General features: G+C 59.2%; 225 protein-coding genes, 3 pseudogenes, 1 riboswitch and 1 other annotated feature (2 of these 230 only partly in view). Of the genes and pseudogenes, 52 read left to right on the forward strand and 176 right to left on the reverse strand.

Going from position 1 to position 229,215, the window contains the following annotated elements; genetic code table 11:
- From DLM86_RS00505 to DLM86_RS00515, 3 genes are all read right to left on the reverse strand, one after another.
- Positions 1-684, reverse strand: the 5' portion of a protein-coding gene (locus DLM86_RS00505; RefSeq protein WP_245954329.1) for an ABC transporter permease. It extends 243 nt beyond the left edge of the window; 684 of the gene's 927 nt are visible here — the first part of the coding sequence; it begins with the start codon at positions 682-684; its stop codon lies off the left edge, out of view.
- A gap of 81 nt (positions 685-765) precedes the next feature.
- Entirely contained in the window at positions 766-1,938 is a 1,173-nt protein-coding gene (locus DLM86_RS00510; RefSeq protein WP_110838006.1) for a Gfo/Idh/MocA family protein, read from the reverse strand.
- 90 nt (positions 1,939-2,028) lie between these two features.
- Entirely contained in the window at positions 2,029-3,084 is a 1,056-nt protein-coding gene (locus DLM86_RS00515) for a LacI family DNA-binding transcriptional regulator (protein ID WP_110838007.1), read from the reverse strand.
- Positions 3,085-3,333: 249 nt separating this feature from the next.
- Between DLM86_RS00515 and yfbR the strand changes: the two genes are divergently transcribed.
- Entirely contained in the window at positions 3,334-3,969 is a 636-nt protein-coding gene (gene yfbR, locus DLM86_RS00520; RefSeq protein ID WP_110838008.1) for a 5'-deoxynucleotidase, read from the forward strand.
- 113 nt (positions 3,970-4,082) lie between these two features.
- On the opposite strand, the gene DLM86_RS00525 is transcribed toward yfbR, so the two are convergent.
- From DLM86_RS00525 to DLM86_RS00585, 13 genes are all read right to left on the reverse strand, one after another.
- Complete coding sequence (locus DLM86_RS00525) at positions 4,083-4,523, reverse strand: DoxX family protein (protein ID WP_425453931.1); 441 nt, start codon at positions 4,521-4,523, stop codon at positions 4,083-4,085.
- A gap of 28 nt (positions 4,524-4,551) precedes the next feature.
- Complete coding sequence (locus tag DLM86_RS00530; RefSeq protein WP_110838009.1) at positions 4,552-4,947, reverse strand: VOC family protein; 396 nt, start codon at positions 4,945-4,947, stop codon at positions 4,552-4,554.
- Between the two features lie 113 nt (positions 4,948-5,060).
- Positions 5,061-5,417 carry a YciI family protein gene (locus tag DLM86_RS00535; RefSeq protein ID WP_110838010.1) on the reverse strand — a complete coding sequence of 119 codons (357 nt, stop codon included), beginning with the start codon at positions 5,415-5,417 and terminating at the stop codon, positions 5,061-5,063.
- Between the two features lie 147 nt (positions 5,418-5,564).
- Positions 5,565-6,821 (reverse strand): RNA polymerase sigma factor, encoded by a 1,257-nt coding sequence (locus tag DLM86_RS00540; protein ID WP_110838011.1) that lies wholly within the window; start codon positions 6,819-6,821, stop codon positions 5,565-5,567.
- Complete coding sequence (locus DLM86_RS00545; RefSeq protein ID WP_110838012.1) at positions 6,818-7,252, reverse strand: YciI family protein; 435 nt, start codon at positions 7,250-7,252, stop codon at positions 6,818-6,820. Before DLM86_RS00545 ends, DLM86_RS00540 begins: the two co-directional genes overlap by 4 nt.
- 31 nt (positions 7,253-7,283) lie before the next feature.
- Complete coding sequence (locus DLM86_RS00550; RefSeq protein WP_110838013.1) at positions 7,284-7,733, reverse strand: YdeI/OmpD-associated family protein; 450 nt, start codon at positions 7,731-7,733, stop codon at positions 7,284-7,286.
- Between the two features lie 20 nt (positions 7,734-7,753).
- The gene (locus DLM86_RS00555; RefSeq protein WP_110838014.1) at positions 7,754-8,551 is read right to left on the reverse strand and encodes an alpha/beta fold hydrolase; all 798 of its coding nucleotides are present in this window, start codon (positions 8,549-8,551) and stop codon (positions 7,754-7,756) included.
- 289 nt (positions 8,552-8,840) lie between these two features.
- Positions 8,841-9,275 carry a DoxX family protein gene (locus tag DLM86_RS00560; RefSeq protein WP_110838015.1) on the reverse strand — a complete coding sequence of 145 codons (435 nt, stop codon included), beginning with the start codon at positions 9,273-9,275 and terminating at the stop codon, positions 8,841-8,843.
- Positions 9,276-9,305: 30 nt separating this feature from the next.
- Positions 9,306-9,899 carry a TetR/AcrR family transcriptional regulator gene (locus DLM86_RS00565; RefSeq protein ID WP_110838016.1) on the reverse strand — a complete coding sequence of 198 codons (594 nt, stop codon included), beginning with the start codon at positions 9,897-9,899 and terminating at the stop codon, positions 9,306-9,308.
- A gap of 130 nt (positions 9,900-10,029) precedes the next feature.
- The gene (locus tag DLM86_RS00570) at positions 10,030-11,991 is read right to left on the reverse strand and encodes an FAD-dependent oxidoreductase (protein WP_110838017.1); all 1,962 of its coding nucleotides are present in this window, start codon (positions 11,989-11,991) and stop codon (positions 10,030-10,032) included.
- A 313-nt stretch (positions 11,992-12,304) separates the two neighbouring features.
- A complete protein-coding gene (locus tag DLM86_RS00575; protein WP_110838018.1) occupies positions 12,305-13,390 on the reverse strand; it encodes a sensor histidine kinase in 1,086 nt (361 codons plus the stop codon).
- A gap of 28 nt (positions 13,391-13,418) precedes the next feature.
- A complete protein-coding gene (locus DLM86_RS00580; RefSeq protein ID WP_425453932.1) occupies positions 13,419-14,108 on the reverse strand; it encodes a response regulator transcription factor in 690 nt (229 codons plus the stop codon).
- Positions 14,109-14,176: 68 nt separating this feature from the next.
- Complete coding sequence (locus DLM86_RS00585) at positions 14,177-15,070, reverse strand: LysR family transcriptional regulator (protein WP_110838020.1); 894 nt, start codon at positions 15,068-15,070, stop codon at positions 14,177-14,179.
- 112 nt (positions 15,071-15,182) lie between these two features.
- On the opposite strand from DLM86_RS00585, the gene DLM86_RS00590 reads away from it, so the two are divergent.
- Positions 15,183-16,580, forward strand: a complete 1,398-nt coding sequence (locus DLM86_RS00590; RefSeq protein WP_110838021.1) for an MFS transporter — start codon at positions 15,183-15,185, stop codon at positions 16,578-16,580.
- Positions 16,581-16,885: 305 nt separating this feature from the next.
- On the opposite strand, the gene DLM86_RS00600 is transcribed toward DLM86_RS00590, so the two are convergent.
- The 8 genes from DLM86_RS00600 to DLM86_RS00630 form a co-directional block, all read right to left on the reverse strand.
- Positions 16,886-17,662 carry a VOC family protein gene (locus DLM86_RS00600; protein ID WP_110838022.1) on the reverse strand — a complete coding sequence of 259 codons (777 nt, stop codon included), beginning with the start codon at positions 17,660-17,662 and terminating at the stop codon, positions 16,886-16,888.
- A 31-nt stretch (positions 17,663-17,693) separates the two neighbouring features.
- Positions 17,694-18,203 (reverse strand): DinB family protein, encoded by a 510-nt coding sequence (locus DLM86_RS00605; protein ID WP_110838023.1) that lies wholly within the window; start codon positions 18,201-18,203, stop codon positions 17,694-17,696.
- 61 nt (positions 18,204-18,264) lie between these two features.
- Complete coding sequence (locus DLM86_RS00610) at positions 18,265-18,582, reverse strand: DUF2834 domain-containing protein (protein WP_110838024.1); 318 nt, start codon at positions 18,580-18,582, stop codon at positions 18,265-18,267.
- A gap of 53 nt (positions 18,583-18,635) precedes the next feature.
- The gene (locus DLM86_RS00615; protein WP_342773036.1) at positions 18,636-19,634 is read right to left on the reverse strand and encodes a hypothetical protein; all 999 of its coding nucleotides are present in this window, start codon (positions 19,632-19,634) and stop codon (positions 18,636-18,638) included.
- Between the two features lie 97 nt (positions 19,635-19,731).
- Positions 19,732-20,064: a histidine phosphatase family protein gene (locus DLM86_RS32610; RefSeq protein WP_245954283.1), complete on the reverse strand. Its 333-nt coding sequence runs from the start codon at positions 20,062-20,064 to the stop codon at positions 19,732-19,734.
- On the reverse strand, positions 20,019-20,342 hold the full coding sequence (locus DLM86_RS32615; RefSeq protein ID WP_245954284.1) for a histidine phosphatase family protein: 324 nt from the start codon (positions 20,340-20,342) through the stop codon (positions 20,019-20,021). The genes DLM86_RS32610 and DLM86_RS32615 overlap by 46 nt, the downstream gene beginning before the upstream one ends.
- 334 nt (positions 20,343-20,676) lie before the next feature.
- Positions 20,677-22,095, reverse strand: a complete 1,419-nt coding sequence (locus DLM86_RS00625; RefSeq protein ID WP_110838026.1) for a sensor histidine kinase — start codon at positions 22,093-22,095, stop codon at positions 20,677-20,679.
- Positions 22,095-22,808, reverse strand: coding sequence for a response regulator transcription factor (locus DLM86_RS00630; RefSeq protein WP_110838027.1), 714 nt, complete (start codon positions 22,806-22,808; stop codon positions 22,095-22,097). Before DLM86_RS00630 ends, DLM86_RS00625 begins: the two co-directional genes overlap by 1 nt.
- A 167-nt stretch (positions 22,809-22,975) precedes the next feature.
- Between DLM86_RS00630 and DLM86_RS00635 the strand changes: the two genes are divergently transcribed.
- From DLM86_RS00635 to DLM86_RS00645, 3 genes are read left to right on the forward strand one after another with little or no spacing between them, the layout of a single operon-like run.
- Positions 22,976-23,893: an ABC transporter ATP-binding protein gene (locus DLM86_RS00635; protein WP_110838028.1), complete on the forward strand. Its 918-nt coding sequence runs from the start codon at positions 22,976-22,978 to the stop codon at positions 23,891-23,893.
- Entirely contained in the window at positions 23,890-24,642 is a 753-nt protein-coding gene (locus tag DLM86_RS00640; protein ID WP_110838029.1) for an ABC transporter permease, read from the forward strand. The genes DLM86_RS00635 and DLM86_RS00640 overlap by 4 nt, the downstream gene beginning before the upstream one ends.
- A 12-nt stretch (positions 24,643-24,654) precedes the next feature.
- Positions 24,655-25,386: an ABC transporter permease gene (locus tag DLM86_RS00645; protein ID WP_110838030.1), complete on the forward strand. Its 732-nt coding sequence runs from the start codon at positions 24,655-24,657 to the stop codon at positions 25,384-25,386.
- Positions 25,387-25,479: 93 nt separating this feature from the next.
- Here DLM86_RS00645 and DLM86_RS00650 read toward each other — a convergent pair whose 3' ends face one another.
- The 10 genes from DLM86_RS00650 to DLM86_RS00695 all read right to left on the reverse strand — a co-directional run bounded on the left by DLM86_RS00650 (position 25,480) and on the right by DLM86_RS00695 (position 36,037).
- The gene (locus DLM86_RS00650; RefSeq protein ID WP_110838031.1) at positions 25,480-26,577 is read right to left on the reverse strand and encodes a stalk domain-containing protein; all 1,098 of its coding nucleotides are present in this window, start codon (positions 26,575-26,577) and stop codon (positions 25,480-25,482) included.
- 213 nt (positions 26,578-26,790) lie between these two features.
- Positions 26,791-27,222 (reverse strand): NINE protein, encoded by a 432-nt coding sequence (locus tag DLM86_RS00655; protein WP_110838032.1) that lies wholly within the window; start codon positions 27,220-27,222, stop codon positions 26,791-26,793.
- A 7-nt stretch (positions 27,223-27,229) separates the two neighbouring features.
- Positions 27,230-27,556, reverse strand: coding sequence for a TM2 domain-containing protein (locus DLM86_RS00660; RefSeq protein ID WP_110838033.1), 327 nt, complete (start codon positions 27,554-27,556; stop codon positions 27,230-27,232).
- 272 nt (positions 27,557-27,828) lie between these two features.
- Positions 27,829-30,387 carry an ABC transporter permease gene (locus DLM86_RS00665; RefSeq protein WP_110838034.1) on the reverse strand — a complete coding sequence of 853 codons (2,559 nt, stop codon included), beginning with the start codon at positions 30,385-30,387 and terminating at the stop codon, positions 27,829-27,831.
- 5 nt (positions 30,388-30,392) lie between these two features.
- On the reverse strand, positions 30,393-31,106 hold the full coding sequence (locus tag DLM86_RS00670; protein WP_110838035.1) for an ABC transporter ATP-binding protein: 714 nt from the start codon (positions 31,104-31,106) through the stop codon (positions 30,393-30,395).
- 225 nt (positions 31,107-31,331) lie between these two features.
- Positions 31,332-31,721, reverse strand: coding sequence for a hypothetical protein (locus DLM86_RS00675; RefSeq protein ID WP_110838036.1), 390 nt, complete (start codon positions 31,719-31,721; stop codon positions 31,332-31,334).
- Between the two features lie 198 nt (positions 31,722-31,919).
- Positions 31,920-32,861, reverse strand: coding sequence for a malate dehydrogenase (mdh, locus tag DLM86_RS00680; RefSeq protein ID WP_110838037.1), 942 nt, complete (start codon positions 32,859-32,861; stop codon positions 31,920-31,922).
- Positions 32,862-32,953: 92 nt separating this feature from the next.
- Entirely contained in the window at positions 32,954-34,252 is a 1,299-nt protein-coding gene (icd, locus tag DLM86_RS00685) for an NADP-dependent isocitrate dehydrogenase (RefSeq protein WP_110838038.1), read from the reverse strand.
- 156 nt (positions 34,253-34,408) lie between these two features.
- A complete protein-coding gene (gene citZ, locus DLM86_RS00690; RefSeq protein ID WP_110838039.1) occupies positions 34,409-35,521 on the reverse strand; it encodes a citrate synthase in 1,113 nt (370 codons plus the stop codon).
- Positions 35,522-35,809: 288 nt separating this feature from the next.
- Positions 35,810-36,037 carry a hypothetical protein gene (locus tag DLM86_RS00695; RefSeq protein WP_110838040.1) on the reverse strand — a complete coding sequence of 76 codons (228 nt, stop codon included), beginning with the start codon at positions 36,035-36,037 and terminating at the stop codon, positions 35,810-35,812.
- Between the two features lie 93 nt (positions 36,038-36,130).
- Between DLM86_RS00695 and DLM86_RS00700 the strand changes: the two genes are divergently transcribed.
- Entirely contained in the window at positions 36,131-36,376 is a 246-nt protein-coding gene (locus DLM86_RS00700; RefSeq protein WP_110838041.1) for a helix-turn-helix transcriptional regulator, read from the forward strand.
- Between the two features lie 78 nt (positions 36,377-36,454).
- Positions 36,455-36,541: riboswitch (cyclic di-GMP riboswitch) on the reverse strand.
- Between the two features lie 81 nt (positions 36,542-36,622).
- On the opposite strand, the gene DLM86_RS00705 is transcribed toward DLM86_RS00700, so the two are convergent.
- From DLM86_RS00705 to DLM86_RS00990, 58 genes are all read right to left on the reverse strand, one after another.
- A complete protein-coding gene (locus DLM86_RS00705) occupies positions 36,623-36,895 on the reverse strand; it encodes a DUF7667 family protein (protein ID WP_425453933.1) in 273 nt (90 codons plus the stop codon).
- Positions 36,895-37,179 carry a hypothetical protein gene (locus DLM86_RS00710; protein WP_146250126.1) on the reverse strand — a complete coding sequence of 95 codons (285 nt, stop codon included), beginning with the start codon at positions 37,177-37,179 and terminating at the stop codon, positions 36,895-36,897. Before DLM86_RS00710 ends, DLM86_RS00705 begins: the two co-directional genes overlap by 1 nt.
- Positions 37,180-37,257: 78 nt before the next feature.
- On the reverse strand, positions 37,258-37,464 hold the full coding sequence (locus DLM86_RS00715) for a helix-turn-helix transcriptional regulator (RefSeq protein WP_110838044.1): 207 nt from the start codon (positions 37,462-37,464) through the stop codon (positions 37,258-37,260).
- A gap of 92 nt (positions 37,465-37,556) precedes the next feature.
- Complete coding sequence (locus tag DLM86_RS00720) at positions 37,557-37,802, reverse strand: YolD-like family protein (protein WP_110838045.1); 246 nt, start codon at positions 37,800-37,802, stop codon at positions 37,557-37,559.
- A gap of 669 nt (positions 37,803-38,471) precedes the next feature.
- Positions 38,472-39,242: a DUF1906 domain-containing protein gene (locus tag DLM86_RS00735; protein ID WP_110838048.1), complete on the reverse strand. Its 771-nt coding sequence runs from the start codon at positions 39,240-39,242 to the stop codon at positions 38,472-38,474.
- A complete protein-coding gene (locus tag DLM86_RS00740; RefSeq protein WP_110838049.1) occupies positions 39,226-39,693 on the reverse strand; it encodes a phage holin family protein in 468 nt (155 codons plus the stop codon). The genes DLM86_RS00735 and DLM86_RS00740 overlap by 17 nt, the downstream gene beginning before the upstream one ends.
- Positions 39,694-39,757: 64 nt before the next feature.
- Positions 39,758-39,976, reverse strand: a complete 219-nt coding sequence (locus DLM86_RS00745) for a hypothetical protein (RefSeq protein ID WP_110838050.1) — start codon at positions 39,974-39,976, stop codon at positions 39,758-39,760.
- Between the two features lie 21 nt (positions 39,977-39,997).
- Positions 39,998-40,393: a hypothetical protein gene (locus tag DLM86_RS00750; RefSeq protein ID WP_110838051.1), complete on the reverse strand. Its 396-nt coding sequence runs from the start codon at positions 40,391-40,393 to the stop codon at positions 39,998-40,000.
- Positions 40,394-40,405: 12 nt separating this feature from the next.
- Positions 40,406-42,985 (reverse strand): hypothetical protein, encoded by a 2,580-nt coding sequence (locus tag DLM86_RS00755; protein WP_110838052.1) that lies wholly within the window; start codon positions 42,983-42,985, stop codon positions 40,406-40,408.
- A 3-nt stretch (positions 42,986-42,988) separates the two neighbouring features.
- Entirely contained in the window at positions 42,989-43,273 is a 285-nt protein-coding gene (locus DLM86_RS00760) for a ketopantoate hydroxymethyltransferase (protein WP_110838053.1), read from the reverse strand.
- Complete coding sequence (locus tag DLM86_RS00765; protein ID WP_110838054.1) at positions 43,270-43,860, reverse strand: putative phage tail protein; 591 nt, start codon at positions 43,858-43,860, stop codon at positions 43,270-43,272. Before DLM86_RS00765 ends, DLM86_RS00760 begins: the two co-directional genes overlap by 4 nt.
- A complete protein-coding gene (locus tag DLM86_RS00770) occupies positions 43,850-44,932 on the reverse strand; it encodes a baseplate J/gp47 family protein (protein WP_110838055.1) in 1,083 nt (360 codons plus the stop codon). Before DLM86_RS00770 ends, DLM86_RS00765 begins: the two co-directional genes overlap by 11 nt.
- 1 nt (position 44,933) lies before the next feature.
- A complete protein-coding gene (locus DLM86_RS00775) occupies positions 44,934-45,329 on the reverse strand; it encodes a DUF2634 domain-containing protein (RefSeq protein ID WP_110838056.1) in 396 nt (131 codons plus the stop codon).
- A 1-nt stretch (position 45,330) separates the two neighbouring features.
- Entirely contained in the window at positions 45,331-45,642 is a 312-nt protein-coding gene (locus DLM86_RS00780; RefSeq protein ID WP_110838057.1) for a DUF2577 domain-containing protein, read from the reverse strand.
- On the reverse strand, positions 45,639-46,613 hold the full coding sequence (locus tag DLM86_RS00785) for an XkdQ/YqbQ family protein (protein ID WP_110838058.1): 975 nt from the start codon (positions 46,611-46,613) through the stop codon (positions 45,639-45,641). Before DLM86_RS00785 ends, DLM86_RS00780 begins: the two co-directional genes overlap by 4 nt.
- Before the next feature lie 13 nt (positions 46,614-46,626).
- Positions 46,627-47,385 (reverse strand): LysM peptidoglycan-binding domain-containing protein, encoded by a 759-nt coding sequence (locus DLM86_RS00790; RefSeq protein ID WP_110838059.1) that lies wholly within the window; start codon positions 47,383-47,385, stop codon positions 46,627-46,629.
- A complete protein-coding gene (locus DLM86_RS00795) occupies positions 47,375-49,414 on the reverse strand; it encodes a phage tail protein (RefSeq protein WP_110838060.1) in 2,040 nt (679 codons plus the stop codon). The genes DLM86_RS00790 and DLM86_RS00795 overlap by 11 nt, the downstream gene beginning before the upstream one ends.
- Before the next feature lie 44 nt (positions 49,415-49,458).
- The gene (locus DLM86_RS00800) at positions 49,459-50,244 is read right to left on the reverse strand and encodes a stalk domain-containing protein (RefSeq protein WP_158289257.1); all 786 of its coding nucleotides are present in this window, start codon (positions 50,242-50,244) and stop codon (positions 49,459-49,461) included.
- A gap of 259 nt (positions 50,245-50,503) precedes the next feature.
- Positions 50,504-50,926, reverse strand: a complete 423-nt coding sequence (locus DLM86_RS00805; protein WP_110838062.1) for a phage tail assembly chaperone — start codon at positions 50,924-50,926, stop codon at positions 50,504-50,506.
- A gap of 17 nt (positions 50,927-50,943) precedes the next feature.
- Positions 50,944-51,423 carry a phage tail tube protein gene (locus DLM86_RS00810; RefSeq protein ID WP_110838063.1) on the reverse strand — a complete coding sequence of 160 codons (480 nt, stop codon included), beginning with the start codon at positions 51,421-51,423 and terminating at the stop codon, positions 50,944-50,946.
- Between the two features lies 1 nt (position 51,424).
- Positions 51,425-52,867 (reverse strand): phage tail sheath family protein, encoded by a 1,443-nt coding sequence (locus DLM86_RS00815; protein WP_211326465.1) that lies wholly within the window; start codon positions 52,865-52,867, stop codon positions 51,425-51,427.
- Between the two features lies 1 nt (position 52,868).
- Entirely contained in the window at positions 52,869-53,048 is a 180-nt protein-coding gene (locus DLM86_RS00820) for a hypothetical protein (protein ID WP_110838064.1), read from the reverse strand.
- Positions 53,045-53,461 carry a phage tail terminator family protein gene (locus tag DLM86_RS00825; protein ID WP_110838065.1) on the reverse strand — a complete coding sequence of 139 codons (417 nt, stop codon included), beginning with the start codon at positions 53,459-53,461 and terminating at the stop codon, positions 53,045-53,047. The genes DLM86_RS00820 and DLM86_RS00825 overlap by 4 nt, the downstream gene beginning before the upstream one ends.
- A gap of 13 nt (positions 53,462-53,474) precedes the next feature.
- Positions 53,475-53,888 carry an HK97 gp10 family phage protein gene (locus DLM86_RS00830; RefSeq protein ID WP_110838066.1) on the reverse strand — a complete coding sequence of 138 codons (414 nt, stop codon included), beginning with the start codon at positions 53,886-53,888 and terminating at the stop codon, positions 53,475-53,477.
- Positions 53,888-54,244, reverse strand: coding sequence for an ABC transporter ATP-binding protein (locus DLM86_RS00835; protein WP_110838067.1), 357 nt, complete (start codon positions 54,242-54,244; stop codon positions 53,888-53,890). The genes DLM86_RS00830 and DLM86_RS00835 overlap by 1 nt, the downstream gene beginning before the upstream one ends.
- A 1-nt stretch (position 54,245) precedes the next feature.
- Positions 54,246-54,695, reverse strand: coding sequence for a phage head-tail connector protein (locus DLM86_RS00840; protein WP_158289258.1), 450 nt, complete (start codon positions 54,693-54,695; stop codon positions 54,246-54,248).
- Positions 54,625-54,954 (reverse strand): hypothetical protein, encoded by a 330-nt coding sequence (locus DLM86_RS31920; RefSeq protein ID WP_158289259.1) that lies wholly within the window; start codon positions 54,952-54,954, stop codon positions 54,625-54,627. The genes DLM86_RS00840 and DLM86_RS31920 overlap by 71 nt, the downstream gene beginning before the upstream one ends.
- A gap of 13 nt (positions 54,955-54,967) precedes the next feature.
- Complete coding sequence (locus DLM86_RS00845) at positions 54,968-55,987, reverse strand: major capsid protein (RefSeq protein ID WP_110838069.1); 1,020 nt, start codon at positions 55,985-55,987, stop codon at positions 54,968-54,970.
- Positions 55,988-56,011: 24 nt separating this feature from the next.
- On the reverse strand, positions 56,012-56,335 hold the full coding sequence (locus tag DLM86_RS00850) for a hypothetical protein (RefSeq protein ID WP_110838070.1): 324 nt from the start codon (positions 56,333-56,335) through the stop codon (positions 56,012-56,014).
- A gap of 20 nt (positions 56,336-56,355) precedes the next feature.
- Positions 56,356-56,967, reverse strand: coding sequence for a phage scaffolding protein (locus DLM86_RS00855; protein ID WP_110838071.1), 612 nt, complete (start codon positions 56,965-56,967; stop codon positions 56,356-56,358).
- Between the two features lie 117 nt (positions 56,968-57,084).
- Positions 57,085-57,216 (reverse strand): hypothetical protein, encoded by a 132-nt coding sequence (locus DLM86_RS32945; protein WP_281272065.1) that lies wholly within the window; start codon positions 57,214-57,216, stop codon positions 57,085-57,087.
- On the reverse strand, positions 57,206-58,810 hold the full coding sequence (locus DLM86_RS00860; RefSeq protein WP_110838072.1) for an ADP-ribosyltransferase: 1,605 nt from the start codon (positions 58,808-58,810) through the stop codon (positions 57,206-57,208). Before DLM86_RS00860 ends, DLM86_RS32945 begins: the two co-directional genes overlap by 11 nt.
- Positions 58,807-60,255, reverse strand: a complete 1,449-nt coding sequence (locus DLM86_RS00865; protein WP_110838073.1) for a phage portal protein — start codon at positions 60,253-60,255, stop codon at positions 58,807-58,809. The genes DLM86_RS00860 and DLM86_RS00865 overlap by 4 nt, the downstream gene beginning before the upstream one ends.
- 14 nt (positions 60,256-60,269) lie before the next feature.
- Positions 60,270-61,550 (reverse strand): PBSX family phage terminase large subunit, encoded by a 1,281-nt coding sequence (locus tag DLM86_RS00870; RefSeq protein WP_110838074.1) that lies wholly within the window; start codon positions 61,548-61,550, stop codon positions 60,270-60,272.
- Positions 61,534-62,271, reverse strand: a complete 738-nt coding sequence (terS, locus tag DLM86_RS00875; RefSeq protein WP_110838075.1) for a phage terminase small subunit — start codon at positions 62,269-62,271, stop codon at positions 61,534-61,536. The genes DLM86_RS00870 and terS overlap by 17 nt, the downstream gene beginning before the upstream one ends.
- 373 nt (positions 62,272-62,644) lie before the next feature.
- On the reverse strand, positions 62,645-63,178 hold the full coding sequence (locus DLM86_RS00880) for an HTH domain-containing protein (RefSeq protein WP_110838076.1): 534 nt from the start codon (positions 63,176-63,178) through the stop codon (positions 62,645-62,647).
- Complete coding sequence (locus DLM86_RS00885; protein ID WP_110838077.1) at positions 63,175-63,450, reverse strand: hypothetical protein; 276 nt, start codon at positions 63,448-63,450, stop codon at positions 63,175-63,177. The genes DLM86_RS00880 and DLM86_RS00885 overlap by 4 nt, the downstream gene beginning before the upstream one ends.
- A gap of 13 nt (positions 63,451-63,463) precedes the next feature.
- Entirely contained in the window at positions 63,464-64,840 is a 1,377-nt protein-coding gene (locus DLM86_RS00890; protein WP_110838078.1) for a DEAD/DEAH box helicase, read from the reverse strand.
- On the reverse strand, positions 64,837-65,118 hold the full coding sequence (locus tag DLM86_RS00895) for a VRR-NUC domain-containing protein (protein WP_110838079.1): 282 nt from the start codon (positions 65,116-65,118) through the stop codon (positions 64,837-64,839). The genes DLM86_RS00890 and DLM86_RS00895 overlap by 4 nt, the downstream gene beginning before the upstream one ends.
- Positions 65,119-65,659: 541 nt before the next feature.
- Positions 65,660-68,011: a virulence-associated E family protein gene (locus DLM86_RS00905; RefSeq protein WP_110838081.1), complete on the reverse strand. Its 2,352-nt coding sequence runs from the start codon at positions 68,009-68,011 to the stop codon at positions 65,660-65,662.
- A 155-nt stretch (positions 68,012-68,166) separates the two neighbouring features.
- A complete protein-coding gene (locus tag DLM86_RS00910) occupies positions 68,167-68,571 on the reverse strand; it encodes a hypothetical protein (protein ID WP_110838082.1) in 405 nt (134 codons plus the stop codon).
- A 193-nt stretch (positions 68,572-68,764) separates the two neighbouring features.
- On the reverse strand, positions 68,765-69,751 hold the full coding sequence (locus DLM86_RS00915) for a DNA-methyltransferase (RefSeq protein ID WP_110838083.1): 987 nt from the start codon (positions 69,749-69,751) through the stop codon (positions 68,765-68,767).
- Positions 69,735-71,114, reverse strand: a complete 1,380-nt coding sequence (locus DLM86_RS00920) for a DEAD/DEAH box helicase (RefSeq protein WP_110838084.1) — start codon at positions 71,112-71,114, stop codon at positions 69,735-69,737. Before DLM86_RS00920 ends, DLM86_RS00915 begins: the two co-directional genes overlap by 17 nt.
- The gene (locus DLM86_RS00925) at positions 71,111-72,811 is read right to left on the reverse strand and encodes a DNA cytosine methyltransferase (RefSeq protein WP_281272075.1); all 1,701 of its coding nucleotides are present in this window, start codon (positions 72,809-72,811) and stop codon (positions 71,111-71,113) included. The genes DLM86_RS00920 and DLM86_RS00925 overlap by 4 nt, the downstream gene beginning before the upstream one ends.
- 80 nt (positions 72,812-72,891) lie before the next feature.
- Positions 72,892-73,413, reverse strand: a complete 522-nt coding sequence (locus DLM86_RS00930) for a hypothetical protein (protein WP_146250128.1) — start codon at positions 73,411-73,413, stop codon at positions 72,892-72,894.
- Positions 73,414-73,418: 5 nt separating this feature from the next.
- Positions 73,419-75,395: a DNA polymerase gene (locus tag DLM86_RS00935; RefSeq protein ID WP_110838086.1), complete on the reverse strand. Its 1,977-nt coding sequence runs from the start codon at positions 75,393-75,395 to the stop codon at positions 73,419-73,421.
- Complete coding sequence (locus DLM86_RS33145) at positions 75,392-75,850, reverse strand: XF1762 family protein (RefSeq protein ID WP_425453928.1); 459 nt, start codon at positions 75,848-75,850, stop codon at positions 75,392-75,394. The genes DLM86_RS00935 and DLM86_RS33145 overlap by 4 nt, the downstream gene beginning before the upstream one ends.
- Entirely contained in the window at positions 75,847-76,305 is a 459-nt protein-coding gene (locus tag DLM86_RS00945; RefSeq protein ID WP_245954286.1) for a nucleoside triphosphate pyrophosphohydrolase family protein, read from the reverse strand. Before DLM86_RS00945 ends, DLM86_RS33145 begins: the two co-directional genes overlap by 4 nt.
- 67 nt (positions 76,306-76,372) lie before the next feature.
- Complete coding sequence (locus tag DLM86_RS00950) at positions 76,373-76,972, reverse strand: DUF2815 family protein (RefSeq protein ID WP_110838088.1); 600 nt, start codon at positions 76,970-76,972, stop codon at positions 76,373-76,375.
- Between the two features lie 6 nt (positions 76,973-76,978).
- Positions 76,979-78,181: a DUF2800 domain-containing protein gene (locus DLM86_RS00955; RefSeq protein WP_110838089.1), complete on the reverse strand. Its 1,203-nt coding sequence runs from the start codon at positions 78,179-78,181 to the stop codon at positions 76,979-76,981.
- On the reverse strand, positions 78,178-78,489 hold the full coding sequence (locus tag DLM86_RS00960) for a hypothetical protein (protein ID WP_110838090.1): 312 nt from the start codon (positions 78,487-78,489) through the stop codon (positions 78,178-78,180). Before DLM86_RS00960 ends, DLM86_RS00955 begins: the two co-directional genes overlap by 4 nt.
- A complete protein-coding gene (locus DLM86_RS00965; protein WP_110838091.1) occupies positions 78,489-78,863 on the reverse strand; it encodes a hypothetical protein in 375 nt (124 codons plus the stop codon). The genes DLM86_RS00960 and DLM86_RS00965 overlap by 1 nt, the downstream gene beginning before the upstream one ends.
- A 38-nt stretch (positions 78,864-78,901) precedes the next feature.
- Positions 78,902-79,171 (reverse strand): AbrB/MazE/SpoVT family DNA-binding domain-containing protein, encoded by a 270-nt coding sequence (locus tag DLM86_RS00970; protein WP_110838092.1) that lies wholly within the window; start codon positions 79,169-79,171, stop codon positions 78,902-78,904.
- 19 nt (positions 79,172-79,190) lie between these two features.
- Positions 79,191-79,394: a hypothetical protein gene (locus DLM86_RS00975; protein WP_110838093.1), complete on the reverse strand. Its 204-nt coding sequence runs from the start codon at positions 79,392-79,394 to the stop codon at positions 79,191-79,193.
- A gap of 29 nt (positions 79,395-79,423) precedes the next feature.
- A complete protein-coding gene (locus DLM86_RS31925) occupies positions 79,424-79,579 on the reverse strand; it encodes a hypothetical protein (protein WP_158289260.1) in 156 nt (51 codons plus the stop codon).
- Between the two features lie 29 nt (positions 79,580-79,608).
- A complete protein-coding gene (locus DLM86_RS00980; RefSeq protein ID WP_110838094.1) occupies positions 79,609-80,250 on the reverse strand; it encodes a BRO-N domain-containing protein in 642 nt (213 codons plus the stop codon).
- Complete coding sequence (locus tag DLM86_RS00985) at positions 80,247-80,459, reverse strand: excisionase family DNA-binding protein (protein ID WP_110838095.1); 213 nt, start codon at positions 80,457-80,459, stop codon at positions 80,247-80,249. Before DLM86_RS00985 ends, DLM86_RS00980 begins: the two co-directional genes overlap by 4 nt.
- Positions 80,460-80,507: 48 nt before the next feature.
- Entirely contained in the window at positions 80,508-80,711 is a 204-nt protein-coding gene (locus DLM86_RS00990) for a helix-turn-helix domain-containing protein (RefSeq protein ID WP_110838096.1), read from the reverse strand.
- 230 nt (positions 80,712-80,941) lie between these two features.
- On the opposite strand from DLM86_RS00990, the pseudogene DLM86_RS32620 reads away from it, so the two are divergent.
- From DLM86_RS32620 to DLM86_RS01010, 5 genes and pseudogenes are all read left to right on the forward strand, one after another.
- Positions 80,942-81,118, forward strand: a pseudogene (locus DLM86_RS32620) (helix-turn-helix domain-containing protein); the annotation flags it as partial.
- Between the two features lie 297 nt (positions 81,119-81,415).
- A pseudogene (locus DLM86_RS32625) lies at positions 81,416-81,529 on the forward strand (helix-turn-helix domain-containing protein); the annotation flags it as partial.
- A gap of 13 nt (positions 81,530-81,542) precedes the next feature.
- Positions 81,543-82,013 (forward strand): ImmA/IrrE family metallo-endopeptidase, encoded by a 471-nt coding sequence (locus DLM86_RS01000; protein WP_342773037.1) that lies wholly within the window; start codon positions 81,543-81,545, stop codon positions 82,011-82,013.
- A gap of 110 nt (positions 82,014-82,123) precedes the next feature.
- Complete coding sequence (locus DLM86_RS01005; RefSeq protein ID WP_110838099.1) at positions 82,124-83,350, forward strand: site-specific integrase; 1,227 nt, start codon at positions 82,124-82,126, stop codon at positions 83,348-83,350.
- Positions 83,351-83,499: 149 nt separating this feature from the next.
- The gene (locus DLM86_RS01010; RefSeq protein WP_110838100.1) at positions 83,500-85,029 is read left to right on the forward strand and encodes a Ppx/GppA phosphatase family protein; all 1,530 of its coding nucleotides are present in this window, start codon (positions 83,500-83,502) and stop codon (positions 85,027-85,029) included.
- Here the strand turns inward: DLM86_RS01010 and ppk1 are convergent.
- The 3 genes from ppk1 to DLM86_RS01025 form a co-directional block, all read right to left on the reverse strand.
- Complete coding sequence (gene ppk1 / locus DLM86_RS01015; protein WP_281272066.1) at positions 84,998-87,112, reverse strand: polyphosphate kinase 1; 2,115 nt, start codon at positions 87,110-87,112, stop codon at positions 84,998-85,000. The genes DLM86_RS01010 and ppk1 overlap by 32 nt on opposite strands.
- Positions 87,113-87,218: 106 nt before the next feature.
- On the reverse strand, positions 87,219-87,614 hold the full coding sequence (locus DLM86_RS01020) for an FxsA family protein (protein ID WP_110838101.1): 396 nt from the start codon (positions 87,612-87,614) through the stop codon (positions 87,219-87,221).
- A gap of 2 nt (positions 87,615-87,616) precedes the next feature.
- A complete protein-coding gene (locus tag DLM86_RS01025; protein ID WP_110838102.1) occupies positions 87,617-88,027 on the reverse strand; it encodes an acyl-CoA thioesterase in 411 nt (136 codons plus the stop codon).
- A 289-nt stretch (positions 88,028-88,316) separates the two neighbouring features.
- Between DLM86_RS01025 and DLM86_RS01030 the strand changes: the two genes are divergently transcribed.
- A complete protein-coding gene (locus DLM86_RS01030) occupies positions 88,317-89,270 on the forward strand; it encodes a helix-turn-helix transcriptional regulator (RefSeq protein WP_158289262.1) in 954 nt (317 codons plus the stop codon).
- A 65-nt stretch (positions 89,271-89,335) separates the two neighbouring features.
- On the opposite strand, the gene DLM86_RS01035 is transcribed toward DLM86_RS01030, so the two are convergent.
- The 7 genes from DLM86_RS01035 to DLM86_RS01065 all read right to left on the reverse strand — a co-directional run bounded on the left by DLM86_RS01035 (position 89,336) and on the right by DLM86_RS01065 (position 99,437).
- Positions 89,336-90,169, reverse strand: coding sequence for an HAD family hydrolase (locus tag DLM86_RS01035; RefSeq protein ID WP_158289263.1), 834 nt, complete (start codon positions 90,167-90,169; stop codon positions 89,336-89,338).
- A gap of 92 nt (positions 90,170-90,261) precedes the next feature.
- Positions 90,262-92,016, reverse strand: coding sequence for a pyruvate kinase (gene pyk, locus DLM86_RS01040; RefSeq protein WP_110838105.1), 1,755 nt, complete (start codon positions 92,014-92,016; stop codon positions 90,262-90,264).
- 51 nt (positions 92,017-92,067) lie between these two features.
- Positions 92,068-93,045: an acetyl-CoA carboxylase carboxyltransferase subunit alpha gene (locus tag DLM86_RS01045; RefSeq protein ID WP_110838106.1), complete on the reverse strand. Its 978-nt coding sequence runs from the start codon at positions 93,043-93,045 to the stop codon at positions 92,068-92,070.
- Positions 93,038-93,943 carry an acetyl-CoA carboxylase, carboxyltransferase subunit beta gene (gene accD, locus DLM86_RS01050; RefSeq protein ID WP_110838107.1) on the reverse strand — a complete coding sequence of 302 codons (906 nt, stop codon included), beginning with the start codon at positions 93,941-93,943 and terminating at the stop codon, positions 93,038-93,040. The genes DLM86_RS01045 and accD overlap by 8 nt, the downstream gene beginning before the upstream one ends.
- Positions 93,944-94,041: 98 nt before the next feature.
- Positions 94,042-94,230, reverse strand: a complete 189-nt coding sequence (locus DLM86_RS01055; protein WP_110838108.1) for a glutamate decarboxylase — start codon at positions 94,228-94,230, stop codon at positions 94,042-94,044.
- A 98-nt stretch (positions 94,231-94,328) separates the two neighbouring features.
- Positions 94,329-94,853 (reverse strand): phosphatidylglycerophosphatase A family protein, encoded by a 525-nt coding sequence (locus tag DLM86_RS01060; RefSeq protein ID WP_110838109.1) that lies wholly within the window; start codon positions 94,851-94,853, stop codon positions 94,329-94,331.
- Positions 94,854-95,726: 873 nt separating this feature from the next.
- A complete protein-coding gene (locus DLM86_RS01065; RefSeq protein WP_110838110.1) occupies positions 95,727-99,437 on the reverse strand; it encodes a DNA polymerase III subunit alpha in 3,711 nt (1,236 codons plus the stop codon).
- A 181-nt stretch (positions 99,438-99,618) separates the two neighbouring features.
- Between DLM86_RS01065 and DLM86_RS01070 the strand changes: the two genes are divergently transcribed.
- The 3 genes from DLM86_RS01070 (at position 99,619) to DLM86_RS01080 (ending at position 100,841) form a co-directional block, all read left to right on the forward strand.
- Positions 99,619-99,939, forward strand: a complete 321-nt coding sequence (locus DLM86_RS01070) for a YtrH family sporulation protein (RefSeq protein ID WP_425453934.1) — start codon at positions 99,619-99,621, stop codon at positions 99,937-99,939.
- Entirely contained in the window at positions 99,936-100,475 is a 540-nt protein-coding gene (locus DLM86_RS01075) for a hypothetical protein (RefSeq protein WP_110838111.1), read from the forward strand. The genes DLM86_RS01070 and DLM86_RS01075 overlap by 4 nt, the downstream gene beginning before the upstream one ends.
- Positions 100,476-100,547: 72 nt before the next feature.
- A complete protein-coding gene (locus DLM86_RS01080) occupies positions 100,548-100,841 on the forward strand; it encodes a YtpI family protein (RefSeq protein WP_110838112.1) in 294 nt (97 codons plus the stop codon).
- 68 nt (positions 100,842-100,909) lie between these two features.
- Here the strand turns inward: DLM86_RS01080 and DLM86_RS01085 are convergent, their stop codons facing one another.
- Positions 100,910-102,241, reverse strand: coding sequence for a DRTGG domain-containing protein (locus tag DLM86_RS01085; RefSeq protein WP_110838113.1), 1,332 nt, complete (start codon positions 102,239-102,241; stop codon positions 100,910-100,912).
- A gap of 233 nt (positions 102,242-102,474) precedes the next feature.
- On the opposite strand from DLM86_RS01085, the gene DLM86_RS01090 reads away from it, so the two are divergent.
- Together DLM86_RS01090 and DLM86_RS01095 are read left to right on the forward strand one after the other, a co-directional pair.
- Complete coding sequence (locus DLM86_RS01090; protein ID WP_110838114.1) at positions 102,475-103,797, forward strand: sensor histidine kinase; 1,323 nt, start codon at positions 102,475-102,477, stop codon at positions 103,795-103,797.
- A gap of 36 nt (positions 103,798-103,833) precedes the next feature.
- Positions 103,834-105,081, forward strand: coding sequence for a Spo0B domain-containing protein (locus tag DLM86_RS01095; protein WP_110838115.1), 1,248 nt, complete (start codon positions 103,834-103,836; stop codon positions 105,079-105,081).
- A 78-nt stretch (positions 105,082-105,159) separates the two neighbouring features.
- On the opposite strand, the gene DLM86_RS01100 is transcribed toward DLM86_RS01095, so the two are convergent.
- The 4 genes from DLM86_RS01100 to DLM86_RS01115 form a co-directional block, all read right to left on the reverse strand.
- Positions 105,160-105,555: a LytTR family transcriptional regulator DNA-binding domain-containing protein gene (locus DLM86_RS01100; protein WP_110838116.1), complete on the reverse strand. Its 396-nt coding sequence runs from the start codon at positions 105,553-105,555 to the stop codon at positions 105,160-105,162.
- Positions 105,556-105,758: 203 nt separating this feature from the next.
- Entirely contained in the window at positions 105,759-106,280 is a 522-nt protein-coding gene (locus DLM86_RS01105; RefSeq protein WP_110838117.1) for an accessory gene regulator B family protein, read from the reverse strand.
- Positions 106,273-106,950, reverse strand: coding sequence for a hypothetical protein (locus DLM86_RS01110; RefSeq protein ID WP_110838118.1), 678 nt, complete (start codon positions 106,948-106,950; stop codon positions 106,273-106,275). Before DLM86_RS01110 ends, DLM86_RS01105 begins: the two co-directional genes overlap by 8 nt.
- A gap of 22 nt (positions 106,951-106,972) precedes the next feature.
- Positions 106,973-107,566: a TetR/AcrR family transcriptional regulator gene (locus DLM86_RS01115; RefSeq protein ID WP_110838119.1), complete on the reverse strand. Its 594-nt coding sequence runs from the start codon at positions 107,564-107,566 to the stop codon at positions 106,973-106,975.
- Between the two features lie 290 nt (positions 107,567-107,856).
- Here DLM86_RS01115 and DLM86_RS01120 point away from each other — a divergent pair, with 290 nt between their 5' ends.
- Complete coding sequence (locus tag DLM86_RS01120) at positions 107,857-108,069, forward strand: hypothetical protein (RefSeq protein ID WP_110838120.1); 213 nt, start codon at positions 107,857-107,859, stop codon at positions 108,067-108,069.
- Positions 108,059-108,289: a hypothetical protein gene (locus DLM86_RS01125; protein ID WP_110838121.1), complete on the forward strand. Its 231-nt coding sequence runs from the start codon at positions 108,059-108,061 to the stop codon at positions 108,287-108,289. Before DLM86_RS01120 ends, DLM86_RS01125 begins: the two co-directional genes overlap by 11 nt.
- Before the next feature lie 149 nt (positions 108,290-108,438).
- Here DLM86_RS01125 and DLM86_RS01130 read toward each other — a convergent pair whose 3' ends face one another.
- The 4 genes from DLM86_RS01130 to DLM86_RS01145 all read right to left on the reverse strand — a co-directional run bounded on the left by DLM86_RS01130 (position 108,439) and on the right by DLM86_RS01145 (position 111,171).
- The gene (locus tag DLM86_RS01130) at positions 108,439-108,717 is read right to left on the reverse strand and encodes a hypothetical protein (protein ID WP_110838122.1); all 279 of its coding nucleotides are present in this window, start codon (positions 108,715-108,717) and stop codon (positions 108,439-108,441) included.
- Positions 108,718-108,792: 75 nt separating this feature from the next.
- Positions 108,793-110,457: a b(o/a)3-type cytochrome-c oxidase subunit 1 gene (locus DLM86_RS01135; protein ID WP_110838123.1), complete on the reverse strand. Its 1,665-nt coding sequence runs from the start codon at positions 110,455-110,457 to the stop codon at positions 108,793-108,795.
- A gap of 44 nt (positions 110,458-110,501) precedes the next feature.
- Positions 110,502-110,972, reverse strand: a complete 471-nt coding sequence (locus tag DLM86_RS01140; RefSeq protein ID WP_110838124.1) for a cytochrome c oxidase subunit II — start codon at positions 110,970-110,972, stop codon at positions 110,502-110,504.
- 25 nt (positions 110,973-110,997) lie between these two features.
- Positions 110,998-111,171 (reverse strand): cytochrome c oxidase subunit 2A, encoded by a 174-nt coding sequence (locus tag DLM86_RS01145; RefSeq protein ID WP_245954287.1) that lies wholly within the window; start codon positions 111,169-111,171, stop codon positions 110,998-111,000.
- Between the two features lie 289 nt (positions 111,172-111,460).
- Between DLM86_RS01145 and DLM86_RS01150 the strand changes: the two genes are divergently transcribed.
- From DLM86_RS01150 to DLM86_RS01175, 6 genes are read left to right on the forward strand one after another with little or no spacing between them, the layout of a single operon-like run.
- The gene (locus DLM86_RS01150) at positions 111,461-112,831 is read left to right on the forward strand and encodes a YheC/YheD family endospore coat-associated protein (RefSeq protein WP_110838125.1); all 1,371 of its coding nucleotides are present in this window, start codon (positions 111,461-111,463) and stop codon (positions 112,829-112,831) included.
- A 14-nt stretch (positions 112,832-112,845) separates the two neighbouring features.
- Positions 112,846-114,003, forward strand: a complete 1,158-nt coding sequence (locus tag DLM86_RS01155) for a YheC/YheD family endospore coat-associated protein (RefSeq protein WP_110838126.1) — start codon at positions 112,846-112,848, stop codon at positions 114,001-114,003.
- Between the two features lie 58 nt (positions 114,004-114,061).
- Positions 114,062-115,432, forward strand: a complete 1,371-nt coding sequence (locus DLM86_RS01160) for a YheC/YheD family endospore coat-associated protein (protein WP_110838127.1) — start codon at positions 114,062-114,064, stop codon at positions 115,430-115,432.
- The gene (locus DLM86_RS01165) at positions 115,432-116,592 is read left to right on the forward strand and encodes a YheC/YheD family endospore coat-associated protein (RefSeq protein ID WP_245954288.1); all 1,161 of its coding nucleotides are present in this window, start codon (positions 115,432-115,434) and stop codon (positions 116,590-116,592) included. Before DLM86_RS01160 ends, DLM86_RS01165 begins: the two co-directional genes overlap by 1 nt.
- A complete protein-coding gene (locus DLM86_RS01170; RefSeq protein WP_110838128.1) occupies positions 116,573-117,133 on the forward strand; it encodes a GNAT family N-acetyltransferase in 561 nt (186 codons plus the stop codon). Before DLM86_RS01165 ends, DLM86_RS01170 begins: the two co-directional genes overlap by 20 nt.
- A complete protein-coding gene (locus DLM86_RS01175; RefSeq protein WP_110838129.1) occupies positions 117,115-118,269 on the forward strand; it encodes a YheC/YheD family endospore coat-associated protein in 1,155 nt (384 codons plus the stop codon). Before DLM86_RS01170 ends, DLM86_RS01175 begins: the two co-directional genes overlap by 19 nt.
- A 54-nt stretch (positions 118,270-118,323) precedes the next feature.
- On the opposite strand, the gene DLM86_RS01180 is transcribed toward DLM86_RS01175, so the two are convergent.
- The 7 genes from DLM86_RS01180 to DLM86_RS01205 all read right to left on the reverse strand — a co-directional run bounded on the left by DLM86_RS01180 (position 118,324) and on the right by DLM86_RS01205 (position 124,735).
- On the reverse strand, positions 118,324-119,703 hold the full coding sequence (locus DLM86_RS01180) for an ABC transporter permease (protein WP_110838130.1): 1,380 nt from the start codon (positions 119,701-119,703) through the stop codon (positions 118,324-118,326).
- Positions 119,700-120,410 (reverse strand): ABC transporter ATP-binding protein, encoded by a 711-nt coding sequence (locus DLM86_RS01185; protein WP_110838131.1) that lies wholly within the window; start codon positions 120,408-120,410, stop codon positions 119,700-119,702. Before DLM86_RS01185 ends, DLM86_RS01180 begins: the two co-directional genes overlap by 4 nt.
- Before the next feature lie 13 nt (positions 120,411-120,423).
- The gene (locus DLM86_RS01190; RefSeq protein ID WP_158289264.1) at positions 120,424-121,386 is read right to left on the reverse strand and encodes a D-alanyl-D-alanine carboxypeptidase family protein; all 963 of its coding nucleotides are present in this window, start codon (positions 121,384-121,386) and stop codon (positions 120,424-120,426) included.
- A 178-nt stretch (positions 121,387-121,564) separates the two neighbouring features.
- Positions 121,565-121,690, reverse strand: a complete 126-nt coding sequence (locus DLM86_RS32950; RefSeq protein WP_281272068.1) for a hypothetical protein — start codon at positions 121,688-121,690, stop codon at positions 121,565-121,567.
- Positions 121,691-121,790: 100 nt separating this feature from the next.
- Positions 121,791-123,902, reverse strand: a complete 2,112-nt coding sequence (locus tag DLM86_RS01195) for a carboxypeptidase-like regulatory domain-containing protein (protein WP_110838133.1) — start codon at positions 123,900-123,902, stop codon at positions 121,791-121,793.
- On the reverse strand, positions 123,877-124,215 hold the full coding sequence (locus DLM86_RS31930; RefSeq protein WP_158289265.1) for a hypothetical protein: 339 nt from the start codon (positions 124,213-124,215) through the stop codon (positions 123,877-123,879). Before DLM86_RS31930 ends, DLM86_RS01195 begins: the two co-directional genes overlap by 26 nt.
- Positions 124,208-124,735, reverse strand: coding sequence for an RNA polymerase sigma factor (locus DLM86_RS01205; RefSeq protein WP_245954289.1), 528 nt, complete (start codon positions 124,733-124,735; stop codon positions 124,208-124,210). The genes DLM86_RS31930 and DLM86_RS01205 overlap by 8 nt, the downstream gene beginning before the upstream one ends.
- Before the next feature lie 168 nt (positions 124,736-124,903).
- Between DLM86_RS01205 and DLM86_RS01210 the strand changes: the two genes are divergently transcribed.
- Positions 124,904-125,269: an aminoacyl-tRNA hydrolase gene (locus DLM86_RS01210; RefSeq protein WP_110838134.1), complete on the forward strand. Its 366-nt coding sequence runs from the start codon at positions 124,904-124,906 to the stop codon at positions 125,267-125,269.
- A 57-nt stretch (positions 125,270-125,326) separates the two neighbouring features.
- On the opposite strand, the gene DLM86_RS01215 is transcribed toward DLM86_RS01210, so the two are convergent.
- The gene (locus DLM86_RS01215; RefSeq protein WP_110838135.1) at positions 125,327-126,460 is read right to left on the reverse strand and encodes a sensor histidine kinase; all 1,134 of its coding nucleotides are present in this window, start codon (positions 126,458-126,460) and stop codon (positions 125,327-125,329) included.
- Positions 126,450-127,145: a response regulator transcription factor gene (locus tag DLM86_RS01220; RefSeq protein ID WP_110838136.1), complete on the reverse strand. Its 696-nt coding sequence runs from the start codon at positions 127,143-127,145 to the stop codon at positions 126,450-126,452. Before DLM86_RS01220 ends, DLM86_RS01215 begins: the two co-directional genes overlap by 11 nt.
- Positions 127,146-127,461: 316 nt before the next feature.
- Between DLM86_RS01220 and DLM86_RS01225 the strand changes: the two genes are divergently transcribed.
- Positions 127,462-129,006 (forward strand): MDR family MFS transporter, encoded by a 1,545-nt coding sequence (locus tag DLM86_RS01225; RefSeq protein ID WP_110838137.1) that lies wholly within the window; start codon positions 127,462-127,464, stop codon positions 129,004-129,006.
- A gap of 117 nt (positions 129,007-129,123) precedes the next feature.
- Positions 129,124-130,104, forward strand: coding sequence for an Rpn family recombination-promoting nuclease/putative transposase (locus DLM86_RS01230; protein ID WP_110838138.1), 981 nt, complete (start codon positions 129,124-129,126; stop codon positions 130,102-130,104).
- Between the two features lie 119 nt (positions 130,105-130,223).
- Here the strand turns inward: DLM86_RS01230 and DLM86_RS01235 are convergent, their stop codons facing one another.
- Positions 130,224-130,889: an HAD family hydrolase gene (locus tag DLM86_RS01235; RefSeq protein WP_110838139.1), complete on the reverse strand. Its 666-nt coding sequence runs from the start codon at positions 130,887-130,889 to the stop codon at positions 130,224-130,226.
- A 181-nt stretch (positions 130,890-131,070) separates the two neighbouring features.
- On the opposite strand from DLM86_RS01235, the gene DLM86_RS01240 reads away from it, so the two are divergent.
- The 4 genes and pseudogenes from DLM86_RS01240 to DLM86_RS01255 all read left to right on the forward strand — a co-directional run bounded on the left by DLM86_RS01240 (position 131,071) and on the right by DLM86_RS01255 (position 136,082).
- Positions 131,071-131,928, forward strand: a complete 858-nt coding sequence (locus tag DLM86_RS01240; RefSeq protein WP_110838140.1) for a MurR/RpiR family transcriptional regulator — start codon at positions 131,071-131,073, stop codon at positions 131,926-131,928.
- Positions 131,929-131,933: 5 nt separating this feature from the next.
- Complete coding sequence (nagB, locus tag DLM86_RS01245; protein WP_110838141.1) at positions 131,934-132,665, forward strand: glucosamine-6-phosphate deaminase; 732 nt, start codon at positions 131,934-131,936, stop codon at positions 132,663-132,665.
- On the forward strand, positions 132,662-133,840 hold the full coding sequence (nagA, locus tag DLM86_RS01250; RefSeq protein ID WP_110838142.1) for an N-acetylglucosamine-6-phosphate deacetylase: 1,179 nt from the start codon (positions 132,662-132,664) through the stop codon (positions 133,838-133,840). Before nagB ends, nagA begins: the two co-directional genes overlap by 4 nt.
- Before the next feature lie 204 nt (positions 133,841-134,044).
- Positions 134,045-136,082 (forward strand): annotated as a pseudogene (locus DLM86_RS01255) (Na+/H+ antiporter).
- A 99-nt stretch (positions 136,083-136,181) separates the two neighbouring features.
- Here DLM86_RS01255 and DLM86_RS31680 read toward each other — a convergent pair.
- The 6 genes from DLM86_RS31680 to DLM86_RS01285 all read right to left on the reverse strand — a co-directional run bounded on the left by DLM86_RS31680 (position 136,182) and on the right by DLM86_RS01285 (position 142,716).
- On the reverse strand, positions 136,182-137,201 hold the full coding sequence (locus tag DLM86_RS31680) for a sugar phosphate isomerase/epimerase family protein (protein ID WP_158289266.1): 1,020 nt from the start codon (positions 137,199-137,201) through the stop codon (positions 136,182-136,184).
- A gap of 26 nt (positions 137,202-137,227) precedes the next feature.
- Entirely contained in the window at positions 137,228-138,118 is an 891-nt protein-coding gene (locus DLM86_RS01265) for a DUF6528 family protein (RefSeq protein WP_110838143.1), read from the reverse strand.
- A 19-nt stretch (positions 138,119-138,137) separates the two neighbouring features.
- Positions 138,138-139,139: a DUF6528 family protein gene (locus tag DLM86_RS01270; protein WP_110838144.1), complete on the reverse strand. Its 1,002-nt coding sequence runs from the start codon at positions 139,137-139,139 to the stop codon at positions 138,138-138,140.
- Positions 139,140-139,193: 54 nt separating this feature from the next.
- Positions 139,194-140,837, reverse strand: coding sequence for an extracellular solute-binding protein (locus tag DLM86_RS01275; protein WP_110838145.1), 1,644 nt, complete (start codon positions 140,835-140,837; stop codon positions 139,194-139,196).
- A gap of 64 nt (positions 140,838-140,901) precedes the next feature.
- Entirely contained in the window at positions 140,902-141,777 is an 876-nt protein-coding gene (locus DLM86_RS01280) for a carbohydrate ABC transporter permease (protein WP_110838146.1), read from the reverse strand.
- Between the two features lie 12 nt (positions 141,778-141,789).
- Positions 141,790-142,716: an ABC transporter permease gene (locus DLM86_RS01285; protein ID WP_245954290.1), complete on the reverse strand. Its 927-nt coding sequence runs from the start codon at positions 142,714-142,716 to the stop codon at positions 141,790-141,792.
- Between the two features lie 204 nt (positions 142,717-142,920).
- Between DLM86_RS01285 and DLM86_RS01290 the strand changes: the two genes are divergently transcribed.
- Positions 142,921-143,814, forward strand: a complete 894-nt coding sequence (locus DLM86_RS01290; protein WP_110838148.1) for a DUF2268 domain-containing putative Zn-dependent protease — start codon at positions 142,921-142,923, stop codon at positions 143,812-143,814.
- A 95-nt stretch (positions 143,815-143,909) separates the two neighbouring features.
- Here the strand turns inward: DLM86_RS01290 and DLM86_RS01295 are convergent, their stop codons facing one another.
- From DLM86_RS01295 to DLM86_RS01340, 9 genes are all read right to left on the reverse strand, one after another.
- Entirely contained in the window at positions 143,910-145,379 is a 1,470-nt protein-coding gene (locus tag DLM86_RS01295; RefSeq protein WP_110838149.1) for a response regulator transcription factor, read from the reverse strand.
- On the reverse strand, positions 145,372-147,168 hold the full coding sequence (locus tag DLM86_RS01300) for a sensor histidine kinase (protein ID WP_110838150.1): 1,797 nt from the start codon (positions 147,166-147,168) through the stop codon (positions 145,372-145,374). Before DLM86_RS01300 ends, DLM86_RS01295 begins: the two co-directional genes overlap by 8 nt.
- A gap of 314 nt (positions 147,169-147,482) precedes the next feature.
- Positions 147,483-149,210, reverse strand: coding sequence for an ABC transporter ATP-binding protein (locus DLM86_RS01305; RefSeq protein WP_110838151.1), 1,728 nt, complete (start codon positions 149,208-149,210; stop codon positions 147,483-147,485).
- Positions 149,179-151,011, reverse strand: coding sequence for an ABC transporter ATP-binding protein (locus tag DLM86_RS01310; RefSeq protein ID WP_110838152.1), 1,833 nt, complete (start codon positions 151,009-151,011; stop codon positions 149,179-149,181). The genes DLM86_RS01305 and DLM86_RS01310 overlap by 32 nt, the downstream gene beginning before the upstream one ends.
- 215 nt (positions 151,012-151,226) lie before the next feature.
- A complete protein-coding gene (locus DLM86_RS01320; RefSeq protein ID WP_245954332.1) occupies positions 151,227-153,119 on the reverse strand; it encodes a multicopper oxidase family protein in 1,893 nt (630 codons plus the stop codon).
- A 329-nt stretch (positions 153,120-153,448) separates the two neighbouring features.
- Entirely contained in the window at positions 153,449-154,801 is a 1,353-nt protein-coding gene (locus tag DLM86_RS01325) for a sensor histidine kinase (protein ID WP_110838155.1), read from the reverse strand.
- Positions 154,794-155,477: a response regulator transcription factor gene (locus DLM86_RS01330; protein ID WP_110838156.1), complete on the reverse strand. Its 684-nt coding sequence runs from the start codon at positions 155,475-155,477 to the stop codon at positions 154,794-154,796. Before DLM86_RS01330 ends, DLM86_RS01325 begins: the two co-directional genes overlap by 8 nt.
- A gap of 173 nt (positions 155,478-155,650) precedes the next feature.
- Positions 155,651-156,022: an ArsR/SmtB family transcription factor gene (locus tag DLM86_RS01335; RefSeq protein WP_110838157.1), complete on the reverse strand. Its 372-nt coding sequence runs from the start codon at positions 156,020-156,022 to the stop codon at positions 155,651-155,653.
- 186 nt (positions 156,023-156,208) lie between these two features.
- Positions 156,209-156,787: a copper resistance CopC family protein gene (locus DLM86_RS01340; protein ID WP_110838158.1), complete on the reverse strand. Its 579-nt coding sequence runs from the start codon at positions 156,785-156,787 to the stop codon at positions 156,209-156,211.
- A gap of 194 nt (positions 156,788-156,981) precedes the next feature.
- Here DLM86_RS01340 and DLM86_RS01345 point away from each other — a divergent pair, with 194 nt between their 5' ends.
- Together DLM86_RS01345 and DLM86_RS01350 are read left to right on the forward strand one after the other, a co-directional pair.
- Positions 156,982-157,467 carry a PCYCGC motif-containing (lipo)protein gene (locus tag DLM86_RS01345; protein WP_110838159.1) on the forward strand — a complete coding sequence of 162 codons (486 nt, stop codon included), beginning with the start codon at positions 156,982-156,984 and terminating at the stop codon, positions 157,465-157,467.
- Between the two features lie 59 nt (positions 157,468-157,526).
- Positions 157,527-158,612: a copper resistance D family protein gene (locus DLM86_RS01350; RefSeq protein WP_158289267.1), complete on the forward strand. Its 1,086-nt coding sequence runs from the start codon at positions 157,527-157,529 to the stop codon at positions 158,610-158,612.
- Between the two features lie 33 nt (positions 158,613-158,645).
- Here the strand turns inward: DLM86_RS01350 and DLM86_RS01355 are convergent, their stop codons facing one another.
- The 10 genes from DLM86_RS01355 to lplA all read right to left on the reverse strand — a co-directional run bounded on the left by DLM86_RS01355 (position 158,646) and on the right by lplA (position 174,305).
- Entirely contained in the window at positions 158,646-160,850 is a 2,205-nt protein-coding gene (locus DLM86_RS01355; RefSeq protein WP_110838161.1) for a heavy metal translocating P-type ATPase, read from the reverse strand.
- A gap of 34 nt (positions 160,851-160,884) precedes the next feature.
- On the reverse strand, positions 160,885-161,952 hold the full coding sequence (locus tag DLM86_RS01360) for a flavin-containing monooxygenase (RefSeq protein WP_110838162.1): 1,068 nt from the start codon (positions 161,950-161,952) through the stop codon (positions 160,885-160,887).
- Positions 161,953-162,169: 217 nt separating this feature from the next.
- Entirely contained in the window at positions 162,170-162,631 is a 462-nt protein-coding gene (locus tag DLM86_RS01365) for a GyrI-like domain-containing protein (protein ID WP_110838163.1), read from the reverse strand.
- Between the two features lie 119 nt (positions 162,632-162,750).
- Entirely contained in the window at positions 162,751-166,845 is a 4,095-nt protein-coding gene (locus tag DLM86_RS01370; protein ID WP_158289268.1) for an exo-alpha-sialidase, read from the reverse strand.
- Positions 166,846-166,982: 137 nt separating this feature from the next.
- A complete protein-coding gene (locus DLM86_RS01375; RefSeq protein ID WP_110838165.1) occupies positions 166,983-167,723 on the reverse strand; it encodes a response regulator transcription factor in 741 nt (246 codons plus the stop codon).
- Positions 167,716-169,485: a sensor histidine kinase gene (locus DLM86_RS01380; RefSeq protein WP_110838166.1), complete on the reverse strand. Its 1,770-nt coding sequence runs from the start codon at positions 169,483-169,485 to the stop codon at positions 167,716-167,718. Before DLM86_RS01380 ends, DLM86_RS01375 begins: the two co-directional genes overlap by 8 nt.
- 24 nt (positions 169,486-169,509) lie before the next feature.
- A complete protein-coding gene (locus tag DLM86_RS01385; RefSeq protein WP_110838167.1) occupies positions 169,510-171,177 on the reverse strand; it encodes an extracellular solute-binding protein in 1,668 nt (555 codons plus the stop codon).
- A 71-nt stretch (positions 171,178-171,248) separates the two neighbouring features.
- The gene (locus DLM86_RS01390; protein ID WP_110838168.1) at positions 171,249-172,139 is read right to left on the reverse strand and encodes a carbohydrate ABC transporter permease; all 891 of its coding nucleotides are present in this window, start codon (positions 172,137-172,139) and stop codon (positions 171,249-171,251) included.
- Between the two features lie 25 nt (positions 172,140-172,164).
- On the reverse strand, positions 172,165-173,112 hold the full coding sequence (locus tag DLM86_RS01395; protein WP_245954292.1) for an ABC transporter permease: 948 nt from the start codon (positions 173,110-173,112) through the stop codon (positions 172,165-172,167).
- Positions 173,113-173,315: 203 nt separating this feature from the next.
- Entirely contained in the window at positions 173,316-174,305 is a 990-nt protein-coding gene (lplA, locus tag DLM86_RS01400) for a lipoate--protein ligase (protein ID WP_110838169.1), read from the reverse strand.
- 404 nt (positions 174,306-174,709) lie between these two features.
- On the opposite strand from lplA, the gene DLM86_RS01405 reads away from it, so the two are divergent.
- Genes DLM86_RS01405 through ptsP form a run of 6 tightly spaced genes read left to right on the forward strand, consistent with a single transcriptional unit; the run spans position 174,710 to position 180,378 of the window.
- The gene (locus DLM86_RS01405) at positions 174,710-175,489 is read left to right on the forward strand and encodes a DeoR/GlpR family DNA-binding transcription regulator (RefSeq protein ID WP_110838170.1); all 780 of its coding nucleotides are present in this window, start codon (positions 174,710-174,712) and stop codon (positions 175,487-175,489) included.
- The gene (gene pfkB, locus DLM86_RS01410; protein WP_110838171.1) at positions 175,486-176,436 is read left to right on the forward strand and encodes a 1-phosphofructokinase; all 951 of its coding nucleotides are present in this window, start codon (positions 175,486-175,488) and stop codon (positions 176,434-176,436) included. The genes DLM86_RS01405 and pfkB overlap by 4 nt, the downstream gene beginning before the upstream one ends.
- A gap of 24 nt (positions 176,437-176,460) precedes the next feature.
- Positions 176,461-177,825 carry a PTS fructose transporter subunit IIC gene (locus DLM86_RS01415; protein ID WP_110838172.1) on the forward strand — a complete coding sequence of 455 codons (1,365 nt, stop codon included), beginning with the start codon at positions 176,461-176,463 and terminating at the stop codon, positions 177,823-177,825.
- A 24-nt stretch (positions 177,826-177,849) separates the two neighbouring features.
- Complete coding sequence (locus tag DLM86_RS01420; protein WP_110838173.1) at positions 177,850-178,302, forward strand: PTS sugar transporter subunit IIA; 453 nt, start codon at positions 177,850-177,852, stop codon at positions 178,300-178,302.
- A gap of 19 nt (positions 178,303-178,321) precedes the next feature.
- Positions 178,322-178,594 (forward strand): HPr family phosphocarrier protein, encoded by a 273-nt coding sequence (locus tag DLM86_RS01425; RefSeq protein ID WP_110838174.1) that lies wholly within the window; start codon positions 178,322-178,324, stop codon positions 178,592-178,594.
- The gene (gene ptsP, locus DLM86_RS01430; protein ID WP_245954293.1) at positions 178,594-180,378 is read left to right on the forward strand and encodes a phosphoenolpyruvate--protein phosphotransferase; all 1,785 of its coding nucleotides are present in this window, start codon (positions 178,594-178,596) and stop codon (positions 180,376-180,378) included. Before DLM86_RS01425 ends, ptsP begins: the two co-directional genes overlap by 1 nt.
- A 92-nt stretch (positions 180,379-180,470) precedes the next feature.
- Here the strand turns inward: ptsP and DLM86_RS01435 are convergent, their stop codons facing one another.
- From DLM86_RS01435 to DLM86_RS01450, 4 genes are all read right to left on the reverse strand, one after another.
- Positions 180,471-181,394 carry a YitT family protein gene (locus tag DLM86_RS01435; protein WP_110838175.1) on the reverse strand — a complete coding sequence of 308 codons (924 nt, stop codon included), beginning with the start codon at positions 181,392-181,394 and terminating at the stop codon, positions 180,471-180,473.
- Positions 181,395-181,814: 420 nt separating this feature from the next.
- Positions 181,815-182,381, reverse strand: coding sequence for a DUF6886 family protein (locus tag DLM86_RS01440; protein WP_245954294.1), 567 nt, complete (start codon positions 182,379-182,381; stop codon positions 181,815-181,817).
- Positions 182,378-182,950, reverse strand: coding sequence for an AAA family ATPase (locus DLM86_RS01445; RefSeq protein WP_245954295.1), 573 nt, complete (start codon positions 182,948-182,950; stop codon positions 182,378-182,380). The genes DLM86_RS01440 and DLM86_RS01445 overlap by 4 nt, the downstream gene beginning before the upstream one ends.
- Before the next feature lie 74 nt (positions 182,951-183,024).
- Positions 183,025-183,933 (reverse strand): sugar phosphate isomerase/epimerase family protein, encoded by a 909-nt coding sequence (locus DLM86_RS01450; RefSeq protein ID WP_110838176.1) that lies wholly within the window; start codon positions 183,931-183,933, stop codon positions 183,025-183,027.
- Positions 183,934-184,073: 140 nt separating this feature from the next.
- Here DLM86_RS01450 and DLM86_RS01455 point away from each other — a divergent pair, with 140 nt between their 5' ends.
- The 3 genes from DLM86_RS01455 to DLM86_RS01465 all read left to right on the forward strand — a co-directional run bounded on the left by DLM86_RS01455 (position 184,074) and on the right by DLM86_RS01465 (position 185,661).
- Positions 184,074-184,652, forward strand: a complete 579-nt coding sequence (locus tag DLM86_RS01455; protein WP_110838177.1) for a TetR/AcrR family transcriptional regulator — start codon at positions 184,074-184,076, stop codon at positions 184,650-184,652.
- A 34-nt stretch (positions 184,653-184,686) separates the two neighbouring features.
- Complete coding sequence (gene sugE / locus DLM86_RS01460) at positions 184,687-185,007, forward strand: quaternary ammonium compound efflux SMR transporter SugE (RefSeq protein ID WP_110838178.1); 321 nt, start codon at positions 184,687-184,689, stop codon at positions 185,005-185,007.
- An 87-nt stretch (positions 185,008-185,094) separates the two neighbouring features.
- Positions 185,095-185,661 carry a hypothetical protein gene (locus tag DLM86_RS01465; protein ID WP_110838179.1) on the forward strand — a complete coding sequence of 189 codons (567 nt, stop codon included), beginning with the start codon at positions 185,095-185,097 and terminating at the stop codon, positions 185,659-185,661.
- Between the two features lie 91 nt (positions 185,662-185,752).
- Here the strand turns inward: DLM86_RS01465 and DLM86_RS01470 are convergent, their stop codons facing one another.
- The 11 genes from DLM86_RS01470 to DLM86_RS01520 form a co-directional block, all read right to left on the reverse strand.
- Positions 185,753-186,871: an SGNH/GDSL hydrolase family protein gene (locus DLM86_RS01470; RefSeq protein WP_110838180.1), complete on the reverse strand. Its 1,119-nt coding sequence runs from the start codon at positions 186,869-186,871 to the stop codon at positions 185,753-185,755.
- 141 nt (positions 186,872-187,012) lie between these two features.
- Positions 187,013-187,972: a GNAT family N-acetyltransferase gene (locus tag DLM86_RS01475; protein ID WP_110838181.1), complete on the reverse strand. Its 960-nt coding sequence runs from the start codon at positions 187,970-187,972 to the stop codon at positions 187,013-187,015.
- 63 nt (positions 187,973-188,035) lie between these two features.
- Positions 188,036-189,151: a serine hydrolase domain-containing protein gene (locus DLM86_RS01480; protein WP_110838182.1), complete on the reverse strand. Its 1,116-nt coding sequence runs from the start codon at positions 189,149-189,151 to the stop codon at positions 188,036-188,038.
- A 28-nt stretch (positions 189,152-189,179) separates the two neighbouring features.
- Positions 189,180-190,370, reverse strand: a complete 1,191-nt coding sequence (locus DLM86_RS01485; RefSeq protein WP_110838183.1) for an anhydro-N-acetylmuramic acid kinase — start codon at positions 190,368-190,370, stop codon at positions 189,180-189,182.
- Complete coding sequence (gene nagZ, locus DLM86_RS01490; protein WP_342773039.1) at positions 190,367-192,064, reverse strand: beta-N-acetylhexosaminidase; 1,698 nt, start codon at positions 192,062-192,064, stop codon at positions 190,367-190,369. Before nagZ ends, DLM86_RS01485 begins: the two co-directional genes overlap by 4 nt.
- Positions 192,065-192,105: 41 nt before the next feature.
- Positions 192,106-193,293 carry an exo-beta-N-acetylmuramidase NamZ family protein gene (locus DLM86_RS01495; protein WP_245954296.1) on the reverse strand — a complete coding sequence of 396 codons (1,188 nt, stop codon included), beginning with the start codon at positions 193,291-193,293 and terminating at the stop codon, positions 192,106-192,108.
- Between the two features lie 22 nt (positions 193,294-193,315).
- On the reverse strand, positions 193,316-194,053 hold the full coding sequence (locus DLM86_RS01500; protein WP_110838184.1) for a DUF2189 domain-containing protein: 738 nt from the start codon (positions 194,051-194,053) through the stop codon (positions 193,316-193,318).
- A gap of 114 nt (positions 194,054-194,167) precedes the next feature.
- Positions 194,168-195,280, reverse strand: a complete 1,113-nt coding sequence (locus DLM86_RS01505; RefSeq protein WP_110838185.1) for an ABC transporter ATP-binding protein — start codon at positions 195,278-195,280, stop codon at positions 194,168-194,170.
- 30 nt (positions 195,281-195,310) lie between these two features.
- Entirely contained in the window at positions 195,311-196,144 is an 834-nt protein-coding gene (locus DLM86_RS01510) for a carbohydrate ABC transporter permease (RefSeq protein WP_110838186.1), read from the reverse strand.
- A gap of 13 nt (positions 196,145-196,157) precedes the next feature.
- Positions 196,158-197,087 (reverse strand): carbohydrate ABC transporter permease, encoded by a 930-nt coding sequence (locus DLM86_RS01515; RefSeq protein WP_110838187.1) that lies wholly within the window; start codon positions 197,085-197,087, stop codon positions 196,158-196,160.
- A 232-nt stretch (positions 197,088-197,319) separates the two neighbouring features.
- On the reverse strand, positions 197,320-198,717 hold the full coding sequence (locus DLM86_RS01520; RefSeq protein ID WP_110838188.1) for an ABC transporter substrate-binding protein: 1,398 nt from the start codon (positions 198,715-198,717) through the stop codon (positions 197,320-197,322).
- Between the two features lie 458 nt (positions 198,718-199,175).
- On the opposite strand from DLM86_RS01520, the gene DLM86_RS01525 reads away from it, so the two are divergent.
- The gene (locus tag DLM86_RS01525; RefSeq protein WP_158289269.1) at positions 199,176-200,132 is read left to right on the forward strand and encodes a BadF/BadG/BcrA/BcrD ATPase family protein; all 957 of its coding nucleotides are present in this window, start codon (positions 199,176-199,178) and stop codon (positions 200,130-200,132) included.
- Positions 200,129-201,046 carry an N-acetylmuramic acid 6-phosphate etherase gene (gene murQ, locus DLM86_RS01530; RefSeq protein ID WP_110838190.1) on the forward strand — a complete coding sequence of 306 codons (918 nt, stop codon included), beginning with the start codon at positions 200,129-200,131 and terminating at the stop codon, positions 201,044-201,046. Before DLM86_RS01525 ends, murQ begins: the two co-directional genes overlap by 4 nt.
- Before the next feature lie 82 nt (positions 201,047-201,128).
- On the opposite strand, the gene DLM86_RS01535 is transcribed toward murQ, so the two are convergent.
- Both DLM86_RS01535 and DLM86_RS01540 read right to left on the reverse strand, forming a co-directional pair.
- The gene (locus DLM86_RS01535) at positions 201,129-201,893 is read right to left on the reverse strand and encodes a sulfite exporter TauE/SafE family protein (RefSeq protein WP_110838610.1); all 765 of its coding nucleotides are present in this window, start codon (positions 201,891-201,893) and stop codon (positions 201,129-201,131) included.
- 185 nt (positions 201,894-202,078) lie between these two features.
- Positions 202,079-203,464: a protoporphyrinogen oxidase gene (locus DLM86_RS01540; RefSeq protein WP_110838611.1), complete on the reverse strand. Its 1,386-nt coding sequence runs from the start codon at positions 203,462-203,464 to the stop codon at positions 202,079-202,081.
- 244 nt (positions 203,465-203,708) lie between these two features.
- On the opposite strand from DLM86_RS01540, the gene DLM86_RS01545 reads away from it, so the two are divergent.
- The gene (locus DLM86_RS01545; protein ID WP_110838191.1) at positions 203,709-204,536 is read left to right on the forward strand and encodes a putative protein N(5)-glutamine methyltransferase; all 828 of its coding nucleotides are present in this window, start codon (positions 203,709-203,711) and stop codon (positions 204,534-204,536) included.
- Between the two features lie 101 nt (positions 204,537-204,637).
- The gene (locus tag DLM86_RS01550; protein WP_110838192.1) at positions 204,638-205,483 is read left to right on the forward strand and encodes an AraC family transcriptional regulator; all 846 of its coding nucleotides are present in this window, start codon (positions 204,638-204,640) and stop codon (positions 205,481-205,483) included.
- 129 nt (positions 205,484-205,612) lie between these two features.
- On the opposite strand, the gene DLM86_RS01555 is transcribed toward DLM86_RS01550, so the two are convergent.
- The 3 genes from DLM86_RS01555 to DLM86_RS01565 form a co-directional block, all read right to left on the reverse strand.
- Positions 205,613-206,380, reverse strand: coding sequence for a sugar phosphate isomerase/epimerase family protein (locus DLM86_RS01555; protein WP_110838193.1), 768 nt, complete (start codon positions 206,378-206,380; stop codon positions 205,613-205,615).
- A gap of 185 nt (positions 206,381-206,565) precedes the next feature.
- The gene (locus DLM86_RS01560; protein WP_245954297.1) at positions 206,566-208,227 is read right to left on the reverse strand and encodes a DUF4091 domain-containing protein; all 1,662 of its coding nucleotides are present in this window, start codon (positions 208,225-208,227) and stop codon (positions 206,566-206,568) included.
- A gap of 259 nt (positions 208,228-208,486) precedes the next feature.
- Entirely contained in the window at positions 208,487-212,209 is a 3,723-nt protein-coding gene (locus tag DLM86_RS01565; RefSeq protein ID WP_110838194.1) for a heparinase II/III domain-containing protein, read from the reverse strand.
- A gap of 772 nt (positions 212,210-212,981) precedes the next feature.
- Positions 212,982-213,218: a binding site (T-box leader), on the forward strand.
- Positions 213,219-213,520: 302 nt separating this feature from the next.
- On the opposite strand from DLM86_RS01565, the gene aspS reads away from it, so the two are divergent.
- Both aspS and DLM86_RS01575 read left to right on the forward strand, forming a co-directional pair.
- Positions 213,521-214,828 carry an aspartate--tRNA(Asn) ligase gene (gene aspS, locus DLM86_RS01570; RefSeq protein WP_110838195.1) on the forward strand — a complete coding sequence of 436 codons (1,308 nt, stop codon included), beginning with the start codon at positions 213,521-213,523 and terminating at the stop codon, positions 214,826-214,828.
- 116 nt (positions 214,829-214,944) lie between these two features.
- The gene (locus DLM86_RS01575) at positions 214,945-215,715 is read left to right on the forward strand and encodes a sugar phosphate isomerase/epimerase family protein (protein ID WP_110838196.1); all 771 of its coding nucleotides are present in this window, start codon (positions 214,945-214,947) and stop codon (positions 215,713-215,715) included.
- A gap of 98 nt (positions 215,716-215,813) precedes the next feature.
- Here the strand turns inward: DLM86_RS01575 and DLM86_RS01580 are convergent, their stop codons facing one another.
- From DLM86_RS01580 to DLM86_RS01610, 7 genes are all read right to left on the reverse strand, one after another.
- Positions 215,814-217,319, reverse strand: a complete 1,506-nt coding sequence (locus tag DLM86_RS01580; protein WP_110838197.1) for a right-handed parallel beta-helix repeat-containing protein — start codon at positions 217,317-217,319, stop codon at positions 215,814-215,816.
- Between the two features lie 664 nt (positions 217,320-217,983).
- Entirely contained in the window at positions 217,984-218,553 is a 570-nt protein-coding gene (locus DLM86_RS01585; RefSeq protein WP_110838198.1) for a manganese catalase family protein, read from the reverse strand.
- 115 nt (positions 218,554-218,668) lie between these two features.
- The gene (locus tag DLM86_RS01590) at positions 218,669-218,932 is read right to left on the reverse strand and encodes a spore coat protein CotJB (protein ID WP_110838199.1); all 264 of its coding nucleotides are present in this window, start codon (positions 218,930-218,932) and stop codon (positions 218,669-218,671) included.
- 4 nt (positions 218,933-218,936) lie between these two features.
- Positions 218,937-219,143, reverse strand: a complete 207-nt coding sequence (locus DLM86_RS32455) for a spore coat associated protein CotJA (RefSeq protein WP_211326467.1) — start codon at positions 219,141-219,143, stop codon at positions 218,937-218,939.
- 205 nt (positions 219,144-219,348) lie between these two features.
- The gene (locus DLM86_RS01600; RefSeq protein WP_110838201.1) at positions 219,349-220,659 is read right to left on the reverse strand and encodes an ABC transporter substrate-binding protein; all 1,311 of its coding nucleotides are present in this window, start codon (positions 220,657-220,659) and stop codon (positions 219,349-219,351) included.
- A 133-nt stretch (positions 220,660-220,792) separates the two neighbouring features.
- Positions 220,793-221,626, reverse strand: a complete 834-nt coding sequence (locus DLM86_RS01605; RefSeq protein WP_110838202.1) for a carbohydrate ABC transporter permease — start codon at positions 221,624-221,626, stop codon at positions 220,793-220,795.
- The gene (locus DLM86_RS01610) at positions 221,627-222,511 is read right to left on the reverse strand and encodes a carbohydrate ABC transporter permease (RefSeq protein ID WP_245954298.1); all 885 of its coding nucleotides are present in this window, start codon (positions 222,509-222,511) and stop codon (positions 221,627-221,629) included.
- 144 nt (positions 222,512-222,655) lie between these two features.
- Between DLM86_RS01610 and DLM86_RS01615 the strand changes: the two genes are divergently transcribed.
- Together DLM86_RS01615 and DLM86_RS01620 are read left to right on the forward strand one after the other, a co-directional pair.
- Positions 222,656-224,473, forward strand: coding sequence for a cache domain-containing sensor histidine kinase (locus DLM86_RS01615; protein ID WP_110838203.1), 1,818 nt, complete (start codon positions 222,656-222,658; stop codon positions 224,471-224,473).
- Positions 224,474-224,484: 11 nt separating this feature from the next.
- Complete coding sequence (locus DLM86_RS01620) at positions 224,485-226,086, forward strand: helix-turn-helix domain-containing protein (protein WP_158289270.1); 1,602 nt, start codon at positions 224,485-224,487, stop codon at positions 226,084-226,086.
- A 58-nt stretch (positions 226,087-226,144) separates the two neighbouring features.
- Here the strand turns inward: DLM86_RS01620 and DLM86_RS01625 are convergent, their stop codons facing one another.
- The 3 genes in view from DLM86_RS01625 to DLM86_RS01635 are tightly spaced (at most 53 nt apart) and all read right to left on the reverse strand, a layout consistent with a single transcriptional unit that may run on beyond the window.
- Positions 226,145-226,975 carry an undecaprenyl-diphosphate phosphatase gene (locus tag DLM86_RS01625; RefSeq protein WP_110838205.1) on the reverse strand — a complete coding sequence of 277 codons (831 nt, stop codon included), beginning with the start codon at positions 226,973-226,975 and terminating at the stop codon, positions 226,145-226,147.
- A gap of 53 nt (positions 226,976-227,028) precedes the next feature.
- Positions 227,029-228,075 carry a sporulation integral membrane protein YtvI gene (gene ytvI, locus DLM86_RS01630; protein ID WP_110838206.1) on the reverse strand — a complete coding sequence of 349 codons (1,047 nt, stop codon included), beginning with the start codon at positions 228,073-228,075 and terminating at the stop codon, positions 227,029-227,031.
- A gap of 16 nt (positions 228,076-228,091) precedes the next feature.
- Positions 228,092-229,215, reverse strand: partial view of a hemolysin family protein gene (locus tag DLM86_RS01635; protein ID WP_110838207.1) — the 3' portion only. 214 nt of this gene lie beyond the right edge of the window; only the last 1,124 of its 1,338 coding nucleotides appear in the window; its start codon lies off the right edge, out of view; the stop codon is at positions 228,092-228,094.

Raw genomic sequence — 229,215 nt, forward strand, 5'->3', positions numbered from 1 at the left:
GATGATGACCGTGGGCAGGATGCCCGGCAGGTTGATGTGCCAGATGCGGCGGAGGCGGCTCGCCCCGTCCACCCGGGCCGCCTCGTGCAGCGTCGGGTCGATGCCGGCCAGCGCGGCCAAGTAAATGATCGAGCTCCAGCCCATCCCCTGCCAGACGCCGGACCAGACGTAGATCGACTTGAACCATTGCGGCTCGGTTATGAAGCTGATCGGCTGGAAGCCGAGCCATTGGACGAACAGGTTGACCATGCCGTGTCTCGGATCGAGGAAGATGAGAATCATCCCGACCATGACGACCGTGGACAAAAAGTGAGGCGCATACGTGACCGTCTGCACGAACCGCTTGAACGGCTTGCTGCCGACCTCGTTGATCATGAGCGCGAGCAGCAGCGGAATCGGAAACCCGACGAGCAGCGAATAGAGGCTGATGCCGAGCGTGTTTTTGATCAGGCGCCAAAAGTAAAAGCTTTTGAAAAACCGCTCGAAATGCATGAAGCCGGCCCAATCGCTGCCCCATATGCCTTTGGCGGCGATGAAGTTTTTGAAGGCGATCTGCACTCCGTACATCGGGTAATAGTCGAAGATCAGGAAGTAAGCGATGACGGGCGATATTAACAAGTACAAGTCCCAATTTTTGCGAAACGACCGCTTGAAGGCCGACCACTTCGTCTGCCGGGCTTCGATCGGTTTCGCTTCCGTTACGGCGGCGTTGCCCAAAGGTTCGTTCCCCCTCTTTCCCGAACGCGATTATGAGATGATGCGGCCTTATCGGGCCGCGAACGGCTGCAGGCCGAGCATCCACGGCTCGGGCTGCTTCACCCGCACCGGCATGCCGCCCGCTCTCATCGATTCCGTCGCCGCGCATCCTACCGCCACGCTCATGCGGCCCGCGATCGGCTGGGCGATCGGCTCTTTGCCTTGCAGGATCATGTCGATGAAGTCTTCGCATATTCTCGGATCCGCCCCGTTATGCGAGCCTTCGGCCTTCTTGATGTCGTAGATCCGGTCCGACAAATCGCGCCACGTGCCGGATTTGCGCGATTTCAGGTACACCCGGTTTTCGGTTTCCGAGTTTTCGATGCGGCCCTCCGTGCCGATGACCGTGTAGTTGCGCAAGTAATCGGGCGTGAAATGGCACTGCATGTACGACGCTTTGACGCCGCCCTCCAGCTCCATCAGCACCATGCTGTTGTCCTCGACGTCCACCTCCTCGCGGAACGCGCATTGCGTAAGCGGGCCGAAGCGCGCTTCCGGACACGTCTCCTTCTCCGCGCATTCGGGGCACGTAAGATCGTTCGGCTTGCCGCCACCGAAATAGTCGACCCCGCCGAAGGCCGACACCTTCGTCGTATAACGGCCCGTGATCCAATGGATGAGGTCGATGTCGTGGGACGCCTTCTGCAGCAGGAGCGAGGTCGTATTGCGCGAGCTGCCGTGCCAGCTGTGGTAATAGTAATCGCTTCCAAGACCGACGAAGTGACGCACCCACACCGCCTTCACGTCTCCGATCTCGCCGGAAGCGACGATCTCCTTCATCGTCCGGTACATGTTCATGTAGCGCATGTTGAAGCCGATCATGAACTGCTTCCCGGAACGCCGCCACGCCTCCAGAATGCGGTCGCAGCCTTCCACCGTTATCGCGAGCGGCTTCTCGCAGTATACGTGCTTGCCCGCTTCGAGCGCCGCCACCGCGTGCTCGTCGTGGCACCGGTCCGGCGTCATGACGACGATCGCGTCGATGTCCTTGCGCTCGAGCAGCTCCCGGTAGTCCAGTGTCACGTCGGCGTCGGGATTGATCCGTTCGCGGAATTTGCCCAGGCGGGCCGGATCGGCGTCCGCCCCCGCCACGACGACCGACCTGCCGTTCGGCTGATGCCAATATTTCGTAACCCCGGCCCGCCAGCCGAGGCCGATGACGCCGATGCGAATTTGCTCCATGATTCCCGTTTCCCCTTTCGCGCCATGTTGTTTTGGGCCCAAATATTATGATTGTTTGGCTACCAGCCGAAAAAAAGGGATACTAGCGGATCAACCGCTACTATCGCCTATTCGAGTGTACGAAGACGATTGCCGGACGAGCAGCTCGAACGGCATGAACAGCTTGAACGGAAGCGGGTTCGCCCCGTTGATCTGGTCGACGAGCACCTTCGCCGCCATCATGCCGATTTCGCTTTTCGGAATATGGATGGTCGTGAGCGGCGGCGACGTAAACTGCGACACTTCGATGTTGTCCAGGCCGACGAAGGCGACGTCCTGCGGAATGCGCAGCCCCCGCTCCGCCACGGCCCGCATCGCCGATATGGCCATCATGTCGCTCGCGGCGAATACGGCGGTCGGTCGGAGGCCGGCGTCGCCGTCCATCAGCGCTGCCATGCGCGAGTAGCTGACGCCCACGTCCCAGCCCGCATTGATGACCCAGTCGGGCTTGACATCGAGGCCCGCCTCCTGCATCGCGTATTGATACCCGCGAAACCGCTTCTCGCGCTCCATGTCGCCGGTCAGCCCGGCGCCGCCGATGAAGGCGATGCGGCGGTGGCCCTGATCGATCAGATGGCGTACGGCCGACTTGGCCGCCTGCACCCGGTCGTACGAAATGACGGGAACGGTCGGGTCGCTGATGTCGATGCCGACGACGGACGGGACGACCTTCTTGATATACTCGTACACGTCCGGATGGATGCCTTCGACGATGACGATGCCTTCCAGCTTCGTCTCGTGCATCAGCTTGCGCATCGCCGCCTCGCTCTGGATTTCGTCCATCGTCAGCACGTACGCGAGCGTATAGCCGAGCTCGCCCAGCTTCTTCTCGATGCCGGCGAGGATCGGAGAGAAGTAAGGGTGATTGTATTTGTTTTGCGGCACGGACACGATGCAGCCGATTTGGCGGGCGGCGGACGGACCGTTCCCCGCTTTGGGCCCGGCGGCGGACGGCGCCGGCGACTCGTAGCCCAGCTCCTTGGCCGCCTTCCATATTTTCGATTTCGTCTCCTGGCTGATGTGCCGGCTCGTATCGTTGTTGATGACGCGGGACACGGTCGAGATGGAGACGCCGACGTGCCGTGCGATATCTTTGAGTGTTGGCAACTTTTCGTCGATTCCCCTTTGGTCGATGGATGGATCGGGACGTCGTTTTGGGCAATTCTCGATTTATTTGCCCCAAACATTATAGGCTTATGATACCAGCGTCAGAAACGGTTTGTCAAAGCTTTTTTGTGTAATGCTTGTGTAAATTGGCGACATTTTTGGGCCCAAACTAATTGAGGTTTGCACGGCGTTTCCCCGCCATGGCGTTGTCCGCCCGCCTCCTGTATAATGCAGGTGAGGTGACCCGCCATGGAAAGCCATTTTCTCGCTTATTTGTACCGGTTACGCTATATCGAACGGTGGAGCCTGATGCGCAACGTCGTCAAGGAGAACGTCGCCGAGCATTCGTTCCACGTCTCGCTGCTGACGCACGCGCTGTGCACGATCGCCAACGTCGTCTACGGCCGCGGCCTGCCGACGGAGACGATCGTGACCGCGGCGCTGTTCCACGATACGACGGAAGTATTCACGGGTGATATCCCCACACCGGTCAAGCATCATAATCCCGACATTTTGCGCAGCTTCCGCGACATCGAACGGCTGGCCGCCGAGCGTCTCCTCAATATGGTGCCGGACGAGCTCAAGGACGCGTACCGCCCGCTTGTCGGCACGAAGCCGGCCGATCCGGAGCACGCCCGCTACATCAAGGCGGCGGACTTGCTGGACGCCTACTTGAAGTGCGTCTCCGAGCTGTCCGCCGGCAACCGCGAATTCGCCGTCGCGAAGAAGCAGATCGAGCAGTCGATCGAACGGCTCGACATGCCCGAAATCCGCTACTTCCTGCGGCATCTCGCCCCGAGCTTCGAGCGGACGCTCGACGAGCTGAACGAAGCCGACGAAGCGCTTGACGCGTCCAAGCCGGCGGAGCGGGACGGCGCACCGTAAAGGACCGCCGCAACGAAAAATCCGGTACCCCTCGGCGGGTACCGGATCGGCTTCATCGCGCTTGCATACGTTGATCGGCTGGATCTCGCCTCTCGAATCGGGAGTCGGCAGCGTCAGCCTTTAAGAGACAGAAGCTTCCGTAATCGCTCATCCCGCAGCCAAAGGGCTCCCCACAATATAATCGCAACGTAGAGCGGAAAGAAAAGGTTTGAAAATAGCGGGGCATCCACCCGCAGCTGAGCCGCCATCGCACCGCCCAAATAACCCGTCAGCAGCAGCGCACCCCAAACGGAAGTGCGAGGAATCATATACAGAACGGTGGAAAGCAAGCCCAAAACCCCCATGACCGCCATATGCCGCTCCGTAAATCCGAGCTCAAGCGTCGCTTTGACAACCGGTTCGGGCCCGACCATTTTCCCGATCCCGTCGAAGAGCATGAACAGAATGACAATCCCGCTCATGATCCGTGCCGTCCATACGCGTGCTTTCGACATTTCACTCTTCCTATTCGTCTCCGCGTTCGTTACCGTCTTCATCTTCAATTCGCGTTCCATCATCATCTTACGCTCCTCCTCCTCGATTTTATTGTTTCACGATTTGCCAATGGACGCCGAACTTGTCTTCGATCTCCCCGTAGTAAGCTCCCCACGGCTGCGGCTCGAACGGAAATTTGACCGTCCCGCCGTTCGCCAACTTCCCGAATGCCTCACGCGCCTCGTCCTCCTGCGTGAAGGAGAGCGCCAGCGAAAGGGAACGCCCGCCGCTCGCCGGTCCGAAGGAGTCGGACAGGAACAGGACATTGCCGCCCGCGACCTCAAGCGCCATGTGCATCACTTTATGTTGGCTCTCCGCCGGAATCCCCGGCATCTGGCCGAAGGTTGTGACGGACGCAATCCGCCCTCCCAAAGCTTCTTGATAGAAACCCGCTTGCGTTCTCGCATCCTCCGAATGAATATAAGCGTTCAGTTGTGCTTTCATGTTCAACATCCTTTCGAATTTGGTTTTTGGTTTTTTGTTGCCTTCATTAAGGCAACGAACGGGTACCCGCGAAATCGACACGCCTGCAAAAACTTTTAAAAAAAAAATTGCCGCTACGTTTCTTTCACCTCGCGCACTTCGATCTCTCCTTCGCCAAGTCCGTGGGGATCCGGCATGCGAAGAGCCCATTCGACCGCTTCTTCCCGCGATCGGACGTCGATCAGCGTGAAGCCCGCGATGAGTCCCTTCGAGTCGGTGAACGGACCGTCCGTAAGCTGTACTTTCCCGCCCCGAACGGGTTGCGCGAGGCGAAAGCCGTCAACGGTTGGACGGAGGTCTTCGGCTGTGATGAGCACCCCCGCCCTTTTGAGCTGCTCCTTGTACTTGGACATCGCATCAAGCAGCTGTCGGCTCGGCGGTTTGCCGGCTTCGGAATCCTTCGTCGCCTTGACGATCATCATGAATCGCATGAGTCAGTCCCTCCTGTCGTTACTCTTTAGAGTTGCCTCTACTGTCACAACGAACGGAATGGAGAGAAATCGACGAGCCGGGAAAAAAATTAGAAAAAAAACCGCCCGATATCGGGCGGTTGGTAGGCCGGGCGTCGGCGTGAGTCGTCATTCCTCCGCACACTCGGCGGCGCGCTTCAAGAGCAACTCACGCTCACGCACGTTTTGCGTAAGCGATGCGGCCCGCTGAAATTCGAGGCAGGCTTCCGGCTTGCGGCCGAGCTTCATTAGAAAATCGCCGCGAACGCTCGGCAGCAGGTGATAGCGCTGCAGGGACGGCTCCGACAGCAGCTGGTCGACGATTTCAAGCCCCACCGCCGGACCGAACGCCATGGATAGGGCGACGGCGCGGTTCAGCTCCACAATCGGTGACGGCGCGGCCCGAGAGAGCGCATCGTACAGCGCCGAGATGCGTACCCAATCGGTCTCCGCCGCCGTCCGGGCCCGCGCATGACAGGCGGCGATGGCGGCCTGCAGCGCATAGGGACCCAGCGGACGGCCCGTCTGCTGGGCGCGATCGAGGGCGGCAAGCCCGCGTCGGATCAGCAGGTGATCCCAGAGCGCCCGGTTCTGGTCCAGCAGCAGCACAGGCTCGCCCTTTGCGTTCACGCGTGCCTTGAACCGCGAAGCCTGGATTTCCATGAGGGCTACCAGGCCGTGAACTTCGGATTCGCCCGGCGCTATCTCGGCCAGGATCCGTCCGAGCCGCAGCGCCTCTTCGCACAGCATGGGGCGAATCCAGCTCGCGCCCGAGGAGGCGGAATACCCTTCGTTGAACATGAGGTAAATGACCTCGAGCACGGACGACAGCCGAGAGGCCATCTCGGCCTTCGGCGGCACCTCGAAAGGAACGCGAGCTTCCGCAAGCGTCCTCTTCGCGCGCACGATCCGCTGGGCGACCGTAGCCTCGGCGACCAAATACGCACGGGCGATCTCCTCGGTCGTCAGTCCGCCGAGCAGCCGAAGCGTCAGCGCCACACGCGCCTCGGTGGACAAGACTGGATGGCAGGTCGTAAAAATCAGCCGCAGCAAATCGTCCCCGAAATCCTCTTCCAGAACGGCATCGAAATCCACGTCATGCCGCGTATCCATCTCCCTGCCGATCGCCTCGTACTTCTGCTCGCGCAGCTTGTTTCGACGGAGCAGGTCCAGGGCGCGGCGTTTGGCCGTCGTCATCAGCCAGGCGCCTGGCTTTTCCGGGATGCCGTCGGACGGCCAGCGCTCGATGGCGATCAGCAGCGCGTCCTGCGCCAAGTCCTCCGCAAGCCCCACGTCGCGGACCATCCGGGCGAGGCATGCGATGATTTTGGCCGATTCGATTCGCCAGATCGCGTCGATCGTTCGATGAAGGGCGGAATCCGTCACGTTCTTTTCCGCCTGGTCACCGTTTCACGCAAATGCTCCTCTTTGGCGAGCGATTCCGGGTCCACGAAGATTTCCGGCGCTTCGAAAACTTGGCGCACCTCAATCTCGCTTTTGCCGTCGCCATACGGATCCGGCATCCGCAGCGCCCATTCGATCGCTTCCTCCCTGGATTTCACCTCGATGAGCGTGAAGCCGGCGATCAGCTCCTTCGCTTCCGTGAATGGGCCGTCCACCACTTTCGGCTTGCCTCCGGGCTCCGGATACGAGATCCGGATCGCGTTCGAACTCGGATGCAGTCCCTCGGCGGCAACGAGCACCCCCGCTTTGACCAGCTCTTCGTTGTACTTCAACATCGCATCCACGAGCTCTTGACTCGGCGGTTGACCCGCTTCCGTCTCTGGCGTGGCTTTGACAAGGATCATGAATCTCATCCTTAACCCCTCCTGGAAATTTTGGTTTTGGTTACATTATTTCAAGCGCAAGCGTGCTGACGGCCTTTTCGATTCGCCGCTGTCTCGTTTCGGCCGTCTTGGCCTCCTCGATGCTCAATACGAAACGCCGCTTGTTGCTGTAAGACAGTCCCTCGAAAAAAGACTTCGCCTTCTCGTGCCGTGCCAACGCTTCCAAGAAATCGGCCGGCACCACAAGCTCGCGGGGCTCGGTATCGAGCGCCAGCTCCACCTCGAGCATGTCGCCGGCAGCGATCTGCGCCTTCTCCCGGTGCTCGGCGCTGACCGGAATCAGGAAGCGGCCGCCCATCACGGCAACCGTAGTCCGATACGTGTAGCCTCGAATCGTTACGCGAACGGCCGGTTTTTTGCCGCCGCCCAATCCGGCCACAATCTCCTCCGGAACCTCAATGCCTGTCGCGGTCTTTCCGTGCAACTCCAATGTGGCGGTAAACGTTGCCATTTGATTCCCTCCCGTGGTTTTTATTTAAAGTAATCTGCCAAAACGGGCGCCAAGACGGCGGCTTTCACGATATGCGTCTCCCCGGGCAGCGTTTGCTGCTTCGCATTCGGCAGAGCCTCCGCCAACGACCGCATGGCGTTGCGCATCCAAGCCGGACTCTTGCCGCCGACTGCGACGAGGGCGGGAACATGGACGTTTGCCCATCGGCGGAGCGTATCTTTGCGGCCTTTCTGGTGTTCGATCGTCAAGCGGGTGTCGAACGGGAGCGTGTGTGCGACCGCTTTGAGCTTGGACCAAGCGGGCATAAGCGGCATCATGGCCACAACCGGGGCCGGCAGCCCGACTCCCTTGCGCATGAACAGCTTGATGGCCGCGCTGCGCCGATTCGCTTCGAGAAGCGCCTTCAACTTCTCCTCGTAGCCGTCCGGAACGACCGGACGACTGTCGTCCGTCACGAAAGGCGCCTCGTACAGCGCCAGCTTCCTGATCGACGGAAGGCATTTCGCCGCTTCAAGCGCCAGCGCGGCACCCGAGGATATGCCATACACGAATGCGGCTCCCCCTGCTTCCTCGATCAACGCGGACATATCCTCGATTTCACGATCTACCGAGTAGGCAGCGGCGTTATTTCCACTCTCTCCGCGTCCTCTCCGGTCGTATGTATACACGGTAAAATGCTGCTGCAGCAGTGCCGCCAAGGCTCCATTGGGGCCGTTCGTTCGGCTGCAAAGCGCTCCGTCGACCAGCAGGAGCGGCGGGCCGCTTCCCAGCTTACTGTAAGCGATCGTCGTGCCGTCTTTCGAAATTACCGTTTTCATGGCGCCTCCCGGTTTCATTTTGACCATCCAATACAACAACGTATGGCTTCAACAAGAATCGACCGGATGTGTCTGATTTTTTTTATTTTTTTTCGAGAAAATGTACCTTGGAGCTTTGGAGTGAAGATTAGGGGCGTTTCATGGTCCGCATTATACTTTTACTTTTTCGACTTATGGAAGGAAATACCTGCTTCGTTCCCGTTATCTTCTCAATTAAAAAGCCCCAATAAAGCCTAAAAAGCTCCCCTAGCGAAAGGAGAGCTTACGATATTGCCGCTCGGCCGACGGACTAGCCGGCCAGAACAATCGCCGCAACAAAGACGATCTGAAGCACCGTTCGAGGCAGCAGACTCGGCACGGGCTGCCCGGCGATCGTCAATCGTTCTCGCGCCGCTTTCACGTTGGCCGGGAACATGGCGACAAGCAGGAGTGCCAAAGCTGCGGAGGCCGCTCGCGAAGTGGCCGGCAGCAAAATACCGACGGCCCCCGCCAGCTCCAGCACCCCCGTAATCGTCACGATCCGATCCGGCCGGGGGAAGCCGGCCGGCACCATGCGGATCAGATCCGGGCGTCGGCGTCCCCAATGCGCGGAGGCCGTCAGCAGCATCATGACGGCGACCGCCCCCTGCAGCGAGGTGTGCCACCCTGCGAAATAAGGGACGCCGAGCAGGCCGAGTCCTTGGAACAACAAAAAAGCAGCGATCAGCGCATAAAACGGTACCACAACAATCTCTCCCTTCGATCGGCTTCCCGCTTAGCGGGGATGGAGCTTGTCGGCGATAAACGACGCCAAATCGTGCCCGGATACGACCGCCTTCGCGTCCGGGATGGAGGCGCGAACGCGGAGGCCGAACGTCAGGAGCACGAACAGCTCCGCCGTCGATTCGGCATCGATCGTCTCCGGTATTCGCCCGTGCCGCTGCCCCGTTTCGATCCACAACCGGGATAACGCAACGGACCGCTCGTAATACCGCTTCAGTCCCGCCGCGACGACCGGGGCGTCTTCTTTGCCAAGCAAATACATCAGCACTTTGTTCGTCGCGTCGTGAGCCTCCCCGTAAGCGACGATGCTTTCCCGGATCACCTGCATCGGCTCCTCGAACGTCAGCCGGCCTTGCTCGATTTCGTGCAGGAAACGCGCGTTCGTCTCCTCGAGCCGTTCGTCCAGGAGCCGGACAAAAATTTCGTCCTTGCTTTTCACATAGTGGAAGATCGCCCCCTTGGACAAGCCCGACCGGTTCATGATGTCTTGCATCGTAACGAAAGGACAGCCTTTCTCCAGCACCAGCTCTTTTGTCGTTTCCATCAACAGCCGCATCGTTTGCTGTCTGCGTTCTTCCTGCTTCAACGCCGTTTCCTCCGTTCCATTCGTTTCCTTGTTTTATTATATAAACCGACCATCGGTTTGTAAATACCGAAAAAAACAGTCACACGCTTGTGTGACTGTTCGATCTTCGGCCGCCCGGTCCCGGTGCCGTTTAAAACGTCGCGCCCGCCGCCTTCGCGATCGCATCCTTCAGCATCATGTAAGCTTCCCCGTCGGTCAGCTTCCGCTCGTCCTTGAACATGCCGATCGTCTCCTTGCTCAGCCATCCTCCGCTTTCCAGCTCGGCTTGGGCAGTCTCGGCGGTGACGTCCAGGCCGAGTCCTTTCGCGATCGTCAAGCTCGCTTGCTGCAGGGTCAGCGGCTGCTTGGCCGGATCGGCCATCTGTTTCACCGCGGCGGAAGGATCTCCTTTAAACGCCGACTTGTACATCCGCCTGATATGGTTCACTTGATTGACCATCCGCTGCGCGTTGGAAGGGTTGTCCAGCTTGAACGCCTCGTTGTTGTACGAGCCTACGGCGATTCCCGTATAGACGGCCGCCTTCAGCCCTTCATACGCCGGATGCTTCATATACGGCTGCGGCTCCGGCGTATACGGCGCAAGCTCCATGCCTTGCTCGTCCAGACGCTTCTGCAGCTCGGCGATCAGCGGCTTCGATTGCGACAGGTCGCGGAACGACACGTTCCGTTCGGCTGCCAGCTTGACCGCTGCGCCGGCCGCCTGCCCTTCGACCATGCCGACCGGAATGACGCGCGCGCTGCCGTGCGCCAGCGTGTCGTAACTCGCCGACCGTCCCACGACGAGCAGCCCGTCCACATGCAGCGGAACGATGCTCCGAAAGGGCACCGCATACTTAATCGGGTGGACGACGACCGCGCCGTTGTCGGACGGCGACGTCCGCTGAATGTCGGCGGGATACGAGCCGAACGCGATCCGGTCCCATTGGTCCGCATTTTCCAGCAGGTCGATGACGCTCAACCGGTACAATCCGACCAAATGTCTCGTCTCGCGCACGTACAGCTCGGGAGCGATCCCGTCCAGCTCGGCGTTCCGAAACTCCTCGAACTGCTTCAAGTAATCGACGACGCGCGGAATTTCCTGCTTGGCGATGTCCAATCCTTCCCGGCGAGACTGCTCGCTCAACCCGTCGATTCCGAATATTTGCAAAGCATTGATCAGAATCGTACCGTCCAGCTGTCGGCCGATATTGAGGCCGCGCATTTTGGCCCGTTCCTTGTGGAGCGGCTCGTAATCCTTCATCTCGTTGCCGTACCCCCAGGCGGACATCCGGTCGACGCCGGTGTTGACGTCGTCGTCCCCGTTGAGCCGTTTGGCGATAAGCTTCCACGCTTTGTCGTCGATATGTTTCAAGCGAAACACCGCGGTTACGGCCATCCGGGAGTTGGGATCGCCCAAATCCTCGCGCCCGATCGTAAACGAAGCGCCCGCCGCGGCGGCTATATCCGCATCCTGCGTCGCGTCGATGACCGACTTGGCCGACACTTGCTGCTTGGTGCCGTCCGCCTTCGTCACGACGACGCCCTCCACCGTGCTCGATTGTTGCTCCTTCTTGACGATCGGCTCGACGACGGCGGCCTTCATGTACAGGTCGATGTTGCTCTCCGCGCGAACGAGATTGTAGAAAGCGTCCGCCGCCGTCACGACGTCGAAGGAATGTCCTTCCGTCTTCTTGTACCATTCCGCGAAAATCCCTTTGTTGAAATAATCCCGCTCCTGTCCCGGCAGCGGGGCCGACGTCCGGTCCCAGTTCATATCGATGCTGTTCAGCCAGCCTACCGTCATCAAGCCGCCCAGCACATCGCGTCCCCGGCTTTCCACCAGCAGCGTCCGCAGCCCGTTGCGAGCGGCCGAAACCGCCGCGGCGACCCCTTCCGGGTCGGTTCCGACGACGACGACATCGTAGTTGTCCTTCGGCGCTTCGACGGAAACGACTTGCTGCGACACCCGCTTGTCGCCGGCCGCCGAATTCGCGGATCGGGGCGACGGAGAGCTACCCGAGCGCTCCCCTTTTTGCCAGCTATAGTAGCCGGCCCCGCTTCCTACTACGACGACCACCAGGATGGCCGTTACGAATATCCATTTTTTCGACATGGGAACACCTCGTCCTAATGATAATGCTGCGGAGCTCGGCCGTCGCCTCAGCCGGACCACAGATCCCATGGTGTCGGGATGTCCCCATTATAAAGCGTAAAGGTTAATGCCTCTTTTTCGATCGCTTATGGGCCGCTTAATTGATCCTTAAAAAAAATTAAGAGTTGGGCGCAGAACCTGAAACGCTATTCCCGATAAAAGAGGCCGACCGGAACATGCCGGTCGACCTGAATCATGATTGAAAACGATCTTGCGGTTCTTCTATCGTTCGGCAGTCGAGCAACCCAAGGGCCTTCGACCATCGCTTCCCGTGTCAAGCCAGCGGGAGCCTCGTTTCGAATACCGTCTCTTTCCGGCTGCTTCGGGCGATAATTTGTCCGCCGTGCAGCTCGACGATGCTTTTGGTAATGGCAAGTCCAAGCCCCGTCCCGCCGTCCTGCGACGTTCGGGAGCGATCCGCGCGGTAAAACCGTTCGAAGATGAACGGCAAATCTCTCGCGGCGATCGGCTCGCCGTAATTGACGATTTCCACCACGGCGAAGCCGTCGTCCTTGCCGATACGGATGTCGACATAGCTGCCCTTGCCGCCGTAGCGAATCGCATTGGACAGCAAGTTTTCGTAGGCTCGCATCAGCTGCTGGCCGTCGGCTAGGATGAACAAGCCGTCGTCCTCCGCCGCCATCCGGCACGTCATGCCCGCCTTCGACAATTGCGGGATGAATTCCTCGGCCAACTGCTTCAGGAAGCCGTAGACGTTCACCTTCTTCAGCTGCAGCTCGATTCCTTCGCCGCTAAGCGACGTATACTCGAACAGACGGTCGATCAGCTTCTTCAAGCTTTTCGTCTTCTCGTAGGCGATATGGGTATAATAGCGCAGCTCCACCTCGTCGTGATACCGGTCCGCCTCGATCAGCTCCAAATAACCGAGAACCGAAGTCAGCGGCGTGCGCAAATCGTGGGAAACCCCGGTGATCAGCTCGTTTTTCGTCCGCTCCGCATTCCGTTCCTCCTCGATCGATTTGCGCAGCTTCTCCGTCATATGGTTGAAATGCTCGGCCACCGTTCCGAGCTCGTCCGCCGACTTCGCGACGATCGTATAGGTCAAATTGCCTTTCGCGATTTCCTGGAGGCCGCGCGTAATTTCCTCCAAGTAACCGAGGATTTTTCGGCTGAACAGAAAAAAATAAACTAGAAACAAAAAGCCCCCGGCTACGACCATAATCGGCGTCGACCCGATTTCGTTGACGACCCAGCTGATGGGAGCGGTGAACGGCTTCACGTGCAGCGCCGCGAGCATCACCTGGTAAGCGATCAGTACGGTGGCGACCGCGGACGCGATGCTGAGAATGAAAGCGAGGATAAACTTCCAGCGCATCGTATAGATAAAATTCGTTTTCATGCGTCCTCCCGTTCCGGATCGCTCCGGATTATTCGATCGTATAGCCGATTCCCCATACGGTTTTGATATACTGAGGCGCGCTCGGATCCTTCTCGATTTTTTCGCGGATTTTGCGAATGTGTACCATGACGGTATTGTTGGACTCGTAAAACCGCTCGTTCCATACCGCCTCGTAAATTTGCTCCATGCTGAGCACCATTCCCCGGTTGCGGGCCAGTACGTGCAAAATGGCGAATTCCCGCGGGGTCAGCCGCACCTCGACCTGATCCACGATCACTTTATGCGTCGCCGTGTTGATGACGAGCTCGTCGATCACGATTTCGCTGTCGTTCTTAGCGGGCATGCCGGTGAGCTGACGATACCGGCGCAGCTGCGATTTGACCCGGGCCAGCATTTCCAGCGGGCTGAACGGCTTGACGACATAATCGTCGGCGCCGATGCTCAAGCCGGTAATTTTGTCGATCTCCTGCCCTTTGGCGGACAGCATGATGATCGGCATCTGCTTGTCCTCGCGTATTTTCATGCACGCTTGTATGCCGTCCATGCGCGGCATCATCACGTCGAGAATAATCAAATCGACATGGTGCGTCTTCAGCAGCTCCAACGCCTCCAAGCCGTCGTGGGCCGTCAGCAGCGTAAACCCTTCGTTTTTCAAATAAATGTCCAGCAATTGCGTAATTTCTTTTTCGTCGTCTACTAGGAGAATCGTTCCTCCCAACATGGTTAAGCCCTCCGCTTCTCCTATTATCCAATCCAGTATCATCATACACACGATTGCCGGTTATATCAAAAGGAATGCCCGGTGCCGGACATCCCCCCGAAATAGGTTTCCACGACCTTGCGGAATTCCTGAGCGGCCCGCGAAACGTGCCGGCTTTTGTGCCGCAATAAAGCGATTTCCCTGACCAGTTCGCGATCCTCGACCGGGATGTACCGGATCCGTTCCCGCGAATTCCGTGCCGAGCTCGGGATGAAGGCGATGCCGATCTCCGCTTCCACAAGAGCGCTCAGCCTGGCGGGCTCGTCGCCCTCATATACATACCGGGGGACGAATCCGGCGGATTCGCATACGGCGTCCACCAAATCGCGAGTGCCGTAGCCCTTCCTGACACCGACAAACCATTCATCCTTCAGCTCGATCAAGGATAAGCTGTTTCGGTCGGCCAGACGATGCCCCGTCGGAACCGCGACAACGATCGGGTCGACGCAGACGATCTGGCATTCGATCTCGTCCCCTTCGATCGGAGGCGAGGACAAGCCGAAGTCGACCTCTCCCCGCTGCAGAAGCGTAACCATTTCCTGCGTGGCAAGCATTTGCACATGAAAGTGGACGTCGGGCATCCGTTTCCGAAACGCTCGAAGAATGTGCGGCAGCGTGCTTGCCGTCGTCACCGCCAATTCGAGCGTACTATGCTCCAAGCCGGATAGATCCTTAATCTCCCGCTTCCCCTGCTCCAGCTCCAGCAACGCTCTTTCCGCTCGGCGGAGAAATTTCCTCCCGTATTCATTCAAGCGCAGCTTCCTCCCCGCTCGATCGAATAGCGGGACGCCCAGGTCCTCCTCCAGGCGCTGAATCGTTTTGCTCAGCGACGATTGCGTCACATGCAAGCTTCGTGCCGCTTCGGTCATATGCTCCAACCGGGCTACCGCGATAAAATAGTGCAGCTGAAGAAGCTCCATCATCCCGCCCCTTTTCATTCCTTCTAGTCGATGAAATCATAACATAAAATGCGTTGGAGTAAATACTTCATTTCCGGTACGATATCGATAAAACAGTTAAGGGGGATCCGACATGAACGCCCGCAGCTGGTGGTTGCTCATTTCCGTAGGGTTGGGAATCCTTTTGAACCCGTTGAATTCTTCGATGGTTTCCGTCGCGATTCCAAGATTGCAGGACGGGTTTCAGCTTGATTTTACGGCGGTTTCCTGGATTATTTTTTCTTTCTATATGGCGAGCGCTGTCGCCCAACCGGTCGTAGGAAAAGCCAGCGATGTGTTCGGCCGCAGAAACCTGTTTCTTGCCGGGCTGTTGGTCACCTTCGCCGCCTCTTTATTCGCGCCGGTATCGCCAAGCTTCGGATGGCTCGTCGTGTTCCGCGTCGTGCAATCGATCGGGACAAGCATGATGGTTGCCGTCGGAATGGCCCTTGTCCGCATTCATATTACGGAGAGGCAGGGGACGGCGCTGTCCGTTCTATCCATATTCCTATCCGGAGCGGCGGCGATCGGTCCTTTTATCGGCGGGGTGATCATGTACTGGTGGGATTGGCATGCGATCTTTGTCGTCAATATTCCGTTCGTGGCGGCGAGCTTCCTATTGGCTTGGAGGACGATTCCCGAGGACGAACCGCCAACCGCTGCTGCCGGCAGCACGTCCTTTCGTACATGGATGACCAGGCTGGATGCGCCGGGCATTGTTCTGTTCACCGCAGGTTTGATCGCCCTGCTCGTCGGGTTGCTGTCCGCCAAATCGTCCGGCCATGTCTCCTTGCTGCACGTCATCGTCGGACTGATCGGCCTTCTGCTGCTTGCGGTCTTTGTTCGGCATGAGCTCCGTACGGCGTCGCCCTTTATTCCGTTGCGCACCTTCGCCCAATATCGTGCGATGACGCGGGTCAATGTCGAATTCATGCTCGTCAACGTTGTTTTTTACTCGCTCTTTTTCGGACTTCCTTCCTATTTGCAGACGGTGCGTCATGTCAGCGAATTTCATACGGGGCTTTTGATGCTAAGCTTGGGCTTATGCTCGCTCGTCGTATCTCCGCTGGCGGGACGATGGATCGATCGATCGGGCCCCCGGCCGGCCTTGCTGCTGTCCGCCATACTCATGACAGCGGGATCGGTGTGGATCGCAACCTTGCATCAAACGACGCCGGTCATCCGCGTATGCGTGGCTTTGGCCGCTTTCGGAATCGGCAACGGCTTGAACAATGTCGGCATGCAAGCCGCCTTGTTCAAAAGCTCGCCGAAAGACATAATCGGGGTCGCGTCCGGACTATTCCAAACATCGAGATATGTGGGAACCATTCTCTCCTCCTTGTTGATCGGCATCGTCATGGGAGGAACGTTCAGCTTCGAGGGCTTTCGAATAGTGGGGGTGATCCTCGCGGTTATCGCTTTGTCCTTGGTGTTCATGAGCCTGCGCGGCAAGGAATCGGGACCCTTGCAGCAGTCTTCCCGACACGTGTAGCGACGGAGCTCACCTCGATAAACGAACAGCCCCGGTACGTCCGAAAGGTTACTTTGCGGAAGCAGTGCCCGGCTATACCGAAGCAAAAATGGCGGCCGCTTTCCGGTTCTACACCGTAGAGCGATCGCCATTTTGTCGGATACACGGTTCTTTACGGCATGGACAGCACGGCTTGGGGAACTTAGGCACCATCGACCCGAGCCGTACGGCAAGCGTATCGCCGGGCTGCGCCCCTTCCACATCGAACGGTCCCGTCATCGGATTGCCGCGCCCGGCCGCGCTTTCCCCTCTATAGTCCCAGCCTCTTATATAGAAGGCTCGTGCATCAACAATAAATTGCCGTTCGGATCGGTAAACCGGCAAAACCGGCCTACCGCCCCTCCGTCCTCGATCTCGCCGACCGCGACGCCCGATGATCTCAAATAGTGACGGAGCACGTCCATCTCCTCGATTCGAAACCCGATAAAGGGAGTGACTTCGTCGCCGCGATATACATTCAAGTTCGTTTTGACCGGCGAACGCCACATCAGGAGGTTGGGACCCGGCTCTCTGTCGAGAAAGACAAGATCGGGATTGCCCGGCAAGGTTTTGTTGAAGCCCAGTATGCTCGCATACCAATCCGTTGTCCGTTCCAAATCGTAGACCGGCATTTCGATGTAGCGGATGCCTTCGACCAGCGGATCGTCCTCCCTACCGATGGCGTCGGGTAGCTGATGCACCATAAAAAAATTGCCGTCCGGATCGTCAAAGTAAAAGAATAGACCGTGCTCGTAGCGGACGATCGGCTCAAGCGCTACGCCGCCCTCCTTCATATGACGATGAAGCTCTTCAATACGCGTCGTACGAAATCCTGCCGCCTGTTTGCGTTCGTCCCCCAGCTTGAATGCCGCTCGTGCAGTCTGGTTCGTGCCGAGAAGCAGCACATTCGGTCCTTCCGGAAAGTCGATAAAACCGAGATCGTCATGCGGTTTTCCCGATATGTTCGCTCCAAGATGACGCTCGTACCAAGCCAGCGATTCGTCCATCCGCGTTACCGGAATATGCAAATAGGCGATATGCCCTTGAAAGCCGGTTTTCGTCATCTTCTTCCACTCCCGATTGTCGATTCGAGCATTATTCCCAGACCAGATGCCCCTTCCTCATTTTGGCAATGTAAATGAGTTGTCCGGTATGGCCGGGTAAATGTCTGAATTGATGCAAAAGCATTTCCAGAACGGTCGATTGATTGTCCAGACCGGCATTCTTGAACGTTGGAAAGTTTACATAGGGCCGCTCCAGCAGCTTTTCCGGGTTTTCTTTCATGATGTCGAGAACGCGTAGGATACAGTCGTAGGATTGCTTGGATAGCTGCAATGCTTGCTCTTTCGACATTTGCAGGCCGCGTTCGAATTCTTTACTCCGATCGTGAAACGGAGCGCCGAAGTAGGCGGTTTCAAACCATTGATGGACCGCACCCGCAATATGCGCTACCAAATTGGCGATGCTGTTGCTCTCGGGCGTCGGCGACCAAACGATATCCTCGTCGGTCAATTGTTCCAGTACGATGCGAGTCCACTTCTGGTCCGCTTTGTATTTCCTTAAGAGAAGGTCGATCACGATAGCCGAACTGTCCAAATGCTGCACGCTCCCCTACTTTCCTTCAAGGATACCAAACATATGTTCGTTTGTAAAGGGAAGGCAAGGTTCACTTCTTCCGCTCCGTGCTTAGTTCACGAAGCAACAAAAATAAAGGAAGGCCTAATGAAACACCCACCGCAAGCGTACCGACAATCGGCAACCATAACAACCTCATGCCGCTTCTTTTGCCTTCAAAGAGAATGAAACCGATCAGGACGACGGCCGATACGAGCACATCCATCCAAGCAAACGAGCCGATACGCGTTTGAGCGATTTCTTCCAGTAATCGAGACGAATCCAGACCATGGTCCATCATCCAAGGAAGGAGCTGCGAATACGGCAGCGCCACTCCCAACACCGCCAGCAGTCCGTAGAACCATTTCAAAAAAATCCCCTCCCGAATTCGAAAAAATCAATTCAACAGCAAACCCTTTATGTTTACCTCAAAATCTCTGGATTGGCCTGCATGATCGATTCGGCTTCGTCCCGTAGCCGCGGTAGAAACCGCAGCACCTCCTCGGCACGACGCGCAAGGGTGTCGGACGAGGGGATGCCGAGGTCGGCGACGAATTCCTCAAACGCCGGAGCCAGCTCAGCTTGTAATTTCGGGGCGGCGTCGGCACAAAGAATGTGATGGCACCGTGCGAAGGTCGCCCCGATCCAGAATACCGCTTCGCGGTGAAATCCGTCGCGGATCAGGTTGCGGCTGCCGTCAATCGCAATCGGTCGTGAAGCGGCGGTGATGTCGCTGCTGAAGGGGAATGGGGTTTTGGCGTGCGCCGCGGCGACGTCGAAGGTACGGGCAAGCGCGTTCAGATGATGACAAGTGCGCTGCGGGGTCCAATGCTCGCAGCCCAGCAGCCACAACAATTCCGAGTAGATGCCGGTTCGCCCGAACTCCCGAAGCATGTTGTTCACGGCCAAGTAACGAAGCCGCACGGTAGGGTTGCGAAGTGCCGCGACGAGAAGGACGTGTGCGGTAACTCCGGTCATGAATAACCATGCCATCACTTGGTTGTGCCACGGTGCGGTCGGATCGATGTTCCGTAACCCGTGCTCGATCTTCTGTCCAGCGTTTTCGCAGCGGCGCCGCACCCACTCGATCTCGGTAAAATGTCGCGCCACCTTCTGCTGCACGCCGCGCAGCTGTCCGGTAGGATCTGCAAGGAGGGTATCCGCGCGGAAGCTGCCGGCTAAGTGATACGATGTCAAAACCTCCTCGGCGGAGGCGAGCTGATTCCACGATAAGAAAGTGATTTCGATCAGCGCACCGCGGTAGATGAACTTCCCCAATTTCAGAGGAGGTGTCGCTTCGGAGGTTACAACGACGACATCCATGTCGGAGCCTGCCGCCATCGTCGCGTCATCCGGCTGACCGACCGTCGATCCGCTGAAATACGCTCCCATGAACCATGCTTCTTGACTGGCGTACTGCATGACCCACTCCGTTGCGGCCGCTCGAGCCGTCCCTACTATCATGGGGTTATCCCTCCGAAATTCCATCGGACCGAGGCTCTTTCATGTCGTCTTACCGTCAACGGGATGGCCCCAGATGATCGACCGACGCAAAATTTGTAATCATGAACGTTCCGCTTTCATAATGAAGTGTCGTTATCGAGCACTCGGAAACCAAGCTGCTTTGTACGGATAGAAAATGGGGATGCCACCCGTCGAGGTCTTCCTTTTGGAACGTATGAGCCAAAAAGTCAGTGATCAATCCGCCATGAGTAACGAGTACAATAGGACTCCGAGGCGGGTGCTGCATCGATATTTCCGACAGGAAAGAGGATAAGCGTAATGCTGCTTGTTTTGCGGAGTCGCCTACCGGCGGTCTATAGTCAGGCTCACGCGTACAGCGCTCCCACATGGCCACAAACTCGTCAAAAGATTGCCCGGGCAAGTCCCCCCAGTTTGCTCGTTCCGTAAACGGTCGTCCACCTGAACCGGAGCTTTCGTCTCCAGCGCTATATATTCAGCGGTTTCTTTCGCTCTTCGAAGCGGGCTTGAATAAAGGGCCGCTATCGGCCGATTGGAAAAATGTCTCGCTGTCGCTTGTGCTTGGGATACACCCTTGGGGGTTATTGGAACATCACCGATCGCCTTCTCCTTCAATGCGTGCCTAACCAGAAAAAAAGTCGTGCTCACTTGGCATCCCCCCCATCGCGACAGATTCGGTTCAACCGTTTTTTACACGCAAGGGAATTAAACGGATTGTAACCCTCTTCTCAAATCATCAACGAATGCCCGTGCAAATTGTTGCATTTCCAAATAAGCTGCTTGGGCTTCCGGCAAATAACATTCCCCTTGGCCAAGCACAAATCGCTCCATGTAATCGAGGGTTTGTTCCTCTCCCGATTATGCACATTTTACCATATAGGAAATGCTTCTGGCTGCAAAAAAGCTCCGTTATAGCAGTAAAGCTGCCGGAACGGAACGCGGCAGCCGTTTGATGTGGATGAAGAAGTTACGATCCCGACCGTTAGCTTGGTTTCGTCTCATCCGTCCTCGATATGCCCTCATTAACAGGGAACTCCATAATCACGGTAAGACCTCCCCGACCCTGACCGCTTTCCAGAAGGAGGCGGCCTGCATGCGCCCGTACGATTCTCTCCACCATCGGAAGCCCCAGACCGTGACCTTGCTGGGCCGGTTTCATTCTGCTAGCCGAATAAGGCAGCTCGGTAATGACCGCCAATTGCTCATGGGGGATTCCCCTTCCGCTATCCCTAACGATAAAGCGATAGGCGGTGCGGTCCTCGGATAGCGAGGTTTCCAGCTTGATTTCGCAGCCCTGCGGATTATGACGCACACTGTTGTGGAGAAGGTTGTTGATCGCCCGCAGCAGCAATTTTTCATCCCCTTGGATCGAAACCGCTTCGTCGGCCAGGATTAATTCAATGTCGTGCTTATCCTCCAACCCGTTATTCAAAAAATCGGCCACAACGTGTCTCGCCAAAACCGACAGCCGTACGCGCTTCAAATGCAAAGGCTGCATATCGTACTCCAGCATGGAAACCAGGTTCAGATCGCTTACAAGCGAGCGCAGCTTCTCGCCCTGGCGCCGCATAATACCGGCTTGGTGCCTCTGCTCTTTCGGCAGTTCTGCGTTATCCTCCATTTCGCTAGCATAGCCCAGAACCATGGAGAGCGGGGTCCGGATATCGTGGGAAATCCCGGCTATCCAGTTGGAGCGCGCTTCATCCCTGATCTTCAAGGCCGCCGTCTTCTGTTGAAGAATATTCGACGCGGAATTGATGCTACGGGCTAAATCACCGAATATTCCTTTGGTGTCGAGCCGGACCTCTTTTTCCTCGGCCAGATTGTGAACGCCCTTCACGAGAGGGCGAATCCTCCTTAAAAGACGCGCTCCAATGGCGACTGAGACGAACAGGGCCACCGCCACATTCAAGAGGAGCAGCCACAAAAGCCGGATAGGCAGCGATTTTACCCAATCGAATAAAACATGGAATTGATACTTTTCGTAGCTTCTCTTGGGATATCCGACCACGACCAAGCCGGCCTCATGCTCCCAGCTATAGACCGGATAATCCATCAGATAGTAACGCGAGAGCTTGGCTACATCGACCAGCGTGTACGTTCGCGGAACGTCGTTGGGCAAATCGTAATCCCATCGTACGCGGCCATCCTCACCGAGAAGCATGGCCCATGCCCGATGACGCTGTAGAAACTCGGCGGCGTGCCCGCCCAAAGCATAATGGCCATCCTGAGCATCCAAGCCTTCGGCCACTTCCTTCACAACGTCTTCCGGAGCCGGCCTCTGGCTGATCTCCTTGAACACCAGCACGCCCAGCAATACGAAGTTGAACAGAAGGAGCGCGATCGAAACGATGATGGTCGTAGCGACGAATCGGCGCAACATGCGAACAATGCCGTCCACTAAGAGTGCTCCTTCACCAGCAGTTTATATCCCAATCCTCTGACGGTAAGCAAGTAGACGGGATTGGAAGGATCGGGCTCGATTTTTTCGCGTATCCGTCGGATATGGACCATGCATGTATTTTCGTATCCGTAGCTGTCATCTCCCCAGACGGCTTGGCATAAGGCATCGCTCGTGACGATTCGATTCCGGCTCTCATACAGCTTCACAAGGATGGCATGCTCCTTTGCCGTCAACGGCAGCTCCGCTTGATCCCTCTCCACGACGGCGCTATCCAGACGAACGATCTGTTCCCCCAATCGAAAGCTGGAAAGACGGTCCGCTACGGGTGAGGAGTACACCCGCTTTAAAATCGCCGTCAGGCGCAGCACCAGCTCGCGCGGCAGAAACGGTTTCACCATGTAATCGTCCGCCCCCAAGCCCAGTCCGAGCAACCGATCTTCATCCTCGCCCCGTGCGGAAACAAAAAGGACGGGCATATCCGAGAACTGTCGGATGGAGGACAATAGGGCAAATCCGTCCCCGTCCGGCAGCATGACATCGAGAATGGCGATATCCGGCTTGTCCGTTCGGCAGCTCGACAGAGCCGAAGCGCTGTCGGCGGCTAAGTAAATGCGAAAAAAGCCCTCTTTTCGCAAAAACCTTTCGATCATCATTCTGATGTCTGCCTCGTCGTCTACGATTAGTATTTTTTTGTCTTTGACCTGTTCCATTTGCGTCACCCATCTATCAGTATACAGGAACGCGCGAATGAACGGTGTCTCCCCGAGTCGATTTAAGGTAGCTGTAAGGTTTTCGTTAGATGGGCGAAAGGCGGATTGTTTACAGTGGAAACCAAGGTGGAACCTACAAAAAGGACCGAAATGGAGCTGACTTTCCTATGAGTGCTTCGGCTATTGTACAGACGCAAAACTTAACCAAAACGTATGGGGGAATAAACCGCGTTCATCGGGTGGATCTTCGCGTCGAGGAAGGGGAAATTTACGGATTTCTCGGCCCGAACGGCGCCGGGAAAACAACCGTCCTCAAAATGCTGCTCGGGTTGATCAAGCCGTCGAGCGGGACCATTCAAATGTTCGGGGAAAGCCTGAGCAGACACCGCACCTCTATTCTTAAACGTACCGGTTCGTTGATCGAGTCGCCCTCCTTCTACGGACATTTGACGGGGCTTGAAAACATGAGAGTCATGCAGCGCCTGCGGAACGTGCCGGATTCGAACGTACATGAAGCGCTTCGTATCGTCCGGCTGGAAAATCATAAACATAAAAAAGCGGAGCAATACTCGCTCGGCATGAAGCAGCGGCTAGGCATCGCCATGGCTTTGCTCGCCTTTCCCAGGCTGCTGATTCTGGATGAGCCGACAAACGGCCTCGATCCCGCGGGCATTGGCGAGATTCGGGAACTGATCCAATCGTTGCCCGGACGCTACGGAATGACGATATTGCTGTCCAGTCACCTGCTCTCGGAAATCGAACAGATCGCCACCTCGGTGGGCATTATCAGCGAAGGAAACCTGCTGTTCCAGGGCAGCATGGCAAGCCTCCGGGAAAAAAGCGGCCCCTCCATCCTGCTTGCAACCGGGAACAATGCGAAAGCCGAACGGCTCCTTCTCGCGCAAGGCTATCGTCCGATCCAAAGCGGAAGTCGGCTCGAGTTCGGACAGCTCGAGGATACGGATGTCGCGGCTCTGAACAGACTGCTCGTTTCTCACGACATTCCGGTCACCCGGATCGAGGAGCGGCGGAGAAATTTGGAGGACATGTTCCTTGATTTGACGGGAAAGGAGCGGAGCTTGTGATTCAAACATTAGGGCTGGAATATTTCAAAATCCGCCGCAAAAAGATAGGGATCCTGATTACACTCCTTCTTTCCTTCGAGATGCTGTGGTCCTTCGTGTCCATCAGCATGTCCATTGCCCGTAATCCGGATCAAGCCGTATGGGAGTCCGTTCTTTTTAGCGTCTCCTCCATGAACGGACTGTTCATGCCGATTGTCTCGGCCATCGTCGTCTCCCGAATTTGTGATATGGAGCATAAAGGAAACACGTGGAAAATGCTCGTCGCTACCGATGTGAAACGCGGACGACTCTACGCGGCGAAATATATTTGCGCCAATATTCTGCTCCTATACGGCCTCCTCGCTCAAACCGTTCTTATGGTCGCGTTCGGTCTCGTAAAAGATTTTCCCGGTGCGCCTCCTGTCGATTTGCTCGCCCGGTACATAGGAGGCACGATGCTGGTGACTCTCGCCGTTACGGCGCTTCAGCAATGGATTTCCTGGGCTTCCCAAAACCAAACTTTCGCGCTCTGCCTGGGCATGGTGAGCGGATTTATCGGAATGACTTCCGGATTGTTCCCGGCCGCTGCCAGACATTTGTTTATATGGTCTTATTACTTGGATCTGAGTCCGGTTACGTATCGTTACACCGAGGCATCGAGCACCTATATGGAGCAGCCTTGGGGGTTCGGGATCGCGGCGGCGGCACTTGCGATGGCCCTGCTGCTCTATATCGCCGGAAGCATCCATGTTACCCGGAAGGAAATGTGAGGAGGAACGCGGATGAAACGAAGTTTTTCCGCCGAGTGGCTCAAGCTGCGGCATTCCCGGATCGTTCTTGTGCTCGTTGTACTTCCCGTCATCAGCCTGCTGATCGGCTGCGCGAATTATTGGTTGAATCGGGGCGTTCTACAAGATGGCTGGTACAGCCTGTGGACGCAGGTCAGCCTGTTTTACGGAGAGTTTTTCTTGCCCATCCTGATTGCGATTTGCTGTTCCTACGTATGCAGGCTGGACCATCTGAATCGGAATTGGAATATGATGCTGGCCTCTCCGGTTTCGGTTGCAAGCGTGTTTCTTGCCAAATGGGCGGTCGTCAGCCTCTTGATCTTATTCGCGCAGGCGCTGTTCGCGGCACTGTACTGGCTTGCGGGCACTTTGTTTTCCTTACCTGGGGCTTTCCCCGTGGAGACGATAGGGTGGACCATGCGCGGATGGTATGCTTCCTTGGCCATCGGCGCATGGCAGTTGGGATTTTCGCTGCGCATCCGCAGCTTCGCTACGCCTATCGGAATTAGTCTGTGCTCGGTCTTTATCGGCCTTGGCCTGTACGTTGCAAAGCTGGGCTTCCTGTTCCCGTTTTCCTTGCTTACGATCGGCATGAGCGTGCTAAGCCAGGACAAGCTGACGAACAGCCAAAACCTTCTCTTCTGGTTCGCGAATACGGGGTTCATCGCCGTCTTTGCGTCGATGTCCATTCGACGGCTGAAGAGCAAAGACGTTGTCTCGTCCTGATGCTTGGGGAAGCCCGTACGAATCCATCCGGCGAACGATTGAACGAGGGCCGTTATTGCCGAAACGAGTCCCTCGTCGCGCTCCTTACTCTTCTTATTCCAAGCCGGCTGACTTCGGCAAATCGATTTCGAAAGTAAAGCCGGTAGGGGTCCGCGTATTCATGATCAGCCGCTCCGTCACCGGTCCCTCCCCGCCCCGGGAATAGGTTACGGTGTCGGGTCGAACCAGCGTAGCCTTGTAGCGCCCCGGAGCGGCCGGCCGGCCCTCGGCGTCCACCGGTTTCCAGGGCACGGTAAAGCCATAATGAAACCCGGCTTGAAGCGGACCTTCGATCGTAGGGAGCGTCGTTTCATAGACCGACGAAATCGGCTGATTGTTTTCGTCGATCCGTTCGACTTTGAACGTCCATTCGTAAGCCTCCAGCACGATATCGTCTTCCGTATTGTTTTGAAAGGAAGCGTAGAAGGGGGAAATCCGGTCCCCGGGCAAATGCCCGTCGAAGCCGCCGACAGGAAAAATCGCGGCGACCACGCCGCCTTCCAGAAAGATGTCTCTCTGTACCGGATTGTACGGCTCCAGCTTGTCGCGCACTTTGATGTCGTAATTGGACGTGTTGAGCTTGCCATCGAATGTGAGACGGGTAGCAAAAGAACGCGTCTCGCCCGGTACGGTCGGCCTCGTCTCCGAATCGGCGATATAGACGAATTCGCTATGTCCCCTCGGCATTCCTTGGTCATCCTTGAACGTGATGTCGATTTGCTTGCCCGTCAAATCTTTGTCGATGCGGATCGTTCCGGACGAGATCAGCATTTGCCCGTTCGGCAAGCGGCTTACAAGCAGGTTTCCAATCTTGACATATCCGTCCGGGTCGCCGAATGGCAAATCGCCGTTTTCATAGACGTAACCGGTCTTGATTCCAATTTGGTTCGTATTGCCGTTGGCGGGAGAGGCCGGCTCGAACGAAACGTCCGCTCCGATCGCCTCCGCGAATGTCCGCAGCGGGATATACGCTTTGTTGTTGACATTGATGACCGCATTTTCGCCGGATACATCGATAGGCTGGATCGTAGCTCCATCCAAAATCGCAACCCGGCTCGGAAACCAGTAGGCCTGAAGCGCATCCGATGCAAGGGCGGCCGTCGACGATGCGATAGCGGCCCCGCAGACAAAACCGATCATATACTTTTTCATGCGCACTCCACCTTCCAAATATTGTCAATCATTAGACGAACGGGAAGGTGGAAGGTTGCGCTTGGACATCGGCTTTCGCCAACAAAGGGGCGCGGTCTTTACGGGGTGGATCGGATAGCTTCAAAAAAAGAAGAGCCTCCCGGTTCCGTCAGAAACCGGGAGGCTCTTTCATGCTTTCTGGAGTATCTTTCGATGCGGAAAACGGTCTGCCGCCTACAAGCTCTCTTCCCGTCGGCCCCGGCCCGCCAGTTGCTCCATATGCCGGTGGCGCAAAATTTCCTGCACAATGTCTTGCTCGACACCGGCATTGTATTCGCGCAGCATGCCGGGGAGCAGGAACAAATCCACGATCACCCATATGAACAAAGCGAGGGCCGGCAGGATGAGCAGGATCGTCGAGGCGATGATGATCGCATCGGATTCCAAGGCGGCACCGACGCTGAGAACGAAGTAAAACACGACGGACAGCAAAAACAAAACAAGCTGCAGCGCCCCCGTTCCCGGCCTTTTCAAGTAGAAGCGATGCAAGCCCAAGTGTCCCCCAAGCAGCATCAAGTACGCGATCGCGGTCGATTTCTCGGCGGACTTCAGCTCCGAATTGAGGACCATCAGTTCCGTTAACGTCAAATCCTGTTTGTTATGCATGCCGCGATTAACCTTGCTTCTGTCTTACGATTTGCTCCATAATGCGTCCTTCCACGTCGCGGTTATGGTCTTTTACCCACGTATGCAGAAGGAACGCGTCCACGAGCCACCAGATGCTGGTCGCGATCATCCCGATTACCGTCAGCGACAAGATGAGCTGCGCGATGGCCGATCCTTTCTTTCTCATGTAAAAGCGATGTCCTCCGAACAGCCCGAGGAAGTACCAGAGGATATAGGCAACCACCATGTTCTTCCCGTGATTCTTCACCTCTTGGTCGAGGAGGAGCAGCTCGCGTGCGTCCAGCTGGCTTTTTAGCGCGATGTTGTAGCTCATTGCAAAAACAGTCTCCTTTTGTCATGAATTGTCACAATTACGTAACTAGTATAATGAATGAAGCGCATTTGGACAACTATAATTTTCCACTCCTTCGGAAAACGCAGTTTTTCGTGCATCGCCGAAACAAAAAAACCATCCCCGACAAAGGGATGGAATACACGATCACCAATGGACATCCGCATACGGCTGCCATTCACTCGCCGCCGCCGGAGCGCCCCGAGCGCCCGTAAACCGATAGCCGGGATCCGGCGAGCCCCGGCTCCAATCGCTCAGGGCCCCCGCAGCAAGTGCAGCGGCTTTGCGCTTATCTGCCGAAGAGAGGCAAGCACGGTCACGATCGCCGTGGTCAGCATGGACAGACCGACTCCGATCCCGCACCATGCAAGGTCGAGGTCGATGGTTCCTTTGACGACCAAACTTAAGGCAAATAGGGCAAAAGCCAGTCCGAATGCCGAGCCGATCGCTCCCGCGATGAAGGCGAGTATCAGGTTCTCGGCCAAAACGGAGCGCAGCAGTCGACCCGTGGAAAGCCCGATCGTTTTTAAAATGGCGACATCCCTTTTCTTCTGGAGAAGCGAGATGACGACCTGGTTCCCGATCATCAGAATAGCCGTCAAAAACGAAAAGAGCGCAATCGTCGAGAAGAAGGTGCTTTGCATGTCGAGCGTTTTTCGCAAGCTTTCGACTACGGTTCCGTTAATCGAGTAGGCAACGGCGGAAGAGGGCAGCGATTTTTGGAGCGCCGACAAGGTATGCTGCGTAGCCTTAGCCGAAGCTTCGACATGGTAGACGAGACGCGCCGGTCTTCCGTACGTTTCCAAAGTGCTTGCCGGTATGTAGATGCCGGCCGTCTTAATCGTACCGGATTCAAAAAAACCGACGACTTTCAGAGAGACCCGACGATCGGAAAGCATAATATCCACGGTATCTCCCGTTCCTATCCCCAAATCCCGGGCATAGTTTTCCAGCAGGACGGCGTGCAGTCTGCCGTTGTCGTCCGCACGAAGGCCGCGGCCTTCCATGATCCGATAGGCTTGGTCATCCGTTGCCGGGTCTATGCCGTGAACCGAAACGTTCATGTCGTGCAAATATGCCGACTTGCGCCGTTCGGCGGCCGCGCGGAAATGGAGTACGGCTTCTTCCCCGTTGATTCGGGCGAAGGAGCCCCTCATCTCGTAAGCTTTGTTGAACCCCTCGATACCCGGCGTTTGCCGCAATGTCCGGGTGACGGTCTGTTCGTCGACGGCTGCCGCGGAGACAAGCAGGTTACCTTTCCACTGCCGCTCCATCTGATACTCGACCGAGCTAATCAGGTTGTCGGCAAACAACTGGCTTGCGACGACGGACAGTACGCCGACCGACAACGTAATGGTCAGCAGCGCATTACGCTTGTATTCGGAGCCGAGATTGTGCAGCGGGATGAACAAGCTTAGCGGAGTAAGGTGCTTCAGTCGGCCCAGAAGACGATAGAACAGCCCGTACAAGCCGGCGGCGGCCGTTACGGTCAGCAGAATCACGCCCAGGATCAGCATCGACAGGACAAATGCGGCAATCCATTTGAACGCCGCCGCATCTGGGCTGCCGGCCAGCAGCGTCTCGTGAAGATAAATCCCGATCTCGAGGCAGACGACGAGGAACAGGCGCAGCTTCGTCCGGAACGGAAGCTTGATCTTGAATCGGACGGAACCGGATTGCTGCAGCAGGTCCGATGGCGAAACTTGCATCGCGCCGTAAACGGGCGACCAGGCCGATATAAGCGCGACACTGATACCGACAACGATAGTAAAGACAATGGCGGACGAAGAAATCTGCCAAACCAGCGGGATTCCGAGCATGTTGCCGATAGAAGCGGTCAGCCCCATGCCGATCGCGGCGCCCGCCAATATTCCCACGATGGCGCCCGCTCCTCCCATTACGGCGGCTTCCAGCAAGAAATAGCGGGCGATCCGCCGGGTCGTCATGCCGATCGCTTTCATGATCGCGACGTCCCGGAGTCGGGCGGACATCTGGATCGTAATCGTGTTGGAAATGGTTATGCCCGCGATCCCGATCGCCAAAAGCGAAAAAAGCTGCATGACCAGCAAAGTGCCTTTCGTGCCGGCGATCGCTTCCGCTTTTTTATCTTCGAGGTCGACTGCCTGACTGCCGGCAATCCGTTTTTGAATCTGTTCTTTGATCGCCTTCGAATCGCTCGAGTCGTGGAGGCGGATGAACGCTTCATTGATCGTCCCGTCGGGCAAGCCGAAAAGCTCCAGACTCTTCGGATACGTCAAATAAATCGTCCCCCAAAAGCCGCTGTCCGTAAACGTCTCTTGCACCCCTTCCACCAAGCCTTTGATGCGAAAAGGGGTCATGGAACCGTCATTGTTATTGACCAAGGAGACGATATCGCCGGTACTTACTTGGAGCCGTTCGGCAGCCTGACGGGAAATGAACGCTTCGTCCGCTTGCAATCCGCGGAACCGGGAGAACCGCTCCCCTCCGTAAAACGGATAAACGCCGGGTTCGATTCCTTTGACCACGATACTCGATGTTTTATGGGCGGAGGCGATCATCGAACGGGAAACATAAGCACCCGTCATCGCTTGGCGCTCCGATTCGGCAACGATTTGCTTCAGGTCGTTTAAAGTCGTGGGCTGAAGATACGACTGCACGGCCAAATCGGCGCCCAGCAGCTGCTTCGCGGACTGGTTCACCGATTGGGGAACCAGGCTCGTCAACGTCGTCATGCAGAAAAAGCCGGCCAATCCGACTGCGATCGTCAACAAGGTGAACAGAGAGCGGAGGGGAACTCGCATGAGGCTTCGAATGGCGGAGCGGATCGTCATGCGGCTCACGTCCTATTCACGCGATTTTCGACTACTTGCTCGATCTTGCCGTCCGATAGGTGGATCACCCGATCCGATACGCTCGCTACGTACGGATCGTGCGTCGCCAAAATAAAAGTCGTCCGCAAACGGTCGCGAAGGGAAAAGATCAGCTCGAGAATCACCTCGCCGGTTTTCCGGTCCAGGTTCCCGGTCGGTTCGTCGGCGATGACGACAAGCGGTTCGTTCGCGAGCGCGCGAGCGATCGCGACTCGCTGCTGCTGCCCCCCCGATAATCGCGGCGACAGGTGATGCATACGCTCCTTCATGCCGACCAGCTCCAGAAGGTCCATCGCTCGTTGGCGCATTTGCCGCCTAGTTTTCCCTTCGGCCGATAGCATGGGGAGCATGACATTTTCCAAAGCGGTCATGGTGGAAATGAGATTGTACGACTGAAAGACGAAACCGATTTTGCTCGCCCGATAGCCGGCCAATCGAGACTCGGAGAGCCGGGTAACATCCTGGCCTTGGATGAACAGATGTCCGGCAGTCGGAAGGTCAAGAGTGCCCAATATGCCAAGCAACGTCGATTTGCCGCTGCCGCTAGGGCCCATGATGCTTACCACCTCCCCCGTACGGAACGCGGTAGAAATTCCTTTCAGAATGCGGAGATGTCCCGTTTCGGTTTCGTAGCCCTTGAAGATGCCGTGAGCCTGAATGATCGGTGCGGCTGCGTTCATGTTTCGATGCGTTCCCTCCTTCTTGGCGAATCGTATTGGCGTCAATAAACCCTCTACCTTCCAAGAATAGCAGGATCAGGGGGGAGTCAAAACTCGCCCGAAGGCTATTTTTATCCCGGACCAAGGTCCTGTTAACGATTACCCCGTGATCCGTTCCGGCTTGGAGGAAAACAGGAAAAACCGGACCCTCCCTCCATGGAGAAGTCCGGTTTTCGTCGTGCCGCCTTACTTCGGTCCGAGCATCATGGCGAGCAGCAGCACGTAGCTGACGCCCGCGATCAAGGTGAAGATGCGCAGCTTGCGCAGCGCCGTCCCCGACGAATCGCCGGCGATCAGCTGCTTGAGCGGCTTCCCCGCCATTCCCGTCATGGCGAACATGACCAAAATGAACACGACCGCCAGCACCATCCACAAGACGGAATATTCCGCCTTGCTGACCATATAGCCCCCCGACAAAAACGCAAGCACCAGCACATATTGCCCGATCCGGTTCGCCCGATGCAGCGCTTTCGCCGTCGATGGGTTCGTAGCGCCCCCGGCCAAAAACGGCAGCAAAATGTAGAAAATGAGGGCGAGTGCGGATAATACGTGAACGATATACATGGCCTGATACACGACTTGACAGCCTCCTCTTCGGTACGCGATGGAATCCCGTTCCAACTGTAGTATACCGAAAAGCCCGTCCACATACAAACGTTCGTGACGTTTGTCACGGAACGTTAACAACCCGTCCGGGCAGACCTGAACGAGAGATCGTGAACGAAAAAAAGGCGCCTTCCGCCGGGAAGACGCTTCGCTTGAATTCGGGGTCGGTCAGCCGTTGACGACGGCGATGACGTTGCGTACGGATTCGGCCGATTTGTCCATCGCCGCCTTCTCGTCCGCGGTCAGCTCGAGCTCGATCACCTTCTCGATGCCGTCGCCGCCGAGAATCGTCAGCACGCCCATGAACAGGTCGTTATAGCCGTATTCGCCTTGCAGCAGGGCGATCGTCGGCAGGATGCGCTTTTTGTCCTTCAAAATCGCTTCGGTCATTTGCACGAGCGACGCCGCCGGCGCATAGTACGCGCTGCCGTTGCCGAGCAGGTTGACGATTTCGCCGCCGCCGGTCCGGGTGCGCTGCACGATCGCGTCGATGCGATCCTTCGGGATGAGCTTCTCGATCGGAATGCCGCCCACGCTGGAGTAGCGGACGAGCGGAACCATGTCGTCGCCGTGGCCGCCGAGAACGACGCCGCGCACGTCTTCGACCGATACGTTCAGCTCCTGCGCGATGAACGTGTTGTAGCGGGCCGTGTCGAGCACGCCGGATTGGCCGATGACGCGGTTTTTCGGGAAGCCGAGCGCTTGGTAAGCGACGTACGTCATCGCGTCGACCGGGTTGCTCAAGATGATGACATACGCGTTCGGGCTGTACGTTTTGACGTTTTCGCACACCGATTTCACGATGCCGGCGTTCGTGGTCACGAGATCGTCGCGGCTCATGCCCGGCTTGCGGGCGATGCCGGCCGTAATGATGACGACGTCGGAATCCTTCGTATCTTCATAGTTCGCCGTTCCGACGATGCTGCTGTCGAACCCTTGAACCGGGCTCGATTCCAGCATGTCGAGCGCTTTGCCTTTCGTCGGGTTTTCGAGCTGCGGGATGTCGAGCAGAACGACGTCGCCGAGTTCTTTTTGCCCGAGCAGGAATGCGGTTGTCGCGCCCGTGAAGCCGGCGCCTACCACGGTAATCTTTTTACGCTGAATGGCCATGGGAAGCATCCTCCTTCTATCCTTTTAAGTTTTGGGGCCCCGGCGCGGTCATGCCGCGCTTCGGAGCCCCTAAAATCGGTTTGACTGAGCGATTAGCCCATGTTTTTGATAACGAGGTTGGCGAACTCGGAGCATTTCACTTCGGTCGCGCCTTCCATCAGACGGGCGAAGTCGTACGTTACCGTCTTGTCGGCGATCGACTTCTCGAGCCCTTTGTAGATCAGGTCGGCCGCTTCCAGCCAGCCCAGATGCTCCAGCATCATGACGCCGGACAGCGTTACCGAGCCCGGGTTGACGACGTCGAGGCCCGCATATTTCGGAGCGGTGCCGTGAGTCGCTTCGAAGATCGCGTGGTGCGTCACATAGTTGATGTTCGCTCCCGGCGCGATGCCGATGCCGCCTACTTGAGCCGCCAAAGCGTCGGACAAGTAGTCGCCGTTCAGGTTCAGCGTCGCGATGACGTCGAAGTCGGTCGGACGGGTCAATACTTGCTGCAGGGCGATGTCGGCGATCGCGTCCTTCACGACGATTTTGCCTGCCGCTTCGGCGTCTTTTTGCGCTTTGTTAGCCGCTTCCGCGCCTTGCTCTTCCTTGATGCGGTCGTATTGCGCCCAAGTGAACACCTTGTCTCCGAACTCGCGCTCGGCCAGCTCGTAGCCCCAGTTTTTGAACGCGCCCTCGGTGAACTTCATGATGTTGCCTTTATGGACGAGCGTAACGCTCTTGCGGCCGTGCTTGATCGCGTATTCGATCGCGGCGCGGACGAGACGCTCGGACCCTTCGCGCGATACCGGCTTGATGCCGATGCCGGACGTTTCCGGGAAACGGATCTTTTTGACGCCCATTTCCTTTTGGAGGAACTCGAGCACTTTTTTCACTTCCGCCGTTCCTTCTTGCCATTCCACGCCTGCATAGATGTCCTCCGTGTTCTCGCGGAAGATGACCATGTTGACGAGGTCCGGACGCTTCACCGGCGAAGGTACGCCGTTGAAGTAGCGAACCGGGCGCAAGCAGACGTACAGGTCGAGCTCTTGACGGAGCGCGACGTTCAAGGAGCGGATACCGCCGCCTACCGGCGTTGTCAAAGGACCTTTGATCGCCACGATGTACTCGCGGATCGCTTCCAGCGTGTCGTTCGGCAGCCAGCTGTTGTACTTGTTGAACGCTTTCTCGCCGGCATATACTTCATACCATGCGATTTTTTTCTCGCCTTTATACGCTTTCTCGACCGCCGCGTCCAAAATGCGCTTGGAAGCCGCCCAAATGTCGGGGCCGGTGCCGTCGCCTTCGATGAACGGGATGATCGGATTGTTCGGGACGACCAGCTTGCCGTCGACGATCGACAGTTTCTCGCCTTCGGTCGGCGCTGCGTAATGTTCGAATTGAGCCATGGGAAACCTCCTGAAAATGGGTATGGTGATGTATGGATAAACGCCGTATAAAGGGCGCTCTTGCCCGCAAAAGAACGGGAGTCGCAGACGGCGGTCTGAAACGTCCCGTTCCCGGGAAAGCTGGTTCTATTCGACGAAGCCGTCGTATGTCGGGAATTAGCGGCTTTCGATCGGAACGTATTTCTGATTGACCGGACCGGTATATTCGGCGCGCGGGCGGATCAGACGGTTGTTCTCGTACTGCTCCAAAATGTGCGCGGTCCATCCGGATACGCGGCTGATTGCGAAAATCGGCGTGAACAGGTCGCGCGGAATTTCAAGCGACGTGTAGACGGAAGCCGAGTAGAAATCGACGTTCGGCTTCAAGCCCTTTTGACCGGTGACGAGCTCTTCGATCTTGACCGACATGTCGTACCAGTTCATGTTGTTCGTAATTTTGCCGAGCTCGCGGGACATTTTTTGCAAATGCTTCGCGCGAGGGTCGCCGTTTTTGTAGACGCGGTGGCCGAAGCCCATAATTTTCTCTTTGTTGGCCAGCTTCTCGCTGATGTAGGACTCGACGTTGTCCGCCGTGCCGATCTCCTCGAGCATCGCCATGACCGCTTCGTTCGCTCCGCCGTGCAGCGGGCCCTTGAGCGCGCCGATCGCGGACGTGACGCCGGAATAAATGTCGGACAGCGTCGCGACGGTGACGCGGGCGGCGAACGTGGACGCGTTCAGCTCGTGGTCGGCGTGGAGGACGAGAGCCTTGTCCAGCGCTTCGACGGCGATCGCTTCCGGCTCTTTGCCGGTCAGCATGTACAGGAAGTTGTAGGCGATCGATACGTTCGCCTTCGGCGCGATCGGCTCCTTGCCTTCGCGGATGCGGGCGAAAGCGGCGATAACGGCGGGCAGCTGGGCCTGAAGGCGGATCGCCTTGCGCAGGTTCGCCTCTTGGCTCATGTCGTTCGCTTCTTCGTCGTACAGCGCGAGCGCCGATACGGCCGAACGGAGCGCCGCCATCGAGTTCGTGTTTTTCGGGTACAGCTTGATTTGCTGGATGATCGCGTCGGGCACGGTCGAGCTCGCGCTCAAGTCGCGGTGCAGCTGCTCCAGCTCGGATTTGTTCGGCAGCTTGCCGTACCAAAGCAAATAAACGACTTCTTCGAAGGAAGCGTGCTCGGCCAGATCGTCGATGTCGATCCCCCGATATGTCAGTACGCCGTCGATAATCGAGCTGATCGAGGACGTGGTGGCGACGATGCCTTCCAGACCTTTCGTTGCTGTCATCGTATATCGCTCCTTTTCGCATTGGAATTGACGTGATTGGCGACATGAAAAAACTATCAAGTTCTATGATATATGATTTGGACCGATAAGGAAACAAATCGGGGCATAAAACTTCATTATCGGCGCCATAAACATATGCTATCTTCGGTTTTCTTCACATTGAATCACATTAACTCAGATTGCGCGCCGCATCGGAAATTTACCACTTCCATTATTCTCACATTGAATCATAAAAATCCATGGTGACTCAATAAATTTGTGGGTAAAATGTGGGAAGTCCCCACCGGCCTAATCGCTGGTGGGGACTTTGCCCGTCTTCCCGTATTCATACGCAACGTTTGCTACTATTCTTGATTTTTCGTAAAAGACTTCTTCAACATCCAGAAGGATTTTTCTATGTTCAAGTGGCACGACAGATCGAAGTATATCGATGTATTTCATTAGATCGTCATTTAGAGTTTTGGCATTTTGTTCGCACGCTTCAATGACGTTTTCTTTTAACAAGTTGTCCTCCATCTAAACGTCTCCTTATGTCGGTTTACTGCAACCAAATCGACGTGTATAATCTTTCCATACATAAAAATAATTTTTCGCAATAGAGGTGCTCCCATGCCGGTAGTCATCCGGATGGGGAAAAGTCGCGTACCTGAACTACTCGCTAAGAAAGGAAAGACCCAGGTCGACCTAGCAGAGTTTCTCGAAGTGACCGAAGGCTTCGTATCACAAGTCTGCAGTGGAAAAAGTAAGCTGTCACCTCTTAATATGAAGAAAACAGCTTATTTCCTGGGCGTTCGAATGGATGATTTAAACGAGTGGTTCATTACTGAAAACGGCGCGACGCAAGAGCTGAAATAGCTCTTTCCCCACCCGGACTTTAGCGGCACTAAAGTTCAACGATTAAAAAAAAGACGACCCTCATATCAACATCACCTCTTCGGCAGCTGGCTGGCATATCCCTGACCGGACGTAGCCCCTATAGTTTTGCGTCCCCGGCTTTCACCGGGTTTGCCTTTTTCGGATTGTACTGGTATTATATAACGATATTTCCAGTTTGAAAACGGAAGGAACTGGAACATCGGTTATACCCCAATTGCATATAATTTACTGCGACTTTTTATTTCGGTCGGTGCCCTTGCGGCCCGGCCTTTTTGTTTGCCCGTCCTCGAGCGCGTCGATCTGCGCGCAGACTTCATGCAACCATTGCATATCACCGGCCTGATACGCGGCAAAGGACATGTTCTGGAGCGCCACAAGCTCCCAGCAATAGTTCGCGTTCGCCGCCATGCAATGGGTCATTTCGAGCACTTCGGCGTCGGTCAGCGGGCGCCGGCGCTGCGTGAGAAATAGCTCCGCCATACGAACATGAAAAGGCATCACTCCCACAGCGCCCACCACCCAACGCAGGCCATCGTGCCAAGGACGATCACGCACCACGGGGCTACTGTCGTCTGGAAGCGCTCCCGCCGCCGGATACGCAGCGCCTCCGCCGCGATCGCCTGCATCTCCACCTTGGCGGCCGCCAGCGCGTCGTCGTGGGACAGACCAGCGTCCTCGTAGTGACGGAAGAGCCGTATCGTTTGCAGCGCGGCCCATTCCGGCGTACAGCCGGTGCCGTCGATCGCTTCCCGCAAAATATCGTCGCGAACCATCCATACCATCTCCTTTTCGGTTTGATGGTACAGTTTATTCGGCTTGCTAAAAAAGTTGCTTGTCCACGAACATTTTGTTCAATCGATTTAACATTGCTCGTCCAAATAGACGATTTGTTCGACCGGGAGCTTGACCACCTTCGCGATCCGGAGCACCGTCTCGAGCTCGGGCTGCACGTGCTGGTTCTCCCAACGATTGTACAGACTCCGACCGACGCCGAGCAGCTCGGCGAATTCCACCTGGTTCATGCGATGGTCGTGACGTATTTCTTTCAAACGGTTCTTAACCACCATCCTCGATCACCTCACCGGATACATTCGGCGAAGCCGCTTGTCGAATCCTTTATCGAGGTATGGGAGGTTTTGACGAAAGAAAAACTCCGGAATCATGCCCCGGAGCCGACTTTCATTATATCTAAAAATGGAACCTTCGTCGTCTCTCCATTCCGCTCCACGTGCACGAGCCGCGTCCTCGCATCAAGTACGGCGATCCGGCCGATGACCGGTTCCTCCCAACCCCATACGGTCAACGTGACCGTGCTTTCCTCGTCCTTGGCTTCAGATAGCTGGTTGCCAAGCTCCTCGAGCTCGAACTCGTCCCGCGTCGGCCGTTTCGATTTTGCTTTTGCCAATCCGTCTCCTCCTCTCTCCGCTGCTTTCGGTCCGCTTCAATCGAATAATCCTCCAAGCCAAGGACTCGGTTTGGCGGGCTCGGCCTTGGCGATGATTAATTCGCTACCATGTATCACCCGAATCTGTCCGTCACGTAGCTCCACGTATCGCGCTTCGATCAGTCCTGTGATCGCCCTGCGAACCTGATCCTCGCGGCGCAAAGTGAAGCGGCAGATCCGTTTAATGTCCGGAACGCTCCACGCTTGCCCGTACAAGCTGTGAAGCACTCGAAGTACCTTACGCTCGCAATCGGTCAGCACGCCGGCCGACCCCTCTCGATCTCAACCGCCAGTATACCCGCGAGACGAAAAGTCCGGGGCGATTGGCTATCCTGACAATACGCTTTGATAACCGATTCCCCAACGTGCCGAATCATGATCTTGTGTTTCGAAAGTTTACCGTCGTTCTCTCGATACACGATAACGACGGTCTGGCCGACATATTTCATCAGCTTCCTTTGCACGACACATCGCCCTCCTTTAAACAAGAACATATGTTCCCATTATATTCGAAGGAATGTCATTTTTGCAAGATACGTCAAAAATGTAATGTGAGCCTCGTTGCCGCAGGAACAGAAAAAAGCCCCGCCAACCGAAGCCAGCGGGGCAAATTTCCAAGCGCTTGGGATTTCACTCGTACGGTATCCCAATCTCTTTCCGGAGCGCCGACGCCGCAAAATGGGCAGCTTGACGCACCTGTTCGTCCGCTGACGCACCGTAAAGGGCGCCGAGTACCGAAATAACCTTCGCGGCCGCAGGGGCGTCAAAAAGCGGCTCAGGCGGTTTGACAACGGGTGGCTCCGACTTGGCCGGCGGAAACGTGTTCCACCAGCCCTCCGAGCCGTATGATTCGTCGTAATCGATGCCGATCCCGTTCACGGTGACGTCGTTCTTGTACTGGTAGATATGTATCCCGTCCGCTTTCCGGCCCCGACTCCATGCATACGTCTGCCAGTACCGAGAGCACACGGCGGCGCCTTTCACCGCCTCGATTACAGCGAACGAACCGTACACGCCCGTCGGGTAACCCGGCGTCGCCTCGCTGCAGGCACGAATGTACTCGATGACGGTCGGCATCTGCGCGGCCGTTGCGTCGAAGTCCACGGCGAAGTAGATCGCGGAGCCCGCTGGCTGCCCGAGCTCGGCCGCCAGCTGCAGCGCCGCCGCTCCGTCCGTAAGGCCCGCTGCTCGGCCGCCGAGCGCCCGGTCCGCTGTTGTTTCGAAGACCGAGACGATCTGGAGGCCGGCGGCGCTGATCCGGTCCGCCTCCTCCCGGGTCAGGCGCTTCCAGCTATTTTGGACAGGCGTCAGGTACCGGCAGACGAACGCGAAGCCGTCCCGCCTAAAAGCGGCCGCCGTAGCGGCCGTGAGCGGCGTTGCGCAATCAAACCCCTTTGCCATTGTCCGACTCCCCTTTCTGCTTCAGCTGCTCGAGGAATTTAACGAGACCTGGCGGCAACTGAACGCCGATCGGCCCGAGGTTTTCGACAACCGACAAACCTTCGCGGCCGGCGTAAAAGTACACGGCCAGCGTTCGAAAAATCGGCGTGTCGCCGCCGACCCATTGGTCAGCCATGGCCGCGAGCGCGATGACGCCGAGAATCACGCCTTTTCTGACACCGCCCCAAAACATCTTTTCACTGGTGACTGCTCTCGTTTTGAGGGCTCCCAGGACGCCCGTAGCGTAATCGGCGATCATCAAAGCGACCAGAACCTGCAGGGCGATATCCCAGCCGCCGAGGGCGGATGCCAACAGCCCGGCGATGGCGCTCAACCCTCCAAACGCGAATTCCTTCCCCGTGCTGCCGGCCGCGGCCGACGTAATCGTCGCTACAAACAATTTAACCCCCATAAACTCCATCCTCTCCCGCCCGAAGGCAATAAAATAGCCCCGGATCGGCTCCGGGGCGCGTAAATTAGGATTGCGGAAAAGCGATTGCCATCGTGTCGTCGTACTCCTGCTGCGTAATCCAGCCTTGCTCGAGCGCGTTGTCAATCTGCGCCACGGTAAAAGTTTCGGCGGCGTATTGCTTGACCGGCTGGACGTACGCGGCGGGGATGTCGGCGAAGCTTTGCGTGCCATACAGGTAGATGTTGCGGGCGTACGTGTTGGTCCGAAACGCGTAGATCGGCATGTCCCTGTTCACCTCCTCCCATTAATCAAGGCCAAGCTGCCCGAACACGAAATCCATAAAGGCCGCCATGTCCGTGTTGGTCTGTGCCAACTGCTGGAGCAAGGCGGCCTTATCTTGTTCAAGGCGTGCAATTTTTTGTTCCGGCGTCTCCGGCTGCGGCGCATTCCGGATCGCGTCGATCTCCTCGGGCGTCAACGCCTCCGCCCACTCCCCTGTGGCGAGGTCGAAGCGCGGCTTATACAGCCCCGGCGGTAATGGGACGGCCACGCGGTATCCGACGAGGACCGGTTCGGGTTCCGGCGTCTCCTCCGTCGGCGCGGGCGTCTCGTAGATTTCGGCGACGCCTTTCTCGTCAAGCGTTACGAGCTCCGGTTCGATGAATTGGCCGTCGAGGCCGATTTTATATGCTTCTTTCACGGTCAGCTCTCCTTACTGCTCTGCTCGGAATTTGATATTGCTCAAATCCAAGGCGTTGTTTGACCCGACTCGGAAAATCTCGACATTGCCCGACGCACGGACCGTAGCAAACGCCGGATAGCTATTTGCAGCGCCAGAATCATAGTTCGCAATGGGGAACCTTCTATTTTTGCTTGGCCTGTACCCGGGAGGGAGAATGAGAATAACGGTATCGTTCGCAGTAACCCCGCCCGAGATAACCCCGACAAGGCTTACCTCGTTTTGGTCGTTCTTCGTGTATCCTGCCGCATCAGCCCCGCTCGACCAGCCATTCAGTAGCCCCGGTGTAATGTAACCCGGCTGCTGCTTCCCGGCCTTCTGCGTTTGCAGCACGGAAACGTCCCGCCGAAGCCCGGTTATCGCCTCGACCGCATCGTCGACCGTTTCGCGGATGTTCGCCGTCACGACTCCGGTTATCGAAGCCGGGGCTATGCCGAGCGCGAACGTGTCCAGCGCGAAGTATGTGACGGAGTAGGCGGCGGTCGGGTCGAAATTCGCATTGTCGGCGTAAGCCCGCACTTTCCCGTTCGCAACCGTAGTGTCCCTCGTCCATTTACCCGTGTCGTCGACACCGCCCTTGTAGAAGCGATAAATCGTATTTGCCCGATACTTGAACAAAGATGACGGATAGTTCGTGTTGTTGACCTGATTGTTCGTTCCGGTCGCGTATGGCTTCGCCGCCTCCCGCACCACGATGCCCGTCCCTAATTCGATCTGATTCGGTCCGTCATGTAGAAGCAGCTCGCCCTCGTAGTTGACCGTCTCGGTTACGGATTGTGCGAGTTGGTATTGCAGGCGGTATGACTCCCAATTTTTAATCCCGGTATTGTTGGGTGCTGGCTGGGTCGGCAGGGTTGTGGTAAATCCGGGATAGCTACCGTTGTGCCGGATATACTCGTACTGCGGCAACCAAGCTTTCGTCCCCGATCCGTTATAAACCGAGTCTACCCCGCCTTCAAGTTGGTACATCTTCCAGCCCATGAAATACGCCTTTATTTCTTCCGGCGTGACGTTAGTATAGTTGTCTCCCCAGCCAGAATCAGTTGCGGAAACAGTAATACTTATGGTGTTTGCTGGTGAATAGAGCGTGCTTTGGTCTGCCGCAGTATACGATCCATTACTATTTTTAAGCGGCTTGCCATCATACTTTAAAACCACTTCGCTATTTGTAACGCCGCCATTTACTGTCGCCGCCACCATTTTAAATCCTGTTCCATTGGAACCAAGCCCCCACACCAGCGAACCATCCAACGTCATTTCCCGGAACCGCCGCGTAATCGTCTTCCCTTCCAGCACATCCGCGACACTGCCGTCGACGTTCGATCGGAGCTGACAGTCGGGCAGGAACAAATACGACAGCTTTTGCGGTTCAAACGGCAGCGCGGACGAGCCGACATTCATTCGGAAATTACTGAATGTAAATGTGCCTGTCGTATTACCGTGCACGACAAGTGCTACACGGATTTTTTTGATGTTTGCAGGGATCGCATACGTTAGAGTTTGGACACCATTCAAAGTGCCGGGGCTGGATGCACCGAACTGCATTCCGCCGTCATCCGGTACGAGGGATATGTCCAAATAACCGCCACCAGATCCTACACCGTTCACACTCGATATATCTACCGAGACGGTATAGGTCTGACCGGGAACAACGGTTGCATAAAACCCGTAGATATCATAATCGGAACTGGACTTTGTATCGGTCACCTTATACGGTTCTACAACCGTCCAATTCGACCCACTGAAGCCGGTACACTCTGAAGACGGCGGGAATAGATTCTTACCCGGATTCATCGCATAGACCGCGTTGACCGACTTCATGTCGTCGACGTACGGGTATTTGGCGGCGATATATTTTTGCGCGTCGGATGCGGACAGGCCGTCGATGTACGTTTTTTCGGCCGCCGTGATTTCGTAGAGCTGGAAAGCATCGAATCCGGCGAGCGGCGCTTCGGTCGCGGTACCCTCTACGAGTCCGAACGCGTATAGCGTTGTTGCCGTAGGCTTGAACGTGACGTACATCATCCGCCATTTTGTTACGTCTCCGGCGACAAGTCCCGTAGATGCACCACCGGAAGCATTGCCCGGGGTCGTACCAATAGCAATCCCCGCTCGATGATCCGAGCGTACATAGCCCGAAAACAAATAAAATTTTGACGTATCCAATACAGCCGGAGCTAACCGATGCAGGATCGCGACGGAATTTGTAAGCGAGCCCTGTATCGTCAAGGATTGCGTTCCGAGCACCTTGCTAGAGTCCGGCGTGACGGATGCCGTGCCTTCCGTCGCATAACCCGCCCATCGAGTCGTTATCTCGAAATTCCCGTCGCGACCGAGATAATTGACAAGCGTTCGCCCGGTCGTCCGAAGCTCCTTGAACCGCGACGTCCGCTCCGCGTTGACGATGCTGACGCCCTGCGGGATGGTGACGGGGATGTCGGCGCCCGGGTCGATCTGCGTATGCGCGTCCTTGATCCCCTGCTCCCAGCGGTTCGCGTCCGCTTCCGTGACCGTCTCTCCGTACTGCCAATTCGTTTTTGCGTTGTAAGGCAAGTCCTACACCTCCATGGTCTTGATCGTTTGCTTGATGACCGTGTCCGTCGTGATCGGGACGAATACGTTGTTGGAGCTGACAAGCTGCCCGGTGGCGCTGCGCAGCTCGATGAGCGTGATCTCCGAGACGGATCCGGCCGGAACAAGGAACTCCATCAGCAGCACGTTCCCGGTCGTCTGCTTGATTTGGAACGTTGTGATCTCGTAAGCCCCGCCGTTCAGCACGACTTTCGCGATCTTGTCGTCGGTGTACTCGGTCAGCTCAGCTAAGTAGCCTGCATCGATCATTTTACTTGCACCTCCTGCCCACGCGCGGCGAACGGCGTTTGCCCGATCTTCCAAGTCGTCGACAGCTGGGTCATCCGGTTCAGCGGGATTTTATAGATGCGCTCCTGCAGCCCGATTTGCGCGGCGAGCGCCGTCGACTGGATATAGACCAGGTTGGCCGGCTTGACCGTCTTGATCGTGTACTCCATCTCTTTGAAGATCGCCGCGTCCGGGATATCCACGGTCACCTTCAGGACGAAATTCTGGACATCGACCTCAACCGTGGCCTTGCCGGCGCCGACGAGGAAATCGAGCCGATCCTGCAAATACCTAACCGTAAACGGCGGTTTCGTCGTATACCGGTTGATGATCCGGATCTTCCGGAAGTCGAGCGATTCGTTCGTCGGGTCCGCCTTGATGTTAAGCTGCTGCTCGCGCCGTTTGATCGCCGCCTCGCTGGACGTCATGACGAATTGATCGTCGAGCAGCTGCTCGATCGCGCCGGCCAGATCGTCCAGCTCTACGTCCTCGGTTTCCATTAGCTCGACAAAATCCTTGATGTCCCGGTACAGCTCCGGCAAGTACGTCATGAGCGGCCTACGCTCCATGGATCGTCACCGTCCCCATCGTCGGGATTTGCTCCGTGCCGAGCGTCAAGTTGTTACCCGAGCCGTTGATCTTCGTGGCCGTAACGTCATCGACACCGTCGACGCCGAGGATGCGCGCCTCGATCTGACTGACCCGGACGACGAGCTGCGTTTCGTCCTTCCACGCCTGCCGGAGTGACAGCAAATAATCGCTGACGGCCTGCTGGATGTCACCCTCGACCTGTCCAATCGTAATGCCGCTCGCCAGCGTGACCGTCGTCTCGACGTTGACCGTGAGCGCCGCAACAGCCGCGATCGTCACGCTATGGCCGATCGGTGCGAGCCCGACGCCCTCCCCGCTGTTTACGACCGGGTCGATCATCGTCTGCACGTCGTTGACCAGCTGCGCGGACGGAACAGTAAAGTCACTGGCGATCAACGTTGCCTTGACCGTCCCACCCCCCTGCCACGCCGGGAAGACTTTGACACCGCCGACGCCCGGGATCTCGTCGAATTTCCGTTTGTAATCGGCAATGTTGCCGCCGAATGGCTGCTCATTGATCGCGGACAAGTACCGACTCCGCAGCGCGGCGTCCGTCTCCTCGTCTTCGCCGGGTACGAGCACATCCGCCAGCTCCGCGCGAGAGAGCCCCGGCACGTAATCGATCGGGAGCAGCGTACCGAATACCGTATTGCCGACCGTGCCGGCCGTTTCGGCCTCCATCTCAAATTGTCCAGTCGCCAGCTTCTTCACCGTGACGAAGGTGACGCTCCCGATCGAAAAGCGGCTGCCGAGCGGCACGTCGACCGGCGCGTTTGCGGCACCGAAGAATAGCCCTTTCCGCTTTGCTTTGGTCGCCGGCTCCCGGTTGATCCCATACTCAGCAGTCCGGCGTTCCAGGTACTCCCCCGTCGCGGTGTCCGCAAAGGACAGGTTCATGTTCGAGTCGAGCTCCATATACATCAGCGCCAGTTCGGCGGCCGCCGGCGCCAGCGCGTCGTATATGATACCGCCCTCGCGCTTGTCCACGCTGTTTGGGACGCGGTCAAGCATGCGCTTGAGAATTGCGGCATAGGTTAGATGCTCGTACATGCTACACCTCCGTCGTCATCTTGAAATTGCCGAATTGCGTCACGACCGTGAAGGTAGCCGTCAGCGCGTCGCCGTTCGTCGTGATCTCCATACCCTCGATCGCTCGAATGCGGTCGTCGACGAGCAGCGCCTCCTTGATCCGGCGTCCAACGATCGACCTCGCGACGCCTGGATCCGCGCCGAGCGCTTCGTTTAGCTCGTGGCCGTAGTTGCCGCTGTAGATCGTGTGCTCGAACCGGTTCGTCTGCAGCACCTTGAATACGGCCTGTTTCATGGCTTCGAGGCCGTCGACCTGCCCGACGATCCGGTTCCCGACGATCGCATACGTCCGGGTCGGCTGCTGCCGCACGTCCGCCCCCGTCGCAATCGTCGCTTTTATACCGCCCTGTGGGAGCATGCTACGTCCCCACCCTTCCGAGGATGAAATATTGTGTCCCACCTTGCACCCGGAGCAGCGCGACGCCCTCGCCCACCGCCAGCGCCTTCCGGATGACGATTTCCTGCGGGCCGCTTGTCGTGCTGACCGTGACCTTGTATTCCGTCAGCTCCTCCGGGACAATCAAAAAATCCTCCGGAAGCGTGAGTCGTTGATCGACGTTCACTTCGAGAGGATTTGTCTTGGTCACCGTGCCGTATTGGACAATAACCGGCCGCGTCGCATCGACAGCACCGACACCGGCCTGCTTGATCGCTTCGACAAGTCTCTTCATCCGTACACCTTCAATTCCAATTCCATGGTATGGTCAGCCCCTTCGAACTTGTGGATGCACTCATCGACGAGGCAATACTGCAAAAGGCCAAACTCCGCGATATCGACGATGATGTAGCTGCCGGCCCGGACCCGCAAGTCGCCGATCGCCTCGAGTCGAAACGTCCGCGTCTCCCGGTTTTTCAGCTCGATCAGATTGTTCATGGCCTCGATGATCTGCGCCTCGTTCATGTTCTCGTCCGCCTTTTGGTACAGCTGCAGCAGCCCCCACCGCGCAATCGTGGACGAATCTTGCGTGATGTACAAGTCCCGGCGTCCGGTCTTCTTATTGTCCTGGACGATCATGATCCGATTGTACGAGTCCGAATCGATCGACCGGGTATGCTTGTAGTCAAATAACAGGCTGCGGTCGCCGATTACGACATCGAGCGCCATGTCCTCCACGTTGCGCAGCGTCAGCGACCCGAAATCGTCGTACAGGACAAAGTTCTGTTGGGTCGCGGTCAGCGTCAAGTCGAGCGCCTTGCACGCGATGTCGAGCAGCTTGGAGCCGTCCTCGACCATGGCCGGGATCGCGTAACCGGTGTCCGCCAGCTCTCCAACCGTCAGACCGAAGTCGCTTGCAATCTTCCGGATGATCTCTGTGGCCGTCGTATTCTGGAATACGTACGTGTCCGATGTCATCATATAACGCATCTGATCGTAGGCCGTGATTGTGACCTCTTCGTCCTTGCCGGTATCCACGCCGAAGATGTAGCCATAGAAGACGTCCCGGTCGTCCACCCGGACCCGTACGACGTCCCCCGGGTTGTACGCGAAATACCGGCTTTCGTACAGCCCGCCTTTCACGAATGAGAGCGTCAGGCTACCTGCCTTGCCGATCCGGGCCGTCCGCCACGTGAAGCCCGGGACCAACCCGGACAGGTCCCATACGTTGCCGTCTCGGTTGTCGATTGATATTTCTACACGCAAGGCGCTTCACCCCCTAGTTGGCCGGCAGCTTGATGACCCGGCCGGGCGCCAGCTGCTTCATCTCCGCGTCCGTGATCCCGTTGAGCGCCAGAATGTCTTTGTACCGGGAGCTGTCCGTGTTATAAAAGCGCATGGCGACATTTATCAGGTTATCGCCCGGCTGCAGCGTGTACGTCTCCGGTCGGACCCGCTCGTCCAGGCGCTCGTTCGGACGCGTGTACAGGATCGTCTTCCCGTCTTCTTGTACGACGTCGTACCGGCGCGCCGCATAGAAGCGATATTCCTTCAGCGCAAGTTCGTATTCGATGTCGCCCGGGCTGCCCGCGACTTCCCTCCATTCGAATTTCTCGATGGACGCGGGGATGTTGATGTCATGTACTTCGCGCTCTTGCTGCGCAAGGCTTGTAGCTGCAAAGTAGCCGACATAAATAAAGCGAATCGGTCGCTTTGTATGCATCCAACTTCGTAATTTATTCACGTACCACATTGGTTCTTTTAGGTTCACGCCATCAATAACGAGGGAATTATTCACTGGAAAAAAGCTCTTGAAGCTTATCTCCATGAGTTGCGGGCCCTTGATGACATTGATCTCCCCGATGGACTCGTCCTCTTTTGGAATGGCGTTGATCCCTCCCCCGACGATGTCATACGTCTTCCCGCTCACGCTTTGCCGGACCTCGATCGATTCGGGATTGATCGGGAGGCGGAAGCCCTCCGCCTCGTTGTTGAAGCTCAACCGTATCGCATGGATATTCTCATACCTAGTTGCCATATATCCCCTCCGCTGTAGAAGCGATTTCTGTCACGATTCGATCCTCGATTTGACGAATGACATCGTCCAGATCCACGTCATTCCGGATGTCTCCGGTCTGCACGCGTACGACCGGTGTCAAGGTGACGAAATTCTGGATGTTCCGCATCTCGGACAAGTCGCGTAAGACTTTCAGGTCTTCGCTGGAAATATCGACCTTGTCCTTGATCTTGCCGACCTCGTCGACCCTGTTGATATTGACGTTGTTCTTGTTCCAGTTATCCAAGACGCCGCCGAAATCGGTCGCTTGCTTCACCTTGCCGACGAGGTTCGCGCCGGCCTTGTATCCGTAGTCGAACTCGTTCTTGTAGTCCTTCTGCTCCATCCGGGCGATCGAGACGACCTTTTTGTCGCTGGTCGGCTGCGAGAGCTGGTCCATGATCTTCGAAATCGAGTCGCTGACCGCGTGGACGTTCGTCTCGTCAAAAAGTGTAAGCTGCTTGATGTCGAAGCCCGGCAGCTTGTTCAAGCCGTCGATAAGCCAGTTAATGCCCTTCAGAACGGCATTGATCGCCTTGAGCACCGTTGTCATGAACGAGCCCGCGAAATCCTCGGCGCCGCGGATCATCTTCCTGTTCACCTCGAGGAAGAGCATCGCTAAGTCATAAAACAGTTTTTTGACGGCGTAAACGGGGTCAATGAACAAATTGATCAAAAATTCGGCGAACGATGCGAACAGGTTCCAGGCGATCGCGACCTGGTTGTACAGATAAGCGAACAGCACCATAAACGCCCCGAATACTGCGCCGACAATCTGCTCCCCTGTTACTCCGAAACGGGTCAGAACGAACACCAATAGACCGATGACCGCAATAATCAGCAGAATCGGCCAGTTGATCGCGAGCCATGCCGCCACCTGTGCGTACAGCGGAGGTAGGGCCGCCCAAAGCTTGGCGATAAGGTGGACCGTCAACCAAACGCCGATCATGGCGAGTATGGCCCCGACCGTTGGCCCTAGCCGTTGAATGACGTCACCAAACCAAAGTGCCCCGCGGACGAGTAGGCCAAACAAGGTCGCGGTAATTCGCAAGCCCACTTCCAACGCCCTGAAAAATCCGTTAAATCGACCTTCTTTGAAGGACGTGTTCAGTAGTTGGATTAACGGAAGCAGCCCGCGCATCGCGGCCCCGCCGGCGTCGGCTAGTCCCGATTTCAAATTATTCTTCAGGATCTCCGCCTGCTTGGCCGGGCTCGCGAGCATCTTTTCGAAAGCGGCCTGTCCCATCTTCTGCTTTTCGAGCAGCTGGTCGAACGCCTTGAGGAACCCGTCGATGTCCCCGGCTTTCCCGAGCTCGTCGATCTTGAACGCCCGGATGTCCGTCTTCGACATGTTGAACCGCTCGGCCAGCGACACGATGTCGCCGCTCATCGCCTCTTTCAGCGCAAACGCCGCGCCCTCGAGCCCGTTGCCCGCGCTATCGAAGGCATTGAGACGCTGGGTCAGGTTGTTCAGCTTCTCAAGCTGCTTCGTGTCTTGCGTGGTCGAGAAGAACGAGAGCGTCCCTTGCAAGGCATCCTTGACGTCCATGCCGGCCTTCAACGCATCCGCCTTGAATTTCTCAAACATGGCCGCCCCGACCTGATCGTCGCCCGTCCGCGCCTTGAACATGTCCTGCAGCTTCTCCTGCTCCATCGCGCCGCCGATCGTGACTTGGGTGAGCCCCTTTGCTGCTTCAAACCCGAGGTATGCTGCCGCAAAGCCTTTCACCCGGTCCACAAGACTACTGGTCGCCTTCTCCCCGTCTTTGACGGACTTGTTAAAGGCGTTTTGCGAATGCGTCGACTTGTCGATCGCCTGCTGGATCTCCGCCTCGGCTGCCGTGATCTTGGAACGGGCTGCGTCGAAGGAACGACCAATATTCGAGTTTCGGTTCGTCGCCGTCTGAAGCTGCTCCATGGCGTTCAGCGTTGAATGAAGAGCCTGCGTTATGGCATGCAGCGGGCGCGTGAACGCATCGAACAGCTGCAGCGTGCTTTGAACGGTCGCCATCTTCCACCCCCTTTCCGGCCATGAAAAAGCGCCCAAGTGGGCGCTTATCCGATGAGTCCGACCTTTTTCAAGTCCTCTATGCTGAAGTAGTTGATCTTGTTGTGCCGCTTTACCTTGATTCCGTTTGCGGTTGTTTCTCCAGATTCCTTATCCCGCCAGTCGGAGGGCAAATTCAGTCTGGCAAGTTCCTTCAGAACCTCGGTGTCTTTCTTTGCTATAGGATAAAAGACAAGGTCGTTCCCCTCATATTTGCTATCGACCTGATATACCTTGTAAAGAAAGCCGCCTTGCATCCACCCCTCGCTCAGTTTTGGCGGTAGAGGCTTGTTTTCCAATTTCGCCATCATGTACGACTCCTCGTCCTCATCCGAGAAAACTCCGAGATTGTTTCCGGCACGGTCAACCGCTTCGTACATGACGACGCCATCACGGGTAAAGAACCCTGATTCGGTACTCTCCCTGATCTCGACGTCAGGCGTCAAGACACCGCCCTGCGGCAGTCCCGAGCCCGGTTTTGCGACTGAGCCCGTCGACGTTCCCGGCGCGGCCGGATCGGTGGAACCCGCTTGCTTCGTATCTATTTCAACCCGCTTCAGGTCATCATTCCATTTGTATTGCACCCCGGTCAAGTCCCCCAGCTTCGCCAACGGGACGTATGTCGAGCCCTCATAGTTCAGAACCGGGTGCTCCGGATCCGCGAATTCCTTTCCGTTGACAAAGATCGGATAGGAGGCTGCGGTCAAAACGAATTGCTTGATCTGATCGGCGAACACGCTAGACCCAATCGTCAGCGTCACCCCTACAATGATTCCTGCGACAAATTTCTTCAAAGCGATTTCCTCCCCGGCTACCAAAATTTACATCCATATTATCACATCTTTACGCGGGCCGGGGAGAAAAGTCGCATTTTGCCTTACCTCTTTTTCGGCTTTTTGGCCTGTGCTTGCTTCTCCGCCTTGATGCGGATGTCGATCATGGCGATTAGCATCGCTTTGTGGCGCTGCGGCAGCTCCGCGAATTCCCACGGCTTGATGCCGAGCTCATGGAGGGCGTAGTAGGCGTAATTCGCCTCCCCGTCGCCCCCCTCGATCAGTTTTTTGCTGCTTCGATATCCTCGTTGATATCGCGGTCAAAGCCGCTGAGCTCTTGCGTCTTCGTGAGCAAGGCGGCGTATTCGCCGGCAAGCAGCATTTTCCGAAGCAGGACCTCAGCGCCCCTAACGCCGTAGGAGTCCTGCAGCGCCGTGTCCTTCAGGTTCGGAAACTGAACGCTCGCCGCGGCCATCTTGGCGATGAATTCCCCTTGGTCGATTTCTTGGATGGAGGAGCCGCCCGGGCCCTTCTTGACCCGGGTGCAGGCTTTCCGGATCGCCTCCGACTCATCTTGCGTCACCGCGCGCAGCTTCCACTCGATCGGTTTGCCATCCTTATCCTTGAACCGCTCGGACACCACGAACGATTCGACGATCTCCGTGGATACGTTTTGCGCGAAAAATGCGGATAATTCACTCATGGTTTATGCCTCCTGGATTAGCCCGAAACGGGCTTTTTGAATGTCTCGGGCAGTTCGACGCCGTCGAAGGTAAAGTCGATATCTTCGTCGAGCGTTTCGCTTTCCGTATCGAGCTTTGCGATGACGACACTGTCGAGGTTGACGTTTTTCAACACGACCGTCTGTGGGCCGACGCTCGATGTCTGGTCCTCGTTGGTCACCACGATATCGAAGTACGTATCGATCCCCTTCTCGATATAGTCGTACATGATTTGCCGAAACGTCGACGTGACGTAGTAGATCGTCATCGACCCGGTACCCGTCCAGCCGGTCGCCTTATGCTGCGTGCCGCGTCGGCCAAGCGTCTTGACCTCGGATTTCTCTTTCTCGATCGTGGCCTCGAGGGACTTGATGTAGAACATCTCCTCGTTGATAACCTGCCCCGAAGCGGTGGTGATCGTCGCGTACGCGCGGCCTTCTTGGCCGGAAATCGTGTCTTGCGCTCTAAGAAACGACATGTCAGTTCACCTCCACGGTCATATAGACCTTTTCGATCGAATCGACCGGCTGCACGGCGGCGTTGACGACGATCGCGTCCGTATCGTTGCCCGGCAGGACGGTGACGTCGGTCTGCACGTCGAAATTCTGGATCGCGTTGATCACGGTCATATAGACCTTTTCGATCGAATCGACCGGCTGCACGGCGGCGTTGACGACGATCGCGTCCGTATCGTTGCCCGGCAGGACGGTGACGTCGGTCTGCACGTCGAAATTCTGGATCGCGTTGACTCCTTGCAGCGTCGCCAGGTAGCCGGTGCATTCCTTCTTGAACAGGTTCCGGCCGTCGGCGTTGTTGTTCACCTTGCCAATGTAGAACGATTCGAAAATCCGCTTGAAGTCGTTGGCGATCCCGTCCAAGACGCGGATGACGCGGTTTTTGGAGAACGCTTTGCCCTTCTCCGGCGTGAAGCCGGTCAGCGTATTAATGTCCTGCTCGACGACGGCGCGGCCGTTGTTCGGGATGAACACGAACTCGCCAGCCTTCAGCGCTGCCTCGATCTGCGAGTTGGAGTACCGCGTGTCGACGTCAACGGCGTCGTTGTACGCCGCATACGTCAGCGACTCGTTCATTTCCGCTCCGGCGGTCGCCGCGGCCACCCACACGGTCGCCTGTGCCGCCGGGATCGTCGTTCCGTCCGCCAGCTTGACGCCGTTCTTCACGCTAATGACGCCTTCGTAATCGGCTGCCGGATAGTTCTCGACGACGAGCTGGATTTTACGCCCTTCGTCCTCCCGGAGCCGCTTGACGAACGAGATGTAGACGGACTTCAAAGTCGAGTCGGTCGCCGGCAGCGCCATCGTCTGGAACTCGTGCAGCTCGATCGCGGCCAAATAGTCCGAATGGTCCTGATTCGCGACCGAACCATCCGCGCCGTTTGTCAGCGGCACGCCCGCCGTCGTCGTGAGCGTCCCTGTCCCGGAGAAATCGACCCATGCATTGCTCGTCAGGCCGGCGATATTCGCGACCGTCTGCAAATCGACCTCGACGTCCGATACGAGCGTTTTGACGTCGAATTTCGCAGAATCGTCGATGTTGGTTTGGACGACGATTTTGATGTCGTTCCCGCGGAGCCCACCGTACTTGGCCGTCGCGGTCAGGCTGCCGTGTGTGGCCGTCGCCTTCGTCCCGGTATTGAGCCGGAACAACCGGACTGTCTGCGCGCGCTTGAATGCCTCGCGAATCAGCAGCATTTGCGGCGCCGTGATGTCGTAGCCGAGTACGTCCTTCAGGTCATCGCCGGCGTTGAGCGTGATGACCGTCTTCGGGGCGCCCCAGCTGAGCGACAGCGCCATCGTCATCACGCCGCGCTCCCCGACGGTGCCGAGCTGCGCCCGATTGACGAAATTGATGTAAATGCCCGGGCGGACTTTGTTCTGCGTGACCCATGTGCCTCCTGCCATCTTATCGGGCCTCCTTGTTCAAAAATTCCTTTACGACCGCACGCGCTTTTTCCAGCGTATACGGCGTCCCGTCCTGCAGCAGCGCCCGGAGGATGTCTTTCTCCTGCACGGTAAACTGCTTCGAGGCGAGAACCTGCTCCTTGCTATAGGTCGGCTCGGCCGACTCGGTTTGCTTTTTCATGGCTTGACGCTCGCCTCCTGTTCCATTTGTCCCATAAGGGGATTGCTCGGAGCCGGTCGCATGATATGGAAGTCATAATCGACGTAGAAGTGAAGCACGTCTTCGACGATCTCGTGGTTCATGCGCGTCCCCCGGACCTTCCCGCCGGCCACCGTGATGTATTCCATGATGTCGTACAACGTGGATGCGACCGCGTGGCACTCCTCGTACGTGTCCGCAAAGAAATGCACGTCGAACGAATGCGTCCGCATGTACCGGCGGCCGACCTCCCGGGTCTGATCCGCCGTCAGCAGCTTGACGAAGAAGTCCCGCAGCCGAAGCCCTTGACGGATCTCCTCGTCGTGGATCTTGCTCGCGGGGAAAGCATCGGCCAGCGCACCGACTACGCCATTACGGACGTCGTTGATCTCCATGGCCTATCCACCTTCATTCGCCCAAAATTTGTTCGAGCAGCGTCCGTTGTCGCCGCTCAAGGTACTGCGGCAGCTCGCGTTCGATCTCTTTCATCGAAATCGTCATCATGAACCGCCCTTCGACCCACTTCGTCAGATCCTCCCCGGTTCGGTGCCCGTGCTCGACGAAAGAGGCGTATTCCGTGTTGTTGAATATCTCGACGAGGTAGCCGTCCCCGATCCGCTGGATCTTCCCGACCGTCCAGTTCCGCCGCAGCTCCCCGGTGTCAACCGGCGTCCGCTTCTTGATTTTCCGCTCGGCGCGGTAGGCCATCTCGAGGAGGAAGTCGCGGATGAACATGTCCACGACGCCTCCGTCGACCGCCTTCTGAAAGCGGTCGGCCATGCGCTTCAGGGCTTCAAAATCGAAGGCCCCCCATTTCGGCATTAGGCGTACCCCTTTCGCTGCAGGCTGATTTCCTGATGCGTCGTGTACGGAAACGGCTCGCCCGCGGTCAAGGTCCAGTTTCGGGCGCCTCGTGTAAGCGTCACAACGTCGCCCTGACGGATTTCAAGCTCCGGGGATATGAACAGCTTGATCTCGTACCGGACGTCGTTCTGCGCCTCCGTCTGATCGTTCTGCGCGAGTGCGCGCATGGACATCCGGCACGGCTGATCGATATAGATCGTCTGGACCTCCTGGCGCGTGGCCCGGTTGGGTGCCTGGTACTCGACATTCCGACGGATCGTGGCCCGGTCGGTGTACAGCCGCTCGATGGCGGCGCGGTGTTTGGTTGTGTCCACGCTACCACCTCATTTTCCGGTAGGCGATCAAGCTGGATTTGTAATCAAACATGACCGACTCGATGGCGGCCAAGCTGGGCCCCGGCGGCGCCGTATTGATGACAGGTTTGATCGGTTTGACGGTCGTATCGCCGATCTGGGTTTCAAATGCCTCGACCGGGTCGGGAGGCGGGAACAGCACGGCGAGCTGCTCCGTAAAAAGAGCGCTCGCCGCCATTGCTGCCCAAGTTTGCTTCAGACCGTCGGGGACCTCGCGGTCGTGGATAAAGTTCCGAATGCCTTCCTCAACCGCGTCGATGTACAGGCCGATCAAGTCGTCATGCGTTTCGTTCTCGATTGCAAGTCCGAGGCGACGCTTCACAAGGACACGGATATCGGCTTTATTGATCGCCATCACCAGCACCGCCTTGAGCGGCCGGATCATCCCCACCCGGTGTACCTTGAGCGGCAAGCTCCGCTTCCTTCTCCGCAACCGCGGCGGCCAGCTTCTCGGGACCCATGCTATGCCAGCCGCGAATGCCAAGTTCTTTCCCGCGTTCCCGCAACGCTTCAAGCGCCGGATCGGCCACCTCCTGCTCGTCATCCTCGTCAAGAATGTCGAGATGCGAAGCGATCCGTTCGTATCCTTTACGGTCGATCTCAAACGGCTCGCCGGGGGCGAACCGCTTGCCGTTATGGCGGACCGGGATTTGTTTCGGTGTTACGACCATCGTGTTCGCCCCCTTAGATTACCTGCGCTTGGAATACTTCGTCCGCCGCCGGAAAGCTCGGCAAGGCTGTGGCGACCGCTTTCGTCCACGTGCTCACCGGATCGACGTCCTCCTCGTATACCATTGCCAAGACCTTGCCGATCATCTGCGTTTGGATCGACGGATCGCGCATCAAGCGGATTTCCTCGGCGGTAGGGCCGTAAATCGTTTCACCCAGCGGTCCTTCGGGCATCATGACGAATTTGTTTTGCGGGAAGTAGCGGAGCTGCTCGTACGAGCCGTCCGCTTTCTGCTTCCGGTACACGTCGTCGTAAATGGCGATCGTCGGGAGCTCCAGTTGGGTCAAAAGTGCGTTCAAATCGAGTCGGGTCGCGACGCGGGCTGAATTGTTGCCGAACAGCGCACCGACAACTTTCGGGTGGCGCAGCAGCGCCGCAAGTACCGCGCCGGAAGTCAGGACCCGTTTCGGTTTGGTGCCGAGCGTCGCATACCAATCCTGCATCTGCGTGATCGGGTCACTTGTCGGATCGGTCCACAAATCCGTACCGGACAGCACTTCCTTGTGGTTGTTCGGTACGCCATAGTCGATGGTCGCGGACAGACCGTTTTCGGCCAGCGTAACCGTACCGTTTGCGGTCGCCTCCATTCGCATGACTTCGACGCGTCCCCGAACGCCCGCGACCAGAACGTCGATGTCGTTGTACACTTCGCTCATGAGATACTGCTGTTCGGCTTGCGAGCGCGGATTCTCCAGCGCGATGATGTCCTTCTCCTTGAGCGGCAGCTTCCGCTTGATGAGCGCAAGCGCGAGTGCCTGCTTGCTGGCCTCACGGCTGCCGATCTCCGCCTCGGTGTCGAACGCGTGAACGCTGGCGACGACCGGGATGCGGCGAGCGCCTTTGATGAGATCGAATTCCAAGCTGTCGCGCTTGACCTCCGGGAAAAGCGCCTCTCCCAGCAGTACCGGGTATTGGCGGTTTTGCAGGTAATTCAGTACCTCGCGGTGGTTAAACAGATCCATAACACTAGGCATGGTTTGTCCTCCTTGGTCGGTCGATTACACGACCTTTTTGAATTTGATGGCCGGCATGGCCGTTTTGGCAGCTGCTGCGGGCGCTACCGGCAGGCGCGCCTCCAAAATCCAACCCTCCACCAGGACGCTGCCCGGTTGGGGACCTTCCGTGACGTCGGTATCGGTCAGCAGAATGCCGATCGCGGTCGCGTCATTCGCCGGGTACACGGTGCCGGCCGGGACGATCTTCCGCCCTTGGGCGTTCGCCGTGACGCCGGCGTCGTCTACTTGGTAGGTGAATGCGGTAAATTGGGCGCTCGCCAAGAAATTGATCTCCTGGATCGGGCCGTAGCTTTTTACGTATGGCATGGTTTCCGGTCCTCCTTAATTTAAGCCCACGGGTTATTTGCGGCCGCGGGGGCTTTTCCGCTTTCATTGGCCGACTTTGCAAAACTGGCTCCGAGCGATCCGCTTCCGTCACCCTTGTCGGTTTTGCCGTCTGCGGGGACGAAACCCTTGTAGCTTGGCGGCTTTTGCTCGACAAACAAAAAGCCCTTGCTCGTCTGTAGGGCCTTCAGCTGCTCGTCGAATCCGGCCTTCACATTGCCGTTTTCGTCAAGCTCGATTTTCGATTTGTCCAGCAAACCAGCAACGATGTCGGGGTCATGGGCTTTCCCGGCCAGCGCGAGTTTGAGCGCCGTGTTGAGGCGGAGCTCCTTCGCCTCGGATTCGTATTTCTCCTTCGCGGCCTTGTTCTCGCCCTGCAGCTTCTCGATCTGCTCCTTCAGCGCGGCGTTGTCTCCGGCCGTTTTCTTCAGCTCTTCCAGCTGCTTGTCCCGATCCTTCAAGGCGTCCTCGGCCGTCTTCTTGGCCTCGTTCACTTCCTTGAATCGATGCTCGGGTACCCACCCTTTGTAATTCGCTTCCACCCCTCCCACGATTGCCGTGATCTGCTCGTCCGTGAGCCCTTGCGCCTTCAAAAGCTGCTTCAACCATTCCATTTCTGCTCATCCTCACTTTTTGTCCCGGTTGTGTCCGGTATATTTTAGGCCCCGGAAGTCTCACCCGGGGCCCGTTCGGCCAAACAAAAAGCACCCACGCGTATTCGTGAGTGCTCCTTAATCCTTCTTCGGCTGATCGTTTTTCTCGGCGGCTTCTTTCTCTCGCTTCACATCTGTGGGCGATTTCGTGATGATGATGTCGCTAGGCTTCGCGATAAAGCGATCCAGTCGATCCTCTCTAATCGGCATCTGCAATCACCTCAACAATTAATTTGAGCCTGCCGTCTTCCTCCGACGCCTCAACAATACGGAAATGCGTCCCGGCGTCCAGCAGAAACTCGTATTCCTCATCCTTGTACTCGCTAAGCGGATTGATCGGAGCGCCACGGCTTTTCGCCGGTACTCGGATCTCCATTTGCAATAAACCGGAAAACTGCTTTTCCTCAATCATGGACGTACTCCAGAACGCCTTTTCCGTGAATTCCACGCCTACCAAGTCTTCAGCTGGGACGCCAAAAATGTTCGACCTCATGCCCCGGTAGACGGTGATGTTGTCTTTCAGCTCAAATTTGTTAATGCCTGCGCTGATATATCGCGCAAGCTCATCATACCGCTCCTGGCCACCACCATTCCGCAAATTCTCGTTGATCTCGACGTAGGAGCTGCCAGTGTATCTCACGATGGATTTTCGCTCATCTTCCGACAAGGAGTCAAGCCATGGCGGAGTCACCTTGTTTTCCCACTCTTTGAGCTCGGCAACGTTTGAGAACTTCCGGTACGATATTTGATCTATTATACCACTTTTTGGCGGGTTCGGGGAGTCCACATACTGCTTTTTCCAGTCCTCGTACTTGATGTCGCCGGGCACGAAATACGACTTGCCCTCCTCGTCGCGGGCGATCCGCTCGCCAGCGTCGATCTCCTCGTGGAAGAACGGGACGACCGTCGTCCGGCAATTGGAGTGGAACGGCGGATAATTGACGTTGACCTCTCGGTCCCGTAATTCGAACACATGGCCGTCCATGCCACGGCATATTGCGCTCGTCTTGCCGTCGAGTGTGGCGAGGATCTCGTATTTGTCCACGATGCCGTTTTCAAAGTACGCGGCCGCGGTTGCTTCGCCAACCATAAAGCTGCTTTCGGTGCGGATGAGGCGGGCCGCGTTCGACTTGGCAACGCCCATCCGCTCGGCCAGCATATCCGTCATCCGATCGGCGCTGTCGCCGCGGATGATCGACTGTGCAAGCCGGGTCCGCAGCTCGTTGACGAGTTTGTTCCGGTTCCCCCATATCCGCTTGCTGTAGTTTGAGCCAAGCCATTCCGTCGCCGTTACTTTCTCGAGGCCGTCTGGATCGAGTCGGGCGAAGGAAGCGCCGAATCCCGTTCCTTTCTGCAGCTCGTACATCGTCCGATAATACGTGTCGCTGTACACGTCTTTCAGCAGGGCCCGGGTGCCAGTCTGCTCGCCGCCCGCCAGCATTTCCGCCTGCTGTCGGATCTGGATCTGCAGCGCTTCGAGCCGCGTGATCCGCGTCCGGTAGTAGACGTTGTTCAGCATTTGCGTCCATCGGCCGTCCGCGTTGTCCTTCGCTTTTGCCGTGAACTCCTCGAGCGTCATCCGAAATTCTTTCAGCTCGCCTTTGGTCAGCAGCTTTCGCGCCTCGGCCATGCTGATCTCGTTGTTCACCGCAAAGCGGCGGTGAAACGAATCGATGTCCGCCTTGATCGTTTTCAGAGCCCGATCGTACTCGCGCTTCACCTTGGTGATGTAGGCGTCCGTCTTCTCATGCTGAAGCTTGGCGACCTGCTCGCTCCGCTGCTGCCAGTATTCGGCCGACTTCATTCTTCATCGCCTTCCGAATCAGCGCTTCCGGGTGTGGCGTACGGGTCCGGATCGGCCTCTCGCTCCTTCTTCAGCCGTTCGAGCTCGGCTTGCACATCAGTAACGAACGGATGGTTCGCGACAAGCGTTTCGTTCGAGATGATGCCGGAGCTGGACTTGATATTGTTGATCGTGTCCGTCTCGTTGATCGGGATGTCCCGGTTGAAAATAAAATCGACCTTCTCCGCACTGTAGTCGGTACCGGTCGCATTGGCGATATGGACATCGATGAACCAGCGCAGCTTTTCGAGGCTAACCTGGAACTCCGTTTCGATGGTGTTGGCGTCCATGTCGAGATCCGCATACAAGAACTTCAGCGCAATCCCGGACGGGCTGCTGCCGATCCGCTCGGACTGCGTATCGACACCCCGGCCGAACTCGTAAATGTCCTTTCGGTTTTGGGCTTGATGGGCCGTGTACGCTTCGGTGTTAATCTCGAGGCTGACCGTCGTGACGCCACCCTCCCCCTCCGTAAACACGACGCGGTATCGGTTGATATTTTCGCGGAACTCTTCCGCCGTCGTGCCGCCATAGTCCTTTACAACGTAAATGCTGTTCGGCAGATCCTCCAGATTGTTCGCGTTGTCTGACTTGCGGGCGTCGTAGTCGTCAACCAGCGTCTTAATCAAGTCGAGGAGTGACTGCTCTTCCTCGTTGTACTTGACCGGGATAAAGGGGACGCGCTTCCAGTTGAATGGCTTTTCAGTCCCGTCATTTTCTACAAGCAGGAGATGCGACGACTCCTCGCCTGCGTCGACATCTGGGATCAGCCTGCCATCAAGGACATACCGCCGGATCCCGTTCTGGTCCCACCATTCGACCTTTGTCACGTCGCTACGGTTGACACCCTCATAAGCCTCGACCTTGTAGACGCGAATGACGGCGTCCAGCTCCGTGTGCGCCTCATCGCGCCAAAACGGGATGATCTCCTGCGAACGCATTCGCTTAAAGGACAGTCGGCCCTCGTCGTCGTAGTAAACGTGTAGCCAAGCGATGCCCTTTTTGATCGCTTCCCGGCCGACGCTCTGCATGAGCTGCTGCATGGCTTGGCCGAAGTAGCCGGAAAGCAGTTCCAGGTATTGCTTATTGTCCGTCTGCACGCTCATCCGCTTGGCGAGCAAGTACCCGACTTTCTGATCGACCAGCTTTCGGTAAAACCCGTTCACGAGGCGGATGTCGGCGAGATTGGTCGCCCGGACTCGCCGCCCGGTCTTATCAATCACCGTTCGTTCGCGTTTGAGAATGGCCGTCTTGTTGCGATAATATTGGTCGCTTTCCGTCATCAGCCTGTACTCCTCGGACGATTGCCACCTGCTAATTTCGTTCTGGATGATTTGCTCCAACGTCATCGCGCTGGCCGCTCCGTCTTGGATGATTTTCACAATTTCCCGCATGGCTGGACTCATAGGGTCCCTCCTTTCTACCCGGCATTCGGAAAGTAAACGCCGCCTTTCCGCTTTACCACGCTGCGCACAAAATAACGATCCCCGTCCATCTGGTGATCGTTTTCCTTAACCGGCTTATCTTCGCCGCGCGCCGCTGCCTTCTCGTCCCAGACGTAGCTCGAAAACTCCCGGAACGTCTCTTTGCAGCAGTCGTTGTATTTGATGAGCCCCTCAACAAGCGCCGATGCGACGTCTCGTATGCCGTCCACGACATCATTGTCGGCTTTCAGCACACGGAACGCGCCGCGCTTCTTGACGGCGGCAATGAACGACGCAGCCGATGGGTCGATGATGACGGCCATGACGGGCAACTTCCCGGTGAAGGCGATAAGGTCGTCGCAATACTCCTCGTCCGTTTTCTGGCGGTTCTTGGCCCGGCCGTCGTAATGGTACTCCTTGACCTTGTACCAAATGCCTGCGCTCTTGCCCCACAGACCAAACGTGGTCGGGTTTTGCGTCCCGTAGTCGCAGCTGACGTAATACTGCGTGTACGGCCTCTCGATGGTCGGCACGACGTGCTTGCCCATGTCGAACATGTCGTATATGACGCCCTCGGCCAATACCCACAGGCCGAGGATGTAGCGCTTGTAGAAAACGCCCGAGTACATCCGACGGTAGCGCTCCCGAACCTTCTCCGACAACGACAGGTTGTCGTCCATCGTGAAGTGCAGGTGAAGCGCGTTTTTCTTCTCGAGCTGATCGAGCCATTCCACCTTGAACCAATGGTGCGGCCCGGCGGGGTTGCAGTTGAACCAGAACTTCGCCCCGTCGACCGAACAGCGTGCCGTCGCCTGGTTGACGAACGACTGCGGCATGAGCGCGACCTCGTCAAAGAACATGCCGGCGAGCGTGATCCCTTGGATCAGGTCTTGGGAGCGTTCGTCCTTGCCGCCGAACAGGAAGAAGTAGTTCGTCACCAGCCCACGGCGAATCGTCAGCATGTTCTCCGTCTGGCTGTCGTGGACGGCGTACCCGCGGGATTTGAGCATACGCTTCAGCGGCCCAATGACGTTCCGGCGAAGCGCGCCGATCGTCTTGCCCGCCATGCCGAATTGTTCGTTGACGAAGCTGTCCATCGCCCAGCAAATATAGCTGAACGACATGGCGACCGTTTTGCCGGCGCGGACGGATCCGTCGGCGATCAGGGCGTCCATGTCTCGATACGGCGATTCAGGCATCCACCAGGTTAGGACCTTAATCTGCTTGACGGAAAATGGCGACCACTTGAACGGCGCCGGTTTACGTAGCGCCTTCATCGGCCCACACCTCCGCAGCCTTGCCCTTAAGCGCCTCGAGGAAGCCGTCGTCCTCAGTCTCCCCGCCGTCGGCGCCCTTCGTCTTGGCGATCTCGACACGCAGCTTTTCGATTTGCAGCAGCCGTTCCTCGCGCAGCTCATCCGGAGGCGCTGCCCGAAGCATCTCCTCGTACTGGCGAATCATCGACGTGAGCGCGGTCATGGCCCGAGCCTGTGCGGTCAAGAAGGCGGCTTGCTTGTCCCATGCATGTTGGATCTCGTATTCGGTGCCGATGTCGAGATCCTTTTTGACGACCTTCGTTTGGTCGTCCCGATCCCGAACGAACATGATGCGCTGCGCCCGGATGATCGCCGTAAACTTGATCTGGATTTGCTCCCACAGCAGATCGAGCGGGCTCATCTGACCCGCACTGTCGTAAATCTCCCGCGTCTCCGGATCGTCCGGCAGAAACTTGCGGAATAGGCCATGCTTGATCGCATTGCCGTTTCGCTTCGGGGCCGCCCCGCCTTTGTTCCCTAACGCGTTGCGGTTGCCCCGGGGCGCGCCCCCTTTATTTGTGTGCACACTTTTATCAACGGGTGCACCCTTTTCCCGGCTCCAGCCATGTCGCTGTTTCCAACTTTTAACCGTATTGAGCGTAACGCCGTATTTCTCGGCGATCTCTTTATATTTTAATCCGGACAAATAGTCCTTCTCGGCCAACTTATGGGCTTCGGACATCTACATCACCACCACCCCCGGCGTTATGTTTGTTTTGCCGCCTTACCGCCCATCCTTTACGCACACAGGCCGCATGCAGTATTGCACGGAACCTTCGAAGCGGCCCCACACGCAACCATTGCATTTTAGCGGTTGCCGCTCTTTCAATCGCCGCGTTTCTTCTGCCTTTTCGAGACTGCACAATCGGCGTAGGAGCTCCCGTCCGGTCAATTCTTCCGTAACAGGCATCGAAATCACATCCCTAGAAAACAAAATGCCGCCAAAAATGGCGGCTATGTGAGGGGGAGAGATAACAGTATTCAAGTATTGCACAATATCATAGTATCACGTTTGTATTTTCGACAGAATGGCGGCTTTTTGGCGTGGTTTTGGTTCAGTCAAAACGGATGCCGTCGACTCCGAAGATCAAGACGGACAAGGTTTTGCAGGCTGCGTTCACGTCTTTGTATATCGTGCTCACATCGATATTGTGGCGTTCGGCCAGCTTCTCGATGGTCGTCAATTGCTCAGAAATGTAAAGCGAATGGACGATTTTATACCGCCGCGAATCCTCCGGCTGCCTCGACATTTCACACATCGCCTGATATGAATCCAAAGCCCGTTGAATAAAACGAACCATCACCAGTGTGCGTTGCTCGCTCCGTTTAATAGCCTCGACCGCGAATTCCTCATCATGCAGTTCATTCAACATCGAAGCCTCTTCGATCGCGGTAAGCTTGTTTTGCAATGTTTCGCTGTGAGCGACGAAATCACGGTAATGCTTTAGCAGCAATTTCGTATTCCGGAGCCGTTTGTCCCGTTTGACCTTTTGCTGTTTTTGCTTTTCCTTCTCGATAAACTCCATCGCCGCGGTCACAGCTGCTCGCGCAACGGCGTCAAGTTGTTCTTTGCTCAGCGATTTGCTCATTGGCCTTCGCCCTCCTCGTCTTTGAAAAATTCGCGTTCCGTTTCGTCCGTCGTGATCGCCCGCATCCCATCCCACAGCTCGCGGATCTCGTTTGCTTTCGCGATGACGGCCGCCTTCTGTTTGGGCTGCAGAACAATGTCCATCGCTTCGCCGTAATGGCGCTGCGCGGCGGCGTATGCGCGGGTATGCAGGACGTTCATCTGCCGCCAAAACTCATCGGCGGACAGGCTTTTAAATTTCTGGAAATACCGGCGTTTTTGATCTCGATTCATGTCCGGCCCTCCCTTATTCGCTCTTAATTCGATCAATCCGGGCTTTGACGGCTTGCATAAGCTCCTCCTGCCCGGTCGCCTTTCGGTTCAGCGCCTCCACCGTCTCCTCGTCCATCGTGCCCTCCGCTACCAGGCGAAGGACGACGATCCGGCGCGTCTGCCCTTGCCGATGGACCCGCGCATTCGCCTGCTGGTCCTCCTCCAGACTCCATATCTGGTCGTACCAGACAACCGTCTGGCAGCTGGACTCCTGCAGGTTCAGGCCGTGGCCGGCCGACTTCGGGTGCAGCAGCAACAGCGGGATCTCGTCGTTATTCCATGCCCGGATGTCTTCGTTGCCGTCTTTACCCTTCCGCAGCGTCCGGGCTTGTGGGAATCGCTCCTGGATGCGGGATAGGCTGTGTTTGAAGTCGTAGAACACCATGACCGGCTTCCCCTGCGCCGCCTCGACGATGTCCTCCAGCGCATCCAGCTTCGCGTCGTGGATCAGCTTGACGCCTCGCTCCTCGTCGTACACGGCGCCGGAGGCCATTTGCCGCAGTTTGTTACTCAAGACGGCCGCCGTATTGGCGACGACGTCCGCATCGGCATATGGCAACAGCAGATCGCGCTCCAGCTTCTTGTACAGCTCCCGGGACTTCTCCGACAGCTTGATCGGGACGATCCGGTCGATTCGCTCCGGAAGCTGCAACCAGTCGGAGGCTTTCATCGACACTACGATGTCTGCGATCGCCTCGTAGATTCGCTGCTCGGACTCCTTTTTCTGCTTCCAGTCATAGACGATCTGGCCGCTGCGGGCACCCGGCGTGAAATATCGATCGCGGAAGCCGGTAATCGTCTTGCCGAGGCGTTCGCCCTGATCCAACAAGTAGATTGGGGCCCAAAGGTCCATCAAACTGTTGGGTGCCGGCGTTCCGGTCAAACCGACCAAGCGGCGTATAAACGGCCGGACGCGCCGCAATGCCTTGAACCTCTTGGATTGATGATTCTTAAAGCTGCTTACCTCGTCCACCACAACCGTATCAAACGGCCATTTGCTGCCATATTCGCTGACGAGCCATTCGACGTTCTCGCGGTTTATGACCCAGATATCCGCGTCAGCTCTCAAGGCCCGGCGCCGCTGCTCCGCGCCCCCAAGCACTTTGCTGATTCGCAGATGCCGCAGATGGTCCCATTTCTCGATTTCGCGGGCCCATGTGTCCTCGGCCACCCGAAGCGGCGCGATAACCAACACCTTGTCGGCCTCGAAGTAGTCGTTCAGCAGAAGATCAATCGCGGTCAGCGTCGATACCGTCTTGCCCAAACCCATCTCGAGAAGCAAGGCGATATAAGGCGTGCCCAGAATGCGGGCTGTTGCGTACTCCTGGTATTGGTGGGGTACGAACCTCACTCCGCGTTCACCTCCGCTACGAACCGGTCGATATCCTCATCCGAATCGATCTTGTAATGATGGTGCCCCAACTTGCGAAGCTTCTGCGCCCATTTCACTTGCAGCGGCTCCAACGGCTTCCCGGGTGCCTTCATCTCGACGTATATGGTCCGGCCGCCCGGGAGGATAACGAGCCGATCAGGGACGCCGCGGTTTCCCGGCGACACCCACTTCGGCGCCAGCCCGCCGATTCGCTCGACCTCCCGGACTAGACGTCTTTCCAGTTTGGACTCTCTCATTCTGCCCTCCAGATGTTTAACGCTGTCTCACATTGCGATTTCACATGGTCGTCTTCCCATGGCGGATTTTGGTCGGTGTAGAAAAACTTTTGCAGCACTTGTACGGTTGACTTTCCGGGGCCTCGTCGACGGATCGTCTCATACCGGCGATTGAACAGTTCCTCCGTACCGTCGTCGAAAACCCGTCTTCCATACGGCAGTTCCTCCATCATGATGGACTTCGAAAGTCTCTTACTTTTTCGACCCATGCCACAGCCCCCGGTTTTGGTCAGGTTATCACACACGCACACGTATTAAGATAAAATGCGTTTAGCATAGGGGAGCCTACAAATAGCCTTTTTCTATTTCCTATGCTCCGCTATATCTACTCCCAATAGAATATTTACTGATACATCTGATACAAGGAACCGACTCCCCTTGGTGCATAAAGGCTCATGGCGTATCAGATGCCCGCCTTTTATCTGATACATGATCTGATACATCTGTTCACTCGCTGTATCAGATGTATCAGATAAGATCAGATGTGATTCTCACATATCTGTTACACTCTTTCGAACACGGTCTGCAGCCCGTAACCCGGTATGCGAGCCCGGCCTTTACGCTCCCTCCACCCCGGTATGCGGCGCAAAATGTCGCAAATCTCCCGTGCCTCCCAAGGGCGAATCGCTCCAGCTTTATTATGGAGGCACTCCACCCATATTTGAGAAGCGCAAACCCGTTTCCGTAGCTGCCCGACATCGGACGATTCTCCCCATTCATCCTCGATCGGAGTTTCCAACCATTCTTGAATGATGCCCGAACGAGGGTCGTCTTCCATATGAACGCCCTGTATCCGCTTGGCCTCCACGTCGACTTCCGGCGACAGGACAAGCTCCTCGCCGCTACGGTACGCCTGCAGCACCTCGGCCCAGACTTGGCCGATCTCGTATTCGGACAGATCGGTGAATACGCTCTTCGTCCGCCGTTCCGGTTCGATCGCCACCGGCCAGAATCGCCGGTTCCCCGTCGGGTCCTTCAAAAAGTTCCAGTTATTCGTCGTGCCGAAAAACACGCACTTCCGGGGGAAATCCGTAATCACGCGGTCATACGCGACACGGTATTTGTCGCTGCGCTTCGTGATGAATTGCTTGATCTCGTCGACCTCGGTCTTCGTCATGCCGGCCAACTCGCCGAATTCGAAGATCCACGCCGATTGCAAGTGCTCGCCCGCCTCTTTCGTGTCGAACGTCTTCAGCGAATCGCTGAACCAGCGCTGCGCCAACATTTGAATGATCGTGCTCTTGCCGGCGCCTTGCGGGCCCACCAGAACCAGCATATAGTCGAACTTGCACCCGGGCTCATACAGCCGCTTGACGGCCGCGATCAGCATTTTCCGGGTCACTTCCCGGACGTACGCCGTGTCTACGGCCCCCAGGTAGTCGACGAAAAGCCGGTCGAGCCGATGCTCCCCGTCCCACTCCTGCGCTTCCAAATATTCAATAATCGGATGAAACCTGTTCTTATGAGCGACCTCGGTAAAGGCGTTCTTGATGGTCGTCCCGGACTTGATCTCGTACGTCTTGCCGAACCAATGCTCGAGCCGGCGGTCGTCGGCCCCCAGCCACGGCTCGTAGTCCTCATGCGGCCGCTCGCGATCCCGCCACGGCAGCGCCCGCCGAACCACCTCTGTATTGCCGAACGCGTCGTACGCCAGCGCACCCTTGAACGGCCCGTTGCTGAGAATGATCTCGCAGTTCTTCGCCGTCGCCAATGGGAACCCGGTTTTCTCGTTCGTCTTCAGTTGGTCGACCCAGCTGTCGTCCCCCTCCGGCTCCTCCTCGACGTCGTCCGGCGCTTCTTCGTCGAAGTCATCCGCCAGCTCGGCCAACCGCTCACGCTTCACCTTTCCATCTTGCGTCGCAAAAGCCAGCATGGCCGTGTAGCTCGGCAGCTTCGTAATGTTCGTCGTCTCGCTCGCCCGGTCGTCCAAGCTGCCGAACTTGTGCAGCCGGACCAGGTCGAACGCGTTGACCTCCCGGCCGCTGACCGGGTCGCTCTCGTGGTGCGAATAGGCGAACGTGTCGTCGTCGTACACCACGAGGCCGCCGTAGCTGCTGGAGCCGACGAACGTGTACCGCGTCAGGCTGTCGTCGACCGGCTCGTAAACGTCCGGCAGGAACGCCTCGATCGCCTCGCTGATCGTGTAGCAGCGGCAGAACGCCCCGACGACGCCCTGCTTCCCCCGCGGGTCCTCCATCTTCTTCGCCGTCTGCCGGTGCGCCTTGTCGTCCGCGTGCCGGGGCCACTGGAGCGGATCGCGCCAATCCTCGTATTCCGCCAGTACGGCGGCCACGCTGACCGGCGCCCCCTCGTACACCTCCAGCACCGGCTCCGCGTCCTTGCTGCAGCTGGGCAAGTACATGAGGCGATGCACGTCGAACGTCGTCTTATCGAAGTAGTCGAGACCGATCTGCTCCGCCAGCTTCCGGCTGACGGCGGCGTATTCGTCCGGCGACATGGCACGATCGACAGGCGCGATCAGGCGATATTTCGGCTTCTCCGGCCGGTGACTGTGCGTGGAATAGACGACGTAGGCCGAGCCGCCCAGCACGAGCTCACAGGCGAACAGGAAGCTATCGTCGGCATGGTCGACGTCGAGCGTGATAAGCGATCGGGTGTCGACACTCTCCTTCTTCCGGCGGCCGCCGCGGACGAGTCCACCGACGAATGCGGGCCCGTCCTTGATCTTGCCGCGGGCGATATTGTGCATCTTGTCGTATTCGGCCATTGTCTCCGCCGTCCGCCGGACCTTCCGGAGCCGCTCGACGAATTCGTCCCATGAGAGGTATTCCGGCTTCCAGTTCGTGTCGCTGCGGTTCTTGCCGAAGCTGATGTCAAGTTCGATATCGTGCATGTCGCGCTGCCTCACTTCCCGTCTTTTACTTCCTTCCGAGCCGGGGAACCGCCGCCATGCCCGGACTTTGCCGCCGCCTTACCGGTCTTCCGCTTGGCGGCTGCCAGCTGCCGGATTCGGTCCCGATCCCGTTTGGATTGAATTTGCATTGCCGCTCACCCCCGAACCACTTCCAGATTGCCATTCCGGTCCTGCTTGAACGACTTCGGCCGTTTGATCCCGAGTTGCCGGAATACCAGGACACCCCGTTCGGTGCCTTCATAAACGAATTTGATCGACTGCTCGCTGGAGTCGATGCCACAGCGGTCCAAGAAATCTTCGGCGTACGTGTATCCGCGCTTATCGAATCGGTATGGGGTATGTTCGGAACCGGCCGGACTTCTGCCGATTCCGATTCGGCGATCTTGCTCGTCGAAGTAGAGGTACAGGTCATCTTTGCCGACCAACTCGAACTCCTTCTGCAGCTCCGCACTCAGACAAAGCCTGCCATGCTTATCCGCTGTCACCGCCAGCCCTTTCGATCGCTTGTCAGTCTTGCTTATTGGTAATAGCGCCCCCATCGGCGAACCCCTCCCTTAAATCACCATCTACCCGTTTAATCGTTCGGCCACCGACACCTTGCACACTTTGAACGAAATTTCTTTCTTTAAACGAAACGCAATAACATTTGAACCATTTTCCGCTTGCCGCGTGAAAGAACTTGCCGGAACCGTTGCAGAATACGCAAGTTTTGGTCATACATTTGAGCTCCCGTCATGCCATCATTTCGTCGAACGCTTCGTCCACGGCCATACGGAGGTTGTTCGCGGCGACGCGGTAATAGCTCTCCTTGAGCTCGACTCCGACGAACCGCCGGCCCATCTTGATCGCCTGGTACCCTTCCGAGCCGATCCCGGCGAACGGGCTGAAAACGACGTCCCTGGGATTACTCCAAAGCTCTACGCCGCGCGCGATGACGTCGAGCTGCAGCGGGCAAATGTGCTTCTCGTCCTTCTCGTCGCGCGCCGACCGGTATTGCAGCGTGTTGTTCGGGTTAATGTCCATCCAGACCGGCGACGCGTACTTCTGCCAGACGAAGACGGACCGCCACATCTCGAATGGCCACGGCTCCCGGCCGGATGCCCTAACCTCCGCCGCATGCTTCTCATAAGCTGCCCGGCTTACGTCCAGCCCTTCGCCGACGAATTCCTCGAATTCCCCGCTGATCGGCTCCGGATTAACGCCGGGCTTCCGCATGGTGACAAGATAATCCGGAATGCCCTGCCGGCTCATGGCGCTGTCCTTGACGATCTGCTTATGGAGAAGGCCGAGCGCCTTCGTCCGCTGCTGCGCGACGACCGGGTCCTTCCATATCACGACTTCGCTGTGGTAGATCCAGCCCTCCGCCTCGAATGCGCGAATCAGTTCTCCGCGAAAGTCCCGAATGCCGATGTACCCGTGATGCGCCTTGCTCGTCGGGAGATTCATGCAATGGAAACTAACCAACCGACCGGGAATTGTGATACGGTATAGCTCCCGGATCAGGAAACGGAAATGCTCGAAAAACTCGTCGTCGTTTCGGCAGTTCCCCATATCCCGATCGCTGTTCGAATACGTGTATAGGCTGGCGAACGGCGGCGAGAAGATCGAATAATGAATACTGTCATCCGGTAGCCCCCGGGCTACTTCCACGCAATCGCCGTTGTACAGCGCGAACTCCGGCTCGATGATTTGGTCGATTGCTTTATGCTGTGCTTGCAAATCGCTCACTCCTTAACCATGTCGGGATGAGAAGTGGTACGCGCGGCTCGTATTCGGCCACGTCGCGGCCGGCTTCCCGAATCGACTCGGACGTAATCTCTTTGGTGTACTGGACCATCTCGGCGACCATCTTCCGAAAGTCGGCTTCCTTGCGCTTGATGTTCTCGGCCGTGGCGCCCTCCCTGCTGGACGTAATCATCGTCACGTTGACCGGGCGTTTCTGGCCGAACCGGTAGCAGCGCCGGACCGCTTGAAAGACTTGTTCGAAGCTGTCCGATAACCCGACGAACGCCATGTCCGCGCAATGCTGCCAGTTTAGGCCGAACCCGGCGATGGACGGCTTCGTTACCAGGACGCGGATCTTGCCCGCGGCGAAGTCGAGCATCGCCTGTTCCTTGAACGAAGGCTTATCGGAACCCTTCACCTCCACAGCGCCAGGGATCGCGGCCGCAAGCATCTCCGATTCGATGTTTAGATCGCACCATACGAGGAATGGCCCCTCCGATGCGCTCACAAGCTCGGCGGCGGCCGCGACGCGCTCAGCTACCGTCTCCCGGCGGGCCTTCTGCCGCTGCGACAGCGTCTTCGCCGGCTCACCGCCGACGTCGATCACATGGTCGGTAATCGTGAGCGGTGGCAGGATGTACCCATCGTCCGAGTATCCGAGATCGGACGGCTTCTCCAGCACGACGCCCCAGCTTGCCACCCACCGCCAGAACGCGTCCTCGGCATGACCCTTGAGCCGCCACTTCTGCGTCTCCCCGCCGTCATGGACGAAGAACATGGACAGCATCTCCGAACGGCTCATGACGCCCAAGAACTCCGCATGATTGCCGATTTCCATGTAGTCGTTCGGCGCCGGCGTCGCCGTACAGGCCAGCCGATAAGGCGTGAAGGCGAACGATTCGATCAAGTCGGTCCGGATCTTCCCGGTAAACGACTTGAGGATGGAGCTTTCGTCCAGCACGACGCCGTCGAAGAAGACCGGTTCGAACTTGTGCAGCATTTCGTAATTCGCGATATTGAGCCCGGGCCGGACGTCGTCCTGGCTGCGGCACATCGTTATTTCGTATCCGAGCTCCGCGCCCTCGCGGACCGTCTGCGCGGCTACTGCCAGCGGCGCCAGCAGCAGCACATCGCCCCCGGTCAAGCGGTGGACGTTCATCGCCCATTCGATCTGCATGCGGCTCTTCCCGAGCCCGGTCCCGGCGAAGATCGCCGCCCGGCCCCGTCGGAGCGCCCAGCGGACGAGGTCACGCTGGAAGTCGAATAGGCTCGGGTGAAGCGCATCGCGGTCGATGGTAAAACCAGACGGCGGCATCGAGGCGCGTTTGCCATTAATGAAGGAATCGTATGATTTCATGCGAGCATCTCCTCCCACGAAAAGCGGTCGCTGCACTCAGGCACACAATGCTCCGGCAGATTTGCCCGGACCAGCGCTTCCGGAATGACCGGCGAGACGCTGTTCCCGCACTTGGCTACCTGCTCCGCCTGCGAGAACGGCTTTCCGTTGTACGTCGGGTTGATGATGTACGTTTTCGGGAAGCCCTGCGCATTGTACAGCTCTCGCGGCGTCAGCATCCTCATTCCGATGTCGACGATGACGTATGGCTCGCCGTGGATATGCACGATGACGAGGCCGAACCGGTCATGCGTCGTAACCGTGCCGAGCGGATCGCGGAGCTGCTGGCCGACGCTGGCGCCGTAATAGGCGACCATGAAGGCGTACACCGCGCCGATATGATTGCCGCCCGCCGTGATGGTGGGAACCGGGCCGTCCATCGAGCTGCCGATGTTGTCACCCCGGAACTTGATGAGATGGCTTGTGACGATCGAGTTATGGTCGACCGTTGTAATAGTCGGGAGTGGTTGGTCCATTCCTGCCCCGGGCCCGTTATAGTTCCCGCCGTAGTGCTTCGCCAGGAAGGCAGCGACCAATGCGTGCTTCCGGCCGCCAGCGGTAATCGTTCCGAGCGGTTTCTCGATGTCGAGGATCCGCGGCTGCTGCCCCTCCCGCTCTCCATACCCCATCTGAATAAGCGCGGGCGTCACCAGCATGTGCTCCGCCTTCGTCGTGATGGTCGTCAGCTGGTCGTCGACGGAATAGCTCATCCGATCGCCACCGAAGCCGGTCTGGCCGATGCGGGTAATGTACGGCGTCACGATGCCGAATCCGTTCTTCCCGGTCACCGTCTGCATCGGCTCGTCGATCCGCTGGCCCCGGAACACGTCGTCCGAGCTGTGGTTCACCTTCACCATGAACGGCGCAACGAACGGTGCCGGGTTATTAATGACGAATTTATCCAAGCCGCGCGCGATCCGGCGAAGCGTATTATCCGCAAGCGGCTTCTTCCGATCGAAGATACTCGGGCACGGAATCGACCAATCGATGATCTCGGCGGCCGTCCGCCAAGGCTTTCGCCGAAGCGCCCGCGTCGCCGGGTTATCGGGATCTCCGTGGCTTGGGTCCGGCCAGATGATCGCGCGGCCGTCGCAGCGGGCGATCATGAACAGCCGTTTGCGGGTTGTCGGCGCGCCGTAGTCGCACGCCCGGAGAATCCGCCATTCGACCTCGTACCCTTGCCGGCGCAGCGCGTTGACGAAGCTGCGGAACGTACGGCCCTTCTGCTCCTTAATCGGCTTGCCGTCCTTGCCGAGCGGGCCCCAGTCTTGAAATTCCTCGACGTTCTCCAGCATAATCACCCGGGGGCGGACCGTTGCCGCCCACCAAACTGCCACCCACGCCAAACCGCGAATGCCTTTCTCACGGGGCTTTCCGCCGCGCGCCTTGCTGTGATGCGTACAGTCCGGCGAGAGCCATAGGAGGCCGACCCGGCGCCCGGCCGCAACCGCCCGGGGATTCGACTTCCAAACGTCACTGATCCGGTGATTCGTTTCCGGGTGGTTTGCCTCGTGCATCACGATTGCAGCGGGGTCATGGTTGATCGCCTCTTCGACGCTTCGGCCTCTCGCCTTTTCCATACCGGTCGACGCGCCGCCTCCACCCGCAAAGCTGTCGACGAAGATCTCGTCTTTCCAGTATTCGGGCGCCGCCAGCACCTTTAGCCATTGCCTGCAGCTCTCCCCGACAGCTGCAGCGAGCTCGCGTTGCCGTCGCCATTTGCGTCGCTTGTTCACTTTCAGCTCCCCCCTTTCTTAAATATTTGTGCCGCCCAATCCCCTTCTCTGGTGCGTAAAGCAGCCGCCCCGCGTACCCCTGCTTGTGAGCGAGACATTAAAGGCCGAGTAGCTGCCTCCTCGAACGACATTCCCTTTTTGATTCGAAGATGGAGTGTCGCACTCTGGATACCGTTCTTTGCCGCCAAATCGAGACACCAGCGCGGAATCTTCCTGATTTGTTCCGTCGCCCGCAAAGCCTGATCCCGGATTTCCTCCGGCGTTTGTTTCGGTTTCGTCGCCGCGTCTTCCGGACTCCAGCCACGCGAAAGCCGGGAATGGAACGCGGAGAAAGAAATCCCGTTCTTCTCGGCTACCTCACGCCAATAGCTGCGGCTTTTGTCTAACCGGCGGATAGGAGTTGTAATGGCCCGTTCTTTCTTCCAGCCAAGTCCACGCACTCGGCGGTCGAGAGTTTGGTTATCAACGCCGATCGCTGCCGCTTGTGCGTATTCTTCTGGTGTTATATAGAAATAATGGCTCAAGTCCATCAGTCCTTTTGATAGAATTCACACTCGAAGCCGGCTGCCGCCAAAGGCAGCCCCGGCGCCCATTCGATCGGCCGGCCCATGATCCCAGTCACATGCTCTACGGAGCCGGTCCCGATCGGGACGTCCAGCACAACTTCGTCATGAACGTGCATCGCGATCTCGTAACCTTCTACCGCTAGCCGGTCCATCGCGACGGACAGACAGTCCCGGGCGATAGCTTGGACAAGGTTCTCGATGAGGCGGCCGCCGTACGTCCGCTGCTTCTCCCATTTCTTCTTGACCTGATCCATGCCCCAAAAACTGAGACACTCCTTCTCGAACGGCTCCTTATCTTTCGGCCTGATCGTCTCCACCTTTACGCTTGGATTGAAGTATGCGAGGCTGCGGCCGCTCGGCAGATCGGCAAACAGCATGCCCGCCTCGTAGCGGTAGCGGACGCCATGCGCCAGCTTGACGGTCGTCTTCTCCTTAACCGCCTTGACGGCGGCCTCCTCCGCTGCGTACCACAGCTTCACGATGTTCGGATTCGCCTTACGCCACTGCTTTACGAGCGCGGGATATTCGTCCGGATTGATCTCCTTTTTCGTGTCCATTGCGGCGATCGCATTCGGGCCGCCTTGGAATCCGCACGCCAATTCGGCCACTTTCCCGAACGGGCGATACATGTAATTCACATGCCCCTTGATGATCGTCTCGAAGTCAATCCCGAACATGTTGGCCGCTGTAGCTTCGTAAATCTTGCCATGCGTCCGAAAAACGATGAGCTTCCATTCCTCGTCGGCCAGCCACGAAATGACCCGTCCCTCAATTGCTGAGAAGTCGCTTACGATAAACCGGCAGCCGGGTGACGGGACGAACGCGGTCCGGATCAGCTGGGAGAGGACGAACGGCGGTGCGCCGAAAAGCATCTCCAGCAGATCGAAGTCCCCGTCGCGCAGCATTTCCCTTGCGAGCGCCAGATCATCGATCTTGTTTTGCGGGAGGTTCTGAACCTGAATGAGCCGCCCAGCCCATCGCCACGTCCGGTTTGCTCCGCAAAACTGGAGCAGCCCGCGCGCCCGGTCGTCGCTGCAGATCGTACGCGCCATGGCGTTGTACTTGTCGACGCTGGTCTTGCTCATCTCCGTCCGGAGCGTCAGCACGCGGCGCGTTTCGTCGTCTGGCGCGGCGGCCAGCAGCCCGGGCATAAACTCCTTGGACAGCCCGTCGGGCGTCTCCAGCCCGCGCTCCGCGAGCCACGCTTTGAGTTGCGTCAGACTGTTCGGATTGTCCAGCCCAGTAATCTCCTTGGCCTCCTCGACCAGCCGTTCCTCGTATTGCGCGTCGCAGGCGATCGCCTGCTGGACGAGTACCGGATCGAGGCGGACGCCGCGGTCGTTTATGCGCTGATCGAGCGCCCACAGCTTCCACTCGTGCCCCGGGACTGGGAAGCGCTCCAGCTTGCGGCGCACCTCCCGTTCGACGACGACGTCCTGCCGGTTGTACGCCTTGTACTCCTCCCACTTCTCCGGCGCATGGTGCGGATGGTTTCTGGTCCGGCCCCCGTTCGTCTTCGTCGGCTTGCAGGGGACGGCGAAATATTTAATCAGCGCCTTGCCCTTCGCGTCCTTCTCGGCGTCAAGCTTCAGCACCTTGGCGACTTCGCCGAGAGAGCCGGGCAGGCCGAGCGTCAGCGCGTGGACTGCGGTGCAGCGCCAGTACAGCGGATCGCATTCGATGCCGAATTGCCGGGCGATTGCCGTCCGCTCAAATGCCGCGTTGAAGGCCGTTTTGATGACGTCCGATCGGAGAGCGGCGAGTACGTCTTTCGGAACGGTCTCGAAGTCGGTCAGATCGACCACCGTCACCGGGTCGTCGTCGAAGGCAAAGGCGAACAACTGGATCTCGAAGTCGGGCGCCTCAACGTAGCGGTGGACGCCAGCCTTCTTGATGTCGATCGAAGAATAGGTTTCAAGGTCGATTTGGAGAACTGTCATGGGCTCCTCACCCACCTAACTTTTTGAGCAAGATCACGATCAGCACGATCCGGGCGCGAGGACCACCCTTCGCGGCGCTTCCGGGTTTTGCCGATAGGAAACCAACCGTCAGCTTTATAAATCGTGCCTTCGTGACCCTGGCCGGTACTGGAATACGAGACCAAACCCTTAATCCCCGGCATGTGTTTCCGGATGTGCTTCCGCGCAAGTGCCAGTGCTTTACTCTCGGCAAATGGCTCCGTCCCATCGATAAGATACATCCGCGTCAGCTCCAACATGGAATCTTGGTCGATGGTTCTTGCCGTGGGGCGCCCCCACATCATTGCCCCAATCCGTTCATTACTGCTGTCCAATACCCACAATCGAAGTCGGGCACCGCTTGGCGTGCATCGTAGGTAATGCCTCTCAGCAATCCATCGATCGAGCTCTTTCGAATGGCACGGTTCCAGCCTCACAGCACCTTACCCCCATGCCGACGCGGCCGCGTCGCGTTATAGCCCATTTTCACCCGGATCGCACGCTCGAGATCGATACCGAGGTGCCCGCAGGCGTCGAATATTCGAATCACAACGTCTGCCAGCTCGATAGGGATACCGCATGGCTTATTGCCATCGAAGTAAATCTCGGTCAACCCTCGGCCGTCCCTGTGATCTTCCAGCGCTTCCGAAAGCTCCGAATGCATGAGAGCGAGCATTTCGGGGAAGCTGCGAGGCTCCTCGTACCAGCCTTTGTCGATTGCGTTCTGGTGGGCTTCGCGTACAAGGGAGCCGATATCCGTATTCGGTTCATACTTGACCCAAATCTTAATGACATCTGCCATGAATAGTGCGCCCTCTTTTTCCTTTGCGGGAAGCAACTTTGCAGCTTCCACCTCGTTGTCGATTTTTTCGAACAGCCTTTGCTTATTCATCTAATGAGCGCCCTCCCGTTATTTGGATAAGAAAGGGGACCCGATGCCGAATCCCCTCACTTGCTGATTAGTTCATGAAATCGTCTTCGTCGCCGGCATCGTCGTCGAGGTCGAAATCCTCGCTTGCGAAATCGTCGTTGACGCTGCTCCGGCCGCCCAAGAAGTCGCCGTCTTGCACCTTGACCACGTTGTTCAAGCCGGCCGCGACCCCGCGATTCCCCTTTGCGTCGAACGGATAGAAGTTCAAGCTGACTTTGGCGAAGCAGCCGGAATAGACTTCCGTCGTGTCCGTGATTTCCTGAAACTTCGTTTTTCCGTCCGCCCCTTTGCCGATCGGCTTGGCAACCCCCGGCTTGTTCTTGCTCGTCGCGTTCAGGAAGTAGTGCCCTGCGTACGCCTCGTCATCCGGTCGTTCTTCGTCCCCATCGCGGAGTGGCGTTTTGCAGTTTGCCGGGATCTTGCCACCCCATTTGCTTTTGCCGAGCTCCTTCGCCGCATCGACCGCAGCTTTGATCTTCCGCAGCGTCTCTTTATCCGATTTCGGGATCAAAATCGCCGTGCTGTACTTCTCGTCGCCACCGTCAATGGATTGCGGTTCGAAGATATGGCAGTACGAGAGCCGTACTTTGCCCGTGATTACTTTCGTGGATTGATTGTCGATTGCCATATTGGATCATTCCTCCATATCGATATTTGCGAAATCAGATTCAACGCTGTTCAGCTCCGGCCGGGGGTCCGTCTCCGGCACAAGCGCCGGCTTCCCAGGCGGCTTCACGATCAGATCACCCAGCAGCTCGGTGAATTTCTTCTTCCCAACGATCGTCTTCTCGAGATCGCCCATTGCGACAAGCACCTGCGGTTTGAGAATCTTCTCCGGCTCGTATCCGGCGTCCAGCAGCCTCGCCTTGACGGCTTCTTTGTCGGTAAACTTGCGATCGCTCTTACCGGCGACAAGCTTCCATTGCGGAATGCGGACGCCTCTCTTGGCCTGCTCGAAGGCGTATTCCTCGACGTCTGCCGCCCACGATTTCAGCCGCTGGGCGATAAACAGGATCGAGCCGATTTCCTCGTTATTCAAAAGGGCTGGGTCCTGAAACTCGTGTGCCAGCGCCTTCAGGTTCTCGTCGGCGCGGGCGCGGCATGTCGCCTTGACCTTGCACCAACGGCAATGGTCACCCGGCTTGCACTCTCCTTCGCCGGCATAAGCAAGTTTGGCCGCCGGCTTGACGACCGTCTCCGCCCATTCCAGCAGCTCGCCGATCGGCATGACGTCCGTAGAAACGCTGTCGAGCCGGGGCTGGGCGATCGTCATATGTACCTCGCGGATGTCGTACAAGTAGCTGTAGCTGTACCACGCGCCGAGGCCATAAAGCCGGATTTGCGGATTGCCGACGGCGCTGACCGGCACGCCCTTGCCGTACTTCAGGTCGATTACCTCCAGCACACTGTCCGCGATCAGGACGACGTCCCCGGTCCCGCCTTGGTCCGGCGCGGTCCATTCCGAGAAGTCCAGCGGCTCCTCCAGAAGAATCACGGCGTCGGCCGACCGGGCTTTCGCGGCCATGTACCGCTCTTCGACCAGCTCGTAATATTCCTGAATGGCGCCCTCCATCTCGGGGCCATACAGCGGATTCGCCATAACAACCTTCAGCGCGTCGTCGAGCCGTTTCCGCTCGGCGGAGTTACAAGGGAGCAGTCGGCGCCGCAGCTTGATCTCGGCCAGCTCATGTGCAAGCGTCCCCTCGTCGGCATATTCGCTGCGCGTATCCGGTACGCTCTCCTGCAGCCGGGCGCTCGGCGGGCAATTGATCCATTGCGACGCCTTGGAGGCGCCGAGAAGGGAGTGCGCGCGCTCCGCGTGTGCCAATTCCGTCATGCGCCGCACCTCCGGTTCAGCTCGTCCTGGAGCATCCGCAGCTCGTTCTCGAGCCGGTCGACCTTCTCCTCTGCCTGCATGGCGCGGCGGATCGCGTAGGGCCAGCCTTCGCGCGATGCTGCAACAAATCGGGCATTGTTCTCGTAATTATGGAAATTGCCCGCTTTTTCGTCGTACATTTGGCAGATCCAAACAACTGAGCTGATTTCCCCCGGATCAACCATGGCGACGGAATCGAGTAAAGCCTCCCATTTTCCCGGAGTAGCCTCCTCACAGATCGCGAGGTCCTTTTCCAGATCGCGGGCCATTACTCGTTGCCCTCCGCTGCCAGCTTCTCAAGTTCCTTCAGGAAAGCGGTGCGCTTCTTCTCCGGCACTTCGGAAAGCGAATTGCTCTCGTATTTGGTCAGCAAAGCCTTGACGGCCTTCTTACCTTCGGCGGTCTTGCCGATTACCGCCGCTTTCTCGCGGAGCTCGATAACCGTCGGCACTTTCTCCGACTCGCTTTCCTCTTCGTCCTCATCCGCGTCGTCGGTATCAGGCGCGGAAGTCGATTTGGCGTCGGGAGCAGCGGCCGGAGCCGGGATGGATCCGGGAGCCGGTACGAGGTGCGATGCGAGAGCGGACAATTCTTTTACTGCCTCGGCGGCGTCGCCGCCGTTGATCGTGATCTGTACGGACATGTATGAGTGCCTCCTATTAATGAATGGGATGTTTACGCTTATAGGGAAAGCCGTTTTTGCAGTTTCGCAACGGTCGTGATGCAATTGTTGCAAATCAACTTGTCGGGATCGAGGTGGATCAATTCGCGATCTTCGGCGTTCCCGCAAATCGTGCAGCCGCGGGCGTACTTCTTCAGTACAATGCGTTCCCCCTCGGTGTAAACTTCGATGGCATCGCCTATTTCGATTTCGAATGCGCGGCGGAGCTCCTTCGGGATGACTATCCTTCCGAGGTCATCTACGCGGCGGACAAACCCAGTAGCTTTCATGGATGGATCTCCTTTTCAATTATTCGCCTGCCGAGATTTGACTGGCGCCGAGGTCTTCGGCCAAGTGCTGCAGCGAGCAGTAGGTGTCGCAGCCGTGCTTCCATACAATCTGGCCGGGGTATATCGGCCTTTGGCAGCTGTCGAGCATGCATTCGTCAATCGGCTGCTGCGGTTGATCTTGCGGATCCGGCAGACCGGTCGCAAAGCGATCCAGATTAGGCACGTATGTTCCTCCTTGCCGCCATTGAGCGGTTAATGGTACAATAGCGGTGTCATATTCATGTGTTTTTGGGGAAAGTCGCCTTCAGGGATAAAGGCGGCTTTTTCGTTTTTCCAAGCGGCGTACTCCAGAACCACCATCCGCTCGGGCTTCGTCAGGGAAAGCCACTCCCTCACATTCACGTGCATCGTCTCACCTCCTTCACAGGGTATACCGTTCAGTTCGCGTGCTTGGCGTAGATCGTTTTGCTGACGGAAAGGTCGAGACCGAATCGATCGACCGCGCCCATCAACGCGACCGTGTCGTCGAGGATCGGCTGCCGATGGACAAGCATTTCCGGGGTCATCTGGTTTTTCTTGAGCATCTTCGGATGACCGAACTTCGTCGATACTGCCTTGTCCGCGATGATGTTCGCTTTGATGAAGTCGGGCCGCGTCGGCTGCCGGAGCATACCGCACAGCGTCCCCATCGCTTCCCGCTGGTGCTCCTTGTCGAGCATCCGGAAGATCTGGAACGCCTCGAGCCCGGTCGATTGCCGGAGCGATTTAAGAACATCGAATACCCAATCTTGAAATGCCTCGGCTTCCGGTTTATTGCTGCGGAAAATCAATCGGTAGATACCCGGTTCGCTTACGACGAGAACTTCCTGTTCACCGCCGGGGGTATATAGTTTACATAGACCCTTTTGGGAGTCCGGCAACCCCTTTGCTTTGGCTTTTCCGTTTCCGTTAATCGCCTGTGCCGCGTTCCTGATTCCCAAAGCTTTCGTCACGTCTGCAGCTACCGCCCACCATTCACCGGGCGATTTCTCCACGAACCGGATTTCGTGTCCGAGCCATGTTTCGGTGCGGATTTTCATGGTGCGCCCTCCCTCCTCTCGGATTCTCGTAGCAGCCGAGCTTGGTACTCTAAGATATCCTCACGCCTGATTCGGCGAAGCCTACCGTCCTTGTAACTTCTGAGTACACCGGAACTAATTCTCCGATCGATGGTTGCCTTGCCCACATTTAGATAGGCGGCTGCATCAAGGACCGATAAAGTCGGTGGCAATACGTTTGTAGACGTCAAATAGGGAACCTCCTTCCCAAGTCCAATTGCATTATGTAGCCACGATAGTTAGCCAGATTTTTTCTTCGGAACAACCCTAATCTCAAGATCGAGGGCGTTACAGATCCTTTCCATGGTCTCGATGTTCCACCGACGGTTCCCGTTAAGCAGGTTGTGAACATACATTGGCGAATAACCTGCTTCACGGGCTAAATCCGAAGGATTCATTCCCCGATCGATTAACGCGTGCCGAACCGTTTTTCCGAAGTTCATTTTTGATCTCACCTCCTGAATAAATATTATCCTATTTGGATACTTTATAAAAGAATAAAAAGTATCCAAATAGGATTATTTTGAAGCAATTTAGAGGTATTTGAATAGTTTACACGGCTGAACCGGAGTTTTTCTTGAATTTTCTCCAATTTGGACACTTTTACGAGTTGTGTTTTATCCTATTAGATGATAAATTGAAAATAAAGTCTTCAATGTGAAAGGTGAGTGCTATGACCTCCCCCCATGAACGGATAAGGAAATTAAGGAGAGCAAAAGATTTGACCGGAGCAGAAGTAGCGGAGAAACTCGGGATCTCGGCTCAGTATTACTACAACATTGAAAAAGGACGGAGGGGATTAAGCGCGGAAAATGCCGTCAAGCTTGCAGATCTTTTCGATGTAACCCTAGACTACCTTTTGGGTCAATCCGTTACGGCTTTAATCGAAGATCATCTAAAGAAAAAAGGCATGACCATGAAAGAACTCTCGGAAAAAACCAATGAGCCGATTACATTACTTCAAAATTTAGATTTCGCCCCGCCTGCCCCTTGGGACTATGAGCCCAATGGGATAATCGATAAAATATCCAAGGCCTTGGGTATTGAAGGGCGAGAACTTTTCGCAGCCTTCTCCAGGCAGGAGCCACCTGCTTATGAAGGACCTCGGTCTAGCCCCGAAGAAGATTTCGCCGACGAGGTCTTCGAAGAACCGGAAACAATAGCTGCTCATCACGATGGCGAAGATTGGACGGAAGAAGAGCTTGAGGAAATTGAACGATTTAAAGAATTTGTGCGTTCGCGAAGAGAAAAGAAGAAGTGATTGGAGGAGTTGCTTGTTGCCATATGAACGGCTGCTGAGAGAAGCAGATCAACAAGGTGTAGATGTTTACGAAAGACCTTTGGCCGGCCGTCTAAAGGGGCTGTACGCCGACAATACCATTATTATTAAACGTAACATGACCTACCGGGAAAAGGGAGGAATTTTGGCGGAAGAATTAGGTCACCATTACACTTCTACCGGTAACATACTGGATCAGAAAGATATTCGGTCCAGAAAACAAGAAAAGCGAGCAAAAAGCTGGGCATACCAGCGACTCGTCCCTTTGTCGCAAATTGTACAAGCATACCATGCAAGAGTGAAGGGGCGGCACGAGATCGCCGAATTCCTATGTGTCACCGAAGATTTCCTGCAGCGGTCGATTGAACGCTACCAAGAAAAATACGGTCTTTATGTAATCCACGATGAACGCTACGCGATCTACTTCGACCCTCTTAGTGTGGTTGAAATGTTTGATTATCCGTAGTACCAGATTTTGCGATGACCCATACTTGCAGCGCAAAATAGCTGTAGGCCGGTTCATTGCGCCACAATACAGAACATATGTTCCCATTTTGATAAGAAAGGAGCTTTGTTATGCCTCGAAAAGAGACAAAAAAGAAGTCGCCTAAAGACAATAAAAAGTTACCCAAAAATGTACGTGAAAGAAACGGCCTGTACTATTACCGATACAGCATCAAGAATCCGGCTACAGGAAAACGCAAGCAAAAAGAATCTCAGGGATTCGCTACGGCCAAGGAAGCTGAAAAGGAAGGCATACGTATCCAAGCTGAAATTCTGCATGGTACTTACGTCGAAAAGGCCGGCCTTACCGTGTCTGATTGGTGTAAAGAATGGCTAAGGTGGTATTCCTCTACTGGCCAAGTGAAGGAGAGCACGGTTGCCCAGCGTACTGAAATGACAGAAATCCTAATAAATTACATTGGCGGTCTAAAGCTCCACGAAGTAACTGAGGACACCTACCAGGAAACACTTTACACGTTGGCTAATGATCATGACGATCCGTATAGCTACAATTCGATTTCTTCTTTCCACAGTTGCGCCCGCATGATCTTCTCGCGAGCCCTTCAAAAAGGGAAGATTAAGGTTGATCCTACTCAGTATGCTTTTGTCCCGAAGAAGGTAGAAACTTTCGAGGAAAGAGAAGCAGCGAAGAAGCTTCCGCGTTATTTAGAAAAGGATGAACTTAGAAGATTTCTAAATGCGGTTGAGGGCGAACAATTTCGACGTCTCTTTGAATTGCTTGCGTACACTGGATTGCGTGTAGGTGAATTAGCTGCCCTTTTTGTAACGGATTACGACGGCCGAGACATTCTGGAAATCTCCAAAAATCGATACGCTCCAAGGAGTGTAAGGACGTATAAGCTCACTTCACCAAAAACAAAATCCTCCGATCGAGTTGTCCAACTGAGTAAAAAAGCGATATCCGTTATAGAGGGACAAATAAAGTGGAGAAGAGCATTTGCATTCTCAATTGGCGAAAAGTTTTACAATGAGAGGCAATTCTTGTTCGTTTGCGAAAAGGCCTGCGCCGGATACCCGCTGCACTATAACATTATTTTAGAGCGCATGAAGGAAGCGCTGGCAAACGCCAATCTTCCGACCAGTCTGGCCCCGCACAGTTTAAGGCATACGTATACAAGCCTTATGGCAGAAGCTGGAGCCGACCTGGACACCATACAAGCTCAACTCGGCCACAGAAAAGGGAGCGACGTTACAAAAGCGATCTATCTTCATGTCACTAAGGCCCGAGAGAAACGAGACGTCGAACGTCTTGATGCACTTTTGGATGCATTGGAGTAACTATTCAGTAAACTGTGGGAAGAATGTGGGAAGACGAATCAAAAAACCGCATAATGGCGCGGTCTAAGATACCCTTTGTAATTATCGGCGCCATAAACAATTTTTTGGTAGAATAGATCTATCATGCGCTTCTGGAGGCCATCGACGACATGAAAAGCGAACGCGTAGGCATTATCGATATCGGGTCGAACTCGGTTCGGCTCGTCGTATACGAACGAATCGGAGCGGAGGCGTTCCGCGTCATCGACGAAAGCAAGGAGTCGGTGCGCCTCAGCGCCCGCATCTCGGGCGACGGCTCGATCGCGCCCGAAGACGCCGAACGGCTCGCCCGGGTGCTGAACGAATTCCGCCTGCTGTGCCGGGTTCACGGCGTCGGCCCGATCCGGGCGGTCGCGACCGCGGCCATCCGCAACGCCGCGAACGGCCGGGACGTCGCCGCGCTTCTGGAGAAGCGTACGGGGCTGTCCGTCGACATTTTGTCCGGCGAGGAGGAAGCGCGGTTCGGCTTCGTCGGGATGATCAACTCGCTCGACATCGCCGACGGCTTCCTGATCGACATCGGCGGCGGCAGCACGGAGGTGTCGCTGTTCCGCAGCCGCACGCTCGTCCGCACCGTTTCGTTCCCCTTCGGCGCGGTCAATACGGCCAAATCGCTCGCGGACGGCGGCGACGCGTCGAAGGACGGCGTGAAGCGGATCCGCGACATGGTGACGTCCGCCGCGGCCGTCGAGCCGTGGATCGCGCAGCATCCGGGATTGCCGCTCGTCGGCCTTGGAGGAACGATTCGTTCCTTGTGTAAAATCGACCAAAAGAAGAAAAAGTATGCATTCCCGCAGACGCACCGGTACGAGCTGTCCCAAGCCGATTTGAACGGCCTCGCCGACTGGCTCCCGTCCCTTCCCGTCGAGCAGCGCAAAAAGGTGGACGGGCTGTCGGACGACCGCGCCGACATTATCGTACCCGGATTAATCATCCTGCATACCCTGTTTTTGCATATGAACGCGAGAAGCTGCATCGTCAGCGGCGCGGGCTTGCGCGACGGCGTCTTCTACGAGACGGCCTTCCCGGGACGGCCCGTCCGTGCCGACGTGCTCGGCGACAGCGTATCGAACCTGCTTTCGCTCCATCCGGCCGTCTCCCGCCCTCACGTCGAGCACGTCCGCCGGCTGGCGGACCGGCTGTTCGAAGGGCTTGCGCTCGAAGCCGTCTACGGACGACGCTCCCGCGAGCTGCTGCGGACGGCCGCGATGCTGTACCGGATCGGCGTAACGGTCGACTTTTACCGATACAACAAGCATACGTTTTACTTGCTGGCGAACTCGCGCATCGACGGGCTGACCCACCGGGAATCGGTGCTCTGCGCGCTTATCGCTTCCTACAAATCGAGAAGCCGGACCCGTTCGTCGTTCGCCCCTTACAAGGAGCTGATGGAGGAGGCCGACCTCGATCTCGCCTGCCGGCTCGGCTCGCTGCTCCAGCTCGCGGTTGCGCTCGACCGAAGCGAGACGCAGCCGCTCGAGGACGTCCGGGCGCGCGTCGACAAGGCCGACCTGCGCATCGAATGGCGAAGCCGCCACGACCCGGCCATCGAGCTGCGGGAAACGGAGCGCGTCGCCGGCGAGTTCAAGAAAGTATGGGGACTCCGAGTCAAAATGTCGCCCGCCACTTCTTCCAAGTAACGATATCCATCGCTTCGAACTGGCTGCGGAACGGCGTCATCGCCGCCGCCTGCGCTTCGGCCCGCTCCGACTCTCGGACGTACTGGCCGTTCGACAGCAGCACGCGGGCCTTGACGTTGTCGTTCAGGCTGAGCCGCAAAATTTGAATCAGCATGTCCCGCAGATGCGGATCGAACACCGGGCACATGAGCTCGATGCGGCGCGTCAGGTTGCGCGTCATCCAGTCCGCGCTCGACAGCCACACCTGCGGGTCCCCGCCGTTCTCGAAGTAAAAGATGCGGGAATGCTCGAGAAACCGGTCGACGATGCTGCGCACCGTAATCGTGTCGCTCCGTCCCGCGACTCCCGGCTTCAGGCAGCAGACGCCCCGGACGATCAGGTCGATCGGCACGCCGGCTCGGGACGCGTCGTACAGCTTGTCCACCATCTCCTGGTGCGACAGCGAGTTCATCTTCGCGATGATGCGCGCCGGCTTGCCCGCCGCGGCGTTGTCCGCCTCGCGGGCGATCAGCTCGAACAGCTTCGTCTTCATGTCGGTCGGGGCGACGCCGAACGCCTGCCAATCGTGGGGAGCGGAATAGCCGGTCATTTCGTTGAACAGCACCGACGCGTCCTCGCCGATGACCGGATGCGACGTGAACAGGCCGACGTCGGTATACAGCCTCGCCGTATTGTCGTTGTAGTTCCCCGTCCCCACGTGCACGTAGCGGCGGAGGCCGTCCTGCTCCTGGCGGACGACGAGCAATATTTTCGCATGCGTCTTCAAGCCGACGAGCCCGTAGACGACGTGGCAGCCGGCCTTCTCCAGCTGTCTCGCCCACGCGATGTTCCGCTCCTCGTCGAAGCGCGCCTTCAGCTCCACGACGGCGGTCACCTGCTTGCCCGCTTCGGCCGCCTTCGCGAGCGAACGCACGATCGACGAGTTGCCGCTGACCCGGTACAGCGTCATCTTGATCGCCATCACCTGCGGGTCCTCGGACGCCTGGTCGAGAAAGTCGCTTACCGCTTCGAACGACTCGTACGGGTGATACGTCAGCACGTCGCGCGCCCGCAGCACGCCGAAGAAGTCGTCCGTCTCGTCGAATTCGCGCGGATAGACCGGTTCGAGCTTCGGGTACCGCAAATGATCGAAGCCGGGCAGCGCCAGCGCGAACCTCATCAAGTAGCTCAAATCGATCGGGCCGTCGATCTCGATCACGTTGTCTTCGATCTCGAACTCTTCCTTCAGCATCTCGAGCGCATACGGGTGGAACCCCTTTCGCACCTCGAGCCGGACGGGCGACCCCCAGCGGCGCCGCTTCAGCTCCTTCTCGATTTCCTCGAGCAAATCCTCGGCGCCTTCCTCGTCCAGCGTCAGGTCCGCGTTGCGCGTCAGCCGGAAGGGATCGACCGAGACGGGGATGTAGCCGGCGAACAGCGACTGAATATGCTCCTCGATCAAGTCCTCGAGCAGCACGTACTCCCGCTTCGCGCTGTTGGCGCGCGACGGCACCTGGACGGCCCGCGGCAAGTTCGAGGGCACCTGCACGATGGCGAAATACGGCTCCTCCTCCGGGTCGTCCCCTTCCCTCAGCAGCGTAACGGCCAAGTACAGGTGCAGGCTGTGCACGAGCGGGAACGGCCGGCTCTGGTCGACCGCCATCGGCGTCAGGACCGGGAAGACGAAGTCGTGGAAGTAGGGGTCCATCTGCTTCTTCTGGCTCGCCGTCAAGTCGTCGTAATCGGTGAAAATCAGCCCTTCCTTGGCAAGCGCCCGCGACAGCTCGCGCAGCGTCTTGTACTGCTCCTGCACCATCTTGCCGGTCCGCTTCATGATGCGGCGCAGCAGCCCTTCCGGGGTATAGCCCGTAAAGTCCTTTTTCGCGTACCCGGCCTTCAGCTGGTCGGTAATGCCCGCCACCCGCACGCTCATGAACTCGTCCAAATTCGTCGAGACGATCGACAAAAATTTGATCCGCTCGAGCAAGGGCGTCGTCGGGTCCTGCGCCTCCTCCAGCACGCGCCGGTTGAACTCGATCCAGCTCAAGTCCCGGTTGATGTAGACGGCATTCGTCATTTTCGGTTCCTGCATCGGCTTCGACACTTCGGCTTCCTCCGTGGACGGTAATCGTTGCTGCTTCTATTATCGCCGGACAATGTTAACCGGATGTTAAGCATTTGTAAAAAGTACGGGAAACCGTGTAAAGCGGCTACCGGCGGAAAAAGAAAAACGATTGGCCGTTCGCCAGCTTCCTTCGGATCCACGACGCCAGCACGCCCCGGAGCAGCGGCCGCGTAAACGGGAGCAGCAGGACGATGCCGGCGATATCCGAGAGGAAGCCCGGAGACATCAGCATCAAGCCCCCGGCGAAAATGCAGATGCCGTCCAGTATCGACTGCGTCGGCATTTGCCCCATCGACAGCTGGCGCTGGGCTTCCGCCCACACTTTGGCGGCTTCCCGCTTCGACACGTAAGCGCCGACGAAGCCGGTCAGCAGTAGAAGGCCGAACGTCTGCCAGCCGCCGATACGCTGGCCGATTTCGACGATCGCCCATATTTCCAAAGCCGGGACGACGATAAACAGCACGGCGAGCAGACGCCCCATCGTCACCCCTCCCCCAGCAGCCGGAACAGCTCCGGCGCTTCCTTGTCGATCCGGACCGGCTTCCAGTCGCGGTTCAGCCAGACGTGTCGGGTCGCTCCCTCGACGAGCAGCTCTCCTTCGGGCTCGACTCCGGACTCGGCTTCGGCGGCACGCGGCGTCGACGGCATGGCCGGCAGCAGCCGGACCTGCGATTCGAAGGCGACCGTTTTCGCGGTATAGTCGGATACCCGGGTATAGACGGCGACGACGTCGTCGTACCGGGCCGGGCGGCGGAACTTCGATTCCAGCTCGACGACGGGCAAGTACAGGCCGAGCTCCTCCGTCCGCTTGTACGGAAAGCCGCGTTCCCGGATCAGCTCGGTGCGGCCGATCTCGAACCAATTGATATAGTTGGCGTGGTAGACGACCCCCATCTGGTCCGTCTCCTGGTAGCGGACGCGGATGACGTGCGCATGCCATTTGCCGGGAAGGCGTTCGGTCGGTTTCAATGGTCATTCCTCCGTTCGTGGATCGGAGCCCCCCAGCGGGTTCCGGAACTCCGCGCTTCGTATCGTTCGCCTCCATTGTACTAAAGCGCCGGCCGTTCCTCAATTCGCGCCGACCCGTCCGTGCCCCGCGCGCCAGTCGCCGCCCGATGGACACGTTCCCGCCCGGCGTGATACGCTTGACCCGACAAAACGAACGAAGGGACGGCATTCCATCGTGAGACTGGAGAGGCTTCTCGCCATTTTGATGCTGCTGATCAACCGGAAACGGATTTCCGCCGCCGAGCTGGCGGACAAGATGGAAGTGTCCGTGCGGACCATTTATCGCGACATCGATACGCTTTGCCAAGCGGGCTTTCCGCTCGTCTCGTTCCCCGGCGTCAACGGCGGATTCGCGGTGATGGACGGGTACAAGCTCGAACGGAACGCGCTGACGTTCGACGAAATCGCCTCGGTCCTCTCGGCGCTGAAAGGGATGACCAAGGTACTCGACGACGAAAAGCTGGACGCGACGCTTGAAAAATACGCGGGGCTGCTCACGGACCGGGAGAAGGAGACGGCCCGCTTCTGGGAAGAGCGGCTCGTCATCGATACGAACCCTTGGGGGGCGGACGGCGCGGTTAAGCGGAAGGTGGCGCTCATTCGCGAAGCGCTGCAGAACGATACCGTGATCCGGTTCGCCTACACGACGGCGAACGGCGCATCCGCCGTCCGCGAGGTGGAGCCGATGACGCTGCTGCTGCAGGGCATCACGTGGTACGTGTACGGCTACTGTCTGCTGCGGGGCGACTTCCGGCTGTTCCGGCTGTCACGGCTGTCGCAGCTCGAGAGGACCGACCGCCGGTTCGTCCGCCGGGAGCATCCTCCGATGAGCGAGGCCGACTGGGACCGGCTATGGCATACGAACGCGACGACCGTCACGTTTACGCTCCGCTTCCGTCCGGAAGCGCGCATGCGCGCGGAGGAGGTGTTCGGCGTCGACAAGGTGGCTGCGGACGCGGACGGCGCCGTCACCGTAACGGAGACGTATCCCGAGGACGAATGGCTCTACGGCTTCCTGCTCGGGCTCGGCGATAAGGTCGAGGTGGTGGAGCCGGCCCGGCTTCGCGGGCTGATCCGCGACCGGGCGCGGGCGATCTGGGAGCGGTACGCGGAGGACGCTTCGCCTTGAAGAAGGGGCAGGGACGCGGGGGACGCGGACCGTCCCGTGGAATGGGCGGGTCCCGCCCTCCCGGCTCACCCTGCCGTCGATCGCTGCCGCAAAAATCGCGCCACGCCGTGCTCGGCGTTCGACGCCAGCACCCCCGACGCCGCCTGCTTGACGGCTTCATGCGCGTTCGCCATCGCGTAGGCCTCGTCCGCGATTTCGAACATCGGCAAGTCGTTCAAGTTGTCGCCGAAGCAGACGACCCGCTCCGCCCCGAGCAGCCGTTTCAGCTGCAGGACGCCGTCCCGCTTCGTCGCGTTCGGATGGTTCGTCTCGAGCCAGCAGTAGCCGGGGGTATAAATGTCCGGGCCGAAATGGCACTGCAGCCCCGGCCGCTCGCGAAGCCTCGCGTACGCCTCCGTCAGCTCCTCCTCCGTTCCGATCGCGTTGATCTCCATCACCCGCTCGTCCGGAGGGAGCCGGAACGACTCCACGAGCCGAAACCGTTCGTCGCCGTTGTTCAGCCGGTCCGTCACGTAGTTCGACTCGCTCGGGTTGAACAGCCCTTTGTAGTAAATTTTGAACTCGCCCTTGCCGTTCACCGTATAGACGAATGGTCGCAAGCCCAGCTGCTCCAGCCCGGCGGCGACGTCCAGGGCGAGCTCCCGCTCCAGCAAATTGGCGGCGATATAGTCGCGTTCGACCGGATCGTATAGAAACACGCCGTTCATGAGCACGACGGGCAGCCGCAAGTCGAGCGGCTCCAGCAGCCGCCCCGCGGAGTCCCACGAACGCGCGGTCGCCACGGAGAACGAGCCGCCCTCCGCGATCCACGCGTTGACCGTCCGGATCGTCTCCTCGGACAGCCGCTGCCGTTCGTCCAGCAGCGTGCCGTCCAGGTCGGATACGAATAACGTTGTCATCCCTGCTCCTCCTCCATCCATCGTCTGCGTCCAGCCGACGGCCGGCGACGACGAAAAAGGCCCGCATCCTAAGATTCGGGCCTTTCGTCTGCTTACAGCACTTTCGCTTGTCCGGAGTAAATGACGCCCACCTCGGCGTACACGGACACTTCCATCCCGTCCTTGAGCAGCGACGTGGCGTTATCGACGCCCACGATGACCGGAATGCCGAGGCTCAAGCCTACGACGGCCGCGTGCGACGTAATGCCTCCCGTTTCCGTAATGACGGCCGCCGCCTTCTGGAACGCCGGGATGTATTCTTTATCCGTGGCGACCGTGACGAGAATCGAGCCTTCGGTCGTTTTGTCGAGCGCTTCCTGCGCGGACTTGGCGACGACGACTTTGCCGGTCGCCGGCTGGGTGCCGATGCCTTGTCCTTTGGCGATCATCTCGCCGACGTGATGAACCTTCATCAAGTTCGTCGTACCCGAGCGGCCTACCGGCACGCCCGCCGTAATGATGACGAGGTCGCCCAGCCGGATGTGGCCGGCCTTGATCGCGCTGTCCACCGCCAGCTGGAACATCTCGTCCGTATTGCTCGCTTCCTCGCCGCGGATCGGCTGGACGCCCCAGATGAGGCACAGCCGGCGCATCACCTGCTCGTTCGGCGTGACGGCCAAAATCGGCGACTTCGGCCGGTATTTGGATACCATGCGCGCCGTATAGCCGCTTTCGGTCGACGTGATGATCGCTTTCGCGTCCAGATCGAGCGCCGAGTTGGCGACCGCCTGGCTGATCGCCTCGGTAATCGTCACCTGCTGCGCCGAGCTTTGACGAACGAAAATTTCGCGGTACTCGAGCGCGGACTCGGCCCGCTCGGCGATGCGCGACATCGTCTGCACCGACTCGACCGGATATTTGCCCGCCGCCGTCTCGCCGGACAGCATGATCGCATCCGTCCCGTCGAAAATCGCGTTCGCGACGTCGCTCGCTTCCGCGCGGGTCGGGCGCGGGTTGCGCTGCATCGAATCGAGCATCTGGGTCGCCGTAATGACCGGCTTGCCGACATGGTTGCATTTCTTGATCATCCGCTTCTGGACGAGCGGCACTTCCTCCGCCGGAATTTCCACGCCCAAGTCGCCGCGCGCGACCATCAGGCCGTCGGACACCTCGAGAATTTCGTCGAGGTTTTGGACGCCCTCCTGGTTTTCGATTTTCGAGATGATCTGGATATGCGTCGCGTTATGCTCCTCGAGCAGCTGGCGAATTTCGAGCACGTCGGACGCCTTGCGCACGAACGAAGCGGCGATGAAATCGACGCCCTGCTGAATGCCGAAAATGATATCGTTCGCGTCCTTCTCGGTAATGCCCGGCAAGGAGATGCGGACGCCGGGAACGTTGACGCCCTTCTTGCCCTTGATCGTGCCGCCGTTGACGATCCGGCATTCGATCTCGCTGCCGCGAATGTCGACGACCGTCAAGCCGATCAGGCCGTCGTCGATCAAAATCGTCGAGCCCACATGCACGTCGCGGGGCAAATCTTTGTACGTCACGGAGATTCGCTTGTTGTCGCCGATAATGTCCTCCGTCGTCAAGACGATGTGCTCGTCCTGCACGAGCTCGTACGAATCTTCCTGCAGCTTGCCCGTACGGATTTCCGGACCTTTCGTGTCGAGCAGAATGGCGACCGTCTTGTTCAGCTCGAGGCAGGCTTGGCGAATGTTTTTGATCCGGTTGCCGTGCTCCTCGAAGTCGCCGTGGGAAAAGTTGAGCCGGGCCACGTTCATGCCGGCCGCGATCAACTGCTTCAGCGCGGGGAGCGATTCGCTGGAAGGTCCGATGGTGCATACGATTTTCGTTTTGCGCATGATGGTTCGTTTCCTCCTGAAATTCGGTTGCGTCCTGTGAAAGCCTGTTAATCAGACTTGCTCCGCGACGTCGCGGATATACGTGAATTTGCCGATTTTGCGGAATTTTTCATAACGGTCCGCGACAAGCTCGTCGCCGCTCATCGGGAGCAGCTCCTGCAGATGCTTCCAAACGATGCCCCGAAGCGTCTCCGCCTGCTCCTCCGGATTGCGGTGAGCGCCGCCGCGCGGCTCCGGCACGATCTCGTCGATCGCTTCGTACCGCAGCAAATCGTGGGCCGTAATCTTCATCGCTTCGGCCATCTCGCCCGCCCGGGAAGCGTCCTTGAACAAGATGGACGCCGCGCCTTCCGGCGAGAGAACCGAGTAAATCGCGTGCTCCAGCATGAGCACCCGGTTGCCGACGCCGAGCGCCAGCGCTCCGCCGCTGCCGCCTTCGCCGATGACGACGACGACGATCGGGACGCGGAACCGGGCCATCTCGAGCAAATTGCGGGCGATCGATTCGCCGACGCCCCGCTCCTCCGCCGTCGTGCCCGGGAACGCTCCCTTCGTATCGAGGAACGTCAAGATCGGACGGCCGAACTTGTCCGCTTGCTGCATGAGCCGAAGCGCCTTGCGGAAGCCGTCCGGATGCGGGCTGCCGAAGTTGCGGGCGATGTTGTCCTTTGTGTCTTTTCCTTTTTGATGACCGACTACGGTAACCGGAATGCCGTTGAACTTCGCGATGCCCCCGACGATCGCCAAATCGTCGCCGAAGACGCGGTCGCCGTGGAATTCGATAAAATCGGTACAAAGGCTATGGATAAAGTCCAGCGTCGTCGGACGCGACGGATGTCTTGCGATTTGCATCTTTTGGCCCGCGGTCAAGCCGCCGTACAGCTCTTCCTCCAGCTTGACGTACCGGTCCTCGAGCTTCGAAATTTCGTCGGAAAAGTCGATCTGCTTCTCCTCGCCGAACTTGCGCAGCTCGTCGATTTTCGCTTTCAGCTCCGCGAGCGGGCGTTCGAAAGGCAGTTCGTTAGCCATTCGCGATTGCCTCCTTCGTCGATGGGACCGTATGCAGCTCGAGCAGCTTCGTCAGCGTCGCGCGCATATCCTTGCGGTGGACGACCTTGTCCACCTGTCCGTGCTTCTGGTTGAACTCCGCCGTCTGGAACTCCTCCGGCAGCTTCTGGCGAATCGTCTGCTCGATGACGATCGGCCCGGCGAATCCGAACCGCGCGCCCGGCTCCGCCAAGATGATGTCGCCCAGCATCGCGAAGCTCGCGGAGACGCCGCCGTACGTCGGGTCGGTGATGACGGAGATGAACAAGCCGCCGTTGTCGCCGAACTTCGCCAGCGCGGCGCTCGTCTTGGCCATCTGCATCAAGCTGAGGATGCTTTCCTGCGTCCGGGCGCCTCCCGACGTCGAAAACACGATGAGCGGGTACCTCTTCTGCGTGGCCGTTTCGATCGCGCGCGTAATTTTTTCCCCGACGACCGAACCGAGCGTCCCTCCGAAAAAGTCGAACGACATGACCGCCACGACGACCGGAAATCCGCCGATCGTCCCTTCGCCCGTCACGACGGCATCACGAAGGCCCGTCGACTCCATCGACTTGGCCAATTTGTTGACGTAGTCGGGGAACTCCAACGGGTCTTCGGAAACCATATCGCTGTCGTATTCGAAAATGCGGCCCTCATCGAGCGTGAATTCGATCCTCTCGATCGCGTTCAGCCGGTTGTGGAAGCCGCACGACGTGCACACCTTCAAGTTTTTGCCGACTTCCTTGCTGTACTGGATCGTCCCGCATTTGGGACATTTGCTCATGATGCCTTCCGGTATTTCACGCTTCGTTTGTTCCGACGGAATCGTAGCATACTTGCGCTTCTTCTGGAAAAAATCTTTGATTGCCACGTTTACACCTCTCCAAACCGTTGTCATCCGTTCGCGGCGTTACCGGCCGCCGGCTCGCCGTGGGCGCGCAAAAGAAACGCCCGAGGCTTAACCTCCCGTCCCGTGCCGTGCCGCAAGCGAAAGCGTCATCCGTGCAAAATCGTGTTCAACACCTCTTGAACTTCCTCCAGCTCACCCTCGGGAACGAGAATTTCGAATTGGTGCTTCGATAGGCTGACAGGGCGAACTTGTACCAAAAACCCTTCGTCCGATAGTTTTTGCTTGATGCGCTCTGCGATTTTCGCGGTCGGAGCGATATAAATGACCGTCCACATACTACCAAAAACCTCCCTGACTACCGAAACGCCTCTCGTGTACAATGGATTCATGATACCATATTCCGTCTTTTACCCGCAAGGAAGCTGATGTCGAATCATGGCGACTCCTCCGCGTTCTTTTCGCCATTCTCCCCGTCGTCGCCGTATACCTTGGCGTTTTTGTTCTGATGGGCGATGCGGGCGGACGCCGCCGCGGCCAAACCGGCCACGAGATCGTCCAAAAAGACGTGGATTTGCGAGGAATGGTTGTTCAGCGTCCGGATGACGCCCGTCTTCTCCTTGTCGAGATAGCCGAAGCTGGTCAGGCCGATCATGCCGTATACGTGGACGATGCCGAGCGCGAGCGTTTCGTCGACGCCGTACAGCGACTCGTCGTTTTCCATAATTTCCTGGAGCGGTTGCGGCAGCTGCCCCCGCTCGGCCAAGACGTCCAGGGCGATGCCGGTATACAGCGTAAACTGGACCTCCCGTTTGCCGAGCACGGCCAATACGCTTTCGGCGCATTGCTCCATCGTCAGCTTATCGTTGTACGGAATTTGCAGCTTATAGACGATTTCCGCCACCTGCTCGAGCGTGACGCCGCGCTCCGCGAGCATTTGCAAAGCCAATCGGTTCGACATTCGCATCCCTCCTGTCCGGCGGAGCTTCCGGAGCCGCTTCCGAAAGTCCCGCCCGGTTGTCGGTCCGTCCGTCTTCGCGGAAGGACGGCAAAACCCCGGGCTCCCCGTCCGGGTTTTACTAAATGTATGCAGAGGGTGCGAGGAATGTTCGTTAAGATTGGAAACAAGTTTCGGAGCCGGGAGGGGCGGCGGTTTCCAAATCGTCTTACGGAGCGCTTTTCGTGGGGCACTGACGACCGCACTCGCATCCGTGCGATCCGCTTCGGCGGCCATCTACCCGTCCGCTCCAAAGGCCGCTAATTCGTCCGCTCCATGCCGCTCCATCCACCAAAACGGCTAAGCCTGCGCCATACTGCTAGTTCCGCTTACAGCCGGTGGTACTATTGAGGCTACAGGGGCTTTGGGGCTGTTGATGCTTTTTCCGCTTATGCTGCTTATGCTGTCTGGTTCTCCATTTGCTTCAGCCGTTTCACCCGATCCATGCCGGTCCATGCCGGTCCATCTGCTCCATGCCGATCCATGTTGCTCCATCTGCACCATCTGCACCATCTGCTCCATCAAGCCCATTTTCTCGTGCGCTTCAGACGCTCATTGGATATCGTCCAATCGATCGGACAGCGAAGGAGCGGATATGGGAGCTCTATTGGATTCCATTCAATAGATTTGCCTTGAACCGCCCGGAGATTGCGATCGAAGCCGATTCTACTGGATTTTTTCCAATGGGGCATCGATAGTAGGGCGTTGTCGAGCGAGCCGATTGGAAGAAATCCAATCAAACGGTGCCAAAGGGGAAGAGACGGAAAAAGAGCAAGCGGCGCGATGCCCTTGCTCTTCCTTTACACGGACGCGGCCCCGCAAGCCGGCGCCCGGCGATTACTTGACGCGCGCGGAGTCTTGCCCCATGATCTCGCCGATGCCGCGGATGAGCTCGGGCGACGGCTTCACGTTGTACGCGTCGCTCAGCGCGAGCAGCCGCTGGTCGCGCTCGTAGAACAGCACGACCGGCATCGTCCCCGCGTGCCGCTGCAGCAGCGCCTGCAGCTGGACGAGCCGCTGCGGCTGCTCGCGGTCCGCCGCGATCTTGACGAACAGCCGCTGCGCCCGCCCGGCTCCGCCGGCCGCTGCGGGCTCCGCCCGCGACGCCGCCGGCGCAGGCCGCTGCGCGGGCTCGCGCGCCGGGCGCGGCGCTGACGCCTGCGCGGGCCGTGCCGCCGCCGGCGTCGACGGCGTCGCGCGCCCGGCTGCGGCCGCTCGCGGCCCCGCGCCTGCGGCGGCCGGCACCGCGGCCCGCGCGGGCGCGCCCGGGGCGTCGCGCCGCGCTTCGCCGCGCGCGGGCGCCGGGGCGCCGCCGGCGCGTCCGCGCGGCGCGCTCTTCCACGCGCGCGCCTGCGCTGCCGCGTCGGGCGCGCCGAGCGCGAGCACGCGGTCGGCGAGCAGCTTCACGTCCTCGTCGTGATGCTGAAGCCGCGCCTTGACGAGCAGCGCGTTGCCTTTCTGCACGAGCGCGGACGCCTGCTTCCACACTTCCGGGAACAGGACGACCTCGACCTTGGCGATCCGGTTCTCCAGCTCCATGAACCCCATGGGCAGCCCCTTCTTCGTCAAAATCGGCTTGCCCGACAGCACCATGCCGGCCACGAGGACGTCGGCGTTATCGGGATAATCCGCCAGCTCGTGCAGCAGATCGGCGTCCAGCTCCTCGATCAGCGGCTCGTACTCGTCCAGCGGATGGCCGGACAAGTAAAGCCCGAGCAGCTCCCGCTCGAACTCGAGCTTCTGCATCGGGGAATACGGCTGGACGTCCGGCATCTCGATCGTCCAGTTCGTCTCCTCCGTGAAGCCGAACAGGTGGAGCTGTAAATCTTCCCGCTCCTTCTTCCACTTCTGCGCCGCTTCCACCGTCTCGTCGAGAACGGCGATATGCTGCGCGCGGTGTCCGGGAAGCGAATCCATCGCGCCGCCTTGGATGAGCGATTCGATGACCCGCTTGTTGCATACGCGCAAATCGACCCGCCGGCAAAAGTCGAGCAGGTTGGCGTACGGCCGCTCCTCACGCTCGCGGATAATCGACTCCATCGCGTGCGTGCCGACGTTCTTGATCGCCGCCAAACCGAACCGGATCGCCTTCCCTCTCGGCGTGAATTGGACGCCGCTCTCGTTGACGTCCGGGGGCAGCACCTCGATGCCCATCTTGCGGCATTCGTCGACGTATTCGGCCACCTTGCGATGGCTGCCCATGACCGAGGCGAGCATCGAAGCCATGAACGGCACCGGGTAATGCGTCTTCAAGTAAGCCGTCTGAAACGCCAGCACGCCGTAAGCCGTCGCATGCGCGCGGGGGAAGCCGTAGTCCGCGAACCGGACGATCATGTCGTACACCTTGTTGGCGTCGTCTTCCGAGTAGCCCATCTTCAGACTGCCGGCGACGAAATGCGCCCGCTGCTCGTCGAGCACTTCCCGCTTCTTTTTACTGACCGCCCGCCGCAGCAAATCCGCCTCGCCGAGCCGGAAGCCGGCCATCTTGGAGGCGATCTGCATGATCTGCTCCTGGTAGACGATAATGCCGTACGTATCCCCCAGAATCGGCTCCAGCGAAGGATGCGGGTACTCCACCTTGACGGCCCCGTGCTTCGCCTGAATATATTTCGGAATAAACTCCATCGGCCCCGGGCGGTACAATGCGTTGACCGAGATGATGTCCTCGAACTTCGACGGCTTCAGCTCCTTGAGCACCCGCCGCATCCCCGGCGACTCGAGCTGAAAAATGCCCGTCGTGTCCCCCCGGCTCAGCAGCTCGTACGTCGCCGGATCCTCGATCGATACGCGCTGGAAGTCGATCCGTTCCCCGAGCTGCTCCTCGGTCCAGCGCAGCGTCCGCTCGATGATCGACAAGTACCGCAGCCCGAGAAAGTCCATCTTCAACAGCCCGATCGACTCCAGATGCTCCATCGAATACTGCGTAAGCGTGACGCTGCCGGTCCCTTCCTGCAGCGGGACGTACTCCGTCAGCGGCTCCCGCGAGATGACGACGCCAGCCGCATGGGTCGAGGCGTGACGGGGCAAGCCCTCCACCTTCATCGCCATGTCGACGAGACGGGCCGTCGGCTCGTGCTTCCCGTACAGCTCCTTCAGGTCGGGATTGAGCCGCAGTGCGTCCTCGATCGTGACGCCGAGCTGGTTCGGAATCATTTTCGCGACACGATCGACTTCATGATAAGGCATGTTCAAGACGCGGCCGACGTCCCGCACCGCCGCCTTCGCCGCCATCGTCCCGAACGTGATGATCTGAGCGACGTGCTCCGCCCCGTACTTGTCCACGACATAGTCGATCACTTCGTCCCGCCGCTCGTCGCTGAAGTCGATGTCGATATCCGGCATCGTCACCCGCTCCGGATTGAGAAACCGTTCGAACAGAAGCCCGTACTTGATCGGATCGACGTCGGTGATGCACAGCACGTAAGCGACGAGGCTGCCCGCGGAGGAGCCCCGCCCCGGTCCGGTGACGATCCCGTTCTCGTGCGCGAACCGGATGAAGTCCCATACGATGAGGAAATAGTCCGAATACCCCATATTGCCGATGACGTCCAGCTCGTAGCGGAGCCGGTCGTCCAGCTTCGTCCGGTAGTCGGGATCGCTCCATTCCGGCAAGCCGGCGTACCGGCGCTCGAGCCCTTCCTCGCACAGCTTCCGCAAATACCGTCCCGCCGTCAATCCGTCGGGAATCGGGCGGTATTCGGGCAGGATCGAACGCCCGAACTCGAGCTCGAGCGCGCATTTCTCGGCGATGCGCACCGTGTTGTCGAGCGCCTCCGGCACGTGCGCGTACAAACGCGCCATCTCCTCCGGGCTTTTCAAATACATTTGCTCCGTATGGAACTTGAGCCGGTCCGGATCGTCGACCGTCTTGCCCGTCCCGATGCAGATGAGCACGTCCTGCATGACGTGGTCCTCCGCGTGCACGTAGTGGACGTCGTTCGTCGCGACGAGCGGTATGCCGGTTTCGCGGCTCAAGGCGATCATCGCCTGCATCACCTTTTTTTGCTCCAGCATGCCGTGATCCTGGATCTCGAGGTAAAAATCGTCGCCGAACATGCCGCGGAACCGGAGCGCCGCCGCCTTCGCCTCCTCGTGCCGGTCATACAGCAAATGCTGCGAAATTTCGCTGCCGAGGCAGGAGCTCAGGCAGACGAGCCCTTCGGCATGGGCGGCCAGCTGCTCGTGGTCGGTTCGCGGCTTGTAATGGAACCCGCGCAAATGCGCGTCCGAGCATAGCCGCATCAAATTGCGGTAGCCGGTTTTGTTTTTGGCGAGCAGGATGAGATGGTGCGTCGGCTGCTCCTGACGGGACGCCTTGGTCAGTCTGGAGCCCGTCGTCACGTACATCTCGCAGCCGATAATCGGCTTGATGCCGTGCGCCTTGCACGCCTTGTAGAACGGGATCGCCCCGTACATGACCCCGTGATCGGTCAGCGCCAGAGCGGACATGCCGAGCCGGGCGGCTTGCTCCGCCAACTTTTCGGTGCGCGCGGCACCGTCCAACAAACTGTATTCGCTATGTACGTGCAAGTGCACAAACCCGTTCAACGCATGTCCCTCCCGCGTGTTCGCCTTTTGTTCGCTTTCTCCTATTGTAGCATATTCCGCGGTGGGAAGCCCATACAATAGTGAAAGAACGGTCCGGTCAAGCCGTTGCCGGCCGGACAAGCCGCAAAGGCGCTCGTTTCCAAGCTTTGCCATGGGGGAGGTGAACCGGGTGCGGGAGTTTATGACGAATTTGGCCGTCGATTTCCTCGTCGCCTTCGGCATCGTGCTGGGGGCGTGCATGCTGGCGGGGATCGGCTCGGTGCTGACGCTGCAGGCGCCCGCTTACAAAATGCTCGACATTGCCGGGCGAATCAAAATATGGGCGATGGTGGCGGCGGTCGGAGGAACGATCGATCCGCTTCGCGTCATCGAGACGAACTTTTTGGAGGGACATTTGTCCCCCGCCTTCAAGCAGATCATGTATTTCGTCGCCGCCTTCGCCGGAGCGCACATCGGAACCGTGCTGGTCAAATGGATTTGCCAAGGGAGCGTGCAGTCTTGAGAGTGCCTTCCCTCGAGTTGATCGGCCGATGGCTGTCGGGCATCGGCCTGTTCGCCGCCGGCATGGTCGTCGGCGCCGCCGTGTACATGAGCGTCCACCAAGCGAATTTCAGCCTCCTCGTGGAACGCAATACGGTGCTGGTCGACGAGAACGACAATTTGAAGAAAGAGCTGCAAAACTTGAACAAATTCAAAAACAGCCAATCCGTCATCAAAAAGATTACGGTCCGCGTCGAGAACGGCACGTCCTCTCCTACGCCCGCGATCGATCCGATCGCCGAGCAGGAGCTGAAGCAGCAGGTGCAGAAGGTGCTCGAGCCGGTCTACGTGGGCCACAGCCTGACGCTGTTCACCTCGGGGGCCGAGGATCAGCGGACGGCCGAAATTCTCAAGCTGCGCAAAATCGTATCCCAGCCGTATACGGTCAAGGAGCACACCTACAAGGCGGAGTTCTCCAGCATGGCCATCGTGCAGACGGAGCTGATCGTCTATATCAAGGCATCCGCCTCCGCCGTCGACTCGTTCTCGTTTCATTGATTTTCCCCGGCAAATCGGCTAAAGTAGAGGGTAAAAACAAGCGGTATCGCTTGCGGCAAAGGAGTTTCACCCATGCAGTGGCTTCACGGCCTCCTACTCGTCGTATTCATCGTTTCTTTGTTCGGCACGGTTCTGTTCAGCTTCCGGTACCGCCGGCAGCAATCGCGCAAAGCCCGGGGCATCGACGCCGCCAAAATGAACATGTGCATGGGCGTCATGCTCGTCGCCATCTCGTTCATCCAACTGCTGCTGTTCACCGGCTCGTCCGTCCGGGTCATCGTCGGCGCCGTCATGCTGCTGCTCGGCCTGTTCAACCTGTTCGCCGGCATTCGCAACCACGGCCTGTATACGCGAATCAAGGAATAGCCTCCGCATGTTGAAAAGCCCTTCGCCCGCCTATGGCGGACAAAGGGCTTTTTCGCGCGGCGATCGCTTCAATCGATCGCCTGCGCCGCCAGCATCGCTTTGCAGACGAGGTTCGCGCCGTGGTAAATTTCCACGTCCACCTTGCCGTATTTCCGGCTCAGCTCGATCGCCTTCGGCCGGATCTCGATCTGGCTTTCCAGCTGGAGCGGACGGAGGAAATAAGCCGAGAAGCTTTCCAGCACGAAGTCTCCCTTCTTCTGCGTCTTGAGCGAACGGTACGCGCACTGCGTCATGAGCGTCGTGAGGACGCCCTCGGAGACGGTGCCGAGCCGGCTCGTCATTTGCGGCGTGATGACCCCGCGATACGACAGCTGCCCGTTCTCCTCCCGTACCTCCTCGAAGCCGACGACGATCAAATCCTCGAACGTCTCGCCGATTTGCGGCTGCTTCTGGATGACCTGCAGCGCCTTCAGCACGTCCTGGCGGCTGATCACCGACAGCAGCTTCCCCTTCCCGTCGACGACCGGAAGCAGCTCGATGCCTTCCCACACCATCATATGGGCGGCGGACGTGACCGACGTCTGGGGGACCGCGGTAAGCGGATTGCGCGTCATCAGCTTGTCCATCGTCTGCTCCTTCGGCGCGCCGAGCACGTCCTTCGAGGCGATCATGCCGATGACCCGGTTCCATTCGTCCACGACGGCGAACCGGCTATGGCCGGTTTCCTCCACAAGCTTCTCCCAATCCGCGACCGTGCTGCTCCCCTTCAACGTGCGCGGAGGCAGCTGCGAGGATAAGATATCCTCGACGAGCGTAATTTTTTTCTTGATCAGCCTGTCGGTGATCGCCCGGTTAATAAGCGAGGCGACGGTGAACGTATCGTAGCTCGTCGAGATGATCGGCAGTCCCCGCTCGTCCGCGAGCCGCTTCACGTCTTCGTTCGTGGCGAAGCCGCCGGTGATGAGAACGGCCGAGCCGTGCTCGAGCGCATAGCGGTGCACCTGGTACCGGTTGCCGACGATCAGCAGGCTGCCGGGCTCGATGTAGCGGGCCATCGCCTCGAGCTCCATCGCGCCGATGACGAATTTGTGAAGCGTCTTCTCCAGCCCTTCCGCTCCGCCCACCACCTGGCCGTCCACGATATTGACCACCTCGGCGAACGTCAGCTTGTCGATGTTCGTCCGCGCCTTCTTCTCCACGCGTACCGTGCCGATCCGCTCCCGGGTGCTGACGAGCCCTTGGTTTTCCGCCTCCTTGATCGCCCGATAGGCGGTCCCGTCGCTCACCTCCATCTCCTTGGCGATTTTTCGCACCGATATTTTCGTTCCGATCTTGAGCGTCTCGATATATTTCAAAATCTGTTCATGCTTCGTAGCCGATTCCTGCAGCATCTCGTCCATCCTGTTATACCCCATCCCCAACAAACTGTATGACTCTGTATGCATCCTATTATAGGCCGCCGTACCGTGCGGTGACAAGAATGCGGCGATCGCACAAAAATATCCCTTTTCAGCGAGGAAGAAAACAGGTAAATTAGTAGTGACTGGAATCGACAAATTTCTCCCATTTCCGATTCGAATCACCTATTTTCACTCCATAAAAGTGACACGATTTGGCAAGGAGGGCGTGTAAAATGGATTACGGAGCGATGACTTCTCTTTTAGGGGCGTCCGCCCTGTCCGTCCTGGCGGGGTGGGCGATTGTAAGGTTCGCCTTCGTCGTCTGGGGGATCGACCCGCGCGGTCGGTCCGCGCGGTCGGCCGGATTCGCCGTCATCCATGCCGCCGCTGTCGCCGGTATCGCTTCATTCGCCGACCTATGGGGAATTGCCGCGGGCTCCGTCGTCGCGGCCGTCGCGCTTTGCTTTGTCTTGTTCCGCTCGATCCCGCTGCGAATCCGGGTCGGTCTCGCCTCGACGGCGGCGCTGATCTTCTTCTTCCTGGACGGATATGCTTTCCCGATCGCGGCCGAGCGGCCGCTCGCCCTGCTGTTCCTCTTCCCGGCCATCGTCCTTGTACAGGCGGCTGCATCCGTCATGCGGCGCCGCGGCGTCTCGCCGGGCGTCGTCGTACTACAAACGCTCGAAAGCATGCGCCGGCGCAGCATGGTTTATTTGCTGCTGTTTCTGCTTCTTCAATGCGTGATCGTGCTTCTGTTCGTCTGGACCGTCTACGATTTCGGACGTGAGGACGCCCGGCCGGCCGCCGTCGGGCTCGTCTTCGCCTCCTGCCTGCTCGGGCTGGCCGTGCTGCTGCTCGCGGTTCGGGCCATCGCCTTGAACAAGGAGGAGACGGCAAGGGCGACCCGGGACCATTACATCGAAGACATCGGCCGGATGTATGCGACGATCCGCGAGCAGCGCCAAGACTTTATGCGGCACGCGAAAACGATCCTGAGCTGCGTCGAGCGGGACGACTTGAGCGAGCTGAAGCGCTATACCGATACGCTCGTCGGCGAAATCTCGCAAGTGAACGAGCTGCTCCGCATCGGCCATCCGGCGTTCGCCGCGTTGATTCAAGCGAAGACGGTCGTCGCCCTGAACCGGAACATCGATTTCCAATACGAATTTTCCGATCTGGACAACCTCGATATCGGGGTCAAATCGATCGATTTGGTCAAAATGGTCGGCAACCTGATCGATAACGCCTTCGACGAAGCCGCGAAATACGAACGCGAGGAGGACCGTTGGGTCGAAGTGGGCGGCTGGGTCGACCGCCGCACGCTGTACGTCACCGTGCGCAACCATGGGCGGCCGCTGGACGAGCGCCAGGTCGAGCTGCTGTTCTCGCCGGGCTTTACGACCAAACGGGACGGCCATTCCGGCCTCGGTCTCTCCATCGTGAAGGAGAGGATCGACTACTACAAAGGAACGATTCGCGTCGAAAGCAGCGAAGAGGAAGGCATTCTGTTCAAGCTGTCCATCCCGCTCGGCCCCGTCAAGGCGGCGGTGGTGTAACGATTTCGAAGCATCCATACGGAAAGGACGAATCGGATGTCCCCGCTCTCCCTTTTACTCCAAACGCTCGTCATTTCGCTGTATGCGATTCCCGCTGCAATCGTCTATACCTGTTTCAGCTTCGCCTTCTGGGGCGTGAAACTAAAGGGGCGGTTCATGCGCATCGCGGCGTTCGCCGTGCTCGTTTCGTTGGTGGGGACGTTTGAGATTACGTTGATCCCTATCTGGATGCATTTGATCTATTTCTGGCTCGTATTTATGTTTTTCTTCCAGCTCTTGTTCCTTGAACTGGACCGGAGAGACAAACTGCGGATTCCGATTTTCGCCCATCTCAATCTGAACTTGATCGAACTCGCGGCCAATTCCGTCGCTTTTTATTTTGTTTCTCAAGAAGAAGTGTTCGGCAAGTTCTGGATTCCCGCCCTATCCTTCTACCCGTTTCTGCTCGTCTATGGGCTGTTCACATGGCGGATGCACCGTAATAAAACCGCACCCGGAAAGCGCATCTTCGATTATTTGGCTAAAAACAAATATACGACATGGGTCGTTCTTGCTTCCTTATTGCAATATGCCATACTCATCCTATTTGCCGGACGATATTTGGAACTGAGTCCCTTTGATTTTCGCATTTCGATTGCAGGTATAGTGGCATGCGCGTTGGGGATCAACTTCGGGGTGCTTTTCATCTGTCTCCGTTCAATCGCATACGCGAAGGAGAACGCGGCACGAACGACCCAACTGAAGTATGCCGCGGAAATCGATACGATGTTCACCGCGTTGCGCGGCCAGCGACACGACTTCCTCAATCATGTACAAGTGATTCACTCCCTTGTTTCCCGGGAAAAAAAAGCCGAACTTCGTACCTATGCGGCCGAAATTGTCGAAGAAATCCAAGAAGCCAATGCCATCTTGGAAATCGGTCATCCGCTGCTCGCCTCGTTTCTGCAAGTCAAAAAAGACGAAGCCTACAAAAACGGCATCATCTTCGAATACGAATATATCGGGTTTGATCGGCTTGGTTTAAATGATACGACGCATGAATGGCTTGACGCTCTTGCGATCTTGATGGAAATCGCGATCCGACAGGGACCGATCCGTTTGGAAACGAAAGGTCGCTACATGGAAAACCGCATTGACGTTTCGCTCAACTGGTACGGCCCGTCCGTTTTGAATGCCGAAGCGGACAAGTATACGGAAGTAAATCAACATGTGAAAGCGATGAATACGAAACGGCTTACCGTCCGGCCGCGAAGGAACGGGTTCGATATTACGTATCGAATATGAGCGAACGTTTCTCCTCTTTACAAAATCCAGTTATATCTTCCCGGACCTTAATTTTACAGTCCGCCCCAAAAAAAATAATTATTCCGGCTTCGTGCTTGGGTCCGATCCGCTTTCGCGCTTGGATTCCAAGTACTTTTTAATTTTTTTGATATTGGCCGCCGATACGGTTGCAAATCGAGACTCGTTCGTAATATGTTCATCGAAAAAGACACGCGAAAACTCCGTATCCAATTTCGTAATTTTCTTCATGTTAATGAGGCTTCCCCTGTCGGCTACTTCATAGCCGTATTGCTCAAGGATTTTGGACATTTCCTCGAAGGTGCTAATTTGATAATAAGTCTCGTCCTCGGTGTGATAGGTAATTGTCCGATTCTCCACGCCTATATGGCAAACATCTTCCAGCAAGTCCAATTTTTCGGTGGAAATATGCTTGCCTTTCTTTTCTTTCTTGATTACAAGCATATATATTTCCATGCAATGTCCTCCAGACGAGAGTTGGAAAGTGGGCTGTTAAGATTGAGGTCTTAACAGCCGTTTAGAGATATTACTTGTTTTTCAGTTCTTGAGGGATTTGCGGGCTGTGAACCAAATAAGTGCTGTAGCTCTTCGTCGCGATATTCTTTGCCAGACGAGTCAAAATGTTGGACACTACTTTTGCCGCTGCACGTTTCATTTTATCACCCCTTTCTATGAAATGAAATTAGAGTCAAGGCCTGTACGAAAAAGGCAGCGCTCAGCAGGCTGGAAACGAAAAGAAAGTTTGTAGCTACAATCACTATGGATACGATCTTTAAAAAGGGATCATATTTTACTGGGATAAGTGTATTTCTAACTTTCGAATATGGCGCAAACCAAGCAACCAATAACAAACTCATCATAGTCAATATTAAATTGGGAATCAAAGAGAAGTCGGCATAGCTCAAACCAATGGCCATGGCTGTAGAGAAAATGACACAGTATTCCGACTTTTCAAAGTGATAGCCTCCCGAGAAGGCACGAAGTACCGCAAATGCAATGAGTATGGTAAAAATTTCGACCGTTTTGCCAAATATTAACCCGAATATGGTTGTCAGTATTAACGTAGCGAACAGGTTCAGAAGTATGCCTAAACTGTACGTCATCACTTCAACGCTCGCAGTTTCTTCCGTGTTCGCCCGTTTTATGGAAATAGCCAGTTTGTTTGCAATTGCTTCAAGCATTTTCACTATGCTCCTTTCTCAAAGACACATAGAGTAGAGCACCTAAAGAAATCGCGTTTACGATAGCGGCAATCATTAGATTGATGTGGGAATTGATAATGCTGAAGTAAATCATTCCGATCACGATTAAAGACTGTACAATAACGACTAACAATACCGCGGTTTCCTTTTTAAATTGTACTGTTCGGGAATCAAATGAGAATGCAAAACCGTATCCTTTTCTATAGAGCCACCAACTCAGACCGTACAGCAAGACATTCGTTGCAATCATAAGTATATTCGCATAGGTCAGAAAACTAGCATCGCTTGGATTATTCGATAGTGTGTACGATTGAGGCAGAAATTTCAAATGATCGAATAAAAACAAGACAACCGTTTCCAAAATAATTAACGCCATATATCCTGTAACGGCCATCAGTGCGGAAAAAAGAAATGGAATTCGGATGATTAGCCATAAAAACAAAATCATGACGAGACACATAATCAAAGGAACAATCGCCTTCAGGTCGAGAACCCTTACAAAATAAACGATGCATGCAATCGTAAAGCTAACAAATAACGTTTCTCTCCAGTAGGAAGCAAACTTGTACCTAAACACGGAATACGACAAGTATAAAATCCCCATGGCTTGCAGAGCCGTCAATACAATGTACAACGAAATGCCTACCATATCGACCCTCCCGAGTTACTACCTAATTGACCGGATCAAGTACGTCTTGTAGGTAGGATAGCAGCATCTCGATCTGTTTCTTGTAATCGATCTTTTCTTTCCCCGCCCATTGAACCGCGATGGCCAAGCCGTTCACCTGCGACCCGAAAAATCCGACGATCGCTTCTATCGGCTGCTTCGGCCGAAACTCTCCGCTGTCGATCCCTTTTTTGAAAAACTGAATCATTTCCTCGGTCCCGACATCGTAACGCCATTGGATAAAATCTTGGTTTTTCTTTTGACGCCAAGACGTCATGTTGAATTCCATCAGCGCCGGAAGCAAGCTTTTCTCATTGACGATTTCGATCTGGTGCTCGGCAAGCTTGACGAACTTCACGACCTGCTCCCAGCAGCTTTCGCTCGTCTGCTCGTACGAATCCATGTTGTCGAATTTTTGGTTGTCCATGGATTTGATCAGCTCCATGAACAGCTCGTCGGTCGTAGGGAATTGCTTCTTCAGCTCCCCGACCGGGATTCCCGCCGCCACGGCCGCATCTTCCAGCGAAGTGTGAAGAAATCCTTTCTCAACAAATAGCGGCAGCGCCGCCTGCAAAACGGACGATTTCGTATCGCTCATGACCCCTAAGTTTCCTTTTCATCAAGATTTGATACCAGATTACACCAATACTTCGACGATAATCGGCGAATCTCCTTCCAGCTGGTAAAAAAAATTATGTCCGAAGGACTATTTCTTTTTCCCGCCGTTTCCTTATCGCCGCCAGAAAATGGAGTATTATACCAAATTATTTTCGCATTGTAAATATGAATTCCAGCTACCCAACTCGGCTACTCCTTAACAAATTTATCCTTTATTCTGGAAATAACCTACCAAATGCACATTCCATGAACGCGGGAGGAATGAATGGCATGGACAACGTCGCGATCGACACCCAAAGCCTGGAAATCGCTATTCAAACCGTACTTCATCGTTATTACGCCGAGCTCGAGCTCGCGACCAAATCGGAAAACTCGGCTTTGATCCAGCAAATGGCCGGGGAAATTACACGGAGGGCGAGACAGATTCAGAACGTGACCGAAGACACCTTGGCCGTATTGGAGGAGGATAACGATGACGTATAGATCGGTAGCGCCGCAGCTGAAGTCGAGCTGCTACAACTGCCGGCATTTTCAGACGAGCGAGGATATGTTGAACGGGTTATGCTTCCACAATACGACCGATGCCGGCAAAGCCGCGATCGGGATCGGCACGTGCGGGCATTTCGCGATGAAGTGCGATACGGAATTTTCCTGGTCCCGCGTCATTCGACGGGCGCCGGAGGAAGCCGCCGCCGTGCGATAACGGCCGCGCCACTACCGTTCGGCGCGGCTCCCGTCCGTCGGGAACCGGTCCGTTGCGACAAAAAAAGGGCGAGCCCCGAAAGGCTGCCCCGCTCCTGCAAGAGCTCCGTCCGTCGGAGCTCTTTTTCGTTTCGTACCGGCTTGGCCGGATCACTTCTTCGAGCCAAGCATGCGGATTTTGCCGGCCACCCATTGCTCCCGCGTACGGCGGCTATGGTGGCGGACGCGCGCCAGCTCCCGCTTCGTCTCCTCGTCCACGCCGAGCAGCCGGTGCAGATGTGCGGCGACGACGAGCAGCGCGAACGCGATCCAGACGATGCCGAACACGGTCGGCATCGTCCATCCGCCGCCGATGTCAAGACGGGGGACGGCATAGATCAGCATCCCCAGCGCGAGACTCATGTACAAGACGCTCTTCCCATCTTTCACCGCGATCTCTCCTTGTCCCGTTACTGCTTCCATTCTATGAGACAAACCGTCGCGTTATGACCGAAAGCGGCCCATCTACCACATCTTGTATCCCGGCGAACCCGGAACGTCGCTGTGGAACATATCGATCATCGGAATCGTGTAGGCGGCCGCGATGAGAACGACGCAAACGCCGATCCATACGCCCCACCGCTCGAGCACGGCCGGCGTCCGTTCGGCCTCCTCGGCGGCTTCGCCCATCGGGTATTCGGTATGCCCTTTGGGCGCCCGCATCAAGCCGATGACGTTCGCGATCATGATGACGACGGCGACGAACAGGATCATGCCGCCGACCGCCATCGCCACATGGTACGGCATCCAGAGCACGGCGTCCGGATGGTCGCCGTACGTCGTATACGCCGTCCGGCGCGGCGAGCCGAGCAAGCCGACGGTGTGCATCGAGCCGGACATGAAGAACATGCCGACGCACCACAGTACCGTCTGGACGATTCCCCACTTGTTCATCGCCGACGTGAGCGTCCGTCCGGTGACGACCGGAATGAGCCAGTAGGCGATGCCGAAAAACGTGAGCGCCACGCTGGTCGCGACCGTCAAATGAAAGTGTCCGGTGACCCACAGCGTGTTGTGGACGACCGCGTTCATTTGATTGCTCGCGTTGATGATGCCTCCCGCACCCGCCGGAATGAAAATGAGCATCCCCATAAACGGGGCGAAGAAGCGGACGTCTTTCCACGGCAAATACCGGAACCAGCCGAACAGCCCCTTCGCGCCCTTCGACCGTCCGTACAGCTCGAACGAAGCGAACAGCGAGAATGCGGTCATCAGTGAAGGCACGATGACCATGAAGGTCAGGACGACCTGCAAATATTTCCAGAACGGGCTGATCCCCGGCTCCATAAGCTGATGATGGAACCCGACCGGAATCGAGAAGACGATGAACAGCATGAACGACAGCCGCGCCAGCGCGTCGCTGAACAGGCGTCCGCCGATGACTTTCGGGATGACGACATACCAGCACATGTAGGCCGGCAGAAGCCAGAAGTAGACGAGCGGATGGCCGAAATACCAGAACAGCGTGCGGCTCAACAGGACGTTCACGGTGTCGACCCAGCCGAACGACCACGGAATGAGCTGGAACAGCACCTCGACGGCTACGCCGATCGTGCATATTTGCCACAGGATCATCGTCGCGACCGCCATGAAGGAGAAGAGCGGCGACATGCGGCCCGGGTGCGTTTTTTTCCAATACCGGTACTGGTAAAACATGCCGTAGCCGCTAATCCAGCTGCCGACGACGACGAGCGCGAGGGCGATGTAAAAGAAAGGAGAGGCCTTCAATGGCGCGTAGAACGTATACAGGACGCTGGCCTGGTTGAGCAGGATGACGACGGTGCCGAGCGCCGTGCCGAGCCCCATCAGACAGAAGCCGATCCAGCCCATGCGGCGCGCCGTCGGAAGCAGCTGTCCGCCCAACGAATGGGAAAGCCCCGAATACAGGAAGCCGATAATGAAGAAGGTGGTGAAAATGAGCGCCATCAGCACGCCGTGCGCGGTCAGCAGCTGGTAGTAGCCGATGCCGGCCGGCAGCTCGATGGTGCCGCCCCTGACCATCCCTTGCAGCACGCCGGCGATGCCGCCGAGCAGAAGCGCCGCGAAGGCGAACAGCAGATGGGCCAGGACGAGCCGGCCGTCTTGCTTGTCGAATGGCTTCGGATGCGAAGCCGTTGTAGCCGAATGCATAGTTGTCGCCGTCCTTTCGGTTCAAGCGGAGCCAATGTCCGCCGTTAGTTCACGACGATCGTCGTTTTCATCATTTCGTGACCGATGCCGCAATATTCGTTGCACAAAATCAAATACTCGCCGGGCTTCTTGAACGTGTGCGTCGTATGGTTCACTTCGCCGGGCAGCACCATCATGTTGACGTTCGTGCCGACGATCTCGAAGCCGTGCACGACGTCGCTGCTCGTAATCGTGAAATGGACGGTGGCGCCGGCCGGCACTTCGAGCGTCGTCGGCGCATAGCCGAAGGCGAACGCGGTCATGATCGCCTCGTACTCGTTGTCCCCGATTTTGTTCAGCACGGGTTTGTCGAACGGAGCGGTCTCCGTCACTTTCGTCGGGTCGATCGCATGATGGTGGCCGCTCGGCGGCGCCATCCCCATCGAGAACGTCATGACGCCGAGTACCGTCAAGAAAACGACCAGCATCGAAAAACCGAACGCAAGCCAAATTTTTTCCAATCGATGAATGTGCATGGACGGACAGCCTCTTTTCCGTTCTTTAGTTTCGAATCAGGTACAGCGCGAATACGGCGAGCCACGTGACGAGCAAAAAGCCGCCGAGCAGCATGACCGAAGCGAACGTTCCTTTCAACGAGGGCTCTGCGTCGCGGCGCTGCTCCCGCGCTTTCGCCGGTTTGCCGGCCTCGTCGATGCGCAGTGTCGGTCGGGACATGGGAAGGACCTCCTCTCTTTCGTTCCGGCAATCGCGGTGTCAAGTACCGCTTGACTGGATACCGTCATTGTATAAGCCGCGAACCATTCTCTCTGTGATGTCCGTCACAGCCCTTGACCGGCCCACGCGAACCTTTCGCGTCCTCCGAAAAAAGCGCCCGTTTCGCCCTGTCCGCCCGCGCGAAACGCCGTCCACTCATTCACCAAGGGATATATGTCCTCATATGATGAATGTAGTCTTTTGTCTGACAAGAGAATACGCAGGATGGCGCTTCTAAAGGAGACACACCATGACCAGTACGAAATTGACGATCCATGTGCAGGGCACGAGCGGAATGTCCCAGGAGCATACCGTCGTGCTAGGAGAACGGGTGGTCCGCCAGTACAAAATACCGTCCGGCGTCAACGCCACGCTCCAATTCGGCACGTCCAAGCAGCAGGTGAAGGTCGTCTCCGCCTCTCATCTCGACGGCCTACGCATCGGCGAATCGCTCGCCCGCAAGCTCGGTTTGCACCATGGCATTCAAGTCGGCTTTCGCTACAAGGCGTCCGGCCGCACGATGACGATCGGCCCGCTGATCGGCGTCATGGTCAGCCGAATGTATCCGGGCTCTCCGGATCGCCCGTTCGGGGCGATCACCGCCTTCTGCAAAGAGCTGGTGGACGCGTGCCAGACGTTCGGCGCTTTCGTGTACTTTTTCACCGCAGACGACATTTCCGGCGGCCATTCCCACATCGAGGGATGGACGTATGCCGGCCGGTGGCGCCAATCGGATTTCCCGATCCCGGACGTCGTGTACAACCGGCTGACGACACGCAAGCTGGAAAACAAGCCGAGCGTGCAGCATTTTATGAAAGAAGTGAAGTCCCGCTACGGAACGGCCGTGTTCAACGAGAAATATTTGAACAAAACCGACGTATTCGATGCGCTCAAGCAAGATTCGGCGCTCGCCCGGCATTTGCCCGAATCGCATCTGTTCAAAAATTTCGCGATGCTCAAAGCGATGTCGGCCCGGCATCCGGTCCTGTTCCTGAAGCCGATCACCGGCAGCTTGGGCAAAGGCATCATCCGCATCAGCCGGACGTCGAACCAATCGTATACGTGCCAATTCACCAGCCTGAACGGGACGATCAAGCAGACGTTTTCGAGCATCGACGCCGTGTTCGCGGCAATCGCCGGCAAGCTGAAGCAGCGGCGCTACCAAATTCAGCAGGGGCTGACGCTCATCGAAGCCGGAGGCCGTCCGGTCGACTTCCGCGCGCTCGTGCAGCGGGGACCGGCGGGAGCTTGGGGCGTCACCTCCGTCGTGGCGCGTACCGCGGGCAGCAATCATTTCGTCTCGAACTTGGCGCGGGGCGGAACGTTGAGCCGGGTGAAGGAAGCTTTGCTTAAAACGTCGTTGAGCGCCGCGCAGCAGCGGACCGTGTCGCTCCAATTGCGCAAAGTCGCGCTCGATATCGCGAAAGGCATCGAAACGCACGTCAAAGGACATTTCGGCGAGCTCGGCGTCGACCTGGCCGTCGACACGAGCGGGAAAGTATGGCTGCTCGAAGTGAACTCCAAACCGTCCAAAAACGACGGAACGCCGCTCGCTGACGGCACGATCCGTCCGTCGGTCAAGCTGACGGTGCAATACGCCCGTTATTTGGCCGGTTTCTAGCGAAGGTGAATCCGATGAATTCGAAACCGATACGGTCACGCGAACGAACGGTCGGCATCATGGTGTGCCCCGCCGCGGGAGACCCGCCGTTTCCGGAAAAGCAATATTACAAACGGCTTTCGCTGATCGGGCAAAAGCTGGGATTGGCCGTTTTCGTGTTTTTCCCGCACCGGATCGACTGGGTGCGAAGGCGGGTCGTCGGCTACACGTATTCGGCGTCCGCCAAACGCTGGGAAAAAAAGCTGTTCCCTTTCCCTGCCGCCGTCTACGACCGGTGCTTCTACCCCAACCTGCCGACGCTCTCCGCGTACCGCGAGCCGATCCGGCGGTTAATGGCGCACCCCGACACGCGCTTTCTCGGCTACGGCCTGAAGGGCAAGTGGAACGTTCATCAAATGCTCGTGCGGGACGAAGCGCTCGAGCCGCATATCCCGGAGACGGAGCTGTTTCAAAGGTCAAGCGACCTCGTCCGTTGGCTCGAAGAGCGGGGTGAGCTGTTCCTGAAGCCGCATGGCGGCAGTCAGGGCAAAGGCGTCCTGCACGTGTCGAAGACGGCGGGAGGCTTCGCCGTTCGCGGCCGCAGCGCGAGAAACGAAGTCGTTCACGCCCGGTTCCGCTCCGAAGGCAAATTGCTCGCCTGGATTCGTTCGTTTACGGCCGGACGCAAATATTTGATTCAGCGCTATTTGACGCTGACGACCGCGGACGGAGAAGCGTTCGACATTCGCGCGCTCGTGCAAAAGAACAGCGGGGGGTGCTGGGAGCTGACCGGATTGGCGCTCCGTCGCGGAGCCCCGGGCAGCATCACGTCCAACCTGCACGGAGGCGGTCACGCCGGGGAGGCGGAGCCGTTCCTGCGGACGCTGTACGGCGAGGAAGCGGCCCGCGTCATCGCGGAAACCGTCCGAAGCGTCGCCCTGCGCGTCCCCGAGGTGCTGGAGCAGTACCACGGCCGGCTGGCGGAGCTCGGCGTCGACGTGGGCGTCGATACGGACGGCCGGGTCTGGGTGCTCGAAGCGAATTCGAAGCCCGGACGGTCGGCGTTCGCCGCGCTGTCCGACAAGCGGGTCCGCGTCGCCGCGATCCGCAATCCGATGCTGTACGCCAAACATTTGCTCGACCATCCGGTCGCGCGCCCCGGCCGCTACCCGGCTGGGCCGACCGAGCGGTAAATCGGCCGACGTTCCTCTGTCCATCCGCTTCTCGCAACCTTTTAGGAGGGTATACTTCATGAGTTTGACAACCTGTACAATCCATTTTGCGGCACGAACCGACAAGACGGTCTACGTCAGCTCCGCCCTGATGAAGTCGTTGCAGTTGACAGGCACGAAGCCGGTGACGCTCAAAATGGGCAGTAAGTCGGTAACCGCCCCGATCAAAATCGTCAAAAAAGCCGGCAACCATCTCTACTTGCCGATTGGCGTCAAAAACCAGCTGCTCGTGCCGCGAAGCGGAACGTGCATGGCCGTTTCGCACGGACCGCGCGAAATTCAGATCGGTCCGCTCGTCGGCATTTTGACGAACGCTTCGACGGCGAGCACCGCCCAGCCTTTCGGCACCCGTTCGCCGCTCCTGAAGCAATATATCAGTCCCGGGAACCGGAAATCGTTCTTCTTCGCCTTCCTGCCGTCCGACGTCAACTGGTCGGCGGAGACGGTCGTCGGCTACTTCCCGACCGCCGACGGCTGGGTGCGCAAGACGGTCCCGCTCCCCGACGTCATTTACAATCGGCTGTCCAGCCGCAAGGCCGAGAAGTCGCTGTCGATCGAAAACTTCAAGGAACGGTTCGTGCGGCGGGGAATCCCTCTGTTCAACTGGAGCTTCTTCGACAAATGGGACGTCTACAACTTGCTCGACGGCGAGAAGGAAGCGTTCAAACACGTGCCCGAATCCCACTTAAACCCCACGCCGGAGCGGGTTCGCGAGATGCTCGAGAAGCACCGGTTCGTCTACTTGAAGCCGACCGGCGGCAGTCTCGGCATCGGCATTTACCGGCTGACGTACCATCCGAAGCGCGGCTACTTCGCCCGCTTCCGGAGAGGCGGCAAAAACGTGCTGTACCGGTTTCCGCAATTTTCCGGTCTGATGAAGCTGCTGAACGCCCGCAGCGGAAGACTGCGCAATTATGTCGTCCAGCAAGGGATCCGCCTGATCGAAATCGACAGCTGTCCGATCGATTTCCGCTTCCATCTGCACAAGAACGGCCAAAACCAATGGGTTGTCGCCGGCATCGGGGCGAAGAAGGCCGGGAAAGGAAGCGTGACGACGCACGTCAAAAACGGCGGGCAGATCATGACGCCCGAGCAGGTGCTCGACCGGGTGTTCGGCAGCAAGGCGGACGCCATCCTGCAAAACGCCAAAAAAACCGCGATCGAGCTGGCCGAAGCGATCGAGCGAAACAGCAAGCATCTGCTCGGCGAGCTCGGCTTCGATATCGGCATCGACCAGAACGAGCAAATTTGGATGTTCGAGGCGAACTCCAAGCCGGGCCGGTCGATCTTCAAGCATCCGTCGCTGAAATCGCAAGGCAAAACTTCGCTTGGCCTTATTTTCGAGCACAGCCTCTATTTGGGCCGGTTCCGGGTTAGGAGGGAGGCTTAGTGGAAATCCCGTCGCAAGCCCCTCTTCACCGCCCGCTTCTCGGCATCTTGACCATGGACGATCCGGAGGAGCTGTTCCGGGGCAACCGCAGCAACTTCATCGACATCATCCGCACCGGCTCCGAGCTCGGCGTATCGGTGTGCGTCGTTACGGTCAAAGACTTGAAGCTGAAGCAAAAAAAGATGATCGGGTACGTCTACGACCCGGCGGCGAAAAAATTTTCTCCGCAGGTGATCGGCCTGCCGCACGTGCTGTACAATCGGATTCCGCTCCGGCAGGACGAATCGTCGCACGACGTGCAGCAGACGATCGCGGCGTGCATGAAGCATCCGCAAATCCGGCTGTTCAATCCGTACTTCTTCGATAAATGGTCCTTGTTCGAATGGCTGAACAAAGCGAAGACGACGTCCAAATATATTCCCTCGACCCGCAAAATGACGTCGAGTCAGGAGCTGGAAAGCTTGTTCAAGCTCCATTCGGCCGTCTACATGAAGCCGGTCAGCGGCAAAGCCGGCAAAGGCATCATGAAGGCGGAGCGACATATCGGCAAGCTGGACCGGCGGCCGGAATACTGCCTGAGCGTGCAGGAGACGAAGGGCAGCGTCGTCTACAAATACGCGAAGCTGTCGCAGCTGTGGTCGAGAATCAAGGAGGAGATCGGGCACGAGGATTATATCGCGCAGCAGGGCATTTCGCTCGTTCGGTACAAGAAGCGGCCGTTCGACCTGCGCGTTCTCGTGCAAAAAAATTATAAAGGCGAATGGGACGTCACCGGCATCGGCGCCCGTCTCGCCGGCAAGCTGAGCATTACGACGCACGTGCCGCGGGGCGGATCGATCGACGATCCGGAGAGACTGCTCGCGTCCGCGTTCGGGGCGGAAGGATGCAAGCGGATCCTGATGCGGGCGCGCAAGGCGGCGCTCGCCATCGCGAGACAGGTGGAGAAGAAATCGGGGCATATGCTGGGCGAAATGTCGATGGACCTTGGGGTGGACGTCCACGGCGGCATCTGGTTTTTCGAGGCGAATTCGAAGCCGATGAAGTTCGACGAGCCCCATATCCGCAAAAAATCGCTGGAGCGGATCGTGCATTACGCCCTGTACTTGATCCGCAGCAAGCAGGCGAAGCCGGGCGGGGCCAATGTCGTCCAAACGAATTAAGACGATACCGTCCGAACGGTTCGACGACTGCCGCGGCCGGCTGCTCCGGTTCGTCCGGGCGTACGGCGAACGGCGCATCACGGTCGAAGCGCTGCGCTGGCTCGGCGGCGTATCCGCCGCCGAGCTCGACGAGCCGCATACGGCCGTCGCGGCGGCCTTCGACGGCAAGCGGCTCGTCGGCCTCGCCTGCGCCGCCCGGCACGGCGAACGGGCCGCCTTCGTCGTCGTGCATCCGGCATGGCGAGGCGCAGGCATCGGACCGGCGCTGCTTCGCGAGCTGATCGGCCGCCTGGGGCGGCTGACCTGCGTCGTCGCCTGCGACAACACGCCCAGCATGGCGATGTGCTTCCGCGCCGGCATGACGGCGGTTCAATTGACGACAGGCGGGTCCGGGCGGCCCGCCCTCCGTTTCGTTTCCGCCGATGCGCAGGGGAGGCCCGCTTTTCCCGCAGCGGCCGGCCTAGAGGAGAGAAGGGACGACCGGGCGACGGAATCAACCATAGAAGCAGGTGAAAACGCGTTATGGCACAACCGACGCTAGGCATTATGACGTTATACTTGAGCGAACATAGCGGCGTCGAGGAACGCAGCTACTTCCGCAAGGTGATCGCCCAGGCCGAGAAGCTCGGCCTGCGGGCGGTCGTATTCACCCCGGTCGACGTCGACGCGAAAAACAAACGCATCCATGCGTACGTGTACGATACCGAGACCGGCCGATGGTCCCGGTCGTGGACCCCGTTCCCGCATCTCATCTACGACCGGTGCCGGTACCAGGATTCGGAGCGATTCCGCAAGTTCCGCCGGTTTCGGGCGACCTACACCCGGCTCGTTTATTTGAACCGGCCGATATCGAACAAGTGGGGGATGCACCAATTTCTCGCCACGTCGGCGCGCATCCGGCCCCACCTGCCCCACACTCGGGTATACAGCGAGCACGCCGATCTGACGGCGTTTATGCGCGGACGCCGTCTCGTCTACCTGAAGCCGATCAACGGAACGGGCGGACGGGGCATTCTGCGCATCGAACGCCAGTCGGGCGGCCACTATCTCGTGCAAGGCCGGGACCGCAATCGCCGCATCGTCGCGCCGAAGCTCGTCAGCGCCAAGCAGCTGCCGCTCCAGCTGGCGGCTTGGAACGTCAAGGACCGGTACTTGATCCAGCAGGGCATTCCGAGCAAGCTGCCGGATGGCCGAGTCCACGATTTCCGGCTGCTGATCCAAAAAAACGGCAGCGGCGAATGGGAAGTGACGGGCTGTGCCGGACGGGTCGGTCCGAAGATGAGCATTACGTCCAATCTGCACGGCGGAGGCCAGGCGGTGCCGATGACGGAGCTGCTCCGCCGCCGATTCGCCTCCGAGGAAAAAATCGAGGAGATTCGCAAGGCGGTCTATTCGCTCGGCTACGCGGTGGCGACGGAAGTGGAGGGGCGGTTCGGCCGGCTGTGCGAGCTCGGCATCGATATCGCCATCGACCCCGACGGCCATCCGTGGCTGCTCGAGCTGAATCCGAAGCCGGCGCGCGAGGTGTTCGCCCGCATCGGCGAGAAGGAGACGTACGAGAAGGCGATCTCCCGCCCGCTCGAATACGCGCTGTGGCTGTATAAGCAGCATTACGGCACTTCGTCGTCCCGGAGGCGATCCGGGGCCGGCAAGTCGGCCGCTTCCTCGACAAGATAAATAAACGGGTCGGACGTCTTCGGACGCCGACCCGTTTATCGTTGATTTCCGTTCCTATATATCGCGCCGCAGCGCCTTCAGCACGTCGACGCGCGTCGCCCGGACGGCGGGACGGACGCCCGACACGACCGCGACGAGCAGGCTGATCGCGACGCAGATGAGCGTCAGGCTCGGCGGAATTTCGGAGAAGCGAAGTCCTTCCGGCACGCGCCCGTCCACGAAGCTATGGACGACAAGCGGCAGCGCGAGGTTGACGGCGAAGCTGACCGCGTAGGCGACCGCCGTGCCGATCGCCGCACCCAGCAGGCCGATAAAGGCGCTCTCCAGAAGGAAGACGCTCTTGATCGTCGACGGGTGGGCGCCGATCGCTTTCATGATGCCGATATCCGGCGTCCGCTCGGTGACGGCCATCGTCATCGTGTTGTAGATGCCGATCGAGGCGATCAGGACGGCGATCGTGCCGACAAGGATGAGGCCGATCTTCATGACGAGAAAGACGGCGTTCACCTGCTCGATCTGGTCGACGATCGAGTACGTCGCGAAGTTCCGCTCCTTCAGCTTCTCGACGACGCCTTTGACGTGCTCGACCTGATCGGCGTACACCTGCACTTCGTTATACACCCTCGGCTCCCCGGGCTGCGAAGTCTTCCGTCCCTCGGTTCCGGTCTGCACGCCGTACGCCGTCTGCGTGAACGATTCGATGCGCTGCATGACCGCCTCGTCCACGTACAGCTCGTTGTCCTGGTTCCATTCGCGCCCCGGCGCCTTGCCGATGCCGACGATCGTCACGGGCACGTCGAACGTTTTCTCCTCGCTGCCGAACCGCTGTTTGACGCGGATCGTCAACGTCTGGCCGAGCAGCGCCTTCGCCTTGTCGGACAAGGCGCCGTCCGCCGGCTTCGGCGAAGGGGCGACCGGCTCGGACGATTCGGCTTGGCCTTTCTCCAGAGCCGCTTGTTCGGCGGCGGTCCGCATCGAATCGGCGAAGTGGTAGCCGACAACCGCTTCGCCGCCGTTTTGCGGCATCCGCCCACCGGCCAGCTCGAAGCCCGCCTTCGACTCCGCCGCCATGTCGGCGACGGTCGGCATCCCGATTCCTTGGCGGTCTCCGATCAGGTAGGTTGCCGGTTGGGCGACCTGGTACCGCCTCGTAACGGCTTTGACGTGGTCGACCGATTCCAGGAAGCGGATGTCGGCGTCGCCGATTTGCCGGTACGCATCCTTGTCGTCCTTGACGCCGTGCGTATCGATGACGGTCAGCAGCCGGCCACGGGTAATATCGTCTACGACCGACCGCTGGAGGCCGAAGCCTACGGAAGCGAGCACGATCAGGAACGAGCAGCCGATCGCGGTCGCGAGCACCGTCATGAAGACGCGCGAGCGGTTCTTTTTCATATTTTGCCTGACGAAGCGATATTTATCCTTTCCTTTCACAGCGAATAGCCTCCCGTCGCGTAAGAATACCCGGATTCCATGCGGCCGTCGCGGAGCGTCAGCGTCCGATGCCCGATCGAAGCCACCTGGTCGTCGTGGGTGATGATGAGAAACGTAATCGACCGCTCGCGGTTCAGCTCGCGGATCATGGCGAGCAGCGACCGTTCGTTCTCGGAATCGAGGCTGCCCGTCGGCTCGTCCGCCAAGATGACCGGGGGCTCCGTGATCAGGGCGCGGGCGATGCCGACGCGCTGCTGCTGACCGCCGGACAGCTCGCCCGGGTAATGGGAGCCGAGCGATTCGAGCCCGACCCGCTCCATGATCGCCTGCGCCCTGCGCTTGCGCTCCCGCTCGCCGACGCCCTGCAGCACGAGCGGAAGCTCGACGTTTTCGAAGGCGGTCATGCTCGGGATGAGCTGGAAGCTCTGGAAGACGAAGCCGAAATGACGGAGCCGGAAGTCGGCCCACTCGCCTTCGGACAGAGCGGTGACGTCGCGTCCCCCCACGACGATCCGGCCGGAGGTCGGACGGATATATCCGCTGATCAGGTTCAGCAGCGTCGACTTCCCGGAGCCGCTTCGCCCGACGATCGTGACGATTTCCCCTTCCTCGACGCGCATGTCGATATCGTGAAGGACGGGCACGACGCGCTCGCTCCCTTTTTTCCCTATTCGAAATTGGTGTTGGACGTTCGTTACTTCGATCATGATTCGTTCTCCTTTACGATTTCGTGGCCGCTGGATCGCCGGCCGTCCCGAGCCCGAGCTCGAGCAGCTTTTTCGCATCCGGATAGACGTCCTTGCTCGTCGAACGGAGCACGACCGCAATCACGGATTTGCCTCCCTTGGAAGCGGAAGAGACGAGGCAGTAGCCGGCTTGGTCGGTAAACCCGGTCTTGATGCCGGTGGCGCCTTCGAAATAGTGGGCGCTGCCCGGCTGCAGAAGCTGGTTCGTATTGCTCCATGCCGCCTTGGCGAAACCCCCGGCTCCGGCTGCGCCGGTCGAGGCCGTATAGTCGGTCGCCCGCACCGCTTGGCGGAACAGCTTGTTGGCCATCGCATCTTTCGCGATCAGCGCGATATCCCGCGCCGTCGTATAATGGTTCGGGTCGTGCAAGCCGCTCGCGTTGACGAACCGGGTGTTCGTCGCGCCGGCTTTTTTCGCCCGCTTGTTCATCAGCTTGGCGAACTCCCGCTGCGCTGCGTCTTCGTCCAGCTGCGGATCGCCCGCCGCCTTGCGGCCGAAGTGGACGGCGATCGTGCGCGCCGCGTCGTTGCCCGACGGCAGCAGCGCCGCCTCCACCAGGTCGTACAGCTTGAGCCGCTGGCCCGGCTTCAATCCCGCCCGGCTCTCCTCCGGGTCTTCCGGCAGCGCCTCGTCGCCGACCGTGACGAGCTCGTCCGGCTTGCCCAGCTCGAGCGCGAGCAGCGCGGTCACGATTTTCGTCGTGCTTGCAGGGTACGCCCGTTCCCGTTCGTTTTTGGCATAGATCGTTTTGCCCGTCTCCGCATCGATGACGAGCGCGTATTCGGCTTGCAGGCCGCCGGAAGCGACCGTGGATACGGCTGTGCCGACGGTGCGCTCGACGAGGCTTCGCGCTTTGGACGCGTACGGGCTGCCGGATGCCTGAAAGGCGGCGATCACAATCAAGGCGATCCCGAACGCCGCCGCCAGTCGTTTCATCGCGGTCGCTCCCTTCTCTCGTTTCATACTTCACCCAGTGTAAGGGACAATGTTTAATCGAAAGCGAAGATTTGTTTAAAAATTTCTTAACGATTCCGAAAGGTTGGTCGGCAAAGCAAAGAGACACCCTCTCGGGTGCCTCTCGTCTGGTATCGTTCGCCGGCTCCGGCGGCGGCGGTTACGGAAGGAACGTTTCGGTAAAGCTTTTCACGAGCAAAATCGGCATGGCGCCGATCGATACGAAAGCCATGAGGACGCCGAACAGAAACGACTTCAAAGCTTGAAGCGGACGCAACGCATTCATTCGAGCCACTCTCCCTTACTTCTGGAATGGTCCCTATTATACGCCGATATCGCCCGCCGAACCTTAAAGCAACATTAAAATGCGATAAAAACGGCGAACGTCATCGAACCCCCATCACAGCCTGCACGAACGCCTTCATCGCGCCGCGGTCGGTCGCCTCGATCCAGGAGCGAAGCTTCCCGGTCTCGTCCCCGAATACCCAGCCGAGCTTCTCCGCAAGCTCGTCGATATAGGCAGCCGGCCGGTCCACGGCCTCCGCCTCCATGTTCGCCACGAGCAGCCGCCAATTCCGGAGAGGCGGGCCGAACGATCGATCCGGGTACGCCTCCGCGATGCGCCGCGCGGCGTCGAACGAACGGTCGGACGCGATCGCGACGGCCGCATAGGTTCCGACGAACCGGTGGCTGCCGTCGAGCTTCATCGCCGCTTCGAAGTGTCGCTTCGCCTCCCCGAGCTTCCCCTGCTTCGCCAGCGCGGTCGCATGAATCGACCGCTCGTAGCCGGATAGCGGGTCTTCCCGCAGCGGGCCGTATTTCTCGAACAGGGCGTTATAGGCGCTCCAATCCCGCTTCTCGTAATAGGCATGAAGCAGCGCGCTTACGTAAGGATTGACGGGACGAAGCCGCACGATTTCGGACCGATACGGCAGCGCCTCGTCCTCGAACGACCGGTCGTTCAGCGCCGCCGCTTTCGTCTGCAGCAGCCGGACGATCATCCGCAGCGGATGCACGTCGTCCGGATCGTTCGCCCGAGCCCGCTTGTAGGCGGCAAGCGCTTCGTCGTAACGACGTTCGGCCACGAGCCGGTCGGCTTCCGTCAACGTCCTTTCCTTCAGCCGGAAAAACGGCAGTCGGCCGATCGACTCATCGTTCAGCCGATAGCCGCCGCTCTTGGTCAGCAGCTTGCCGTTCGCATCGTAAGCGTCCACCGTCCAGAAAAACCGGTTGCCCGGATCGGCGAACGCGAGCACCGTCGCCGGGTCGACCGACGTCCAGTCCCCGGACGTTTCGAACGAGATGCCGACGCTCAAATCGTACAGCCGCTCGACCGGCACCGCCAGCGCGTTGTCCTTCACGTGCGTGCGCAGCGGCACGCTGGTCGTCCCGTTCTGCATCTGCACGCCCGCGTTTACGGTGTAATAGGCCGCTCCCGCAACCGGCTCCCAGCGGAATTCGACCGTCTCTCCGGTTACCGTCGTCTCGTTGACGGGGGACTGCAGCTCGAGCAGCGGACGAAGCGTCACCGGAACGGTCGCGTCGTCGCCCGGCTGCAGGTCGATCCAGTCGTCGCCGCCGACAGGCCACGTCCATCCGCTGATCTGGTCGAAATCGAGCCCGAGATACAGCTGGTAGCTGCCCGGTACGACGGCTCGGAACGCAAACGCCCCGTTCTCGTCCGTCACCGTCTGGTACGGATCGCTCTCGGTGACGCTGCGGTTGACGATCGACGCCTCCCGCAAAAAAACGCCCGCATGCGCGACCGGCGTCCCGTCGCTTCGCTTGACCGCTCCCGATACGACCGACAACGAAGGCGACGGTTCGCCGGCAAGCTCCTTCAAGCGCGCCCGCAGGCGATCGGCTTCGTCGAGCGTCCGCCGATCGTCGGGACCGGCCCGCTTCGCCGTCTCGTCGACGATCCGCGCCGCCTCCTCGTAACGCTTCGCGTAGACGGCGAGTCCCGCCCGCCGCAGCGCCAGCTCGAGGCCGAACGCCGCGTTCGCGCCTTCCGGGAACCGCCGCTCCGCCCGCTCCAATTCCTCCATCGCCCGGTCGGTCCTTCCCGTAACGTGGTAGCCGTATGCGAGATGCTTGACGACGTCGGCAAGCGCCGCATCGGCGACGGGCGAGCTGTCGGCGTACCACTGCAAGTAAGGCAGCTTCTCCTCCCATCCGAACGGCTCCTCCTTCCGGGGACGGGCGCTCGTAAAGGCGGGGCCGACGTACAGGTCGAAATTGGACGCGAGCAGCCGATCCGGCGTATACCCGACCATCGTCTCGCGAACGATCGCCCGCTTCCTTTCTTCCGAAAAGGCGCCGCTCTCGAGAACGTCCGCAATCGCCTTTTTGCCGCGCAGCTCTCCGTTCGCGAGCTGCTTGCGGGCGGCGATCAGCTTCGCCTCCGGGACGACGAACCGGTCCGCCAGCGGGAGAAGCACGGCGGCGGCGACCAGCGCCATCACCGCGTGTTTAACTTTGATTTTGATTTTCAGCATCGGCTACCGCCCTCTCGAGCTCGTCTTTCCAATACGTGCTGCCGCCGGCTTCCACGAGCTGCCGGCTGCGCAGCGCCGCTCCGTCCGGATTCGACCCGTCGCCGGTATAAACGGCGAGAGCGAGAACCAATACGGCGACGAGCGCCGCGCCCGGCACGACGGGAATTTCGATGTCTTTGTTCCATATCACAAGCAGCCGATCGAACGCCGTCCGGGGAAACGCGCGCCGGAGCACCTCGTCCCGCCCCGCGAACACGACGTCCGCCAGCTCCTCGTCCAGCCGCCGCTTCACCGTTTCCTTGCCGTCATTCACCCCGCTCCTCCTCCTCTTCCAGCAGCCGTTTCAGCCGGGCTCTTCCTCTCGCCAAACGCGCCTTGATCGTATTGGCGCTGACGTTAAGCTGTCCGGCAATGTCCTGTACGCTCATTTCATTGAAATAATAAAGGGTGATCGCTTCCCGGTACGGGTAAGCGAGCTTTCGAATCGCATCGGCCAGCCGGCCATTCCGCCATTCGAGCAGCAGCCGGTCTTCCGGCCCCGGCTCGGCGTCTCCCTCCGGCATCGTCTCCAAGCCGCCGAAAGGAAGCAGCCGCCGCCAAGACCACGTCCGCAGCTTCATCCGGCACCGGTTGACGACGATTCGGGTCAGCCAGCTTTTCAGCTTGGACGGATCCTGCAAATCCCCGATTTTCGCGTAGGCGGTCAGAAACGCGTCTTGGACCGCTTCCTCCGCGGCTTGCCGGTCGCCTACAAGCAGGACGGCGGTTCGCAGCAGACCGTCGCCGTACTCCCGCATCATCTCGAGCAGTGCCGCTTCTTCTTTGTTTTTCAATCGCTCTACGACATCCAGTACGCTCCCTCCCTCCCTTACTGATGCGGCCGGCGCCGATTCGGTTGCATATTCCGAAAAAAATAGCATGTCTAGCAAACTTCCGCATAGTAATAGAACTAGAAGCTAGTACCGAAACCGAGAATCGATACGCCGAGGAGGAATGGCCGCATGAACCCGAACGCGCCCGAGCTTGTCCAATGCTTCGTCGTCAACGGCGATTTGCCGATGACCGCCGGGACGATCGCCGTCCAGGTCGCTCACGCCGCCACGACGCTGGCGCTGCAAAGCCTGCTGAACGATGCCGGGGAAGGCCGGGACCGTTTTCACGAGTGGCTGCAGACCGGCCAGAAAAAAATCGTGTTGAAAGGAAGCGAAGCGGACGTCGTTCGGTTGGCGCATACCGGCTGGCTGGCCGTTCGGACGGCCGCCGAACAGGCCGGCGTCCCCGCCGGCTCGTGGACCGTTGCGGCATTGGCGCCCATGGACAAGCGTGACGCCTTGGACCGCGCCGCGGGACTCGAGGAGCTCGGTTGATTGCATGCAAGGAGGGGCCGAAACGAAAAAACCGCCAGAAGCCGTTCGCTCTGGCGGTTACGAAACTTCGGTCGCTCCCGGCGCCCGCCGGACGGACGCCGGCGAAGCCGGCAATCTCACCTCGAACACGGTCCGGCTCCGGTCGCTTGCGACCCCGATCGTGCCGCCGTGCAGCTCGACGATTTGCTTCGCGATCGCGAGGCCGAGCCCGGAGCCGCCGGTATCGTTGGAGCGCGATTTTTCCACGCGATAAAACCGGTCGAAGATGTAAGGCAGGTCTTGCGGCGGAATCGGCTCGCCATAGTTGACGATCTCCGCCACCGCCTCTCCGCCCGCCGAACGGACGTGGACGTCGACGTAGACGCCGTCCTTGCCGTAATGGACCGCATTGGCGAGCAGGTTGTCGAATACGCGCGCCAGCTTGTCCCCGTCGGCTTCGATCATGACGTTCCGGTCGGGGAAATGGAGCCGGATTTCCATGCCCGCCCGGCCCATTTCGTATTGAAACTGGGCGGCCAGCTGGCCGATCATCTCGACCAGGTCGAGCCTCGTTTTTCGCAGCGAAAGACCGCCTCCGCTCAGCCGCGTATACTCGAACAAATCGTCGATGAGCACATGCAGCCGCTTCGACTTCTCGAAGGCGATATGGACGTAATGACGCAGCTCCACCTCGTCGCGGTACCGGTCCTGCTCGATCAGCCCGAGGTAGCCGGTAATCGACGTGAGCGGGGTGCGCAAATCGTGGGAGACGTTCGTGATGAGCTCCGTCTTCGTCCGTTCGGCCCGGCGCTCTTCCTCGATCGACGTTTTCAGCTGCTCGGACATTTTGTTCAGATTGGCGGCCAGCTCGCCCATCTCGTCGTTATAGCGGACCGGTATCCGTTCGTCGAAGCGGCCGTTCGCGATCCGCTGCACCGCCTCCGTAATGCGGACCATGTACAGAATGCGCCGCCGGGTCAGGACGAAGATATAGACGGTGAAAAAAAACGAGCCCGCCACGACCAGCAGCACCGGAATCGTGAACATGTCGGCCAAACCTTGGGCAACCCGGGTGGGAAGATTGATCCCGAGCTCCCGCAGCGCGAGCAGAACGAAGAAAACGCCGACCAGACTGAGTACCGACAGGACGATGCTGAAGATGAACAGCGCGATCAGCTTCCATCGAAGGCTGTAGAGCAGCTTAGCGATCAAATTTGTAGCCGACCCCCCATACCGTCTGGATCCATTTCTGCCCCGATTCCGACTCCAGCTTGTCCCTCAGCTTGCTGATATGAACCATGACCGTCGTATAGGTCGGCGAGTACGGCTCGTTCCAGACGTGCTCGTAGATCGCCTCCGCGCTGAAGACGCGTCCCGGGCTGCTCGCCAAGTAGTGCAGGATGCCGAATTCGATCGAGGTGAGGTGGACCGGCTTGCCGTCCACCGTGACGGTATGCGTATCCCGGTCGATCTCGAGCGAATCGAACGTGATGACGTTCGCGCCGCGGCTCCGGTTCGACTTGGCGTTCAAGCCGTACGCGCGGCGGATGAGCGATCGGACCCGCGCCAGCAGCTCGAGCGGGTTGAACGGCTTGACCATGTAGTCGTCCGCCCCCGTCATGAGCCCCATGATTTTGTCCATGTCTTCGGCTTTGGCGCTCAGCATCAGAATCGGCACGGCCCGGTCGACGCGGATTTGCCGGCAAACCTCGAGCCCGTCCAATCCCGGCATCATGACGTCGAGGATGACGAGCCGGGCGTCCTTGCGCTTCAGCAGCTCGAGCGCTTCCTTGCCGTTGTTCGCCTTCATGACGCTGTACCCTTCGTTGACCAAATAAATTTCGATCAAATTCGCGATCGACGGGTCGTCGTCGACGATTAGAATCGGTTCGTTCACAGTACGCGTCTTCCTTTCCGGTCGTCAAATGCCTTGCTGCTATCATACGCCAAATCGGACGCAGGCGGCAACCGGGGAGGTTCGAACGCCCGTTTCCCGGCCTTTTCCGATTAAACGGCTTTACGACATTTTTACTTTGATTCCCCCGATCGGTTCGATTATGATAGGAGAGTCCCGAACGGCCTCGCCCGCCTTCCAGACGCTTTTTTGGATACGTTCGTTTTGACTGACGACAATTGTCAGGGAATGTGGCGTATCCTGTAGAGGAAGGGTGAAGCCGTAATCGGTTCCCTATTTTTCGATCAAGAGGTGGATTATGGATCGCAAGCAAACGAAAATCAATTGGGTGGTCGCCGGACTGCTGCTCGGCATGTTCGTCGGCGCCCTGGACCAGACGATCGTCTCCACGGCGATGCCGACGGTCATAACGGAGCTGGGCGGCTTCGAGCATTACGTCTGGGTGTTTTCCGCCTATATGATCGCAACCGTGGTCGCTACGCCGATATTCGGCAAGCTGTCCGACATTTACGGAAGGAAGCTGTTCTTCCAGCTCGGCCTCGTCGTCTTCCTGCTCGGCTCGGTGCTTTGCGGCATTGCGAACAGCATGTTCGAGCTGATCGTCTACCGCGCCATCCAGGGGATCGGCGGCGGAGCGCTCATGCCGATCGCCTTCGCCGTCATCTTCGACATTTTCCCGCCGGAGAAGCGCGGCAAAATGAACGGCTTGTTCGGCGCCGTATTCGGTCTGTCCAGCGTATTCGGTCCGGCGCTCGGCGCGTACATAACCGACTACATCGATTGGCGCTGGGTGTTCTACATCAACTTGCCGATCGGGGCGGTCGCGCTGCTGCTCATGCATTTCGGGTATCGGGAAAAAGCGGCCCACCGCAAGCAAAAAATCGACTGGGCCGGCGCCACGACGCTCGTCGTTGCCATTCTCAGCTTTATGTTCGCGATCGAGCTGGGCGGCTCGGAAACGTACGCTTGGGGATCGTGGCAAATTATCGGGCTGTTCGTCCTGTTCGTCGTCAGCTTCGCTCTGTTCCTCGTGGCGGAACGCCGCGTCTCCGATCCGATCGTCGAGCTGAAGCTGTTCAAGAGCCGGCTGTTCACGGCGAGTCAGGCGATCGGCTTTCTGTACGGCATCATCATGGTAGCGGGCGCGACGTACATCCCGCTGTTCATCCAAGGCGTATACGGCGAATCGGCGAGCGCCGCCGGCCAGACGCTGACGCCGATGATGCTGGCGGTCGTCGCGAGCAGCATGCTCGGCGGTCCGCTGATCAACAAGCTGTCGTACCGGAGCATCATGCTCGGCTCGACCGTCATTCTAGCCGGCTCGATGGCGCTGCTCGGCACGATGACCGTCGATACGCCGCGCTGGGTCGTGACGATGTATATGGTGCTGGTCGGCTTGGGCATCGGCGTCAACTTCGTCGTCCTGAACATTTCCGTGCTGCACGGCTTGCCCGGCCAGTTCAAGGGAGCGGCCATCTCGCTCATCACGTTTTTCCGTACCGTCGGCTCGGCGCTCGGCGTCACGGTGCTCGGCGTACTGCAAAAGGTCGACTACAAGTCGCGCATCGAGGCCGTGTTCCCGGACCCGAAAATGGCGGAGCAGTTCTCCGATCCGAAAATGCTGCTCATGCCGCAAGTGCGGAGCGGCCTGCCCGCGGAAGTCGTCGGCAATGCGACGAAGGCGCTCGCCGGCTCGATCTCGTACTTGTTCTGGATCTCGATTCTCATAACGGTCGTCGGCTTCGTCTTCGTCATGATGCTGGGCCGCGCCCGGATGGAGCTGCCGTCCGAGAAAGAGAAGCAAGCGGGCGGGCTGGAGCCCGGTCCGGTCGGTCATATGTAACGGATGCGATGCGGTTCGCGTCAGTGCCTTCGGGCGCCGGCGCGGACCGTTTTTTCGTTCAAGCGCACGGCCTCTATGGTATAATAAAACCAAACCCGTCCGGAAGGAACGATCCGAATGGACCAAAGCCGAGCCACATCCAAGCTTCATCATCGGTACGATAAAGGATACAAATATTTGCTGTCGAGCAAAAAGCTGTTCCTCGAGCTTTTGCGCTCCTTCGTCCGGAAAGACTGGGTCGCTCAAGTGGAAGAATCGAACTTGATCAGCATCGACAAATCGTACGTGCTGCCCGACTTCCGCGAAAAAGAGGCGGACCTCGTCTATCAGGCGAAGCTGCGGGACCGCGACATCATTTTTTATGTGTTGATGGAGATGCAATCCACCGTCGATTTTCAGATGCCGTACCGTCTCCTGCTGTACCAGACGGAAATTTGGCGGGACGTCATGGCCAATACGGATAAAGTCGAGGCGGAGCGAAAAAAGTTCAAGCTCCCCGCCATCGTCCCGATCGTGCTGTATAACGGAGCTTCTCCTTGGACCGCCAACCGGAGCTTTCGGGAGACGTTGGACGGTCACCAAGAGTTCGGCGGCGACCTGCTCGACTTCACGTATATGCTGATTGACGTTCAGCGCTATTCGGAAGAGGAGCTGCTGCGGTTATCCAACATGATCGGCTCCGTTTTCTTGCTCGAGCAGAGCACGGATCTTGAGAAGCTGGCCGGCACTCTCCATAAACTGATGAATACGCTCCGCAAGACGCCCAAGGAGCTGCAGCAGCGGTTCGTCGTCTGGTTCGCGAATGTGCTGGGGACCCAGCTGCTGCCGGAACGTCGGCTTGAAATGGATCGTCTGTTGGAACAATGGGAGCTGAAAGGAGCGAACGACATGATGTCCAACTTGGAAAAGACGCTTGAGGAAATGGCCAAGAGAACCCACCGGAAAGGGCTGGAGCAGGGGCTGGAAAGAGGAATTGAGCAAGAGAAAACGGCCATCGCCAAAAATTTGATCGCCAAAGGGATGGACGACGACTTTATCGCGGATGTGACCGGACTTGCGAAGGAAGATATCGGCTTGCTGCGAAAAGCCGTGCATTGAGCGGTGCGCCGCACGCAAATCAAGGTACAAGCGTACGCGATCGCGCCGACATGTCGTCGGGCGTCGACCCCTAACGTACGCTTGTACCTTATTTTTGTCGCGCAGAGCCTTCGTTCCGACTACTCCGCCAGCTCGAGCAGCTGGCCGAACTCCGTGATGATCATATCCGCGCCCTCCAGCTCGCTCTCTTCGCCGAACTGCGCATAGCGGCAGCCGACGACGGGCAGGCCGTTGCCTTTGCCCGCCTCGACGTCCGAGGAGCGGTCGCCGACCATCCAAGCGGACGTCAAGCCGTGGCGCTCGACGAGCAGCTTGACCAGGTCGACCTTGGAGCGCGTCCGGTACTCGCCGGCGCTGTAGAGCCCGGTGAACAGCGGCTCCAGCCCCTTCAGCCGGATCACTTCCTTCACGTAAATCTCGAGGCCGTTGCTCGCGACGAACAGCTTGACGCCCTTCGCGTGCAGCGCCCGCAGCGTCTCCTCGACGCCCGGGTACAGCCGGCCGTCGCCCCGCTTCAATCCTTCCATCTGATAATGCAGCAGCAGCTCGTCCGCCCGGCGGCGCACCTGTTCGTCCGCATCCGGCAGCACCCTCGCCCAAATATGCTCGAGCAGCATGCCGAGCGAGCTCAAGATAAGCTCCTTCGGCGGTGTTCCTTTCGTATAAGTCCCTTCCCGCTTCAACTCGTCGAATGCGGCTTCATAAGCGGGAAGCAGCAGCGTCTCGGTTTGGAACAGCGTGCCGTCCAGATCGAACAGCATCGCTTCGGGTATAGCGCGTTTCATCGGTCCGTCCCCTTTTGCAATGGTATGTTAACGGAAATAATACCTATCAAACCACGATTCGACAACGAAAGTCAATGCAAGGAATTGTGAAGAAAATAACGGTGGTCAGGAAAATCATTTTCGTATAATATGGAAATATACAAAAATAATTTTCGCGAGCCGAGGTGAGAAGCGTTCCGACATGTCCGACTTGTTGAGATCGATCCGCGAGCGGCTGCCGCACATGAACCCGAAGGAACGGTCGCTCGCCGAATTCATCGCCGACCATCCGCAGCTCGTCGTCCGGCTCGGCATTACCGAGCTCGCCGATCAGGCGCAGACGAGCGCGGCGACCGTCTCCCGATTTTGCAAAAGCTTCCACGCCGGAGGCTTCGCCGGACTGAAAATGCAGCTCGCCACTGAGCTCGCGCAGCAGCCCCCGGCCGAATCGTATCAAGACATCGTCGCCGGCAACACGCTCGAGAGCATCGTGGCCGCGATGGAGGCGAACCATATCCGCTCCATCTCCGATACGTCGCGCCTGCTCGATCCGAAGCAGCTCGCGCGGGCGCTGGACGCGCTTCGCGGGGCGGGCCAGATCGACATTTACGGCGTCGCCACGTCCGGCGTCGTAGCCCAAGACTTTTACCAGAAGCTCGTCCGGATCGGCAAGCGCGCCAACGCCTTCTCCGACCCGCACATGCAGGTGACGTCCGCCTCCAATCTCGGTCCGTCCGACACCGCCTTCGCGATCTCGTATTCGGGCGAGACGCCGGAGACGATCGACGCGCTGCGCTGCGCCAAAGAACGCGGAGCGGTCACCGTCTCGCTGACGAAATTCGGGCCGACCACGCTGTCGTCGCTCGCGGACATCCCCCTGTATACGTCCTCGCTCGAGGAGGGAATGCGGCGGGGGGACATGGCGTCGCGCATCGCGCAGCTGCACGTCGTCGACATCCTGTTCACCGGGCTCGTCAGCGAGTCGTTCGATACGTACGTGCCGAAGCTGGAGCTCTCGTACCAGATGGTCAAAAAATACCGCAAAGAAAAAGGGAGATAGCAAGCATGAACATTTTAACGTTCCGCTCCAACGAAGAATTGAACGAAGCGGGAGCCGGCATCATTACCGGCCTCGTGCAAACGAACCCGCGGGCGGTTCTCGGGCTCGCCACCGGCGGGACCCCCGTCGGCATCTATGAGGAAATCGTCAAGACGTACCGCAAAGGCATGGTCAGCTTCAAATCGGTGACGACGTTCAACCTCGACGAATACGTCGGCATCCCGGAGGATCACCCTGAAAGCTATCATGCTTATATGAACAAGCATTTGTTCGATCACGTCGACGTCTCGCGCGAGCGGACGCACATTCCGAACGGCAACGCGCCGGAGCTGGAGCAGGAATGCGCCCGCTACAACCAGCTGCTCGACGATGCGAAGCAGATCGATCTGCAGCTGCTCGGCCTCGGCCATAACGGCCATATCGGCTTCAACGAGCCGGATCATGCGCTCGTCAGCGGCACGCACATCGTCGAGCTGAAGGACGAAACGCGCCAAGCGAACGCCCGCTTCTTCAACTCGATCGACGAGGTGCCGACACATGCGCTTACGATGGGCGTCGGGACGATTTTGAAAGCGAAAATGATTCTGCTCGTCGTTCGCGGAGCGGACAAGGCGGAAATCGTGCACCGCGCGCTCAAAGGACCGATTACGACCGAATGCCCGGCATCCTTGCTGCAGACGCATCCGCACGTCGTCGTCCTGCTCGATACCGAATCCGGGAGGCTGATCAACGCATGAGCCGAACCGTCATCGTCACGAACGCGAAAATCGTAACCGAAACGCAAGTCATCGAGAACGGCACGATCGTATGGACCGACGGCGTCATCGAATCGGTCCGGCCTTCTGCCCCGTCGGATGCAAGCACTACCGGCGCCGAAGTGATCGACGCCAAGGGCGGCTGGGTGCTGCCCGGCTTCGTCGACGTCCACGTTCACGGCGGCTACGGCGCCGACTTCATGGACGCGGAGGCCGAATCGATCGATACGATCACCCGGTTCCACGGCGGGCACGGGACGACGTCCATCGTCGCCACGACGCTGACCGGGCCGAAGGACCGGCTGTCCGACGTGCTGGCCGTCGTGAACGAATACCGGTCGAAGGATATGCCGTACGCGCAAGTCGTCGGCGTCCATCTCGAAGGACCGTTCATCAACGTCAAATATAAAGGCGCCCAAAACCCCGCCTACATCGTCCCGCCGCAAAAGGCGTGGCTGGAGGAATGGCACGCCGCCTACCCCGGGCTGATCAAGCAGCTGTCGCTCGCTCCCGAGACGGAAGGGGCGCTCGAGCTGATCGCCTGGCTGCGCGCGAACGGCATTAACGCCGCCGCCGCCCATACGGACGCGACATACGATCAGATTATGGCGGCCGCCGATGCGGGGCTGAACCAATCGGTGCATACGTTCAACGCGATGACCGGGCTGCACCACCGCAATCCCGGCACCGTAGGCGCCGTCCTGACCGACGACCGCATCAGCGCGGAGGTGATCGCCGACGGCCATCACGTCCATCCGGCCTGCATCCGGCTGCTGACGAAGGCGAAGACGAACGACAACTTGATGCTGATTACCGACGCCATGTCCGCCGCGGGACTGGAGGACGGGACGTATGACCTGGGCGGTCTCGCCGTTAACGTGAAGGACGGCGTCGCCACGCTGAAGGAAGGCAACAGCCTCGCCGGCAGCACGCTGACAATGATCGGCGCGCTCCGCTTCGCCGTCGAGCAGGTCGGCGTATCCGTCCAGCAGGCGAGCCGCTACGCGAGCGGCAACCCGGCGCGCCAGCTCGGCCTGTTCGACCGGACCGGGAGCCTGGAAGCCGGCAAGCAGGCGGACGTTCTGCTCGCGAGCCCCGAGCTCGAGCTGCAGCGCATTTGGGCCAAAGGCAACGAGATCGAGCCGTTCCGGGCTTGATACGCGAAGACACGGGGAGGAGTGCGGCCGCCGCGCCCGCCCGTCCGCAATAATTGGTTGTACCGGCCGCCGGCGGTCTGAAGCCGCGCGGCCTTTTTCGCGTCCGCCCGGGACTTGCCGCAAAACCGATTTATTGTTTTCCGGCGGGCGGATACACTATAATTTGTTAAAAAACGTCCGGCTACTCGAAGGGAAGATGCGTCCTTGGAACTGTTTCTTGCCGTACTCGTCATGCTCGCTCTGATCGGCGTCTCCAACGTGGTCAGCCGATTCGTCCCGTTCGTTCCGGTGCCGCTCGTTCAGATCGCTCTGGGCGTCGCCGCCGCGCTCTTCCCCTCGGGCATTCATCTCCCGCTCGAGCCGGAGCTGTTCTTCGTCCTGTTCATCGCCCCGCTGCTGTACAACGACGGCAAGCATACGCCGCGCGACGAGCTCTGGAAGCTGCGGGCCCCGATCCTGCTTCTGGCGGTCGGACTCGTGTTCATTACCGTCTTCACGGTCGGGTACGCGATCCATTGGATGATTCCGTCGATTCCGCTCGCCGCCGCGTTCGGGCTGGCCGCCATTTTGTCGCCGACGGACGCCGTTGCCGTCGGCGCTCTGGCCGGCCGGATCCATATGCCGAAAAGCTTGATGCGGCTGCTCGAGGGCGAAGCGCTCATGAACGACGCATCCGGTCTCGTCGCCTTCAAATTCGCCATCGCCGCAGCCGTGACCGGCGTCTTCTCGTTCCCCCGCGCGACGGCCAGCTTCTTCGTCATTTCGATCGGCGGCCTGTTGATCGGCGCGCTCCTCGCCTTCCTGATCAGCTGGCTGCGCCTCGTCCTGCGGAGAGCCGGAATGGAGGACGTGACGATGCACATGCTGGTCCAAATTTTGACGCCGTTTCTGCTCTACATGATCGCCGAGGAGCTGGGCATGTCCGGCATTTTGGCCGCGGTGGCCGGCGGGATCGTCCACGCGATCGAGCGCGACCGGGCGGAGCCGGCGATGATGAAGCTGAAGACGGTGTCCAACAACACGTGGTCGGTGCTGCTTTTTATTTTGAACGGACTCGTCTTCGTCATTTTGGGCCTGCAAATTCCGGACGTGTCCGCGACGATTTTGAAAGACCCGTCGTTCGACAACTTCCAGGTGATCGGCTACGCGGCCGTCATTTTCGCGATGCTGATGGCGCTTCGGTTCGCATGGACGTTCGCGTTTACAAGAGGGGGCCGCTTATTCGGCGGCAGCAAGGACCGTCAGGCGCCCGGCTTCAAAATGCTCGTCATGACGGCCTTTTCCGGCGTCCGGGGGGGCGGTTACGCTGGCCGGCGCCTTTTCGATTCCGCTCGTGCTCGAGGACGGCAGCCCGTTTCCGGAGCGAAGCCTGATCCTGTTTTTGGCGGCGGCCGTCATTTTGCTTTCGCTGCTGGCGGCGAGCGTCCTACTGCCCTTGCTCTCGAAGAAGAAAAAGTCGGCCGACGAGGCGGAACGGGAGGAGAGCGAGCGGCAAATCCAAATCCGGGTCATGTCGGCGGCCATCCAAGCGGTTCATCGGGAACGCAACGAAGAGAACGAAGCCGCCGTCTCCTCCGTCATCGCCGACTACAAGCAGTGGATTCATCGCATCCGCATGAAAAACGCCGACCGGAAAGCCGCCACGCATTCGCGCGAAAAAGAAAACGAGCTGCGGCTTCTCGCCCTCGCCGAAGAGCGGGAATGCGCCCGAAACTTGCTGGAGAGCGGAGAAATCAGCCGCGAGCACGCCAACCAGTTTTTCAAAACGTTGGACCAGATCGAGCTTTTGCTGGCGAACCGGCTCCATCTGTGGACGATGCTGCTGAAGCTGTTTTTCGGAAGGCTGAAGGCCGGCTTCACGCGCCGGGAGGTCGCGCTCGCGAAGCTGCCGGCGGCCGACGTCGAGGCGCTGCGCAGCATCAAGATTCGTACGTGCGAGGCGGCGATCGAGGAGGTCCGGAAAGTTCGCCGAACGGAGACGGACCGGGAAGCGGCGGACGTCATCACGCATTACAACCGCGTGCTCGACCGTCTCGCCCGCATTCCGGACGCGATGCAAAGGCGGGACAAGCGGTTCGATGAGCGGAAGAAGGAGCTTCGCTGGGTCGCCGTCCAAGCCGAACGGGACGAGGTGCAGTCGCTCTACGAGCAGGGCGTCATCACCCGCGAAACGGCGAGCAAGCTGCGCCGAATCATTCGGGAGCGGGAGGCGGCGATGTTCGAGCAGGACGAAATCGGCTGAACGAAGGAGCGTCCGGAGAAAAAATCGCGGATCGCGACGGGATTAAAAAGCCGCAGAACCGATGGTTCTGCGGCTTTTTCGCGCCTGCGCGCATGGCTGTCACCTGCGGACGTAGTCTCCCAGCAGCCGTTCCCAGCAAGCGGCGAGCTCGTCCGGGTCGGGCTGCCGCACCTCGAACAGAAACGGCCCGGCATACCCCTGCTCGGCCAACGCGCCGATCACGTCGTTCCAGCGGATGACGCCTTTCCCCGGCAGCCAATGCCGCTCGTCCACGCCGTCGTAGTCGGACATGTGGACGGTGACGATCCGCCCGGCCAGCCGCCGGATGAAATGCTCGGACCGCTCCTGCAGCAAATGGTTCACGTCGCAGCAGACGCCGAGCCGCTCGTCGGCGCCGACGAGCTCGAGCATCTCCGCGCTCGTATTGCCGAGGCACGTGCGCGGCAAGCATTCCACCGCGATGCGGACGCCCTGCCGCTCCGCTTCCGCGGCCAGCAGCGGCAGCGCCCGCTTGCATGCGGCCACCCGCGCCGGGCGCTCGTCCGCGGCGATCGGCTCCCAGCTCGGGTGCAGCACCGCCCTGCCGATGCCCCATCGCCGGGCCAGCCGGAGCAGACGGCCGTGCCGGTCCAGAACGGCGGCCCGCTCCGCATCGTCGACGACCGAGACGTCCCAAGCCGTCCCGTACGGCAGGTGCATCGTCCAGACGTCCAGCCCGATTCGGCGAGCGCGAACGACCAACGCTTCGGCGTACGCCTCGTTGTCCGGATCGAACATATCGTACGTGCTGTGCCGCCAAGCCATCTCGATGTGGCGAATGCCCGCATCGTAAAACCGGTTCAAATCGATACCGCCGTTTTTCCACGTCTCGAGGGAAAGAGAAGCCCCGATCGGCCAACGGGCCGGGTCCGACGGCGACGGCCTCGCTTCAGCCCGCGCGTCCGCCGCGGCTCCTTCGGTTCCCGAAGTCCCCCGGGGTTCCTCCCATCCCGCGGCCTTCTCTCCGGCTCCCGCAGCTTCCCTCGTCCCGACGCCGGGCAAACCACCCGGTTCGCCCGCCGCGTACATGCCGCCGCTCGCCGCTTTCCGGATTCCATCCCGCTCACGCCCCGTCTCCATGCCGTTCGTCTCCTTTCTCACCGGTGTCATTCGTAGTCCGAATAGACGATCCGCGCTTTGTAAAATGCGGCCCCTTCGCAAACCCGCTTCGACGGCGGGCCGTGGAAATCGACCGTATCCGTCGTCCATTCGTACAGGCTGCCCGCCTTCGGCACCGTACCGGCCACCCGGCCGGAGCGGAAGTTGCCCACGCTTTTCACGTGGGGCCGGCTAATTTCCCGGCACTCCGGATAGTCGGATACGAAGGCATCCGCCGATTTCACGTATTGATACACGTGCCCGACCGTGCTGACCCACAGCCGGTCCGCGTCGCCGTACACGGGCTGCAAATCGTGTCCGCCGCGAGTCGGCAGAGCCGTCCGGCTCGACTCCCGCATAACGGGCTCGGCGTCCGACCCTTCGACGGCAAGCGCGACGAGATCGTCGTCCCCGAGCGCCCACAGCACGTCCCGGCGCGGGTCCCAGACGAGCCCGTGCGCCCCGGGCAGGGCGAATTCCGCATACGCGTCCGCCTCGGGTCCCTGCGAGGAGGCGTACAGCCGCACGCGTCCGCCGGTGCTCGAGGCGACGGCGACGTTGCCGTTCGGCAGCAGCTCCGCCGAATGCGGGTTGCCCCCGACGTTCGCCGCCCAACGCTTCCGATCCGCGGACGGGAACGGGACGACGGCCGCCAGCCCCAGCGAGTCGGTCGCGACCAGCCACAGCCCGCCCCAAGCGTCGCAGCGGCGAATTTTGGCGTCCGTCGGGACGCCCCATGCGGCGATCAGCGAATCGTCGAAGCCGCCCGCCCGATCGGGCGCCCAGCTCCATCGGACGGCGTCGGCCCCGTTCCAATCCGTATCGGCCGGATCGAGCAGCACGATGCGCCCGCTCGCCTGATCCGTTCCCGCCACCAAGCCTTCCCACGTGAAGCTCATGTTCCGACATCCACTCCGTTCACTGATAGTCGGCGTTCCATACTCGCACTTTGTAAATGGCGCCGCCCTCGATCGTTCTTGTCCCGTCCGGCCGGAACAGATCGACCGTCTCCGTGCACCAGGTGTTCCGCTTGCAGACGCCCGCGGGCGACTTCGCAACGTCCGGCACCGTTTCCACTACCAGGCCCGAAGCGAAGCTCCCGATGCCTTTCACGCCGACGCGGCTGATCGCTTCATGTCCGGGAAACGCGTCGTCGAACGCGTTCGCCGACTTGACGAACTGGTACACCTTCGAACCGGTGGTGACCCATAGCCGGTCCGCGTCGCCGTACACGGGCTGCAGGTCGTGACCGTGCTTCGTCGGCAGCGCGACTTTACGGACTTCCGCAAGCTCCGGGGCCGCATCGGTTCCGCTTACCTTCAAGGCGACGAGCGAGTCCCCTCCAAGGGCCCATAACACGCCAAGCTTCGGGTCCCATTGAACGCCGTGCGCCGATGCCAGCCCGTACTCCGCATACGTCGTGACGGTATCCCCTTGCGACGAAGCATAGACGCGCACCCAGCCCCCGGTGCTGGCCGCCACGGCGATATTGCCGTTCGGAAGAAGCTCGGCGGAATGAGGGTTGCCCCCTGCATCCGCCGCCCATACTTTTCCCCCGTCGGGGTACGAAACGATCGCCGCCAATCCCCGCGAATCGGTCACCGCGACGCGGACGGCTCCGCTCTCCCCATCGTACCTCGGCTTCGCGTCCGTCGGCAATCCCCAAGCATGCTTCAGCTTCTCGAAGCCGGGAACGTCGTTGGGCGACCACGCCCACCGAACCGCCCGCTCGTCGTTCCAATCCGCGGCGTCCGTGTCGAGCACGATGATCCGGTGCGTCCCCTGATCGGTTACGGCCGCGTAACAGCACGGCATGTCGGCCGCCGACGGCCTTCCGTACATCCCGTACCAAACCGCGACGGCCGCGGCGATCGCCAGAAACGCCCCGATCCATCCGATGGCTGCGGAGCGTCTTTTCATAGACAGCCCTCTCTCCCGGTTTCCGAATGCGAATCCGAATCCGCCTTGGTCCCGTTACTTGTCCAAGCCCCGCTTTCGGATTTCGTCGTTCACTTCCTTGATCGCCTGCCGCAGCCCTTTGTTGTCGTAGCCCTTCACGATGTTCGTCCACATCGCCACCGGATCTTCCTTGCTGAGCATCACCTTGATGACGTCTTCGGTCGCGTTGATGGCGCTCAGCTTCGCTTTCGCCGGCGTATACAGCTGCTCGATGTCGAAGTTGGTCGGCACCGGCTTGAACGAGGCGACCTTCTCCTTCAACGTATCCCGCGCGACCTTCGACAGCTTCTCGCCGTAGTTGATTTTGGACGCTTCGCTGTCCTCGTATTCGAACTGCTGGTTCCAGGCGGCCAACGAACCGAACAGGTTCAGCGAAGGGTAATAGCTGCCCAGGCTTTTGTACTCGCCCTTGTCGTTTTTCTCGCGGGTCACGACGATTTTGCCGTTCTCCTTCTTGTAGTCCTTTCCTTCCAGCCCGTACTGCTTGATCGTGAAAAATTCGTCGGACTGGAGCCAGTCGTAAATTTGCAGGATGCGGTCCATTTTCTCGTCGTTCACCTTGGAGCTGAAGTACGTCTCGGACCAGAACGACGGCTCGACGTGGCGGTAGCGCGACCCGTCCTCGGCCGCCCACGACTCCGGCAAAATTTTGAACACGTCCTCGAACTTCGTATCCTTGTTGTATTTGCTCCAGGCGGCGTCCAGCTTCTTCAGCGCGTTCGGCGCGGCCTGCATCGAGATCGCCCCGACTTTGCCCTGGCCGAATTTGTCGATGCCGTCGTTCGTCTTCATGATCGCGAAGTCGGGGTCGATGGCGCCTTCCGCGAACAGCTGCCGCATTTGCACGACGACGTCCTTCATCTTCTCCGAGGCGTAGAACGGAATGTATTGCCCGTTTTCCTTCACCCAGGATGAGTTGCTCGTATGCGGAAACGTACCGGTCGCGAGCGGCAGCAGCATCGTCGTCGAGCGCAGCGTAACGCCGACCGTATCGTTTTTGCCGTTGCCGTCGGGATCGTTTTTGGCGAACGCCCTGAGCATATTCAAGTAGTCGTCGTACGTGACCGGGTCTTTCAAATTGAGCTTCTCCATCCAGTCCTTGCGGACGATCAAGGCGCGCTCGAGCGCCCACGTCTCGGGTTCGGGATACGTAAGCCGCGGGATCATGTAATAGTTCCCGTCGACCTGAAGCGACTTCGTATCCTTCAAGCTCAGCATCTTCTGCACGTTCGGATAGGGGCTCAGATCGGCCGGCAGCGGGCGGATAATCCCCTGCTTGATCCACGAGAAATAGCCTTCGGAATTGATCGTGTCGTCGCTGAATACGTCGGGAAGCTCGCCGGATGCGCTCCAGAGCTGGTATTTCTCCTTGTAGTCGGAGTAGCTGATCACTTTGTCCACGATGCGGACGTTGAACTTGCTTTCGATCATTTTGAGCAGCTCGTCGGCGTCGCGGTTCGGAAACGCCGAGCCGATGTTGAAAAACGAGAACGAAATATCCAGCTTCTTGGCGTTTTTCGCCCCTCCCGCCTGGCCGGCGTTTTCTCCCGCTCCGTTCGTGCCGGCGGACGGCTCGTCGGACCCTCCGCCGCATGCGGACAGGACGGATGCGGATACGGTCAGCGCCAGGGCGGCGTAGCCGAAACGTTTGTTGAACATGGTGCTTCCTCCCTTTTTGACACTCGTCTTTTATTTTAAGACAACTTGGTCCTAAAACCGACCTTTATTCCTTGACGGCGCCCAGCGTGACGCCCGCGGAGAAATACTTTTGCAGAAACGGGTATACCAGCATGATCGGCAGCATCGTCACGACGACGCTCGCCATCTTCAGCCCGTCCGGGTACCGCTGGCTCATCTGCGCCATCATGTTGGCGCCCATATCGTCGCGGGCCATTCGCGTCACGTCGGCCAGCATATTGCGCAGAAACAGCTGCATCGGATGCATTTTCGGATCGGTGACGAACAGCATGGCGTTGTACCACTCGTTCCAGCGGGCGACCGCATAGAACAGCGTAATGGCGGCCAGCGTCGGCTTCGAGATCGGCATGACGATGCGGAACAGCACGTAAATGTCGTTGGCCCCGTCGATTTTGGCCGACTCCTCCAAGCTCGGCGGAATCGTGTTGAACTGGTTGATCATGACGATCAGGAAAAACGTGCTGACCGCGACCGGGAAAATCATCGCCCCGTAGCTGTTGATCAGGTGCAAATTTTTGATCGTCAAGTAAAACGGGATCAGCCCTCCGCTGAACAGCATCGTAAAGACGATGCCCGCCATCATCGCTTTGCGGCCCGGCATCGCTTTTTTGGACAAGGCGTACGCGCCGCAGGTCGTGACGAGCATGTTGACGAACGTGCCGGCGGCGGTGACGACGAGCGAGTTGAACAGCGCCCGCCCCACGTAGCTGCCGTTCAGGAGCAGCTCGTAGGAGTTCAGCGTGAAGCTGGTCGGGATGAGATACAGCTGCTGCTTCACGACTTCCGCCGGGTCGGCGAACGAGGTGATGAACACGTTGTAGAACGGCAAAATCGTAACGATGGCGATCAGCATGAGCAGCGCGTGAATCGAGTAGTCGGCCCATGTATGTCGTGGCGTCATGTCCGGTCCTCCCTAATATAAGCCGTCTTGGCCGAGCCGCTTCGCCGCCCGGTTGGCGGCCGCGAGCAGGACGAAATTGACGACGGATTTGAAGAGACCGACCGCGGTCGAGGTGCCGTAGCTGTTGCCGACGGCGAACGTCCGGCGGTACACGTAAGTGTCGAGAATGTCCGCCTTCTCGTAGACGGCCGGGTTGTACAGGTTGAAAATTTGATCGAAGCCGCCGCCGCCGGAGCTCATCGTGTGGCCGATTTTCAGGATGAGCAGGATGACGACCGTGCTTTTCAGCGACGGCCATGTAATATGGATCATTTGCTGGAGCCGGTTCGCTCCGTCGATGCCGGCCGCTTCGTACAGCGCCGGATTGATGCCCGCGATGGCGGCCAAATAAATGATCGTACCCCAGCCCATATCCTTCCAGAGGCTGCTTCCGTAAATGAGGCCGCGGAAGTGCTCCGGGCTGACGAGCAGCGCCACCTTCTCGAAGCCGAGCAGATCGAGCAGCTGGTTCAGCACGCCGAACGTCCCTAGAAAGTTGACCAGGATGCCGCTGACGATGACCCAGGACAAAAAGTGCGGGAACGTATAGACGACCTGATAAAACTTTTTGAGCCCCATTCGGCGCACTTCGTTGAGCAGCAGTGCTACGACGATCGGGACCGGAAATTCGAAGACGAGCCGCCCGACGGCGATCACGATCGTATTGCGGAACGCGATCCAGAAATCGTCGAGCAGGAAAATTTCCTTGAAGTTGGCCAGGCCGACCCAGTCGCTGCCCCATATGCCTTTGGCGAAGTTGAATTCCTTGAAGGCCAGCATCAGCCCGTACAGCGGAACGTATTCGAACAAGACGTAGTAGACGAGCAGCGGAAAGACGAGGACGTACATGTACTTGTACTCGACCATTCGCTTCCATAAGCCTTTCCGTGTTGCATTCAAGCCGGTTCTCCCCCCTTTTGTAAAAGCGCTTCCAAGTCTGCTTCCAGTATAAGCGGCTCCGGACCGGCGCCATATGAACGGAGATTAGGGGGCGTATGGACGATTGTAAGATGTTCGGTTAAGGGGTTGACCTTTACGCAACGTAAAGGTGTAGCATCGGTGTACGGACAAGATGCGTCCGAACCGAAGGAGGGAACAAAATCGATGGAAATCCTAGCTATTGACACGCTGCGGGGTCAGCGCGGCGTTTTTGAAGCGAAGCCGGACGAACGGGCCGCGCTATACCGCGAACGGGTGACCGAGCCGCTTCAGCCTTTTTGGGAGACGATGCAGCGGATGATGCCGCCCGGCCGGCAACCGCCGGATTTCGTGCAGGCGATCGGCCTGTACGACCCGGCCGGAGACGCAGAAGAGGCGCTTCGTGCGCTCGACCGGCTCGAGAAGGCCGGCAGCTGGGACGCCTGCCGGGAAGCCGTCGACCGGGCCGTCCGCGCTCTCCGTCCGGCCGAACGCGGGGTAGCGCTCGACAAGCTGCTGTTCGCCGTGGCGCTCGGCGATCCGGCGAGACTGAAGCCCGTACACGGGTTTACCGGCTTCGGCGGCAATCCCGGACAAGTGATCGTCCTCGTCTGGCCGAGCGACTACAACGTCCCGCGGCTGCCGTCGATCGCGGCGCACGAGTTTCATCACAACGTCCGGCTGACGTTCGAGCCGTGGGGCCCGGAGACGACGGTTGGGCAATATATCGTCCTCGAAGGATTGGCCGAGGCGTTCGCCGCGGAATTGTACGGGGAGGATATGCTGGGACCTTGGGTGAGCGCCTTGACCGACGAACAGCACGAGGAGGTACGGCCCCGTTTCCGGGAGGCGCTTGCGGTTCAAGGGTTCAACGAGATACGCGGCTATATGTTCGGCGATCCCGCGGGGGACTTTCCGAATCCGGGCTACGAGAAAAAAGGCGTTCCGCCTTACGCCGGTTACGCCGTCGGCTATCGGGTCGTCTCGGACTATTTGCGCCGCAGCGGCAAAACGGCGGCCGAGGCGACGTACGTGCCTTGGCGGGACATCGTCGCCGAATCGCGCTATTTCGAGCGTTGAGACCGCAAATAACGTACAATTGTACCTTGATTCGGCGCCGTCGCCGTACGACGACGGCATAAAAAGCCGCCCGCCGGCTCGCCGGCGGGCGGCGTTCAATGCTGCGAGGACGGCCCCGCCCCGCGCTTCGCGCGGTATTCGGTCGGGGTCGTCCCCGTATGCTTTTTGAACGCGCGGGCGAAGTAGAAATAGTCGGCATAGCCGGCCATTTCGGCGATTTCGCTCACGGTCAGCCCGGTCGTGCCGAGCAGCAGGCAGGCGTACTCCATCCGGATGTCGGTCACATACTTCGTAAACGTGACGCGCAGCTCTTTTTTGAACAGCTGGCTTACATAGTTCGGGTGCATGTAAAACGTCTTCGAGATGTCCTGAATCGAGATCGGCTCGCGAAACCGATCGCGCACGTACCGGACGATCTGCGCGAACGTCTCCTCGCCGCCGCGCCTTCCGCCGGTCTCGCCGCCCGCACCGGCGAAGCTGTCGCCGATCTCCCGCCGGAGCCGGTCGAGCATCGCGTATACGGTTCCGAAGGCGGACGCCAGCTCGCCGAAACCGGACACGTAGCTCTCCGAACTTCCGTTCGTCGTCCGGTACAGCGACGAAAGCACCTGATTGTACAGCCGCCTCGCATGCCGGATATCGTACCGCCCCGACCGGAAGCCCGCTTCGAGCGCCGACAGCCCTCCCAGCGCCAGCTTGGCGTCTTTGCGCTCGAACCCGTCCGCGATCAGCCGCAGCGCGTTCGCATCGAGCGCGTCGGACGTCCGCTCGCCCGGCGCCTCGCCGATCTCGGCCTCGCCGCTCCCGACGAACGATCGGTACGACGCGACCGCCGCCTCCTCGATCCGTTCCCGCAACGCGCCCGGATCGGCGAACGCCGCGCCGATCCCGATCCCTTCCGCCGTCGGCAGCACCGACGCCTCCAAGCGCGCAAGCGCCCCGGCCCGATCCGCCCGGCCGATCACATAGGCGGTCGAGCCGCTGCCGATGCGCAGGGCGACGACCGGACCGCCGTCCGGCATGGCGAAGGCCGCCGCGTCCTTTCCCCGGACGACGGCGACGAACGCGCCTCCCGCTTCCCGGTCCCACCGGAAGCCGAGACGGTCGAGCAGCCGCTCGACCTCCGCTCCCGGCGGCCGGTCGCGCTCCTGCAGCAGAAGCAGCAGCTCGTGCCGCACCGCTTGCCGCCGCCGTTCCAGCGTCGTCGCCGCGACCGCCAAGAGTCCCGCGATCTCCTCGCGGTCGAACGGCTTCAGGCAATACCCCACCGCGCCGTACTGCATCGCCCGTTTCGCGTAATCGAACTCGGCGTATCCGCTCGCGACGATGCACAGCGTGTCCGATCCGGCCTCGTACAGCTTGCGGATCAGCTCGAGCCCGTTCAGGCCGGGCATCCGGATATCGATGAACGCCACATCCGGATTCAGCGACGCGATAAGCTCGTACGCCTCTACGCCGTTCTGCGCCTCGCCGACGATCGAATATCCGCTTGCCTGCCAGTCCAGCGTCCCTTTCAAGCTTTCCAAAATCCACGGCTCATCGTCGGCCAATACGACTTTATACATGATGCACCCCCTCCTTAGCCGGCAGCTTGACCGTCACCGTCGTCCCCCGGTCCGCCGCACTTTCGATCGAGACGATGCCGTACTCGCCGCCGTAGGCGAATCGGATCCGGTTGTTCACGTTGAGTATGCCGATGTGCCTCTGCGGCGCGGCGTTCAGATCGTGGGAAGACGGCGGCTCCGCCAAGCTGCGTCGGATGCCGTCCAGCATGGCCGGGTCCATGCCGGCTCCGTCGTCGGCCACCCACAGCAGCAGATCGCCTCCTTCGTCCAACCGGCAGCCGACGGTGAGACGGCATGGATGCAGGCAGGGCTCGATGCCGTGAAATACCGCATTTTCGACGAGCGGCTGCAGAATCATTTTGATCACCTTCGTTTCGCGAAGCGTTTCGTCGAACTCGTTCGCGAACTCGAACCGGTTCGCGAAGCGGACTTGCTGGATGCGGACGTACGCCTCGACCGTCTCGATCTCTTCCCGAAGCAGCACCACTTCGCCGCCCTTCACGCTGTATCGGAAAATCCGGCCGAGCGAATCGGTCATTTCGCGAATTTCCGGCACGCCTTTCGCATAGGCGATGCCTTTGATCGTTTCCAGCGTGTTGTACAAAAAGTGGGGGTTGATCTGGCTTTTCAAAAACTGCAGCTCCGCCTGCTTCTTGAGCAGCTGCAGCTCGAAAATGTGCGTCTTCGAATCGATCAGCTTCGCCGCCAAATCGTCGATTTCGTCCAGCAGCGAATTGAACTGCCGCGCCATAATCGTAATTTCCGAATACCCTTCCAGCGAAACCCGCTTGTTCTTATGGTCCAGCCCTTTGGCCCGCAAGCTGTAGATGAACGTCATGAAGGAGCGGATCGGGTACAAAATGTTGCGGCTGATCGCGATATAAAACGCGTACATGACGGCGACGAGCAGCAGCAGCATGCCGAGCAGGAGACGCTGAACGTCCTCCAGCCCGCGGAACAGCTCCTCGACCGGAAACACGCTGACGATCGTACCGCCGATCTCCGGCAGCCCCTCCTCGCGAACGACGAACGCTCCGTCCTCGCTTCGGGCGCTCTCGCCGGACGGTCCGTTCTCCTCGACCCGCTTGGCGATAGCCGGAGGGAGCGGGCGGCCGACCGTCGACGCGTCGTTGCTGATGGCGACGGCGCGATTGCGGTCGAGCACATAAAATTGGCCCGCGATCGTCTTGGACAGGCCGTCGAGCTTCGGCGCGATCGCCTGCAAATCGAGCACCATGACGGCATACCCGATCCGTTTCTCCGACGGCGCGGTCGTCCGGATGTCGTAAACCGGCACGCCGACGTACATCACGTCGCTTTTGTAATAGGGCGAGTAGTGCACGCCCGTGTAGTACGCGCTCGTCCGGAGCGGGATTTCGCCGAACGGAATGAAGTCCCGGCACCCGACGCAATTGTACGAGCTGATTCCTTCGCCCAGCAGCACGACTCCCATGATGCCCTGCTTCATCGACTGGAGATTGACGAACAGCTTCTCGATTCGGGTGTTCAGCTCGTACTGCGCGAGCCGGTCGTCCTCGAGCAAATATTGCTGGACCAAATCGTTATAGGCGATATTCGGCAAAATCCGGTTGATCGAATCGACGTTGGAGGCGACGCTCTGCTTGATCGCGGCGATCATTTCCGTCGTATAATCGGTGTTGCGCTTGTACGTGATGTTCAGGATCCGGTTGTAGCCCCACGCCGCCGTGACCGCCAGCAGAAGCAAAATCGTAATGCCGAGGCAGAGCAGCTGCACCCGGATCGAATATTTTTTCAACAATGCGAACATGCGGCTTCCCTCCGTCTTGCCGGCTCCCGCCCTGCAGCCGGCGTCGTCTCCATTGTAGTGGCCGCAATCCGATTTGTCCCGCTCAAAAAACACGCGCCTAATAAAGCGCTTGCAAATAAGTCGATCATGTTTATTATGACCGCCCCGGCTCCGCGTCGGTATGGACCCTTTCAAGAGACGATATGGACGTTTTTAAGACGGATATATCGGCCCGCTTGATCAGGAGTCTGTTGAGAAAGTCGGGGCTTTCTCGATAAGCCGGCGAAGCTGCCGATTCCATTATCGGCAGCTTCGATTTCCTTTTGTGGTTGGAATCATTCGCCACGCGCCGTTGCATGCTGCCGTCTCCACAGCCGGGCGTACAGGCCGTTCGACGACAGCAATTCGTCATAGCGGCCTTGCTCCACGATCCGCCCGTGATCCAGTACGACAATCCGATCGGCATGCTGCACGGTCTTGAGCCGGTGCGCGACGACGATTACGGTTCGGCCTTGAACAAGCCGATCGATCGCTTGTTGAATCTCCGCTTCGTTCTCGGGGTCGAGAGAAGCCGTCGCCTCGTCGAGGAGAACGATCGGCGCATTTTTCAGCATCGCCCTGGCGATGGAGATTCGCTGTTTTTCGCCGCCCGACAGCGTACAGCCGCCTTCGCCTACCATCGTGTCGTAGCCTTGCGGCAGCTTCATGATAAAATCGTGACAACAAGCAAGCCGCGCCGCTTCCTCGATTTCCTCCCGCGTGGCGTCGCTTCGTCCGAAGCGGATATTGCCTGCGATCGTATCCTGGAAAAGGTATACGTCCTGAAACACCATGGAAACTTTGCGCAGCAACGCTTCCGGATCCATGTCGCGAATATCCTCCCCGCCTATCGTCACCGTCCCCTTCTCCGGGTCGTAAAACCGGGCAATGAGCCGAAGAACGGTGCTTTTGCCGCTGCCCGAAGGGCCGACCAACGCGGTGAAGGAACCTGCCGGCATGCTGACGCTCACGTCCCGCAAAACCGATTGGTCCAGATAGCCGAACGTAACCCGCTTCAGTTCGACGTCATGACCCGCAGGGGGCTGCCGCTCTCCCGGCATGACCGGCTCCCGCAACAGCTGCACGATGCGTTCTCCTGCTTGCTCGATATAGCGAAGCTCCGCATAACCGGAGAGCGCTGCCGTCAGCGGATCGAAAATGCGGGTTCCGATGATCAGGAACGCGACGAATGTGATCACATCCAGACTTCCGCCGAGCAGCAGATGAACGCCTGCCATAACCATCAAGGTAAGACCGGCACGAACGCAGACGGTCGCGCTCAGACCGATCGGCCCCAACACCCCTTCGAGACGGACGCTCTGCCGCATCAATTCCCGGAAAGACCGTTCCAGCCGGACAAACCGCTCTCCGGTCAAGTTATACGCTTTGATCACCCGGATTCCGTTCAAATATTCTTGCAGCCGGTTTCCGGCGTCGATCTTGGCCCGCATATGCCGCGAGCTGAGTTTGCGCTGGATGCCGGATGTCAAAAGCATCAGCAGGATGGCCGCCGGCAGCGCCGCGAACAAGGAAAGCGCCAGTCGCCAGTCGAAGAAAGAGAGGCCGATCAAAGCCAGAACCGCCATGACGGCGGCCCCGATCATCTGCGGAACCAGATGGGAGATACCGTGTTCCAGCATCGCGAAATCACCCATCATCATATTGGCAAGATCGCCCGGATCCCGCTTGTTCAGATACCCTAGCGACAACTTTCGCAAATGCTCGGCCAGCCTCGACCGTCCGTCGGCCGCCGCGCTGTATGCGTCGCGGAATTGGGAACGGCTCGCGAGAATTTCACAGCCGAACAGGAGAACAAGCGACACCGCAAGCCCGGCGCACACCCACCAAAGTCGTGCCGTATCGAGCGGGAGATCGGGATGGACGAACGGGGTAAAGATCAATCTCGCCGCTTCCACCAACCATATAAAAGGAATGACGCCCGCCAGATTGGCAACAGTCGTGTAAAATATGGGTTTGATCAACGAGCGCGGATTATCCGCCGTCATGTTGCGCAGCATGCTCATATTCTGCGTCCGCCTCCCCTTTGCTCATATGCCATCGTGCGGCTTGGCGATAAGAACGCCACATGCGGCCGTACAATCCGTCAGCGGAGAGGAGGGCTTCATGCCTACCCCGCTCGACGATTGTCCCGCTTTCCATCACGAGAATTTGCTCCGCATCCCGAATGGTGGACAGTCGATGCGCGATGACGATGACCGTCTTGTTTTTCATCAACGCTTTCAACGCCAGCTGCATCTCGTACTCGTTCTCCGGGTCGGCGAACGCCGTCGCTTCATCCAGCACAAGGATGGGGGCGTTCTTCAGAATCGCTCTCGCCACGGCGATCCGCTGCTCCTCCCCGCCGGATAAGTAGACGCCTCCTTCTCCGATCGGCGTGTGATACCCTTGCGGAAGGTTCTCGATAAAAGCGTGGCACTGCGCCGCCTTCGCCGCCGCGTACACGTCTTCCTGCGGCGCGTCCGGCCGCCCGACCGCGATATTGTTGTACACGGTATCGGAAAACAAAAACGAATCTTGAAAGACGAACGCGACGGTGTTCATCAGATCGGGGGTCGCGATTTCGCGGATATCCACACCGCCGATGCGGATCGCTCCCTCGTTCGCCTCCCAGAAACGAGGCACCAGATGGGCGACGGTCGATTTGCCCGCTCCCGACGGGCCGACGAGCGCCGTCACTTCCCCCTGGCGGGCGGTAAAGGAAATGTCCGTTAGCACGGCGGCATCCGCAGGCTCCGTTCCATAGGAAAAAGAGACCCGATCGAACGAAACATCGAATGCAGCCGGCCGTCTCGGGCGTTCGGGCTCGGGTACATGCCCTTCCGCCAATATACGGTCCATGCGCCGTACGCCTTCGTGGATATCCTCGAGCGTATGAGCCAGAAACATCATTTTAAGCAGAGGAGCGGACAGGCCCGGCGCCATGACCAGGAAAAACAGCAGAACGGAGGCGAAGGCGATGCTGCCCGGATCACGGCTCCATAAAAACACGCCGACAGGCAGAACAAATACGGCAAACGAGCCGATCATCACCTTAAAAAACGAAAATCCGTTTTGAAACTGATCCGCTAATTTCACCCCGTAGTCGCGGTAGCGGATCATGTCGTGATACAATTGGCGAAACGATCGCACGGTTTGCCCGAACACCTTGACGGCCGGCATCCCCCGCACATACTGGACGGCGGAACCGTTCATCCGTTCCAGCGAATCATGGTACTGTTTGAGGTATTCTTTCGTCCTCGGCGCACCGAGCAGCGCGATCTGAACCGCAACCGCGAGGACGATCGGCACGAGGCAAACAAGTGCCAGCCAAACATTCAGCATAAACATCACGACGATCACCAAGACCGTAGTCACGATCGCTTGAACGAGATCGGGCAATTGATGAGCGATGAACGTTTCCACTTTCTCCACGTTTTGTTCCAGCGTTTTCTTTATTGCGCCTGTCGAATTGCGGCTCATCCAGCCAAGCGGAAGCTTGCCGATGTGGCTGGAAAGCTTGACCCTGAGACCGTACACGATACGAAACGCGGCGATATGCGCAGCCATTCCCCCCGCGTACATCGTGATCAAGCCGGCCGCGAAGCCGATCAAAGCGATCACGCCCCAACGGACCATCATCGCTCCGTCTGCCGAGGCCGGGGACGCCGCGTGTTCCAACAATTCCTGCAGAATGAAATAGACGGACGCGTAAGGCACCAGCATGCAAACGGCGCTAAGCGAAGAGAACAGGCCGGAGACGATCAACAGTCCGCGCTTTTCTCCGGCGATTTCCAGCAGTCGCACGATCCCTTTTTTCGTTGTCATTCTACCCCTCCCCCAAGAGCATTCGCGCACGGAACGGCCGCCGTCCCTGCAAAGCCGTCACATAAGAAGCGACGCTCCCTTGTTCATGATCTTGTACTGAAACGGAAGCACTTGCGCCATACCCGAGCAAAGCAAACCCGAAGCCGATGCCCAGAACGAATGAGGGCCCGTAAATTGAACTTGCGGCATTGGAACGAAAATCAACGAAGTGTCGCTCACTCCGGCAGGTTGACGGTCTCGCTGCCGATTTCAAACGGGGAATAGACGCCTTCGTAGACGAGGTGAGCCGACATTCCGACGGCCGCGTGGTCAAGATTGTGGCAGTGATCCATCCAGATGCCGGGATTGTCGGCGACGAACGCAACCTCATACGTTTCCCCCGGAGCCACGTTCAGCGTATCGGCGATCCACGGACTGCCCGCAACGGCCTTGCCGTTGCGACTCAACACTTGGATATGGTGACCGTGCAGATGCATCGGATGATCGTCAAAGCCGCGATTCGCGAACGACATCTTGACGAGATCGCCTTCTCGAACCTTGAACATCGGCGCATCCGGAAATACGCGGCCGTTGATCGTCTGCACGAAGGTAAACGTCCCGTTATAAAACCCTAGCCGATTGTCGAAAACAAGCTTGTAATTCCGGTCATACCGGGTACCGGGACCGAACTTCGTCCTCATAGGCGTTCCATAGGACGCGGGATCGAAGACAGACCCCTTAACGGCGTCAGGCGGCATTCCCCCATTCGATGGGCTGATCACGAGAACATTGCCGTCTTGTACAAACGGCCCGGTTTGCCGCGATAAGCCGACGGCCGTATCCGGCATCACGAACGTCACATCGGTTCGGCCTCCGGCCGCCAGCTCCAGACGGCTGTCGGACAAGTCCGCAGGCTCGTGAATGTCGGTGCCGTCAATGGCCGCCACTTGAAACGGAACGCCCGAAATATAAATCGGGGCGCGACTATTTCCCGCATTCACGAGCCTCAGTCGAACGAGCGTTCCGGGTTCCGCCGTTTTGCGCTGGAGCCGGTTCAGCTGGCCCAGGGAAACGGACGTCCCGTTCTCCGCCTGCCAGTCGTGCAAGACGACCGCCAGGTCCGCCGTTTGGCGCGGCAGCGTAGTGTCCGGCTCCACGATGAAGACGCCGTAAAGTCCCATTTGCACTTGTTTCGACGATTGCTGGTGGGAATGATACCAATTCGTCCCCGCCTGCTCGGCAATGAAACGATATACGTACTTCTCTTGCGGCATGACGGCGTCTTGCGTCATGCCCGCCACTCCGTCTTCGGCGTTCGGCACGTCCACGCCATGCCAATGGATCGTGACGCCGGCATCGATGTCTGTATTGATCAAGGTGACCTCGACCAAATCCCCTTGCTTCACCCGCAGTTCCGGACCGGGAAGCTGACCGTTGTAGGTCCAGGCTTCTTTCTTCTCGCCTGAAGGCAGCGTCATCGTCGTTTTTTTCGCTTCCAGGGTAAAAGACCGATCCGGCGTCCCGGTTCTGGGCCCGGTCAGCTCGGCGACGCTTACCGATTGCGATGCGGCGGTATCGCCTGCATGCGCGTGCTCATGGCCGGCCATGCTCATCCGGTCCGGCAGGCGGCTTGCCTGCCCTCCGAGCGTGAACCAGACGGCGGCAGTGAGCGCGACCGTCAGGAAGACTCCCGCTTTCCGGAATACCCGCACTGCCGGCGTTCCCGTTTCCGGCGAGCCGGTTGCGACGAAGCGGCGGTAGCGGCTTTTTTGGCGAATCCATAGCAGATAGACGACAGCCGCGTAAACCGACCAAACCGCGACGACCGTTCCGATTCGGAGCGGCCATGGTGCGATAAAGAGCTGCTGTACCACCGCCAAAAGCGAGCCTGTAAACAAAACCTGGACCGGAAATACCCAACCTGGCGCGGCCGCCGCCCGACGGTCCCGGGCCGAAGGCGGCTCCTTCGACGCTTGGACCGCTCCCCCCCGAATCGTCCTTGCCGCCGGAATCGAGAACAACGCGATCGCCGCGGCGGGAATCGCCAGCATCGGCAGCTGCATCGCCCATTTATCTTCGGCGAACTCCGCGCCGGACGCCGCCAGGACGACGACCGCCGCCGCTTTCACGATCAAGAGCAATCCGCCGATTCCCATCCAAATGAGCGACGACCGCATACGGGAATATAATTTGCCTTTCGTAGGCGCCCGATAGGTTCGGCTCGCATACCAAGCGGCAATCCCCGAGAAGAGGGGCAAAAGCAACGTTACCGCGAAATGAAGCAACAATCCGAGCATATCCATTTCCTCCCCGTGCTTATCTCTTTCCAAATCGGATTTCGCAACTGATGCTACGCGTCCTATGTGAACGAAATATGAATCAAATGGGAATGAATGTAAAAAAGGCGGACGGATGGTCCACCTTTTCGTTCGCTCGGGTTTTCGATTGTGTGCCGGGGTTACGTGACCGGCAGAAAGACGGTTACCGCCGTTCCTCTTCCTACGGCGCTGTCGATCTCGACCCGGCCGTTGTGCAGTTCGACGACGCGCTTGACGATCGCGAGCCCAAGCCCGCTTCCCCCCGCTTCGCGGTTGTGCGATTGATCTCCCATATAAAAACGTTCGAAGACGCGTTTGCGGTCTTCTTCGGCGATCCCGATTCCCGTATCCCGAAAGACGACGCCGATTTCGCCGTTTCCGGATTGAAGCTCGATGAAGATGTCGCCGCCCTCGGGCGTGAATTTGATGCTGTTGCCGAAAAGATTCAGCCATACTTGGCTCAGCAAGTCTTCATCCGCATGAATCGTCGTTTTCGGAAGCTCGGGATGAATATTCAATCGTTTCGCCGCCCATTGCGGCTCCGCGGCTACGACAATATGGCGCAGCTGCCGGTCAAGCCGAACGAGCGTCGGCTGGAACGGATAATGGCTCGAATCGATCGCGGCCAGCCGGAGCATGTTCTCGCTCAGTCGGGACAACCGCATGCTTTCCTGCCGGATAATGTTCAGACAGCGCAGCTGCTCGGCCTCATCAAGGCCGTCTTTCTGCAGGATGGAGACAAAACCCGAAATGGACGCCAGCGGGGTTTGAATTTCGTGGGACACGTTGGAAACGAACTCCTGCCGCATTTTTTCCACTTGACTGATCTCGTGGGCCATTTGCTGAAATTGCTTCGACAAGACGCCCAATTCATCGTTGCTCTTCGTCGAAAGAACGATATTGTAGTCTCCTTTGGCCACCTTTCGGGTCGCGGCCGTCAAAGCCTTTAAGGGCTTCACCACCACTCTCGTGAAGAGAATGAATTTGAAGCTGCCGATCGTGAGCGCAATCAAGATGAAAGCACCCGTAATGGGGAATAGGAGAACCATATCGGAGCTTTCCGGACGGATGACGAGCGCCAGCCGCTCATCCGCCGTTCGCAAAGGAAAACCCATTTGCAGGCTCATCGGCAAGGGCAAAACGGACGTGCGCCTTATGACTTCGGCGCCGTCCCGGACGAGTCGTATATCGTCATCGGTAAGGTTGGGCTTGCTTGTCAGACCGTACGCGTAGCGCAAACCGTTCCGATCGTATACCCATAGGGATACCTTCATCTTTTCGGACAACTGCTTCAGATAGCCGCCGCGCTCGGTCGGCTCCAAACGGGAATAAACATCCGCAATCAACCCGCCTCGCATCGCATACTCGTCCCGGATGGATTGCGTGACTTGGTTTTGAAACAACAATACGGTGATCGGGATGGAGAGCCCGAAACCTACCGCTAATGCAACGATAAAGATCAATAAAATTTTGAAGTTGATGCTTTTAATCATGGCTTTCCGTCTCCAATCGGTATCCGAGACCGCGAACCGTTACGATGCGAAACAGGTGGGTATGGGCGGCGAACCGCTCCCTCAGCCGCTTGATATGAACATCGACGGTCCGCTCGTCCCCGTCATGGTCGAATCCCCACACCGCTTCGATTAATTGCTCCCGCATAAAGATTTGACCGGGATAGCTTGCGAGCTGGTATAGCAGCTCGAATTCCTTGAGCGGCAAATGCCAAGTCGCGTCGCTGACCGAAACGGTTCCCCGAAGCCGGTCCAGCTTGAAGCTCCCCAAGACAATCCTTTTGTCAGCCGCGATTCGGTACCGGCGCAGCACCGCTTTGATTCGGATCACCAGCTCCTGCGGATCGAAAGGCTTGACCAGGTAATCGTCGGCGCCCAAGCCGAATCCTTTTACCTTCTGACTCGTCTCGTGCTTTACGGTAATCATGATCATGGGCAGTTCGGGGTACGAAAGCCGCAGCTCGCGGCACAAATCCCACCCGTCCATGACAGGCATCATCACATCAAGCACAACCAAATCCGCTGGCGAGCGTTCCATCTCCGCAAGCGCCTCTTTGCCGTTAACGGCTCCCCGGACACGAAATCCTTCGTGGCTTAAAACTAATAAAATCATTTCCAACATATGAGCATCATCTTCGACTACAAGAACACTTGTCACTGCATGTAGCTCCTTTTATTCGAAGTAAAGGATATACAGCCCGATGAACAAAATCGGAACTTCGCCTGCTTGAAGATCGTTGCCCCTCGTATCATACCCGTAATATGCAGCCCCCGTCTTCCAAGCGATTCGGTTCTTGTCGCTTTCAAGCACAGCCTTCCGAACGGGCGGCCTCATTTCCTTCCGCCAGACGTTGCCTGACTATGGGTCGAAGCGAGCAGGAGGAGCTGCCGCACATGGTCGTCTTCCAAAAAGTAAAACGCGAGCTTGCCTTCTTTGCGATAATTGACGAGATTCAGCTTTTTTAACGTACGCAGGTGATGGGAAGCCGTAGCGATCGAGGAGCCGATAATGTTGGCTACATCGCAGACGCACAGCTCGTTCTCCTGACACAAAGCGAACGCGGCCTTCATTCTCGTCTCGTCGGCGAGAGCCTTAAACATGTTCGCCATCACCGTTATGTCATGCTGGCTTAATAGGCTTTGAACCCGGCTCACCTTCGCTTCATCGTAGCAGTACAACTCGCATGTATCCTTTGCGGACATTCCGTATCCCACCAATCAAACAGTCATTTGAGTATAGGACGATCATACCGCTGAAACATGGAGCGGTCAAATGGGCAGAATTGCCCATTAAAAAACAGGCGATCCGTCTTCAATCGGACGCCTGTTACCGGCGATAACCGTGCTTGCATCTCGTCGAACCGTCTCGGAAACCCCGCGCGCCCGACATCATGCCCGTTTTTTTCCTTTCACCGTTCGAATCAGCATCAGGATGACGATCAGCCCGAATAGCACCGCCATTCCGATCATCGTGAAAACGCCGCTTGCGGAAAAGCCGTTGCGGGATGCCGGTCCGGGCTGGAGCGGCGACGACGGCGACGAATCGGCAACCCCATTCCCTGTCATGGGCGGATCGCTAATTTCCGTCTCCGGCTTCCTATCGGCTTGTTCGGGAAGCTGAATCGTAAAGACGACCTTCCCTTCGATCGGATGCCCGTCTCGGCCGACAATTTTCCATACGGCCGTATACTCGCCGTTCAGAAGCGGCTTATCGAGCTTGCCGCTCAACGAGCTTTTTTCGACCTTCAGATCGGCTACCCGGATCGGTTCGCCATTCGCCTGTTGAACGGACAAGCTGCTCAGCGGCTCGATCTCCGTATTGAATTCCATTTTTATTTCTTGGAGAGGACTTGTAACGGTTTCCCCGTTGGCCGGAGAAGAAGATTTGATCCCCGTATGCGCCCAGGCGTTCATCGGGGACAGAAGCAGCACGAGAGCAAAAAACAAACCGATGCTCCGTTTTTTCATTACGATCCAGCCATCCTTTCATACGGCATGCGGCGGTGCCTCCAGCAAAAGTATATCAAAGGAAGCCAACCGTCTTTGCGCCGATTCCGTACGATTTTTCGAACTTTCGTCATATGATCAGACGTTCACATGATTTCGATGTGTTACAATAGAGTGGACCGGTACCGGTCCAACATGAATGGTTGAGGTGTACCATGAGCAAACGTCACATAGGGATCGTTTCGGCCGCCTGTCTTGTCTTCCTTTTGACGGCATGCGGCAACGGCCGGCCTGCGGCGGAGCATGCCCGGCACGAGCACGGCAATGGAGACCTGCAGGAAAAAACCGCATCGGTTCAAACGCTGCCCTCGTTTCTACGGAACCAGCCCGAAGAAATGCGTACCGCCTACCGGCTGGCTGCGGAAACCGTCGACACTCTCCAATGGATTCCTTGCTACTGCGGATGCGGCGAAAGCGCCTCGCATAAGAGCAATGTCAATTGCTTTATCAAAGAAATGGGAAGCGACGGCTCGGTTACATGGGACGATCACGGCACCCGGTGCAACGTTTGTCTGGAAATTGCGGTCGTCTCTTATAAGCTGAAGGAGCAGGGGAAAGCCGCCAAAGAAATTCGGGAAACGATCGACCAAGCCTACGGTAAAGGGTACGCGAAGCCGACCCCGACGCCCATGCCCTCATAAGCCCCATACTCGATAAGCCTCTCCCGCATCGAGAGGCTTTTTTGCCGGAGATGATGACGATGTACGTTTATGTATCGGAAACGCTGCTTTATTTGTGCTTTTCTTTGGTAACGGCGGCGATCGTATTGAACTTTATTCCGGACAGCAAAAAGCCCGATATCCGGATTCCCGATACCCTGCTGTTTAACGCCGTCGTCGGAATTGCCGTCTTAGCGTTCGTACCGGTAGCCAAAAACACGATTTTCCTGACGCAGTTCGCCCAAATGAGCTTTTGGGACATACTCCCCGACGTTTTGCGGGATTTGGCTTTCGGACAGGCTTGGGTATGGATGATCGTCATAAGCACGCTATTTCTTGCCCTGCTGGCGTTCGCAAATCCGAAGACGAGCCTCTTGTATAACGCTGTAGCGGCCTGCTTTACGTTGGCTCTGCTTCTCTCCTACGGCTGGGCCAGCCATGCCGCCGGGCAGTCGGAATCGTGGGGATTTTGGGCGCAGACGCTTCATTTGTTGGCCGTATCCGTCTGGATCGGAATCATGCTGGCCGCCGGATGGTTTGCGCAACGCTCCCGGCCGTGGCTTCCATTCCTGCAATGGTTCAGCCCCGTTTCCGTCGTTTCCGTGCTCGTCGTCATCGCGGCCGGCCTGGTGATGATGGCGTATATCGTTCCGGATTACTACGATGCCTGGATCATTTCGTATGGCCAAGCGCTGCTGATCAAACATTTGTTATTCATCCCTCTGCTCGTCTTCGGATTGTTGAACGGTTTCGTACTGAAACGCAAAATCGTTGCCGATCCGGCCTTTGATCCGAGACCATGGCTTCGGGCGGAAAGCGCGTTCGCTTTTCTGATATTCGCGGTAACGGCATTTTTGGGCTTTCAGCGTCCGCCGCACGACGATCCGGAAAATCCGGAGCCGCTCACCCCCTCACCGCTGTTCGAACAACTCTATAACGGCGAAGTGCCCGACGGCATGGACGTATCGCTCGGTTGGAATATCCCAAGCGTGGGGCTGGGCGTCCTTTCCGTTGCGCTTCTGCTTCTTATGGCTGCCGCACGGCGAAAAACGCCGTGGATGACCGCATGCTTCGGTCTCCTGTTCGTAGCGGCCGCCTACTTGTCCCTTATGCTAGCCGTACGGTAAGGAAAGGCCCCTCGACCGAGAAGGGGCCTTCGACTACGCTTTCAGCCGCAGCAGCCTCATGCCGTTCAGGATGACGATCAGGGCGGCGCCGGTATCGCTTACTACCGCGATCCACAACGTCAGCCATCCCGGAAAAATAAGAAACAAGGCCGCGAATTTGACGATAAGCGAAAACCAAATATTTTGTTTGATGACTCGCAGCGTCTTGCGACTGAGCTTGATCGTAAACGGGAGCTTCTCCAAATGATCGGCCATCAGCACGATGTCGGCCGTCTCCATGGCCGTGTCGGTACCGGCTCCTCCCATGGCGATCCCGACATCCGCGGCTGCAAGCGCGGGCGCGTCGTTGATGCCGTCGCCCACCATGGCCACCTTATCGCCGCGCTGCTGCAGCTGCCGGATCGCTTCCGCTTTCTCGGCGGGCAGCAGTTCCGCCCGATAATCCGTTATTCCCGCCTGCTCGGCGATCGTTCGAGCCGTTCCCGAATGATCCCCCGTCAACATGACCGCATGCCGAATGCCCCATTCGCGTATTTCGCGGATGACGGAGGTTGTCGTTTCCCGTATCGTATCCGCTACCGCGAACGTCCCTAGGAGTCGTTCCGGCGATCCGACCAGCACGATCGTATATCCCTCGGCTTGCCGCCTCTCGATTTCCTTTTCGTCCACCGGAAGCTTCAGCTCGCGAAACCACTTTGCATTTCCGGCATAATAAACGGTCCCGTCGATCGTCGCTTGCGCCCCTTTGCCGGCAATCGCGCGATAATCCGTACCCGGACGGGCTTGCGCTCGCTTCTCGGTCGCATAGCGAACGATTGCCGCCGCAACGGGGTGCCGGGAGCGCTCCTCGATCGTCCGCGCGATCGAGAGCAGCTCGCCTTCGGACCCGTCCCGCACATCGGCTTGCACCACTTTCGGCTTGCCTTCCGTGAGTGTCCCGGTTTTATCGAATGCTGCGGCGGTCAGATGTCCGGCTTGCTCCAAGGAAGCGCCGCCCTTGATCAATACGCCGTTTTTCGCCGCATTTCCGATCGCCGATACGATGGCGACGGGGGTCGAAATGACGAGCGCGCACGGGCACGCGATGACGAGCAGCTCCAATCCTTTGTAGAGCCATTCCGTCCATGTCCCCTCTTGGAATAAAGGCGGAACGAGCATCGTCAAAAAAGCCGCCCCGAATACGACAGGGGTATACACGGAAGCAAACCGATCGACCGCCGTTTGCGCCGGCGCCTTTTTCTCCTGCGCTTCCTCGACCAAATGGATGATGCGAGCCAGGGCGGTATCGTCGTACCGCTTCGTCACGCGGACTTCCAGCGCCCCGCTTTCGCTGATCGATCCCGCGTACACGATATCGCCCGGCCCCTTTTCCAGCGGGACGGACTCTCCGGTAACGGGCGCCTGATTTACGCCGGACCGGCCGTCGATGATTTCGCCGTCAAGCGGAATGTTCTCTCCGGGCTTGACGACGATCGTATCCCCGATCCGGATCCGTTCGACCGGCTTGCGCCGAAGGCCGCCGTCGCGCTGCCGCACCCAAGCTTCGGCGGGAGCTCTGTTCATCAAGCTCCGAATCGAATTTCGAGTTTTTTCCATCGACCGATTTTGCAGCATATTCCCTAAAGCGAATAGCCAAACAACCGTTGCGCCTTCCAGCCACTCCCCGATACAGACGGCTCCGATCGCCGCGACGGTCATCAACACGTTCATGTCGAGCGACTTGCTTCTCAGCGCATGGTAAGCGCTTCTGGCGGGCTTGAAGCCGCCGGTCAGGATGGAGGCCGCGTATAAAAACGTCTGAAATTCGCTCGAGACGGAACCGAACGTTCCCAAAAATCCGAAAAGGAGAAAAACGCCCGACAAAACGGTCCACGTTTTCCGGGGATCCCGCCGGAGCGCCGCATCCTCGGCGGAGCCCGCGATCAAGGCAGCCGTATACCCGACCTTCTTGACTTCGGCGACGATCTCCTCGACGCGATTGTCGTGCTCGATGACCATTTTGCCTGTGGTGAAATGGACGCGAACTTCCTTCACGGCGGGGCTCGCCTTCAGATGGTTTTCGAGCGTCAGCGCACAAGCGCCGCAGTCCATGCCGTCAATCCGGTAAGACCGGAGCCGGTCGTTTCGCTCCGAGGCGGCCGTTTCCGGTTCCGGATCGTGGCGCGGCATGCCGCCGTCGGTCTTCGGCTTCCCACACGCTTGCCCATCGCGGTCTCCCGGTTCGCTCGTCCTGCACATGCTCTCGACCTCCTCACTTTAATGCATTATATTCTCACTTGTTCATATGAAGCGCGGAGCTTAAGGGTTCCAGCGATTGTGCCAGGCGGCGCGCATCTTCGGCCACCCATCCCATTAGGGCCGACCCTCGGCAAGATTGCCACGGAAGACCGAGAAAGAACAAGCCTTCGACCGGGCTGACGCCGTTTCGATGAATCGGGGCCCCGTTATCGTCAAACGCGGCCGGAATGCGAATCCAACGATAGTCCGATCGAAACCCGGTCGCCCATATGACGTTGTCCGCCCGTAACACGCGCCCGTCGTCAAAATGAATGCCGGTTTCGTCGGCGTTCACCGCTTTTGGGAACGAATCGATCGTGTTGTCGGCCAGCATCGTTTTTAAGTCCAAACCGTATATTTGTTCCGGCTGCTTTTTCAGCCACGCCCCCACTCCGGAATCGACGTCGGCTTTCAGCAGCCCCAGCTTGTCAAAGTACCAGAAAATGCTTTTTCCGAGCATGTAAAGCGGTTTGAAATGTAACGGCCGGCCATGGGATAGGGATACGTTCCGTTCGCGGGCCAGCTCGACGGCAATCTGCGCACCGGAATTGCCTGCACCGACAACAAGGACGTTTCCCGGCTGCAGCTGCGCCGGATTCCGGTAGGCGGCCGAGTGAAGCTGAACGACACGGTCCGGCAAGCGGCCGGCGAAAGCGGGTATCCACGGCGTATGAAACGGTCCGGTCGCGACGACGACTTGCCGGGCTGACAAATCCCCCCGGCCGGTATGCAGGGTGAACCCTCGTTCGCTTTGTTCCATGGCGATCACGTTCGTACGGTATTGGATCGGCAACGAAAAATGCCGGGCATACGCCTCCAAGTAATCGGCCGCTTCATCCTTGGAAGGCAGGCCGTTCGGTTTTCCCGGAAATGCCAAGCCGGGCAGCCCGTCGAATTGCCGAGGCGTGAACAAATGCAAGGAATCGTACCGGTTTCTCCACGTATCGCCGGTCCGTTCGTTCGCATCCACGATCAAAAACGGAATCCCTCTGTGCTTCAAATAATAGCCGATTGCAAGCCCCGCTTGTCCCCCGCCGACTACGACGACATCCGTGTGCTTCAACTGTCCCGCTCCCTCTCGATGTCCATCCCTTTCATTCAAATAAATATTTGATTATATTATATGCCAGGCCCGTTCTTTATTCAAACAGTTATTTGATTGTAGGGCTGCAAATCATAAAAAAACCGCCGAGCTTGTCGGCGGCATCCCATACGTCTATTCGGATATAGCTCCGTGGCGGCTCGTCGTTTCTTCGACCGCCTCCCGATCGCACGTTCGGCTATTCGGCGTGAAGCTCGTTCCGCTTGACCGGAAAGTACCATTCCGTCATTCCTTCGGGCTGAAGGTGCGGAGCGAATATTTCGAACCGCGGCCGATCCAGATCGAAGGGGTACAGCCTGCGATTCTCCGCACTGCAGATCGAGCTCCAGAAGTCGCCGATGTACTTCTCCTCGAACCGGAACACGATGTACTCGTCCTCCGGAATCGTGAACGCGACCGCTCCTTCCGGAACCGGACCGGCTTCGTCAACTTCAACCGCTACGATGAGGCCGTTCGGAATGACGATCAGGTGGGGGTTGTCGCTTCTTCTCGGTGAAATGTCGTGCAGACGCGCCTCCAATTCCCCGAACAGCCGCTTCTCATCCGCCGGGCCGCTCCCTTGAAACCCGACGCACCGGATCGCCCCGACCTTGGTGCGGCGCACCTCCATCATATCGCGAATATGGACGGCATCGCTCATACGATCTCCTCCTTGGCCGGACATCCGGCGTATTATTCCAATAAACGGACGAAACGGCCGGACCCATACGCATCGCCGGAACATAAAGACGGAGAGTCTCGCGACTCCCCGTCCCTCTCTTACAGAAGCGATTCGGCCATTCGGACGAGAATGTCCGGCTTCCCGATCTTTCCTTCTTCCCCCAATGCCCGCACCTGCTGCATATAGGCGCGCAGCGAGCCGTGCATCGCCTGACGCTTCCCTTCCTTCCACGCTTGCTCGGCGTGCCTCAGCTTGACCGCGAGGGCGTTCGCGAGCCCCTCCGCACCCGGCGAGTCCGGCTCGTTCAGCGCGAGCTCGGTCGCCCGGATCAGACCGGCGAAGCTGACCGCGCTTTGCTCCGCTCCGACCGATCCGGCCTCGGGAAGGCCGACGGACGTATCCTGCACGATGAATTCGTCCACGTACGCGTCCGTCCCCGATCCCGCCCCGGTGGCGAGCAGGAAATGGGTGACGACCGGTCCCGGATGGGAGGCGGGGACCCGCCCCTTGAAGTCGCCGTTCACGTAGACGTCGGCCTCGCCGGCCGGCAAATCGAAGTCGACGCGGATGTCGGACCAGACGTTCAAGGGCAGCGACGTCGCGACCGGCAGGCTGCGAAATGCGCCTTGTGCAACGGGAACCGTCCGAACCGTCATCATGTCCCGAAGCTCGTTCGCGAACGTGAAGCCCGTATCCGCGTAGCTTTGATGCACCTTCACGTAGCGCGCGTCGACGGACAGGCCGCCGATCGTAATCGCCCGGTTCGCCTTCTGGAACGTCCATCCGGTGACGAGCGTCCAATCGCCCGCGTTCGCGTCGCTGACGTAAACGGACAAATCCGCCGCCGTCAGCCGGCTCGACGCGTCGGTATCGCGAAGCGTAATCGACGTTACCGTCTCCTTCCGCCCGAGGTCGACGCCGACGCTGCGGCTTTGGTAATCGAGCGCGAACGCCCCCGCGTAGCCGAACTGGCCCAAATTGCCTGTCGTCGGGTTCGCGTCCCCGCTTATAAAGCCGGTCCTCTGCCGGCGCTCGGCCGTCTGCACCGTCAAGATGTCCCGGGTTTCGTTCGCGAACGTGAAGGCCGTGTCGGCGTACGACGAATGCACCTTGACGAACCGGGCCGCAACCGACAGGCCGCCGAGCGTAATATTGCCGTTCGACTTCGCGAACGTCCAGCCGGCGACGGGTGTCCAATCGCCCGAATTCGTATCGCTGACGTAGACGGACAAGTCGCCGGCCGTCAGCCGGTTGGCGCCGTCGTTGTCCCACAGCTTGATTTCCTCGATCGTCTCGATCCCGCCGAGATCGACGCCGACGCTGCGGCTCTTGTAGTCGAAGCCCATCATTCCCGCATAGCCGAAGCTGCCCAGGTTGCCGGACGCCGGATTCGTATCGTCGGTCAAAAAGCCGACGCGTCTGAACGGCTCCGCCGTCTTCGTTTCCATCATGTCCTGCAAGCCGTTCACGAACGTAAACGCGGTATCGCCGTAGTTTTGATGCACCTTGACGTATCTCGCCTGGACCGACAAGCCGCCTAGCGTGATCGTCCCGTTCGCCTTGCCGAACGTCCAGCCGGTGACAAGACGCCAATCTCCGTCGTTCGTCTCGCTGGCGTAGACGGACAGGTTGCTTGCCGCGATCCGGTTCGCGCCGTCGTTGTCGTACAGCTTGATCTCCGTCACCGTCTCGATGCGGCCGAGGTCGACGCCGATGCTGCGGTTTTTGTAATCGAGCGCGAACGAGCCGATATAGCCGAAGTTGCCCAAATTGCCGACGGCCGGATTCGTATCGTCCGCCGCGTAGCCGACCTTCCGCGCGTAAGCGTGCGGCGAGCTCGAATACGTCAGCGCCCCGTCGGGCGACACCCGCAGCGAGAAGGCGGTTCCCGCCGCATTCCAATGCTGCGAAAACCCTTCCTGCAGCGACATGTGCAGGCCGTTGGCGAAGCTCGCGCCATAGACGGAAAAGCGGACGCTTCCTTTGCGGACGGCGGGGAACAGCCGGGACGCCCCCGTCATCGTGATGTTGTCGACGCTATCGTACAGCCGGAGCGAGCGCGCCCCCCGCTTCGCCCGGTCGGCGCTCGTCGCGACGACGCCGGGGCTCGCCGTCTTCCACCAGTAGTCGTTTGCGAGTCGGCTGCCGTTGTCCGGAACGGTGCCGCTCCGCTCGTATTCGAAATCGTCCAGGGCGCCGTGGCTGCGGTACAAATACCGGTAAAAGTCTTCCACCAGCAGCGTGCCGGTCATCGTCCCCCCCGACCACGAAAACAAATACGCGTCGTCCCCCGCCGGCACTTTATCCGCCTCGACCGCCCGGTTCCGTTCGCCTTCCGAATGCCAGCCGGGAGCGGACAGCCGCGTCCGCCCGAGCACGTCCCGGTACCCGTGCCAGGTCGCCGTCTCGTCGCCGCTGTAGGCGACGGTCAAATTGTTGCGCTGGTAGCTGCTGCCGCCCATCGCGTTGTGCCCCGACCAGCTGAGCAGAACCGAGCCGTCCGCATCCCGGCCGAGCGCGGGGAACGTGTTCGAGCTCATAATGTCGCTGTCCTGCACGGCCGACCACGTCGTCCCGCCGTCCGTCGAGACGGACGTGCCGAGCGTCGTCTTGTCTCCCCGCTGCTGGCGGGCGTATATTTTCAGCGTCCCGTCGGCCAGCTCGACGATCGCCGTCTCGGATACGCCGCCTTCCCCTCCGCTCGACGGGATCGTCAAGTCGGAGGCGCTCTTCGTCCACGTCGCGCCGTCGTCGTCCGAATACGCGACGCCGGCCGCGAACGTGCCGTCGTTGCCGATGACGAAGCCGAACGTGACGACGAGACGGCCCGAGCTCAGCCGGATCGGGTTCGAGTACGTCACCGCATAGTTGACCGGATGGCCCAACGACGAGACCATTCCCGAGATCGGGACCGGCGTGCCGAATACCGGCTTATGTCCGGAAAATCCGGTCGATTTGACCATGTACAGGTCGGAGCGGCATACGGAGGCGTCCAAGCAGCTGTTCACGCCGTCCCATACGCCGAAGTAATGGTAGGAATAAAACACGACGTACACGGTGCCGGTAACCGGATCGACATACGCGCCTCCCGGGCTGTCGAGCGAAACGCCGGAGCGGCTTCCCGGCGACACGAACGGCTCCGGCGCCGACCACGTCCTTCCGTCGTCCAGCGAATATCTCGCGTAAATGCCCCTCGTCTTGTCGGTCTGCGCCATCAGCAGCAGCGTGCCGTCCTTCAACCGGACGGGCTTGATATTGGCCCCGAATTCGGCCGCTCCGGCAACGCCTTGCTCGGTCAGCGTCTTGTTGCCGTATTCGACCTGCAGCGCCTCCTGTCCCGCCCCGACGAAGGCGGCATCCGGGTTGCCGTAGTATAGGTACACGTTCGTCGACTCGTGCGGCTGCAGGACGGGAAGGCGAACGAAAAACCCGTCGTCGTCCATATAAAAGGGCAGTTCCCGGCCGTCCTCCCCCGCGAAGCGGACGTCGCGGAAGTCCGCCTGCAGCTTGCCCGAGGCGATCAGCGCCGGTACGCCGAGCGGCTCCTTCTCCATATAGACCGCCCGATCGTAGATCGTTTCGCCGTTCGGGTTGGTGACGGCCACCGGCTTGCGGTACAGCCAGTCGCTTCCCCCGCTAGCCGTCCACCGTCCCGGCGGCAGATCGTATACGCCGATCATCTCCTGCAGATCGGGGCCGCCATACTCCGGCGCGTTATCGTCGAAGTGTCCGTGCACCTTCACGTAGCGGGCCGTCCGCCCGAAGTTGTACAGGACGATCGTGCCGCCAAGCTTTAGAAAATCCCAGTCCGCCACCTTCGTATACGTCACGTTGTCGGCGCTCGTATAGAGCGACAAATCGCTCTTCTCCACCCGGTTCGCGGCCGAGGACGCCCGCAGCTCGATCGTATCGAACGCAGCGGCGCTTCCCAAGTCGACGCCGATGCTGTTCAAGCCGCTGTCCAGCGCGAAAGCGCCGGTCGCCCCGAACGAAGCCAGCGGACCCGCGGCGGGGTTGCGATCCCCCGAGATGAACCCCGCCACCCCCGGCAGCTTGCCCGGGCCGGTAACGCCGTTCGGGTACAGGGGGGCCGCGGCTGCGGGCAACGGCTTCGCGGCCTCGGCCAAGCCGAGCGTCGTCAAGGCGAGAACGGCGCATACCGCCAGCTTCCAAGCTTTCCGCCATATGTTCATCAACTTGTACCTCCTTATTGATCGTATTGATAATATGGTTTGACCATAAAAGATCGGGATGTCCCTTTGGCTGCTCCCCGAATCGGGCCGCATCGTCTTTTCCGGTAACGTTTCCCTTCCGGTACCGGCCGGTCCCGTTAACCGGACGAGCCGCCCGCCCTGCTCCGGTAATCGCCCGGGTTTACGCCGGTATACTGTTTGAACTTCTCGTAAAACCAGTCCATATCTTGGTAGCCGACCGCCGAAGCGACCTCGTATACCTTCATGTCCGTTCCTTCCAGCAGCTCCTTCGCCTTCTCCATCCGGACGCGGAGCACGTAGTCGTTGAACCCGATGCCGGTCTGCGCCTTGAACAGGCTGCCCAAGTAAGCGGCGTTCATGTACAGCTGCGAGGCGATGCCTTTCATGCTCACGGGCTCCCCGTAATGCTCCTTCACCCACCGCTTGACGAATTCCGCCGCGCCGGCCGGGGTATCCGGTCCCCCCTCCCGGGAGACCCCGCCCTTCTCGTCCAGCTCCCGCTTCACCGAGGCGAGCAGCCGCTCCAGCTCCTCGGCTTCCGTCGGCTTGAGCAAATAGTCCTTCACTCCGTATTGCAGCGCCGTCCGCGCATGGGCGAAATCCTCGTAGCCGCTCATGATCGCGACCGGGATGTCGGCGAACTCGCGCAAGGCGGCGATCAGCGCCATCCCGTCCATGACCGGCATCCGGATATCGGTGATTACGAGCGAATACGACCGCTCGCGCAGACGGTCGAGCGCCTGCCGGCCGTTCGACGCTTCCCCGGCTACGACGAAGCCCGTACGCTCCCAATCGAGCAGGTAGCGGATCGATTTCAGCGCTCCCGGCTCGTCGTCGACAATCAGCACGTTATACATGATGAACCTCCTTTGCCGCGAGTAAAGGGGATAACGGAACGAGAAGCGTCGCCTTGACGCCTTTTCCGGGCTCGCTTTCCAGCCGGACCCCGAACGGCTCTCCGAAGCTTCGCAGCCTTCGATGGACGTTGGACAGCCCGATGTGCCGCTCGCCGCCGTTCGAGGCGTCCTCGGAAAGCAGGAATGCTACCTCGGCCAATCGCTCCGGCCCGATTCCCGGTCCGTCGTCCTCGACGGACAGCCGCACCGCGTCTTCTTCCTCCGACGCCGTGACGGTTACCGTCGTCGCCGAGCCGTTCGGTTCGACGCCGTGGACGATCGCATTCTCGACCAGCGTCTGCAGCGACAGCTTCGGAACGTCGAGCTTGCGCAGACGATCGGGTACCTCGATCCGGTACGTCAGCCGGTCGGAATAGCGGAACGCCTGAATTTTCAAGTACGTCTCGACGATGGCGAGCTCTTCGCCGAGCGGGATCATGCCTCCGCTTTTGCCGAGCATATGGCGAAAAGACTTGGCGAGCAGGCCGACGATTTCCGCGCTCTCCCGGTCTCCCTTCTCCAACAGGCTGCCGCGAATCGAATTCAGCGTGTTGTACAAATAATGCGGGTTGATCTGGGTTTGCAGCGCGTACAGCTCGGCCTCCTTCGTCTTCAGCTGCAGCTCCTTCGCCGTCAGCTCCGATTCGTACACCTCGCGGATGAGCCGCTGCATGCGCAGCACCATGCCGTTGAACGTATGGCCGAGCAGACTCACCTCGTCCCGGCCTTCGATGCGGCGGATCGTCCGGAGACGGTCCATGTCCGTGCTCCTCATCATGGCCGCCAGCTGCCGGAGCCGCCGCGTAATGCGCCCGGACACGACGTAATTGACGACGACGAACAACGCCAGCGCGAATACGAAGAAGAGGAACGCCGTCGTCCGGATCGTTTTCGTCCGGGCTTCCAGCTCGCCGAGCGGGACGAGGGACGCGACACGTATCCCGTGCACGCTCCTGCGGGAGTCGAGCGCGCGCATCGTCGGCAAGTAGTCGATTCCCTCCGCCCGGACGACCCGCCCTCCTTCGGCGCCGAGCAGATCGGCTATCGGAACGTCTCCGTCCGCCCGAATCCCCGCCATGCTGTCCAGCACGGGGACGCCGTTCGGCATGACGACCAGAAACCGGCTTTTCTCACTCTCCTTTTTGATCAAATTGTTCAACAGCCCGGCATCCAGATCGATCTGGAGAAACAGGCAGGAACGCGGATTGAGATGGTTCAGCCGCTGCGTCAGCCGCAGCCGGTCCGGCTGGCCCGGAACGGACGTCCAGACTCTGACTGAATCCGCTTTCATTTCGCCCGACGAGCAAGCGCTCCATTCGGGAACGCCGGTCATGCCGGACAGCGGCTTGACGCTGCCGACGTGAAACGTCGCATTGTCCGAATAAAACGCGAGGTCGAGCACGTCTCTCGACGAGGTTAACGCGGCGAGCTGCGGCTTGACGTACTCCAAGTAAGCCTCGTGGGCGTCGGGGTACGAGTCGAACCGGCGAAGCAGCCGGTCCTGCAGCAGGTCGTCCATATAGACGTAATCGGCGATCTGTTCGTACGACCGGAGCAGGCTGTCCACATTTTCCGCCAGCTGGGCGACCGAATGTCCGGCGTTTTCCTTCAAGATGCCGAGTATCGACTTTCTCGCGTACGTTTCCAGAAAAAAGGTCAGGGAAGCGATCAGCACGACGACGACCGCGCCGTTCGTCCAAAATAGCTTGGTCCGTATGTTCATCCCGCTTCCCCTCCCGGCTGCCGTTTATTTCTTCAACGCTTTGTCCGTCCGCGCCAAAGACTGCTTCCATAATGCGGTGTAAGCGTCCTCCGCCTTCTTCGCGCCGTCCTTGTCGAGCTGGTCCTGCATCTGCTTCCAGAGACGCTCGAATTCCTCGTCGTTTTTGGAAAAAATGATTTTGGGCGATTCTTTCAGCCACAGCTGCTGGAGCCGCTTCATGTCGGCCCGGACGTCCTCCACGTCTCCGAGCTGGTACAGAAGCGCCGGCATAAGCTGCAGCTCCGGCAGAAAGTCGGACCATACTTCTTTCCCGTACGCCTGCAGCACTTCCTTCGTCCGCGGGTCGTACCCGGCCTTGACGGATTCCTTCGTCGTCGGCGTCGCGTAGTCGCCGTCGGCGAGCTTCGTACCGTGATCGAGATAAATCGACGTTCCCATGAAGGGCGACGCCGTCTCCTTCCATTGCAAATCCGGATTTTCGGACTTCTTCTTGTTGAATTCGGCGTTAACCGTGCGCTTGCCGTCCTTCACGTCGAAGTGGCGGCCTTCGATGCCCCAGTTGATCAAGATTTGGCCTTCGTCGGAGAATATATAGTCGAGCAGCTTGATCACTTCCTCCGGGTGCTTCGACTTTTTCGAGACGACCCAGTTCCAGTTCGAGCGGGTCATAAGCGACGTGAACGACCGGTTCGGCGCCTTGTCGTCGAACGTGATCGGGAAATACGCGTACAGATGATCGTAGTCGCCCGCGGCGCGCATCGCCTTCTCCACCTCCGGCTGCACCCACCAGGACGGGAAATAACCGGCCAGCACGCGGCCTTCGGTCACTTTTTTCGTCATGGCGTCCGCCTTCAGCGTGAAAAACTCTTTGTCCAGCATATTGGCGTTGTACAACCGGTTCAAAAACCGGTAATACCGCTTCATCTCTTCCGTCCGGTACAGCAGCTGCGCCGCGTTGTCGTCGCCGATTTTGAAGTTGCCCTGGTTGACCAGCCCGGAGGCGTCGAACGTCGGCGACGATAAATTATCTCCGCCGTTGCCGTAATAATCGAACCCGCCGAACGGAATCGTCGGCTTGCCGTCGATCGTCGGATGTTTGTCATAAAACGCTTTCAAAACGTCGAACAGCTGATCGAACGTTTTGATTTGCGGGTAGCCGGCTTCCTTCAGCACGTCGTAGCGGACGGCGAAATTCGCCTGCAGCAGCGGGGAAGGCTCCTTGGCCAGCTTCGGCGCGTACAGCGAGTAAATATGGCCGTCCGGGCTCCGGAGCAGATCGAAGTATTCGCCGTACTTCGCCTTGATGTTTGTGCCGTGCTTCTCGATCAAGTCGTCCAGCGCGATAATCGCCCCGGCTTCCCGGTACTTGTCGACGTAATCGGGCTTCAGCACGAGCGTATCCGCGGGGTAATCGCCCGAGGCGAGCCACAGGTCGAACTTCTGGTTGCGGTCCCCCGTCACGGTGACAAGATCGAACGTCGCGTTCGTGCGCCGGCTCAGCTCCTGCATGACCGGATTGTTCGGATCGAGGTTCGGGAATAGATTGCCGATTTGGATCGTCGTCGGCTCCTTCTTCCCCGTCGCTCCTCCTTCTCCCGCGGATTCGGTCTTCTTCGCGCCTTGCCCGGCGCATCCGGCTAACGCCGCGACCAGCAAAGCGGCGCTCAATACGACTGCGACCGATTTGTTCATCGTTCCACCCTTTCTTCTCTAGTATTATATCATCCGGTCGATTCCGGTCGATACCGATTTCCCGGGCGCGGTCACTCTTTGACCGCACCCAGCGTCATGCCTTTGATGAAATAGTTTTGCATGAACGGATAGACGAGCAGGATCGGGACGGTCGCCACGATCGTCATCGTCGCGCGGATCGATTGCGGCGTCGTCATCCGCATCAGGTCGGCATCGACCGTGTTGGTCGCGCCGGCGCCGATTTGCTCGGTCGACTGCATCAAAATTTTCATCAGCTCGTACTGGAGCAGCGTCAGCTTCTCGTCCGTATTGAACAAGTAATTGTCGAGCCAGGCGTTCCAATGGCCGACGGAGACGAACAGGGCGATCGTGGCGATGACCGGCAGGCTGATCGGCGCGACGACTCGCAGCAAAGTCTGGAACTCGCCCGCCCCGTCCAGCTTCGCCGACTCGATCAAGCCCGCCGGCAGCTCGTCGAAGAAGCTGCGCATGATCATGACGTGGAACGCGCCCAGCAAGCCCGGGACGATGTAGACGAGGAACGTATTCGTCAGCCCGAGCTGCTTGATCAGCAAATAGTAAGGGATTAACCCGCCGTTGACGTACATGCTGACGACGAGCACCGTATTGAGCGCCTTGCGCAGGACGAACTCCTTCCGGCTGAGCGCGTAGGCGACCATCATCGTGGCGGCGAGCGCCGCGGCCGTCCCTACAAGCGTTCGGGCGACGGACAGGCCGACGGCGGAGAACAGCCGGCGGTTTTGGAAGATGAGCGTATAATTGTCGAGCGTAAACTTCCGGGGGAACAGCGTAATGCCGCCGCGAAGCGTATCCATCGATTCGTTCAGCGATATGGCGAGCAGGTTCCAGAACGGATACAGCGTAGCCGCTCCGAGCAGCGCCAGCGCCGCATAGTTCGCCGCATCGAACGCGATCCCGCCCCGGGTTCGTTTCGTTCTCATGGGGGTATGCCTCCTCGGGGTTCGTCTATAGGACGTGGGACTGGCCGAGACGCTTCGCGGCCGTATTCACGGCAAGCACCAAGGCGATGCTGACCGCCGACTTGAACATGCTGATCGCCACGCCGTACGAGTAGTCGCCGATCGACAACGAATAGTCGAGCGCGTACAGATCGAGCACTTGGGAATAGTCCATGACCAGGCTGTTGCCGAGCAGCATTTGCGACTCGTAGCCGGTCGACACCAGCTGACCGACGGCCAGAATGAGCAGCATGATCGCGGTCGGGTACAGGCTGGGCAGCGAGATCCGCATCATTTTGCCGAACCGTCCGGCGCCGTCCACTTCGGCCGCCTCGTAAATTTCCGGATTGACGCCGGCCAGCACGGCCAAATAAATGATCGTGCTCCAGCCAAGCTCCTTCCACAATGCGGCGATCGTATGAATCGCCCAAAACCACGTTTCCTTCGCGAGAAAATAGATCGGCTCGTTCACAAGCCCGAGCCCCGTCAGCAGCTCGTTCAACGGACCGCGGTCCGGCGACAGCACGTAGACGACGATGTTCGAGAGGACGACCCACGACACGAAATGCGGAATGTAGGCGATCGTCTGAATCGTCCGCTTGAACAGCGTCGACCGTACCTCGTTCAGCAGCAGCGCCAAACCGATCGCGCCGGCGAATCCGGCCACGAGGCTCATCGCGCTCATCGCGAGCGTATTGCGGAGCACCGTATAGAAGCGATCGTCCCCGAACAGCTTGGCGAACTGGTCCAGCCCGACGAAAGGGCTTCCAAAAATGCCTTTCGGAACGGAATATTTTTGAAACGCCATGATCCAGCCCCATAGGGGCAAATAGTGAAAGACGAACAAAACGCCGACGAAAGGAACCGACATCAACAGCAGCTCGTATTGGGTCGACAGCTTTCGAAGCCACCCCCGCTTTCGTGCCGTTCGCTGCGTCTTGGCCGGCAATGTCACGCCGCTTGCTTGGCTTTCGATCGATCTCTCCTCCCCTCTTCGGTCTGGCTTTCAGTATAAGGAGATTGCGGCCGCGGGCCTATCCGGGAAAATGGAGAACAATACCGGGGAACATGCAGACGTGCGGGGCGGTCCGCGAAAAAGGCCGAACCCCCGTCGGGCGACGGGGGTTCGATTCTTTCTCGCTATGCGGCGGCTTCCGTTCAAATCAACAGCTCCAGCCATTGCTCCTTCGTCACTGCGCCGAAGTAATACGACAGATCGACGCCTTCCAGCGCGTCGCGAAGCGACGCTTCGTCATACTTGACGCCGACGAGCTTGTCCGCGAATTCGCGGGCGTCGCCTACGCCGAAGAAGTCGCCGTAGACGGCGGCTCCGGCGATTTTGCCACCCTCCACGTTCAGGCGGACGTCGTACGTGCCCGCCCCTTCGATCCGCTTCGTCTTCTGGACGTTGAAGGAGGGAGACCTGCCGTAGTTCCAATCCCAGCTCCGGTACCGTTCGTCCGCCAGCTTGCGGACCGCTTCCCAATCGGCGTCGGACAGCTTGTACTCCGGCACGTCGTTCCCGCCGAAGATCGATTCGAGCAAGGCGGTGCGGAATTGACCGATCGTCATCGGCTCGCGCAAAAATTCGGAGATGTTCGCCACCCGGCTGCGGATCGATTTGACGCCCTTCGACTGGATTTTGGCGAGGTTGACGTTCAGCGCCGATACGACGTTATCGATCTCCGAATCGAACATGAGCGTCCCGTGGCTGAACATCCGGCCCTTCGTCGAATATTGCGCGTTGCCGGATATTTTCCGTTCGCCGACCTGGATGTCGTTGCGCCCGGTCAGCTCCGCCTCGACGCCGAGCTTGCGCAGCGCCCGGACGACCGGCTCGGTAAACTTGCGGTAATTGTGGAACGACTTGCCGTCGTCGTTCGTGATGAAGCTGAAATTCAAGTTGCCGAGATCGTGGTAGACGGCACCGCCGCCGGACAGGCGCCGGACGACATGGATGCCGTTGTCCTTCACGTACGCGGCGTTGATTTCCTCGATCGTGTTCTGGTTTTTGCCGATGATGATCGAAGGCTCGTTGATGTAGAACAATAAGTAGTCCTCGTCGGCGGGAAACGTTTTGAGCGCATATTCCTCGAGCGCCAAGTTGAGCGCCGGATCGGTAATGCCGCGGTTGTCGATGAACAGCATGGCGTTCACTCCTCGGTATCGGTAACGAATGGGGCCGCAAACGGACGGCTCGATTACCACTATACCGCATCGGGGCGAAACGATCCACTTCGTCCGGCGCCGGACGGTCGGCGCGTGTAACGGCCGGCCGAAAACGCCATGTAAATGTAATGTAAATTGACACAGATTGCTTTCCAAATCGATTCAGAACGAAAAACGTAAACGAAAACGATGTATCCCGTTAGAAAACCTGACAATTCCAAATGATGATTCATGGCTGTTTGTGCTCATTTAGTCTCGAAACCATCCTTGATAACGCTTTACAAACTATAAACGGGCGTATATAATCATAATCATCGACAAATAAGCGCAAATGAGCACGGCGATCGAATGGAAAGATGCGCCGAAAGGAGGAACCGTCCCACATGCTGTTCGAAGAAGAGCGAAAGCGGAAAATCGCCGAATACGTGCAGGAGCGCGGCCGGGCGTCGGTACCGGAGCTGGCCGCCCTGTACCAAGTGTCCGAATCGACGGTCCGCCGGGATTTGCGGGATTTGGAGGAAGCGAAGCGGCTCCGGCGGACGCACGGCGGCGCGGTTGCCGTCCAGGAAGACAATGCGGAGCCATCCTTCCTCGAAAAGGAAGACCGGTTCCGCTCCGAGAAGGAAGCGATCGCGCTTAAAGCGGCGTCCAGCGTCGAGGAAGGCGACATCGTCTTCTTGGATTCGGGTACGACCACCTACTATATGGCCCAGCATCTCAAATCGTTTCAGAAGCTGACCGTCGTGACCAATTCGGTCATGATCGCGCACGAGCTTGGCCATGCGAAGCAGATCGACCTTGTCGTCGCGGGCGGCACGCTTCGGCACGAGACGCTGTCGATGGTCGGCCCCGTCGCCGATCGCGCGATCGAATCGCTCCGGGTCAACAAGCTGTTTCTCGCCATCAACGCCATCGACCGGGACGGCGGGCTGACGACGCCCCACTTGGCCGAAGCGGCGACGAAGCGGGCGATGGTCCGATCGGCCACTCAGGTGATCTTGGTGGCCGACCATAGCAAGTTCGGCAAGGTCGCCTTCGGCAAAGTCGCGGACATCTCCGACGTCCATCATTGCATTACGGACGACGGGCTGCCGGAATCCTGGATGAAGGAGCTCGAAGCGGAAGGCGTAAAAGTCACACTGGCCAGGGGGCGCGCAAGATGAACGGTTCCGTTCTCACACTCACCATGAATCCCGCCATCGACAAAACGGTAACCGTCGATCAGCTGACGTTCGGCGAATTGAACCGCATCCGTACCGTTCGGACGGACGCGGGAGGCAAAGGGATCAACGTCGCGAAGGTGCTGAAGCGCTTCGCGGTTCCGGTAACGGCTTGGGGCATCCGGGCGGGCCGCGAAGGACAGACGCTCGCGGACAAATTGGACGAATACGGCATCCCTTCCTTCTTCCTCGAATCGGACGGACAGACGCGGACGAATTTGAAGGTGGTGGACGCAAGCACGAAACGGACGACCGAGCTGAACGAGCCCGGCTTCACGCCTTCTCCCGCCGTGCTGGAACGGTTCGAGTCCGCTCTCGAGCACATGCTGAAGAACGTCCCGATCGTCGTCCTGGGAGGAAGTCTTCCTCCGGGCGTGCCCGCCGATTATTATCGCCGGCTGATCGGAACGGCGAACCGGCACGGCGTCCGGGTCATTCTCGATGCGGACGGGGAAGCGCTTGCCCGCGGCATCGAGGCGAAGCCGTTCGCCGTCAAGCCGAACATCCACGAGCTGGAGGCGCTGCTCGGCGAGCGTCTCTCGACCGACGCCGATATCGTGCGGGCGGCCGGTTCGCTGCTCGACCGAGGCGTCGAGCTCGTCCTCGTCTCCATGGGAGGAGACGGCTCGATCGCGGTCGACCGCCGCCGGGCGATCCGGGCGACGCCGTTCCCGATTACGCCGCAAAGCACTGTAGGCGCCGGAGACTCGATGGTCGCCGCCATGGCGTACAGCTTCATGAACGGCCTTTCTTTGGAGGAGACCGCGCGCTGGACGTCGGCGGCCGGGACGATTACCGCTTCGAAGTCCGGCACCGACGTTTGTACGCTCGACGAAGTGAAGCGATGCCTCGGCCTCGTTCGTTTGTCGGATATTCCGCTTCCCGTATAAAACCCACTTGAGGAGGAGAACAACATGACCCGGAAAATTGTTGCGGTTACGGCTTGCCCGACCGGCGTCGCCCACACGTACATGGCCGCCGAGTCGCTGGCCAAAGCGGCGAAAGAACGGCAAATCGAGCTGAAGGTCGAGACGCGCGGCGCCGTCGGCGTCGAGAACGAAATTACGGAAGCGGAAATCGCCGAAGCTCATGCCGTCATCCTGGCGGCCGATACCGACGTGCTCGAGTCCCGCTTCGCCGGGAAGCCGGTCGTCAAAGTTCACGTCGCGCAAGCGATCAAAGACCCGAACGGGCTGCTCGACCAGGCGCTCGCCATGAAGCCGGCCGAGCCGGCCGACGTCCCGAAGAGCCCGGAGCGGACGAAAGCCGCCCGTACCGGCCCCTACAAGCATCTCATGACCGGCGTGTCGGCGATGCTGCCGCTCGTCGTGGCGGGCGGTCTCCTCATCGCGCTGTCGTTCCTGTTCGGCATCGAAGCGTTCAAGGAGAAAGGGACGATGGCCGCCGCGCTGATGAATATCGGCGGCGGAGCCGCCTTCGCGCTCATGGTCCCGGTACTGTCCGGCTTCATCGCCTTCTCGATCGCGGAGAAGCCGGGGCTCGCCCCGGGCTTGGTCGGCGGCATGCTCGCCTCGCAGGCGGGCGCCGGATTTCTCGGCGGCATCGTCGCCGGATTTTTGGCCGGATACGTCGCCAAATGGCTCAAAGCCGGCATCAAGCTTCCGCGCAACCTCGAAGGCTTGAAGCCGATCCTGCTCATTCCGCTGATCGCCACGGCCGTGACGGGACTGCTCATGGTGTATGTAATCGGGGAGCCGGTGAAATATATAATGGACAGCTTGACCGATTGGCTGAAATCGCTCGGCTCCGCCAACGCCGTCCTCCTCGGGCTCATCCTCGGCGCCATGATGGCGTTCGACATGGGCGGCCCGCTTAATAAAGCGGCCTATACGTTCGCCGTCGGGCTCGTCGGCAGCGACGTATTCGGCCCGATGGCCGCCGTCATGGCGGCCGGCATGACGCCGCCGCTCGGCTTGTGGCTCGCGACCGTGATCGCGCCGAAGAAGTTTACGCAGGAAGAACGCGACGGCGGCAAATCGGCCGGCGTGCTCGGCCTCGCCTTCATCACCGAAGGCGCGATCCCGTTCGCGGCCGGCGACCCGTTCCGCGTCATCCCGTCCATCATGGCCGGCTCGGCCGTGACCGGCGCGCTGTCGATGCTGTTCGGCGCCACGCTTCGCGCGCCTCACGGCGGACTGTTCGTCCTCGCGATTCCGAATGCGGTCAGCCATGTCGCGCTGTACGCTCTGGCGATCGCGATCGGAACGGCGATCACCGCCCTGCTGCTTTCCCTGCTGAAAAAACGGGTAACCCCCTAAACGATATCGAAGGAGCTGGACAAGATGAACGCAACCGCCTTGCTGCACGACCAATCGATAAGGATCCCGCTGGACGCGGCCGACAAAGCTTCCGCCATCGAAGCGATGGTCGATTCGCTCGTTTCGGCCGGCGTCGTCGCCGACAAAACCGCTTATTTGGAAGCCGTGACGAACCGCGAGAAAACCGGCTCGACCGGGATCGGCTTCGGCGTGGCGATCCCCCACGGCAAATCGGCCGGCGTCAGCCGCCCGGGCCTCGCCTTCGCGAAGCTGGCGAAGCCGATCGACTGGGATTCGCTCGACGGCCAGCCCGTTACGGCCGCCTTCATGATTGCCGTCCCGGAAGAAGCGGCCGGCAACGAGCATTTGCAAATTTTGATCGCCATCTCGAGAAAATTGATCGACGAATCGTTCCGCAGCCGGCTGATGGCCGTAAGCGATCCGCAAGAGCTGATCCGCTTGATGGAAACGATTTGACGAACGGAGGGGAAACCAGATGTACAGCAAAGAAACGACGATCCGGAACGAATCCGGCTTCCATATCCGCCCGGCCCAATTGTTCGTCGAGCAAGCGGGACGCTATCAATCCAAAATCACGCTGCTGTCCAAAGCCGCAAACGCCGAGGTGGACGCCAAAAGCATCCTCGGCCTCATGACGCTCGGCCTGTCGCAGGGCAATCCGGTCGTCGTCGCCGCGGAAGGCCCGGACGAACGGGAAGCGGTCGAGTCGCTCGTCGCCTTGATCGACGGCGGCTTCGGGGAAGCGTAATGAACGGCGGCGGAAAGGCGGTGGCACCGGACATGCCGGAGACGATCATACAAGGACTGGGCGTATCGGAAGGCGTCCGGGTCGGCAAGGCGTTCGTCTACGCGCCGGCTCGGGCGATCGCGGACGACGATCGCAAGACGGACCGGCCCGAGCTCGAAACGGAGAAGCTGCGGAACGCCAAAGCGGCGAGCGTCTCCGAGCTCGAGGAGCTGGTCCTCCGGACGGCGGAGAAGCTGGGCGAAGAGCGGGCGGTCATCTTGAAAGGACAGATCAGCATGCTGAACGATCCGTCCTTTTATCCCGCGATGGAGAAGCTGATCGCGGCGGAAGGCTGGACCGCGGAGACGGCGGTGCGGAAAGTGACCGCCCAGACGGCCGCGCTGTTCGAGAGCATGGCGAACGACTACATGCGCGAGCGCGCGGCGGACGTGCGCGATATCGGCGGCAGGCTGCTCGGGAACGTCCGGGGCGACAAAGGCCGCAAGCTGAGCGACATCCGTGAGGAAGTGATCCTCGTCGCGGACGATTTGACCCCTTCCGATACGGTGCAGCTGGACAAAAGCCTCGTGCTCGGCTTCGTGACGCGAATCGGCGGGAAGACGTCGCACACGGCCATTCTGGCCAATTCGCTCGGCATCGCCGCCATCCTCGGCGCCGGAGACGGCATCGACGCGATCCGCGACGGCGATCCGCTCGCGATCGACGGGGCGACGGGAACATGCGTCATCCGCCCCGAGCCGTCCACCGTGGATGCGTACCGCGAGCGGATGGAGCGGCAGGAGGAAGCGCGCCAGCGGCTCCAAGCGTTCGCCGGACAAGAGGCGGTGACGACGGACGGCTTCCGGGTCGAGATCGCGGCCAATATCGGCACGCCGGAGGAAGCGGCCGGACTGATCGGGCGCGGAGCCGAAGCGGTCGGGCTGTACCGGACCGAATTTTTGTTCATGAGCCGCAGCGCCATGCCGGACGAGGATGAACAGTACGAAGCGTACAAAGCGGCGGCCGAAGCGATGCAAGGACGGCCGGTCGTCATCCGGACGCTGGATGTCGGCGGGGACAAGGAGCTGCCTTACTTGAGCGTTCCCCACGAGATGAATCCGTTTCTCGGCTACCGCGCCATCCGGCTCTGTCTGGACCGGCAGGACTTGTTCGTCACGCAGCTCCGCGCCATCCTGCGGGCGAGCGCTCACGGCACGATCAAGATCATGTTCCCGATGATTTCCGGCTTGGCCGAATGGCGCCGGGCGAAGGCCGTGTACGACAACGTGCGCGCCGATCTGCTTCGGGACCACGTGCCGATCGCCGACCGGATCGAGCTCGGCATCATGGTCGAAATTCCGTCGGCCGCCCTGCAGGCCGACCGGTTCGCCAAGGAAGTCGACTTTTTCAGCATCGGGACGAACGATCTGGTCCAGTATACGGTCGCTGTCGACCGGATGAACGAGCAGGTCGCCGGCCTGTACGATTACTTCCACCCCGCCGTTATCCGGCTCATCAAGCGGGTGATCGACGCCTCGGTCGAACGGGGCATCTGGACCGGGATGTGCGGCAGCATGGCCGGCGACCCGCTCGCGGCACCGCTGCTCGTCGGCCTCGGGCTTCACGAATGGAGCATGGCTCCTTCGGCCATGCAGAAGATCAAGCGCGAAGTTCGGCGGATGGATCGCGCAGCTTGCCAAGAGCTCGCGGAGCGCATCCTGGACATGGATACGCCGGAGGAAGTCCGGGACGCGCTGGAGCGATTCCAGCATCGTCTTCCCGATGGAGACACCGGACAATCGTAATAGGAAAAAGAGTCCCGCGCGGTCGCGGGACTCTTTTTCTGTTCCATCGTATCGATCTATCGTATCGATTCTATCGTATCGATTCGCCGCGCTTACCGTCCCGGCACTCTCGCCGAATCGCGCACCGTCCGGAACATCGTCTTGCGGGTGCGGCCGTTCGCGCGAACGGCGCGAAACCGGTCGAAGCCGTCGCCCATCACGTCGTGCGCGTCGCCGATCAGGACGAACGCTTCCGGGTCGGCCTCGGCGACGAGTCTTTTGAGCCGGGGAACCTCCGATTGGCGGAGCACGACCATTTGCACGCGTTTCTCCGCTCCGGAGAAGCCGCCGTTGCCGTGCAGCTCCGTCAAGCCGCGGTCGAGCCGCTCCAAAACCGACGCTTTGACGGCATCGGCACGGTCGGAGATGACGATCGCGAAGGTGGACTTTGCTCCGGCGGACTGAACGAGCGGAATCGTCTTTTTCATCGCGAACCATCCGACCAAGGCGTACAGCGCGCTTTCCGGCGAAAAGACGATCCCGCTCAGGGCGACGACGGCGAAATCGAACGCCGCGATCGTTTTGCCGGGGGCGATTCCTCTTCGCCGCTGTAAAAGGGCCGCGATGACCGAAAAGCCGCCGATCGTACCGTCCACGCGAAACAGCAGGCCGAGCCCGGCGCCGGTGACGACGCCGCCGTACAGCGCCGCGAGCAGCGGATTGGCCGTCAGCGCCGGCCAGTCGGCGGTCGCGTAGGCAAGCAGCGGCAGCAGCGCCGAGCCGTAGGCCGTTTTCAGCACGAACGATCGTCCGAGCATCCATCCTCCCGCTACGAGCAGCGCTCCGTTGATCCCCCATTGGAACAAGGCGGGCGATATCCCCGTGCACGCTTCGACGATCGTCGAAAGGCCGGGCACGCCGCCGGCGGCGATCCGGTTCGGGCGCTGCAGCAGGTTGAAGCCGATCGCGATCAACAGGCAGCCGGCCGTTACGATCATATAGGAATAAAGTTCGTTTCGAAGCTTTTGCATTCTCATGTTGCGTCACGTCCGTTTCCCCATCTCGGACAAACGCGTCCGACTGGACTGGATGATCCGATTATAAAATTCGGACGGACGAACGCGCAAGAACGCGCGTCGACGCGGATTTGCTGCCGTGCGCCTTCGCTTCTCCCCCGTAAAGCGATGCCGCAGAAGCTCTATTGGACTTCATCCAACCGAATCGCTTACGGACGCCCGGAATGGGGACTCTGTTGGAAACCATCCAATGGAATTCGGCAAAACATGCGTCCGCCGGCTTTCCGGAGACATTCGATTGGATGGAATCCAATGGACGGCCGGTTTCGCACCCGGCAGCGGTCCAGCCATTGGATAAACTCCAATCGAGATGAAGACGAGACCAAGGTTAGACCCGGTACATCCCGATCGCCAAAACAAAGAGCCCCGAAGGGCTCTACGTCAACAACCGATGCGAGGCGAAGCGTTGCGAAACCGGATGATCGAAAAATCGGCCGTCGAGGCGACGACGGTGTCGCGAAGCCGATGCAGGCACGGCATGAACCGAAGCTCGAGCGGCTCCGCCAGCAGCTTCGCGAGCAGGTCGCCGACGGGCTCCACCCGGAGCGGGACGACCGTTTCCTCCGAAACGTAATACCCGGCCGTCCCGTCCAGCAGCCGGAACGAATCGCCGGCGAACGTATAAACGTACAGCTTCGTCTCGCGGATTCGCTCCAGCCAGCCGTTCTCCACCGCGATGACTTTGCTCGCCGCCGTATCGCCGAACAGCGCGCGCCGGTCCGCTTCCGACGTCCGCTCGCCCTTCGCGTAGATGACGCGCGGACAGTCGCGCGGAAACCAATAATGCGGCGCCCGCTCCCGGTCGATCGCGTAAACGACGGGCGGCAAGCCCGGGTCTGCCGGGGCCGGCCGCGGCACGAACGCCGCAATATCCGGTTCCTCGCTATAGTGATACCGTTCGATCGCGATACCGCTCCCCTCCCCCGACACTCTCCCCGCAGGGATCACTCCACTCCGCCTTCCTCCGGCAATCGCCGGAGAATCTCGTCGACCGTCCGCTCCGCCGTCCAGTCCGACGTGTCGAGCCACAGCCCGATGCGCGGCGTCGTGCCGCGGAGCACGTCGTCCAGCATCGCCGGCGTCCAGGCGGCCCCGTAGCCTTTCTTCCCGCGCGCCGCCTCCCGCTCCGCCACGACGTCCGGCCGCGGGCAGAGCACGACGACGTGGAGCGGCCGCGTGCGGAAAAAGCCGACGAAATCGCTCAGCATCGGGCCGACCGCCACATCCTGCACGACGACGCGAAAGCCCGCTTCCCGGTACGCGTCCGCCGTCGAAGCCGCCAGCCGGTAGCGGAGCAGCAGCTGCCTCTCCGCCTCCTCCGGGACGTCCGGGCTCATCTCGACCCGCCCGTTGACGACCATTTTTCGAAACATATCCCCTCGAACATGGACGCTGCGCTCGAACCGCTCGGCAAGCAGCTGTGCGACCGTCGATTTCCCGCTCGCCATAACGCCGGTGACGAGCACGATGCCGGGTTCATCCCGCATTCCGGCCTCTATTCCGGCTTCCCTATCCATTCATCGGTTCCCTCCTTTTTACAACCAGCATAACGGAATGCGAGCGGTACCGCCAAAGGACAATATCGATATAGTCAAACAGTAGGGTCGGCACGGCCGGCCGGTATGCCGCACGCTTCCGCGGCCCGGCGGTAAATCGCGAACAGCTCCTCGCGCTCGACCCACTCGTGCTTATGCTCGAAGGTGACGTGGAAGGCGTCGTTCCGTTCGGCCAAATGCCGCAAGTAGGAAAACGCCTCCCCGAACCGGCCGTCCCCGTCGTGCGAAGCCCGGACCGGCCAATGGTGAACGAACGTATCGTCCTCGTACCGGACGTTGCTGTAATGGACCAAATAGACGGAGGGCGCCAGCCGGTCGAGCCATTCGTACGGATCGAAGCCGTCGAAAGCGCGCCGGGTCACGTCCAGTCTCGCCGTATCGACGACGAACCCGATTTCCGGGTGCCGGTCGAACATATCGATGACGATGTCCCCGTAATCGCCGAAGAAATCGTGCTCCAGGACGATGCGCTGCCCGTAGCGAAGCTGCAGCTCGGCCAGCTCGTGGAACAGCCGCTCGGAGACGTCGCGGAACGCCGTTCGGGACAGCTTGTCATAGCCGTAGCGGGCCCGCGGATCGGGCATTTTCGGGTAATATCGGCGTATGGGCGTATCGAAGACGGGAAGAAACGGATAGTGGAACAGGAGGTAATCCGCCCCGTACCGGGAAGCGAGCTCCGTCTCCGCCGCGATCCGGGCGAGCGCCTCCCGTCTCTCCGCCGCATCGGGCGAATTGACCCGCGGCAGCTCGTAGCCGCGGTCCCCCAAGATCGGACCGTGCACGCCGAATGCGACGCCTCTGCGATCGCAAAACGAGCGAAGCCGTTCCAAGCTTTCCGTATCGGCGTAATGGCATATCTCGAGCCCGTTCAGGACGTTCCCGTTATACGCGTCCCACCGGCTTTCGTCCAGCGCGTGCCACATTCCCATCTGCAATCTTCTCATCGTCTCGCTCCCCCTTGGATGGTTCCGGATAAGACAGTCCATAATAGGACGATGGGTCAACGGAAATGGTTGCAAATCGGAGTGGCGTTTGCTATGCTAGTAGTTGCCTAACTATCGTTAGTTAGAAGGAGGCGCATCCCATGACAGCCAACGCTATCAAATCCGCCGCCCTCCGGCTGTTTGCCTCACACGGCTACGAAGGCACGCCGTTGTCCGCCATCGCCAAGGAGGTCGGCATCAAGACGCCGTCGCTGTACGCGCATTTCGAGAGCAAGGAGAAGCTGTTCTTCGCCGTATACGAAGACGTGCAGGACGAGCATGCCCGGAAGCTGGAAGCGCTCATCGAATCGGTGCGCCTCGAGCCGACGGAGACGAAGCTGTATCGTATTTTATCCGAAACTTGCCGCAACTACTTGCTGGACGAAGAGAAGGCCGCTTTCTTGAAGCGGGCGATGCTGTTCCCGCCCTCCTCGCTCGCAAGCGAGCTGCAGGCGAGGTTTTTGGAGGCGGAGCGCAAGCAGTCGTCGTTTTTGCGAGGCGTATTCGAGTCGGGGATCCGCGAAGGGACGATCCGGGAGCGCGACCCGGACGATTTGCTGGCCGCCTACTACTGCCTGCTGGACGGCTCGTTCGTGCAAATGTTTTATTACGGACCGGAGCGGTTCCGGGAACGGCTCCAATCGGTATGGTCGATGTTCTGGGAAAGCGTCTCCCGCTAGAAGGAAAGTCATCATGAGAAACGGAGTGAGAAGCATGCCCTGGATTTATTTGATCGTCGCCGGATTGTTCGAAGTCGTATGGGCGATCGGGTTGAAATATACGAACGGCTTTACCCGGCTCGTGCCGAGCGTCGTAACCGTAGCGGGTATGATCGTCAGCTTCGCCATGCTGTCGCTTGCGCTCAAGTCGCTTCCGATCGGAACGGCTTATGCGATTTGGACCGGCATCGGCGCGCTCGGCACCGTCGTCGTCGGGATGCTCGTCTTCGGCGAGCCGCGAGACTGGACGCGCGTCCTGTTCCTGCTGCTCATCGTCTCGGGCATCGTCGGACTGAAGGCGACGTCCGGGCATTGATCGGGACGACATCCGGTTGAAGCCGGCCGAACCGATCCATACTAATCCGTACCGAGTCTTATCCAAGCAAGAAACGGAGATGATCGAATGGACCGCAATCCGCAGCAGGTGCCGTACGGCTACGAGCCCCCCGGGGAGACGACGAAAGGAACGCTCTTCGTCTACGACAGCTTCGATCTCGGCGACGAGGCGGACGGCCCGGCGACGGACGGCTCGCTCGGGGAGATCGGCTTGCGGCTGCTCGCCGATTGGGCGGAGCGGCGAAGCTTGTCGCGCATCGCGCTGTACGTGCCGCACGAGGAGACGTTGAAGCGGATGGGCGTCAAGTTTCCGCCGCCGATGTACAAGCGCGAGGACGCGCTTCAGGAGGCGGTCGGCCGGCTGCCGTGCGCGGTCCGGCTCGATATCGATACGTACGAGCGCAAGCGCAAAAAGTATACGCCGATGGATGTCGCGCTCCGCTATATGGCCGAACGGTACGAATCGCCTTATTTTCTCGGCTTGTCCGGGGCGTACGCGAACCGGTTCGCGTCCTATCAAGGCTTCGAGCAGTGGATACGCCAAATACGGCTCGTCGTCGCGCAGGAAGGCCGATTCGAGCCCCATCCGCTGCTGGTTAAGCACGAGAGCCGCTGGAACCGGCTCGGGGAATGAAGGAAAACCGTTGTCGTCGATGTTAGACGGGCAAGCGGGCAAAAAAGCAAAACCGGAGCGCGTCCTTCGACGTCTCCGGTTTTTCGATTGTTTACAGCTCGTTTTTCAGCAGCTCCCGGAACACCGGGGTCAGCGTATCGGCCATCCGCAGGAAGCCGAGGTCGGTCGGGTGCACGCCGTCCACGGTGCACTCGTCGTAGCTGTCGGTACCGAGCAGGACGCCGCCGTCGAAGAAATGGACGTTGGTGTCGCCGCGGCTCCGGTACGATTCCACGGTATCCATCTCGATTTGTTTCATCTCGAGACGTTTTTGCAGCAGAGCGGGCTCGAACCGTTCCCGCGCATACTGGATTTTGGACAGCACGAGTATCGGGACGTCCGGGTGCGCTTCGCGATAAATGCGGATGAATTCCGGCAGCGTCCGCCGCATCAAGTCGGTGTCGACCGCATTCGCCTCATAATCGAGCACGAGCAGGGCGGGATCTTCGATTTCCGCAATCGTACGGGCTACTTCCGGCTCGCCGCGGCCGTTGCCGGAGAAGCCGAGATTGACGAACTCGATCGGGATTCGGCGGCTGATAATGTTCGTATACGCCATGCCCGGACGGGTCGCGCAGCCGCCTTGGGTGATCGACGTCCCGTACACGATCGCTTTCTTCGCGCTTCGGTAGGGGAGCGGCTCGTACACGTCCGCGTCCGGGTCGACGCCGATCCATACTTCCTCGACTCCTTGATAAAGCGGAAAGTTGAGCGTCACATGACGTTCTTCCGCATGGGGAAAATGAAACAGCTCCGCCTCGTACGTCTGCTGCGTATGGTCGTAACGCGTCACGCCGAAAAATTGCTGGTCGCCCGGCGTCCCCAAGTAGATGTCGAACCCGCATTGGCCGGTCGCCGGCATATGGTACATGTTCGCCTTGCCCGCCAGTGCGACGCGGATCGAGAGACGGGCCGAGTTCGTCCGGAACGCGATCTGTCCTCCCGCCGTCGAATTGGCCAATTGGTCGACCGCCGTCGGCAGCGTATGCTTCGGCCGGGACGGCAATCTGCGGTACAGGCCGTCTTGGCCGAACCACGGAAAGCCGGACAGCCGGAACGGCGGGCGGTCGGGCGACAGCCAGCGCAGTCCGGCGTCCTCCGTTTGCGTCAAGCTCATGTTCGGGTCCAGCTTTTGCGCGTCGACCTGCGCGGATTTCGTTTGTTCCGCCATCGTAGCGCCTCCTTATCGGATTCGTATGTATCGAATGTCGGTTCCTTCCCGATTTTACCACAGGTAGCCGCTCGGATCGACGTTCATTTCGGATGAAAAAAAGAGAAAAGACGCCGATGTCGACGTCTTTTCCAAAATCGGTTACGCTTTCGGTTCAAGCTCCCGGCACATGACGTGGAACGACCGCGTGACGCGAAAGCCGACTTTCTTGTACAGATGCCCGGCGGGCGTCGTCTCGCCCGTCCATAAAAACCAGGCGCCGTGCAGCCCGGCGGCGCGCATCGCGCGCAGGCAGTCGTACAGCAATATTTTGCCGAGTCCCTTGCCCTGCTCCGAAGGATCGACGCCGAACGGTCCGAACCGTTCGCGGATGCCTTCATAGCCGCCGTACAGGCAAAATCCGACGAGCCGCTCGCCTTTGTACGCGACCAAGATGCTGTCGAGCGGCATGCCCCGCAGGACGCCCTCGCGGATCGCCCGTCCCCAGTCCGGATTGAACGCTTCGTTCGCGAACCGGATCAGCTCCGCCAAATCGCGGTCCTCCGCCGTCCGGAACTCGTACCCCTCCCGCGTCCGCAGACGCTTCAGCTGCACGACGTCGTCCGGCGTCTCGTAGCCGACCAGCGGCAAGTCCATCGCCACCGGCGAATACCGCCGCACGAACGATTCCTTCAGCAAAAACGCGTAACCGGCCGGATATGCGCGCTCGTCGATGCCCGGCACGATGTAATTCGGCGCATACGAGGAGAAAAACAGCTTCGTCCGGCCGTGGCCGCGCAAAAATTCGACGGCATCGCGCATCAGCACGGACGCCACGCCTTGACGCCGATGAGCCGGCGACACGAAGAAAAACGGAATCCAGCCGTTGTCCGGCTCCAGGTCGGTGCCGGCCATCGGCAGCAGGCGCCGGACGGCGTAGACGCAGCCGATCAAGGAACCGCCGTCTTCGGCGACGCGCAAGCCGGCCGGGTCGAAGTTGGCGTCCAGCAGCACCAGATTGCGGAACCGCGCGGGCGTTACGGGATCGTGCACGAGGCATTCGTTCCAAAGCTTCACTAGCTGTCTCTCGTCGCCGGGTCTATAGCTTCGATACGTGATCATGTTCGTCTTTGTCCTTTCCCTAGTTCATCCGCGTGCGCGTGCGCGCGCGGCGGCCCCAATCCGCTACAGGCAGGCGGCGGCCGTCGCGTTATGAAAGCAATGGCGCAGCCGGGCGACCGAAACGTCCCTGCCGTAATGAACCCGGTTCGTCAACAGCACCGCGAAGCAGTCCGCCGCCGGGTCCATCCACAGGCTCGTTCCGGTAAAGCCGGTGTGGCCGTAGCAGGACGGCGACAGCAGGTCGCCGGAGGCGTCCCACGGGTCGCCCTTGAGCACCCAGCCGAGGCCGCGGTTGGCGGCCAAGCCGGGCGTCGCGCAGCGGGTCGCCGCCTCGACGGCCGCCGCGCTGAGCAGCCTCCCGCTTCCGCCGATGCGGCCTTGGGCCAGCCACATCGCCGCATACTTGGCCAAGTCGGCCGCGGTCGAGAACAGGCCGGCGTGGCCGCTGGCGCCGCCGAGCGCGCCCGCGTTCTCGTCGTGCACCTCGCCCCACTTGTGGCGGCCGAGGCCGGCGTCGTATTCGGTCGCGGCGATGCGCGGCCGCAGCTCCTCCCGCGGGAGAAACCGCGTGTCGCTCATGCCGAGCGGCTCGAATACGTGCTTCCGCGCGGCGTCCGCCAGCGGTTCGCCGAACAGCTCCGACACGATTGCGCCCAGCGTGATGAAGCCGAGGTCGCTGTACACCATTTTCGTGCCCGGCTCGTATTCGAGCGGCTGGCCAAGCACGTGCGCTTTCACTTCGTCCGGCGTCCAGCCGTGCGAGTACATATCCTTATGCGACAGCAGGCCGGACGTATGCGTCAGCAGCTGCTTGACGGTAACGGCCGACTTTCCTTCGGCGGCGAACGCCGGAAGGTAGACGGCGACCGGATCGTCCAGACGCAGCCGGCCGCGGTCGACGAGCAGCAGCGCGAGCGGCAGCGTCGCGACGACCTTGGTCAGCGACGCGCAGTCGTAGATCGTGCCCGGCGCGGCCGGCAGCCTGCCGCCGTCCGGCGCCGCCGTATGCGCGACCCCGACCGCGTGCACCGCGGCTACGCGGCCGTGCCGGCCGATCGCCGCTACGCCGCCCGGCGTATCGCCTCGCGCCACCGCTTCGTCCAGCAGGCGGAATGCGTCGGCGATCCGATCCGGGTCCATGTTCGCGTCGGCGGCCGCCGACGTGTCGTATTCGTTCATTGTGCTTCGCCTCCCATCGAATCGCCGATCAGCCCGGCAGCGCCAGCTTGCCCATAATCGTCGGGACGGGAGCGCCCGTCGCCGACGGCAAATTGTTCGGAATGCCGAACAGGAAATTGTTCGCGAATACGGCGAACGCGACCGCTTCCTTCGCGTCGCTCGATATGCCGAGCGCGTCCGACGTCGTTACCGTTAGTTCCGGCAGCAAATCGCCGAGCATCGCGAGCAGCGTCTTGTTGTGCGCGCCGCCGCCCGACACGATCACCTCTTGCGCCGGCGCCGCCGGCAGCACGAACTCGCGGTAGCCTTGCGCGATCGAGCTTGCCGTGAAGGCGGTGAACGTCGCCACGATATCGGCGTCGGACAGCCCCTTCGCACGCATCCGCTCCATCCATTGCTGCGCGTACGCCTTGCCGAACAGCTCGCGTCCCGTCGTCTTCGGCGGCTTCATCGCGAAGTACGGATGGCTCATCATGTCCGCGACGACGGCGCCGTCCGGCTTCCCTCTCGCCGCCCATTGGCCGCCCGCGTCATAGCTGCGCTCGCCGTCCGACAGCGTATGGACCGCTTGGTCGATCAGCATGTTGCCCGGGCCGGTATCGAAGGCGATGACCTGCTCCGGCAGCCCGCCGGCCGGAATCGCCGCGCAGTTGCCGATGCCGCCGATGTTTTGCACGATGCGTCCTTTCGCCTCGTCGCGGAACAGAATAAAGTCCGCATACGGGACGAGCGGCGCTCCTTGCCCGCCGACGGCCATGTCGGCCGTCCGGTAATCGCCGACGACCGGCTTGCCCGTCCGCTTCGCGATGACCGACAAGTCGCCGATCTGCAGCGTCGAGCGGACGAGCGACCAATCGGATTCGTCGGCGATCGGGATGTGCCAGATCGTCTGGCCGTGCGAGCTGATCAAGTCGACGTCGGCCATCGTCAACCCCGCTTCCGCCACCGCCCGCTCCGCCGCGTCGGCGAGCACGTCGGCGATGTAGAAGTTCATGCCGCACACTTTGGCCACGTCCGAATGCTCGACGCTGCACAGCTCCTTCAGCTTCTCGCGCAGCTTGTCGTCATACGGCACCGCCGTGTAGGCGACGAGCTCCGCCTTCGTCGCGAGCCCTTGGCCCTCGACGCGGACGATCGCCGCGTCGACGCCGTCGAGCGACGTGCCGGACATGAGCCCGATAATGAGCCGGCTCGGCTTCGTTACGAGATTCGCGATCATCGTCCGTTCCCTCCGCTTCCCGCCGGATAATCCGGATGAATCGCCACCGGCGTCCGTCCTCGCGCTTCCGCCGTCCCGGCCAGCACCTTCGCCGCCGATTGCAGCGCGAGCGGCCGCGATTCGTACGTCAGCACGTACGCCGGCACGTCCGGAAACGCCTGAATGTCGTACGGGTTGCGCTGCGCCACGACGACGGGCTTGCCGCCCGATTCGAGAACGGCGCGCACGAACGCCGCCTGCTCCGGCCGGAACGACGCGTTGTACGTGCCGACGACGACTTGGCCGAACGAGCGCGCCAGCTCCGCGAGCGCGTCCGCCTGGCCGGCGACGTCGTCGAGCAGAACGGTCCGCTCCTCGACCGGGACGCCTTGCGCGGCCAGCGCCTGGCCGAGCGTCATCGGCAGGTCGACCGATTCGTCGACCTCCGACACCGCCGCCGCCTGCACGCCGATGACGAGCGTCCGCTCGCGGCGAAGCGGCAGCAGGCCGCCTTCGTTCTTGACGACCGTGACGCTCGCCTCGCTGATCCGGCGCGCTACCGCGCGATGCGCCTCGCCGCCGACGCGGCGGAACGCGTCTCCCGCGTAGTAGGCGTCGTCCGCGACCGTGGCGACGGCGTCGGCCGTCAAGCCGCGCCGCCGCTTCATCGCGAGCAGGCGCCGCACCGACGCGTCGATGCGCGCCTCGCTGATGCGCCCCGACTCGACGGCGGCGACGAGCGCGTCGATCGCCCCCTCCTGCAAGTCGTGGCGGTGGCTGATCAGGACGCAGTCCGCGCCGGCTTCGACCGCCATGACCGCCGCCTTCACCGTGCCGTAATGGTCGGCGATCGCCTTCATCTCCATGCAGTCCGTCATGATGACGCCGTCGAAGCCGAGCTCCTCGCGCAGCAGGCCGGTCAAGACGTTGCGCGACAGCGTAACCGGCACCTTGCCCGACTCGAACGCCGGGAAATAGATGTGCGACGACATGATCGCGTCGACGCCGGCCGCCACCGCCCGTTTGAACGGCGCGAGCTCGACCGCGTAAATGCGTTCCCGCGAATGCGAAATCGTCGGCAGGTCGAGATGCGAATCGACGTCCGTGTCGCCGTGTCCCGGAAAATGCTTCGCCGTCGCGGTAACTCCCGCTTCCTGCAGCCCCCGGATCGCCTGCAGCCCGTAGTCGCCCACGAGCTCCGGCGATTCGCCGTAGGAGCGGACGCCGATGACCGGATTCGCCGGATTGACGTTGACGTCCAGCACCGGCGCGTAGTTCAGATTGATGCCGAGCGCGCGCAGCTCGTCGCCGGTCACGCGCGCCGCCTCGTAAGCAGCCTCCGCCGATCCGCCGGCCGCGATCGCCATATTGCCGGGCATGAGCGCCACGCCTTCGGTGAGGCGGGCCACCATGCCGCCCTCCTGGTCGATCGCGATCGTGAGCGGCGGCAAGCCCGCTTCCATCGCGATCCGCTGCAGCTCCGCGTTCGTCGCCGCCACTTGGCGGATGTCCCGCACGTTGCGCGCGAACAGGATGACACCGCCGATGCCGCGTTCGCGGATCAGCCGGACGATCTCCTCGCTCGGCTCGTAGCCGTGAAACCCGCAGTGGACCATCTGGCCGATTTTTTGCCGCAGCGTCATCGCCGACGCGTCATACCCCGCGTCAGCCGTTGCCGCCTGTTCCCCCGGATGCTTCGTACTGTTGCCGTTCACCTGGTTTTCCTCCCGTCTCTCCCGAAGCTGGCCGCCGTCGATCAGTCGTACAGCAAATACGGAGCGCGCTCCTTTTTCCATTCGTCGGCGTCGCGTTCCCACAGCGCCACGATACGCTCCAGTCCCGCGTCGTCCAGCGCGGACGTGCGGACCAAATCGCTTCCGGTCAAATAGTCGATGAAGGGCTTGCGCCCTTCTTTGAACGGGGCGATCCATTCGAACCGCCCGTCGGACAGCTTCGCCGCCCGATGCAGCAGCCGAAGGCCCGTCTCCACGCTCCGGTACGTCTCCGTGTCGGTCACGTATAGCTGGACGCCGCTGCACAGCGCCCCTTGATGCTTCGAGAACGTCGGGGTGAAATACGTCGGCTGAAAATGGACGCCCGGCAGCGCCAGCGCGTTCATCTCCGCCGCCAGCCGTTCGCCGTCGAGCCAAGGCGCGCCCACCGTCTCGAACGGACGCGTCGTGCCCCGCCCTTCGGAAACGTTCGTGCCTTCGAACAGGCACGTTCCCGGATAGACGCGGCACGTCTCCAGCGTCGGCGTGTTCGGCGACGTCATCACCCACGGCAGCCCCGTATCGGCGAACTCCATCGTTCGGCGCCAGCCCTGCAGGCCGACGATTTTCAGATCGCACCGCCGCTCCAGCCGGTCGTTCATGTACAACGCGAACTCGCCGATCGTCATGCCGGTTCGGAACGGAATCGGCGCGATGCCGACCATCGATTCGAAGCCCGGCACCAGCTTGCCGCCCTCGCAGCAAAAACCGCCGAACGGATTCGGGCGGTCGAGAACGATCAGCGTCGTGCCGGATTCGGCGCACGCTTCCATCATATAGACGAGCGTCGTCAAATACGTAAAGAAACGGACGCCGATATCTTGAATGTCGAACAGAACGACGTCGACGTGCCCGAGCATGTCGGCCGTCGGTTTCTTGGTTTTCCCGTACAGGCTGAAGACGGGCACGCCCCAGCGGGGGTCCGTCTCGTCCTCGAACAGGACGCCCGCCTGGCGTTCGCCGCGGATGCCGTGCTCGCAGGCGAACAAGGCGGTCAGCTTGGCGTCCGTCAATGCGCCGCACAAGTCGATCGTCGATTCGAACCGGCTGTTGATGCCGGTCGGGCATGTCACCAAGCCGACCCGAGCGCCGGCGAATACCGTCTTCGCCGCTTCTTCGATCCGGTCCGCGCCGGTGCGCACGCTAGGCTGCGCCGTAATCCGATTTCCCACTTCTCCCACTCCTTCGATGGAATCAATTCCCGAGCGCCGACGCCGTCTCGAACCGGTCCCGGCCCGCAGCGCGGTCCGTCCGGGCCTCGTCCGCCGGACGGCCGCCGTCCTCGTCGTCCCGCTCCGGCTTGGCCAATACGTTGGCCGTCACTTCGTTGGCATAAATGCCGTACATCCCCAAGTACAAGGCCGCGAAGCCGATAACCGTCACGCCGAGCAGCACGGTCAAGCTGAGCAGTTGGACGAACGCGCCGATCGTATAGACGGGATGCGCGAGAAACAGCTTCACGCTGCGTCCCATCGCCGTGAATACGCCCGCTCCCTCCTGTACGACGAGCGGCAGCGCATACAGCTGCGAGACGAGCACCATCGACACGAAGTACGTCTGGAACACGGCGAGAACGAAGTAGAGCATGCCGGACTTCCCGCCGTAATACCACCAGGTCGACACGATGATCAGGATGAAGATCGAGCAGACGAAGGCGAACGCGATCGACGGCAGCGCGAATTTCCAGACGCCGGCGAACATCGCGGCCAGCCTCGGCTTCTCCCCCTTCATCATCCGATGGGTGGCGTGCAGCGCGCCGGCCGCCAGCGGCACGGCGACGAACGGCAAAAAGACGAGCGATATGCCGATCGGCAGGAAGAAGACGAACGGGACGAATACGATCGCCCCCGTCATGCTGAACAGCGCGACGGGAATAATATCCTGATAAATCCGCTTCGCCGAGCGGACGACGATTTCGCTCAATTTGCGCATCCCGTCTCCCCCTTTCTTTTGCTAAGATTGCGTTGATGGTTCACCCATAGAATAGGGAAAATAAGAGCGGAATCCCCCTCTTATTTTCGTCCGTATCGTCCTATGGAGTTCGGGTCAAAACAAAATGCGCTCTTCCGTCGCCGGATCGAAGAAATGAAGCTTGTTGCGGTCGAACACGAACGTCATCATTTGTCCGATGCGGGCCTCCGTCTCCGGATTGACGCGGGCGGTGACCATGCGGGCGCCGACGCGGAAGTACAAGAGCGTCTCCGCGCCCAAATTCTCGATAACCTGCACGTTCGACTTCATCGAGTTTTCTTTGGATACGTTCATCTTCTCGGCGAACTCTTCGCCGTAAATATGCTCCGGACGAATGCCCAGCACGACTTCCTTGCCCTCGTAGGCGCGGAGCCCTTTCACCATCGCATCCGTCAGCGCGAAGGAGGCTCCTTCGATATGAACGTTGCCGTTCTCGATGCGCGCGTCCATGAAGTTCATCGCCGGCGAGCCGATGAAGCCCGCGACGAACATGTTTTGCGGCTCGTTGTACAGCACGCCCGGCGACGCGATTTGCTGGATGCGCCCCTTGTTCATGACGACGATCCGCTCGCCCAGCGTCATCGCCTCGACCTGGTCGTGCGTGACGTAAACGATCGTCGCGCCGAGCCGCTTGTGCAGCTCGGACAGCTCGACGCGCATCTGGATGCGCAGCTTCGCGTCCAGGTTCGACAGCGGCTCGTCGAACAGGAACACTTGCGGATCGCGGACGATCGCGCGTCCGACGGCGACCCGCTGGCGCTGGCCGCCGCTCAGTTCCCGCGGCTTGCGGTCGAGCATTTCGGTCAAGCCGAGAATGTTCGAGGCGTCCATCACTTTCTTCTCGATTTCCGCCTTCGGCCGCTTCAAGTTTTTCAAGCCGAACGACAAGTTTTCCTTGATCGTCATGTGCGGATACAGCGCGTAGTCCTGGAATACCATCGCGATATCGCGATCTTTCGGATGAAGCTCGTTGACGATCCGGTCGCCGATGATGATATCGCCGCTCGATTGCCGCTCGAGACCGGCGATCATGCGCAGCGACGTCGTCTTGCCGCAGCCGGACGGGCCGACGAATACGACGAACTCTTTATCTTCGATGACGAAATTCGAGCCGGCCACCGCCGTGAACGTGCCGCGCTTTTCGTCGTGATATTCTTTGACCACATTTCTGAATTCGACTCGTGCCATTTCTAGTCCCCTCCTGTACCTGCTAACTCGTTACCCTTTGACCGCGCCGATCGTGATGCCTTGCAAGAAATATTTTTGCAGCGCGAAGAACAGAATGATCATCGGCAGCGCGCCGACCGTAGCGCCGGCCATAATCGCGCCGTAGTCGGTCGCTTCCGCGAACCGGAAGCTCGCGAGGCCGACTTGGATCGTCCGCATTTCCGTCGAACGAGTCACGAGCAGCGGCCAGAAGAAATCGTTCCAATGCGCCACGAACGTGAATATCGCCAAAACCGCCAAGCCGGGCTTCGCCATCGGCAAAATGATTTTGCGGAAAATGCCGAATTCGCTGCACGCGTCGATACGCGCGGCGTGAATGAGCGATGTCGGCAGCGTCGACATGTACTGCTTCATCAAGAAGATGTTGCCGACCGTCACGATCGACGGCAAAATGATCGCCGTATACGTATCGGCCAAATCGAATACGTTGATGACCAGCACGTACAGCGGAATGAGCGTCACCTGCGCCGGAATCATCATCGTGCTGAGCAGCACCCAGAAAATCGAGTTGCGGCCCGGAAACTTCAGCTTCGCGAACGCGTAGCCCGCCAGCGTGGCGAAGAACAGGTTCGTAACGGTAATGACGGCCGACACCAGCAGCGAGTTGAACAGCCAGCGCCAAGCTTTCGTTTTCGTGAAAAACCGTTCGTAAGGCGCGCTCGACCACAATTCCGGCCACATTTGCGGACGGAACGACGCGGACGATTGCGAATCCTGGAACGAGCCGATCACCATCCAGTACAACGGGATAATCGTAATGAGCACCCAGAGCAGCAGGACGGCGACCGCGATGCTTAAAAATACGGCTTTGGCCTGTTTCGACATGGCGACCGCCTCCTTAATATTCGATGTCCGACGAGAAGTATTTGAACTGGATGACCGAGACGAGAATGATCAGCCCGGCGAGCACGAACGACTGCGCCGAAGCGAGCCCGAAGTCGTAGAAGACGAACGCCGACTCGTAGATCAAGTACGCGATCGTCGTCGTCGCGAAGTTCGGACCTCCCGATGTCATCAAGTAGACGCTGATGAAAACCTGGAACGATGTTATGACGCCGGTAACCGCCAAGTAAAGCGTCGTCGGCTTGAGCAGCGGCCACGTAATTTTGCTGAACTTCGCCCAGCCGCTCGCGTGGTCGATGTCCGCCGCTTCATAGAGCGATTTCGGGATGCCGCCCATCGCGGCGAGATACAAGATGATGCCGCTGCCGTGAGCGCCCAAATAGCTCATCAGCATGAGGGAGAACAGCGCTTTGTTCGACTGGCCGAGCCAGACGACCGGATCGAGCCCGAACATGCCGATGACGCGGTTCATGAGACCGGAAGCGGTCGGGTCGAAAATCGCCAGCCAGACGAGCGAAATCGTAACGCCGGACGCTACCGCCGGCAAATAAAGCGACGCCTTGAAAAACGTCTGCCACGAGTTCTTCATCTGGAAAATAAAAAAAGCCAGGATGAACGTAATGGCGATGTTGACCGGCACGGTTCCGATCGTGAAGATGACCGTGTTCTTGATCGATTTCCAAAAGACGTTATCCGTGATCATGTAGGAATAGTTGTCCAACCCGATCCATTTGGACTGCATAACGTTATACTTTTGGAAGCTCATCAAAAACGCGGAAAAAACCGGGTACAGCGTAAAGACCAAAAACAACAGCACCGGGGCCAAAATGAACAGGTACGCCCAGCCGTAATCTTTCCAGAACTGGACGAACTTCGTGTTCGGCGGCTTCGGTCCCGGTATCGCTTGAACCGTATCGTTTTTCATTTTGTCCTCCTGAGAACTTTGCCGAAGGCAAAGTTACTTCGTAAGCATGAACCGAACTTTGCCGAAGGCAAAGTTACTTCGTAAGCATGAACCGAACTTTGCCGAAGGCAAAGTTACTTCGTAAGCATGAACCGAACGTTGACGAGAGTCAAAGCCGCTTCTTCTATTTTATAAGAAACGCCCCATATGCTGCCATACAGGGCGTTTCCGTTACGCTCGTTTGCAATTGAGATTAGCGCAGCATTTGCTGCCCTTTCGTTTTCAATTCTTCGGCTGCCGCTTCCGGCGTTTTCTCGCCTGCGAGCACCGCTTGGAAATTCGGCTTCTCCACTTGCTCGCGGTATTGCTTCAGCTTCGCCGCTTTGTCGACGTCGATGCTGAGCGCCACTTGCGGAGCGAGGTTTTCGCGCATTTTTTTCGATACGTTGAAGTTGATTTCCTTCGCCAGTCCTTTGCCCGCGAATTCTTTCGCTTGCGAGTTGCGTACGAACGGCAGGCACAGCTCGTTGGCGGAGTTGCCCGCTTTCGCTCCGGTCAAAGCTTCCATGACGAGGAACGTGTTTTTCTTATGCTGCTCGTTGTTCGCGCCTTTTTGCGTGAAGGCGATGTAGCCTTCGCCGCCGCCCGTCGTTACGCCGTAGCCGTTGACGGAAGGAGAGTGCGGTACCGGCAGCTGGATGTATTCGATTTTTTCGCCTTTGATTTTGCCTGCGTCGATATCTTTGTTGCGGTTCGCGATCATGACGTCGTAGTAAGGAATCGCTTTGCTGATGATGGCCGCTTGACCGGCATAGAACATTTCCGTCCGCTTCGCCGGAGCGAGCGCCACCGTTTCTTTCGGCATGTAGCCGTCTTTCACGAGCGTGCTGATAAATTTCAGAGCGTCGACGATTCTTTGGTCGTTCCAGATGAAGTTGCCTTTCGCGTCCACCGCGTCGACCAAACCGGCGTTGCGGGTTATCATGTCGAGGAAGTCGATCGACGTTCCGTCGGTCACAAGTGCATATTGCTGGCTGCCGTCAGGCAGCTTCTTGTTCAATTTCTTCGCGACTTCGAGGAATTCCGGCCAAGTCCAGCCGTTTTCCTGAATTTTTTTGTAGTCTACGCCCGCTTCGTCGAGAATGCGCTTGTTGGCTCCCCAGCCCCAGAGGGATTGGTACAACGGCAAGCCGTATTGTTTGCCGCCGAACTGCATCGTTTCGAGCGTGCCCGGCAGGAAGTCTTTCTTCGTCTCTTCCGAAACGGCCAAGTAGCTGTCGATCGGCATGGCGAGGCCCGTGCTGACGTACTGGCCGTTCATGCCGCCGAAGTACAGATCCGGAGGGCTGCCCGCGTTCAAGGCGACGTCGAATTTCTTCGGACCTTCCGCCCAGGACAAAATTTCGTACTCTACTTTAATATGCGGATATTTCGCATTGAAATCGGCGATCAATACTTTGATATCGTCTTCGTATTTCCCGTGAACCGGGTAAGTCCATACTTTAACCGTGTCGGGAGTCGTATCCTGCTTCTGCTCGGTCGCCGGGGTTTTGCCCGCTTCCGGCGTATCTCCTGACTTGCCGCAACCTGCGGCGACGGCTACGAATACGAGAACCATCGCCATGGAAAGCCACTTGCTGAATAACCTCATTTCCCGTTCCCCCTGTTCAATAATGATCAAGCGCTCGACAGCTTCCCTGCTAGTGTGCGTTACGCCCAGTATGTTATTCCATACCGTTCGAGGGAATCCTGTACAGCGGGAACCGCAGGTTCGTCCGCCTGACATCAGGAAACCTATCGATCCGCTACGATCCATAACAACCGGCGCGACCGCGCAGGACGCGGCATAGACCGGACCGGCACGCTGCCATATGGATGTTATCGCTTCCACATGAGTTTATTATAGCGCCCGCGAAATAATATTTCAATAAAAATTTAATATCAATAAATTTTGTTTTACAAACCTGACATCTTCCCGTATACTCAAATAAAATCCATCCCATGTATAAGGGGCTCCCTGTCCACGCAGCGGAGCGCCATTCGGACTGTCGGCTGTCGCCCGGCGGTCGGCCGCTTGTCCCTATATATAAGAAAAAGCGGGTGAACAGTTTGCGTTACGTAATTGGCATCGACGGAGGAGGCACGAAGACGGAAGCGCTCGTACTGGCGGAGGACGGCCGCGAATGGGGCGGTCTCGTCGTCGATTCGACGAACCCTTTCGCCGTATCGTTCGAGCAGGCGACGCGGAACATGGCCTCCTTGCTCGATAAGGCGTTTTCCATTCCCGAGCTGCGGGAGGCGACGTGCGAAGCGGTCTGTCTCGGACTGGCCGGCGTCGACACCGACGACGAGCGCGCCCGGTTCCGGAGCTTCGTCGAGCAATATCGCGACGAGCGCGGCCTCGTCTTCGAAACGTTCATGAACAACGACGCGCAGATCGCGCTGATGGCGACGCTCGGCGACGACCGCGGCATCATCGTCATATCCGGAACCGGTTCGATCGCGTTCGGCTTGACGGAGGACCGGCGAAAGTTTCGCGTCGGCGGGTGGGGTCCCCTGCTCGGCGACGAAGGAAGCGGCTACGATATCGGCGTCCGCACGCTGAAGGCGGCGATGCGCAGCCATGACGGCATCGAGCCGGCCACGCTGCTGACCGAATCGATCGTCCGGACGTACGGCTTTGCATCCGTTACCGATTTACGCACTTATATTTATCAACCGCACCTGAAAAAACACGACATCGCCAAATTCGCCGAGCTGTGCATTCGCGCCGACGAACAGGGCGACGATACGGCCGGCCGCATCCTGGACGCGGCGGCCGGCGACTTGGCCGCCTCGGCTGCGGCGCTCGTGCGCAAGGATCCTTGGTTCGAGCAATGCCGTCTCGTGACGACCGGATCGATCTTCCGACATTCCACACGCTTTGCGGACGCGTTCCGCACCGGCCTCGGCCGGCTCGCTCCGAACGTGCGGGTTATCCCGTCCGAGCGGGAGCCCGCTTACGGGGCCGCGCTTTTGGCAAGACGACAACTGCGACAATCTCAATCAAAGGGGCCATCCTCATGAGCAATTTGCTGAACGAACTGACAACCGAACAGGTGAACGAGCGGACGAAAGGAATCGACCGGCTGCCAACGGAGGAAATCGTCAAGCTGATCAACGAAGAGGATCGTCTCATCGCTGAAGCTCTTCGTTCGCTGACCCCGCAAATTGCCGCCGCCGCCGATCTGATCATCCGTTCGTTCCGCGCGGGAGGCCGGCTGTTCTACGTCGGCGCCGGCACGAGCGGCCGTCTCGGCATTCTCGACGCCAGCGAATGCCCGCCGACGTACGGAACCGATCCGTCCATGGTGCAGGGCGTCATCGCCGGCGGCTTCCGTGCCGTCAAAGACGCCGTGGAGGGCGCGGAAGACAACGCCGTGCTTGGCGCGAGCGACATGGACGAGCGCGCCGTCGGGCCGAACGATACGGTCGTCGGCATCGCCGCGAGCGGCCGTACGCCTTACGTCTTGGGCGCCATGAAGCGTGCCAAGGAGCTCGGCGCCTCCGTCGTCGGGCTGTGCAACAACCATAACACGCCGATGGCCGGCATCGCCGACCTGATGATCGAAGCGGTCGTCGGCCCCGAGGTGATCCTCGGCTCGACCCGGATGAAAGCGGGTACGGCGCAGAAGCTCGTCCTGAACACGCTGACGACGACGGCGATGATCCGGATCGGCAAAGTGTACGGCAACTTGATGGTCGACCTGCATCCGTCCAACGAGAAGCTCGTCTACCGGGCGAAACGGATTATCCGTATGGCGACCCAGGCGACGGAGGAACAGGTGGACGAGGCGTACAGGCTGTCCGGCGGCCATGTGAAAACCGCCATCGTCATGCTTCTCGCCGGCGTGGACAAGGAAGGAGCCGGCCGCCTGCTCGAGCGAAGCGGAGGCTTCGTGCGCGATGCGATCGCGACGGCGGGACGCACGGACGGTTAACGCAAAAAAATCCCGACTCTGCGCGAGTTCGGGATTTTTTGCGTTTTTGTCGCTCAGGGGATGGACGCCCGCGTCGGTCGGGTCAGATCAGCTTGATGCCGCTGATGAGAATGAGCGAAGCCATAATGGCCCGCAGCGGCTTCGCCGGCACCTTCGCCGTCAGCCCGCTGCCGATCCAGACGCCGGGCACGGAGCCGAGCAGCAGCTGGAAAGCGAGGCCGAAGTCGACGTTGCCGAAGCTGGCGTGCAGCAGACCGGCGGCCGTGACGAGCAGCAGCGCATGGGCGATGTCGGTCCCGACCAGCTTGGAAGGCGATATCGTGTACAAGTACAGCAGCGCGATCGCGAACAGCGAGCCGGAGCCGATCGAGGTAAGCCCGACGATAAAGCCGAGCACGAGGCCGATCGAGACGGTAAGCAGCTTTTTTTGCTCCAGCGGCTTGGCCTGCCAACGGTTTTCCTTCCCCCGCCGGTCGAACAGCTGCTTGGCGATCGTGAGCACCGCCACGACGATGAGCATGATGCCGAGCGCATGCCGGACGATCTGCTCCTGGTTATGGAAAAACGAATCGAACAGATGGAGCGCCACGATGGAGACGATCGCACCGGGGATGCTGCCCGCCGCCAAATAAAGGACGAGCTTGACGTCCACCGTTTTTTGCCGCATGTGACGGATCGTACCGAACAGCTTCGTGATCGAGTTGTAAAACAAGTCCGTTCCGACCGCGAGCGTCGGGTTGATGCCGACCAGCACCAAAATCGGCGTCAGCAGCGAAGCGCCGCCCACGCCGGTCAGGCCGACCAGAAAACCGACCAGCAGACCCAAGAGCGTAATGCCCCAATCCATCTCCATGCGCCCCACTCCATCCCCAATAATTCCGATAATTATACTAGGATTATAGGCGATTTTATGGCCGCTGTAAAGTATTTGTTTCCCATTTTCCGCCTTCCTTTCGGCGTACGCAACGGCGAAAACCGGGCGGAGCGCCGCTCCGCCCGGTTCCGGCCTATCGTTTCGGCCGCCGATCTTTTTTATAGGCTCGTCGCGATCCGGCTTGCGGTCCTTTCGCCGCTCAAGATGCATTCCGGGATGCCGACGCCGTAATACGAGCAGCCGGCCAGCAGGACGTTCGGATACCGTTCGGCCATTTCGTGTTCCAGCGACCGGACGATTTGCGGGTGCTGCAAATGGTAGTTCGGCATCGTATCGCGCCATTTTGTCACTTCATACGATACCGGCTCATCCGTCAAGCCGATGCTCCGCTCGATATCGCGGCGCGCCACCTCCACGAGCTGCTCCTCGGTCATGCCCCGGAGCTTCTCGTATTCGCGGCCCGCGCTTTTGTAGAACAGCCGGACGAGCAGCCGGTTTCGCTCCGACGTATGCTCCCACTTGCGGCTCGTCCACGTACAGGCGTTGCACGTCAGGTCGCCGCCGGCCACGGCGATGAAGCCCGTCCCGTCCTTGGGCAGCACGCCGTCCGGTACGTCGTAGCCGAGGTAGACGCTGATGAGGGAGCTGTTCGTGAGCCCGCCGAACAGCTCGTCCAGCTTCCCGTCGCGGAGCAGACGCTGCGCGGCCGTATGCAGCGTGCCGAGCACGACGAAGTCCGCTTCGATCGTTCCGCCGCCGGACAACGCGATTTCGTACCGGCTTCCTTTCTTCCCGATCGCTTCCGCTTTCACGCCTTTCCGGATATCGGCTTCGGCCAGCCGCTCCTCTAGCTTGTCGATCAAGACGGATACGCCCCGCTTGAACGACAAAAACTTTTTGTCGCCCGTTCCCAGAAACCGGCTCCGGTTCTCGGACAATCCGCGAATGATGCTGCCGTATTCGTTTTTATAATCGAGCAGGTAAGGAAGCGTCGAAGCGATCGTCAGCTCGTGCAGCTCGCCGGAGTAGACGCCGGACAAGACCGGGGCGATTTGCTTCTCGACAAGCTCCTTGCCGAGGAAATGCTCCAGGAACGCGCCGATCGAATCGTCCTTTGTGAACGTCTCGTTGGGCGTGTAGAAGTCTTTGAGCGCCTCCACCTTGCCCTGCGCCGAGACGAGCTCGGTCGTCGCGAGCGATTCCAGGCTGAGCGGGATGCCGAACACCGCCTCCTTCGGAATCGGCTTCAAGGCGCCGTCGGTGTATATGTAAGAAACGCCCGTCGCGTTATAGACGACTTCGTCCTGCAAGCCCAGCTCCTCCAGAAACGGGGCCACGTTCGTCTTGCGCGCGACGATCGAATCCGCCCCCGTCTCCATGACGAACTCGCCGTCGCGAACGGTTCGGATTTTGCCGCCCAGTTCGGGCTCCGCTTCCACGAGGACGATTGCCGCCTTCTTTTGGCTTACTTTTAGCGATTGTTGAAGATAGTAGGCCGTACATAGCCCGGTTATTCCCCCGCCGATGACCGCTACCGTTTTCACCGCGATTCCCCCTGCCTTGATTCGATTGCCGGAAAGTAGGATGACTCCTATATTATACGTCCAATCGCACGCCGTAACCACGATTCGGGCTGCGGCGCGGACGAGGAAAGCGGCAAGATTCATAGATCCGACAACTTTGGAGCGCTTCCGCAAGTTCCTTATAACGAATTTGCCCCTGTGCGGATCGGTATTGCCGGGATACAATGAGCTTGCACGCATACGAACGTACGAGAAGAGGGGTACTATGGAAGCCCGAAACCGAAACGATGCCGGCACTCATGCCAACGATCCGCATGCCTCCGTTGTCACCATACTAAGAGCGGCCGGATGCGTATTCGCCGAGGAGGAGGCCCGCCTGCTCGTCGCCGCGGCGCGCTCCCCGGACGAGCTGGCCGCCATGGCGGACCGGCGGGCGGCCGGCTTTCCGCTCGAGCACGTCATCGGCTGGGCGGAGTTTTGCGGGCTGCGGATCGCGGTGGATCCGGGCGTCTTCGTCCCCCGCCGCCGCTCCGAGTTTCTCGCCCGACAGGCGATCGCTCTCGCCCGGCCGGGGACGGTCGCCGTCGATTTATGCTGCGGCTCGGGCGCGTTGGGGGCCGCTCTGGCCGCCGCCGTGCGACCGATCGAGCTGCACGCCGCCGACGTCGACCCGGCCGCGGTACAGTGCGCCCGGCGCAACGTCGCCCCCTACGGAGGGCGCGTATACGAAGGCGACCTGTACGAGCCGCTGCCCGCCGCCCTGCGGGGCCGCGTCGGCATCGTGATCGCGAACGCGCCCTACGTGCCGTCGGAGGCGATCGCCCTGATGCCGCCGGAGGCCCGCCTGCATGAAGCGCTCGTCGCGCTGGACGGAGGAACGGACGGGCTGGACGTCCAGCGGCGGGTCGCGGCCGAGGCGCCCCGTTGGCTCGCGGAGGGCGGCCATCTGCTCGTCGAGACCGGCGAGCGGCAGGCGCCGCAAACCGCCGATCTTTTCGCCCGGTGCGGACTGCTCCCCCGGGTGGCCCGTTCCGACGACTGGGACGCCACGGTCGTCATCGGCACGCTCCGGAAGGCGCAGGAATCCGGCTGACCGACGCGACGCGGCCCGCCTCCCGTTGCGCGCGTCCCGCCTTCCCCTTACAATGAAAGAAAACGATTGTCGTACGGAACTCGAGGGAGGAGGGCGAGCCGGTGCAATGCGAAGTGCTCACGGCCGGTTATTCGTACCATACGAAGCCGTTTCGAACCGAAGCCTATCCCGGGCTAGACCATTACTTAATCCGCTTCCAATCGGAGGGGCGCTCCCGGGCGCTCGTCGACGGCGCCTTCGCAATTGTCGAGCCGGGCGATTTGCTGCTGTACGAGCCCGGGCAGCCGTACGAGCTGCGCGTCGACGCCGAGCGGCAGCCGTCGGGCGAGACGGCCGTGGCCAGCGGGGACTACTACTTTTTTTGCCGGGGCGAATGGCTGGAGCGATGGTGGAACGAACGCCGCCGGCCGACGAAAACGAACGTGCCGCTGCACGACACCCTGCTGGCGATTTGCCGGCAAATCGTGCTGGAGCATCAGCGCGGCCGAGGCACGTACAAGCATATCGTCGACTATTACATGCGCATCCTTTGCATGACGATGGACCGCGAAATGACCGAGCACGCCGCGGGCGCCGACGGCGCCAAGTCGTTCCTCGCCCAGCGGATGCGCAATTTCGTGGAGGAGCATGCGCTGGAGTCGTTCAAGCTGGAGGACGTGGCGCGCTGCGCCGGGCTGAGCCCGTCCCGCGCCGTCCATCTGTTCAAGGCGTGCTTCGGCCAGTCGATCATGCAGTACGCGCTGCATATCCGGCTCTCCATCGCGCGGGAGCGGATGCTGTACAGTCCGATGACGCTCGAGCAAATCGCCGAGCTGTCCGGCTTCAGCAGCTACTCGTACTTCCACCGGATATTCCGGGCGCACTACGGCGTTTCCCCGAAGCGGTACCAGCTTGGCCAACGGCGGCAGACGCCGGCGGAGGAGGACGGCGGTCCGGGGCGGGAATAGGCGCGGGCTCGGCGAATCGCGATCGGCACCGCCTATCGGGCGTCCGCGATCGGACGTTGCGCCCCCCGGAGGGCCGCCGTGCCTTCAACAAAAAGAAGAGTCCGCGCGGACTCTTCTTTTTGTTGCCCCTTAAGCCAAGCCGTTTTCTTTCATCCACCGCATGCTGTTCGCCATCGCCTCGAACGGCGGGTTTTGCGTGAAATCCTGTTCGTAGATGAGCCATTCCGCTCCGGCCTGCGTCGCCGCTTCGGCGATGGCCGGCAGGTTGACGTCGCCCGTGCCGAGCTCGACCGTCAACGGCTTGCCGTCCTCGGTCCGGCGCACGTCCTTGAAGTGAACGAGCGGCAGCCGCCCCTTGTACTTCGCGATGTACTCGACCGGATCGTAGCCGGCGAAATAAACCCAGCACGCGTCCAGCTCGACCTTGAGCGCATCCGCCGGAACCGCTCCGAACATGGCGTCCAGCGCCGTCTCTCCGTCCACCTTCTCCTCCAGCTCGAACGCGTGGTTATGGTAGCCGAATGCGATGCCCTGCTCGGCGCATTTCCGGCCGATCGACTCCAGCTCCCGGAACGTGCTCCGCCACGTCTCCGCGTCTTTGCGGTATTCGTCGCCCAAGTACGGGCACACGATGTACGAGCTGCCGATCGCTTTGTTGAAAGCGATCTCTTCGTCCAGCGCCTCCTTCAGCCGCGCAATGCCGACATGGCTGCCGATCGCCCGCAGTCCGAGCTCGTCGAGCAGCTCCTTCAGCTTGCCCGCCTCCAAGCCGCCGTATCCGGCGAACTCCACGCCGGCGAACCCTTCCGCCGCTACCCGGCGAAGCGCGCCGACGAAATCTTTCGACGTCTCGTCGCGAAGCGTATACAACTGGATCCCGACTTTCCAGGAACTCATCACCGATCACCCCATCGTAAATTTTGCTCGACTCCATCTAATCATAAACGGGTAAGCGGTGTACATGCCGAATTCGGGAAAAAGCTGGCGAATCTGGCTATAATGCAAAACGGCCCCTCTCCGATGCGCATGCATCGGAAATAGGGCCGTTCCCGTCGTCTCCGGCCGGAGAGCGACGGTCCCGCTTACGCCGAATGACGGCGAATCGCTTCGTTGATCCGCTCGCGGCAGGCGAGCAGCCAAGCGGCGTCGCGCGGGTAGACGTCGAACGTAATCGGCGCGTCGGCGCCCTGCTCCATCAGCGCGATCGTCTCGTCGCGCCCGATAAGCGATTCGAGCAGCTCGAGCGCGCGCAAATCCTGAAGCGCCTCGCGGAACACCTCGAACCGGAGCGACTCGACGGGCGCGCCGTCCTCGCCGGGGTAGACGACGAACGGGTCGCCGGCCGGAAAGGCGAAGTTGGCGTCGGTGTTCCGGTACGGATCGATCGGGAAGCGCGAATATTGCGCGTACCAGAAGTTGTAGCCCCAATGGAGGAAGCCCGCGATCCGGAACTTGTACAGCTGGAGGCCGAGCACCCGGTTGCGCGCCGAAGGCATGCTGATGAACCGGTTGGCGACTTTTTGGTACTGCGAGCAGCAGTAATACGTCCACAGTCCCGGAATGTCGTTCTCGAGAAACGGCTCGATATGGTTGCTCGCCGGAATCGGCGTCGGCACGAGCCCGCGCTCGTAAAACGCATAGTCGGACAGCGCGTCGATCGAAGGGAACTCGCCGACGAACCGCTTCAGCCAGCTGCTGGCGCTCTCGTACCACGGCAAATGGTCCAAATGCGGCTCGTCGGAGACGTGGAAGTATACCCGTTTCTCCAGCCCGTGCCGCTTGAGGAAATCGACGAGCGCCGGCAAAAATTGCGCCAAAAACCCTTTGTACTCGTCACCGGTGGCGTCGGTATCCCATCCGAAAATGCGCTTCGTCTCCCCGTCAACGGAGGCGACGATTTTGGGCGCATGCTTGGCGCCCCATTGGGTGAACAAGTGCGACAGCTCGTAATAGCGGATGCCGTTCCGGTCGCCCATGTCGACCCACCGCTTCAGCCGGTCGAAGCCGAACCGATAGCTTTCGCCGGACTTCTCGACGTCGACGAGCTGCACCGTGGGCCGTTCGCCGCCGACCTGCGTATCGAGCGGCGGGGTGAACAGCGGCGTCAGCAGCATGTTGATGCCGTGCTCGACGGCCGTCTTCACGAACCGCTCGACGATTTCCCAATGCCGCTCGCTGAATACGTCGACCCCGTAGTAGGTGGCGAGACAATCGGTATGAAACCATTCCGTGTGAATCAGCTTCTGCTCCGGCAGGACGGCGGGCAGCACGTCCAGCTCGAACGTTTCGCGGGCGAGCTCCACGCCCTCGTTCGATTCGATCACGATCGCGATCGGATACGTGCCGGGCTTCACGTCGCCGGACAAGTCGACCGTCACCCAGATCGACCGCCATTGGCCGGGGAAGCCCGTCAGTCCTTCCGACGGCTTGACCGGGAACAACGGATCGGGATACAAGCCAGGTGTTGAACGGAGCACGTTGTCGTCATGGTCGGCATAAACCGGCATTTCGGCCGGAACGAGTCCGACGGCGCGCAGCGTCACGCGCGAAGCGAGCTCCGATTCGGCGCGGGCACGCATATGCTTGATCAGCTTCGGCGCCCGGTACGCCACTTGATACGAAAACGTCTCGCGCTGCAGCGCTGAGGCCCGTCGAATGGGAGCGGCCTGCAGCTCCTCGTCGGCAAACACTTTCTCGAGCGAGCTTAACGTACGTGTAACCAAGGACAGTTCGGCGGTTGACAAGAGGGCTCCTCCTTCGAATCGGTACAGGATGAAAATGAAATGAAACAAAATGAAACGAAAAGATCGAAATCACACACAACCATCATAGCACAGCGGCGCCCGCCCCGCCAGACGGTCATGGCGTAAAATCGTCGCCGGCCGCCCGATCGCCGCCATGTGGTGCCGTATCGGAAACGAATGCCCTCTCGCCATCCCAAAAAAGGGGACGCCCGGTTTCGCCAGGCATCCCCGTCCTTCCCGTTAAGCCGCCGCTTCGCGGTCAGCGCCCGTCGACGTTCGCGATGCGGAACGCGTGGGCGCCGTTCCAGCCCAGGAACGGATACGACGTCATACGGGAGCTGCCGTCCGCCGCGATGTCCCAGCCCGGATCCGTCCGGTCCAGCACGATCAGGGTGCGTCCGCCCTCCCGGCGAATTTCCTCCACCGCGTAGCCGCGGGTCCGCCCGTCCGGATGCGTCACGACGACGTTACGCCCGGCGGCCTCCGGCGACACCTGCGCCTCGGTGACGAGCGCGTCGACCGGATCGCCCTCCAGCTTCCGCAGCACGTCGGTCACGATGCCGACGGCGGCCCCTTCCCCCGTCACCGCTTTGTCCCCTTTGCGCAGCAGCGTGCCGTCGGCCAGCACCATCTTCGTGACCTTACCGTTCTCGAGGCGAATCCATCCGTGCTTGCCGGTCAGCTCGATATCGCCGACTCTCATCGTATGCTCCGCATCGGACGCGCTCAGCACGATATCGGTCGTCGACCCGTAGCGGATGCGAAGCGCCGTATCGCCGGGCTCCGCTTGATCGGGGACCAGCTTCTCGACCGACTCGATTTTCGCGCCCCCCGACCCGACGTACGGTTCCATGACATGAACGAACGTGCTGTTCAGATCGGTGCCGCTGCGGCGGACGACGAGCTTCGGCATCCAATACTTGACCGCCTCCGTATTGATGTCCTTGGACGTGCCCGACAGCCTCGTCGCGCGAAGCGACGGCGCTTTGCCGATGAACAGCTCCTCGTCCCCTCCGTCCGTCAGTCCGAAAATGTTCAGCTTCGCCTTCTCCGCCCCGTTCTCGTACGTGTCGAGCGTAACGGTGTAGCGGCCGTCGGGAATCGGCGCCCGTTTCACGTCCTGCACGTACAGATAGCCGTAATAGTGCCCTTCGGCGGAGCCGGTGTCGTTCTCCGATTCGGGCATCGTCACCGCCGTCCCTTCCGGGAGCAAATACGGCCCGTACGGCTCCGTCGGCAGGTCGGTCCGGAACGCGCCGTCCCGGTTCGCGTCCCCTCCCAGCGTATATTCGTGCCGGCCCCCCCCGGACACCCGGAACACATCGACGACGTAGCCGTCTCCCGACCCGGCCGCCGCATCCCCGAAGCCGACGAGCCAAGACTCGCGGCTGTATTCGTCCGTCACCGGATAAGCGCTCTCCTGCCGCGCCTTTACGATCCGTACGCCGCTGTCCGCCGCGACGAACGAGTCGATATTGCCGCCGTGCTTGGCATCCTCGTTCAGCCTCATATCTTGTCCGTCGACGACGACCGTATTGTGGGCGAGCGTCGAGTTCGTCCATTTCCGGAAAAACGTATGCGTATACCCGATGTCCGGCATCAGCTCCTGCCCTTTCGCGAACAGCGTCATATTGAGCGGGTCGAGATGGTTGTGACCGTATTTCGGCACGAAGTTGAGATACATCTGCTGCTGCGTTGGGCCGGCACCGAGCGTCAGCCGGGAAATGCCCGCCCCCGGAAGCAGGTAGGAGCCGAGATCGGTGCGCGGCTGCGCCGTCTTCTCGTTCGCCCAAGTATCCTGTACGGGAACGTAGCTGCCGTTCGGGTAAGCGACGACGTGCTGCATCTGCTGGGCGTTGCCAAGCGCCGGATACGTGCCCGCCATGTCGAGATTGTCGATCCGCAGCCCGTTGCGCGCCGACGCGTAGCCCGCCGGGTCGGTCCACCCTTTCGCCTCGTTCATGCTTTGCAGAAGCCCGTTCGTCGATTGGTTATGGTATGACAGCGTCACTTCTTTCCAGAAGCCGTCGGATAGGAAGTTGTTGGCGGCGAAATCCTGCATGAGCTCCACCGCCTCGTGCATGTAGGACGGCTGCCCGGACGCCTTCGCCATCCGGACCAGGCCTAGCCACGTCGTATACTCCATGTTATGGTTCAGGACGGGAAACGAGCGTACGAAATCGAACGACGGCTTGAACATCGAGTCGACGATTTTACGCTCCACGTCGAAGCCGAGCTCTTCGCTCAGCAGCTCGAACGCGTTCGTGTGGCGTACGTCCCGGTACGCGTTGATCAAGTAGCTCATGTTCGTCATCTCGCCGGTATACCACCGATACCAGACTCCGCCCCAATAATGGTACGGCGGACCGCTCACGACCGGGTAATTCGTCCAGTAATAGTCGTTGGTCGGCAAATACCCGGCATACGCATCGGCCCAACGGTTGAGCAGCCGGGCGGCGCCGAGCGGGTCGGTCGCCGCCAGCTTGGCCGTTTCGCGCAGCGCGTAATCTTTTTGGAAATACCAGACGTGAGCCGTAAAAAAGTACCGTTTGCCTTCGGCATCCTCGTAGTAGGGGTACTCCACCGTTTCCCCCAGCCGGTTCGTCGCGGTCAGCTTCCGGGTTTCCGGGTACGCTTCGTTCGGATAAACGGTGCCGGTCGTCTTAGACACGATATGCCCGGGATCCGATGCGCTCCAGTTGTAGAGCTGGTAAGGCCGCAAGTCCGGATTTTCGGGCAATCCGGTAAAAATAAAGCCCGTCTTGTCGGGGATGAGGCCGATCAAGCTTTGCACCTGGGCCGACGCCGGCTTGCGCTCCACCCGCGTTTTCGGCCCCGGTTCGGCCGGAATCGGGTCGAGCGCCGTTCCCGACTCGATCAACGCTTCGCGGTCGAAGCCGAGCTCGAAATAATGGTACGGTCCGCCCGCTTGACGGAAGCCGACGACGAGCCGGTACCAGCCTTTCGCAAGCGGCTTCGGATGCCGGAACGCGAGGTGCGTCTCGCCGGCCCGTCGCTCGATGGCCGGATCGTCCAGCTTCGTCGTCAAGCCGTCCGGCGATATCCAGTATAGGCCGATTTCCGTTCCTTCCCGGATCGCATTCGCCTCCATCACCAGCTCCTTCGACAGGAAGTCGCGGTACGTCAGCCTCCAGTCGCGGATCGGCCAAACTTCCGAGCGGCTGCCCGGCTTATCCGGCAGTGCCGGCGGACGCGAGAAGTAGAGCGGCGCGAGGCGCGATTGGTTGAGCGCGTGCGCGACGAGATTGATCGTGTCGCCGCCCTGGTCGACGATATACGTTTGGCGGATCGGCGCCCAAGAGCTGAACGGCTTCGAGTTGACGCCGTAGTAGCGGACGACGTTCATGCTCCACGCGTCCCCCTCGTTGATCCGCTCCACGCCGAGCGATGCGAGCGGAACGGCCGCTTCCAGCCTCCAGGAAACGCCGCCTTGGCCGCGGACGAGCTCCACCTCCGCTTGCTCCAGCTCCTTCGTCCCCGCTCCCCAGTCCGTCTTGATCGGCCGACCGCCCTGGGCAAGCGGCACAAGGAGCCGGTAAACGTCGGGGCTCGGGCCGGGCGACAGCAGCAGCTCGACCGTTTCCGTTTCCGGGGCGGTCCCCGAAAGATCGTTATGTCCCTCCATTCCGATGTACAAATGGCCTTCGTCGTAAAGCACATACAGGTCGGTGTCCGCTTCGGCCGGACGATTGTCGTACATCGTGACGAAGCCGTCGGCGTGAAACGCGGTCCGCCAAACCGGCTCGTCCAGCTTCCCGTCCGTTACGGGCGCTTGAGCCGTTCGGGGCGCTACCGCCCACCGGTCCGCGTAAGCGGCGATGTCGGCGGCGTTCCGGTTCCCGGAGCCGCTTCCGCCGTCTCCGGCGCCTCCCGGGTCCCGAGCGGCCTCCGCACCCGTCGCCGCGAACAGCGATCCGACCAGCGCACATGCACATGCAGCAGCGATGCAGCGTCTAATCAATGTGTCCCACCTCCACCGTTTACGGATCGCGGGCTCGTTGTGAAAGGGGTTTCATTTTGTCGTGCGGCTTTGCCCGCGTCCTTGCTTTTATTAAAACATGTCCCGAACTTGTATTACAATAACATTTCTTGCGAAAGCGGCAATTGCAAATCCCGCTGGATGAGGCGCCGCTTGGTTTAGGGGGCGCGATCCGTGCTCGGTGACCGGTGTTCGGTGTTCGGTGTTCGGTGTTCGGTGTTCGGTGTTCGGTGTTCGGTGTTCGGTGTTCGGTGTTCGGTGCTCGGTGTTCGGTGCTCCGTGCTTGGTGCTCAAACTTGAATACCCTCTCCACTCGCAATTGGATTTCATCCAGTAGACCGATGCGGGAATGCCGGGATAGGCGGATGCAATTGGAAAAAATCCAACAAATGTTCCCACAGGTGGCTCATTTATGGGTCGAGACGATCTATCTGTTGGACAAATTCCAATACAATGCCTTCGGCCCGGCTCCAACCGGGCGATCCGTTGGATAAAATCCAATCACGGCCCTCTTCGAGCCCCTACGGTCCGTTTGGGCGCGTTCCTAGGCAAGTCCCTAGCGAGCCCAAGCGATCCGTTTGGGCACTACCAACGCAAGGCCCTCTTCGAGTCCGAGCGATATCCGTCGGATCCATCCGGCGGCGCGCTCCGATGGGGCCCCTACACCGTGCGACCGTTTCCGAAACGATTGCATTTGCCTGCTCCGAAAATCCGTTTGACAACCGGCCTCGAAATGACTATCATGTTCTAAACGAACAAATCGATGACCCGGAGAAGTAACCCGGTGCGCTTCAGCTCTCAGAGAGCCGTCCCTTGGCTGAAAGGACGGCGGCTGGCCCCGGACGAAAGACACCGGCGAGTTCCGCCCGAACGATCGGCACGGCCGATCCGGTAGGAGCGGACGTCGCCCCGCGTTACGGGGCCTAGAGCGATCGCGCCGCGTGCGCGATAACCAGGGTGGTACCGCGAGAAGCACAACCTCGTCCCTTTTCAGGGATGAGGTTTTTTTGCGTTCTCTTGCGGGTCCGCGATCGCGGCTCGGGATTTGTTCGAAAGCTGGGAATCCTCGAAAGTAGTCGGATTACGCTTCGAAGCCGCGCTTCCTATTCGAAGCGGCCTTCCGGTAATGCTCGAAGGGGCTTCCCTGCAAGGAATCGTCCCGCTTCGAGATTCAACTTCACTTTTGGGGAACTAGCAGGGGAGGTGATCGCATGGACGATGGTGACGATGATGATGACGATAACGACAACTTCGTTTGGCAAAACTTAAAATCGAATACGGGGAGTGTTTGTCATGACCATTCGTTCGTCCGAAATCCGTGTGCTTTGCTCCCGGGTTCCCGACTACCCGAACACCGCGATCACCGTACAGGGCTGGGTTCACGGCATTCGCCGCATGGGCGGGCTCGCGTTCGTCGACGTGCGCGACCGGAGCGGCGTCGTGCAGTGCGTGCTGGAAGGAGAGCTCGCCGAAACGCCGCTTAGCCTCGAGTCGGTCATCGCCGTCGAGGGCGTGGCGGTTCTTGCGCCGAAAGCGCCGCGAGGCGTCGAAATCCGCGCCGCCGGTATCGCCGTCCTGAGCGAGGCCGAAGCGCCGCTGCCGTTCGAGCTGAACAAAAAAACGTTAAGCGCAAAGCTTGAGACGATGCTCGACCACCGGACGCTGTCGCTCCGGCACCCGAAAACGCATGCGACGTTCCGGATCCAGTCCGCGCTCGCGGGAGCCTTCCGGGACTACTTGTCCGGGCAAGGCTTCACCCAAATCTTCACGCCCAAAATCGTCGCTTCCGGCACCGAAGGCGGCTCCAACCTGTTCGGCGTCGACTATTTCGAGCGGAAGGCGTATTTGGCCCAGTCGCCTCAATTTTACAAGCAAATGATGGTGGGGGCCGGCTACGAGCGCGTATTCGAGATCGCCCCCGTCTACCGGGCCGAAGAGCACAATACGTCCCGCCATTTGAACGAATACGTGTCGCTCGACGTCGAGGTCGGCTTCATCCGCTCGGAGGAGGAGCTGATGGACTTGGAGCAGCGGCTGCTCGCATACATGTTCGAGCGGGCCGCCGTCGGATGCGGCGAGGAGCTCGCCCTGCTCGGCGTCGAGGTACCCTCAATCGTCGACATCCCGCGTATGACGGTCGCCGAGGCGCAAGCCATCTTGCGGCGCAAGTACGGCAAAACGTCGCCGAAGGGCGATCTCGACCCGGAAGGAGAACGGCTCCTCTGCAAGCATGTGGCCGAAGGAAGCAAGCCGGCGCTCGTGTTTCTGACGAGATACCTAAAGGAGATTCGCCCGATGTATGCGATGCCGGCGCCGGAAGACGAATCGCTGACCGCATCGTTCGACCTGCTGTTCAACGGCCTCGAAATTACGACGGGCGGCCAGCGCATTCACGACTACGCCATGCTGACGGCATCCATGCGAAGCCGCGGGCTCGATCCGGATCGTTTCGCCGGCTACATGGACGTATTCCGCTACGGCATGCCGCCACACGGCGGGTTCGCGATCGGGCTCGAGCGCCTCACCTCCCGCCTGCTCGGCTTGCCGAACGTGCGCGAAGCGTCCGCCTTCCCGCGCGACCGAACGCGGCTGACACCGTAACGAACAGGAGTACCCGTCTCCAATTATCGGTTGACAACTCCCGCGATGGCGTGCTAGGCTCCATATGAAAACATTGGGATGCACACGTTTGCATCCGATTCGCGGGAGGGATAACGATGAAAATTGCGGCACAGCTTTACACGCTTCGCGATTTTTTGAAGACGGAGGACGATATCGCGACGACGCTGCAGCGGGTGAAGGAAATCGGCTACAACGCGGTACAGGTGTCCGGAGTCGGTCCGATCGACGACCGCAAGCTGAAGGAGCTGGCGGACCGCGCCGGTCTGCACATTTGCGCGACGCACATTCCTTACTCCGACATGGTAAACGATCTCGACGCCGTCATCGCGAAGCACAAGCTGTGGGAGTGCCGTTACGTCGGCATCGGCGGGCTTCCGGTCGAATACAGGAAGGACGCGGCGTCTTACGCCGCCTTCGCCAAGGAGGCTTCGGCCATCGCCGGACGGCTGAAGGAGGCCGGGCTCAGCTTCGTCTACCATAACCATGCGTTCGAATTCCGCAAGTTCGAGGGCGGCAAGTCTGGTATGGAAATCTTGTTCGACGAATCGGATGCATCTTCGTTCGGCTTCGAGCTGGACGTTCACTGGGTCCAGGCGGGCGGCGGAGACCCGATCGAGTGGATCCGCAAAGTGGACGGCCGGATGAAAGTGATCCATCTGAAAGACTACACCGTCACCGGCGACAGCGAGCGCCAGTTCGCCGAGGTCGGCGAAGGCAACATGAACTTCCGCGGCATTCTCGACGCCTGTAAGGAAACCGGCGTCGAATGGGGCGCCGTCGAGCAGGATACGTGCTACGGCCGCGATCCGTTCGAATGCCTCGCCGTCAGCGCGCGCAACTTGAAGGCGCTGGGCGCCGAGTTTTAATCGTTGGTTGTACCGAGAGCCGGGCTGCGAAGCTCGGCTCTTTAGTTTTCTTTTTTTGAAAACGGCATTGCCCTTGATGATCGTTCATATCATCCGATTTAGTACAAACTGTTGACAACGCCGGCATGGTTTTTGAATTTGAGCTTCCCGTCCGCCGAATCCACGAACAGAGAGCCGTTCGGTACGTTGGCCGAGACGCTTTGGTTCAGTCCGATCGGCCGGAGAAAGGTCAGATCGCCCGTCGCGTTGTTGGCCAGCTTCATGATTGGGTCCGCCCCCTTCGTCATATACGAGTGGCCGCCCGTATCGACGTATAACCCGATATATTCCGTCCCGCCGACTCCCAAGGAAAGTTTCGCATCCGTAGCCGCGGTCGGCGTGTTGACGGCGAATCTGGAATAATCCCTCACGAGACTCACATTATTGCGTAAAACGGTGTTATCGTTCGTCGCCACCGCAGTTATCGCTTTTCCCGTATCATTGAAATCGAGCTCGCGGTAAGTGCCGGAAATAAACACTTGAGCCGATTTGTCGGATGTTTGAACGCCAACAATATTGGCAGGTTTGGTGGGAAACGGGTGGTTGATCGAACAGCCGTCTATCGTAACGCCCTTGGCTCGATGAATCCAAATGGAAGCTTGCGCGTTGCTCGTCCAAAACTGACAGCCGGAGATCAGCACGCCGCAGACGAATTGATCAATTTCCGTCGATATAACCTTCCCCTGAATGTTGATATCGGCAATGCCGGCCGGGCCGTTCGATAAGTTGTTTTTCTCAAAATAACAGCCGATAAAGGAAACGGATTTTCCGCTATCCAATAAAGCCCCGTCCTTGCCGTTGTTTTGAAATTGACATCCTTGGAGCGTAATCGCCGAAGCATTGTCTGTAAGACGGAATCCGTATTCTCCGGCGTTGTCCAAAATCGTATCCCGGATCACGAAGAAATTGGAGTCGTAGCCCAGCTCGATATTCGTGGAGTTGTTTTGGATCATGCAGTTGCCGATCGTGTTCGTCCATGCCCCGGTTCCGAGCACCCCTTTCTGGAAGCCCTTGATACGGCAATTGATAATCGCTCCCTCGTGGGAGTAATGCATATGGATCCCGACAAAATTTGTAGACGAACCGTCGCATTCAATTCCCAGATCTTCAATAAAAACTCCCTGTATCCCCGCTTCCTTTGATGTGCCCGCAAGTTTAATAGCCGTATGGTCTGAATTTGGAGGAAACTTAAGAATCGATTTGTTTCTGCCCGCCCCGACCAGCCGATCGTTGGTCAGCAATTCAATTTGGGATTTAATGATGTACTGTCCCGGCGGAAAATAAACGGCGCTTTTTCCCCTCGCGGCCAAAATCGCGTTTTGTACCGCAACCGTCGCGTCCGTATCGCTACCGTCCGTCCAGTAATCCTTGACGTTGACATACCCGTCGGAAGCCGAGGTCAGCGTCGCGTTGTTGTCGCCATAAACCGAATTCGTAACGCTTTGCGCATACAAGTTGTTGTTGAGCAGGGAGCCGGCTGCAATCGCCGTTCCTGCGGCGCCAAGAGACGCCAGCAGCTTCCTGCGGCTTTTCGAGTAATGATCCGTTTTGTTAGGTTCGGTCATTTTGTTTCCCTCCGATTCAAGTTAATGAATAAATCGCATTTTTTTGATACATTATGTATTTTTCGATACAATTTGTATTTTTCCTTCTGAAATTTCGGTATCGCTTTTGTAAAAAAAGAATCTCACAGCAATGCATTAAAAAGACCGGAAGCGGTCCGAGCAAGCGACAAACGTGGCCCGTAACACTCCATGGCCAAAAGTCCGCTCACGGAGCGACTGCGGAAATGCGAGCCGTCCTTTGACCTTCGATCGCACCAAGGAAGAGGTCGACATACTCCGACAAAACATGGAGCGGAACGTCACTCCATACGAAAGGCTTCAAAGCTCCATCCTCTTACCCGGGAAGTTGGAACTTGGAAGTTGTCTTCGACTGATGGTGAAATTTAGGGAGCCGGGAGATCCTTTCTATGTAAAGCAGAATGGCTCGCAGCTTTCTTTTCTGGAGGTAGGCCATGATCGTAGACGCAACATCCACTCTTGTACTTGTTATTTCACTGGCAAAGGAGTAATCCGGACAATTCATCGTTTACAGCTCTGTGTGCGCTTTATATTCCCCCGGCCTCCAGAACACTCGTCCACACTATTATTTATCGAAGGGGAAGGCGGTTTTCCTGCAAAACAAAAAACATGCGCAGCAAGCTCCGCATGTTCCGTCCACCCTCGATCAAAACACTTTTTTCGCCTCGCGGTCTTCCTTCAAAATTTCCACCGCTTCGCGGAAGCGCAGCGAATGGATCACTTCCCGCTCGCGCAGAAATTTCAGTCCGTCCTGCAAGTCGACGTCGTCGGTCATGTCGATCAGCCATTGGTACGTCGCGCGCGCCTTCTCCTCTGCAGCGATGTCCTCATATAAATCGGCGATCGGGTCCCCTTTCGCCTGGATATAGGCCGCCGTCCAAGGGACGCCGTCCGCGTTTTGATAGAACAGCGCGTTGTCGTGGTTGACGTAATGGGGATCCAAGCCGGCCGCCTTGATCATCTCCGGCGTCGCGTCCTTCGTCAGCTTGTAAACCATCGTGGCGATCATCTCGAGGTGAGCGAACTCCTCCGTCCCGATGTCCGTCAGCAGTCCGATCACTTTATCCGGGATCGAATACCGCTGGTTTAAATACCGAAGCGCCGCCGCCAGCTCGCCGTCGGCGCCGCCGTACTGCTCGAGCAGCAGCTTCGCCATGTGCGGGTCGCACTTGCTCACTCTCACGGGATACTGCAGCTTTTTCTCATAAATCCACATGCTTGCCGTTCCTCCTCGCGCTTCGCTTCCGGCAAAGCGGGTTCGTTATCGCGCTAGCTCCTATGTGTAGGGACGGACGCGCTTCGCGCCGTGGCGCGGAGGCCGAACTCTCCGCCTATACTTGCCACGGCCACGGGGCGTCCTTCCAATCCCACGGATAGCGGCTGTAGCTATGGCCGAACTGCAGCAGCGGACCGTACTCGTTTTCGTATTCGCAGGCGATTTGCCGGCGAAGCTGCGCCATTTGGTTGAATTGCTGGATCGCCTGCAGATCGTTCGGATGCGTATCCAGATACAGCGTCAGCTCGACCAATACGAAGTCGGTCTCCTGCAGTCTGCGCAGCAAAGCGTAATAACGTTCGTCCAGTTTCTTTTCCATACCCTTACCCTCTCCTGCCTTCGTATGGACTGTAGTACGCCGGCCACAGCGTCCCCAGCTTCAACGCCTCCTGCGGGGAAAACTGCTGCAGATTGGTCGCCTGCCAGGGCATCGTGACGTTCGGCGGAACGACGTACCATTTCTCCAAAATCGGCGGGCACGGATCGAACGGGCCGACGAACGGGTAATAAACGCGCCATTGGGATTTCACCGGGACGTTCCTCCTTCTAGTGGTCAAAGCCTTTGGTGAACGATTCTGTTCTACACTATGACATTCGCCCAGCAAAGTTGTTAGGCGCGAACCCGCACAGCTTATACAAATTTGGGCGATCTCGTCCCGGAAGCCCGATATTCTCATCGAAAAATAATGAAAAACCGCCGGGGTCGCCCCCGACGGTTCGTACGAACGTTGCTCTTTACTTTTTCAAGCTGTCCCACGTTTTTTGGAAATCGTCGAACATTTGCTCTTTCGTCATTTTCTTCGCCACGTATGCCTGCATCGCGTCGGCGAACTTCTTGCTGGACGCCTCGCCGCCCGGGAATTTGAACCAGTTCCACGACAGCGTCTTGTTGTCCTTCACGTACTTCATGATGTCCGCCGCCAAAGGCCCGAGTGTCGCTTCGTCGGCCGGAATCGATTTGAACGCCGGAATGAATTTGAACTCCTGCGTGATGTATTTCTTCCCTACGTCGGACGTGACCATCCAGTTCAGGAACTTCTTCGCCTCGTCCTTGACGGCCGAGTTTTTGTTGATAACCCAGTTGTTCGGGACGCCGACCGGCAGCTTGTCGTTTGCGGCCGCGTCGTCGGAAATCGGCATCGGCAGGAAGCCGATTTTGATGTTCGGGTTCGTCTTCGAAATTTGCACCTGCGTCCAGTTGCCCTGCTGCGTCATCGCCGCCTTGCCGGTAGCGAACGTCGTCACTTGCGTATTGTAGTCCGTTTGCAGCGGGTTGGCGCCGCCGTATTTCAGCTGCAGGTCGAACAGCTTCACCCAGTTGTTGAACACGTCGTTGCCCTGGATTTTGGCCGTCCCTTTGTTCAAGCCGTCGATAAATTGATTCGGGTTCGGCTGGTAAGCGAACGGCAGGTTGACGAAGTGGTTGCCGAGCACCCACCATTCCCCGTAGCCGTTCACGAACGGCGTAATGCCTTTGTCCTGCAGCTTCTTCGCGGCCGCCTCGAGCTGCGTGAGCGTCTTCGGCAGCTCGGTGATGCCGGCCTGCGCGAACAGGTCCTTGTTGTACAGGAAGCCGTAGCCTTCCAGGTTAAGCGGTTGACCGTACAGCTTGCCGTTTTTCGTCATCGGTTCTTTCGCCGCGTCGACGAGATCGGCTACCCAAGGCTGGTCGGACAAGTCTTCGAGATGCTCGAGCCACAGATCCAGATCGGTGAAGCCGCCATTGTTGAAAATGTCCGGCTTGTCGCCGGAGCTGAACTTCGCCTTCAGCGCCGCGCCGTAGTCCGCGCCGCCGCCGACCGTGTCGATTTTGATCGTCACGCCCGGGTTGGCGTTCTCGTATTCCTTCGCCAGTTTCGCCAGCTGCTCGGCGATTTCGACCTTGAATTGGAATATTTTGATCGTCACGTTTTTATTGCCGCCGCCGCCGGCCGGCTGATTGCCTTGATTCGTGCCACCCGCTTCGTCTTTCTTGCCGCAGCCGGCGACCACGATCGACAGAAGCAGCGCGCAAATCAAGCCGAATACCGCAAAACGTTTGCTCATCTGCAGAATCCTCCCTTTTTTGTCTACTCTTAACTTCCCCTTCATTGTAGCCGGATTATACATCGGCCGAACACATACGCGAATGAACGAATAGGTGGAATTTTGTGAACCGGCTGCCGAAGCGTTCCTCCCGTCACCCTTTGACGGAGCCGGCCGTAATACCTTCGATGATGTGCCGCTGGAGCGCCAGGAAGAACAGGACGATCGGCGTCACGCTGAGCACGAGCCCCGCCAGCGCCAAATCCCACTGCTTCGTATATTGCCCGAAGAACGAATACGTCGCAAGCGGAATCGTCCGCAGCTCCGGGCTCGCCAGGATGAGCAGCGGCAGCAGGAAGTCGTTCCAGATCCACAAGCTGTTCAGCAGGACGACGGTAACCGTCATCGGCTTCAGCAGCGGGAAGACGATGCGCCAAAATACGCCGAACGGCGAGCAGCCGTCCACGACGGCGGATTCCTCCACCTCGACCGGGATCGATTTCACGAAGCCGTGATACAGAAACAGGTTAAGCGATACCCCGAACCCGAAGTAGCAAATGACGAGCCCCGGAATGCTGTCCATCAGGTTGAGCCAATCCGCGACGCGGACGAGCGGAATCATGACCGATTGGAACGGGATGACCATCGCCGAGACGAACGCCAGCAGCAGCAGCTTGTTCAGCCGGTTCGGCACGCGCACCATCCGGTAGGCGGCCATCGAGCTGATGACGACGAGCCCGACGTTGCTCGCTACCGTCACGATGAGCGAGTTCAGGAACACCTTCGGAAACTGCGTAATTTCCCAGACGCGGGAATAGTTTTCGAAGTGAAGCGATTTCGGCAAGTTCGCCGAATTGACGAGCAGATCGCCGAAGCTTTTCACCGAGTTGACGATGACGAAATAGAACGGTACGAGAAACAACAGCGCCAGCACGATGCCTACGAGCTCGAGGATCAACGTCCGGCCCGAGTATGCGCGGGTATCCATTTACGCCTCCACCTCCCGCTTCTTCGTCAAGCTGACCTGCACGATCGTCACGATCGCCACGGCGATGAAGAAAATGACCGCCTTCGCCGAGCCGAGACCGAGCCGGTTGTTGCGGAACGCGTCCTGATAAATGTTCATCGCGATCGACTCGGTGGAGCCGAACGGACCGCCTTTCGTCAGCGACATGTTCAGGTCGAACATTTTGAACGCCCACGAGATGGCGAGGAACAAACAGACGGTCACCGCCGGCATGATGAGCGGAATCGTAATTTGACGCAGCATTTGCAGCCGCGACGCCCCGTCGATACGGGCCGCCTCGATGACGTCCTTGGGCACGTTGCTCAAGGCGGCGATGTAAATGATCATCAGGTAGCCCGCCCCCTGCCAGACGCTGACGATAATAAACCCCCAGAAGCCGGTCGTCGCGTCGCCCAGCCACGGCAGCTTGAAAAATCCGATGCCGGTCATTTCGCCGATCGTGGCGAAGCCTTTAACGAAAATAAACTGCCAAATAAAGCCGAGCAGCAAGCCGCCGATGACGTTCGGCATGAAGAAAATGGTACGCAGCACGTTCCTTGTCTTCAACGCCTGCGTCAGCAGCAGCGCGAGCAGGAAGCCGAGCACGTTCGTCAACACGACGCTCGCAACCGTGAACCGCGCGGTGAAGCCGAAGGAGTGGAGAAAAGCGGTGTCTTCGGTTAAGATGGTTTTATAATTGGCGATGCCGATCCATTTGATGTCGGAGCTGACCCCGTTCCATTCGGTGAACGAATAATAGATGCTCATGACGAACGGTACCAGCACGATCAGCACGAAAGCCAATACGGCCGGACCGACGAAGACGGACTGGACGGCCCATTCGGGCGTTTTTCTGCTTCGTTTCACGCGTATCGTCCTCCTTTGCGCATTCGGATATTTCTCCTGACTTTACTTGATCTTACAAAACATTCGTCCGCCGCGGAACGGAAGTTCGTGACGTGTTAGGTGGAACTAGATGACATCGTTTGTTACAATGATGCGGAAAGCGAGATGATCCGTCTGTTCCGGACAAGCATACGCAACAAATTGATCGCCTTCCTGCTCGCCGCCGTCATCGTGCCGTTATCCACTTCGATCGTCATTACGTACGGCTACACGAAGCGGACGGTCGCGGAGGAGCGGATCGGCGTCACCTCGTCCTTGCTCGTCCAAGGCAAGGAGAACATCCGACACTATATGGATACGATTCACCAAACGACGCTGTCCGTATACAACGACAATACGCTCAATTTGATTTTGCAAACCGGCTCGACCGATTACTTGAGCGAGCAGGAGACGTACCGGGCGCTCGTCCATATGGCCAACGCGATGACCGACGTCTACCAGGTGTACTTGTACATGGACCGCCCCAAGCAGCCATACTTGATGATCAACGGCCTGTTCAAGCGGTTTCCGACCGAAGGCCCTCCGTTCCGGCCGAACCTCGGAGCGGCGGAGGTCGTCGTCGAGCCGCCTCACCCGAGCGGTACGTACGGATATCCGCAGACACCGTACATCGAGCCGGCCGTCGTCATGACGATGCACCGCAGCATCAAGCGGGTTCCCGCCTCCGAAGAAATCGGCACCCTCTCGGTCGACGTCAACATGAAGGGACTCGTCGCCATGTGCGAAAGCTTGTACGACCGCACGCGGGAGGAACTGTATATTTTGGACGACGAAGGTCGCGTCATCTACGGGCCGGACGATCGGCGTTGGGGAAACCGGATCGGCGAAGGCTGGGACGCCGAGCTGCTCTCGAGGCCGGAACCGTCCGGCAGCGTCTCGTGGAAGGGCGAACGGTTCCAAGGCATCCAAGTATACAACCGGCTCGAGACGGGATACTTGAAGTGGACGATCGTGAAGCGAATTCCGGACGACGTGCTGTACAAGCAAGCCCGCGATTTGACCCGGATCAATACGTTCGTCCTCGTCGCCTTCTCGCTGCTGTCGATCGGCGTCACGGTCGGCGTCGCCTTCCTGTTCACCGCGCCGATCAAGCGTCTGCTCGGCTACATCAGCGCCATCCAGAAGGGCGACATGAACGTGAATATCGACATGAAGCGCAAAGACGAATTCGGCATTCTCGCGGCCCGGTTCCGCTCGATGATGCAGCATATCAACAATTTGATCGTAAAGGAATACCGGCTCGAGCTCGCGAACCGGACGAATCAGCTGAAAGCGTTGCAGGCCCAAATTCACCCGCACTTCCTATATAATGCCCTGCAGTCGATCGGAACATTAGCGCTTCAGATGAACGCGCCCCACATCTACAAGCTGATCTCGGCTTTGGGGAAAATGATGCGCTACAGCATGAATACGGCGGAAACGTCGGTCCCGCTGTCCAAAGAGATCGACCATATCCGCTCGTACGTCGAGCTGCAGCGGCAGCGGTTCGACGGGAAGCTGTCGCTCGCCATCGAAGCCGACGAGGAGACGCTTCGGTCGGAAGTACCGAAAATGATGCTGCAGCCGATCGTGGAAAACTATTTCAAATATGGCTTCGATCCCGCCTCCGGCGAGGATGGCGAGCTCGTCGTCCGGTGCAGGGTCGAGGAGAACGACGCACTGGTCGTCACGGTCCGGGACAACGGGCGAGGGGCCGACCCCGAACGGCTGAACGAGGTCCGGCGGCTGCTCCGCCGGGCGGGGAAGGGCAGCGACGCCGACTCGGAGGAGCCGGACGGCGGCGGCATCGGGCTGTTGAACGTGCTGTCGCGGCTGAAGCTGGTTTACGGCGAGCGGGCGGACATGCGCATCGAAGCGGTTCAGCCGCACGGATTCGAAGTGACGTTGACGATTCCATGGAATAGAAATGAGGCCCGAGTGTGAGAGCATTAATCGTGGATGACGAAAAACACGTAAGGGATGCGATCAAGCTGCTGGTCGACTGGAGCGCCTTCGGCATCGACGACGTGCTGGAAGCGGCGGACGGCGAGTCGGCGATCGCCCTGATCGCGGAGGAGCGGCCGCAAATCGTCTATACCGACATGATGATGCCGAATACGGACGGCTTGTCGCTTCTTCGCTGGATACACGAGCATGCGCCGGAGTGCAAGACGATCGTCATCAGCGGACACGACGACTTCGAATTCGTGCGGGGCGCGGTCAAGTACGGCGGGATGGACTACCTGCTCAAGCCGATCGACGCCGGACAGCTGCACGAAATTACCGAGAAGGCGGTACAAAGCTGGAACGAGGACGAGCGGGAGCGTCTCGAATCGCAAATGCGGTCGATCCGCATGAACTCGCTGCGCCCGGTTTATCGCGACAAGCTGCTGTCGAGCCTCGTCGACGAGCCCGGCTCCTATTACGACGCGAAGGCATCGTTCGCGCAGGAGTTTCCGGAGCTCGCCGAAGGCGCCGCGTGCCGGATCGCCGTCGTCGCCGCCGATACGATGCACGGCAAGCTGCGAGACAAATTTGCCGCGCATACCGACCTGCTGCTGTTCAGCTTGACGAACATTTGCAACGAAATGATTGGCGAGCCGCGGCAAGGCTTCGCGTTCCGGTACTGGAACACCCATTATCCGATCGCGCTGCTCGTTTGGAGCCGCCCGGAGCGGCTGCCGCAGCTGCTCGAGTCGATCAACGACGGCCTGCACCGGACGTTTCAGGCGCGTGTCGAGTTCGGCGTCGGCGACGCCCACCCGTTCCCGGCCGGCGCGAAACGATCGTTCGCGGAGGCCGAGACGGCGCTCCGGCACCGCAACCTGTTGAAGCGGACGGCTTGGATTCATCCGTTCGATCCGAACGAGCCTTCGCGGTCCGCGGAGCTGCATTTCAGCGATTTCGACGATCAGGTCAGGCTCGCGATCCGCAGCGCCAGCAAGGAGAAGATCGAAGAGGCGATCCGCGGGTGGATCGAGCGGGTGCGGAGTACGAATGCGGTGACGATGGAGCATCTCGATTTGTGGAAACACGAATTCCAAGTGTTGAAGTCGCGGTGGGTGAAGGAATTTTTTCCCGGGGACGATGCGGAGAAGCGACTGCCGCTCGAATCCGCCGACCTCCCCATCCCGCTGAACGACCGCGGCGAGCTGTCGCTCGAACGGTGGCAGGAAGAGATGACCGACAGCCTCGTCCGTCTGGCCGAGCTCGTCCGCAAAGCGGCGCAGCAGGAAAACAATTTGATCTACGACATCGCCAAATACGTCCAAAGCCGTCTCGATTCCGATATCAGCGTGCAGGAGGTCGCCGCGCACTTTTATTTGAGCCGCGAATACGTATCGCGCCGGTTCAAGCAGGAGTTCGGCGAGACGATCAGCGACTTCATCCTTCGTCATCGGATGGAACGGGCGAAAACGCTGCTGCTCAACCCTTCGCTCAAAATCGCGCAGGTCGCCCACATGGTCGGCTACGACGACGAGAAATATTTCAGCAAAGTGTTCAAGAAGGCGGTCGGGGCAACACCGGCCGAGTACCGGAGGAAGCCGGGGGACTAGAGCATTTCGGAAAAACGAACGCGCGGGCCGCAAAGCCCGCGCGTTGTCGTCGGTACGATCAAAACCAAAAAATATAAATAAGGGCGGCCAGCACGAAACGGTAAATCGCGAACGGCACGAGCTTGATCCGCTGGATCAGCTTGAGGAAAAACCGGATCGACACCAGCGCGAAGACGAATGCGCTGATGAAGCCCGCGATGAAAAACGGCAGCGCCTCGGGCGTGAACGCGTCCCAATGCTTCGCGAGCGAAATGAGGCTCGCCCCGGCCATGATCGGCACGGCCATAATGAACGTAAAATCGGAGGCGGCCCGGTGGCTCATGCCGAGCAGCACGCCGCCGGATATCGTCGAGCCGGAGCGGGAAAACCCGGGCCACATGCCGAGACATTGGAACAACCCGACACCGAGCGCCTGCTTGTACGTAATTTTGTCCACCGTATCGGCGGCGGGAGTTCGAGGCCGCAGCTTGTCCGCAACGATCATGAGAACGCCGCCGAGCACGAGCCCGATCAGCACGGTTTCGACCGAGAACAAATATTCGTCGATGTAATCCTCGAACAAGACGCCGATGATGCCCGCCGGAATCAAGCCGACGATGACCTGCATCAGCTTCAGCCGCGGTCCTCGGACGGTACCCGTTCCCTTGCGCCGGCTCAAGCCGAGCAAATCGATGAACCGGCTGCGGAACACGACGAGCACGGCCAAAATCGAGCCGAGCTGAATGACGACCTTAAACGAGTTGGCCACCGAAGCGGGGAACAGCTCCTTCGAATGCAACATCATGTCGTCGACCAAAATCATGTGTCCGGTCGACGAAACCGGCGCGAACTCGGTCAACCCTTCCACGATACCCAATACGATAGCTACGAATAAGTCCCACACGTTCAACCAATGTCTCCTCCCGGAAAAAGGGCCGCCTGGCGGGCAGCCCTTCCGTTGTTCTATTCCAGCCTGATTTTGAATTGCAGCAGGCCGACCTTGCGCATTTCCTTGTAGATCATAATGACGATCGGCCCGAGGAACAGGCCGACGACGCCCATCAGCTTGAAGCCGATATAGATGCCGACAAGCGTCGGCAGCGCACCGAGTCCGATCGAGTCGCCCAATATTTTCGGCTCGACGATGCGGCGGAATATCGTAATGACGACGAACAGGGCGAGCAGCCCGAGCGCCAGCGTCGTCTCGCCCTTGACGAAAACGAACGCCGCCCACGGCACGATGACCGACCCGGTGCCCAGAATCGGCAGCACGTCCACGATCACGATCAAGAGCGCGACCGCGAGCGGGTATTCGACCCGCAGCACGAGCAGGCCGACGAGCGAGACGACGTACGTCAGCGCGCTCAGAATGACTTGGGCTCGCAGGAAGCCGAATACGGAACGGCGCAAATTGTCCATCACTTCCTCGACCTTGTCCCGCGACTTCGCTTCGAACAGGCCGAGAAATTGCGATTTCATCGTCGGCAGACTGTAGCTGACCAGATAGAGCGCCACCATGAATACGACGAACGCGACGAACAAATTCGGCAGCGCCTTGGCCGCGTTCAGGAAATATCCCGATATCCCGCCCAATATGCTGCTGATCGAATTGGTCAGCGCCGATATGCCGGACTCCAAACCGCTCTGCAGCTGTTCGGCGACGTCGGCCGGCAGCGAATTGTAAAACAGCTCGGTCCGCTCCGTCGCTTCCCGGAATACTTTGTTGAATTCGTCCAAGTAAGCCGGGGCTCGGCTCCACAGCTCCGCCAGCTGTGCGAATACGCCCGCACCGATCAAATACGCGAGCCCGAACAGCGCCAGCGTGAACAGCGTGCAGACGATCGTCGCCGAGGCGATGCGGTTGCCCCGGAACGCTCGGGCTAGCGAGGAGATGGGCTTCTCCAAAAACATCGCGATCAAGATCGCGAGCACGAAAGGCATGCCGATCGTAAACAGGCCGTATAGGACGGCGATGCCGATCCCGATTCCGACTACCATTTTCATGGACATGCGCTTTCGCCCCTTTCTATTCGATAGGTTCGACGGCGGGCTGCGCGGCCGGGCTGCGGGTAATGTTCACCCGAACGACGCGCAGCCGGTCGACCTCCGCCACTTCGAAGATGTAGCCGCCGTGCTCGACGCGGTTGCCGACGACCGGAACGCCCTCCAGCTCCTTGAACAGCCAGCCGCCGACCGAATCGACCTCATCGTCCTCGATCAGCACGTGCAGCATGTCGTGAATGTCCTCAAGCAGCATCCGTCCGTCCACCGACGTCACATCGCCGTTGATTTCCACGCTCGGCCGCCCTTCGTCGAATTCGTCCATCATCTCGCCGACGATTTCCTCCAAAATGTCGTCGATCGTCACCAAGCCGGCCGTGCCGCCGTACTCGTCGATGACGACAGCGATTTGCGACCGCTTCTTCTGCATGAGACGAAGCACGTGGCTTACTTCCATCGATTCCGGCACGGTGAGGATCGGGCGAACGAACTTCTTCACGTCCCGCTCCTCGTCCGGGTCGGCCGTCAACAAATCGGTAATGTGCACGAAGCCGACGATGCGGTCCTTGTCTCCCTTGGCCACCGGGTATCGGGTATGCTTCGCGGCGTATACGAGCTTCAGGTTGTCCTCGAGCGACAGGTCGACGTACAGACAGTCCATATCGGTACGCGGCACCATCACCTCGCGGGCGAGCCGCTCGGAAAACTCGAAGATGTTGTCGAACAGCGCCATTTCGTCCTTGTCGATATGGCCGCTCTTCGCGCTCTGGTTCATCAGGATGCGAATTTCTTCCTCCGTGTGCACTTCTTGCTCGGACGCGGGCTCGACGCCGATCGTCCGCAGCAGCCGGTTGGCCGCGCCGTTCAGCACGACGATCGCCGGCATGAACAGCTTGTAGAACCACATCAGCGGCGCGGACAGCCAGAGCGACGTCGCCTCCGACTTTTGGATGGCGAGCGATTTCGGCGCCAATTCCCCCAGCACGATATGCAAAAACGTGATGACCGCGAACGCCACGAGAAACGACACGGTATGGCTCCATACCGCATCCGCGGCGCCGAGCTTGGAAAGGACCGGCTCCACGATCAGTCTGGAGACGGCGGGCTCCCCGACCCAGCCGAGACCGAGCGAGGCGAGCGTAATGCCGA

Origin of the sequence: Paenibacillus flagellatus, assembly GCF_003217775.1 — a bacterium.
Taxonomy (GTDB): domain Bacteria; phylum Bacillota; class Bacilli; order Paenibacillales; family NBRC-103111; genus Paenibacillus_AB; species Paenibacillus_AB flagellatus.

Excerpts from the sequence above, each read along its gene's own strand:
- sugE (WP_110838178.1), top strand. The coding sequence starts at position 184,687 with ATGCCCTGGATTTATTTGATCGTCGCCGGATTGTTCGAAGTCGTATGG.
- yfbR (WP_110838008.1), top strand. The coding sequence starts at position 3,334 with ATGGAAAGCCATTTTCTCGCTTATTTGTACCGGTTACGCTATATCGAA.
- DLM86_RS01385 (WP_110838167.1), bottom strand. The coding sequence starts at position 171,177 with ATGAACAAATCGGTCGCAGTCGTATTGAGCGCCGCTTTGCTGGTCGCG.
- DLM86_RS01605 (WP_110838202.1), bottom strand. The coding sequence starts at position 221,626 with ATGGATACCCGCGCATACTCGGGCCGGACGTTGATCCTCGAGCTCGTA.
- DLM86_RS00855 (WP_110838071.1), bottom strand. The coding sequence starts at position 56,967 with ATGGAATGGTTGAAGCAGCTTTTGAAGGCGCAAGGGCTCACGGACGAG.
- DLM86_RS01235 (WP_110838139.1), bottom strand. The coding sequence starts at position 130,889 with ATGAAACGCGCTATACCCGAAGCGATGCTGTTCGATCTGGACGGCACG.
- DLM86_RS01350 (WP_158289267.1), top strand. The coding sequence starts at position 157,527 with ATGTACGTTTATGTATCGGAAACGCTGCTTTATTTGTGCTTTTCTTTG.
- DLM86_RS00590 (WP_110838021.1), top strand. The coding sequence starts at position 15,183 with ATGAACGCCCGCAGCTGGTGGTTGCTCATTTCCGTAGGGTTGGGAATC.
- DLM86_RS01365 (WP_110838163.1), bottom strand. The coding sequence starts at position 162,631 with ATGAGCGATGCCGTCCATATTCGCGATATGATGGAGGTGCGCCGCACC.
- DLM86_RS01600 (WP_110838201.1), bottom strand. The coding sequence starts at position 220,659 with ATGAGCAAACGTTTTGCGGTATTCGGCTTGATTTGCGCGCTGCTTCTG.
- DLM86_RS00735 (WP_110838048.1), bottom strand. The coding sequence starts at position 39,242 with ATGGCAAAGGGGTTTGATTGCGCAACGCCGCTCACGGCCGCTACGGCG.
- DLM86_RS01580 (WP_110838197.1), bottom strand. The coding sequence starts at position 217,319 with ATGACCGAACCTAACAAAACGGATCATTACTCGAAAAGCCGCAGGAAG.
- icd (WP_110838038.1), bottom strand. The coding sequence starts at position 34,252 with ATGGCTCAATTCGAACATTACGCAGCGCCGACCGAAGGCGAGAAACTG.
- DLM86_RS01115 (WP_110838119.1), bottom strand. The coding sequence starts at position 107,566 with ATGAGCGATACGAAATCGTCCGTTTTGCAGGCGGCGCTGCCGCTATTT.
- DLM86_RS01515 (WP_110838187.1), bottom strand. The coding sequence starts at position 197,087 with ATGAAAAACGATACGGTTCAAGCGATACCGGGACCGAAGCCGCCGAAC.
- DLM86_RS00760 (WP_110838053.1), bottom strand. The coding sequence starts at position 43,273 with ATGATCGATGCAGGCTACTTAGCTGAGCTGACCGAGTACACCGACGAC.
- DLM86_RS00910 (WP_110838082.1), bottom strand. The coding sequence starts at position 68,571 with ATGGGGGCGCTATTACCAATAAGCAAGACTGACAAGCGATCGAAAGGG.
- DLM86_RS01280 (WP_110838146.1), bottom strand. The coding sequence starts at position 141,777 with ATGACGCCACGACATACATGGGCCGACTACTCGATTCACGCGCTGCTC.
- DLM86_RS01290 (WP_110838148.1), top strand. The coding sequence starts at position 142,921 with ATGGAAATCCTAGCTATTGACACGCTGCGGGGTCAGCGCGGCGTTTTT.
- DLM86_RS01055 (WP_110838108.1), bottom strand. The coding sequence starts at position 94,230 with ATGTGGACGGTCATTTATATCGCTCCGACCGCGAAAATCGCAGAGCGC.
- DLM86_RS00645 (WP_110838030.1), top strand. The coding sequence starts at position 24,655 with ATGAAACGAAGTTTTTCCGCCGAGTGGCTCAAGCTGCGGCATTCCCGG.
- DLM86_RS01295 (WP_110838149.1), bottom strand. The coding sequence starts at position 145,379 with ATGTATAAAGTCGTATTGGCCGACGATGAGCCGTGGATTTTGGAAAGC.
- DLM86_RS01405 (WP_110838170.1), top strand. The coding sequence starts at position 174,710 with ATGCTGTTCGAAGAAGAGCGAAAGCGGAAAATCGCCGAATACGTGCAG.
- DLM86_RS00695 (WP_110838040.1), bottom strand. The coding sequence starts at position 36,037 with ATGGAGGACAACTTGTTAAAAGAAAACGTCATTGAAGCGTGCGAACAA.
- DLM86_RS00535 (WP_110838010.1), bottom strand. The coding sequence starts at position 5,417 with ATGCGATTCATGATGATCGTCAAGGCGACGAAGGATTCCGAAGCCGGC.
- DLM86_RS00780 (WP_110838057.1), bottom strand. The coding sequence starts at position 45,642 with ATGAAGAGACTTGTCGAAGCGATCAAGCAGGCCGGTGTCGGTGCTGTC.
- DLM86_RS00795 (WP_110838060.1), bottom strand. The coding sequence starts at position 49,414 with ATGGCGACCGTTCAAAGCACGCTGCAGCTGTTCGATGCGTTCACGCGC.
- ptsP (WP_245954293.1), top strand. The coding sequence starts at position 178,594 with ATGAACGGCGGCGGAAAGGCGGTGGCACCGGACATGCCGGAGACGATC.
- DLM86_RS01080 (WP_110838112.1), top strand. The coding sequence starts at position 100,548 with ATGCAGTGGCTTCACGGCCTCCTACTCGTCGTATTCATCGTTTCTTTG.
- DLM86_RS01445 (WP_245954295.1), bottom strand. The coding sequence starts at position 182,950 with ATGGATAGGGAAGCCGGAATAGAGGCCGGAATGCGGGATGAACCCGGC.
- DLM86_RS01010 (WP_110838100.1), top strand. The coding sequence starts at position 83,500 with ATGAAAAGCGAACGCGTAGGCATTATCGATATCGGGTCGAACTCGGTT.
- DLM86_RS01470 (WP_110838180.1), bottom strand. The coding sequence starts at position 186,871 with ATGGCGGAACAAACGAAATCCGCGCAGGTCGACGCGCAAAAGCTGGAC.
- DLM86_RS01120 (WP_110838120.1), top strand. The coding sequence starts at position 107,857 with ATGGACAACGTCGCGATCGACACCCAAAGCCTGGAAATCGCTATTCAA.
- accD (WP_110838107.1), bottom strand. The coding sequence starts at position 93,943 with ATGACAACGGTTTGGAGAGGTGTAAACGTGGCAATCAAAGATTTTTTC.
- DLM86_RS01155 (WP_110838126.1), top strand. The coding sequence starts at position 112,846 with ATGAATTCGAAACCGATACGGTCACGCGAACGAACGGTCGGCATCATG.
- DLM86_RS01270 (WP_110838144.1), bottom strand. The coding sequence starts at position 139,139 with ATGAAAAGACGCTCCGCAGCCATCGGATGGATCGGGGCGTTTCTGGCG.
- DLM86_RS01020 (WP_110838101.1), bottom strand. The coding sequence starts at position 87,614 with ATGGGGCGTCTGCTCGCCGTGCTGTTTATCGTCGTCCCGGCTTTGGAA.
- DLM86_RS01555 (WP_110838193.1), bottom strand. The coding sequence starts at position 206,380 with ATGAGTTCCTGGAAAGTCGGGATCCAGTTGTATACGCTTCGCGACGAG.
- DLM86_RS01465 (WP_110838179.1), top strand. The coding sequence starts at position 185,095 with ATGGACCGCAATCCGCAGCAGGTGCCGTACGGCTACGAGCCCCCCGGG.
- DLM86_RS01265 (WP_110838143.1), bottom strand. The coding sequence starts at position 138,118 with ATGAGCTTCACGTGGGAAGGCTTGGTGGCGGGAACGGATCAGGCGAGC.
- aspS (WP_110838195.1), top strand. The coding sequence starts at position 213,521 with ATGACCATTCGTTCGTCCGAAATCCGTGTGCTTTGCTCCCGGGTTCCC.
- DLM86_RS00990 (WP_110838096.1), bottom strand. The coding sequence starts at position 80,711 with ATGAACTTCGGAAAAACGGTTCGGCACGCGTTAATCGATCGGGGAATG.
- DLM86_RS00805 (WP_110838062.1), bottom strand. The coding sequence starts at position 50,926 with ATGAGTGAATTATCCGCATTTTTCGCGCAAAACGTATCCACGGAGATC.
- DLM86_RS00790 (WP_110838059.1), bottom strand. The coding sequence starts at position 47,385 with ATGGCAACTAGGTATGAGAATATCCATGCGATACGGTTGAGCTTCAAC.
- DLM86_RS01125 (WP_110838121.1), top strand. The coding sequence starts at position 108,059 with ATGACGTATAGATCGGTAGCGCCGCAGCTGAAGTCGAGCTGCTACAAC.
- DLM86_RS00775 (WP_110838056.1), bottom strand. The coding sequence starts at position 45,329 with ATGCTCCCACAGGGCGGTATAAAAGCGACGATTGCGACGGGGGCGGAC.
- DLM86_RS01240 (WP_110838140.1), top strand. The coding sequence starts at position 131,071 with ATGTCCGACTTGTTGAGATCGATCCGCGAGCGGCTGCCGCACATGAAC.
- DLM86_RS01545 (WP_110838191.1), top strand. The coding sequence starts at position 203,709 with ATGGAAGCCCGAAACCGAAACGATGCCGGCACTCATGCCAACGATCCG.
- DLM86_RS00550 (WP_110838013.1), bottom strand. The coding sequence starts at position 7,733 with ATGGCAACGTTTACCGCCACATTGGAGTTGCACGGAAAGACCGCGACA.
- DLM86_RS00635 (WP_110838028.1), top strand. The coding sequence starts at position 22,976 with ATGAGTGCTTCGGCTATTGTACAGACGCAAAACTTAACCAAAACGTAT.
- DLM86_RS01390 (WP_110838168.1), bottom strand. The coding sequence starts at position 172,139 with ATGAGAACGAAACGAACCCGGGGCGGGATCGCGTTCGATGCGGCGAAC.
- DLM86_RS00950 (WP_110838088.1), bottom strand. The coding sequence starts at position 76,972 with ATGGCAATCGACAATCAATCCACGAAAGTAATCACGGGCAAAGTACGG.
- DLM86_RS01085 (WP_110838113.1), bottom strand. The coding sequence starts at position 102,241 with ATGGACGAGATGCTGCAGGAATCGGCTACGAAGCATGAACAGATTTTG.
- DLM86_RS00880 (WP_110838076.1), bottom strand. The coding sequence starts at position 63,178 with ATGAGCAAATCGCTGAGCAAAGAACAACTTGACGCCGTTGCGCGAGCA.
- DLM86_RS00570 (WP_110838017.1), bottom strand. The coding sequence starts at position 11,991 with ATGTCGAAAAAATGGATATTCGTAACGGCCATCCTGGTGGTCGTCGTA.
- citZ (WP_110838039.1), bottom strand. The coding sequence starts at position 35,521 with ATGACAGCAACGAAAGGTCTGGAAGGCATCGTCGCCACCACGTCCTCG.
- DLM86_RS00870 (WP_110838074.1), bottom strand. The coding sequence starts at position 61,550 with ATGAAGGCGCTACGTAAACCGGCGCCGTTCAAGTGGTCGCCATTTTCC.
- DLM86_RS01140 (WP_110838124.1), bottom strand. The coding sequence starts at position 110,972 with ATGCACATTCATCGATTGGAAAAAATTTGGCTTGCGTTCGGTTTTTCG.
- DLM86_RS00710 (WP_146250126.1), bottom strand. The coding sequence starts at position 37,179 with ATGGTATGGATGGTTCGCGACGATATTTTGCGGGAAGCGATCGACGGC.
- DLM86_RS00630 (WP_110838027.1), bottom strand. The coding sequence starts at position 22,808 with ATGGAACAGGTCAAAGACAAAAAAATACTAATCGTAGACGACGAGGCA.
- DLM86_RS00715 (WP_110838044.1), bottom strand. The coding sequence starts at position 37,464 with ATGGTGGTTAAGAACCGTTTGAAAGAAATACGTCACGACCATCGCATG.
- DLM86_RS00525 (WP_425453931.1), bottom strand. The coding sequence starts at position 4,523 with ATGGAACGCGAATTGAAGATGAAGACGGTAACGAACGCGGAGACGAAT.
- DLM86_RS01035 (WP_158289263.1), bottom strand. The coding sequence starts at position 90,169 with ATGACAACGTTATTCGTATCCGACCTGGACGGCACGCTGCTGGACGAA.
- DLM86_RS00600 (WP_110838022.1), bottom strand. The coding sequence starts at position 17,662 with ATGACGAAAACCGGCTTTCAAGGGCATATCGCCTATTTGCATATTCCG.
- DLM86_RS00815 (WP_211326465.1), bottom strand. The coding sequence starts at position 52,867 with ATGGCAGGAGGCACATGGGTCACGCAGAACAAAGTCCGCCCGGGCATT.
- DLM86_RS01455 (WP_110838177.1), top strand. The coding sequence starts at position 184,074 with ATGACAGCCAACGCTATCAAATCCGCCGCCCTCCGGCTGTTTGCCTCA.
- DLM86_RS01485 (WP_110838183.1), bottom strand. The coding sequence starts at position 190,370 with ATGATCGCGAATCTCGTAACGAAGCCGAGCCGGCTCATTATCGGGCTC.
- DLM86_RS00955 (WP_110838089.1), bottom strand. The coding sequence starts at position 78,181 with ATGACGGAATTGGCACACGCGGAGCGCGCGCACTCCCTTCTCGGCGCC.
- DLM86_RS01150 (WP_110838125.1), top strand. The coding sequence starts at position 111,461 with ATGACCAGTACGAAATTGACGATCCATGTGCAGGGCACGAGCGGAATG.
- DLM86_RS01190 (WP_158289264.1), bottom strand. The coding sequence starts at position 121,386 with ATGAAACGACTGGCGGCGGCGTTCGGGATCGCCTTGATTGTGATCGCC.
- DLM86_RS01105 (WP_110838117.1), bottom strand. The coding sequence starts at position 106,280 with ATGCTTGAAGCAATTGCAAACAAACTGGCTATTTCCATAAAACGGGCG.
- DLM86_RS00850 (WP_110838070.1), bottom strand. The coding sequence starts at position 56,335 with ATGCCATACGTAAAAAGCTACGGCCCGATCCAGGAGATCAATTTCTTG.
- DLM86_RS01135 (WP_110838123.1), bottom strand. The coding sequence starts at position 110,457 with ATGCATTCGGCTACAACGGCTTCGCATCCGAAGCCATTCGACAAGCAA.
- DLM86_RS00650 (WP_110838031.1), bottom strand. The coding sequence starts at position 26,577 with ATGAAAAAGTATATGATCGGTTTTGTCTGCGGGGCCGCTATCGCATCG.
- DLM86_RS00920 (WP_110838084.1), bottom strand. The coding sequence starts at position 71,114 with ATGAAATCATACGATTCCTTCATTAATGGCAAACGCGCCTCGATGCCG.
- DLM86_RS00820 (WP_110838064.1), bottom strand. The coding sequence starts at position 53,048 with ATGAAAAAGCAAACCGAGTCGGCCGAGCCGACCTATAGCAAGGAGCAG.
- DLM86_RS00545 (WP_110838012.1), bottom strand. The coding sequence starts at position 7,252 with ATGAGATTCATGATCCTTGTCAAAGCCACGCCAGAGACGGAAGCGGGT.
- DLM86_RS01505 (WP_110838185.1), bottom strand. The coding sequence starts at position 195,280 with ATGGCACGAGTCGAATTCAGAAATGTGGTCAAAGAATATCACGACGAA.
- DLM86_RS01420 (WP_110838173.1), top strand. The coding sequence starts at position 177,850 with ATGAACGCAACCGCCTTGCTGCACGACCAATCGATAAGGATCCCGCTG.
- DLM86_RS32950 (WP_281272068.1), bottom strand. The coding sequence starts at position 121,690 with ATGAATGCGTTGCGTCCGCTTCAAGCTTTGAAGTCGTTTCTGTTCGGC.
- DLM86_RS01230 (WP_110838138.1), top strand. The coding sequence starts at position 129,124 with ATGGACCAAAGCCGAGCCACATCCAAGCTTCATCATCGGTACGATAAA.
- DLM86_RS01520 (WP_110838188.1), bottom strand. The coding sequence starts at position 198,717 with ATGAGGTTATTCAGCAAGTGGCTTTCCATGGCGATGGTTCTCGTATTC.
- DLM86_RS01090 (WP_110838114.1), top strand. The coding sequence starts at position 102,475 with ATGGATTACGGAGCGATGACTTCTCTTTTAGGGGCGTCCGCCCTGTCC.
- DLM86_RS01380 (WP_110838166.1), bottom strand. The coding sequence starts at position 169,485 with ATGAACATACGGACCAAGCTATTTTGGACGAACGGCGCGGTCGTCGTC.
- DLM86_RS01210 (WP_110838134.1), top strand. The coding sequence starts at position 124,904 with ATGAACCCGAACGCGCCCGAGCTTGTCCAATGCTTCGTCGTCAACGGC.
- DLM86_RS01575 (WP_110838196.1), top strand. The coding sequence starts at position 214,945 with ATGAAAATTGCGGCACAGCTTTACACGCTTCGCGATTTTTTGAAGACG.
- DLM86_RS00810 (WP_110838063.1), bottom strand. The coding sequence starts at position 51,423 with ATGTCGTTTCTTAGAGCGCAAGACACGATTTCCGGCCAAGAAGGCCGC.
- DLM86_RS01225 (WP_110838137.1), top strand. The coding sequence starts at position 127,462 with ATGGATCGCAAGCAAACGAAAATCAATTGGGTGGTCGCCGGACTGCTG.
- DLM86_RS00970 (WP_110838092.1), bottom strand. The coding sequence starts at position 79,171 with ATGAAAGCTACTGGGTTTGTCCGCCGCGTAGATGACCTCGGAAGGATA.
- DLM86_RS01185 (WP_110838131.1), bottom strand. The coding sequence starts at position 120,410 with ATGATCGAAGTAACGAACGTCCAACACCAATTTCGAATAGGGAAAAAA.
- DLM86_RS01345 (WP_110838159.1), top strand. The coding sequence starts at position 156,982 with ATGAGCAAACGTCACATAGGGATCGTTTCGGCCGCCTGTCTTGTCTTC.
- DLM86_RS01045 (WP_110838106.1), bottom strand. The coding sequence starts at position 93,045 with ATGGCTAACGAACTGCCTTTCGAACGCCCGCTCGCGGAGCTGAAAGCG.
- DLM86_RS00670 (WP_110838035.1), bottom strand. The coding sequence starts at position 31,106 with ATGAACGCAGCCGCACCGATCATTCAGGCTCACGGCATCTTCAAGGGC.
- DLM86_RS01500 (WP_110838184.1), bottom strand. The coding sequence starts at position 194,053 with ATGCGCAAATTGAGCGAAATCGTCGTCCGCTCGGCGAAGCGGATTTAT.
- DLM86_RS32610 (WP_245954283.1), bottom strand. The coding sequence starts at position 20,064 with ATGTGGGAGCGCTGTACGCGTGAGCCTGACTATAGACCGCCGGTAGGC.
- DLM86_RS01100 (WP_110838116.1), bottom strand. The coding sequence starts at position 105,555 with ATGGAAATATATATGCTTGTAATCAAGAAAGAAAAGAAAGGCAAGCAT.
- mdh (WP_110838037.1), bottom strand. The coding sequence starts at position 32,861 with ATGGCCATTCAGCGTAAAAAGATTACCGTGGTAGGCGCCGGCTTCACG.
- DLM86_RS01095 (WP_110838115.1), top strand. The coding sequence starts at position 103,834 with ATGTCCCCGCTCTCCCTTTTACTCCAAACGCTCGTCATTTCGCTGTAT.
- pfkB (WP_110838171.1), top strand. The coding sequence starts at position 175,486 with ATGAACGGTTCCGTTCTCACACTCACCATGAATCCCGCCATCGACAAA.
- DLM86_RS01335 (WP_110838157.1), bottom strand. The coding sequence starts at position 156,022 with ATGTCCGCAAAGGATACATGCGAGTTGTACTGCTACGATGAAGCGAAG.
- DLM86_RS00980 (WP_110838094.1), bottom strand. The coding sequence starts at position 80,250 with ATGAAAATCCGCACCGAAACATGGCTCGGACACGAAATCCGGTTCGTG.
- DLM86_RS01425 (WP_110838174.1), top strand. The coding sequence starts at position 178,322 with ATGTACAGCAAAGAAACGACGATCCGGAACGAATCCGGCTTCCATATC.
- DLM86_RS01175 (WP_110838129.1), top strand. The coding sequence starts at position 117,115 with ATGGCACAACCGACGCTAGGCATTATGACGTTATACTTGAGCGAACAT.
- DLM86_RS01310 (WP_110838152.1), bottom strand. The coding sequence starts at position 151,011 with ATGACAACGAAAAAAGGGATCGTGCGACTGCTGGAAATCGCCGGAGAA.
- DLM86_RS00740 (WP_110838049.1), bottom strand. The coding sequence starts at position 39,693 with ATGGGGGTTAAATTGTTTGTAGCGACGATTACGTCGGCCGCGGCCGGC.
- DLM86_RS01025 (WP_110838102.1), bottom strand. The coding sequence starts at position 88,027 with ATGGGGGTCGTCTACCACGCCAACTATATCAATTGGTTCGAGATCGGC.
- DLM86_RS00655 (WP_110838032.1), bottom strand. The coding sequence starts at position 27,222 with ATGCATAACAAACAGGATTTGACGTTAACGGAACTGATGGTCCTCAAT.
- DLM86_RS00825 (WP_110838065.1), bottom strand. The coding sequence starts at position 53,461 with ATGGAGATCAACGACGTCCGTAATGGCGTAGTCGGTGCGCTGGCCGAT.
- DLM86_RS00905 (WP_110838081.1), bottom strand. The coding sequence starts at position 68,011 with ATGCACGATATCGAACTTGACATCAGCTTCGGCAAGAACCGCAGCGAC.
- pyk (WP_110838105.1), bottom strand. The coding sequence starts at position 92,016 with ATGCGCAAAACGAAAATCGTATGCACCATCGGACCTTCCAGCGAATCG.
- DLM86_RS00745 (WP_110838050.1), bottom strand. The coding sequence starts at position 39,976 with ATGCCGATCTACGCGTTTCGGACCAACACGTACGCCCGCAACATCTAC.
- DLM86_RS00960 (WP_110838090.1), bottom strand. The coding sequence starts at position 78,489 with ATGGCCCGCGATCTGGAAAAGGACCTCGCGATCTGTGAGGAGGCTACT.
- DLM86_RS00555 (WP_110838014.1), bottom strand. The coding sequence starts at position 8,551 with ATGAAAACGGTAATTTCGAAAGACGGCACGACGATCGCTTACAGTAAG.
- DLM86_RS00845 (WP_110838069.1), bottom strand. The coding sequence starts at position 55,987 with ATGCCTAGTGTTATGGATCTGTTTAACCACCGCGAGGTACTGAATTAC.
- DLM86_RS01370 (WP_158289268.1), bottom strand. The coding sequence starts at position 166,845 with ATGAACATATGGCGGAAAGCTTGGAAGCTGGCGGTATGCGCCGTTCTC.
- DLM86_RS00895 (WP_110838079.1), bottom strand. The coding sequence starts at position 65,118 with ATGAGAGAGTCCAAACTGGAAAGACGTCTAGTCCGGGAGGTCGAGCGA.
- DLM86_RS00945 (WP_245954286.1), bottom strand. The coding sequence starts at position 76,305 with ATGAATAAGCAAAGGCTGTTCGAAAAAATCGACAACGAGGTGGAAGCT.
- DLM86_RS01535 (WP_110838610.1), bottom strand. The coding sequence starts at position 201,893 with ATGGATTGGGGCATTACGCTCTTGGGTCTGCTGGTCGGTTTTCTGGTC.
- ytvI (WP_110838206.1), bottom strand. The coding sequence starts at position 228,075 with ATGTCCATGAAAATGGTAGTCGGAATCGGGATCGGCATCGCCGTCCTA.
- DLM86_RS00705 (WP_425453933.1), bottom strand. The coding sequence starts at position 36,895 with ATGCCTTTTCATGTTCGTATGGCGGAGCTATTTCTCACGCAGCGCCGG.
- DLM86_RS00700 (WP_110838041.1), top strand. The coding sequence starts at position 36,131 with ATGCCGGTAGTCATCCGGATGGGGAAAAGTCGCGTACCTGAACTACTC.
- murQ (WP_110838190.1), top strand. The coding sequence starts at position 200,129 with ATGAGCAATTTGCTGAACGAACTGACAACCGAACAGGTGAACGAGCGG.
- DLM86_RS01355 (WP_110838161.1), bottom strand. The coding sequence starts at position 160,850 with ATGTGCAGGACGAGCGAACCGGGAGACCGCGATGGGCAAGCGTGTGGG.
- terS (WP_110838075.1), bottom strand. The coding sequence starts at position 62,271 with ATGTCCGAAGCCCATAAGTTGGCCGAGAAGGACTATTTGTCCGGATTA.
- DLM86_RS01585 (WP_110838198.1), bottom strand. The coding sequence starts at position 218,553 with ATGTGGATTTATGAGAAAAAGCTGCAGTATCCCGTGAGAGTGAGCAAG.
- DLM86_RS00585 (WP_110838020.1), bottom strand. The coding sequence starts at position 15,070 with ATGGAGCTTCTTCAGCTGCACTATTTTATCGCGGTAGCCCGGTTGGAG.
- DLM86_RS01060 (WP_110838109.1), bottom strand. The coding sequence starts at position 94,853 with ATGTCGAACCGATTGGCTTTGCAAATGCTCGCGGAGCGCGGCGTCACG.
- lplA (WP_110838169.1), bottom strand. The coding sequence starts at position 174,305 with ATGCTGTTCATCGACAACCGCGGCATTACCGATCCGGCGCTCAACTTG.
- DLM86_RS00765 (WP_110838054.1), bottom strand. The coding sequence starts at position 43,860 with ATGGAGCGTAGGCCGCTCATGACGTACTTGCCGGAGCTGTACCGGGAC.
- DLM86_RS00830 (WP_110838066.1), bottom strand. The coding sequence starts at position 53,888 with ATGCCGAAATGGGGGGCCTTCGATTTTGAAGCCCTGAAGCGCATGGCC.
- DLM86_RS00665 (WP_110838034.1), bottom strand. The coding sequence starts at position 30,387 with ATGACGATCCGCTCCGCCATTCGAAGCCTCATGCGAGTTCCCCTCCGC.
- DLM86_RS01590 (WP_110838199.1), bottom strand. The coding sequence starts at position 218,932 with ATGGAAAAGAAACTGGACGAACGTTATTACGCTTTGCTGCGCAGACTG.
- DLM86_RS01275 (WP_110838145.1), bottom strand. The coding sequence starts at position 140,837 with ATGTTCAACAAACGTTTCGGCTACGCCGCCCTGGCGCTGACCGTATCC.
- DLM86_RS01450 (WP_110838176.1), bottom strand. The coding sequence starts at position 183,933 with ATGAGAAGATTGCAGATGGGAATGTGGCACGCGCTGGACGAAAGCCGG.
- DLM86_RS00530 (WP_110838009.1), bottom strand. The coding sequence starts at position 4,947 with ATGAAAGCACAACTGAACGCTTATATTCATTCGGAGGATGCGAGAACG.
- DLM86_RS01195 (WP_110838133.1), bottom strand. The coding sequence starts at position 123,902 with ATGCTGAAAATCAAAATCAAAGTTAAACACGCGGTGATGGCGCTGGTC.
- DLM86_RS32945 (WP_281272065.1), bottom strand. The coding sequence starts at position 57,216 with ATGCCGATTAGAGAGGATCGACTGGATCGCTTTATCGCGAAGCCTAGC.
- DLM86_RS31920 (WP_158289259.1), bottom strand. The coding sequence starts at position 54,954 with ATGGTCGTAACACCGAAACAAATCCCGGTCCGCCATAACGGCAAGCGG.
- DLM86_RS01305 (WP_110838151.1), bottom strand. The coding sequence starts at position 149,210 with ATGAGCATGCTGCGCAACATGACGGCGGATAATCCGCGCTCGTTGATC.
- DLM86_RS00860 (WP_110838072.1), bottom strand. The coding sequence starts at position 58,810 with ATGAAGTCGGCCGAATACTGGCAGCAGCGGAGCGAGCAGGTCGCCAAG.
- DLM86_RS01145 (WP_245954287.1), bottom strand. The coding sequence starts at position 111,171 with ATGTCCCGACCGACACTGCGCATCGACGAGGCCGGCAAACCGGCGAAA.
- DLM86_RS01480 (WP_110838182.1), bottom strand. The coding sequence starts at position 189,151 with ATGAACGAATACGACACGTCGGCGGCCGCCGACGCGAACATGGACCCG.
- DLM86_RS01160 (WP_110838127.1), top strand. The coding sequence starts at position 114,062 with ATGAGTTTGACAACCTGTACAATCCATTTTGCGGCACGAACCGACAAG.
- DLM86_RS01435 (WP_110838175.1), bottom strand. The coding sequence starts at position 181,394 with ATGAGAATGCAAAAGCTTCGAAACGAACTTTATTCCTATATGATCGTA.
- DLM86_RS01005 (WP_110838099.1), top strand. The coding sequence starts at position 82,124 with ATGCCTCGAAAAGAGACAAAAAAGAAGTCGCCTAAAGACAATAAAAAG.
- DLM86_RS01510 (WP_110838186.1), bottom strand. The coding sequence starts at position 196,144 with ATGTCGAAACAGGCCAAAGCCGTATTTTTAAGCATCGCGGTCGCCGTC.
- DLM86_RS31680 (WP_158289266.1), bottom strand. The coding sequence starts at position 137,201 with ATGGAGACGGGGCGTGAGCGGGATGGAATCCGGAAAGCGGCGAGCGGC.
- DLM86_RS01170 (WP_110838128.1), top strand. The coding sequence starts at position 116,573 with ATGTCGTCCAAACGAATTAAGACGATACCGTCCGAACGGTTCGACGAC.
- DLM86_RS00885 (WP_110838077.1), bottom strand. The coding sequence starts at position 63,450 with ATGAATCGAGATCAAAAACGCCGGTATTTCCAGAAATTTAAAAGCCTG.
- nagA (WP_110838142.1), top strand. The coding sequence starts at position 132,662 with ATGAGCCGAACCGTCATCGTCACGAACGCGAAAATCGTAACCGAAACG.
- DLM86_RS01070 (WP_425453934.1), top strand. The coding sequence starts at position 99,619 with ATGACGAATTTGGCCGTCGATTTCCTCGTCGCCTTCGGCATCGTGCTG.
- DLM86_RS01475 (WP_110838181.1), bottom strand. The coding sequence starts at position 187,972 with ATGATCACGTATCGAAGCTATAGACCCGGCGACGAGAGACAGCTAGTG.
- DLM86_RS01415 (WP_110838172.1), top strand. The coding sequence starts at position 176,461 with ATGACCCGGAAAATTGTTGCGGTTACGGCTTGCCCGACCGGCGTCGCC.
- DLM86_RS00575 (WP_110838018.1), bottom strand. The coding sequence starts at position 13,390 with ATGAAAACGAATTTTATCTATACGATGCGCTGGAAGTTTATCCTCGCT.
- DLM86_RS01375 (WP_110838165.1), bottom strand. The coding sequence starts at position 167,723 with ATGTATAACGTGCTGATTGTCGACGACGAGCCGGGAGCGCTGAAATCG.
- DLM86_RS00660 (WP_110838033.1), bottom strand. The coding sequence starts at position 27,556 with ATGAGCTACAACATCGCGCTAAAAAGCCAGCTGGACGCACGCGAGCTG.
- DLM86_RS00865 (WP_110838073.1), bottom strand. The coding sequence starts at position 60,255 with ATGAGTCCAGCCATGCGGGAAATTGTGAAAATCATCCAAGACGGAGCG.
- DLM86_RS01325 (WP_110838155.1), bottom strand. The coding sequence starts at position 154,801 with ATGATTAAAAGCATCAACTTCAAAATTTTATTGATCTTTATCGTTGCA.
- DLM86_RS31925 (WP_158289260.1), bottom strand. The coding sequence starts at position 79,579 with ATGCACGTGAATGTGAGGGAGTGGCTTTCCCTGACGAAGCCCGAGCGG.
- DLM86_RS01110 (WP_110838118.1), bottom strand. The coding sequence starts at position 106,950 with ATGGTAGGCATTTCGTTGTACATTGTATTGACGGCTCTGCAAGCCATG.
- DLM86_RS00770 (WP_110838055.1), bottom strand. The coding sequence starts at position 44,932 with ATGTACGAGCATCTAACCTATGCCGCAATTCTCAAGCGCATGCTTGAC.
- DLM86_RS00965 (WP_110838091.1), bottom strand. The coding sequence starts at position 78,863 with ATGTCCGTACAGATCACGATCAACGGCGGCGACGCCGCCGAGGCAGTA.
- nagB (WP_110838141.1), top strand. The coding sequence starts at position 131,934 with ATGAACATTTTAACGTTCCGCTCCAACGAAGAATTGAACGAAGCGGGA.
- DLM86_RS01300 (WP_110838150.1), bottom strand. The coding sequence starts at position 147,168 with ATGTTCGCATTGTTGAAAAAATATTCGATCCGGGTGCAGCTGCTCTGC.
- DLM86_RS00615 (WP_342773036.1), bottom strand. The coding sequence starts at position 19,634 with ATGCAGTACGCCAGTCAAGAAGCATGGTTCATGGGAGCGTATTTCAGC.
- DLM86_RS00510 (WP_110838006.1), bottom strand. The coding sequence starts at position 1,938 with ATGGAGCAAATTCGCATCGGCGTCATCGGCCTCGGCTGGCGGGCCGGG.
- DLM86_RS01615 (WP_110838203.1), top strand. The coding sequence starts at position 222,656 with ATGATCCGTCTGTTCCGGACAAGCATACGCAACAAATTGATCGCCTTC.
- DLM86_RS00935 (WP_110838086.1), bottom strand. The coding sequence starts at position 75,395 with ATGACAGTTCTCCAAATCGACCTTGAAACCTATTCTTCGATCGACATC.
- DLM86_RS01340 (WP_110838158.1), bottom strand. The coding sequence starts at position 156,787 with ATGAAAAAACGGAGCATCGGTTTGTTTTTTGCTCTCGTGCTGCTTCTG.